The 230,686-nt window shown below is 44.7% G+C and carries 180 protein-coding genes and 4 tRNA genes (1 of these 184 running past the window's edge); 92 read left to right on the top strand and 92 right to left on the bottom strand.

All coding sequences use genetic code 11. The annotated features are described in order from the left end of the window. From AC23P2_RS05365 to murD, 14 genes are all read right to left on the bottom strand, one after another. Positions 1-1,735: the 5' portion of a tetratricopeptide repeat protein gene (locus AC23P2_RS05365; RefSeq protein WP_487772238.1), read on the bottom strand. 68 nt of this gene lie to the left of the window's left edge; the window shows 1,735 of its 1,803 coding nt (coding positions 1-1,735); it begins with the start codon at positions 1,733-1,735; its stop codon lies off the left edge, out of view. A gap of 595 nt (positions 1,736-2,330) precedes the next feature. Beyond that, positions 2,331-3,992: an Ig-like domain-containing domain gene (locus AC23P2_RS05360; protein WP_487772237.1), complete on the bottom strand. Its 1,662-nt coding sequence runs from the start codon at positions 3,990-3,992 to the stop codon at positions 2,331-2,333. A gap of 155 nt (positions 3,993-4,147) precedes the next feature. Further along, positions 4,148-6,010 carry a tRNA uridine-5-carboxymethylaminomethyl(34) synthesis enzyme MnmG gene (mnmG, locus tag AC23P2_RS05355; RefSeq protein ID WP_487772236.1) on the bottom strand — a complete coding sequence of 621 codons (1,863 nt, stop codon included), beginning with the start codon at positions 6,008-6,010 and terminating at the stop codon, positions 4,148-4,150. Between the two features lie 97 nt (positions 6,011-6,107). Beyond that, positions 6,108-6,533 carry an rRNA maturation RNase YbeY gene (gene ybeY / locus AC23P2_RS05350; RefSeq protein ID WP_487772235.1) on the bottom strand — a complete coding sequence of 142 codons (426 nt, stop codon included), beginning with the start codon at positions 6,531-6,533 and terminating at the stop codon, positions 6,108-6,110. 255 nt (positions 6,534-6,788) lie between these two features. Beyond that, on the bottom strand, positions 6,789-7,760 hold the full coding sequence (locus AC23P2_RS05345) for a radical SAM protein (RefSeq protein WP_487772234.1): 972 nt from the start codon (positions 7,758-7,760) through the stop codon (positions 6,789-6,791). 51 nt (positions 7,761-7,811) lie between these two features. After that, positions 7,812-8,654 carry an acetyl-CoA carboxylase, carboxyltransferase subunit beta gene (gene accD, locus AC23P2_RS05340; protein WP_122933068.1) on the bottom strand — a complete coding sequence of 281 codons (843 nt, stop codon included), beginning with the start codon at positions 8,652-8,654 and terminating at the stop codon, positions 7,812-7,814. A 123-nt stretch (positions 8,655-8,777) separates the two neighbouring features. Continuing rightward, a complete protein-coding gene (locus tag AC23P2_RS05335; protein ID WP_487772233.1) occupies positions 8,778-9,485 on the bottom strand; it encodes a DNA alkylation repair protein in 708 nt (235 codons plus the stop codon). Between the two features lies 1 nt (position 9,486). Further along, positions 9,487-10,962, bottom strand: a complete 1,476-nt coding sequence (gene ftsZ / locus AC23P2_RS05330) for a cell division protein FtsZ (RefSeq protein ID WP_487772232.1) — start codon at positions 10,960-10,962, stop codon at positions 9,487-9,489. Positions 10,963-11,056: 94 nt separating this feature from the next. Beyond that, entirely contained in the window at positions 11,057-12,421 is a 1,365-nt protein-coding gene (ftsA, locus tag AC23P2_RS05325) for a cell division protein FtsA (protein WP_487772231.1), read from the bottom strand. Positions 12,422-12,490: 69 nt separating this feature from the next. Then, the gene (locus tag AC23P2_RS05320) at positions 12,491-13,255 is read right to left on the bottom strand and encodes a cell division protein FtsQ/DivIB (RefSeq protein WP_487772230.1); all 765 of its coding nucleotides are present in this window, start codon (positions 13,253-13,255) and stop codon (positions 12,491-12,493) included. Between the two features lie 5 nt (positions 13,256-13,260). Next, positions 13,261-14,643: a UDP-N-acetylmuramate--L-alanine ligase gene (gene murC / locus AC23P2_RS05315; RefSeq protein WP_487772229.1), complete on the bottom strand. Its 1,383-nt coding sequence runs from the start codon at positions 14,641-14,643 to the stop codon at positions 13,261-13,263. A gap of 1 nt (position 14,644) precedes the next feature. Next, the gene (murG, locus tag AC23P2_RS05310; protein ID WP_487772228.1) at positions 14,645-15,736 is read right to left on the bottom strand and encodes an undecaprenyldiphospho-muramoylpentapeptide beta-N-acetylglucosaminyltransferase; all 1,092 of its coding nucleotides are present in this window, start codon (positions 15,734-15,736) and stop codon (positions 14,645-14,647) included. Between the two features lie 8 nt (positions 15,737-15,744). Next, positions 15,745-16,914: an FtsW/RodA/SpoVE family cell cycle protein gene (locus tag AC23P2_RS05305; protein WP_487772227.1), complete on the bottom strand. Its 1,170-nt coding sequence runs from the start codon at positions 16,912-16,914 to the stop codon at positions 15,745-15,747. A gap of 15 nt (positions 16,915-16,929) precedes the next feature. Further along, on the bottom strand, positions 16,930-18,285 hold the full coding sequence (murD, locus tag AC23P2_RS05300; protein WP_487772226.1) for a UDP-N-acetylmuramoyl-L-alanine--D-glutamate ligase: 1,356 nt from the start codon (positions 18,283-18,285) through the stop codon (positions 16,930-16,932). Positions 18,286-18,440: 155 nt separating this feature from the next. On the opposite strand from murD, the gene AC23P2_RS05295 reads away from it, so the two are divergent. Further along, positions 18,441-19,208 carry a cyclase family protein gene (locus AC23P2_RS05295; protein ID WP_487772225.1) on the top strand — a complete coding sequence of 256 codons (768 nt, stop codon included), beginning with the start codon at positions 18,441-18,443 and terminating at the stop codon, positions 19,206-19,208. A 1-nt stretch (position 19,209) separates the two neighbouring features. Here the strand turns inward: AC23P2_RS05295 and AC23P2_RS05290 are convergent, their stop codons facing one another. Further along, positions 19,210-20,715 carry a c-type cytochrome domain-containing protein gene (locus AC23P2_RS05290; protein WP_487772224.1) on the bottom strand — a complete coding sequence of 502 codons (1,506 nt, stop codon included), beginning with the start codon at positions 20,713-20,715 and terminating at the stop codon, positions 19,210-19,212. Beyond that, positions 20,712-22,700 (bottom strand): alpha-amylase family protein, encoded by a 1,989-nt coding sequence (locus AC23P2_RS05285; protein WP_487772223.1) that lies wholly within the window; start codon positions 22,698-22,700, stop codon positions 20,712-20,714. Before AC23P2_RS05285 ends, AC23P2_RS05290 begins: the two co-directional genes overlap by 4 nt. A 345-nt stretch (positions 22,701-23,045) precedes the next feature. Between AC23P2_RS05285 and gcvH the strand changes: the two genes are divergently transcribed. The 6 genes from gcvH (at position 23,046) to prfB (ending at position 28,106) form a co-directional block, all read left to right on the top strand. Then, entirely contained in the window at positions 23,046-23,423 is a 378-nt protein-coding gene (gene gcvH / locus AC23P2_RS05280) for a glycine cleavage system protein GcvH (RefSeq protein ID WP_487772222.1), read from the top strand. 69 nt (positions 23,424-23,492) lie between these two features. Beyond that, positions 23,493-24,764, top strand: coding sequence for a dihydroorotase (locus tag AC23P2_RS05275; RefSeq protein ID WP_487772221.1), 1,272 nt, complete (start codon positions 23,493-23,495; stop codon positions 24,762-24,764). 48 nt (positions 24,765-24,812) lie between these two features. Next, the gene (locus tag AC23P2_RS05270; protein ID WP_487772220.1) at positions 24,813-25,328 is read left to right on the top strand and encodes a DUF4199 domain-containing protein; all 516 of its coding nucleotides are present in this window, start codon (positions 24,813-24,815) and stop codon (positions 25,326-25,328) included. Between the two features lie 27 nt (positions 25,329-25,355). Continuing rightward, positions 25,356-26,480: a hypothetical protein gene (locus AC23P2_RS05265; RefSeq protein ID WP_487772219.1), complete on the top strand. Its 1,125-nt coding sequence runs from the start codon at positions 25,356-25,358 to the stop codon at positions 26,478-26,480. 75 nt (positions 26,481-26,555) lie between these two features. Next, positions 26,556-27,008 carry a DUF4920 domain-containing protein gene (locus AC23P2_RS05260; RefSeq protein ID WP_487772218.1) on the top strand — a complete coding sequence of 151 codons (453 nt, stop codon included), beginning with the start codon at positions 26,556-26,558 and terminating at the stop codon, positions 27,006-27,008. A gap of 20 nt (positions 27,009-27,028) precedes the next feature. After that, a protein-coding gene (gene prfB, locus AC23P2_RS05255; protein ID WP_157607461.1) for a peptide chain release factor 2 occupies positions 27,029-28,106 on the top strand; the annotation gives its coding sequence in 2 pieces (ribosomal slippage) (positions 27,029-27,088 and positions 27,090-28,106; 1,077 coding nt in all). 106 nt (positions 28,107-28,212) lie between these two features. Here prfB and AC23P2_RS05250 read toward each other — a convergent pair. Then, positions 28,213-29,538, bottom strand: coding sequence for a RagB/SusD family nutrient uptake outer membrane protein (locus AC23P2_RS05250; protein WP_487772217.1), 1,326 nt, complete (start codon positions 29,536-29,538; stop codon positions 28,213-28,215). Between the two features lie 18 nt (positions 29,539-29,556). Further along, positions 29,557-32,742, bottom strand: a complete 3,186-nt coding sequence (locus AC23P2_RS05245) for a SusC/RagA family TonB-linked outer membrane protein (RefSeq protein ID WP_487772216.1) — start codon at positions 32,740-32,742, stop codon at positions 29,557-29,559. Between the two features lie 221 nt (positions 32,743-32,963). On the opposite strand from AC23P2_RS05245, the gene AC23P2_RS05240 reads away from it, so the two are divergent. Continuing rightward, the gene (locus AC23P2_RS05240) at positions 32,964-33,728 is read left to right on the top strand and encodes a DeoR/GlpR family DNA-binding transcription regulator (RefSeq protein ID WP_487772215.1); all 765 of its coding nucleotides are present in this window, start codon (positions 32,964-32,966) and stop codon (positions 33,726-33,728) included. Between the two features lie 69 nt (positions 33,729-33,797). Here AC23P2_RS05240 and AC23P2_RS05235 read toward each other — a convergent pair whose 3' ends face one another. After that, positions 33,798-35,036, bottom strand: a complete 1,239-nt coding sequence (locus AC23P2_RS05235; protein WP_487772214.1) for a tetratricopeptide repeat protein — start codon at positions 35,034-35,036, stop codon at positions 33,798-33,800. Positions 35,037-35,131: 95 nt separating this feature from the next. On the opposite strand from AC23P2_RS05235, the gene hpt reads away from it, so the two are divergent. The 4 genes from hpt (at position 35,132) to AC23P2_RS05215 (ending at position 40,321) form a co-directional block, all read left to right on the top strand. Next, positions 35,132-35,662, top strand: a complete 531-nt coding sequence (gene hpt / locus AC23P2_RS05230) for a hypoxanthine phosphoribosyltransferase (RefSeq protein ID WP_487772213.1) — start codon at positions 35,132-35,134, stop codon at positions 35,660-35,662. Between the two features lie 55 nt (positions 35,663-35,717). After that, positions 35,718-36,326, top strand: a complete 609-nt coding sequence (locus AC23P2_RS05225) for a HupE/UreJ family protein (protein WP_487772212.1) — start codon at positions 35,718-35,720, stop codon at positions 36,324-36,326. Between the two features lie 90 nt (positions 36,327-36,416). Further along, a complete protein-coding gene (locus AC23P2_RS05220) occupies positions 36,417-38,804 on the top strand; it encodes a M1 family metallopeptidase (protein ID WP_487772211.1) in 2,388 nt (795 codons plus the stop codon). A 140-nt stretch (positions 38,805-38,944) separates the two neighbouring features. Further along, complete coding sequence (locus AC23P2_RS05215) at positions 38,945-40,321, top strand: thioredoxin-like domain-containing protein (protein WP_487772210.1); 1,377 nt, start codon at positions 38,945-38,947, stop codon at positions 40,319-40,321. Here AC23P2_RS05215 and AC23P2_RS05210 read toward each other — a convergent pair. After that, positions 40,303-40,974 carry an outer membrane beta-barrel protein gene (locus tag AC23P2_RS05210; protein ID WP_487772209.1) on the bottom strand — a complete coding sequence of 224 codons (672 nt, stop codon included), beginning with the start codon at positions 40,972-40,974 and terminating at the stop codon, positions 40,303-40,305. The two genes, AC23P2_RS05215 and AC23P2_RS05210, sit on opposite strands and share 19 nt — an antisense overlap. A gap of 86 nt (positions 40,975-41,060) precedes the next feature. Here AC23P2_RS05210 and AC23P2_RS05205 point away from each other — a divergent pair, with 86 nt between their 5' ends. Then, entirely contained in the window at positions 41,061-43,103 is a 2,043-nt protein-coding gene (locus AC23P2_RS05205; protein WP_487772208.1) for an FAD-dependent oxidoreductase, read from the top strand. A 44-nt stretch (positions 43,104-43,147) separates the two neighbouring features. On the opposite strand, the gene AC23P2_RS05200 is transcribed toward AC23P2_RS05205, so the two are convergent. Then, positions 43,148-44,410: a serpin family protein gene (locus tag AC23P2_RS05200; RefSeq protein ID WP_487772207.1), complete on the bottom strand. Its 1,263-nt coding sequence runs from the start codon at positions 44,408-44,410 to the stop codon at positions 43,148-43,150. A 136-nt stretch (positions 44,411-44,546) separates the two neighbouring features. Here AC23P2_RS05200 and AC23P2_RS05195 point away from each other — a divergent pair, with 136 nt between their 5' ends. From AC23P2_RS05195 to AC23P2_RS05095, 21 genes are all read left to right on the top strand, one after another. After that, positions 44,547-45,113: an RNA polymerase sigma factor gene (locus AC23P2_RS05195; RefSeq protein WP_487772206.1), complete on the top strand. Its 567-nt coding sequence runs from the start codon at positions 44,547-44,549 to the stop codon at positions 45,111-45,113. Between the two features lie 13 nt (positions 45,114-45,126). After that, the gene (locus AC23P2_RS05190; protein WP_487772205.1) at positions 45,127-45,966 is read left to right on the top strand and encodes a hypothetical protein; all 840 of its coding nucleotides are present in this window, start codon (positions 45,127-45,129) and stop codon (positions 45,964-45,966) included. Positions 45,967-46,017: 51 nt separating this feature from the next. Beyond that, positions 46,018-47,061, top strand: a complete 1,044-nt coding sequence (locus tag AC23P2_RS05185) for a hypothetical protein (protein WP_487772204.1) — start codon at positions 46,018-46,020, stop codon at positions 47,059-47,061. A 178-nt stretch (positions 47,062-47,239) separates the two neighbouring features. Further along, positions 47,240-47,322, top strand: a tRNA-Tyr gene (locus tag AC23P2_RS05180). A gap of 21 nt (positions 47,323-47,343) precedes the next feature. Beyond that, positions 47,344-47,416 (top strand) — tRNA-Gly (locus AC23P2_RS05175). 152 nt (positions 47,417-47,568) lie between these two features. Further along, positions 47,569-47,640: transfer RNA gene (locus AC23P2_RS05170), tRNA-Thr, on the top strand. A 146-nt stretch (positions 47,641-47,786) separates the two neighbouring features. Further along, positions 47,787-48,971 (top strand): elongation factor Tu, encoded by a 1,185-nt coding sequence (gene tuf, locus AC23P2_RS05165; protein ID WP_028522379.1) that lies wholly within the window; start codon positions 47,787-47,789, stop codon positions 48,969-48,971. Between the two features lie 198 nt (positions 48,972-49,169). Continuing rightward, on the top strand, positions 49,170-50,942 hold the full coding sequence (locus AC23P2_RS05160) for a sensor histidine kinase (protein WP_487772203.1): 1,773 nt from the start codon (positions 49,170-49,172) through the stop codon (positions 50,940-50,942). Positions 50,943-50,979: 37 nt separating this feature from the next. Continuing rightward, the gene (locus tag AC23P2_RS05155; protein WP_487772202.1) at positions 50,980-52,188 is read left to right on the top strand and encodes a TCR/Tet family MFS transporter; all 1,209 of its coding nucleotides are present in this window, start codon (positions 50,980-50,982) and stop codon (positions 52,186-52,188) included. Positions 52,189-52,263: 75 nt separating this feature from the next. Further along, positions 52,264-52,334, top strand: a tRNA-Trp gene (locus AC23P2_RS05150). A 15-nt stretch (positions 52,335-52,349) separates the two neighbouring features. Further along, on the top strand, positions 52,350-52,541 hold the full coding sequence (secE, locus tag AC23P2_RS05145) for a preprotein translocase subunit SecE (RefSeq protein WP_028522382.1): 192 nt from the start codon (positions 52,350-52,352) through the stop codon (positions 52,539-52,541). 34 nt (positions 52,542-52,575) lie between these two features. After that, complete coding sequence (gene nusG / locus AC23P2_RS05140; RefSeq protein ID WP_028522383.1) at positions 52,576-53,130, top strand: transcription termination/antitermination protein NusG; 555 nt, start codon at positions 52,576-52,578, stop codon at positions 53,128-53,130. 99 nt (positions 53,131-53,229) lie between these two features. After that, on the top strand, positions 53,230-53,673 hold the full coding sequence (gene rplK, locus AC23P2_RS05135) for a 50S ribosomal protein L11 (protein ID WP_487772201.1): 444 nt from the start codon (positions 53,230-53,232) through the stop codon (positions 53,671-53,673). Between the two features lie 31 nt (positions 53,674-53,704). Then, positions 53,705-54,403: a 50S ribosomal protein L1 gene (gene rplA / locus AC23P2_RS05130; protein WP_028522385.1), complete on the top strand. Its 699-nt coding sequence runs from the start codon at positions 53,705-53,707 to the stop codon at positions 54,401-54,403. Positions 54,404-54,405: 2 nt separating this feature from the next. Further along, positions 54,406-54,939 carry a 50S ribosomal protein L10 gene (gene rplJ, locus AC23P2_RS05125; RefSeq protein ID WP_487772200.1) on the top strand — a complete coding sequence of 178 codons (534 nt, stop codon included), beginning with the start codon at positions 54,406-54,408 and terminating at the stop codon, positions 54,937-54,939. A gap of 114 nt (positions 54,940-55,053) precedes the next feature. Continuing rightward, positions 55,054-55,434 (top strand): 50S ribosomal protein L7/L12, encoded by a 381-nt coding sequence (rplL, locus tag AC23P2_RS05120; RefSeq protein WP_487772199.1) that lies wholly within the window; start codon positions 55,054-55,056, stop codon positions 55,432-55,434. Positions 55,435-55,773: 339 nt separating this feature from the next. Continuing rightward, positions 55,774-59,631 carry a DNA-directed RNA polymerase subunit beta gene (gene rpoB / locus AC23P2_RS05115; RefSeq protein ID WP_487772198.1) on the top strand — a complete coding sequence of 1,286 codons (3,858 nt, stop codon included), beginning with the start codon at positions 55,774-55,776 and terminating at the stop codon, positions 59,629-59,631. A gap of 109 nt (positions 59,632-59,740) precedes the next feature. Continuing rightward, the gene (gene rpoC, locus AC23P2_RS05110; protein WP_487772197.1) at positions 59,741-64,072 is read left to right on the top strand and encodes a DNA-directed RNA polymerase subunit beta'; all 4,332 of its coding nucleotides are present in this window, start codon (positions 59,741-59,743) and stop codon (positions 64,070-64,072) included. 138 nt (positions 64,073-64,210) lie between these two features. Continuing rightward, a complete protein-coding gene (locus AC23P2_RS05105; protein WP_487772196.1) occupies positions 64,211-66,520 on the top strand; it encodes a glycoside hydrolase family 20 protein in 2,310 nt (769 codons plus the stop codon). 235 nt (positions 66,521-66,755) lie between these two features. Further along, a complete protein-coding gene (locus tag AC23P2_RS05100; RefSeq protein WP_487772195.1) occupies positions 66,756-69,113 on the top strand; it encodes a TonB-dependent receptor in 2,358 nt (785 codons plus the stop codon). A 5-nt stretch (positions 69,114-69,118) separates the two neighbouring features. Continuing rightward, the gene (locus AC23P2_RS05095) at positions 69,119-70,051 is read left to right on the top strand and encodes a DUF4249 domain-containing protein (protein WP_487772194.1); all 933 of its coding nucleotides are present in this window, start codon (positions 69,119-69,121) and stop codon (positions 70,049-70,051) included. Between the two features lie 3 nt (positions 70,052-70,054). Here AC23P2_RS05095 and AC23P2_RS05090 read toward each other — a convergent pair whose 3' ends face one another. After that, positions 70,055-71,512, bottom strand: coding sequence for an ATP-binding cassette domain-containing protein (locus tag AC23P2_RS05090; RefSeq protein WP_487772193.1), 1,458 nt, complete (start codon positions 71,510-71,512; stop codon positions 70,055-70,057). 74 nt (positions 71,513-71,586) lie between these two features. Between AC23P2_RS05090 and AC23P2_RS05085 the strand changes: the two genes are divergently transcribed. Next, positions 71,587-72,801, top strand: a complete 1,215-nt coding sequence (locus AC23P2_RS05085) for an acyl-CoA dehydrogenase family protein (protein ID WP_487772192.1) — start codon at positions 71,587-71,589, stop codon at positions 72,799-72,801. Between the two features lie 4 nt (positions 72,802-72,805). Here AC23P2_RS05085 and AC23P2_RS05080 read toward each other — a convergent pair whose 3' ends face one another. Together AC23P2_RS05080 and AC23P2_RS05075 are read right to left on the bottom strand one after the other, a co-directional pair. After that, entirely contained in the window at positions 72,806-76,549 is a 3,744-nt protein-coding gene (locus AC23P2_RS05080) for a sensor histidine kinase (RefSeq protein WP_487772191.1), read from the bottom strand. A gap of 104 nt (positions 76,550-76,653) precedes the next feature. After that, positions 76,654-76,944 carry a HesB/IscA family protein gene (locus AC23P2_RS05075; protein WP_472489689.1) on the bottom strand — a complete coding sequence of 97 codons (291 nt, stop codon included), beginning with the start codon at positions 76,942-76,944 and terminating at the stop codon, positions 76,654-76,656. 99 nt (positions 76,945-77,043) lie between these two features. On the opposite strand from AC23P2_RS05075, the gene AC23P2_RS05070 reads away from it, so the two are divergent. Further along, positions 77,044-77,568 carry a DUF7935 family protein gene (locus AC23P2_RS05070; RefSeq protein WP_487772190.1) on the top strand — a complete coding sequence of 175 codons (525 nt, stop codon included), beginning with the start codon at positions 77,044-77,046 and terminating at the stop codon, positions 77,566-77,568. A 48-nt stretch (positions 77,569-77,616) separates the two neighbouring features. Here AC23P2_RS05070 and AC23P2_RS05065 read toward each other — a convergent pair whose 3' ends face one another. The 10 genes from AC23P2_RS05065 to AC23P2_RS05020 form a co-directional block, all read right to left on the bottom strand. After that, a complete protein-coding gene (locus AC23P2_RS05065; RefSeq protein WP_487772189.1) occupies positions 77,617-78,804 on the bottom strand; it encodes a T9SS type A sorting domain-containing protein in 1,188 nt (395 codons plus the stop codon). Positions 78,805-78,914: 110 nt separating this feature from the next. Continuing rightward, a complete protein-coding gene (locus tag AC23P2_RS05060) occupies positions 78,915-80,360 on the bottom strand; it encodes an anthranilate synthase component I family protein (protein WP_487772188.1) in 1,446 nt (481 codons plus the stop codon). Between the two features lie 216 nt (positions 80,361-80,576). Continuing rightward, positions 80,577-81,164, bottom strand: coding sequence for an outer membrane beta-barrel protein (locus AC23P2_RS05055; protein WP_487772187.1), 588 nt, complete (start codon positions 81,162-81,164; stop codon positions 80,577-80,579). 24 nt (positions 81,165-81,188) lie between these two features. Next, complete coding sequence (locus AC23P2_RS05050; RefSeq protein ID WP_487772186.1) at positions 81,189-81,710, bottom strand: YqgE/AlgH family protein; 522 nt, start codon at positions 81,708-81,710, stop codon at positions 81,189-81,191. 93 nt (positions 81,711-81,803) lie between these two features. Then, positions 81,804-82,520 carry a Dph6-related ATP pyrophosphatase gene (locus AC23P2_RS05045; protein WP_487772185.1) on the bottom strand — a complete coding sequence of 239 codons (717 nt, stop codon included), beginning with the start codon at positions 82,518-82,520 and terminating at the stop codon, positions 81,804-81,806. Continuing rightward, complete coding sequence (locus tag AC23P2_RS05040) at positions 82,517-83,107, bottom strand: DUF6580 family putative transport protein (RefSeq protein WP_487772184.1); 591 nt, start codon at positions 83,105-83,107, stop codon at positions 82,517-82,519. The genes AC23P2_RS05045 and AC23P2_RS05040 overlap by 4 nt, the downstream gene beginning before the upstream one ends. A gap of 116 nt (positions 83,108-83,223) precedes the next feature. Further along, complete coding sequence (locus AC23P2_RS05035) at positions 83,224-83,445, bottom strand: DUF2795 domain-containing protein (RefSeq protein ID WP_013927448.1); 222 nt, start codon at positions 83,443-83,445, stop codon at positions 83,224-83,226. Positions 83,446-83,585: 140 nt separating this feature from the next. Further along, complete coding sequence (locus AC23P2_RS05030; RefSeq protein ID WP_487772183.1) at positions 83,586-84,083, bottom strand: NADH-quinone oxidoreductase subunit C; 498 nt, start codon at positions 84,081-84,083, stop codon at positions 83,586-83,588. Positions 84,084-84,104: 21 nt separating this feature from the next. After that, a complete protein-coding gene (gene nuoB, locus AC23P2_RS05025; RefSeq protein ID WP_028522406.1) occupies positions 84,105-84,629 on the bottom strand; it encodes an NADH-quinone oxidoreductase subunit NuoB in 525 nt (174 codons plus the stop codon). A gap of 56 nt (positions 84,630-84,685) precedes the next feature. Then, a complete protein-coding gene (locus tag AC23P2_RS05020; RefSeq protein ID WP_183978881.1) occupies positions 84,686-85,393 on the bottom strand; it encodes a phosphatase in 708 nt (235 codons plus the stop codon). Positions 85,394-85,507: 114 nt separating this feature from the next. On the opposite strand from AC23P2_RS05020, the gene AC23P2_RS05015 reads away from it, so the two are divergent. Continuing rightward, on the top strand, positions 85,508-85,948 hold the full coding sequence (locus AC23P2_RS05015) for a DUF2147 domain-containing protein (RefSeq protein WP_487772182.1): 441 nt from the start codon (positions 85,508-85,510) through the stop codon (positions 85,946-85,948). Positions 85,949-86,008: 60 nt separating this feature from the next. Further along, positions 86,009-86,575, top strand: a complete 567-nt coding sequence (locus AC23P2_RS05010) for a precorrin-2 dehydrogenase/sirohydrochlorin ferrochelatase family protein (RefSeq protein WP_487772181.1) — start codon at positions 86,009-86,011, stop codon at positions 86,573-86,575. A 3-nt stretch (positions 86,576-86,578) separates the two neighbouring features. Here AC23P2_RS05010 and AC23P2_RS05005 read toward each other — a convergent pair whose 3' ends face one another. Beyond that, positions 86,579-86,902 carry a hypothetical protein gene (locus AC23P2_RS05005; RefSeq protein ID WP_183978887.1) on the bottom strand — a complete coding sequence of 108 codons (324 nt, stop codon included), beginning with the start codon at positions 86,900-86,902 and terminating at the stop codon, positions 86,579-86,581. 76 nt (positions 86,903-86,978) lie between these two features. On the opposite strand from AC23P2_RS05005, the gene AC23P2_RS05000 reads away from it, so the two are divergent. Continuing rightward, positions 86,979-87,965, top strand: coding sequence for a glycosyltransferase family 9 protein (locus AC23P2_RS05000; protein WP_487772180.1), 987 nt, complete (start codon positions 86,979-86,981; stop codon positions 87,963-87,965). Here the strand turns inward: AC23P2_RS05000 and AC23P2_RS04995 are convergent. Then, entirely contained in the window at positions 87,943-88,443 is a 501-nt protein-coding gene (locus AC23P2_RS04995) for a GAF domain-containing protein (RefSeq protein WP_487772179.1), read from the bottom strand. The two genes, AC23P2_RS05000 and AC23P2_RS04995, sit on opposite strands and share 23 nt — an antisense overlap. A 57-nt stretch (positions 88,444-88,500) precedes the next feature. On the opposite strand from AC23P2_RS04995, the gene AC23P2_RS04990 reads away from it, so the two are divergent. The 3 genes from AC23P2_RS04990 to AC23P2_RS04980 are packed head-to-tail and all read left to right on the top strand — an operon-like array spanning position 88,501 to position 92,124. After that, the gene (locus AC23P2_RS04990) at positions 88,501-90,837 is read left to right on the top strand and encodes an efflux RND transporter permease subunit (protein ID WP_487772178.1); all 2,337 of its coding nucleotides are present in this window, start codon (positions 88,501-88,503) and stop codon (positions 90,835-90,837) included. After that, positions 90,834-91,076: a DUF4834 domain-containing protein gene (locus AC23P2_RS04985; protein ID WP_472489660.1), complete on the top strand. Its 243-nt coding sequence runs from the start codon at positions 90,834-90,836 to the stop codon at positions 91,074-91,076. The genes AC23P2_RS04990 and AC23P2_RS04985 overlap by 4 nt, the downstream gene beginning before the upstream one ends. 19 nt (positions 91,077-91,095) lie before the next feature. Beyond that, positions 91,096-92,124 carry a VWA domain-containing protein gene (locus AC23P2_RS04980; protein ID WP_487772177.1) on the top strand — a complete coding sequence of 343 codons (1,029 nt, stop codon included), beginning with the start codon at positions 91,096-91,098 and terminating at the stop codon, positions 92,122-92,124. Here AC23P2_RS04980 and AC23P2_RS04975 read toward each other — a convergent pair. The 5 genes from AC23P2_RS04975 to glmM form a co-directional block, all read right to left on the bottom strand. Beyond that, on the bottom strand, positions 92,121-93,314 hold the full coding sequence (locus AC23P2_RS04975) for a S8 family serine peptidase (RefSeq protein WP_487772176.1): 1,194 nt from the start codon (positions 93,312-93,314) through the stop codon (positions 92,121-92,123). The genes AC23P2_RS04980 and AC23P2_RS04975 overlap by 4 nt on opposite strands. Before the next feature lie 189 nt (positions 93,315-93,503). Beyond that, complete coding sequence (locus tag AC23P2_RS04970; RefSeq protein ID WP_028522416.1) at positions 93,504-94,112, bottom strand: OmpH/Skp family outer membrane protein; 609 nt, start codon at positions 94,110-94,112, stop codon at positions 93,504-93,506. Positions 94,113-94,330: 218 nt separating this feature from the next. Beyond that, entirely contained in the window at positions 94,331-95,725 is a 1,395-nt protein-coding gene (locus AC23P2_RS04965; RefSeq protein WP_487772175.1) for a vanadium-dependent haloperoxidase, read from the bottom strand. A gap of 109 nt (positions 95,726-95,834) precedes the next feature. Continuing rightward, entirely contained in the window at positions 95,835-96,326 is a 492-nt protein-coding gene (locus tag AC23P2_RS04960; RefSeq protein ID WP_487772174.1) for a gamma carbonic anhydrase family protein, read from the bottom strand. Between the two features lie 12 nt (positions 96,327-96,338). Continuing rightward, positions 96,339-97,739, bottom strand: coding sequence for a phosphoglucosamine mutase (gene glmM / locus AC23P2_RS04955; protein ID WP_487772173.1), 1,401 nt, complete (start codon positions 97,737-97,739; stop codon positions 96,339-96,341). A 139-nt stretch (positions 97,740-97,878) separates the two neighbouring features. Between glmM and AC23P2_RS04950 the strand changes: the two genes are divergently transcribed. From AC23P2_RS04950 to AC23P2_RS04930, 5 genes are all read left to right on the top strand, one after another. Beyond that, positions 97,879-98,328 carry a hypothetical protein gene (locus AC23P2_RS04950; RefSeq protein WP_028522420.1) on the top strand — a complete coding sequence of 150 codons (450 nt, stop codon included), beginning with the start codon at positions 97,879-97,881 and terminating at the stop codon, positions 98,326-98,328. Between the two features lie 57 nt (positions 98,329-98,385). Further along, positions 98,386-99,984 (top strand): hypothetical protein, encoded by a 1,599-nt coding sequence (locus tag AC23P2_RS04945; protein WP_487772172.1) that lies wholly within the window; start codon positions 98,386-98,388, stop codon positions 99,982-99,984. Next, a complete protein-coding gene (locus AC23P2_RS04940) occupies positions 99,981-101,855 on the top strand; it encodes a CocE/NonD family hydrolase (protein WP_487772171.1) in 1,875 nt (624 codons plus the stop codon). The genes AC23P2_RS04945 and AC23P2_RS04940 overlap by 4 nt, the downstream gene beginning before the upstream one ends. Positions 101,856-101,991: 136 nt before the next feature. Beyond that, on the top strand, positions 101,992-102,606 hold the full coding sequence (locus AC23P2_RS04935) for an immunoglobulin domain-containing protein (protein WP_487772170.1): 615 nt from the start codon (positions 101,992-101,994) through the stop codon (positions 102,604-102,606). Positions 102,607-102,645: 39 nt separating this feature from the next. After that, positions 102,646-103,617, top strand: coding sequence for an NADPH:quinone oxidoreductase family protein (locus AC23P2_RS04930; protein WP_487772169.1), 972 nt, complete (start codon positions 102,646-102,648; stop codon positions 103,615-103,617). A 29-nt stretch (positions 103,618-103,646) separates the two neighbouring features. Here the strand turns inward: AC23P2_RS04930 and AC23P2_RS04925 are convergent, their stop codons facing one another. Further along, on the bottom strand, positions 103,647-104,741 hold the full coding sequence (locus tag AC23P2_RS04925; protein WP_487772168.1) for a Gfo/Idh/MocA family protein: 1,095 nt from the start codon (positions 104,739-104,741) through the stop codon (positions 103,647-103,649). Positions 104,742-104,857: 116 nt separating this feature from the next. Further along, a complete protein-coding gene (locus AC23P2_RS04920) occupies positions 104,858-106,126 on the bottom strand; it encodes an aminotransferase class I/II-fold pyridoxal phosphate-dependent enzyme (RefSeq protein ID WP_487772167.1) in 1,269 nt (422 codons plus the stop codon). A gap of 267 nt (positions 106,127-106,393) precedes the next feature. On the opposite strand from AC23P2_RS04920, the gene AC23P2_RS04915 reads away from it, so the two are divergent. Beyond that, positions 106,394-106,735, top strand: a complete 342-nt coding sequence (locus AC23P2_RS04915; protein ID WP_051397786.1) for a hypothetical protein — start codon at positions 106,394-106,396, stop codon at positions 106,733-106,735. A gap of 34 nt (positions 106,736-106,769) precedes the next feature. On the opposite strand, the gene AC23P2_RS04910 is transcribed toward AC23P2_RS04915, so the two are convergent. From AC23P2_RS04910 to AC23P2_RS04895, 4 genes are read right to left on the bottom strand one after another with little or no spacing between them, the layout of a single operon-like run. Next, positions 106,770-107,984, bottom strand: a complete 1,215-nt coding sequence (locus AC23P2_RS04910) for an O-antigen ligase family protein (RefSeq protein ID WP_487772166.1) — start codon at positions 107,982-107,984, stop codon at positions 106,770-106,772. Between the two features lie 56 nt (positions 107,985-108,040). Next, positions 108,041-109,177, bottom strand: coding sequence for a glycosyltransferase family 4 protein (locus tag AC23P2_RS04905; RefSeq protein WP_487772165.1), 1,137 nt, complete (start codon positions 109,175-109,177; stop codon positions 108,041-108,043). Further along, positions 109,174-109,941 carry a class I SAM-dependent methyltransferase gene (locus AC23P2_RS04900; protein WP_487772164.1) on the bottom strand — a complete coding sequence of 256 codons (768 nt, stop codon included), beginning with the start codon at positions 109,939-109,941 and terminating at the stop codon, positions 109,174-109,176. Before AC23P2_RS04900 ends, AC23P2_RS04905 begins: the two co-directional genes overlap by 4 nt. Further along, entirely contained in the window at positions 109,938-110,981 is a 1,044-nt protein-coding gene (locus tag AC23P2_RS04895; RefSeq protein WP_487772163.1) for a glycosyltransferase, read from the bottom strand. Before AC23P2_RS04895 ends, AC23P2_RS04900 begins: the two co-directional genes overlap by 4 nt. 127 nt (positions 110,982-111,108) lie before the next feature. Between AC23P2_RS04895 and AC23P2_RS04890 the strand changes: the two genes are divergently transcribed. Continuing rightward, positions 111,109-112,401, top strand: a complete 1,293-nt coding sequence (locus AC23P2_RS04890; protein ID WP_487772162.1) for an acetylxylan esterase — start codon at positions 111,109-111,111, stop codon at positions 112,399-112,401. 72 nt (positions 112,402-112,473) lie between these two features. Here AC23P2_RS04890 and AC23P2_RS04885 read toward each other — a convergent pair whose 3' ends face one another. Continuing rightward, entirely contained in the window at positions 112,474-115,437 is a 2,964-nt protein-coding gene (locus tag AC23P2_RS04885; protein WP_487772161.1) for a TonB-dependent receptor, read from the bottom strand. Positions 115,438-115,587: 150 nt separating this feature from the next. Here AC23P2_RS04885 and AC23P2_RS04880 point away from each other — a divergent pair, with 150 nt between their 5' ends. Further along, the gene (locus AC23P2_RS04880; RefSeq protein WP_487772160.1) at positions 115,588-116,649 is read left to right on the top strand and encodes a DUF3089 domain-containing protein; all 1,062 of its coding nucleotides are present in this window, start codon (positions 115,588-115,590) and stop codon (positions 116,647-116,649) included. Between the two features lie 51 nt (positions 116,650-116,700). Beyond that, positions 116,701-117,771, top strand: coding sequence for a mannose-1-phosphate guanylyltransferase (locus tag AC23P2_RS04875; RefSeq protein ID WP_487772159.1), 1,071 nt, complete (start codon positions 116,701-116,703; stop codon positions 117,769-117,771). Between the two features lie 43 nt (positions 117,772-117,814). Here AC23P2_RS04875 and AC23P2_RS04870 read toward each other — a convergent pair whose 3' ends face one another. The 7 genes from AC23P2_RS04870 to AC23P2_RS04840 all read right to left on the bottom strand — a co-directional run bounded on the left by AC23P2_RS04870 (position 117,815) and on the right by AC23P2_RS04840 (position 125,052). Beyond that, on the bottom strand, positions 117,815-118,207 hold the full coding sequence (locus tag AC23P2_RS04870) for a RidA family protein (RefSeq protein ID WP_028522434.1): 393 nt from the start codon (positions 118,205-118,207) through the stop codon (positions 117,815-117,817). Between the two features lie 30 nt (positions 118,208-118,237). Then, positions 118,238-120,616 carry a M1 family metallopeptidase gene (locus tag AC23P2_RS04865; RefSeq protein WP_487772158.1) on the bottom strand — a complete coding sequence of 793 codons (2,379 nt, stop codon included), beginning with the start codon at positions 120,614-120,616 and terminating at the stop codon, positions 118,238-118,240. Beyond that, positions 120,613-120,948 (bottom strand): hypothetical protein, encoded by a 336-nt coding sequence (locus AC23P2_RS04860; RefSeq protein ID WP_487772157.1) that lies wholly within the window; start codon positions 120,946-120,948, stop codon positions 120,613-120,615. Before AC23P2_RS04860 ends, AC23P2_RS04865 begins: the two co-directional genes overlap by 4 nt. Then, positions 120,938-121,159: a hypothetical protein gene (locus AC23P2_RS04855; RefSeq protein WP_487772156.1), complete on the bottom strand. Its 222-nt coding sequence runs from the start codon at positions 121,157-121,159 to the stop codon at positions 120,938-120,940. The genes AC23P2_RS04860 and AC23P2_RS04855 overlap by 11 nt, the downstream gene beginning before the upstream one ends. Before the next feature lie 40 nt (positions 121,160-121,199). Next, positions 121,200-122,276 (bottom strand): LptF/LptG family permease, encoded by a 1,077-nt coding sequence (locus AC23P2_RS04850; RefSeq protein WP_487772155.1) that lies wholly within the window; start codon positions 122,274-122,276, stop codon positions 121,200-121,202. A 172-nt stretch (positions 122,277-122,448) separates the two neighbouring features. Further along, positions 122,449-124,494 (bottom strand): protein-disulfide reductase DsbD family protein, encoded by a 2,046-nt coding sequence (locus tag AC23P2_RS04845; RefSeq protein ID WP_487772154.1) that lies wholly within the window; start codon positions 124,492-124,494, stop codon positions 122,449-122,451. A gap of 27 nt (positions 124,495-124,521) precedes the next feature. Then, on the bottom strand, positions 124,522-125,052 hold the full coding sequence (locus AC23P2_RS04840; protein WP_472489454.1) for a hypothetical protein: 531 nt from the start codon (positions 125,050-125,052) through the stop codon (positions 124,522-124,524). A gap of 440 nt (positions 125,053-125,492) precedes the next feature. Here AC23P2_RS04840 and AC23P2_RS04835 point away from each other — a divergent pair, with 440 nt between their 5' ends. Beyond that, on the top strand, positions 125,493-126,509 hold the full coding sequence (locus AC23P2_RS04835; protein WP_487772153.1) for a GntR family transcriptional regulator: 1,017 nt from the start codon (positions 125,493-125,495) through the stop codon (positions 126,507-126,509). Positions 126,510-126,698: 189 nt separating this feature from the next. Here the strand turns inward: AC23P2_RS04835 and AC23P2_RS04830 are convergent, their stop codons facing one another. The 9 genes from AC23P2_RS04830 to AC23P2_RS04790 all read right to left on the bottom strand — a co-directional run bounded on the left by AC23P2_RS04830 (position 126,699) and on the right by AC23P2_RS04790 (position 136,738). Then, the gene (locus tag AC23P2_RS04830; protein WP_487772152.1) at positions 126,699-127,820 is read right to left on the bottom strand and encodes a glycoside hydrolase family 88/105 protein; all 1,122 of its coding nucleotides are present in this window, start codon (positions 127,818-127,820) and stop codon (positions 126,699-126,701) included. A 58-nt stretch (positions 127,821-127,878) separates the two neighbouring features. Next, positions 127,879-129,255, bottom strand: a complete 1,377-nt coding sequence (locus AC23P2_RS04825) for a glycoside hydrolase family 88/105 protein (protein ID WP_487772151.1) — start codon at positions 129,253-129,255, stop codon at positions 127,879-127,881. Positions 129,256-129,440: 185 nt separating this feature from the next. Continuing rightward, a complete protein-coding gene (locus AC23P2_RS04820) occupies positions 129,441-130,688 on the bottom strand; it encodes a sulfate adenylyltransferase subunit 1 (protein WP_487772150.1) in 1,248 nt (415 codons plus the stop codon). 87 nt (positions 130,689-130,775) lie between these two features. Then, positions 130,776-131,720 carry a sulfate adenylyltransferase subunit CysD gene (gene cysD / locus AC23P2_RS04815; protein ID WP_487772149.1) on the bottom strand — a complete coding sequence of 315 codons (945 nt, stop codon included), beginning with the start codon at positions 131,718-131,720 and terminating at the stop codon, positions 130,776-130,778. 62 nt (positions 131,721-131,782) lie between these two features. Further along, a complete protein-coding gene (locus tag AC23P2_RS04810; RefSeq protein WP_487772148.1) occupies positions 131,783-132,496 on the bottom strand; it encodes a phosphoadenylyl-sulfate reductase in 714 nt (237 codons plus the stop codon). 8 nt (positions 132,497-132,504) lie between these two features. Then, positions 132,505-133,695, bottom strand: coding sequence for a trans-sulfuration enzyme family protein (locus tag AC23P2_RS04805; RefSeq protein ID WP_487772147.1), 1,191 nt, complete (start codon positions 133,693-133,695; stop codon positions 132,505-132,507). 93 nt (positions 133,696-133,788) lie between these two features. Beyond that, positions 133,789-134,697, bottom strand: a complete 909-nt coding sequence (locus AC23P2_RS04800; RefSeq protein ID WP_487772146.1) for a sulfite exporter TauE/SafE family protein — start codon at positions 134,695-134,697, stop codon at positions 133,789-133,791. Further along, positions 134,697-135,473, bottom strand: coding sequence for a DUF2490 domain-containing protein (locus AC23P2_RS04795; protein ID WP_487772145.1), 777 nt, complete (start codon positions 135,471-135,473; stop codon positions 134,697-134,699). Before AC23P2_RS04795 ends, AC23P2_RS04800 begins: the two co-directional genes overlap by 1 nt. 83 nt (positions 135,474-135,556) lie before the next feature. After that, positions 135,557-136,738 carry an acyltransferase family protein gene (locus AC23P2_RS04790; protein WP_487772144.1) on the bottom strand — a complete coding sequence of 394 codons (1,182 nt, stop codon included), beginning with the start codon at positions 136,736-136,738 and terminating at the stop codon, positions 135,557-135,559. Positions 136,739-136,871: 133 nt separating this feature from the next. On the opposite strand from AC23P2_RS04790, the gene AC23P2_RS04785 reads away from it, so the two are divergent. Next, on the top strand, positions 136,872-137,945 hold the full coding sequence (locus AC23P2_RS04785; protein WP_487772143.1) for an MBL fold metallo-hydrolase: 1,074 nt from the start codon (positions 136,872-136,874) through the stop codon (positions 137,943-137,945). A gap of 141 nt (positions 137,946-138,086) precedes the next feature. On the opposite strand, the gene AC23P2_RS04780 is transcribed toward AC23P2_RS04785, so the two are convergent. From AC23P2_RS04780 to AC23P2_RS04760, 5 genes are all read right to left on the bottom strand, one after another. Continuing rightward, positions 138,087-139,904 (bottom strand): glycosyltransferase family protein, encoded by a 1,818-nt coding sequence (locus AC23P2_RS04780; protein WP_487772142.1) that lies wholly within the window; start codon positions 139,902-139,904, stop codon positions 138,087-138,089. Positions 139,905-140,290: 386 nt separating this feature from the next. Further along, positions 140,291-140,986 (bottom strand): response regulator transcription factor, encoded by a 696-nt coding sequence (locus AC23P2_RS04775; RefSeq protein WP_487772141.1) that lies wholly within the window; start codon positions 140,984-140,986, stop codon positions 140,291-140,293. A 3-nt stretch (positions 140,987-140,989) separates the two neighbouring features. Beyond that, a complete protein-coding gene (locus AC23P2_RS04770) occupies positions 140,990-142,801 on the bottom strand; it encodes a sensor histidine kinase (RefSeq protein ID WP_487772140.1) in 1,812 nt (603 codons plus the stop codon). Between the two features lie 34 nt (positions 142,802-142,835). After that, on the bottom strand, positions 142,836-143,576 hold the full coding sequence (locus AC23P2_RS04765; RefSeq protein ID WP_487772139.1) for a GLPGLI family protein: 741 nt from the start codon (positions 143,574-143,576) through the stop codon (positions 142,836-142,838). 123 nt (positions 143,577-143,699) lie between these two features. Further along, positions 143,700-146,498 carry an outer membrane beta-barrel protein gene (locus AC23P2_RS04760; RefSeq protein WP_487772138.1) on the bottom strand — a complete coding sequence of 933 codons (2,799 nt, stop codon included), beginning with the start codon at positions 146,496-146,498 and terminating at the stop codon, positions 143,700-143,702. A 426-nt stretch (positions 146,499-146,924) separates the two neighbouring features. Between AC23P2_RS04760 and AC23P2_RS04755 the strand changes: the two genes are divergently transcribed. After that, entirely contained in the window at positions 146,925-147,749 is an 825-nt protein-coding gene (locus AC23P2_RS04755) for an aminotransferase class IV (protein WP_487772137.1), read from the top strand. 83 nt (positions 147,750-147,832) lie between these two features. Then, positions 147,833-148,243, top strand: a complete 411-nt coding sequence (locus tag AC23P2_RS04750; RefSeq protein ID WP_487772136.1) for a DUF6326 family protein — start codon at positions 147,833-147,835, stop codon at positions 148,241-148,243. Here the strand turns inward: AC23P2_RS04750 and AC23P2_RS04745 are convergent. Both AC23P2_RS04745 and AC23P2_RS04740 read right to left on the bottom strand, forming a co-directional pair. After that, positions 148,215-148,793 carry a Crp/Fnr family transcriptional regulator gene (locus tag AC23P2_RS04745; protein ID WP_487772135.1) on the bottom strand — a complete coding sequence of 193 codons (579 nt, stop codon included), beginning with the start codon at positions 148,791-148,793 and terminating at the stop codon, positions 148,215-148,217. The genes AC23P2_RS04750 and AC23P2_RS04745 overlap by 29 nt on opposite strands. Before the next feature lie 42 nt (positions 148,794-148,835). Next, positions 148,836-149,411 (bottom strand): Crp/Fnr family transcriptional regulator, encoded by a 576-nt coding sequence (locus AC23P2_RS04740; RefSeq protein WP_487772134.1) that lies wholly within the window; start codon positions 149,409-149,411, stop codon positions 148,836-148,838. A 117-nt stretch (positions 149,412-149,528) separates the two neighbouring features. Between AC23P2_RS04740 and AC23P2_RS04735 the strand changes: the two genes are divergently transcribed. Next, positions 149,529-150,029, top strand: coding sequence for a cupin domain-containing protein (locus AC23P2_RS04735; RefSeq protein ID WP_487772133.1), 501 nt, complete (start codon positions 149,529-149,531; stop codon positions 150,027-150,029). Here AC23P2_RS04735 and AC23P2_RS04730 read toward each other — a convergent pair. The 4 genes from AC23P2_RS04730 to AC23P2_RS04715 all read right to left on the bottom strand — a co-directional run bounded on the left by AC23P2_RS04730 (position 150,026) and on the right by AC23P2_RS04715 (position 154,489). After that, entirely contained in the window at positions 150,026-150,700 is a 675-nt protein-coding gene (locus AC23P2_RS04730; RefSeq protein WP_487772132.1) for an ABC transporter ATP-binding protein, read from the bottom strand. The two genes, AC23P2_RS04735 and AC23P2_RS04730, sit on opposite strands and share 4 nt — an antisense overlap. Positions 150,701-150,723: 23 nt before the next feature. Further along, positions 150,724-151,980 (bottom strand): ABC transporter permease, encoded by a 1,257-nt coding sequence (locus AC23P2_RS04725; protein WP_487772131.1) that lies wholly within the window; start codon positions 151,978-151,980, stop codon positions 150,724-150,726. Then, positions 151,977-153,077, bottom strand: coding sequence for an efflux RND transporter periplasmic adaptor subunit (locus tag AC23P2_RS04720; protein WP_487772130.1), 1,101 nt, complete (start codon positions 153,075-153,077; stop codon positions 151,977-151,979). The genes AC23P2_RS04725 and AC23P2_RS04720 overlap by 4 nt, the downstream gene beginning before the upstream one ends. Before the next feature lie 113 nt (positions 153,078-153,190). Next, positions 153,191-154,489, bottom strand: coding sequence for a TolC family protein (locus tag AC23P2_RS04715; RefSeq protein WP_487772129.1), 1,299 nt, complete (start codon positions 154,487-154,489; stop codon positions 153,191-153,193). Between the two features lie 163 nt (positions 154,490-154,652). Between AC23P2_RS04715 and AC23P2_RS04710 the strand changes: the two genes are divergently transcribed. From AC23P2_RS04710 to AC23P2_RS04695, 4 genes are all read left to right on the top strand, one after another. After that, on the top strand, positions 154,653-155,789 hold the full coding sequence (locus AC23P2_RS04710) for a DUF819 family protein (RefSeq protein ID WP_487772128.1): 1,137 nt from the start codon (positions 154,653-154,655) through the stop codon (positions 155,787-155,789). A gap of 18 nt (positions 155,790-155,807) precedes the next feature. Then, positions 155,808-156,437 (top strand): hypothetical protein, encoded by a 630-nt coding sequence (locus AC23P2_RS04705; protein WP_487772127.1) that lies wholly within the window; start codon positions 155,808-155,810, stop codon positions 156,435-156,437. Positions 156,438-156,516: 79 nt separating this feature from the next. Next, complete coding sequence (locus tag AC23P2_RS04700) at positions 156,517-157,389, top strand: glycosyltransferase family protein (RefSeq protein ID WP_487772126.1); 873 nt, start codon at positions 156,517-156,519, stop codon at positions 157,387-157,389. Between the two features lie 46 nt (positions 157,390-157,435). After that, entirely contained in the window at positions 157,436-157,852 is a 417-nt protein-coding gene (locus AC23P2_RS04695) for a DUF1801 domain-containing protein (protein ID WP_487772125.1), read from the top strand. Positions 157,853-157,908: 56 nt separating this feature from the next. Here the strand turns inward: AC23P2_RS04695 and AC23P2_RS04690 are convergent, their stop codons facing one another. Then, complete coding sequence (locus AC23P2_RS04690) at positions 157,909-160,713, bottom strand: M16 family metallopeptidase (protein ID WP_487772124.1); 2,805 nt, start codon at positions 160,711-160,713, stop codon at positions 157,909-157,911. 211 nt (positions 160,714-160,924) lie between these two features. Between AC23P2_RS04690 and AC23P2_RS04685 the strand changes: the two genes are divergently transcribed. Then, a complete protein-coding gene (locus AC23P2_RS04685; RefSeq protein WP_487772123.1) occupies positions 160,925-161,539 on the top strand; it encodes an IMPACT family protein in 615 nt (204 codons plus the stop codon). A 526-nt stretch (positions 161,540-162,065) separates the two neighbouring features. Here AC23P2_RS04685 and AC23P2_RS04680 read toward each other — a convergent pair. Then, positions 162,066-164,321 (bottom strand): S9 family peptidase, encoded by a 2,256-nt coding sequence (locus tag AC23P2_RS04680; RefSeq protein WP_487772122.1) that lies wholly within the window; start codon positions 164,319-164,321, stop codon positions 162,066-162,068. 155 nt (positions 164,322-164,476) lie between these two features. Here AC23P2_RS04680 and nth point away from each other — a divergent pair, with 155 nt between their 5' ends. The 3 genes from nth to gldG all read left to right on the top strand — a co-directional run bounded on the left by nth (position 164,477) and on the right by gldG (position 168,101). Next, positions 164,477-165,136, top strand: coding sequence for an endonuclease III (gene nth, locus AC23P2_RS04675; RefSeq protein WP_487772121.1), 660 nt, complete (start codon positions 164,477-164,479; stop codon positions 165,134-165,136). Positions 165,137-165,191: 55 nt separating this feature from the next. Further along, a complete protein-coding gene (locus AC23P2_RS04670) occupies positions 165,192-166,277 on the top strand; it encodes an aminotransferase class V-fold PLP-dependent enzyme (RefSeq protein WP_487772120.1) in 1,086 nt (361 codons plus the stop codon). 192 nt (positions 166,278-166,469) lie between these two features. After that, positions 166,470-168,101, top strand: a complete 1,632-nt coding sequence (gene gldG, locus AC23P2_RS04665; protein WP_487772119.1) for a gliding motility-associated ABC transporter substrate-binding protein GldG — start codon at positions 166,470-166,472, stop codon at positions 168,099-168,101. Positions 168,102-168,157: 56 nt separating this feature from the next. Here the strand turns inward: gldG and AC23P2_RS04660 are convergent, their stop codons facing one another. Beyond that, a complete protein-coding gene (locus tag AC23P2_RS04660) occupies positions 168,158-170,044 on the bottom strand; it encodes a DNA topoisomerase IV subunit B (protein ID WP_183974868.1) in 1,887 nt (628 codons plus the stop codon). A gap of 406 nt (positions 170,045-170,450) precedes the next feature. On the opposite strand from AC23P2_RS04660, the gene AC23P2_RS04655 reads away from it, so the two are divergent. The 22 genes from AC23P2_RS04655 to AC23P2_RS04550 all read left to right on the top strand — a co-directional run bounded on the left by AC23P2_RS04655 (position 170,451) and on the right by AC23P2_RS04550 (position 196,747). After that, positions 170,451-172,937: an SLBB domain-containing protein gene (locus tag AC23P2_RS04655; RefSeq protein ID WP_487772118.1), complete on the top strand. Its 2,487-nt coding sequence runs from the start codon at positions 170,451-170,453 to the stop codon at positions 172,935-172,937. A 24-nt stretch (positions 172,938-172,961) separates the two neighbouring features. Beyond that, positions 172,962-174,041: a hypothetical protein gene (locus AC23P2_RS04650; RefSeq protein ID WP_487772117.1), complete on the top strand. Its 1,080-nt coding sequence runs from the start codon at positions 172,962-172,964 to the stop codon at positions 174,039-174,041. An 83-nt stretch (positions 174,042-174,124) separates the two neighbouring features. Next, on the top strand, positions 174,125-174,967 hold the full coding sequence (locus AC23P2_RS04645; protein WP_028523121.1) for an ABC transporter permease: 843 nt from the start codon (positions 174,125-174,127) through the stop codon (positions 174,965-174,967). 35 nt (positions 174,968-175,002) lie between these two features. After that, on the top strand, positions 175,003-176,253 hold the full coding sequence (locus tag AC23P2_RS04640; protein WP_122933200.1) for an ABC transporter ATP-binding protein: 1,251 nt from the start codon (positions 175,003-175,005) through the stop codon (positions 176,251-176,253). Positions 176,254-176,274: 21 nt separating this feature from the next. Then, positions 176,275-177,348 (top strand): DegT/DnrJ/EryC1/StrS family aminotransferase, encoded by a 1,074-nt coding sequence (locus tag AC23P2_RS04635; protein WP_487772116.1) that lies wholly within the window; start codon positions 176,275-176,277, stop codon positions 177,346-177,348. A gap of 2 nt (positions 177,349-177,350) precedes the next feature. Next, entirely contained in the window at positions 177,351-179,420 is a 2,070-nt protein-coding gene (locus AC23P2_RS04630) for a hypothetical protein (protein WP_487772115.1), read from the top strand. 90 nt (positions 179,421-179,510) lie between these two features. After that, on the top strand, positions 179,511-180,209 hold the full coding sequence (locus AC23P2_RS04625; protein WP_487772114.1) for a WbqC family protein: 699 nt from the start codon (positions 179,511-179,513) through the stop codon (positions 180,207-180,209). 4 nt (positions 180,210-180,213) lie between these two features. Further along, the gene (locus AC23P2_RS04620; RefSeq protein WP_487772113.1) at positions 180,214-180,867 is read left to right on the top strand and encodes an acetyltransferase; all 654 of its coding nucleotides are present in this window, start codon (positions 180,214-180,216) and stop codon (positions 180,865-180,867) included. An 87-nt stretch (positions 180,868-180,954) separates the two neighbouring features. Then, on the top strand, positions 180,955-181,947 hold the full coding sequence (locus tag AC23P2_RS04615; RefSeq protein ID WP_487772112.1) for a glycosyltransferase family 2 protein: 993 nt from the start codon (positions 180,955-180,957) through the stop codon (positions 181,945-181,947). A gap of 3 nt (positions 181,948-181,950) precedes the next feature. After that, entirely contained in the window at positions 181,951-183,054 is a 1,104-nt protein-coding gene (locus tag AC23P2_RS04610; RefSeq protein ID WP_487772111.1) for a glycosyltransferase, read from the top strand. Positions 183,055-183,102: 48 nt separating this feature from the next. Then, positions 183,103-184,287: a glycosyltransferase family 4 protein gene (locus AC23P2_RS04605; protein ID WP_487772110.1), complete on the top strand. Its 1,185-nt coding sequence runs from the start codon at positions 183,103-183,105 to the stop codon at positions 184,285-184,287. An 87-nt stretch (positions 184,288-184,374) separates the two neighbouring features. Beyond that, a complete protein-coding gene (locus AC23P2_RS04600; RefSeq protein WP_487772109.1) occupies positions 184,375-185,352 on the top strand; it encodes a glycosyltransferase family protein in 978 nt (325 codons plus the stop codon). A gap of 154 nt (positions 185,353-185,506) precedes the next feature. After that, positions 185,507-186,430, top strand: coding sequence for a hypothetical protein (locus tag AC23P2_RS04595; protein ID WP_487772108.1), 924 nt, complete (start codon positions 185,507-185,509; stop codon positions 186,428-186,430). Positions 186,431-186,513: 83 nt separating this feature from the next. After that, positions 186,514-187,623, top strand: a complete 1,110-nt coding sequence (locus AC23P2_RS04590) for a glycosyltransferase family 4 protein (protein ID WP_487772107.1) — start codon at positions 186,514-186,516, stop codon at positions 187,621-187,623. Between the two features lie 3 nt (positions 187,624-187,626). Next, a complete protein-coding gene (locus AC23P2_RS04585; protein WP_487772106.1) occupies positions 187,627-188,823 on the top strand; it encodes a glycosyltransferase in 1,197 nt (398 codons plus the stop codon). Continuing rightward, positions 188,823-189,872: an SGNH/GDSL hydrolase family protein gene (locus AC23P2_RS04580; RefSeq protein WP_487772105.1), complete on the top strand. Its 1,050-nt coding sequence runs from the start codon at positions 188,823-188,825 to the stop codon at positions 189,870-189,872. The genes AC23P2_RS04585 and AC23P2_RS04580 overlap by 1 nt, the downstream gene beginning before the upstream one ends. 84 nt (positions 189,873-189,956) lie before the next feature. Further along, positions 189,957-190,991: an acyltransferase family protein gene (locus tag AC23P2_RS04575; RefSeq protein ID WP_487772104.1), complete on the top strand. Its 1,035-nt coding sequence runs from the start codon at positions 189,957-189,959 to the stop codon at positions 190,989-190,991. 12 nt (positions 190,992-191,003) lie between these two features. Then, on the top strand, positions 191,004-191,720 hold the full coding sequence (locus AC23P2_RS04570) for a glycosyltransferase family 2 protein (protein ID WP_028523106.1): 717 nt from the start codon (positions 191,004-191,006) through the stop codon (positions 191,718-191,720). A gap of 8 nt (positions 191,721-191,728) precedes the next feature. Beyond that, the gene (locus tag AC23P2_RS04565; RefSeq protein ID WP_487772103.1) at positions 191,729-193,027 is read left to right on the top strand and encodes a hypothetical protein; all 1,299 of its coding nucleotides are present in this window, start codon (positions 191,729-191,731) and stop codon (positions 193,025-193,027) included. Positions 193,028-193,045: 18 nt separating this feature from the next. Beyond that, the gene (locus AC23P2_RS04560; RefSeq protein ID WP_487772102.1) at positions 193,046-194,614 is read left to right on the top strand and encodes a hypothetical protein; all 1,569 of its coding nucleotides are present in this window, start codon (positions 193,046-193,048) and stop codon (positions 194,612-194,614) included. A 23-nt stretch (positions 194,615-194,637) separates the two neighbouring features. Next, entirely contained in the window at positions 194,638-195,630 is a 993-nt protein-coding gene (locus tag AC23P2_RS04555) for an SGNH/GDSL hydrolase family protein (protein ID WP_487772101.1), read from the top strand. Further along, positions 195,608-196,747 carry a glycosyltransferase family 4 protein gene (locus AC23P2_RS04550; protein WP_487772100.1) on the top strand — a complete coding sequence of 380 codons (1,140 nt, stop codon included), beginning with the start codon at positions 195,608-195,610 and terminating at the stop codon, positions 196,745-196,747. The genes AC23P2_RS04555 and AC23P2_RS04550 overlap by 23 nt, the downstream gene beginning before the upstream one ends. 181 nt (positions 196,748-196,928) lie before the next feature. Here the strand turns inward: AC23P2_RS04550 and AC23P2_RS04545 are convergent, their stop codons facing one another. Next, entirely contained in the window at positions 196,929-198,086 is a 1,158-nt protein-coding gene (locus AC23P2_RS04545) for an FG-GAP repeat domain-containing protein (RefSeq protein ID WP_487772099.1), read from the bottom strand. A 156-nt stretch (positions 198,087-198,242) separates the two neighbouring features. On the opposite strand from AC23P2_RS04545, the gene AC23P2_RS04540 reads away from it, so the two are divergent. Further along, complete coding sequence (locus tag AC23P2_RS04540) at positions 198,243-198,815, top strand: hypothetical protein (RefSeq protein WP_487772098.1); 573 nt, start codon at positions 198,243-198,245, stop codon at positions 198,813-198,815. 77 nt (positions 198,816-198,892) lie between these two features. Here AC23P2_RS04540 and AC23P2_RS04535 read toward each other — a convergent pair whose 3' ends face one another. From AC23P2_RS04535 to AC23P2_RS04515, 5 genes are all read right to left on the bottom strand, one after another. Further along, the gene (locus tag AC23P2_RS04535; RefSeq protein WP_487772097.1) at positions 198,893-199,570 is read right to left on the bottom strand and encodes a superoxide dismutase; all 678 of its coding nucleotides are present in this window, start codon (positions 199,568-199,570) and stop codon (positions 198,893-198,895) included. 250 nt (positions 199,571-199,820) lie between these two features. Continuing rightward, positions 199,821-201,194, bottom strand: a complete 1,374-nt coding sequence (locus AC23P2_RS04530) for a glutamine synthetase family protein (protein WP_487772096.1) — start codon at positions 201,192-201,194, stop codon at positions 199,821-199,823. Between the two features lie 42 nt (positions 201,195-201,236). Beyond that, a complete protein-coding gene (locus AC23P2_RS04525; RefSeq protein WP_487772095.1) occupies positions 201,237-215,093 on the bottom strand; it encodes an Ig-like domain-containing protein in 13,857 nt (4,618 codons plus the stop codon). Between the two features lie 65 nt (positions 215,094-215,158). After that, positions 215,159-216,835 (bottom strand): AMP-binding protein, encoded by a 1,677-nt coding sequence (locus AC23P2_RS04520; protein WP_487772094.1) that lies wholly within the window; start codon positions 216,833-216,835, stop codon positions 215,159-215,161. Positions 216,836-217,041: 206 nt separating this feature from the next. After that, a complete protein-coding gene (locus tag AC23P2_RS04515; protein ID WP_487772093.1) occupies positions 217,042-218,013 on the bottom strand; it encodes a zinc-dependent alcohol dehydrogenase family protein in 972 nt (323 codons plus the stop codon). 70 nt (positions 218,014-218,083) lie between these two features. Here AC23P2_RS04515 and AC23P2_RS04510 point away from each other — a divergent pair, with 70 nt between their 5' ends. Next, positions 218,084-218,809, top strand: a complete 726-nt coding sequence (locus tag AC23P2_RS04510) for a lysophospholipid acyltransferase family protein (protein ID WP_487772092.1) — start codon at positions 218,084-218,086, stop codon at positions 218,807-218,809. A 21-nt stretch (positions 218,810-218,830) separates the two neighbouring features. Here AC23P2_RS04510 and AC23P2_RS04505 read toward each other — a convergent pair whose 3' ends face one another. The 3 genes from AC23P2_RS04505 to hisA form a co-directional block, all read right to left on the bottom strand. Then, a complete protein-coding gene (locus AC23P2_RS04505) occupies positions 218,831-219,070 on the bottom strand; it encodes a hypothetical protein (protein WP_028525763.1) in 240 nt (79 codons plus the stop codon). Next, positions 219,045-219,644: an RNA polymerase sigma factor gene (locus AC23P2_RS04500; protein ID WP_028525764.1), complete on the bottom strand. Its 600-nt coding sequence runs from the start codon at positions 219,642-219,644 to the stop codon at positions 219,045-219,047. Before AC23P2_RS04500 ends, AC23P2_RS04505 begins: the two co-directional genes overlap by 26 nt. A gap of 315 nt (positions 219,645-219,959) precedes the next feature. Beyond that, positions 219,960-220,682: a 1-(5-phosphoribosyl)-5-[(5-phosphoribosylamino)methylideneamino]imidazole-4-carboxamide isomerase gene (gene hisA, locus AC23P2_RS04495; protein ID WP_487772091.1), complete on the bottom strand. Its 723-nt coding sequence runs from the start codon at positions 220,680-220,682 to the stop codon at positions 219,960-219,962. Between the two features lie 241 nt (positions 220,683-220,923). Here hisA and AC23P2_RS04490 point away from each other — a divergent pair, with 241 nt between their 5' ends. Both AC23P2_RS04490 and murI read left to right on the top strand, forming a co-directional pair. Beyond that, the gene (locus tag AC23P2_RS04490) at positions 220,924-223,329 is read left to right on the top strand and encodes an endonuclease MutS2 (protein WP_487772090.1); all 2,406 of its coding nucleotides are present in this window, start codon (positions 220,924-220,926) and stop codon (positions 223,327-223,329) included. Positions 223,330-223,336: 7 nt separating this feature from the next. After that, positions 223,337-224,161, top strand: coding sequence for a glutamate racemase (gene murI, locus AC23P2_RS04485; protein WP_487772089.1), 825 nt, complete (start codon positions 223,337-223,339; stop codon positions 224,159-224,161). Between the two features lie 130 nt (positions 224,162-224,291). Here murI and AC23P2_RS04480 read toward each other — a convergent pair whose 3' ends face one another. After that, positions 224,292-225,524 (bottom strand): ABC transporter permease, encoded by a 1,233-nt coding sequence (locus AC23P2_RS04480; protein WP_487772088.1) that lies wholly within the window; start codon positions 225,522-225,524, stop codon positions 224,292-224,294. A gap of 200 nt (positions 225,525-225,724) precedes the next feature. On the opposite strand from AC23P2_RS04480, the gene AC23P2_RS04475 reads away from it, so the two are divergent. Continuing rightward, on the top strand, positions 225,725-226,567 hold the full coding sequence (locus tag AC23P2_RS04475; protein ID WP_487772087.1) for a universal stress protein: 843 nt from the start codon (positions 225,725-225,727) through the stop codon (positions 226,565-226,567). Between the two features lie 127 nt (positions 226,568-226,694). On the opposite strand, the gene AC23P2_RS04470 is transcribed toward AC23P2_RS04475, so the two are convergent. From AC23P2_RS04470 to AC23P2_RS04455, 4 genes are all read right to left on the bottom strand, one after another. Further along, positions 226,695-227,285 carry a pseudouridine synthase gene (locus AC23P2_RS04470; RefSeq protein WP_487772086.1) on the bottom strand — a complete coding sequence of 197 codons (591 nt, stop codon included), beginning with the start codon at positions 227,283-227,285 and terminating at the stop codon, positions 226,695-226,697. After that, positions 227,282-227,755 carry an RES family NAD+ phosphorylase gene (locus tag AC23P2_RS04465; RefSeq protein ID WP_487772085.1) on the bottom strand — a complete coding sequence of 158 codons (474 nt, stop codon included), beginning with the start codon at positions 227,753-227,755 and terminating at the stop codon, positions 227,282-227,284. The genes AC23P2_RS04470 and AC23P2_RS04465 overlap by 4 nt, the downstream gene beginning before the upstream one ends. Beyond that, the gene (gene parS / locus AC23P2_RS04460) at positions 227,756-228,172 is read right to left on the bottom strand and encodes a type II RES/Xre toxin-antitoxin system antitoxin (RefSeq protein WP_487772084.1); all 417 of its coding nucleotides are present in this window, start codon (positions 228,170-228,172) and stop codon (positions 227,756-227,758) included. 70 nt (positions 228,173-228,242) lie between these two features. Continuing rightward, positions 228,243-229,424, bottom strand: a complete 1,182-nt coding sequence (locus AC23P2_RS04455; RefSeq protein WP_487772083.1) for a thiolase family protein — start codon at positions 229,422-229,424, stop codon at positions 228,243-228,245. 69 nt (positions 229,425-229,493) lie between these two features. On the opposite strand from AC23P2_RS04455, the gene AC23P2_RS04450 reads away from it, so the two are divergent. Beyond that, positions 229,494-230,393 carry a DMT family transporter gene (locus AC23P2_RS04450; protein ID WP_487772082.1) on the top strand — a complete coding sequence of 300 codons (900 nt, stop codon included), beginning with the start codon at positions 229,494-229,496 and terminating at the stop codon, positions 230,391-230,393. Positions 230,394-230,686: the final 293 nt, after the last annotated feature.

The following is a 230,686-nucleotide window of genomic DNA, read 5'->3' as shown; positions in this document are numbered from 1 at the left end:
ACTTTTCTAGCAATTTTTGATACAATTCCATTGATTTGTCTTTGTCTTTGAGTCGATTTTGGTACAAATCGGCCATCATGTAAAGTGCATCATCGCCAAGAATGTCCATTGCATACTTATCCACAATTATCTGTAAGTTTTCCACTGCTTTTACATTATCCCCCATTTTGGCATAGGTTTTTGCTTTAAGCCACAAGATTTCATCGGCCAGTGTATGGTCTTTATACTTTTTCAACATCTCGTCTAAGCGTCCTAGCGCAAGCTCTGGTTGATTCTGATACAAAAGCAAGTCAATCGACGCATACTCCTTCATCGCGTCTTCTGACGTATCTAAACCCGTATTATCTTGAATTAATAGGCTCAACGAGCCCGCGTCGTTGGCAATCTCTCGCGATGTCGCCATTTTCAGGATGTCAAGCAAGGCTTTTGACAATTCAAAATCACCTGTATAATAGAATTGTCGTGCATTTCTAAGTTTGGCCTCATACCCTAGTGGGGTTTCTTTTTGCGACTTTTCCACTTGAGAGTACAGCAATGTGGATTCCCATGGCTCATTTTTCAACAAATATATATCGCCCAAATCTAATTTACATTTGTCGATAAAATCACTTTCTGCACGTCCAATTTTAACAGCGTCTTGAAGCACCACAATGGCCGAGTCTTTGTCATCCATGTAAAACGCATATAAATTGGCCATGCTGCGCATTGCTTCCAAGGTGCGATTATTTTGCCCCAACTCCGATAATAATTTTCGATAATCATCTATAAGTTTACGCACACTTGGTTTTTCAATCGGAAACGTATTCTTCACTTGTTCTTCTCTGGCCACAATCACCATACGACGGGCATACGGATACAACTGCCCCTGCGGATATTCTTTGATCAGATAATCGAATGATTGAATAGCTGCGCTGTAATCTTTGTTTTGCAACGCCAAGTTTCCTAAGTCAAATACTTTGGTTCCGTTGTATTTGAGTCTTCTATCTAGCGCTCTTTCTTGGATGAAAGCCTTTCCGAATTGTTTTTTCTGGGTAAAAAACCAAATCAGCATTTCAGCATAGAAAGTTTCATTGGGGTGCCGCTGGATTTTTTCATACAATACTTTCTCAAATTTTGCTTGGTCTTTTTCTTCTTTGAGAAAATCCTGCAAATAGTTTTGAATAACTTCTTTATTTTGAATGGCCAGCCCAAGGCTCAGCAATTCTTCAATCATTTGTTCGGTCTTTCCTGTTTGGGCATACAATGACGCCAGCTCCATTTTGAAAATAGTTTCGTTACCCGCCGCAGCCCGTCCCTTCAGTAAGGCCCCTATCGCCGCTTCTGTGTTATCTATTTCCCGAAACTCATCAGAGAGCTCTTTATACGCATTGATGTCCTTAGAAGGCACTTGTGCTAGGCTTTCATCATATTTCTGCATTGCTTGGGGCATTTGTCCCGTTTGTTCGAGCATTCTTCCCCAATAAAGCGTATATAAATAGCCAAATCGAGCGTCCGATTTTTGCTGACGTTTGAAAAACTTTTCAGCTTCTTCAAAATCTTTCAATTTAATAGAACAGCTGACATACCTCCGCAGATAAATCTTGTTGAAGTCTTTGCGTAATATTTTTTGATAAAGCGCCACGACTTTATCACACTCTCCTTTTTGAAAATAGGCATCCGCTAAGTCAGCATCGCTTTGGGCATAAGCCATACTGGACATTAACAACAAGCCTAGCCCCACGAGTAGTATCCACACCCGATTTGGGGTTATACACACTTTTTCTTTTCCCATTATAAAAACAATAAATATTAATTTTTAAAACTATTAAAGTTAATTAAGGCCGGGGATAAGTGGAAAACAAAACTATTCACAAGTTTTCCACTTTATTCTAAAACGCTATTGTGAATAAAATATAAGGTTATCCACTTGTTTTTATTTTTTTCCACAACTGAAATTACTGTTTTTCAAGCAAATAAACAATTGTTCACATTTTGTCGTGGATTGTGGATAGTATTATCAACGATGTGGATGACTATTTGTCCACAAAATTCAGTGTGAAAAACACCTTGAAATGATGTGCAAAACCTGTGTAGATTCCCACATAGTGGATGTGGACAAATAATTCTCCACAATTCAAAAAGGTTATCGACAGCCTTATCCCCGGGTTATCCACTAAATTGTGTGAATGAAAACAGTTATCCACAATGTTGTTAACATTTTTTCCGCCAAATGTTCTTTTTTGTGAAAATGACGTTTCACAGATTAAAATCTACCTACGCTTATTTTGAATATATACAAAAAATGCGCCAAGAGGCGCATTAGCTTTTCCACACCGTATGTGAATTGTGAATTATTTTGTGGATAAGTCTATATCTATGCCACTCAAGACAAAGTTTTTCTTGACTTTGATCGCATCAGGATAAAAAAGAATAGGTTCGGCCAATTTTCGGGTTTTAAAATCGCCTGCATCCCACTTCCCATTCTGATTTTCATCTACGATGATTCGAATATTATATAGGGCTGGTTTTAAGTAACTGAATCGGAATGATGGTTTTGTAGATGTTTTGACGACCTCAAATTTCTCGTCCAATAACTCTATAATAAAAGGCTGCTTGGCTCCCTTGATTTCTCCCTCTAGCATACTGTATTCTTCTTCATCCATGATGGGAAGTTTTAATATCCGTTCTGGAATGGTGTCGTTTTCAACACTAAAAAAAGTGCTTTTGGGAAGTACCACCTTCAACAACTTACGGGCTGAAATTTGGTGTGTAATGGTTAGTATGGTTTTATTATTTTCCCATGTATAATCGCTAGGAAGTAGTTGTTCGGTTTTGAGACTATCACTCACCAACTGAATTTGGTTCAATCTTGCTTCAGCTAAGGGCTTATTGAATGTGAGCTTTAAAGTAAATAACCGAGGTTCGATAGGGTCATTGTCTTGGTGACTGGCTTTCATATCAAACGGTTCTTTATTGCTATCACTATTTTTCCCGGCGTTTCTAGCTTCTCGAAATTTGATTTTTTGAACGTGTTCAAACAGAATCCCTACTGAGTCTCGAATCATAATTTTTGCCACTAATGTGTCTTTCCTAGTCTTGGTATTGAAGAACTTTAACTCGCTTGGGCCGTTCTGAAGGTAGGGAATAGAGTCATTGGGATTATCGAACTTTACCTTATAATCAACAAACCCCTTGTCGTAATTGATAGAATAATAATAGGTTCGCGGGATGGTTCCCTTCACTTTTGCGGGGGTAGTATTGGCTAAAAACAGTTTGAGTGAAGCGCCTGAGAATTGCGTAGAATCTTTAATTACGAGGCTATCCCTTAAATAAGCGATTCTCTCCGTCTTCAAATTATAGGTAAATGAGCGGTTTTTGTCATCGAAAGCTACAAGACGATAGAGGTTGGACTGGATATTTTCGATGCTAAACCTACCCGAACTATCCGACCGTGTAAAATACATGGGCTTCATTTTTTCGATATTGAGCGTATCAGAATGCGGATATAGGCCAACCAAGACATCAATCATAGGCTTGTTGGTAAGCAGGTCTTTTACCTCTCCCCTAACGAGGGCAGAGTCGATTCCAATCCCTGTGCTAAAGACGAGCCGTAAATTTTTGGCAGGATTTTTTTCGCTAAAATCTTTAATCGCATCCCCAAATGAAAACGAATATGTCTTGGCTGAATCGAGTGACTTCTTAAATACAAGACGAACACTCGTTGGTTTTGCTTTGTACTCATATTCGCCTGGGTCGGGCGTAACCAATAATTTTTGCTGTAGATTTTCGGCTACAATGTACTCGTCAAATTCAAGTTCTATGGTTTTTCCTTTGTAGTTGGTTTGCTTATTTTCGGGAATACTCTTTATCAACTTTGGCGGAATTGTATCTCGTTTTCCTCCCGTTGGAGAAATGGGTTGGGAGCAACCCAGTAGTAAGAAGTAAAAAGCAGCAGTCAGCAGACTGTAGATGCGAAGCGTATTTACTAACTGTTTTATGTTGAAGGAACTCATGTGTTGGGCGAAATTTTTAACAAAAATAAAAAGGGCTTTTGTTAGCCCTTGCAAATTAACATCTTTTAAAACGAGTTTATTGTTTGATGACTTTCTACCAAAAGAAAAGGGGAACTTTCAAAGTTCCCCTTTTCTTTTGGTAATCAATAAAAAAATTAGCGCCCTATGTGGATCAATAAGACCGAAACATCCGAAGGACTAACTCCGCTGATTCGAGATGCTTGCCCTAACGTGTATGGTCGAATGGTTTTTAGCTTCTGTCGGCCTTCAAAAGAAAGTGCAGGGACTTTGTCATAATCGAAATTAGGAATGATTTCGAGGTCTTCCAGCTTGTTCATTTTTTCGACCATTAATCTTTCTTTTTCAATGTAGCTTTCGTATTTCACTTTTATCATGGCCTGTTCTGCGGACTCTGTATTAAAGCCATTTAAAAATGTTGCGAACGTTTCACTGAGTTTTTTGATGTCTTCGATTTCTACATCGGGGCGTTTTAGCAATTGATACAGGGGTTGTTTTTCTCGAATTGGGGACGTACCTATCTCTGCCAAAATCGGATTTACTTCATTGGGCGTTACTTTTACTTTTTGAAGTTCATCTAAAATGACGTCTGTATTGGCAATTTTCTCTTTCACACGTACTAAGCGTTCTTCGCTTGCCAATCCTATTTTATGCCCTAATGCCGTGAGTCGAATATCTGCATTGTCTTGGCGGAGCAAAGTGCGGTACTCTGCCCTAGAAGTAAACATTCGATAAGGTTCTTCTGTCCCTTTGTTTACGAGGTCATCAATCAATACGCCAATATATGCTTCGGATCTTTTTAAAATAAAAGCATCTAACTCGTGCGCATTTTGGTGTGCATTGATTCCTGCAATGAGTCCTTGGCAGGCGGCTTCTTCGTACCCTGTCGTCCCGTTGATTTGGCCTGCAAAGAATAAATTACCAATCAAGTGAGTTTCTAGGGTAAGCTTTAGCTGGGTTGGTGGAAAATAATCATACTCAATGGCGTACCCTGGTCGGAACATTTTTGCGTTTTCAAAACCTGGTATCAGTCGAATTGCTTTGTATTGAATATCTTCTGGAAGTGATGTTGAAAAACCGTTGATATACATTTCTACGGTTGACCAGCCTTCGGGTTCTACAAAAATTTGGTGGCTATCTTTGTCCGCAAAACGATTGATTTTGTCTTCCACTGACGGACAATAACGGGGGCCAAGTCCTTTAATCCGCCCCGTGAACATGGGCGATTTATCGAAGCCAGTCTTTAAAACGTCGTGTACTTTTTCATTGGTATAGGTAATCCAGCAACTTCTTTGGTGGGTAAGTGGTGGCGTTTCTGTGTAAGAAAACTTGCTTGGGATTTCATCACCTGGCTGTTCTTCCATTTTTTTATAGTCCAGCGAACGACCGTCTATGCGAGGTGGCGTCCCTGTTTTCATTCGCCCAGCCTCGAATCCCAATTGTATAAGTTGTTCGGTTATTCCAGTAGCAGCCTTCTCTCCTACCCTACCTCCGCCAAATTGTTTTTCGCCAATATGGATTAGTCCGTTTAGGAATGTGCCGTTGGTTAGTACCACAGCCTTAGCGGTAATTTCCACGCCGAGTGAAGTTTTGACTCCAACAGCCCTGTTATCTTTTATTATAATTTCTTTCGCTGTGTCTTGCCAAATGTCCACGTTTGTGGTTTGCTCCAATGTCATTCGCCATTCTTCTGCAAAACGCATACGGTCACTTTGGCATCTAGGCGACCACATTGCTGGGCCTTTTGAGCGATTCAACATTCTGAATTGAATCATTGTTTTATCGCTAATTATTCCTGACTGCCCCCCGAGTGCATCAATCTCGCGCACGATTTGTCCTTTTGCTACGCCACCCATTGCAGGGTTGCACGACATCTGGGCAATCGTGTGCATATTCATTGTGATGAGTAAAACGTGAGAGCCCATGTTTGCTGCCGCTGCCGCCGCCTCACAACCTGCATGCCCTGCTCCTACTACAATCACGTCGTATTCTGGAAACATAAAGTTTTTGTTTAATTAGTCAAATCTCGTGAAAATGTACTGTTTTGTGGAAAATCTAAAAATGTTTCACATGAAACATTTTTGTAAAGAACCACATTTAGGACTTTGGAAAGGTTGCAATGTATGTATCTTCCTTTTGTCTCATTATTAATTCGTCTTCATCTTCGTGGTCGTCATATCCCACTAAATGAAGGACACCGTGAGCAAGTACCCTTAACAATTCTTCTTTGAAAGTTTTTGATAATTGTTCGGCATTCTCTTTTACTCTGTCGATGCTGATAAAAATATCGCCTTCAACAATCCCTTCTATTTCTTCTGAATTATCAAAAGTGATAATATCTGTATAAAAATCATGATTAAGGTATTGCTGATTTACGCCGAGCAAGTACTCGTCAGAACAAAAAATGTAATTTAATTGGTTCAGTTCAAACCCTTCGGACTCAATGATGTCTTTGAGCCACGTCTTTGTTTTACGCGGATTAGGAATCTTAAAATCTACGTCTTCGTTGAAAAATTGAATCATTGGGAGGATTGAATATTGGTCGTAGTTCTACTAAAATATGCCCGATAATAAACGAATATTGCCTGTAAATTACTGAAAACCAGGGTATTTTATTAATAGAATGGCTGGTTCCTCTAGAAATTTGGACAAAATTAGGTGTTTAAAACGGGATGCTAAAACACTAAAAAAGTAGAGTAAAAATAGCCTTACTTCCTCTAAATTAATGAGTTAGCTTCAAATATTATAAGGCAAAATTAAGGAAGAATAAGGGAAGTATCAAAAGAGTTGTTTCCACGTCCCTTTGATTCTGTTGTATTTGAGGGTACTCGGAAGCGCTTTCCACCAATATTTATTGATAGTCACGGCAAAAGATGGTTGCATGTAACAATTGATGGCACAACCCTCGCAAGCAGGAAGACGGCCTTCTAGTGCGACTAGCTTTTGAACTTCGTCTGAGAGGTATAGCTCATATAAATTATTTTCAATCGCAAATTCTTTCAGCCCTAAATGATAACAAGGGAGTACGAGTTTGTTTTCTGGTGAAATGACGATGGTGGTACTACCTGCAAGACAAATGGGGGAATCTATGTGGTTTCCACCATCAAGACGTAACTGAATGAAGGCATCATTGAGATAGACATTGCTTTTTTTTCCCCACTGCCGAAGCTGCTGTAATGCCGCTGGAGAGAGCTGTGAGCCCACTTTATTGTACTCAAAGACGGGATTTAGGATAAGTACAAGGCCGTGAGGTTTGCATATTTCTTGCCAAACCTTTTCTATTTGGTGAATATTCGACTCAAAAACGGTAAAAAGTATGTCTGGACGCTCTCCCAACGACTTCGCGAGTTGGATAGATTCCATGACTTTGTCGAAACATTTTACCCCTCTGGACAAATCGTGCTCTTCTCGTTCGGGAGAATCAAGGGAAAAATGAAGCATGTCAACCAGCCCTCGAAGGCGATTGGCATATTTAGGGTAAAGCAAGCAGTTGGTCGTAATCGTAGTCAAAAGCCCCAGCCGTTTACATTCCTTTAGCAGCTCGTGAAGCTGACGATGTAATAATGGTTCTCCCCCTGTGAAATCAACGACTTTTACCCCTAACCGTTTTAGGGCAGCGAGATTGGCTTTGGCTTCTTCGAGGGTTATGTATGGCGAAGGGCGTTCCCAAATGTCACAAAAGCTACAAGCGGCGTTACAGCGATACGTCACATAGTAATTACATAAGACAGGGTGGGATACAAGACGCATAGGGGGTAAAAAACTTTCTGGAAAGTAGGGTGCTTTCCAGAAAGTGGGAATTTATTGAAGCATTCGTAGTAAACTCGCAAGCTTATCTTTTAAGTCTTTACGATCAACGATAAAATCTAAGAAGCCGTGTTCTAGAACGAATTCGGCGCTTTGGAAGCCTTTAGGTAAGTCTTTCCCAATGGTTTCGCGAATAACGCGCGGTCCTGCAAACCCAATAAGTGCGCCAGGTTCGGCAATATTAAAATCACCTAACATGGCGTAGGATGCCGTAACACCACCAGTGGTGGGATCCGTAAGTAAAGATATATATGGAATTTTTGCCTCCGACAAGAGCGCAAGTTTGGCCGAAGTTTTAGCCATTTGCATTAACGAATAGCCTGCTTCCATCATTCGTGCGCCACCAGAGCGAGAAATCATCAAAAACGGCATTTTATTTTGCAATGCGTGGTCAATTCCTCTCGCTATCTTCTCCCCTACTACCGAGCCCATAGAACCACCAATAAAGTTGAAATCCATGCAACTTACAACAATGTCGAGCTCATCCATTTTACCATAAGCGGTACGGACGGCATCTTTTAGTCCTGTTTTCTTTACGGTGTCACGGATACGATCGGGATACTTCTTTGTATCTTCAAAATTGAGAGGATCTCCCGATAGCATATTGGCATCAAGTTCGGTGTATTCTGCATTGTCAAAAAGAACAGAGAAATATGCTTCCGAACCAATTTTTTCGTGATAATTACATTTTACGCACGTATAAGCATTGACTTTATGTTCGCGAGTGTGCATAACATGCTTGCAGCTAGGGCACTGATACCAAAGCCCATCAGGAGCTTCGCGTTTCATTTCGGTGGGCGTCTGGATGCCCCTTTCTTTTCTAGTAAACCAAGACATGAGTTAGATTCGAGTTTTGATTTGTGTACTTTGAGTTTAGATAAGACGCTGATAATCAAACTCAATAGCGTTTTGAGCCTTTTAAAGGCCGCGCCAAAGATACATAAGAAATCAATCTATGTGTCAAAGTGATAGATAATACTTACGTTTTGACTCAGGAAAACGTTCAATGGCGTACCGTAAAGCGGTTCGAGGCATTTGTTTGGTATGGGTGTCTAGAAACTCTTCCAAGACCAGTTCATCGCGTTTTCCTACCTCGCGCAACATCCACCCCACTGCTTTGTGGATAAGGTCGTGAGAATGAGTCAATAGAAGTTCTGCGATACGCAAGGTGTCACTAAATTGATTGTGTTTGATAAAATGCCATGTAGAGACCATGGCCACGCGTTGCGCCCAAAGATGTGGGCGTTGCGCCAAGTCATCAAGAATGCTGCGGTCTTGTTTTAATAAATAAGCGCCAACAATATCGCGGCAGGTAACATCTACCAAATCCCAATTGTTGATGTAATCAAGGTGCGTAAGGTAGAAATCAAAAATTTGCTTCTGAGCAGCGGGGTCTTTTTTTGATTTCTGAAAATGCTTCATTAAGCCAATCAAAGAGGCCATTCTAATTTCGTGGTAAGGGCTAATAAGTAGCGCTTGCCATTCTAAAATAGACAGGTAGGCATATTGGGAGACCACAGACCGTATTTCGGGCATTGTAATGCCTAAAAACAAATCTCCTTCTCCATATTGGCCTTTTCCTGTTTTAAAAAAGCGCGAAAGAAAGGCAGCCTTTTCGGGGCTGCCTAGGGAGTGTAAATCTTTTTGAATGGACTCAATTCCTGTCATCTTATCTTTTGTGTTTGTCTAAAAGAATTTGAATAAACACATCGTCAGGTGAATTCGGTTTCTGGAATAAAACAACATTTTGACGCAAGAAGGCAGGTTTTTCGAGTTCTTTCTCCGAATATTTTCCATACGAAATGTCGTGTACAAGACGGCGTAAAATCTCGGGGTCTTCTTGTGGTTCCTCGGGTGTTTTTTCAACTACTGGAGGCTGTGGTGGTTTTACTGGTTCCTCAAAAACAGGTTTTGGAGGTTGTGGTACTTCTACTTTTGGCGGTTCTTGTACAGGCTTTGTTACCTCAATCTTTGCCTCAGTTATCTCTGGTTTTTGCGGAGAAACGGAGATTGGCGAATTGCTAGTGGTAGCAGTCGATTGTCTAGGGTTATACTCTGCTTTCCGCTCTGGAGCAGGTGGCAATGTGTTGTTTCTTTGGAGGGTGTCCGAAACAGATGGTAGTTGAACTGGCTCTTTTCTCTGCTTTACACTTGTGTCATAATTAAACGGCAAGTGAGAGTCTTCAAAACCCGCCGCAATGACTGTCACCAACAACTGATCACCAAGGGCATCATCAAAAATAATACCCACTTTACACATATCTGCTTCATCTCCGATGAGTCCTTCGATGTAATCAGTGATAATCATTTGCTCATCAAGCGTAGCCATGTGCTCTTCTTGTGTACTTGATGCAAGCGTCACAAGGATACGTTTTGCACCACGAATATCACGGTTGTTGAGAAGCGGAGAGTTAAGCGCCGCCTCAATCGCCAATTCAGCCCGATGCTCGCCCGATGAAACCGCCGAACTCATCACAGACGTACCTGCACCTTGAAGTACTTTTTTGACGTCCATAAAGTCGGAGTTGACACTTCCGTGGACGGTGATAATTTCTGCAATACTTTTTACGGCGTTTGATAGGACGTTATCAGCGTGCTCGTAAGCACGAAGAATCGGTAATTTGCCGTATAACTTAGCCAATTCGTCGTTAAGAATTACCAACACCGTATCGCAATGCTCTTTGAGGGCATTGATACCATCAATGGCTTGATTTTTCTTGATACGGCCTTCGTGGCTATAGGGAGCTGTCACAACCGCAACGGTTAACATCCCCATTTCTTTAGCAACCTTTGCAATGACAGGAGCAGCACCAGTTCCTGTTCCTCCCCCCATACCAGCAGTAATAAATACCATCTGGGTAGGAGGTTGCATCAATTGACGAATATATTCAATACTCTCTTCTGCAGCGCTGCGGCCAGTAGCAGAATCAGTTCCTGCTCCTAAGCCTTTGAGACTATCGGCTCCTAATTGAATTTTGTTATTGATAGGACTACGCATCAACGCCTGCTTGTCGGTATTACATACCACAAACACCACATCTTTGATGCCTTTTTTATACATGTGGTTGACGGCATTGCTACCTCCCCCTCCTACACCAATTACTTTGATGATAGGGGCATCGTCTAAGTGGGTTGACTCTTCCATAACAAACTCGTAGTCGTGCTCAAAAACGTTTTTTCGTGCAAAAACCATATTTTCTTAAAAATAAACAAACTAGGTAGGGATATTTTGGCCTTTATTAATAATCGTCGTGTCCTTTGATGTCATCTTGGGTAAGACCTTTCCAAATAAAGGTACTTATTTCTTTGATGGTTGATTCCTGAGAGGTGCTTTTACGAAAACCAGGGATAGACCAACTGCTGCTTGGTTTTTTTTGCTCTGGCTCAGGAGTAACCGTTGTTTTTTCGATTCGTTTATCGAGTGGTTTTACACTAGACCAGGCCAAGCCTAGGGCTGTAGTGTAAGATGGATCAGTGATAAGTGAATCGAGTGCGCTATTGCTTCGTTCGAGGTTCTTGGGCGTGCCAATCTGAACGTACATTCCTGTGATTTCTCGGAAAATGCTCTCAATTCCTTTAATTTTTGACGTTCCTCCCGTCAAAATGATCCCTGCACGTAATTTGTGCTCATATCCTGCTTTTTTGATTTCAGCCAGTACCAAAGCCGCGATTTCACGCAATCGCGCCCGGGCAATCAAGACGACGTTGCGGGCCACAATTTCAATGGGTGGAATGCCTTCGGCAGTTGGAATCACCAACAAGGTGTTTAGCGAGCAGTTTTTGGGGTTGGTTTCACCTAGAAATATTTTGGCTTCTTCAGCACTTTCGTGGGTAAGATGACATCCCTCACGAATATCGTTCGTGATATGATTTCCCCCAAAAGGCAACACTACAGTATGACATAATAAACCATCGTGATAAATGGCAATGTCGGTGGTTCCGCCGCCAATGTCAACAAGTACAACCCCTAGGCTTTTGTGGTCTTCGGAAAGGATAGCCAAGCCAGAAGCCAGTGGAGAAGCCGAAAAACCATCTTCTTCATTGACCGAAAGGTTCGCTTTTTGTAACGAATCTTTGATTTGGTGCAGCGCCGATTTTTTTGCGGTGATGATTTTAAAATCACCGCTTAATTTAAGTCCAGTATGCCCAACAGGGTCAATAATTTCGTGCTGTTCTCCCACCGAAAATTTGAGAGGAAGCAAGTGAATGATTTGATTCGTATCAGAATCAAACGTTTGCTGCATGGTTTCAAACAGTGATTTCACATCTCTTCCTTGCACACCAAAGGCATGGCAGGCTACTGAGCCTGTTTCCGACGTTGTTGCTAAGTGTGTCCCACTTACATTGACAGAGGCGAATAGGTTATGAGATAACAAATCAATGCGATCCGCTTTTTTTGCTGCCATTTCAAGCGCTTGACGGATGGCGTCTTTGGTTTTGATGGGGTTATTAATGTTCCCACGATGAACACCTTCATTGCGGGCTGACCCCATCCCTATCACCTGAAGCATCGTATGGTTACTTAGCTTTTTGGGTTTTGCTAAAACCGCAGCTACTTTGGTGCTACCAATGTCTATTCCTAAATAAATTTCGTGTTCTGACATGATGTGCTAAGGCTTTAATAAAAACTTATGATATGTACTATTGATAGGTTGGTGATGAATAGAAAGGGATTATTCACACACTATCTGATTTTTAAATTTTACACTTACTCGATGGTATTTTTCCCAACCACTGATAGGGAGGATGGTCTTGTAAAAGACCTTTAATTTCTCAAATTTGACGTCTGCGTCCTCTGGAAAACCAAAATCAATTTGGTGTTGTCCCACTTGGGGGATTAATGTTAGTTCTCCGTCTTCTGCCACAATGACTTCGGTCACTTGAGACTTCCAAAAAGAATTTTGCTGTAGCTGTTTTAAAAAATCGATCAGCTGTTCTCCTTTGGGAGATTTGATGGCTTTGGTATTTTTTAAAAAATCTCCTGAAAGAATAACCGTACGAGCGGCAAATCGTCCAGAAAGAGGAATAATATCCCCAGATTCCGTTAAATACCCTCCTGATTCGGCCGTTATTGACTGAGTTGCTTCGTTAAAGCTACCCATTATGCGACCGATGGGGCGTTGTTGTTCGATTGCTACGACCAAATTTCCTGATAAATCTCGAAAAACGTCACATTTTTTTATCAAACGGTTTTTTAGGACTCTTTTTTCGAGCCCTTTAAAGTTAATATCCGAAAAATTCATTCCTTCAATCACATCAACTCCTTTCACCGTGAGTAGGTCTTTGATGTCTTGTTCGCTGAAAAATGGATACTCTGCTTTGTTATCGAGCTTCACCACGACACTTTTACATCGTTTGTTATTTTGTTGATATTCAACGTAAAAGAACAGAGTCCCTACCACTAAAACCCCTACAGTAATCCAAATCCAGCGTTTCATGGTCGTTAGGTTGCTTGTAAAATATCTTTAATGGGTAAAATATACCGATCAATATCTCCTGCCCCAATGGTTGCGACTACATCACATGTTTGTTGTTTGAGTACATCTATTAACTCCGACTTCAAACATTGCACTTTGTCACATGTTATCTTTTGGAATATTAAATCGGAGCTAACCCCTTCGATTGGTAGCTCACGAGCGGGATAAATATCCAATAAAATAACACGGTCTGCCAACGATAAACTTTCGGCAAATTCGTCGGCAAAATCACGCGTACGGCTGAACAAATGAGGCTGAAAAATAGCCGTTACGTGCCGATCTGGATAAAGCGCCTTGGCTGATGACAAAAATGCTTTTACCTCGGCTGGGTGATGGGCATAGTCATCAATTAAGACTTTGGTGTCGGTTTTGAGATAGTATTCAAAACGGCGTTTTACACCTCCAAACGACGCGATGGCTGCACGAATTTGGTCGTCTGAAAGACCAATTTCCAAACCTACAGCGATGGCAGCAATGGCATTTTCAACATTGTGAAAACCAGGAACTTTGAGCATTAGGTCTTTGATGATTCCGTTTGGATGTACAGCATCAAAGCGGAAACAAGCATTTTCGATACGCACGTTTTCGGCGTGGTAGTCGCCTTCGTCGATAGAATACTCAAAAACCTTAGCTTGGGTCTTTTCGGCTAATTGTAGCCCTTTGCGCATAAACAAGCGCCCTTGGGGCTTTATCTGACTTACATAAGCCGAAAAAGAAGCGAGTACCGAGTCGTGCGTGCCGTAAATATCCAAATGGTCGGCATCAGTGGAGGTAACTATCGCAATTTCGGGAAAAAGGGTCAAAAAAGACCGATCAAATTCGTCGGCTTCTACAACACATGGTACGTTTTTTAATTCGTCTGTTGGTTCATTTAGCAACATATTGGTACCATAATTTTGCGTTATTCCACCCAAAAAAGCGGCACAATTGATGCCCGAATGCCGCAAAATATGCGCTGTCATGGAAGAGGTCGTCGTTTTACCGTGGGTTCCCGCCACCCCAATCGTAAACATTCCACCCGCGATTAAACCCAAAACCTGAGAACGCTTTTGAAGAATAAACCCGTGCTGTTTAAGATAATTATACTCCGAATGCTCGGCTGGTATAGCAGGGGTAAATACAACCAATGTTTGAGCGGGCTCCTTCAAAAAATCCGCAGGAATGTGGGCAATATCGTCGTCGAAATGAACCGAAATTCCTTCTTCTTCCAAGGTATTGGTAAGGGCAGTCGCGGTGCGGTCATAGCCAGCTACTGCAAAGCCGTTGATGTTGAACCAACGCGCCAATGCACTCATACCGATGCCTCCGATGCCAAGAAAGTAGATATATTTGAAATGTTGAATATTCATCTTAAATCAGACTTAGTACGGTTTCGGCAATTTCTTTTGCCGCGTTAGGTTTCGCTAGTTTCTTGATATTTTTACTTAATTCTTGTTGTTTATCGATATCTTGTAACAACCGCAACGTGGTTTGAACAAGTTCGTCTTTGGCGTCTTTGTCCTTCACCAAAAGTGCCGCGTTTTGTTCTACTAAACTCATCGCATTTTTGGTTTGATGATCTTCGGATGCGTAAGGGAAAGGAACCAAAATAGCTGGCTTCTCAACCAAACATAACTCAGAGACCGACAATGCACCAGCCCTAGATACCACTACGTCGGCAAGGGCATAGGCCAAGTCCATTTCATAGATAAAATCAAAAGCCTGTGCATAGGGCGTTTTTAGGGCCTCTACTGCCGCTTTTGCACGTTCTGCATAAGGCTTGCCTGTTTGCCAAAGCACTTGGTAGCCCGAGTCTATGATCATTTTCAGCCCCGCTTCGATGCTTTCATTGATGGTTTTTGCTCCCAAACTCCCACCAATGACGAGTAAAGTTTTGTGGTTAGGTTGCAACCCAAAACGCTCATAGGCTAATTCGCGTTTATTGGTACTATTTACTATGTCGTTCCTAACGGGATTGCCTGTTAGTTTGAGCTTATTTTTTGGAAAAAAAGCCTCCATGTTGGGGTACGCTACACAAATGGCTTTGGCACGTTTTGCCAAGAGTTTATTGGTAATTCCTGCGTACGAATTTTGCTCCTGAATAAGCGTCGGAATGCCCATCAAGGAAGCAACCATTAACAATGGTCCACTGGCAAATCCTCCCACGCCAATGGCAATGTCGGGCTGAAAGCTTTTGATAATGCTTCTGGCTTTCAACAAACTACGCGTTAGTTTGAAAGGAAACGAAAGATTATCGGCCGAAAGCTCACGTTTTATCCCCGAAATAGGCAGACCAATGATTTCATAACCTGCTTTGGGTACTTTTTCCATCTCCATTTTCCCCAATGCTCCCACAAACAAAATCTGAATGGAAGGATCAATGGCTTTTAAGGAATTGGCAATGGCGATGGCAGGGTAGATATGCCCTCCAGTACCTCCTCCGCTTATGATTACTTTCTTCATAGGTTCTCTTAAATAGTACTTTCGTCTGTTTCACCTCTACTTACACTGAGGATGATTCCGATCGAGATACAGGTAAAGAATACAGATGTTCCTCCCATACTGAGAAGAGGTAGTGGTTGGCCAGTAACAGGGAATGCCCCTACAGCGACAGCCATATTAGTAAATGCTTGTAAACCAATACTTAATGTGAGCCCTGCGGACAATAACCCGCCGAAGGCGCGATTAGTACCTCCAATGTTTTGGACTCCCCTCACAAGTAAAATTGCGTAGAGAAACATGATAAAAACCCCTCCGACAAGACCATATTCTTCGATGATAATGGCATAAATAAAGTCAGAATAAGCTTGGGTAAGGTAATTGCGCTGGTGACTGTTGCCAAGCCCTTGTCCAAAAGTGCCCCCGTTGGCAATGGCAATAAACCCTTGTTTTGCTTGGTATTCGTCATTGTCGAGGAAACGCTCAATACGCCCAACCGCTGTTTCAAGTCGTTGACCAGCAACAAGTCCGAGTCCACCAGTGATGCCTATGGCAACAATCATAGCCATCAGATATTTACCAGGAACTCGTCCGATATAGAACATTAAAAAACAAGATAGTCCAAGCAATACGGCGGTAGAGGTACTGGTAAGGGCGATGAAAAAACAGATAATACCTACCCATAAAATCATTTTACCAAAAACCTGCCAACTGTATTCAACGCGCTGGCGTTTGGCGAGCATCGCAGCGAGGTTCGCAATAAGGGCTAAACGGGCAAAATCGGCGGGTTGGATGGTAAGACCTGTGCCAGGAATGGCTAACCAACGCGTAGCGCCGTTGATGGTAACCCCTGCTACTTTTACCAAAATCAACAAAGGAATGGAAATGAGAAGTGCCGCGCGCGAAAGACGAGAAAAGTAGGTGTAATTGACGCGGTGAACCCACCACATCACGAACAGCCCCATACTGGTATAAAAAATGTGTTTCAATAAAAATGCTTCTGGATAACCTCCTCCACGTTGGTAAGCGAGTGTACCCGTAGCGCTATAAACAATCAATAAGCTCACAAGCGACAAAATGGCGACAATGACCCAAATGACGACGTCGCCTTTGAGGTTTCTACTCAACCAGTTTTTGATATTGTCCCAATGCTCTAATGTAGAAGGGCGAATCGTCCCCGTGTTCATCTCGTTCTTGTTCATCTTTCTAAATGTGAGTTAGGAAATAAAACTTCGTACAGTCGCTTTGAACTGTTCACCACGGTCTTCGTAGTTGTTGAACAAATCAAAACTAGCGCATGCTGGAGATAGAAGAGCGACGTCATTTGGTTGACCAAGCGACAGCGCATACTGTACCGCTTCTTTAACGTCCTGTGTCTCAATGACTACGGGGACAGTAGAAGCGAAAAACGAGAGAAGTTTGCTGTTATCTTTGCCCAGACAGATAAGGGCTTTTACTTTTTGGCGTACCAAAGGTTCGATTTGGGTATAATCGTTGCCTTTGTCAAGTCCGCCAGCTATCCAAATTATAGGGGTATCAAAGCTATTTAACGCATAAAAAACGGAATCGACGTTGGTAGCTTTCGAATCATTAACGAAACTGATTCCGTTGATTTCGGCTACGGGTTCCAAGCGGTGAGCCGCATTTTGGAAGGTCAGCAATCCATTTTTGATTTGCTCATCGGTCAATCCTACTGCCATAGACGCCAAGGTCGCGGCCATCGCGTTTATAGCATTGTGAGGTCCTTTGATGGGTAACTCGTTTGCGTTTATATCAAAAGTACGTGTATTGCGAGTGAGATGCAAAATTCCTTCCTGAAAAAAACCGCCATTCTTTTCTTTTTTCAAGAAAGAAATAGGTAAGTGGTTGACGTTGAATGATTTCCTGCCAAGTTCTAGGGCAATGGGTTCGTTGTCAATGAAATAAATAAAATCGTCGCTTGCTTGGAGATTTTGTAACAAACGAAATTTTGAATCGACGTACTTTTGGAAAGTGTATTCGTAGCGATCGAGGTGATCGGGTGTAATGTTGAGTAAAACCGCGACATCGGCTTTGAACTCATACATATTGTCCAACTGAAAGCTGCTAATTTCGAGTACAAACCAGTCGAAGGTATCGTCGATGACTTGTTTGGCGAAACTCTCGCCGATATTTCCTGCTAATCCAACATTGATGCCTGCTGATTTAAGAAGGTGATAAATCAATAAAGTCGTTGTTGTTTTACCATTGCTGCCCGTAATCGCAATTTTTTTTGCTTTTGTATAACGTGATGCAAACTCAATTTCAGAAATAACGGGTGTACCTTGTTCATATAATTTTTTAATCAACGGCACTTTGTCAGGAATACCTGGACTTTTTATCACTTCTTTTGCGGAAAGAATAATAGTTTCGGTATGTTTACCTTCTTCAAATGGTATATTATTTGCAGCCAGAATACCCCGATATTCCTCGGTAAGGGAGCCCTTATCCGATAAAAATACGTCAAAACCTTTGGCTTGAGCCAATAAGGCCGCGCCAACGCCACTTTCGCCGCCACCTAAGACGACGATTCTGAACGAATCTTGGGGGTTCATCAATAAAAATGTAAGAGGTAAAGCAAAGAATGAAAACTCAACCCAAATTAAGGCTTTTTTATAGGAAATTGCAAAGAAATAAAAACGACTAATCTTTAAAAAAAACCTTAAATATGCTTAATATCGAACCCTAAAAAAACACGTTTCTCACTGATATGCCACGAATTATAGACCTTTCCAAACCAATTCGCTTTAATGCCGAAGACCCTTGGTTTATGCGGGTAAAAATTAAACACAAACCTCATAAAGCCGCTCGGTGGCTGATTCGCTTTCTGGGTTTACCTTTCCGACTGTTCCCCGAGGGTTTTGTAGGCTGGGCAGATGACACTATTAAACATATGGGGGTTCATGCGACTACGCATCTTGATGCGCCTTGGCATTATTACCCAACCGTGGCAGGGCAGCCCGCAAAAACCATTGATGAAATCCCGTTGGAATGGTGCTACGGCAATGGGCTAGTCATTGACATGACTCACAAAGCAGACTTTGATGTTATTACATTAAAGGATATACAAGAATACCTAACTAAGAAAGGTGTTTCTTTGCAGGCTGGAATGATTGTACTCATCCGAACAGGGCGCGATAAGTTCAATGGAACAAAGCAATTTGCGGACATAGGAACGGGTATGAGCAAAGAGGCGACCGAATGGCTTATTGACCAAGGAATCAAAGTCATGGGTATTGATCAGTGGGGCTGGGATTTACCCATGCGCTACATGATTCAAAAAGCGAAAGAATCGGGCAATCGTGATTTGTTTTGGCAAGCGCATTTGGTAGGTCGCGAAAAAGAGTATTGCCACATCGAGCAATTGGTCAACCTAGGCGAATTGCCTATTGTGGGCTTTAAAGTGTGCGTGTTTCCCCTCAAAATTGTGGGCGCATCGGCGGCTCCTGCTCGGGTTGTGGCAATTTTAAACGAATAGCTTATTTTTTTTCCGCTTCTTCTGGTTGAGGTGTTTTTTGACCAGCCTTAACAAACTCCGCAATTTTTTGCTCATTAATGCCCAAAGTCACGTCGAGGGTTGGGTGGGATTGTTTCAGCGCAGCCATGCCAGCTTCCGTGACTTTGGTTTTCCAAAGGTGTAAGCTAGAGAGTTTTTTAGCACTGGTAAGCTCTTTAATTCCCGCGTCAGACACTTGGGTGTTGACCAAATTGAGGTACGTTAGCAGTGGTAAGTCCTTGATTTTTTTGATAGTAGCGTCTGAGATAGCAGTATTTTCTAAATGGAGTTTTTGCAAATTTTTGAGTTTGGCCAAGGTAGTCGCTGCTTGGTCGGTAATTTTTGTCCCACTGAGTTTTACCCAAACTATTTGCTCGCTGAGAGGCTCAAGAAGTGCAACTTGGCTGTCGGTTAGACTGCTCACATTGACGGCGTTGATGTCCAATAAATGGCTGCCTGTCGCAATAGGAGTAACCAAAACACCTACTTTTTTGAGTGCCTCGATGTCACTAGCGTCGGGTGCTGATACTTTAATTGAAGCTAATTCGTCTTTTTGGCTTGAAGCAGATGAACCACTTTCGGCAGACTGCGGTTTGCTGAGGGCTGCTAACGCGGGTTTAACGGCGTCGGTTGTTTTGAGTTCTGCCACTTTTTTGTCCACGGGCGCTCCTTGGTCAATCCACCAAGATAAAATAGCCACTTGCCCTTCCGAAAGTTGGGTTTTTCCTTTGGGTGGCATGTGATTTTCGTCTTCTAGTGGGAGCAAACAGCGCTTAATGAGCTCACTTTCTTCAGATTTTCCTGCAATAAAAACAGGGCCATTTTCTCCTCCTTTTTTCAATAATTCTATTTCATCCATTCGCAAATCGCCCTTGGATTTTTTTGCGTTGTGGCACTGAACACACCTTGATTTTAGAATAGGGTTGACGATATCTTGATAAACCAAGGCATTATTGACGTCGGCAATGGGCTTAATTTCATCGCCTCCTTTTTCAGTTTTGGGTTCCATACCTGCCCACGCCCGAAAGGGTTCGGGCGTTTCTTGGGTGAGATAGCCTTCACCATGCGTAAGAGAACCACCATGATGCCCTGCGACCATTGTAAAAAGACCGCCTATTGCCAAAGCAGGAAGGTACAAAAGTCCGCCTAATTTGAAATTTTGAAACAACAAATCGGTCTTAGAAACCCACGCAATCCACGAAGCTACTGCTACCCAAATCCCTTGCCATTTGTGTTCTTCGAGGAGTTCGGCTTCATAACCTCCTCCCAACGACAACAAATAGCCCGCAATGCACGATGCTGTAGCTCCAATGGCTGACCAAAACAAAATAAATGAAATCGTCGAGTCTTTTACTTCTACCTTATTGGTCAAGCGTCCCAGTTCGAGCAGCCCTGCTAGGAGTAAAAATCCAATGGGTAAGTGCACCAATACAGGGTGAAAACGTCCAATAAAAGCGGCCCAATCGGAGGAGGCTTGCAGTAAAATCATGGTTTGATGGCGACGATGGAGTGAATGTCTATTTTGCTTATGGTAAAGGTAATTTCTCCATTTTTATACGCAAAGGGTAACGGCTTATTTTCGGGTTGGAGCATGACTTGTTTGGGGCGAAGGGGCGATTTTACAGTTACTTTTAGATTAAACAAAGGGGGAATTTCGTCACTGGCATGGATGGCTTTATTGGCGTGGTTGCCTGCCATGTTGATTAGGTTAAGGTAAGTTGTTCCTTGTTTTTGGTTGAGCGCAACGTTTACAAACTTAGAACCATTGACGGTGACTTGAGGTTGAAACAATTTTTTAGCCATCGTTCCCAAAAAATCCCTTCCGACGTAGGTTTCGCGCTTGTAATGTTGTTCGCCAAAATTAAAATAAATGCCCGCGATTTTTCCCTTGCCAAAGGACGCGATGGAAGCAACAGGGCCTGCCGCAAAACGAAGATCGCCGCCCGAAAACCACTGTCCGAAGGTTTGCGTACTTGAAAGTGGTTCAAAAGGGCGAAAGGTAGCCTTTGTACCCGTCAGGAGTTGATCAAAGCCCCAATTGGAAATAGTTTGGGTGGAAGCACCAAGTCGAACGCCTAATTGAGCTTCAAATAATTTGACCGTTTCACTGCCAATCACGAGCAAATTTCCGCCTTGGCGCACGTATTCTATCAGTTCATCTTGGAGGGTTTTGTCAATAATTTTCCATTCAGGAATTACAATGAGTGGGTACGACTGAGTACGCCCCTTTAAGTGATGTTCTTGTAGGATTTCGGTGGGCAATTGGCTGTATAATAGCGCATTGAGGGTGCCAATCATGGGTTGCTGTTTACCATCTCCAGTGTTATAAACGGTAGTTAGCTGGCTTTTGTAGCCTACGTTTGAATAAAGTAAAGCAACTTGTGGAACAGGTTTAGTAGCTTGGGTAAATGCTTGCCGTTGGCGGCAAAACTTCGCCAAGTCACTCATGGTTTGGTACGAAAAAGTAGGCAAACTTCCGTCTCGTTCTTGGGTCCAATAGGCTTGAAAGCCACCTCCCATCGAGATCACTTGGGCGGCTTCTTGCGAAAGTTGAATGGCGTTTTTGGGTGATTTTACTTGGTCTTCCCATCCGTACCCAAAACTCCAAGACATTAAATCCCACGGTTTTCCCTGTGGGGCTAAACAACGCGCCTGAAAAGCGGATTGGTTGGCGCCGTTGAGGGGTTCGGTATCGCCCGATAAAAAATCGACGTTAATATCCACTTTTTCGGGCATCATGGCCGAATACGACCAGTTGCTAGTAATCTGAAAACGAGGGTTGTACGCATGAATGGCATCGGTATATTTACGAACGTAGCGGCGAAAAGCATCACGGTGAAATTCGAGCCATTTATCGTAATTGGGGTCGGTTTTTTTTCGGGGAATGTTTTGGATGCCTGTGATAAACCGAAATTCGTCGATAGCAGCTTGGCAATAATCGGGGTTGGTTGCCCAGCAGTCGCCATCAATCCAAGCTCCATTGACGCCATAGTCACTAATTTCTTTCAATTGTGGAATCAGCAAACTATCGGTGTAAGCGCTCCAGAGCGAGGCTTTTTGGCGGTCTGGTTTGCCTTCTGAATCAATCCGCGACCAATTGGGATGGTGTTTAACAGCTTCGTCGTCCCACACACCTGAGTAATGAACGTACAACGCTACCCCTCGGCGCAGGGTAACTTCCCGAAAGAGTTTTAAAATGTCTTTTTCGACCCGTTTGGGAGGGTTTCCCACCTTGGTCGGATAACTCGTAACCCCTGAGTGTCCCTTGCAATCTACTTGAATAAAATCGGGCTTCACTTTTAACAAAAGTGAATCTATCATCTTGTCGGTGAGGGTTTTACCTATGAGAGTGTCTTGCAAAGTGGCATGAAAATCAAAATGCAATCCGAAGTAGCTTTCGGAGCGGCGCAAAGGCGTTTGGGCAAGGGCCGTACACGAAAGTAGCCCGAATAGGAGGATGTATAACCGTTTCATTGGAAAAGGGAATTTAGTACCCATACTACCAAAGACAAAGAGTGGGCTATTCTTTTGTTTTACAACTTCTAGCATGTAGGTTGAACGCATTAAAAATAAAGTAGCTCCTCTGAAGCAATAAACAGTGGCTTTTATTTTAATGTGTTCAGCATGTCTAGTATGACCGAGGCAGAAATCTTGGCAGATTATGAATATTTGGAGAGCCAGGATATAAAAGACAGTATTGCTCTACGCATAAATAATTTGGTTGAAAAAAAACTTCATTGGTGGCATATTGAGAATGGTTTTTGATTTCAGGGGTTAATCCCCTAATTTAGCAGCCAAAACGAAAAGCTTCAACAAACCATGACATTTCCAGCAGAGCTTAAGTACACCAAAGACCACGAGTGGATTCGCCTTGAAAGCGACGGTACTGCCGTTGTAGGTATTACTGATTTTGCCCAAAGAGAATTGGGTGATATTGTTTATGTTGACATTAACACCATCGGCGAAACCATCAACGAAGGTGAATTATTTGGAACAGTAGAAGCCGTAAAAACCGTTTCTGACCTTTATTTGCCCGTTTCAGGAGAAATTCTTGAATTTAATACAGCTTTGGAAGCTGATCCAGATTTGGTTAACACTGATCCTTACGGTGAAGGTTGGATGATTCGTGTTAAAATAACAGGCTCAACCGATGACTTACTCTCTGTAGAAGCCTATAAAGAATTGATTGGTGAATAAGAACAAGCTCCGAAAGGGGCTTTTTTTTAGCCCTAATCCCAACGGGGAGCCAAGAAAGTTGATAAAAAAATGTTACTGATTCGTTCTGTAAAAATTACTGACACTCACTCGCCTTATAATGGGCAAATAAAAGATATTTTGGTAGAAAATGGCCAAATATCTCAGATTGCTGACCACATCGAGGTGGCCAATGCCCAAGTACTTGAAGGCGAAAATTGGCATATTTCACCTGGCTGGGTGGATATGCGTGTTCATGCGTATGACCCAGGGTATGAGCAAAAAGAAGACTTGCGCTCGGCTTGTGCAGCCGCGGCGGTAGGTGGCTTTACTGACATTGCAGTATTACCCAACGCCAAACCTGCCCTCGACTCGAAAGATACCCTCGTTTACGTTAAACATAGGGCTTTGGGACAAGTGGTGAATGTACACCCGATTGGCGCGGTTACAAAAAGCTGTGAAGGCAAAGATTTCACCGAAATGATTGACCTGTCGAATGCAGGTGCTGTCGCTTTTTCGGATGGCTCTCACCCTATTTATAACACGCACATTTTGCTCAAATCGTTGCAATATCTCCAGCAGGTTGACCGAGTGTTGATGAATCGCCCCGAAGATTACGATTTGACCGTGTTTGGGCAAATGAACGAAGGCGAAATGAGTACGTTGCTCGGAATGAGGGGAATTCCCACCATTGCGGAGGAACTTATGGTCATGCGCGACCTTAAAATGCTCGAATACATGGGGATTAAAAGTGAAGCTCCTCTCCTACACTTCTCGACGATTTCGACGGCGACTACGGTGGAACTGATTCGGGCGGCGAAAGCCAAGGGCTATCCTGTGTCTTGTGACGTGGCAGCGCACCAAATTGCGTTTGACGATTCGGCCTTACTGAATTTTGATACGAATTATAAGGTCAACCCACCTTTTAGAGCACAATCCGATATCGAAGCAATTTGGGAAGGATTGGCCGACGGCACCATCGACGCTGTGGTGTCGGACCATAATCCCCAAGATGAAGAGTCTAAGAATTTGGAGTTTGATTTGGCCGAATTTGGAATTATCGGGTTAGAAACGGCTTTTGCAGTACTCAACACCCACAATACCCAAGTACCGTTGGACCAACTGGTAGGAAAACTTACCCATCAGCCCCGTGCTATTCTACGTTTGCCTTCAGTAGCTATTTCAGAAGACAATGTAGCTAATTTTACCATTTTTAACCCCGATTTGGAATGGATTTTTAAGGAAACTCGTTCTAAATCAAAGAATTCGCCGTTTTTTGGAACTCAATTTAAAGGCAAAGCTGTCTATGTTATCAACCAAGGAATGGTGGAAAAATGTGGATAACTTTGTGGATAACCTATGCAAAGTGTGATTAACTTCTTAAACAAGCCATTGCTCAAGCTTCCCCTATTGTTTGGGGTGATTGCAGGTGTAGTTTGCTTTTTGTTCTTTTTGCTCGTTCAGAGCCTAGAAAAATTCTCAAGCACAAGCCGAGCGCTCGACGTCGGTTTTTTTGCTATTATCATTGCGGCTGCCACTTGGTATTACCGTAAGAAGGTAGGGCAAGGCTACCTACACATGTGGGAAGGAATCTCGATTGGCTACGTAGTGTGGATTACGGGTGCGTTGGTGTGTGGCTATTTATCGAGCCTGTATTTTTACTTTTCCCCAAAAGCATTGACCCACTACCAAGGTATTTTGCGCCAATCGCTGTTGGTCAACAAAGCGGAAGCGATAAAAGTATGGGGCAACGAAAGTTTCCAACAAAAACTGGCCGACATAGATAAACTTGAGCCTTCAAGTTTCATTTTTGATGAGTTTCGGTTTACGTTGATGCTCGTCGTAATGCCTATTTTATTGATTTCGTTGGTGCTTCGTAAACAACACCCCAACAGTTTGAGTCGTTAAAAATTTACCTCATTCTTCCCTTGACTGATGGCAAAGATTATCCAAATCACTAAAGAGAAAACCGAACAATCAAAAGTTCAGAAGGAGTTTAACCGACTCATCAAAAAGATAGAAAAGCTGGAACAAGAGATTGCCGAGTACCGCGCTGGGGTCGAGGAAGTAAACCAACGTCTCCACGGCGCGTTGACTCCCGTTCGGAAAGAATATTATGCTCAGAAAGCGGAGTTGGTGAAGTGTTTTGACCGTGCTCATGATTCGGGTTATTTCAAAAAAAGGGAACAGAAAAAACTCACGTACCTCATTTGTGAACTTGCGCACGATGTGATTGAATACGGAGGCATGGAGGAGTTGATTCCGATTTACGATAAATACAACGAGACATCGTACGAAGAAGAAAACGAGCAAGTCAACGAACTAGCGGCCGAACAGTTAAAGGGGATTTTTTCAATGTTTGGCATTGAAATCGATGAAGACATTGACATAACAAATCCTGAAAAGCTTCAGGAGCTGATGGACAAAAAAATCGCGGAAAAACAAGACGAGTTTGAGCAAGAGCAACGCCAAGCTGAAGAACGAAAAGCCAAACGTCCGAAAAGTAAAAAGCAGCAAGAGAAAGAAGAAAAGAAAGAATTAGAAGCTCGAAACATTACCAAATCGGTGCGGACAATTTACATGGATTTGGTCAAAGCTTTTCACCCTGATCGTGAGCCCGATGCCGACGAACGCGAACGCAAAACTCAAATCATGCACCGCGTGACGGAAGCCTACGAAAAAAATGATTTATTGGGGCTGTTGCGTTTGCAGTTGGAGTTTGATCGAATCGACCAAAACCACATTGAAAATATGGCCGAAAGCCACCTGAAAAATTACAATAAGCTCCTGCGCGAACAGGCCGAAGAACTGAGTTACGAACTAGAAAATATGGTTTCGCAGGTTGCTCAAATGAGCGGGAAACCTGATTATATTGTGAGTAATATTCACCGACTCCGTCTATCGCTTGAACAGGATATTAAAGAATTTAAAAGAGCGGCTGCCAGTATTAAAAATGATGTGAAAGCCTTTGGAAGTCAGTTGGTTTTGAAAGAGTTTTTGAAGAATTACAAAATTCCTAAAGCAGAGAAAGAGATAGACTTTTTTGAAGGGATTTTTTAACGAACATCAACAAAAATTGTATAGTTTTGAAGAAAATTTGTCATTTCATCAATCATTTTATTGACTAGCATTACCATGAAAAAAGTACTCTTAACAACCTTGTTTGCGGTTTGTACCCTAGGTGCGTTTGCACAAAGTGATGGCTTTTTTGGCGAAAAAATCAATGAAAAAGGCGCCGTAGCTGCTACGGAGCTCCCTAAGAAAATGGGAAGCAAAGAAAAAATGACGGCCAAAGTGACTGGTACGGTGGAGTCGGTGTGCCAAGCAAAAGGCTGCTGGATGAAAGTGAAAACAGCCGACGGACAAACCATGCGCGTGTCGTTTAAAGATTATGGTTTCTTTGTGCCAAAAGACATTGCGGGTAAAACCGTCGTGATTGACGGTGAAGCTAAAATGAAGACTACCTCGGTAGCAGAATTGCAGCACTATGCCGAAGACGCAGGAAAAAGCAAAGAAGAAATTGCGAAAATCACCGAACCTAAGCGCGAATTGACGTTTGTGGCAGATGGAGTGATTGTGAAAAAATAATAAATTGAAATAAATATTCGATGACCACAGAACAGTTGAAAGACTTGAAAGCCCGCGTTTCGGCTTTGAGGGGGTATCTTTGACTACGATACTAAGAAAGAACGATTAACAGAATTACAACAAATTCAGAACCAACCTGAATTTTGGAACGACAATACCAAAGCCGAACAAACCATGAAGGAGGTTCGGGGCTTGAAAGGGTGGACTGAAGGATATGAATCGGTAGAAGAACGCCTTGGTGACTTGGAAACACTTCAAGAGTTTTTTGAGCTAGGCGAAGCCACCGAAACGGAAGTTGAAGCCGAATACCAAGCCTTATTGAAGGTATTGGAAGAGGTCGAGCTCAAAAAAATGCTCTCCAACGAAGAAGATCAGCTCAACGCCGTCCTCGAAATTAACTCGGGGGCAGGTGGTACTGAAAGCCAAGATTGGGCAGATATGCTGTATCGAATGTACGTGCGCTGGGCCGAAAAACACGGCTACAAAGTAACCCAAATCGACTACCAAGAGGGCGATGGAGCAGGAATCAAATCGGCTTCCATTCAAATAGATGGGCCACAGGCTTACGGCTACTTGCAATCAGAAAACGGCGTACACCGTTTGGTGCGTATTTCGCCTTTTGACTCTAATGCGCGTCGCCATACTTCGTTTGCTTCGGTGTATGCGTATCCGTTGATTGACGATAGTATCGAAATCGAAGTAAATCCTGCGGATATTGAATGGGATACGTACCGTTCGGGAGGAGCTGGTGGACAGAACGTCAACAAAGTAGAAACGGCCGTTCGGCTTCGTCACAGACCTTCGGGCTTGATGATTGAGTGCCAACAAGAGCGGAGTCAGCACCTCAACCGCGATTTGGCCATGCGTTTGTTGAAATCGAAATTGTACCAAATTGAGGTAGAAAAACGAAACGCAGCCCGCGCCGAAGTGGAAGCTTCTAAAAAGAAAATTGAGTGGGGGTCTCAAATTCGTAACTACGTCATGCACCCTTACAAATTGGTAAAAGACGTCCGAACGGGCGTAGAAACCTCTGATGTTCAGGGAGTAATGGACGGCGACTTGGACGAGTTTATCAAAGCCTATTTGATGTTGCAGTAGTAGTCCGTTATTCAGAATAGTACAAAAAAGCCCTGACTCATCATCAGGGCTTTTTTGTGTAAAGGGTTGCTCACAACCCGAAGAATCTCAAAATCTGTGATTCATACTAAATAGCAGGATCAGCAGGCGTGTTGGCACGGTTATTATCTTTCTCAATCAACGGATACGGATAAAAAGTGCGGGTACGCTCTACTTGCGAAGCGGCATTGCCCGCAACGGGAGCCAAACGATTAAAGCGACGGCTATCTTCCAATTTTAATCCTGACAAAAACAACTCTATGCAACGCTGACGGTAAATTTCGGTTAGTAACGCATCGGCGGTGTTGGCACCCGAGTAAGCAGGAAGCCCCGCTCCTATGCCCCACGCATCGGTCGTTTTGGTTAAAACGGCGTTTAAAGCGGTCGTAGCACCTACCAAATCATTAGTACGGGCACTTGCTTCGGCCTTGATTAGCTGAATTTCACCTGGTAAATAAATAGGAATCGCGGCATTGTTGGCGGTAAAGAAACTGGCGCGGCCCAAGTTGATACCTCCGCTGGCGACTCCCGCAGGATTCGACAAATAGAACGCCAAGCGCTTGTCGGTGGCAACGGGGCGAAGTGCTTCTGGTAAACCTAGCGTGGCGTTAACAGGTTCAGTAACGTTACGGTTTCCGAAGGTGTTGAAAAACATCGGGTTTTGAGTTGCGTCATCAAAGTTGAACGACGATTTTTTGGTCAAATCCACTTTGTTTGCAGCAGCTAAGGCTTTGGCATTGTCGCCTACCATGAGGCTATAGCGAGCAATCAACGCTTGGATGGTGTTGGCCAAATCTATTCCTGCCACAATACGCGTAGTGAAAGTGGAAGAAACAGGCGTAGCGGTGAGTGTAGTAGCAGCGGTTTCGAGCGTACGAATGGCTTCTTTCAAGGCTTCATCACGCGTGACAAACACTGCATTATCGCCTGTGGAAACAGGGAGTTTTTCCCAAAATTGAGCGATAGTTCCCAACGCCAATGCCCTAAAAATAGAAGCGTAGGCCGTAATGCCACTTTTGGTGCCAGCATCACCAGATACCGTAGCTACGCTTTTTAAAACAAGATCTGCATTGGCTTTTACCAGTTGATTTTGCGCCCAAAGGTTCCGCAAAATACCGTTGTTAGGCGTTACGTTTGCCCCGCCAATCCGAAGCTGTTCTTCGTCGCCGTTACCCGCATTCAATACCGTAAGTTCTTTGGTAGAAAGTCCACTTGCCGTAATCGCCGTGTAAAGTACCCCTGCGCGGGTGCTTGAGTAGCGGTATTGGAGGCCGTTGCAGAGTGTAATGAGCCCGTTTATATCGGTCGTTACTTGGGTTTCGCTGGCGGCACTTGGGTTGAGGTATTCTTGGTCGCAGGAAGTGGCCGTCAGCATCGTTCCCGCTAGAAATGTATATAATATCGTCTTTTTCATTGAAGTACAGGTTTCGCGTTAGAAAGATAAATTCAACTGGAGCTGGTAAGTACGTGGAATAGGGACGTTTCCGAAGTCCACCCCGCGTAAAATGTCGCTGTTGTTACCTGCGTTTGTTTCGGGGTCAAAACCGTTGTATTTATCCCATGAAATCAAGTTACGACCTACGAGAGATACACTCCAATTGTTGATTCCCCTGAATTTGGGAAGCTGATACGTAAGGGCCAATTCGCGCAATTTGGTAAAGCCTCCTTCATCGACGCGGTACTCTTCGATGTTGACCAACGAAAATACATAGCCACGTGGTAACGTACCCAACATTTCTGCTTCGGCAATGTCGCCAATTCCTACGTTGTTGCGCGTACGCTTATCGGCATTGAACACTTGGAAACCTTGAACTGCATCCAACAAGAAACGCAAACCAAGTTTTTTGTACGTCAAATTTCCACTGAATGAACCTGTCCATTTTGGATTGGGATTACCAATCACTGAACGAACAAACGCCCCTGAAGGTTGACCGTCAGCATTACGGCTAATAGTGTATTGCGTTGGGTCGGTAGCATTTTGAGTACCCATTTCGCGTTGTGGAAGATTTTGTCTGGTCAACAATAAACTTCCGTCGGTATTACGAGCATAAGGGAAACCGTAGAATACGCTGGCAGGCTGGCCTTCAATCAAGAAAACAGGTGCGCCCGCTGAGTTACCGATGGTAAGTGTTGAAATCAATGGGTTTCCTTGGTCAATATCCAATATTTTGTTGCGGTTTTGGTTGTAAAGAACGGTGAAATCGGCTGAGAAATCTTTTTTCTTCACTGCCAAGGCGTTGAGGCTAATTTCAAACCCTTTGTTTTCCATCGTTCCTACGTTGTTCACAATGCCCGTTCCCCCCGTTGAAGGAGCTAATTCACGGTTCACTACCAAGTCTTTGATTTGCTGATTATAGACCGAAATACCCAAGTTGAGGCGACTTTTCAAGAACGAAAGGTCGGCACCCACTTCGATTTCGTCCATGCGTTCAGGACGTACGCGAGGGTTGGCCAATGTAGCGCCAGGAATGATGGTGTTTTTGCCAAGGAAAGGTACTGGACTAAACTGCCAAAAACGACTATAGCTTCCAATCCCTGTCAAGTTCCCCGCTTGCCCGTACGATGCCCGAAGTTTGAAGCCATCCCAAACGTTGGCCAAATTGCTATTTTTCCAAAACTCAAGGTCAGAAACGACCAAACTACCGCTCAATTTAGGATAAGTTTGATTGGTTTCGCTCGGAGAAAACTTCGACGAACGGTCGCGGCGAACGGCAGCCGTAACGAAGGCTAAGTTTTTGTAACCCAAGGTCGCCTGTACAAAAAATCCACTCAAATTGTAGCGGTCGAGGCCATAGCCTGCCGTGACGGTTGTACTAGCAGTTCCGCTGACGGTTTCGATGAAAGGCGCTGTGTTTAAACCACTCGCCCGGGTAAAATCCGACTGGTAGAACTGGTAGTTGAAACCAGCGGCGGCGTTTAATTTGAGAGAACTGCTAAGTTCGGTTTCGTAGGTAGCGTTGATGTCGCTGTTAAACTGCGTCACGTTGTTATTGGCATTGGCCGCAAAACCATCAGGATAACGTTCGGCAGGAAGACCAGCTACGGCTTGATAAGGATACGGCGGAATGTAGTTTTTACCCAACTGCCCGTAAGTATCCACCCCAACAACCCAGTCGATGCCAAGACCTTTGACAGGCGTAAGGTTCAACTGAGCATCAGCGATAGTACGGCTGACAGCTTGCGTAAATTTCATGGTTTCTACGGTCGTGAGCGGGTTGACGCGGGTAGGCTCAACCGCCAACAAGTTGCCTGCGGCGTCGCGCTGAGTGATGTCGTAGATGTTGTTGGTGATAGTTACCGAGTTTATCGGGCTATAAAACACGTTTCCGTTGGCTTTTTCGTTGGAAAAGCTATTTGAATAATTCAAGCCCGCCGATAGTTTTGCCCAATTGTTAAGACGTTGGTCAACGCGCGCCCGTAAACTCGCCCGCCGAAAATCGACGCCCTTGACAATTCCTTCGTTTTTCATGTAAGATGCCGACACAAAATACTGCGTACGATCCGTTCCGCCCGAAATCGAAAGCGTATTGTCGTTGCCAAAACCTGTACGGAAAATTTGATCAAAATAGTTGTAACGTGTCACGTCCACCAAATTAGAGGCCAGCAAAGAAGTGGCTCCGTCGCGAACGATGCCCGTGGTCGTCATGGTAGGGTTGGCGGCGCTTTGTGCAGCACTAATTACGCCAATGGTGTGAAGACGTAAGTCTTTGAACCCAAATTGTTTACCCAAGGTAGAAATGAAAACACCTTTGCGAAGCTCATTGGAAGAAAAGCTCGTGGTAAAGTTGATTTTTGGCGCGCCCGACTTTCCCCGCTTGGTGGTAATAATCACCACCCCGTTGGCAGCTCGCGAACCGTATTGAGCGGCAGCGGCAGCACCGTTGATAACGTTTAAAGACTCAATGTCGCTGGGGTTAATGTCGGCCAAACGGTTGGTACCGAGCGCAGTACTTGGCGCTTGGTTGCCGAGCGAAAGTGCCAACTGAGAAGCAGGTGACGTTTCGTTGTTAATAATTACACCGTCAATCACATACAGCGGGTCTGAACTTCCTTGGATGGATTTCACCCCGCGCAAACGTACCGTAATTCCTCCTGCGGGGTCGCCTGAGTTTTGGGTGATTTGAGCACCTGGGATTTTTCCTTGGAGCGCGCTTACAAGGTTGGGTGAGCCTGTTTTTTCGAGGTTGTCCGCCTTAATCGTCGTAATTGCGTTACCGAGTTGTCGGCGTTCGGCCCGAATGGTAGAACCCGTCACAACAACTTCGTCGAGGTTCATTTGGTCTTCTCGAAGCGAAACATTGACGATAGATTGGCTCGAAGAAACTTCTCGTGTAACTGTGCTGTAGCCTACTGCACTGAACGTAATTTTGACATTACCACTTACATTAAGTGAAAAATCTCCCTCTACATTGGCAGTCGTTCCGAGCGAAGTTCCTGCTACTTGTACCGTAGCCCCAGGGATAGGCTGACCGTTATTGTCAGTTACTTTTCCTTTGACGGCGTACGATTGGGCCCATCCATTTAGCGAAAAACAAATCGCTACAATTGCCACAATCGTCCGCATAAGTTCAGAACGAAAACGGTTCTGAATGATTTGGCCGTAATTGTTGTGAAGCATAAGTTATTAATTAAAGGTTTATTTTTAAAATCGGCATAAAACCGCAATAAATAAACAATAAAAACAGCAAACTCCGTCATTTGTTTGGTGAAAAATATTTGTATTAGTAGAATAAAATGAAAAAAAATTAAGATTTTGGCGAAAATTTGAGCTGAATCAAAAAATGTCTCTAATTTTATTGCAACTTTTTGCGGATTTGATTTTATATTTTTTGAACCATTATGCACCCAATTCAAACCCAAATGCTAAAGCGAGAACGACAGGCATTCATAATGAAACAAATCAATCTTCACAATCGGATATTGTCTGCCGATTTGGGATTGATGTTGAACGTTTCGGAGGATACTATCCGTCGTGACCTTAATGAACTGGCGGAGGCGGGTGAACTGGTGAAGGTTCACGGTGGGGCCTTGTCAAAATCGTACCATTACGATTATGCACCGAGTACGACTTATGCTTTATCGGAAAAAACGGTCATTGCGCAAAAAGCCGCCACCCTTATCGAAGACGGAATGTTTGTTATTCTAGGTGGCGGAACGACCGTACGGGAATTGGCTCGCCTACTTCCTGTTGATTTAAAAGCTACTTTTTTTACCATAAGCCTGACAACCGCCCTGCAGTTGTGCGACCACCCGACGATTGACGTGATATTTTTGGGGGGAACATTGGTTAAAAATTCGCAGATTAGCGTGGGAGGTGAAGTCATTAGCCGTCTCAATGAAATCAAGGCAGATTTGTGCATCATGGGTACCAATGCCATTGATACCGAATGTATTACGGATACGGATTTAGAGGCGGTTCAGGTGAAAAAAGCCATGATAAAGGCGTCTAAGCGAAGCGCCGTTGTGACCATCAGCGAAAAATTGGGAAGTACCCAAAAACTTCAAGTGTGTGAGTTATCGGATATTGATTATTTGGTGACTGACTTGCCTGCTGATGCACCGCAATTTTTAGGCTACCGCCGTGAAGGGCTGTTGATTCTTTAGAATTAGCTCGTCCCGACATCTAGTCGGGACGATATGGTACGGCGTCTCTGACGCCACTCACTGTCTATCTTAATCCCTCCGCTTTCTCCGTTCTTCCCGACGTGATTTGTTGAGTTGACTAATGGCGTCTTTGGCTTCTTTGACTTGGCTTGATTTCTTCTCCCCTCGGTCAATCACCGTTTTGTAATACTCTCGCGCCGCTTCGTAGTCTTTTTCAGTTTCCGACATTTTACCCAAGGCAATTAACGACGATAAATAGTAGCCCGACGTAAACGCTTTGGCTTGAATCGAATAATTGACAGCCTGCAAGTAATATTCTTTGGCTTTTGGAATATCGCGGTGATAATTGTTGTAGTAATATGCCAAAACGTAAGCCGCATTTCGCCCACTTACAGCTTCGTAGCCTGCCATCCCTTTGTCGATTTTGGACAAAATGCTGTTGGCGGCTTTTTCTGCTTCGGCGGTATTTCCCCTTACAAAAGCTGAGCGGAGGTAATAGCGTTCAAAGTAGGGATTGTCAGGATAAGTTTCCCACGAGTATTTTGCTAAATCATACGCTTTGGCGTACTGATTTTCGTAGCTGTAAATCTGCAGTAAGAAATACCGTGCTTCCGTTCGGGTGTAAAAAGCGTTGTTGCCTACTTTTTCAAGTTGCTGAATACCAAGTTGTTTATTGCCTTTGGGGAAAAGCCAGAGAATAGGTTTGAGCAACGGATAGTTGTCAGGAATCCATTGCGCAAAGTAATTGAACAACCCATCGCCAAACAGTAATTCTGGGCTTAGATCGCTTTTTCCTTCACATTTTTCCATGTATTTCAAGGCGTTTTTTCCCGCAAACGTAGCCCGTGACCAGTGTTTCCGTTCTGAGTGAATCCGTCCTTTGAAGGCATAAGCTGCGGCTAAGAAAAACGAAGGTTCGATTTTGTTTTCGCGCGCATCGTACAGTTTTTCGGCCAACGTAATGCAAGTATCCATCAAGGCCAAACAGCGGTCGTCGTAGCGAGTGTCTTCCGTGTTAGGCACAATTTTCCACCACTCGGCCAACCCCATCAAAAAATAAGGCATGGGATGGTACGGATAGCGGTAGCGCAACCAACGAAACTCAGCGTCGGCTTCGGCAAATTTAAAATTATAAAGTTTGTTAATAGCCTCTGTAGCTTCGATTTGTACGCCTGGATTGGAGAGCAACATATCGTACTTGCCATCAAAGTCAGAGGAGGCATAAAGTTGGGCATTGGCTGTAGTAGTACCTAAAAGTACCCAGCTAATGATACCGAATATCCAATATTTTAAGATGTTCTTTTTCATGGTCTATTATCTTTGCTGTGGATATTAACGTACAACTTCTCGTTACAGTTTATCAAGGTTGCCATTTTTTAAGTTTTTTTTAATATTTTTTCATCATGCTGACGGTCAAAGACAAAAAGTTTGTTCCATTTATCGAAAAACAACCACTCGAAGAGCGAATTGCGGAGTTAGGGCGCGAAATTAACGAAGATTACCGAGACAAGAACCCTCTTTTTGTGGTCGTCCTCAATGGAGCATTTATGTTTGCCGCTGAGCTAATGAAAAACGTGACTATTCCGTGTGAGATTACCTTCGTACGTGTATCGTCGTATTCAAAAACCCAATCGACGGGTGAGGTGACGGAAGTATTGGGGTTGAAAGAACCCATTCGCGACCGCCACGTGATTATCGTCGAAGACATTGTCGATACGGGACTTACGATGAACAAGCTTCTCTTTCAACTTTCGGCCCAGCGCCCCGAGTCGATTCAAGTAGCAACTATGTTGTTCAAACCCAAAGCCCTCAAAACGCCACTAAGTGTTAAGTACGCCGCATTTGAAATAGAAAATCGTTTTGTGCTTGGCTATGGTCTTGATTATGAAGGCTATGGCCGAAATGTGGACGGAGTTTATGTACTAGCACCATAGCCCAATTTGCCTTTTACTTAGTTACTTTATCAACACCTAATCAACCATTTTCTTCATGTCTGATTTCCAAATTTACCTTGGACTGGGGTTTGACCACATCACCGACCCCAACGGTTACGACCACATTTTGTTTGTAGTGGCTTTGTGCGCCATTTACGCTTTTCGCGATTGGAAAAAAGTGCTGGTTCTTATTACGGCATTTACGCTAGGCCACTCGGTGACGTTGGCTTTGGCCACCTTAAAGCTGATAACGTACCGGTCCGACATCATTGAGTTTCTCATTCCCATCACCATTTTTGCCACAGCGGTATCCAATTTCTCAGATAATAGCCTCGGCGAACCAAAATCCCCCAAACTGCGGTACATCTTCGCGGCTTGTTTTGGCTTAATTCACGGCATGGGATTTTCCAACTATTTGCGAAGCTTGTTGGGCGAACAAGAAAGTATCGTTATGCCCTTGTTTTCGTTCAACGTGGGCTTGGAGTTGGGACAATTGGTGATTGTGGCCATTGCATTGGGAATTGCCTCTTTGTTTATCGAAATCATCAAGCTAAAACGCCTCACTTGGAATCACTTGATTTCTGGGATTGTAGCAGGGATGGCCTTGTCGCTAATTCTTAACAATGAGCTTTTTCGGACGTTAGTAGGGCTGCCAGTGGAATAATGTCGCAAAAAAGCCCCTACGCGTCTATGCCTTGGCCTAATTTTGATTGATTTACCTTATTTTTACTATTCAACTAACAACCAAGTACCAATGAGAAAACAGTTTATTTTTTACTGGCTTATGCTCAGTACGGGCTTATTATTTGCCCAACCCCCTGCGGCAAACTACCATGCTAATTCACGTTTTGAGCAATTAGGTGCTCAACTACCCACGCCAAATACGACCCGTACGGCTTCGGGAGCGCCTGGAAAAGACTTTTGGCAACAACGTGCCGACTACGACATCAAAGCCGAATTGGACGATGAGCAACGTAAAATCACGGGAACGGAGACCATTACGTACCACAACTACTCACCCGATGAGTTGAAGTTTGTTTGGTTGCAACTTGACCAAAACTTGTTTGCCAAAGGTTCTATTAATGCCCTTTCGCAGCACAATAGCATCCAGCCCCAGATGTCATCAAATGCCGTACGTGGTTTAAATGCCCCAAGTTCGGTACGGACTACCGTGGCTGGTGACAAAGAATATGATTTTAAAATCATGGCGGTGAAGGACGCAAAAACGGGTAAGCCGTTGACCTACACCATCAACAACACCATGATGCGCATTGAGTTGCCTGCGAGTATCAAAACTGGCCAATCGTACGCGTTTTCGGTGGATTGGAATTATTTCATCAACGAATACTATGGCCGTGCTGGTTATGAGTTTTTCCCGAAAGATGGAAATACCAACTACTTCATTGCACACTGGTTCCCTCGTATGTGTGTGTATGACGATGTAAATGGCTGGCAACACAAGCAGTTTTTGGGCCAAGGTGAGTTTACATTGACGTTTGGAAACTACAAAGTTGCTTTGACTGTGCCTAATGATCACATTGTAGGTGCAACAGGAGAATTGCAAAATGCGGCGCAAGTGTTGTCGTCGGAACAGCAAAAACGCTTGGAGCAAGCCAAATCAGCTACGCGCCCTGTGTTGATTGTAAGCCAAGAAGAAGCCGAAAAAGCTGAAAAAGGCAAACCAACGGGTAAGAAAACGTGGGTGTTTAAAGCGGACAACGTTCGTGATTTTGCCTTTGCTACTAGCCGTAAATTTATTTGGGATGCGATGCAAATCGACCAAGCGGGCAAAAAAGTAATGTGTATGTCGCTTTACTCAAAAGAAGGAAATCCACTTTGGGGTAAGTACTCTACCATGGTAGTGGCGCATACGATTAAGTCATACTCAAAATATACGATTGATTACCCTTATCCAGTAGCTTACTCGTGCCACGCAAGCGGCGGTGGGATGGAATACCCAATGATTTCGTTCAACGGTGGACGCCCTGAACCCGACGGAACATATTCGGAAGGGACTAAATACGGGATGATTGGCGTAATTATCCACGAAGTAGGCCACAACTTCTTCCCAATGATTGTCAACTCTGACGAGCGTCAGTGGGGATGGATGGACGAAGGTTTGAATACATTTGTGCAGTACTTGACCGAAAAAGAGTGGGACAAAGATTACCCAACGCGCCGTGGTGAGCCTCAGTACATTACTGATTACATGAAGCAAGGAACCGAGAATTTGGTGCCTATCATGACTAGCTCTGATAACATCATGCAATACGGCCCTAATGCCTACGCGAAACCTGCGACGGGCTTAAACATTTTGCGTGAAACTGTGATGGGACGTGAGTTATTTGACTATGCATTCAAAGAATATGCACGTCGTTGGGCGTTTAAGAATCCAACTCCTGCTGACTTCTTCCGCACAATGGAAGATGCGTCGGGGGTGGATTTGGATTGGTTCTGGAAAGGTTGGTTTTACGGCGTTGAGCCTGTTGACCAAGATTTAACTGAAGTAGAATGGTTTGCCTTAGACACGCAAAACCCAGAAATTACGAAAGCAAACGCCAAGAAAGAAGCCGAAGCCAAGCGTAATACTGTGGCTCGTCAGCGCGATAAAGACTTTATCAAAGAGCCAGTTGTGGAGAAAAATCCTGACATGAAGGATTTCTACAATTCGTATGACCCTTACAAAGTAACAGATGCTGACAAGAAGAAATACGAAGCCTACTTGGCAAGCTTAACGCCCGACGAACGCAAATTGGTAGAGTCGGGTATGAACTTCTATACCTTGAAAGTGAAGAACAAAGGTGGTTTGCCAATGCCTGTGATTGTAAAAATGCAGTTTGAAGACGGTACTGATTCGGTAGCTCGCTTCCCAGCAGAAATCTGGCGCTTGAATGACCAACAGGTATCGAAAGTCGTAACGACGAAGAAAAAAGTGGTACAGTGGACATTGGATCCCTATCGTGAGATTGCGGACATTGACGAAGAGAGCAACAGTTTCCCACGTCAGCCAGCGCAACCAACGCGTTTCCAAATGTTCAAAGGAGGTGGTTTCCAACGCGGAGGCGGTACTAACCCAATGCGTGAAGCGCAACAGGCCCAACCTCCCAAAGCAGGTCAGCAAGGCGGCGCTAAAAACGACTAATATTTTTCAGACCATCCAAGTTTTTGAAACTTGGATGGTCTAACCAAACTCAAGCGTGGAATAGCGGGTTTTCAATAACCTGTTGTTCCACGCTTTTTTTATGGCACAACATTTGCCTTTACTTTTCAAAACTCAAAAATATGCCGAATAACCGCTGGATTCTTTGTGCTTGTCTGCTTGTGTTGACAAATTGGGCTGCTTCAATGGCTCAAAAGGGGCTACGAATTGAAGCAAAAATTGCCAATGCCAAACCTATGCGTCTGATTTTGGCTCAATACTTTGCAGGGCAACAAATGCCCGTAGATACTGCTATTTTGGGAGCCGACGGCCGTGTAGTTTGGCAGACCGATGCCATTCCCGAAGGCGTTTGTCGGATTGTGGGGTTAGGGCGAGGGCTTGATATTTTTGTGACGGGGTCACAACAGTTTTCCTTTGAAGCCGATTATAAAGACCTGATTGCCAGTATTCGTTTTAAAAACTCCCCTGAAAATTCCCTTTTTTTTGATTACCAACGAGAACTACGACGGCGCTACCAAGCGGCGCTGGCAGAGCGTCAGCGCATGGGGGTGAAAGAAGACTCAGACCCACGCTGGAAAAGTCGATTTCAAGAACTCAATCAACAAGTGAAGGTATTTGTTGACTCACTTTATCAAAAACACCCTACCTACTTGAGTACGCGCTTTTTGAAAAGTTACCAAGAACCTAATTTGCCCATTTTGCCCGTTCAGAAATTATCGGCCAAAGATTCTCTGTATTTGAGAAACTACGCCTGGGAGCATTTTTTTGACAATTCTTTTCTCTCCGACGAACGAATGGTCTATACTTCTACCGTTCCTGCCCGGTTTGAACGTTTTTTGAAAGCCCTTCCTCAATTGGACAAAGAAAATCGAAATAAGTGGGTCGATAACCTTATTCAGAAAACAAAAGGAACTACGGAGCTCCGCAAATACATCATTGGCGGGCTTGCTCAAAAGGTAGAATTAACATCTAATCCAGATTTTGACCAGCTTTTTGATCGAATTGTGGATAACTATGTGGATAACGATACAAAATTGTGGGATGCGAGCACTTTGCAGCGATTAAAAGAACTGAAAGCGATAAAATCCAATATGGCGGTGGGGAAGGAGTTTCCGCAACTCTCGCTCACCACGTCGGAAGGAAAGTCCTTCAAATGGGAAGATGTTCAGAGTGATTATACCCTTCTTTTCTTTTTTGACCCAGGGTGTAGCCATTGTCGGGAAGCGACGCCTGCGTTGGCTACGTTAGCCAAGCAGTACAGTCCTAAGATGAAGGTAGTCGCGGTGACACTCGACCCGAACGAAGTTGCATGGAAGGAGTTCATTCAACAGTTCCAGACGGAACATTTTATCAACGTTCGAGACGCTAACCGCTCCATTGAATTTTATAAACTAGGAGTCATAGAATACCCCACCATTTATCTGCTCGACCGAGACAAAAAAATAGTGGGGCGTTGGTTGAAAGTGGAAGAACTTCCGTCTTATTTGGTTAGTCGGTAAGAAGCTGTGAGTTGCAAGCCGCTGAAGCGTTGTTGAAAACGGCTATCTCTCAATTGTGCCTCGCCTGGAACAGCATAGGCAATGTACATATCGCTTACGCCTTGAATACTTGCTAAGTAGCGAACGCCAATCGAAAGTTTGTTCAGATTGAGCGCGACCCCTGCATGGTAGCCAAACGCATAGGTGCGGTAAGGCGAAAAGGTAAGCGGGGTCGAAGAATATTGCGACAAGAAATTTTTGAGGTTGCTGTCGTCAAACAGTTGCAACGAAATAAGCGGGCCACCCGTAAATTCCAACCGCTTATGTTTGTAGCCCAGCGAAAGAGGAATATCCAACTGCCCATATTGAATAGACGTTTTATTGGTGCTTCCTGTCGATTCTATTTCACCTCCTTTAACAGAAAGTAATGCCTCTGCTTGTAAAAAAACATCTTCTGTACTGCGTACATACGCCCCCACTACGTAGCCTGCTTTGCTACTTCCTTGGGTGGTTATTGTTTCTGGTGTAGCCGAGCTTGATGTTGCCCGACGCCCAAGAAAATCATCTCCTCTGAGCTGCGAAATCTGTAATCCCGCTTTTAATCCCCACTCTGCTCGTTGGGCATTTGCGCCCAAGGCTGTCAAAACACAAAAAGCGGCAAGTAATCGTTTCATAAAACTCCTTTTTATAGTTTTAAAATAGATAAGTAATTTTCTAGTTTCAAAGTTCACTATCTTTTGCCCATAAATCCAACAAACGAATGAAAAAACACCTACTCGTTTTACTTAGCGTTCTTATTCAGTATGTTCACAAGAGCCATGCCCAAGAGGTAGATGTCTGTGTATATGGCGGAACCTCGGCGGGAGTAATTGCTGCCTATACCGCTGCAAAATCAGGGAAAAAAGTACTTTTAATCGAACCAAGTCGGCATTTGGGCGGTCTTAGCTCGGGTGGATTGGGCCAAACCGACATTGGTAATAAATATGCAATAACGGGTGTCGCCCGCGATTTTTATCGTCGCATCGGTAAGCACTATGGCAAGTTTGAGCAATGGACGTTTGAGCCACACGTGGCCGAACAATTATTCAATGACTATATCAAAAGAGCTAACGTACCTGTTTGGCTCGAACATCGCTTGGTAAAAGTTCAAAAACAAGCAGGAAGAATTCAGTCCATTACCGTAACTTCTTCAGAGTCACAAGGAGAAAAAGTACGGCTCGTAACAGCCAAAATGTTTATTGATTGTACCTATGAAGGTGATTTAATGGGCCAAGCAGGAGTAAGTTACATCGTTGGACGTGAAGCCAATAGCCAGTACAACGAAACGTGGAATGGGGTACAGATGCACGACAAACACCAATTTCCAGAAGGTATTGACCCGTATAAAATCCCTGGCGACCCTTCAAGTGGATTATTGTGGGGGATTTCCACGGCAACATTAGCCCCAACAGGTTCAGGTGATAAACTATTGCAAGCCTATAATTTTCGGTTGTGTTTGACCAAAGACCCTACCAATCAGATTCCGATTACTAAGCCAGCGCGTTATGACTCAACGAAGTATGAATTGTTGTTGCGCCAAGTGGCAGTCGAGAAACCAGCGCACATTAATTGGGGGGTATTGCACATTGCTGATATGCCCAATTCAAAGACGGATATTAACAACAAAGGAGGTTTTTCGACGGATATGATTGGCATGAATCATTCGTTTGCTGAAGCTGATTACCAAACCCGTAAAAAAATCATCAAAGAACACGAAGATTATACCAAAGGGTTTTTGTATTTCGTAGGCCATGACCCCAGAATGCCCCAACATTTGCGTCAACAAATGCTCGAATGGGGATACCCCAAAGATGAGTACCTTGATAATAACCACTTTTCACACCAAATCTACGTCCGAGAAGCGCGCCGAATGGTGGGAGAATATGTGATGACGCAGCATAATTGCGAAGGCCGTGAAATCGTAAAAGATGGCATTGGTATGGCAGCCTATACGATGGATTCTCACAACTGTCAGCGGATACTTTTCAAAAACCCAACTTCAGGAAAAATGGAGGTGAGAAATGAAGGTGACGTACAAGTAGGTGGTTTTCCCCCCTACCCGATTAGCTACAGGTCGTTGATTCCTCGTAAAGCGGAATGCCAAAACTTGTTTGTCCCTGTATGCTTATCGGCAACGCACATTGCGTATGGCTCTATTCGAATGGAACCTGTATTTATGGCGTTGGGACAAGCGTCGGCAATGGCGGCAGTTCAGGCCATCAACAGCAAAAAAGCTGTCCAAGAAATAGACATTGAAACACTTCAAAGAACGCTAAAAATCAATCCACTCGTGGATGGTAGCCAATCCGAAATTTTATTGGATAACGACGTTACTCCTACAAATATCCAAGTAGTGGGCGATTGGCAAACCCTGAAAACGGGAAGTAAGTATGCTGCTACGCAGTTGGTCGATATTTCCAAAGGGGCTATTCCAAAATCAGTTCGGTTTACGCCCGAAATTCCCCAAACGGGAGAATACGAACTTTACATCTATAACCCCAACCCTACTGGTGGTGGAGGTAATCCAGGCGATGCCCAAAATCAGTCCAAAGCAAGCAAAACAAAGTTAAAAGTAAAAGCAGGGAACCAAGAGCAAGAACTGGCCATTTCGACCCGCGAACAAGTGAGTGACTGGATTCGAGTAGGGAGTTTTTCGTTGGCCAAAGGGAACGGTAACTTTATCGAAATTACCAACCAAAATGCGGATGGAATCGTTGTCGCAGATGCCGTACTGTTTGTTCCGAAGCGGACAGTCAGACGATAGTCAGACTGTCCGCTGTTTCTGGTCACACTATTGTCTATTTAGGATTAAGACGGGTCAAGCATTTTGCCCATAAACAAAATGGTATTGGACGTTTTTTCGCTAATGACAAACATAAACGGACGGTCGGCGTGGTAGTAATTGTTAGGCCCTGCCGAAGTTAATTCAACGCCAATGGTAGTTACTGCCGCGGCTTCCGTTCCTTTTTCATCGACGGCTACGAAGGTATTTTGTTTTACAAACCCTACGTTTAAGCCACCTTTGGAGTTGATTTTAGTCAAATCGGCCGCGCCAGGAATAAAGGCCGTTGGCATTCCCATGGTTTGAAGAACACTATTTAGCTTTACTTCATATTCTAACGTAAACTTAGGTAACCCGATTTTAGCTTTAGGTACCTCTTTCATTCCTTCTTGCAATTGTGACCATTCGCTGGCCGAAAAACTGGCAATCAAATTAGCCACTTGGTTGCCATCTTTAGGAACGATTACTGTCATGGTATATTGGCCGTTGCCGTAGGGAAGCTCGTAAGCAAAATAAGTGTCACGAGTACCAACTCTGACGTTATCTTCCAAAAACATCATCTTTACATTTTTTGTTTGGCTATCAGTTAGTTGGAACGGATAATCAGAAGTTAATTTTTCAGAAAAGCTGGTTTTCCAATCACCCTTAAAATAGAGGGCGTTCATCAAAAACATCACCATTTGTGGTTCGATGTTGTCCAGTACTTTTTTGATTTTACCGTTGGTTTTATCGCTAGCCCATTGATTAAGCGGCGAAGCATCACTACCTGTGTAAGATGTAACGTCTGCCTTGAACCAAGACTTCATGGTGTTTAGAAAATCTGTTTCTGGCTGGAACGTACTTCGATACCAAACCGAATTGGCTAGGCCAAGCGTTACTTTAGGGTCGGCTTTTGGAAGGGCTTCCATCAATTTTTGGTAAATTTGGTTGGCCTCGGCGGTTGATATTCCACTGAGCTTGAGCGTTTGCTGGATTTCGTCGGCAGTTTTTCCGTTGGCGCCGTTGAGTAACATTCCAAGAGCTGTGTGCAAACTCAAAGGTGACACAAAAACGTTTTGGTTCTTTTGTGCAGTTTCGTTGTTTAATGTTTTGAAAAATTCAAAAGCAAATTCGTTGGTTTGGCTAGAAAACTTCGATGGGATACCGATGGGGCTGATTTCATCAGAATTACCCGAAGAGGTGCAACCCAAGGCTGCCCAAAGTAAAAAAAGCGTGGCCGCAATGACCATTACGCTTTGGAAAAATGAAGGCGATTTCATGTTTGTTTCAGGGCTTAAGGCTCTTGTCATAGCAGTAGATTTTTTTAGTAAAAACTAGGACTATGACGCTGTTGAGGTAATAACGGTTGTAACCCAAAAAAAATTTTCAAACCCCGTGCAACCTTTCTATTTGTTTTTTGCATCTACCCATTGAAACAGCCTAAACATGGTGAAAATATTACAACTATTCACAAACGAGGGCCAACTGGTCAAAGCCTTACAAAAAGGAGATCCCAAGGCGCAGCGGTATTTCTACGAGAAGTACTCTGCTCGAATGTTGGCAGTTTGTGTACGTTACCTGACCGATCAGATGGAAGCTGAGGATGTAATGATAGAGGGATTTATGAAGGTTTTTGAACGAATTGACCAATATAAGGGAGAAGGGAGTTTTGAAGGGTGGATGCGTCGCCTTATTACCAACGAAGCCTTGATGCGTTTGAGAACGCGGCGCCACATCGAAATCGACATTGATGCCCCCGAAGTACACCAGCAGGTTCACTTTGAAAGTATTGAAAATAACCTAGAAGTGGAAGACTTGATGGCCATCTTGGCAAAGTTGCCTACGGGCTATCGGACGGTTTTCAACTTGTATGCCATTGAAGGGTATTCGCACGCCGAGATTGCGGAGCAGTTAGGAATAAATGAAAGTACCTCGAAGTCGCAGTTGCACCGAGCAAGGGCTTTGTTGCAACAAATGGTCACGGAAGTAGAAGGTTTAAAATGGAAAGCGTAAAACACTAAAGAATATGAAAAAGCATCCAGTTGATGAGTTGTTCTCGCGCAAACTTCGCGACGCTGAAATAACCCCTCGCGATGAAGCTTTTCAAAAGTTTCAACAAAGGTTACAAACCAAAGAGCGCCGAATCGGCTGGTGGCAGCAAGGCTCTTGGCTGGCAGCGGCTGGCGTGAGCTTATTGCTTATGGCAGGGGGAGGATGGTGGCTGATGAGCCAACCTGCTGACTCGACTGTTGCGACCGTGGAGCCTTCAGTTAAAAAAACGATTGCTACTCCTCAAACCAAAGGAAGCGAATCGTCGCCGATATCGGCAGAGGCATCTCAAGCAATAGCCACCAGGGAAACGGTTCCTCAACCAACGAACAAAACATCGGTAGGCGCTGTGCAGCAAGCGGTAGCAAAAGCCCCGATGCAAAAGCGGGAAGAAACAAAGTTAGAGACACTGCCGTCGATACAGGAGTCGCAAATTGCGCAGGTGGTGACTACGCCTACGGCTACCGTGGAACCTCAGCGTCCTGTGAAAGTAGAGGAAGCTGTCAAAACGATGTCGTTGACAAATGCGGTGGCAGAGGTAGCAAAACCTGTGGAAAAAACAGTTGTTCTTCAATTGCCTGCGTTGAAAGAAAACAACCAATCAAAGGAGGCATTGGTGGCCTTCAACGAAGTACAATCTAATCCATCAGCTAGTACACCTTCTTTTGATAACGATGTATTAAACAAACCTCGTAAATCGACAAGAATGGCGAAAGTATGGCAACAGCTTAAAAATGCCAAAAACGGAGAAAAAGTCGATTGGGATGAGGTAGGTTTTAATCCTAATAAGCTGGTAGCCAAAGCCATTGGCAAATAATCACAATGTTATTTTTAGACCGTAATGACAACTTCAATAATTAACATAGCCATGAAAAATGTAATAACAGCCATCGTTCTAACCGTAGTGACTAGCATTGCAGCCTACGCCGAAAAGTACACCGTTCAGGGAGATACGCTCATTGTTCAGTTTGGGAACAACACCCGGCTCATTGTTCAAGCCAAAGACAAGTCGGAGATTCGTAACTTAAAACAGTACGACCTCAATAAAATCATTCGCGATTTGGGAGCTACGCTTGATTCTAGTGGAAAGGAAACCTACATTTATATCAACGAACAGAACGGTCGTAAGTATCTAAAAGACACGGTATTAGTAGTTAGTCGTAAGGATGGTGAGATTAAAATCTCTATCAATGACTCATCTTCTAGTTCTTCGACAGAAAAGAAGGAAGAAAAGTACGAAAAAGACAATGATGCGTCGTCTAGCCACGATGATGGTAAAATCACGAGAAGCGTAACTCGGCGTTACAAAAGCCCTCGAAATGGTTTTGATGTACTCGTCGGACTGAATACCTATGCCCAAAATACACCGCTTGCTTACAACAAGGAAGATTATGACTTATTACCTTGGGGTTCTCGATTTGTAAGTTTGAGTTGGGTAAGAGGTGCGGCCATCAGCCGAGGAAAAGATGCTTCACTGGGGCTTGATTTGGGGGTAGATGTCGCGTGGTACAATTTGATGTTTGACGGAAACAATACTGTTCGTAAAGACGCCAATGCCATTAGCTTTCCTACGGCCACAAATGACCTTCATAAGTCTAAACTCACGGCGGCTTACATCAACCTATCTTTGATGCCAACGCTGGCGATTCACCGAGGCCCTATTTCTTATTTGAGCGTTGGAATGTATGCAGGCTATCGGCTCGACAGCTACACCAAAACCCAAGAGACTAGAAAAGGACGCTCGGAGCGAATTCACTCCAACTACTACCTTAATAACTTTCGATATGGTTTCGGTGCTGAGTTAGGCATTCGCCATTTTCCTGACCTTTTTATGCAGTATGACTTAGGTGAACTGTTTCAAACTAACAAAGGGCCTGCGGTACGAATGATTAGTTTTGGTGTTCGTTTATAGTGCTAACAATTAGGCGATTACGGTGCTTTTGAAGATGATTTAGAAGCACCGTAATTATTTTTCTTGAAAAAAAAATTGTTTTTTTTTGCCTAAAAGTTTGAACTGAATTAAAAACAGCATACATTTGCGACTCCAAAAACGACAACAAAGTCTTTTGGAAGTTTTTTGAAAATAAGAAGGGGGTGTACCAGAGTGGCCAAATGGGGCAGACTGTAAATCTGCTGACGTACGTCTTCGGTGGTTCGAATCCATCCGCCCCCACCTTTTTACATAAGAATATCAGCGGGAGTAGCTCATTTGGTAGAGCGGTAGCCTTCCAAGCTTCAGGTGGCGGGTTCGAGCCCCGTCTCCCGCTCAAAATGGAGTCGTAACTTGAAAAGTTGCAAACATTTACCTCATAGGATTTTGTCGCTCCATAGCAAGTTAATTGTTACTTGTTAATTGTTAATTGGAAGTTTTAACTACAAATAACTGTTAACGAATAGCGATTAACTTTTTTGTTGAAAAGCCGTTATAGCTCAGGGGTAGAGCACTTCCTTGGTAAGGAAGAGGCCCGGGGTTCAAATCCCCGTAACGGCTCTGGCAGAAAAAATAGTTAACAATTAGGAGTTCTTTTCGCGGTAGTAGTGATAGCTATGGTCGTCATTTACCGTAAAACTCTGGACACTCAAGTTTTCTCTGTAAATCCATAATTAATACAAAACCAAATTTTAGTTAATAAAACAATGGCAAAAGAACAATTCGACCGGAGTAAACCTCACGTAAACGTAGGTACAATCGGTCACGTTGACCACGGTAAAACTACTTTGACTGCTGCTATCACCAAAGTTCTTTCAGAAAAAGGTTTGGCAGAAAAGAAAGATTTCTCGTCGATTGACTCCGCTCCAGAAGAAAAAGAGCGCGGTATCACTATCAACACTGCGCACGTAGAATATCAAACAGTAAACCGTCACTATGCTCACGTTGACTGTCCAGGTCACGCCGACTACGTGAAAAACATGGTAACTGGTGCTGCCCAAATGGACGGTGCCATCCTTGTAGTAGCTGCTACTGACGGTCCAATGCCACAAACTCGTGAGCACATCCTTCTTGCTCGTCAGGTAGGTGTACCTCAGTTGGTCGTTTTCATGAACAAAGTTGACATGGTTGACGATCCAGAGTTGTTGGAACTTGTTGAAATGGAAATCCGTGAATTGTTGTCATTCTACGAATTCGACGGCGATAACATTCCAGTTATTCAAGGTTCAGCTCTTGGTGGTTTGAACGGTGATGCGAAATGGGTTGCTACTATCGACGCATTGATGGAAGCTGTGGATAGCTTTATCCCAACGCCTGCTCGTGATACAGACAAGCCTTTCTTGATGCCAGTTGAAGACGTGTTCACGATCACTGGTCGTGGTACTGTAGCAACAGGTCGTATCGAGCGTGGTATCATCAACTCTGGTGAGCCTGTAGAAATCTTGGGTATGGGAGCTGAAAACCTTAAGTCAACTGTGACTGGGGTTGAAATGTTCCGTAAAATCCTTGATCGTGGTGAAGCTGGTGACAACGTAGGTTTGCTCCTCCGTGGTATTGAAAAATCGGATATCCGTCGTGGTATGGTTATCTGTAAGCCAGGTTCGGTTAAGCCTCACGACAAATTCAAAGCTGAGGTTTATATCTTGTCAAAAGAAGAAGGTGGTCGTCACACACCATTCTTTAACAACTACCGTCCGCAGTTCTATTTCCGTACAACTGACGTAACAGGTATCATCACTTTGCCAGCTGGCGTTGAGATGGTTATGCCTGGTGATAACTTGACAATCACTGTTGAGCTTATCAACTCAATTGCAATGGAAAAAGGTCTTCGTTTCGCGATTCGTGAAGGTGGACGTACGGTAGGTGCTGGTCAGGTAACTGAAATCCTTTAATCAAGGGATACACCAACTATAAAAAAGGGAAGCTCGTAAGGGCTTCCCTTTTTATTTTGTGATTAACTGAGTACATTGGCGTTCGTTTTCTCGGGTCAAATGATACCATTAAGGCTAGTTGTTGTTGGGATACTATTAGGGTGGATGTGTACGATTACCGTTCGTGCACAAGTTCCTGTATTATATCTTACTGATAAAATGGTAGATACAGAGCTATGGAAGCATCCGGCGCTTGAGTATCTTGCCGATACTTCCCAAAAATTAACAGTTCAACAGCTACGAAAAGACTCCTCTTTTTTTTTCAAGCGACCCCTAGGCATTTCTGCTGACTTAGGTTTTAACGACCAAGATGTCTGGCTGCGTTTCAAGGTAAAAAAACAAACCGATCGACAGATTCACTGGGTAATTTCAAATGATTATCCCATGGTGGAAGAGCTTGACGTGTTTGTTTTCAATGAACAAACGGGAGAGGTGAAACACCAAACCTTAAAAGAAGCAATACCAGGCTATCAACGAAATATCAATGTACACCAATGCGCCGTTCCTTTGGAGCTTGCGCCGCATGTATTGTATTCTGTTTATATCAAATTACGTACAGGAGACGCCAAAAAAATCCAGTTTAGAATTGCCGAAACGTATCATTTTTACGAAACCTACCTCGATGAACTCTGGTTTTGGAGTGGCCACTTGGGGTTTGTGATTTGTATGATTGTTGTGCAATTGGTATTTTTATTGGTAACCAAAGAGCGAAATTTCTTGCTTTATCTCCTCTTTTTAATAGGATATTTATTGGTGGCCGTTGTAGGAGGATACGGTATTATTGACCAGCTACTGTGGCCAAATCATGTCTGGATGAAAGGTTATAGCATCGTGATTGCAGTCGTTATTAGCAATTTTTTAGGAGTGTTGTTTTACGCCCATGCGCTTCATTTACGGGCATTAGCCCCTACCCTCTACACGCTGATGCGAATAGATGCGATTGCATCGGTGATATTGAGTGTCTGGATTTTCTTTTTTGAAGGACTCATTAGCCCGAATGTGTATTCGTGTGCTATCATCATTGCCTTTTTTTGTTTGGTCTCTATTTCCTGCATTGTAAGCTATCGGCGCGGCAATCCGTCTGCTATTTACTATCTTTTTGGGACACTTTCTTATTTTATTGGTGTCATGGTCGTTTTACTTTGGACGTTGGCTTACTTAAAACCTAATCTGCTTGTTATCAATGCCATGCACATTGGAAGTATGTTTGAAATGGTCTTTTTTATGTGGGCATTGGCGGATGATTATCGCCGAACACGCGAAGAACGCGAACAATCCCAAAAAGAACTTATTCACACATTACAAACCCAAAATGAAGAAATTTCAAAAGCCCAAATTAAAGGACAAACCATTGAACGCAAGCGTGTTGCGGCTGATTTGCATGATTCTTTAGGTGGGACACTCTCTGCGATTCGTTGGACATTGGCGTCAATTAACTCCGAGAGCCTGACGGAGCAGGAACAACAGGTCTATGAGTCGTTGGTCGAAATGACCAATGAGGCACAGCAGCGGGTGCGGTTTTTGAGTCATAACCTTGTGCCCGAAAATTTAGAAGCCGATGGGTTAGCAATAAGCGTGGAGAAACTGACAGAAAAGCTTAACCGAAACAATAGAACGCGATTTAAAACCGAGATAAACCTCGATAAAAAATACGATAAACAAGTTGAGTTTGAGCTATACAGCATTTCATTGGAGTTGATTAATAACATTATCAAGCATTCAAGAGCGAAAGAAGCGGTGGTTCGTCTTTATGAACAAGACAATCACTTACACCTTGACATTGAGGACGATGGAGTAGGAATGCAAGATTATAATCACCAAGGAAAAGGCTTAGGAAATATCCAAGAAAGAATTTCGTCGCTCAGGGGCACGTGGCAGATTGAATCCAACGGAAAAGGAACCCATGCGTCGGCGCAAGTGCCAATCTCCTGATTTTTTTCTACTTTTGTACCTTTGTTGTCCCCTTTATATGGCTGAAAAACGCAACTCTGCCCTTTTATTTATCTTTATAACGTTACTTATTGACGTAACAGGTATTGGGATAATTATTCCCGTATTTCCTAAATTGATTACCGAGCTCATTCATGGTGATTTATCCCAAGCCTCTTTGTACGGAGGTTGGCTCACGTTTGCGTATTCGGTAATGCAGTTTATATTTTCCCCAATTTTGGGCGGTTTAAGCGACCAATACGGGCGTAGGCCTGTGTTATTAGCCTCTCTTTTTGGATTTGGAATAGATTATATCTTCTTGGGTTTTGCCCCGAGTATAGGATGGTTGTTTGTAGGACGCCTCATTGCTGGCGTTTTGGGAGCCAGTTTTACCACAGCAGGCGCGTACATTGCGGATGTGAGCCCACCTGAAAAAAGAGCCCAAAATTTTGGACTCATTGGCGCAGCTTTCGGTTTAGGCTTTATTATTGGTCCCATGCTTGGGGGGCTTCTTGGCCAGTATGGCGCCCGCGTTCCTTTTTTTGTATCTGCAGGCTTGGCACTATTAAACTGGCTATACGGATATTTTGTATTACCAGAGTCACTGCTTCCCGAAAACCGTCGTCCGTTTGATTGGAAGCGGGCCAATCCTGTGGGTTCATTGCGCCATTTAAAAAAGTACCCCATTATTTTTGGTTTGGTTATTCCGCTTGTACTGATTTATATCGCAGGCTACGCTACGCAGAGTACATGGACTTACTTTACCATGGAAAAATTTGGCTGGGACGAAAAATGGGTCGGATATTCGCTGGCCTTTGTAGGTGTAATGGCCGCTCTTGTGCAAGGCGGACTAACCCGCACGATTATCCCTCGTTTGGGCAACACAAAATCCATTTATTGGGGGTTAAGCGCCTACGGTATCAGCTTTTTTATGTATGCCTTTGCCAACCAAGGTTGGATGCTGTTTGCGATTACTATTTTAGCCGCATTAGGGGGAATTGCCACACCTGCGCTTCAAGCCATTATGTCAAATGAGGTGCCTGCCAATGAGCAAGGAGAGCTCAGAGGAGCACTTACGAGTTTGATGAGTTTAACGGCCGTTGTGGGGCCAGTGATGATGACGAGTTTGTTTGCGTACTTTACAACTTCGGCTGCCCCTGTTGTTTTTCCAGGTGCTCCGTTTGCAATGGGCGGTGTTTTGACGCTTCTAAGTTTGGTTTTAGTGAAACAAATTTTATCGCGCAAATGATTTTTTTTGCAAAAGGTTGCAATTGAAAAATTTGTTTCATACTTTTGCAGTCCGATTTCAAGAAGTATTATATACACGGGCATAGTTTAAAGGTAGAACTAAGGTCTCCAAAACCTTCGGTCTGGGTTCGAGTCCTGGTGCCCGTGCAACTTTTGCGCAAAATGAACTCAATTGTAGAATTTTTTAAAGCCTCATGGGACGAGGTTCGGCACAATGTCACTTGGCCCAAGCTTAATGACCTTCAATCTAGTACAACACTTGTACTCCTCGGCTCGCTTATTTTTGCAGCCGTAGTAGGTCTTATGGACTTCCTATTTGAGAATGCTCTCAATTTCATTTATCAGTCATTCTAGGGCTTTGCCCCGGTTATCCAAACGTTGAGCAGGTATGAGTAATCTGAATTGGTACGTTATCCGGGCTGTGTCTGGTCAAGAAAAGAAGATTAAATCTTATCTTGAAAATGAAATCGTCAGACAAGGCCTTCAAGAAGCTATTCCCGAAATTTTAATTCCGACGGAAAAAATTGTCGAAATGCGTAACGGTAAGAAACGCATCCGCGAGAAGAACTTTTTTCCTGGGTATATCATCATTTCGGCCGATTTGGCGAAAGGAGAAACACATCACCTTATTACGACAATGCCAGGTGTATTGGGTTTTTTGGGAAATACCAGCGGTAACTCAAAAATACCAGTGCCGTTGCGTCAGTCGGAAATCAATCGGATTTTAGGTAAGGTCGAAGATGCGGTAGAAGAAGTTGAAGCGCCAAAAGTGAGTTTCTTGAAAGGCGAGAGTGTTAAAATTACCGATGGCCCTTTCAGTGGCTTTATTGGAACAGTAGAAGAAATTTTTGACGACAAGAAGAAGCTCAATGTCGTTGTGAAAATATTCGGGCGTAGTACGCCCGTGGAGTTGGGTTACGCACAAGTCGAAAAAGAAAGCTGATTTTTCAGAATGTTGCCGGGAGTACGAGACAAAAAGCTTCCATGTTGTCTATCAGCCGTACGTCCGAACCGGTAACGCCAATTTAAACGTTTTAAAACGATGGCGAAAGAAGTAGCAGGTTACGTCAAACTGCAAGTGAAAGGTGGCCAAGCCAATCCTTCCCCCCCAATTGGACCAGCACTTGGTTCTAAGGGTTTGAACATCATGGAGTTCTGCAAGCAATTTAACGGTCGTACGCAGGACAAAATGGGTGTAATCTTACCCGTTGTAATTACGTACTACAAAGACAAATCATTTGAATTTGTTATCAAAACTCCACCAGCACCTATCTTGCTTTTGGAGGCTGCAAAAATTAAACTTGGTTCAGCTCAACCTAACCGTAAGAAAGTGGGTTCAGTTAGCTGGGATCAAGTGAAAACGATTGCTGAAACTAAGATGCCAGATTTGAATTGCTTTACGATAGAATCCGCAATGAAAATGATTGCAGGTACAGCACGTAGTATGGGGATTACAGTATCAGGTACAGCCCCTTGGGATAACTAATCACGAAGCGGACGTAAAGACATTTTGAACAATGGCAAAGTTGACTAAAAAAAGAAAAGAAGCTTTAGCGAAATACGATGCTAAAATCGAGTACTCGTTCGAGAAAGCTGCAGAAATTCTGAAAGACATCACCTACACGAAGTTTGATGCTTCGGTAGATATTGATGTGCGTTTGGGTGTTGACCCCCGCAAAGCAGACCAAATGGTTCGTGGCGTGGTGGCTTTACCACACGGTACAGGTCGTGAAGTACGTGTATTGGTACTTTGTTCGCCTGATAAAGAAGCCGAAGCAAAAGAAGCTGGTGCTGACTTCGTTGGGTTGGATGAGTTTATTCAGAAAATCGAAAAAGGATGGACTGACGTGGACGTAATCATTACAATGCCAACTGTAATGGCCAAAATTGGCCGTTTGGGTAAAATCTTAGGTCCTCGTGGCTTGATGCCTAACCCTAAGTCAGGTACGGTAACGTTGGAAGTTGGTAAAGCAGTAAAAGAGGTAAAGGCAGGTAAAATTGATTTCAAGGTTGACAAGTTTGGTATTATCCACGCTAGTATCGGCCGTGTATCTTTTGGCCCTGATAAAATTGCCCAAAATGCTCAAGAGTTGATTGCGACTTTAATGAGGCTTAAACCTTCTTCGGCTAAAGGTACTTACGTAAAAAGCGTACACCTCTCAAGCACAATGAGTCCAGGTGTCATCATCGATAAAAGCACGATTGCAGGAATATAATTATGACACGCGAAGAAAAAGCCGTTATCATAGAGGAACTCAGCGACAAGTTCAAGGCGATTCCTTACTTCTATATTGTTGATGCCGCAGGCATGACAGTTGGAGAAACAAATAACTTACGTCGTAAGTGTTTTAACCAAGGAGTAGAGTATCGCGTTGTTAAAAACACGCTGATTGCAAAGGCACTTGAAACACTAGATACAGATTACACGCCATTCAACGAAAGCGTTTTGACTGGTTTTTCTGGCATCATGTTTCACCAAGAGTCAGGCAAAGTAGCTGCTAAATTGATCAAAGAATTTCGTAAAGAATCAGGCAACGACAAATTGAAGCTTAAAGGTGCTTCGGTTGAGTATAGCCTTTTTATTGGCGAAAATCAATTAGAGACGCTCTTGACCCTGAAATCAAGACAAGAATTAATCGGGGAAATCGTTGGCTTGTTGCAATCTCCTGCGAAAAATGTCGTATCGGCATTGCAAAGCGGAGGCGGCAAATTGGCTGGTATCCTCAAAACCCTTTCAGAACGCGAAGGGTAATTCAAGTACTAAATTTGAAGCACTGAGAATTATTCAGATATTAATTTCACTGCTTCAGGTTCACAAATTTTCAAATTCAAAAAAACTCGTAACAAATTTTAACATTACAATAAAATGGCAGATTTGAAAGCATTCGCAGAACAGCTTGTTAATCTTACAGTAAAGGAAGTAAATGAACTTGCTGCAATCTTGAAAGATGAGTACGGTATCGAACCAGCAGCAGCAGCTCCAGTAATGGTAGCAGCAGCAGGTGGTGGTGATGCAGCTCCAGTTGTAGAAGAAAAAACAGCTTTTGATGTAATCTTGAAATCAGGCGGTGCTGCTAAATTGCAAGTTGTTAAACTTGTAAAAGACTTGACAGGTCTTGGCTTGAAAGAAGCTAAAGAATTGGTTGACGGCGCTCCAAAACCATTGAAAGAAGGTATTGCTAAAGACGAAGCAGAAGCTTTGAAAAAGCAATTGGAAGAAGCTGGTGCTGAAGTAGAAATCAAGTAATTTCTGCGCTTGGCGCTCCTAAAAACAAACGGAAATAGGCCTGACCTTGTGTCAGGTCTTTTCCTGTTTAAGTAAGTACCGCTGTTTTGGCTATTGAAAACAGCAACAGTTAGTCAAAAATCAGAAATAATCATTAATCTGACATCTAACTACAATAGCGTTTCTTCTTTAATGAGTTTCTGCCTGAAACACTTCGCTACTCGTAGGAGCGATGCACAGGGGCGAAATTCTAAAATCTACGAGGCAAGCTAAGTTTTTTGCAAACTAACTATTTGAGTCCTCGCGTTCAGTATCCTTAGAACGTCGCCTGGTTCTTATCCACCAAAAACTTGTAAAGCCTTGGTAACCAAACAAACTCCACGTAGAAGTTTTGCCCGGATTAAACCTGTTATTGATTATCCGGACTTCCTTGACGTACAGCTTCGCTCGTATCGCGAATTCGTTAATTTAGATACCGCAGCCGAAGAACGTCACAAAGAAGGGTTGTACAAAGTATTCCAAGAGAACTTCCCAATCTCTGATTCACGTGAAAACTTTGTCCTTGAATTCGTTGATTATGCACTAGATCCACCTAAATACTCTGTTAATGAGTGTATTTCACGTGGACTTACGTATTCGGTGCCATTGAAGGCAAAACTACGCCTAAAATGTAATGACGCCGATAACGAAGATTTTGAAACAATTGAGCAGGAAGTGTTCTTGGGAGCTATCCCGTACATGACTGAAAAAGGCTCTTTTGTAATTAATGGAGCTGAACGCGTTATCGTTTCTCAGCTACACCGTTCGCCAGGAGTGTTTTTCTCAATGAGCAAGCACACCAACGGTACTAAATTGTACTCGGCACGGATTATTCCTTTTAAAGGGTCTTGGATTGAATTTTCTACGGACGTAAATAACGTGATGTATGCGTACATCGACCGTAAGAAAAAGTTTCCAGTTACTACCCTCCTACGGGCGATTGGCTTTGGTTCTGACAAAGAAATTCTTGATTTGTTTGAACTTTCAGAAGAAATCCCTGCTACTTCTGCTAGCTTGAAAAAAGCCGTAGGCCGCCGCCTAGCTGCGCGGGTACTACGTACATGGACAGAAGACTTCGTGGATGAAGATACTGGTGAAGTAGTGTCAATCAGCCGTAACGAAGTGTTGCTTGAGCGTGACTCTCTTATCACGGCCGGTGACCTAGACGTGATCCTTGATTCGGGGCAAAAATCAATTATTATGCACCGTGAGGACATGAACATGGCCGATTATAATATCATTTATAACACGTTGCAAAAAGACAGCTCTAACTCAGAAAAAGAGGCTGTTGAGCAAATTTACCGCCAATTGCGTAACGCCGAAGCGCCTGACGAACAAACTGCTCGTGAAGTAATTCAGAGCTTGTTCTTCTCAGATAAGCGTTATGACTTGGGTGATGTAGGTCGCTACCGTGTCAATAAAAAATTGCAATTGGATATTGCGATGTCAACGAAAGTGTTAACCACGCAAGACATCGTTTCCATTGTAAAATACTTGATTGGTCTTATCAATGCCAAAGCCGTAGTCGATGATATCGACCACTTGTCAAACCGCCGTGTTCGTACGGTAGGTGAGCAATTATGGGCACAATTTGGTGTTGGTTTGGCACGTATGTCGCGTACAATCAAAGAACGTATGAACGTTCGTGATAACGAAGACTTCAAACCAATCGACTTGATTAATGCACGTACGTTGTCGTCGGTAATCAACTCGTTCTTTGGAACCAACCAGCTTTCGCAGTTCATGGACCAAACCAACCCACTGGCTGAAATCACGCACAAGCGTCGTATGTCAGCACTAGGGCCAGGTGGTTTGAGCCGTGAGCGTGCAGGTTTCGAGGTTCGTGACGTTCACTATACGCACTACGGGCGTCTTTGTACCATTGAAACTCCTGAAGGGCCAAACATCGGTTTGATTTCTTCGCTTTGCGTTTATGCAAAAACCAACAGCATGGGCTTCATCGAAACACCTTACCGCGTTATTAATGATGGTAAGTTGTCGAATGAACTTGTGTATTTGACCGCAGAAGAAGAAGATTCTAAATACATCGCCCAAGCCAATGCGTCGGTGGACGATAACGGAACTTTCTTGGTTGATAAAATCAAGACACGTTTTGAAGGTGACTTCCCAATGGTAGAGCCTGCACAGGTGTCTTTGATGGATATTGCAGCAAACCAGATTGTATCGGTAGCGGCTTCGATGATTCCGTTCTTGGAGCACGATGATGCCAACCGTGCCTTGATGGGTTCAAACATGCAACGTCAGGCGGTGCCATTGCTCCGTCCACAGGCGCCAATTGTAGGGACAGGTTTGGAAGGCCGCGTAGCTCGCGACTCACGTGCTTTGGTGGTAGCCGAAGGCAACGGGGTAGTTGAGTTTGTGGATGCAACCAAGATTGTCATTCGTTACGAACGTTCGTACGAGCAGCGTTTGGTAAGTTTTGATAGCGATATCGTAACGTATGATTTAATTAAGTTCCGTCGTACTAACCAAGATACTTGTATCAACCTTAAACCGATGGTTTTGAAAGGCCAACCGGTAGAGAAAGGTCAAATCTTGAGCGAAGGATATGCGACTGAAGGTGGTGAGTTGGCACTTGGACGTAACCTCCTCGTAGCCTTCATGCCTTGGCAAGGGTATAACTTTGAGGATGCGATTGTAATTTCTGAGCGTGTAGTACGCGAAGATATTTTTACTTCGATCCACATCGAAGAATACGACCTTGAAGTACGTGATACCAAACGCGGTGAGGAAGAATTGACAGCGGAGATTCCGAACGTAAGTGAGGAGGCTGTTAAAAACCTCGACGAAAATGGTATCGTTCGCGTAGGAACGGAAGTAAAAGAAGGTGATATCTTGATTGGAAAGATTACGCCAAAAGGTGAATCAGATCCTACACCAGAAGAAAAACTTCTCCGTGCCATCTTTGGAGATAAAGCAGGTGATGTGAAGGATGCTTCACGGAAAGCACCTCCGTCGATGAAAGGGGTAGTTGTAGATACAAAACTTTTCTCTCGTCCAGGCCGCGATGAGCGCGTAAAACAAAAAGACGAGTTGAAAGTGTTGATGAAGAGCTACGGACGCGACTTGAGCAAACTCCGTGAAGTTCTTATCGACAAAATGGTAGAATTGCTTGATGGTAAAACGAGTGCTGGAGTGAAGCACAAGTTTGGCGAAGAAATCATGAGTAAAGGCGTGAAATTTAGCCGCGTGAACATCATCAACAATATCTTCCCAGACAAAAACCCGTACCGTGACGAAGGTGGCTACGTTGTTCCAGAAGAAGTAAACCTTTTGGGTGACTTAATCATTGAAGGTTGGACGGACGACCCAACGACCAACAAGCTGTTGTTTGAGATGGTGAAAAACTATCAAAAACGCCGCAACGAGATTTCGGGACGTTTCAAACGTGACCGCTTTACGTTGGAAGTTGGAGATGAATTACCTGCGGGTATCGTGAAATTAGCGAAAGTATATATCGCTAAAAAACGTAAACTCAAAGTGGGTGATAAAATGGCGGGTCGCCACGGTAACAAAGGGGTTGTGGCTAAAATCGTTCGCGATGAAGACATGCCTTTCTTGGCCGATGGAACACCAATGGACATCGTATTGAACCCTCTAGGGGTACCTTCGCGTATGAACATCGGTCAGATTTACGAAACCATCTTGGCATGGGCAGGTCGTAAATTAGGCCGTAAATACGCAACGCCAATCTTTGATGGTGCTACCGAAGATCAAGTAGTTTCTGAATTGAATGAAGCAGGAATTCCTTCTTTTGGACGTACACCACTTTATGATGGGCAATCGGGTGATAAATTTGACCAAGCAGTTACAGTAGGTATCATGTACATGCTTAAACTGGGGCACTTGGTGGATGACAAAATGCACGCTCGTTCGATCGGACCATACTCACTTATTACGCAGCAACCATTGGGTGGTAAGGCACAGTTTGGTGGACAGCGTTTCGGAGAGATGGAAGTTTGGGCGCTTGAGGCGTTTGGAGCTTCTCACATCCTCCAAGAGATTTTGACAGTGAAGTCCGATGACGTAATTGGACGGGCAAAAGCGTATGAGGCAATCGTAAAAGGTGAAAACCTTCCGAAGCCAAATATTCCAGAATCATTCAATGTATTGATTCACGAATTACGCGGCCTTGCCCTCGAAATTACGATGGACTAATCAATGTTTGGGGTTTACTGTTTCGGAGTTACGGTTGGTAATACAACCCTAAACTTGAGATAGTAAACTCTAAACCCTAAACAAAAATTTCACACAAATCATATCGAAAATGTCATTCAAGAAAAACAAGAAAATCAATAGTGACTTTTCGCGGATTACCATCAGTTTGGCTTCGCCAGAGTCTATTCTGGAAAGCTCATACGGTGAAGTAACGCAACCCGAAACCATCAACTATCGGACCTATAAGCCTGAGATGGGTGGACTTTTCTGCGAGCGTATCTTCGGCCCCGTAAAAGACTGGGAATGCCACTGTGGTAAATATAAGCGTATTCGTTATAAGGGCATTATCTGTGACCGTTGTGGGGTGGAAGTAACGGAGAAAAAAGTACGTCGTGAACGTATGGGACACATCGAATTGGTGGTGCCTGTTGCTCACATTTGGTACTTCCGTAGCTTACCTAACAAAATTGGTTATTTGTTAGGCTTGTCAACCAAGAAATTGGACCAAATCATCTACTACGAACGATACGTAGTAGTTCAACCAGGTGTGAAAGCAGAAGATGGAGTCAACAAAATGGACTTCTTGACTGAAGATGAATACTTGGATATTATGGATCGTCTCCCTCGTGAGAACCAAATGCTACCCGATACAGACCCGAACAAATTCATCGCTAAGATGGGGGCTGAAGGATTAGAGTTGTTGTTGTCACGTACGCAATTAGACGAACTTTCGTATGAGTTGCGCCACAACGCCGCAAACGATACTTCGCAACAGCGTAAAGCAGAAGCGTTGAAGCGTTTGAAAGTTGTTGAAGCACTTCGTGATGCAAATACACGCATCGAAAACCGCCCAGAATGGATGGTGATTCGGATGGTGCCAGTGATTCCACCAGAACTTCGTCCGCTTGTGCCTTTGGATGGTGGACGTTTTGCTACGTCTGACCTTAACGACCTCTACCGTCGCGTAATCATTCGTAACAACCGTTTGAAGCGTCTGATTGAAATCAAAGCGCCAGAAGTAATTTTGCGTAACGAAAAACGGATGTTGCAAGAAGCAGTTGACTCGCTATTCGATAACAGCCGTAAAGTAAACGCGGTACGTTCGGAAGGTAACCGTGCCTTGAAATCACTTTCAGATATGCTGAAAGGAAAGCAAGGTCGTTTCCGTCAGAACTTACTTGGTAAGCGGGTTGACTACTCAGGTCGTTCGGTAATTGTGGTAGGTCCAGAGCTCAAACTTCACGAGTGTGGTCTTCCCAAAGACATGGCCGCAGAGTTGTTTAAGCCGTTTATTATTCGCAAGCTGATTGAGCGTGGGATTGTTAAGACAGTAAAATCGGCAAAGAAAATCGTTGACCGCAAAGATCCTGTTGTTTGGGACATCTTGGAAAACGTATTGAAAGGCCACCCTGTATTGCTTAACCGTGCTCCTACCCTTCACCGTTTGGGTATCCAAGCCTTCCAACCTAAGTTGATTGAAGGAAAAGCGATTCAGTTGCACCCATTGGTATGTACGGCCTTCAACGCCGACTTTGACGGTGACCAGATGGCGGTACACGTACCACTAGGTCAAGAGGCTATTTTGGAAGCATCGTTGTTGATGTTGTCATCGCACAACATCTTGAACCCTGCCAACGGAGCGCCAATTACCGTACCTTCACAAGACATGGTATTGGGTCTGTATTACGTAACAAAAGGACGTAAATCGACCCCAGAAGTGCCTATTGCTGGAGAAGGAATGACATTCTACGGTGCTGAAGAAGTAATCATCGCCCTCAACGAAGGAAAAGTGTCTAAACATGCGCACATCAAGTGCCGTGTGACAGTTCGTAACGAAGATGGTTCGCTTGAGAAAAAATTGATTGATACGGTTGCAGGACGTCTATTGTTCAACCAGTGCGTTCCTGAATCCGTTGGATATATCAATGAATTGTTGACGAAGAAGAAACTTCAACAAATTATTGGACACGTCTTCAAGATTGCGGGTAATGCACGTTGTGCGCAATTCTTGGACGACATCAAGCAACTTGGTTTCCAAACGGCCTTCAAAGGTGGTTTGTCAATCGGTTTGGGAGATATTAAAATCCCAGATGTGAAATGGCAACTCATCGAAGGAGCAAAAGAAGAAGTTCAAGGTGTGATGGACAACTTCATGATGGGTCTTATCACCGAAAACGAACGTTATAACCAAATTATCGACGTTTGGACACGTACCAACACGAAATTGGCCAATACGCTTTTGACCCAATTGGAGAACGACCAACAAGGCTTCAACTCCGTTTATATGATGATGCACTCGGGAGCCCGTGGTTCTCGCGAGCAGGTACGTCAGTTGGGAGGTATGCGTGGTTTGATGGCGAAACCTCAGAAAAACCTTGCTGGGGGCGTTGGAGAAATCATCGAAAACCCAATCCTTTCAAACTTTAAGGAGGGTCTCGACGTACTTGAGTACTTTATCTCTACCCACGGTGCGCGTAAAGGTTTGGCTGATACGGCCTTGAAAACAGCCGATGCGGGTTACTTGACACGTCGTTTGCACGACGTAGCTCAGGATGTGGTTGTGAACGAAGTTGACTGTGGAACATTGCGCGGTATCGAGATTTCAGCATTGAAAGACAACGAGGACATCGTTGAGCCATTGTCTGAGCGTATCTTGGGACGGGTTTCTGTACACGATGTACTTGACCCACTTTCGGGTGAGTTAATTTTATCATCAGGCCAAGAAATCACCGAAGAAATCGCGGCTCGTATCGACGAAACTAGCATCGAAACCGTTGAAATTCGCTCGGTATTGACTTGCGAAACCCGCAGTGGGGTTTGTTCAAAATGCTACGGACGTAACTTGGCGTCGGGGCGCATGGCCGAAATCGGTGAGTCGGTGGGGGTTATTGCCTCACAGTCAATCGGTGAGCCAGGTACGCAGCTGACACTTCGTACGTTCCACGTTGGGGGTACTGCGCAAAACATCGCAGTAGAAGCCAACATCAGAGCAAAATTTGAAGGTAAGATTGAGTTTGAAGATATGCGTACCGTAGAGTCAACGGATGCCGAAGGAAATCCAGTAACGATTGTAATGGGTCGTTCGGGTGAAATTCGCATCGTTAGCGAGTCAAACGGACAGGTATTGATTGGTAATAACGTTCCTTACGGAGCGACATTGCTTGTGAAAGAAGGTGAGCGCGTTACCAAAGGCCACGAACTTTGTAACTGGGATCCTTACAACGCCGTAATCTTGTCAGAATTTAACGGTTCTGCTCAATACGAATCAATCGAAGAAGGTATCACTTTCCGCGAAGAAATCGACGAACAATCGGGCTTCCAAGAAATGGTAATCATCGAAACACGTGACCGTACCAAAAACCCAGGTATCTTGGTGAAAGGTAAGAGCCCACTCTTGACCGACGCCGATGAGAAGATTTATAACTTGCCTGTGGGTGCGCGCTTAGTAATCAAAGATGGTTCGACGGTAAAAGCAGGTCAGCCTTTAGCGAAATTACCACGTACACTCGGTAAAACGCGTGACATTACGGGTGGTTTGCCACGGGTAACGGAGTTGTTTGAAGCACGTAACCCATCTAACCCAGCGGTAGTTTCTGAAATCGACGGGGTGGTTATTTACGGAATTGTAAAACGCGGTAACCGCGAAATCAATATCGAGTCGAAAGACGGTACCCGTAAGAAATACCTTGTGCCTTTGTCGAAACACATCTTGGTGCAAGATGGTGACTACGTGAAAGCGGGTGAACCACTTTCTGATGGTGCCATTACGCCAAGCGACATCCTTTCGATCAAAGGGCCAACGGCGGTACAAGAGTACTTGGTAAACGAAATTCAGGAAGTTTACCGTCTCCAAGGGGTGAAAATCAACGATAAGCACATTGAGTGTATTGTACGCCAAATGATGCAGAAAGTTGAAATCATGGAAGCTGGAGATACCAACTTCTTGGAAATGCAACCCGTTGATAAGTGGACGTTCCGCGAAGAAAACGACCGTGTTCTTGACATGAAAGTGGTAGAGGATTCGGGCGATTCTGAAAACGTGAAGCCAGGTATGTTGATTTCTGCGCGCCGTTTGCGTGACGAAAACTCTACCCTCAAGCGTCGTGACCAACGTTTGGTCGTGGCACGTGATGCGAAAGCAGCCGTTGCACAACCAACTTTGATGGGTATTACGCAAGCATCGTTGGGTACTGAAAGCTTTATCTCAGCCGCGTCTTTCCAAGAGACGACCAAAGTGTTGAGCGAAGCAGCGGTACGAGGAAAACGCGATACGCTCGATGGCTTGAAAGAAAACGTAATTGTAGGTCACCTTATTCCAGCAGGAACGGGTGTACGTCGCTACCAGAAAAACATCATTGGTTCGAAAGAAGAACTCGAAACAGTGACCGAATCACGTGAGCGTAGCAGCTCGCGTCGTAGCAAACGTGAATTAGCAAACTAACAGGTTTCCCCGTGAGTTTATAGAAGAAAACGCCCCGACTTCGGTTGGGGCGTTTTTGTTTTCGGCCGCTTACACACTAATTTTTCGATTGCTACCGTTTTTTACTTCCTTTGTCACCCAAACGACGATTATTTACGTATGAAGAAATTATTTTTTGTTTTCTCTCTCGCTTTTCTTACTTGTACATCACTCTGTGCCCAAGACAATAGCTACAACTTGGTGCCTTTTCCTGCGCAATTCAACGGTGGAGATGGGCAATTTGTGGTCAATGGACAAACCAAAATCATTGTAACGGCCAAAGATGTGCCGTTGAAACCCATTGCGCAGTCGCTGGCTAATACGCTTAAAACAGCCTCTAAATTCAATTTGGTGGTAGCGCCCGCCGCCCCTCCTACTGCGACCAACACGATTTTTATTCGTTTGAACAAAGCCTTAGGCTTGGGAAACGAAGGGTATAAATTATTGGTAGGAAAAGAACGCGTAATACTTGAGTCGGCGACGCCACAAGGAGCTTTTTACGGCCTACAAACCATCCTTCAGCTGTTGCCAACCGCCGTTTTTAGCCCTACTCCCGTTGAAAACGTCGCGTGGACAATGCCCGTGTGCCAAATCCAAGACAAACCCCGTTTTGTACACCGTGGGTTGATGCTTGACGTAGCGCGTCATTTTATGCCTGCTTCGTTCATCAAAAAATACATCGACCTTTTGGCGCTCCATAAAATGAACGTATTGCACTGGCATTTGACCGATGACCAAGGCTGGCGCATTGAAATAAAGAAGTACCCTAAACTCACACAAGTGGGCTCAAAACGCAAGGAAACGCTGGTAGGGCACTACTCAGAAAATTACCCTCAGAAATACGACGGAAAAGAGTACGGAGGTTTTTATACCCAAGCCGAAATAAAGGACATTGTAAAGTATGCGCAGGCAAAATACGTCACGATTATCCCCGAAATCGAGTTGCCTGGGCACGCAACGGCTGCCTTGGCGGCTTATCCAGAGTTGGGTTGTGAGCCTTCAAAAAACTACCAAGTGGGCACAAAATGGGGGGTGATGTACGACGTGTTTTGCCCCACGGAAAAAACTTTTACCTTTTTGCAGGACGTGTTGACCGAAGTAATGGTGCTTTTCCCTAGCAAGTATATACACATTGGCGGTGACGAGTGCCCCAAAGAGGCTTGGAAACAGAGTACTTTTTGTCAAGAATTGATAAAAAAACAGGGCTTGAAAGACGAACACGAGCTGCAAAGCTACTTCATCAAGCGGATTGAGAAGTTTGTCAACTCCAAAAAGAAAAGCATTATTGGCTGGGACGAGATTTTGGAAGGTGGCGTAGCTCCCAACGCAACCGTGATGAGCTGGAGAGGCACGTCGGGGGGCATTGAAGCGGCTAAACAGAAGCATAATGTCATCATGACGCCGACAACCTACTATTACCTCGACTATTACCAAGGAAATCCCGCCAAAGAACCTTTAGCAATTGGCGGGTATTTGCCCATCGAAAAAGTGTATGGCTACGACCCCGCCGATGGCTTTGACGAGGCGTCTAAGAAATACATTTTGGGGGTACAAGGAAACTTGTGGACGGAATATGTACCTACTCCTGAGCAAGTAGAATATATGACATTTCCGCGCGCTACGGCCATTGCGGAATCGGCTTGGATGCCTTCGGGCGTCAAAAACTTTGAGGATTTTGCGATGCGTTTGAAAGAACATTTAAAACGATTAGATTACCTCAAAGTCAATTATTCAAAACGTATTTTGGACGTTCGGGCGGTGACGCAGTTCAATAACCAAGGGCAGCTGCAGGTGCGTTTGGATAAATTGGACTCGGATAGCAAAACCTACTATACCACCGACGGCAAGCAGCCAACGACAAGCTCAACGGAATATACGATGCCGATAACGTTGGATAAAATCACGACCATCAAGGCGGTTACAACTGCTGGTGCTACTTTTGAAGAAAAATTCTTTGTACATCGTGCCAAAGGTAAGCCTTACAAATATGCCAACGCTCCTGCTGATTGGGCTGATCCAGATAAAAAGAAATTGACCGACGGGCAGGTGGCTCAAAGTCCTCAAAACAGCGCGGAATGGGTACAGATTTCGGGTAAAGACCTGGAAATTACGATTGATTTGGGCGAGGTAAAACCCGTGACCAAAGTGTCGGCCAATTTCTTAAAACTGATTTTGTACAACATCTTCCCGCCTACTTCGGTGGAGATTAGCCTCTCGCGCGACGGCGAAAGTTTCAAAGAAGCCTTGGCGCAGCCCGTGACATACCAGCTAGAAGGAGGATGGCAAATTTTACCCGTGGTAGCCGACTTCAAAACAGCGCGGGCTCGGTATATTCGAGTACGGGCTAAAAATGCAGGAAATGCCCCCGCAGGTCATCCAGAAGCAGGTCGCCCGACCACGATTTCAATGGATGAAGTAGTGGTAGATTGATAAGATAAGCTATTAGACATACGCAACAAGAAAGGCGCTGTACCCACAGCGCCTTTCTTGTTGGCGAGAGTATTCTTCCCGTTCACGCTGCTTTTCTGGCACTTTATCCCAATTTAGTCTTATTTTTTTAAACAAAAACGTAGCTTTACCTCGTTATTATAATGAAAAAGTACAAATGTAAACTTCTTCTTTTATCCATTAACAAGTAATAGTGGCTTGCCACTTATTGTCAGCTATGAAACATATCTTCAGTATTTTACTGTGGCTTGGGGTGGCCACGTGGGCGTACAGCCAAGAAAAGCGAACGATTAGCGGGTATATTAAAGATGCTTCCAATGGCGAAAGCCTGATTGGGGTGTCGGTGTACGTTCGAGAAATCGGGAACGGAACCGTAACCAACGACTACGGCTATTATGCCTTAAACCTGCCTACAGGAGTCTCGTACACGTTGGTCTTTAATTATATCGGTTACGAAAAAGTAGAGAAAAAAGTGACGCTTACTGCCGATTTGAAGCTCAGTATTGAGCTCAAGGATGAAAGTGTGAAGCTGCAAGAAGTTATTGTCAAAACCACCAAAGAAGACGAGAATGTTAAGAACATTGAGATGTCGGTCAACAAGGTGGAGATGAAAACCATTCGCCAAATGCCAGCCTTGCTTGGAGAAGTTGATTTGGTGCGGAGCATCCAACTACTCCCTGGGGTAACGAGTGTGGGCGAAGGGGCCAGTGGGTTTAACGTCAGAGGAGGAAATATTGACCAAAATCTAGTATTGCTCGACGAAGCGCCTGTCTTCAATGCGTCGCACTTGTTTGGCTTTTTCTCAGTGTTTAATCCAGATGCGGTTAAAGACGTAAAACTCGTTAAAGGCGGGATTCCTGCGCAATATGGAGGTCGTATTTCGTCGATTTTGGACGTTCGCTTAAAGGAAGGAAACGCCAAAAAACGGGAAATCAACGGCGGGATTGGAACGATTTTCTCTCGTTTGAGCTACGAGCAGCCTTTTGCCAAAAGTAAAGGTTCGTTTATCGTAGCGGGGCGGCGTTCGTACATCGACGTATTGGCCAAGCCATTTTTGAATGGTGATTTAAAAAACTCGCGCTTTTATTTCTATGACCTTACGGCCAAAGCCAATTACCGAATTGATGACAAAAATACTGTCTTTGCTTCGGGCTACTTTGGTCGCGATGTTTTTGGGGCAGATTTTGGTTTTGAGTGGGGAAACCAAACGGCGACTGTTCGCTGGAACCACGTTTTTAACAATAAACTGTTTATGAATGCTACGGCGTTTTACTCAGATTATGACTATGGGTTGGAGTCGGATCGAAACAATAAGAACAAAAATGGGGATAAATTCAAGTGGAATTCGAGCATTTCTACTTGGAGTATAAAGCCCGATTTTACGTATTACCTCACTCCTAACAATACCGTTACTTTTGGCGGACAGTACATCAATTACAAGACAAAACCAGGGACTGCTATAGGAGTTTCGAGCGGTGAGGAACGAAATTTTAGTTTAGATTCACGCTACGCAGATGAGTCGGCTTTGTACATTGGTAATGACCAGAAAATGACGGAATGGCTTTCGTTTCAGTACGGGATTCGGTACTCGTATTTCCGAAATCTGGGCCCAGGAACGGCTTATGAGTTTTTGGAAGTCGTAAAAGGTGACCGACAGCTGCCTGTCTCAGAGAAAAAATTTGAGTCGGGTGTAATTAATACGTATGGCAATTGGGAACCCCGTTTTTCTACAAAAATAGAGTTAAACCCATCCACTTCCATCAAAGCCAGCTACAACCGAACGGCCCAGTATTTGCACTTATTGTCAAACACGGCGGCGAGTTCGCCCTTGGATGTGTGGACGTTAAGTTCTAAAATTATCAAGCCCCAAATAGCCGATCAGGTAGCGTTAGGCTGGTTTCAAAACTTCCAAGAGAATATGTTTGAGGCATCGTTGGAAGTGTATTACAAGAAACTTCAAAACCAAATTGACTACGTAGCTAACTCTGATTTGTTGCTCAATACCTATCTCGAAGGTGACTTACTTTTCGGAAATGGTCGGGCGTACGGAGCCGAAGTTTATGTGAAAAAAAATCGTGGAAAACTGACGGGGTGGTTGAGTTATACCCTTGCTCGCACCGAGCGCAAAATAGAAGGCATTAACAACGATAACTGGTTCCCTGCGCGTTTTGACAAAACCCATAATTTATCGACGGTGGTTTTGTATCAACTCAACGACCGTTTGAGTTTCTCGGCCAATTTTGCCTTCAATACGGGGACGCCTGCTACTTTTCCGACCAACCGTTTTGAATGGGGGGGCTGGACATTGCCTCAAAATGTGGACAATAGCCGAAATGCAGCTCGTATTCCTTCGTATCACCGCCTCGACTTAGGGGCAACGCTCAAATCGAAGAAAAAACTCTTTGGTAAAGGCCAAGGCGAGTGGGTACTTAGTATCTATAACGTCTATAATCGCCGTAATCCTTTCTCAATGTATGTGCGTCAAAACGAGGACAATAACCTCAAGACGGAAGCCGTACGGTATGCCGTGATTGGTTCAGTTGTTCCAGCCATTACGTACAATTTTAAATTTTAATAGCCATGAAAAAGAATACGCTTCATACTTTTTTGACTTATACAGTCCTCTCACTTTTGACCCTTACGACCCTCAGTAGTTGTGAGGATGTGGTGGACTTAGACGTAAAGTCGGGTGCTCCGCAGCTAGTAGTAGATGGTTGGGTAACGAATCAACAAACAAGCCAAATCATTCGCTTGACCGAATCAGCGGGCTACTTTGACAATAATCCAGCAAAACCAGTCCTAAATGCAACTGTGACCGTCTCCGATGATAAAGGCGGTACATTTACATTTGTGGATCTAAAAAAAGATGGGGTGTACGTTTGGCAGCCCACTTCGGCCCGCGATACCATCGGACGGGTAGGAAGAACCTACACGTTACGTATCAAAACAGGAACCGAAGAATATACAGCAGTGAGTAAGCTTAATCGGGTTCCTAAAATCGATTCAGTGACCTATTTCTTTGACAAATTACCGATTGCACCAGCGGATGATGCACCTCAGGAAGGCTATACGGCGGAGTTTTTTGCCCGTGACCCAACGGGGGCAGGTGACTGCTACTGGATAAAAAGCTACAAAAACGGTAAGTATTTTAACAGAACTACCGAGATCACAATTGCTTATGATGCGGCGTTTAGCCCAGGTGGGAACAGCGATGGCCTACGCTTTATTTTACCCATTCGTCGCGCCATTTCCCCTGAGTTTTACAAAGAAAAAGATACGGTCAAAGTAGAGCTTTGCAGCATTCCGTTGGAGGGGTATTATTTCTTAAATCAAGTACGGACTGAGTCGAGTAATCAGGGGCTATTTGCAACGGCTCCATCCAATATTTACAGTAACATAAAAAATACCAATCCGACAGGGCGCAAAGCGTTGGGCTTCTTTGGCGCGGCGGCAGTTAGTACGTTTACCGAGGTAATTGACGCCAAAAAAGCAAAACCCAAAGACGGCAATTAGCCTTTAACAGACAACACCTTCGGAAAGGCGGAGGGTTTGGGTAACGCAACTCGGGATTTCATAAGGATAATGTGAAACGTAGATGAGTGTTTGTTCTTTTGAATCACAGACGGCGTTAACAACCTCCTTAAAATGCTCTACTGCGGCAAAATCTAGCCCTTGGCAGGGTTCGTCTAAAATCAGTAGTGGCGGATGTTTCACTAGTGCTCTGGCCAATAAAACGAGGCGTTGTTGGCCTTTAGAAAGGTTTTTAAATAATTTATCGAGTAGCGAACCCACGTTGAGCCATTCGGCAACGGCGTGGGTTTGTTGTATTTGGTCGTCGGTTAATTTTCTAAAATAAACGCCCGTTGCGTCAAAAAAACCTGAGGCAATGGTCTTAAAAACGGTCGTTTCTTGGGGGAAATACAAATGCAATTCGGGCGAAACGTGCCCAATTTTGTTTTTAACGTCCCACATCGACGGCCCACCTCGTTTTAAGTCAAACAAATCATAATCATTGGCAAAACGTTGAGGGTTATCGGCGGTCAAAATACTCAACAGCGTTGACTTTCCTGAACCATTGGGTCCAACCAGTGCCCACTTCTCCCCTTTTTTGATTTGCCAGTTAACATTATCAAGTACTTTTTTGCCGTTGTAGGTGATGGTAATGTTACGGAGGTTAACGGCTAACGCAAAGTTATAAGTCGGAGAAATAGGAACTACCTCACGAGGCTGAAATGTGGCTTTGTCGGTTTCTGAAAGTGATTCTTCTTCTGAAATAATTTGGCCTTCTTTCAATCGTACGACTTGGGTGACGCTCGCGGGAATTTCTACCGAAGAAGTCACCAGCACAATGGTGACACCTGCGTCTTTGAGGTGAGCAAGGGCGTTTCTCAGTACTTCGCGCGAATGGACGTCTAAGCCAGAAAACGGGTTATCCAACAATAATAATTGCGGTTTTTTGAGCAACGACCGCGCCAACAGCATCCGCCGAGTTTCGCCGTTGGACAAAGTCACAAAATGGCGATTAAGCAGGTGGTCGATGGAAAGCAACTGGCAAGTGGCAAGTAAATCGGCTTCACTAATGGTGTTTGGAGGAAGTACCACCGAATGGTTGTCAACGGTTCCTACAGGCTTGAGTTGATTGGTCAGCACTTCACGAACGGTCGGCGCAACTTCCGCTTCGTGACTATGAAAACGCTGCTGGTAATACTGCGCAGCGGATCGGATGATGCGATTGAAAGAGTAATCTGATGGAACAAGTTCGGCTACTTTGGACAGCAACACATCTCCGTAGTCGTGGGTTAATTTTCCGCGCCAAATGGGCCATTTCCCTGCTAACACCTCTAATAATGTGGATTTTCCGCTTCCATTTTCTCCAATAATGGCCCATTGTTCACCCGTTTGAATGGTGAGGGAAAGATTAGATAAAACAACGGTGTCGTAGCGACGAACAAAAGCGTTTTGGAGTGTAATCATGAACTTTGTCAAAGTTTGGGACTTTGACAAAGTTAGTAGTCTAAATACTTTATATTTGCTTAAATCTATACTTTATGGAATCACTTTTTGTTACCGAGCGAATTAAAGAGCTCCTTCCGAAAATCAAAGCCTTCATTGAGAGTGAGTTATATCCACTCGAAACCCCCGAATACCTTGCCCATGACTTTTCGCACGTGGAGCCTATTCTTCAGCAAAAACGGCAATTGGTCAAAAAAGCAGGTTTGTGGGGACTGCATTTGCCCGAAGAAGACGGCGGGCTAAACCTAACACTTTGCGAGTTTGGGCAAATCAGCGAAGTACTGGCTAGTTCGCCTTTTGGGCACTTTGTGTTCAATACCCAAGCCCCTGACATTGGGAATACCGAACTGATGCACAAATACGCGCCGACGCACTTGAAAGAGCAGTACTTAAAACCATTGATGGACGGCGATATTCGTAGCTGTTTTAGTATGACAGAACCAGAGTTTGCGGGGTCAAATCCTACACGAATGGGAACTACGGCAGTCAAAGACGGAGATGATTACGTGATTAATGGCCACAAATGGTTTACGAGTAGCGCTGATGGTGCGGCGTTTGCCGTGGTGATGGCCGTCACCAACCCCGATGCTGCGCCGCACAAACGAGCAAGTCAAATCGTAGTTCCGATGGACACGCCTGGGGTAAAACTCGTACGTAATATCCCGATTATGGGCCATGCTGGAGACAGTTGGGCAAGCCACGCGGAGATGCGCTATGAAAACGTTCGTGTACCTCAGTCTAATCTAATTGGGGCTGAAGGGGCAGGATTTTTATTGGCGCAAGAACGCCTTGGGCCTGGCCGTATTCACCACTGTATGCGTTTTATCGGGATTGCCGAGCGGAGTTTTGATTTGATGTGCCGCTATGCCGCTAGTCGGGAGATGGAAGAAGGGGTTATGTTGGGAGAAAAGCAGTTTATCCAAGGGTTTATCGCCGAAAGCAGGGCGGAAATCGACGCGGCACGCTTGCTTGTATTGCGCACGGCCAAGCACATCGATGAACGTGGCGCTGCGGCGGTGCGTGACGAAATTTCGATGATTAAATTTTTTACGGCCAACATGATGCTTCGGGTAATTGACCGATCTATTCAAACCCACGGCGGGCTAGGCATGACCAGCGACGTGCTATTGTCGTATTGGTACGCCCATGAGCGAGCTGCACGGATTTACGACGGAGCCGACGAAGTACACAAAACCGCCTTGGCAAGGGGTATTTTGAAAAGCTACGGCCTTGATACCCGAAAAAAATAAATGATTATTTTACTTCCGATAGCAGTGGACTGTGCGTGAGCGGAAGCGATAAGAAAAAGGAAGTGCCAACTCCGTCTTCGGTTTCAAACCAAATATTCCCTCCAGCGTGTTCTACGCCTCTTTTGGCAATGGCCAAACCGAGGCCAGAGCCGCCTTGTTTGGTGCTAAAGTTGGGTAAAAATACCTTGGGACGAATGGGTTCGGGAATCCCGTTTCCGTTGTCCTGAACTTCAATATAGACGTTGCCTTCGTCGGTACGGAGTCGTAGCGAAATCTCAGGACGGCGCCCTTCGGGCACGGATTGGATGCCGTTGATGATGAGGTTGGTAATGATACGCCCAATGAGCTGTCGGTCGCCCATGACATTGACCCGTTGTACCCTAATATCCCTTTGTAGGGTGATTTTTGGGTCGTCGGAATACAAATCGGCGGCTTTATTGAGTACCGAAGAAATTTCGAATAACTCGTTTTTGGGCAAAGGCATTTTAGCAAAATCCGAGAACGACGTCGCAATGTCACTGATGTTGTCGATTTGGTCGATGAGCGATTCAAACGTCCGCCGAATTCGCTCACTTTGGGGCATATTTGGCGGTAAATCACGCAGCATCGTTCGTTGAAGTTGCTGAATCGTCAACTTCATCGGCGTCAGTGGGTTCTTAATTTCGTGCGCTACTTGCTTGGCCATTTCTCGCCAAGCCGATTGCTTTTCGTTTTTGGCCAATTCTTCTTTGCTTTCGCTGAGTTTTTTAAGCATATCGTTGTACGACTTCACCAACGTCCCGATTTCGTCGTCTGATTTCCAATCTACGGGCTCGTTGAGTTGGTGTAAATTGATGCGACGAAACTTCTGCGTCATGATTCGGAGCGGTATTGTCAAAAGGTTAGATGCCCAGTAGGACAGCACCAAAAACACCAAAAACATAATGGCAAAAACGCTCAAAATCGTTGAAATAACCTCAATAATTTGGCGGTCTAACTCGGGTTTTGAATCAAAATGCGGAATACTAAGTACACCCAACGGTTTACTATTGCTACTAGCTCGTACGGTCACGTAGGCCGTACGGTATTGTTTTTTACCCAGCGATTCGTCCAACAAAACCTCATTTTCGCGGTCTTGGATAAGGTGAATATAGGCGTCAGGGTTAATCCATTTGGACAGTAGCTTACTTTCGTAAATGAGCGGTTTGGTGGTCATGTACAGTGTACCGTCGTTTGAAAAGAAATTGATGTCCACGTTGGCATCGCGGGCAATTTTTTCCAATTCTTCCTTCAAAGCATCTTGGCTACGTCCGCCACGTTGGTGTTCTTCCAAGTATTGAACAAAGTTGGTGGCAATGTTTTTGGTGCTGGAAAGGTACGAGCTTTCTTGGTTGTTGAAATAATTGGTACTAATGACACTCAACGTAATCAAAACAATCAAAATAAGCGGCAAGAAAAAGGCTACATTTAGTAAAATTTGGATTTTGGTAGTATAACTGATTTTCAGTCGTCGGAACCCATATTTGAGTGCATAAACGGCAATAATACAGATGACGTACAGCACCAACACTAAGTACAAAAACGAAAAGTTGGAAGTCAGGCTTTTGAATGGATACGACTTTGACGATACCACCACATAGCGTTTGTTTTTGTCTCTACTTCCTACGTGTTTATAATCGTACAAAAGGAGTCCCGTATCAAAAAGTGTGGAATCATCTAGCACCGTAAGGGGCATTTTACGGTCATAATTATAGCTGCCCGAGCTGTACATAAGCTCTTTTTGGGCGTCATAAATAGCGTAACTATATTGTCGTGTTTCGGGAGTTGGAACAAACTTTTTGTCCATCAATAACTCTGGATACACATTTTTGGGTTGGTCTTCGCGGGGGTTTAGGTTGAGCACGACCCATCCTAGCAAGAGCGAATCTTGTCGAATATCAATCAGGCTGAGGTATTGTTTTTTGAAGTTATTGACAAGGTCATTGATAAAAAACAAGGAAGGATAATTGGTCTGGTACTTCACTTGTCGATACGGGTGGGTGTAATCATCGAAGTTAAGGGCCTCGAACGTATTATCAAGCGGCTGTCCGTCGGCTTTGAATGAAAGTACCTCAATGTCGTATTTGTCGAAATATTTATCTAAGTGAATACTTTTTACTTTTTGCTGAATGCGTTCGCGGGAGAGAATGGTATCACTGATAAATGTTTCCTGAATGTCCACATCTTTACTAATGGCATCTTTGGCGCGGTCGAGCAAAAACTCGCCAAAAGGGTCGTTTTCTGCGATGATTTTTTGGCCAAATTCTTTCTTATTCGTAATGTCTTTGCGGTCTTCTTCGGTATAAACGACGTAGGTTGTCACCAATGCCCAGAAGAAGGCCCCCGTGAAATAATAAATGGTGGTGCGATACCGAAACGAATAAAGAATACGAGGAAACCGTGAGAAATAAAGTACAATAAAATAAACAGCATGAATCCATAAAACCCAGGTCAGTTGACCGCTAAAAATCCACAGAAGTAGGATAAATACCCCGCAACTTAGTAGAAAAATGAGCGTTCCCTGAACGCGATTTTTAGGGTTGAAGCGAATAAAGAGGCTGACAAATAGGTGTGTTCCAAGAAAGTAAATGCTTGAAATACAAATGAATATGATAATGCAAACAATCTTGAGTATCGAGAATGAAATGCTCAGGGTGATGTCGAGGGTGAACTGTGATTTTTCGTAAATATTTTGTAGTTCAGAGAAACACCCGTAAAAGACGCCGAAGCTAAGAATAACAAATAAACCAGAAAGCAATACTTTGGGAACCCCCGAAATACGAAGCAATTTCCCGTAAATTTTGGAACGAAAATAAAAGTCTGCTAGGTACAACACCAATACAAAAACAACGATGGAGTTGAGTAGCAGGTCGCCCAAGGAAGGGGCAATGGGCGATGAAGCGTAAAATTTGGGGTTAAAAATATCGTTCTCGTAAAACACAAACGGAACCCCAAAATACAGCATTCCAAGCCGTAAGAGCATCAAATATAGGGCAAGCAAAACAAAAGCACGCTCATAATGGCGTTCGCGACTCCATCGGAGTATCCAACGGACGACATAAATTCCCAAAAAGAAAATACACAATGCCCCCCAAATAATGGTATTTACGGGGGTTGTTTGGTTGTAGGTCTCAAATTTGGGAGGGGTAATTGAAAATAGGAAATGGGTGTTGTTGTCGAGGACGTTGCTGTAAATAGGCCCCAAGCGCGTCGAAATCTGCTGAGGGTCAATCGAAAATAGCTCGGTGTTGTAGCCTGACTGAAAGTAGTTGTTTTTGTTTTTATAGTGGCTGTATAAATTAATTACTGAAACGACATCAAGGCGGGTATCATTCTGAACCAACTGCCGCCGACTTACCAGAAACTTCCCCTGTTCAAAGGTAACTAGCTGAGTTTGTGCAATTTTACGAATAGATTCGTATTCGGGAATAAAACGATAATCGGACCAAAAAACCAGTTGCCCATTTTGGAAGATGTAATAAGGGTATTTGGTTGGGCGACGAAAGGCAGAGAATTGACGAGAACTGTTTTGGGAGGCAATCGTCATGATTTCTCCTAATTCTTTGTGGGAGAGATCCAGTTCTTGTTTTACGCGTTCTTTTACAGTCGAAAAATATTTTTCCTCTGATGCTCCTAATGCGCCTCTTTCAAATACAAAAAACGATAGCAATGCCAACAGAAAAGAAGCAAAGGCCAGAAAAGCAAAAATATGTCGTTTAACTTGCTGCACGAACGTTAAAGCTAGGGTTTGAGTTTATTCACAACCCTCCCTAAAATCGTGCCAAAAGTTACTTTTATTAAGAAGTATTAAATAACTATCTCGCTGTCAGCTAATTATTTTACGACCGTAAAGCCTGCCCCATTGTCAGTTTCTTCAAAATCGACTTCCGTACCTATGACATACATTAAGTGACGTTTGTCGATGATTACTTTGATGGCGTCAATCTCATACACTTGGTCGTGTTCGGTAGGCGTATCAAATCCTAACAAAAACTGCCCAACGCACCCGCCACCTTTCATTCCAACGCGTAAACCGTAGCTGTCAGGTATTTTATTGGCCGTAAGGGTGTCAATAATTTCGCGTTTTGCCGTCTCTGAAATCCGAATAGGTTGAGCGTTTGCCATGTTGTTTTGTACGTTTGTCGCTACCCGACGCACTATTTTGGTGATACTTTGCGTTCTTTGCGGGAATAAACCTTGTGTAGGTAATCAAACAACAAATCAATGGAAATCGTCACCGACTTATTGAAAATTATTCTTCCATCGGCATTGGTACTGTATGCCATGTACCTAACTGTAACGGCATTTTTGAAAAAGCAATTGACCGAAAAAGAAGTAGAGTTACAGCGTAAAAACGTAGAAATTGCGTTGCCGATTCGCTTGCAAGCATACGAACGAATGTGTTTGTTTTTGGAGCGAATTACGCCCAATAACTTGCTCGTTCGTACCAATGGAGTAGCTACGCAAGCCATTGAATTTCAACAAATTCTTTTGCATGAGGTTCGGGAAGAATTTAATCATAACCTATCGCAACAGGTTTATATGAGCCACCATGCTTGGGAGCAGGTTCGGTCGGCACAGCAAGAAGTAATCACGCTCATTAACCAAGCTGCGGCAGAGGTGCAACCCGATGCAGCACCCATTGATTTATCTAAGAAAATCTTTGAAAAAATAGTTCAAGAAAACCGAAACCCAACCGCCTTGGCGCTCAAGTTTGTCAAGGATGAAATTCAGCGAGAGTTTATGTAAAAGGGGGTAACATAACATCTCGAAAGTTCAAAACTTTCGAGATGTTAGCTAGCGAGTAACCCATAATTTTTGAGAAACACGGCCTCGGTCTGGCGTTTGGTACGTCATAAAATAAAGCCCATTCTCAAGGGTTTTATGGGGCCGAATTGTAAGGCTATTGTTAGAAGTTGCTTGAATCTCAAACGGAATTTCTTGTCCCAACATCGTTATTAGTCGCAAACGGTCAAGCTCAAGATTATCAAACTGTAGGCGGACGCTGCTCCCATCCGATGGGTTTGGATAAATGACAAACTGCGTTGCCTCGGCCTGAGGGCTAACAGCTATAATTTTTGAATAATCCGACGTACCGTCTTTGTCCACCTGTTTTAGTCGATAGTAATTGACGCCAGGGAGCGGTGCTTCGTCCAAAAAGCTGTAATTAATCACTTGACGGGAGTCGCCTGCGGAGGTGAGTTTCCCAATCGTAGCAAATTCTTTTAAATCAGTACTCCGCTCTACGTTAAAATGGCTACTGTTGATTTCGAGCGCCGTTGCCCACGAAAGTCGTACCCGTTCGGCTTCTGCTTTTCCCCGAAAATACATCAATTGAACAGGGACAATATTTGACCATGATAGACTTGACAAGAAAATACTTTGGGTACTAAGTGCACCATTTCTTGCGTCACTTCCACTGCCGTAAGTGAGCGTAAAGCGTTTTACGCCGCCATTACGAAAAGTGACCGTTGCGCGGGTGGTGTCTAAGGGGTCGGCATTGAAACCAGACAACACTTTAATGTGCGCGGCAGTCCCGTTGGACAAATAAGCTGTACTGGGATTGTACGTAATTGTGGGTACAACCCCCGTGTTTTTGTCATCGTAAGCTTCGATAGCCACACGGTCTTGGTAGTTACTAAAGCTCAACTCGCGGTCGATTCCCAATAAAGCAAACGATAAATTTGTAACGGGGTCGCTGAATGTGAAAGAAATCGTAACGACCTGCGTACGGCTTCCGAGGTTCATGCTCAACCATAGACCCCGAGAGTCACTACGTGGGGTGTTGTTATTAAAACGGTTGGTTGATCCTTGAATGTTGGCTGTTACGGTTACAGGAGGTGTACCTAAGTTCGTAAAAGTATGTGACAATGACCCGTCGGGAAGCCATTTGGTTGTTTCTGATTCCGACGTTAGGTCAACAAACCCCTGCCCAAACGAAAGTTGAGTGCAAAGTACCGCCAACAAAACCAATAAACCCCTCATAAATCGTAAACAGTTACACATTCTCGTTGTTATTTTGATTCTACAAAATATATACGTAAGAAATGAAACAAAGATAGTTAAACTTTGTAAAAAAGTTACATTAAGCTTTTTTACAATTCATTAGCAAACTCGATTGCCTTTCTCAAGGCGGCTAGTTTGTTATTCACTTCTTGCATTTCAGAAGCAATATTTGACTTGGCTACAACTCCCATGCCAGCTTGGTAAAACAAAGTATTGTTTTTACTTAAAAATGTACGAATCGTAATGCAGTGGTTGAAGTCTCCGTTGAAACTAATATGCCCAAGTGCACCGCCATAAATACTTCGATTGGTATGTTCGAGGCGGTTGATGATGGTCATGGCATTGTGTTTGGGTGCGCCCGAAAGCGTTCCTGCGGGGAAGGTATCTGCGACAAGTTGAAGCGGATTTACGCCTGCGTTCATCTTACCAGTTACTTTTGATACAAGGTGGATAACGTGCGAGAAAAACTGCGCTTCTTTGTAAGTTTCTACCTTCACTACATCGCAGCTACGGCTCAAATCATTACGGGCAAGATCAACGAGCATCACGTGCTCGGCCGTTTCTTTGGGGTCAGCGGCTAATTGACGGGCTAGCTCGGCGTCTTTTTCGTCGTCGCCCGTGCGGCGGAAAGTACCCGCAATGGGGTGAATTTCGGCTTGGCCATTTTTGATAAAAATTTGTTTCTCGGGCGACGAACCAAATACTTTGTATCCGCCAAAGTCAAAGAAAAACAAGTACGGCGAAGGGTTTACCGAACGCAAAGCACGGTAAACGTTGAACTCGTCACCTTCAAACTTTTTGCTGAATCTTCTCGATGGTACAATCTGAAAAACGTCGCCGCGCAAGCAGTGGTTGATGCACTGTTGGATGATACCCTCCATTTCGGGGTCGGTTACGTTGCTTTGTTCGCTTTCTTGGGCTTTAAAGCGGAAAGTAGCCATTTTGGGGGCTTTCACAATCATTTCGAGCGAGTCTAAGTCCATTCCCATCGACTTGCTATGATTCGCGTCGTCGCGCGTTACGCCATAATTGTGTTCAAAAAGATATACTTCGTCTTTGAAGTGGTTGAAGGCAATCACAAACCGATACACCCGATACACCATCTGCGGAATGGCATTGTCGGGGGTTTTGTCTTGAATCTCAATGTCTTCAAAATACTCCACCGAATCGTAGGTAATATGGCCAAACAAGCCTCCGTTGATGAAAGGGTGTTCGTTTTTAGGGGCGTCGAAGCGCTGAATAAAATCATGCAACGTCTGCATGGCCTGTTTGCGATAAGGCAAGCGGAACGTTTCTTCGCTTCCATCAGGAAAGGTTTGAGTGACAACGTCTTCGTCGATAACAAAAGAAGCAACGGGGTCGCAAGCGATGACGCTAAAGCCGTGTTCCATGCCGTGATATTCGGCACTTTCGAGCATTACAGTGTAAGGAAACTTATCGCGAAGTTTGAGATAAACGCCCACGGGCGTAAGCATGTCACCCAGCAATTTTTTGCTTTGGGTAGTGATTTTGAAGATTGTGTCGGTGGTTGTCATGTATCATTTGAGATTGAGGTGCATAAAAATAAAAAGCCCGCTGTTTGATGAACAGCGGGCTTTTTTGGGTAAAAAAGTGAGCATAGTGCTATCTGTTCATCTCGGAAAAGAAGAACGCCACCACCAGCTTGTATTTTTTACGTTTGGATTCATGTCACAAAAGTACAATCGTGTTTTAAAAAACCAAATTTTTATTTTGAGAGGTGTTGAGAACCCTTACTTTTTCTTGTAAAAATTATAAATGACCGATACCTGCAACGTGCGGTTGTAGAGCGATTCGGTAGAAGTGCTCGAAATATTGGTAAAGCCGTGTATATAGCGAAGGTTGAGGCTAAAGTCTTCGGCCATGTCCATAAAATCAAAGCGAAGCCCAGAGCCTAAACTAAACTCATTTTTACGAAGGGGAACAATCGTGTTTGGGTTATGAAGCAAGTAGCTAATTTCGGGAGCTACTTCCAACGTAAGACCTTCGGTGATGGTGTAGCCTACCGTTGGTACAAAACTTCCGTAGTTAAAGTTATTGCGAACTACCTGAAACTCACCCTTGAATGTTCCTCCGCGTACAGAAAGCTGTACTTCGGGCTGGAATACCCATTTTCTATCGGGTGTACGATAACGAAAAAACACGCCCAAATTAGGGTGCGATTGGCGTTTTAGGCTGTAAATAAAGTTTGGAGAATAAGTACTCCGAGCAATGTTCAAGCCTGCCTTTACCCCAAAATGTGGTTTAAGATAGAGCGTTTGAGCCGAAGCACCAAAAGTTAAAAACGCTAAAAAAAGTAATAATTTGTGTTTCAAATTCATTGTGATAGTTAATTAAATAGTCTTCTAATTCAAGCTAGGGTCGGTTGGATAATGTGATTTGACCCTATACTCGCCTCCCATTCGTCTCAAAACTGCTCTCCACAGCTGTTCGGAAGGAGTGTCAAATAAAAATGATGGATCAGCATCTGCAACAATCCATGCTTTTTGGTTGATTTCATCCTCCAGTTGTCCGCCCGACCAGCCTGAATACCCAATGAAAAAACGTATATCTCGTTCGGTTATTTTGCCAACGTTGAGAAGGCTTACAATTTGTTCAAAATCACCACTCCAGAAACAGTTTTCGCCTACTGGAATGGCGTCTTCAATAAATGGGAGCTGGTGTAAAAAATGCAAGGTATTTTGCTCGACAGGGCCACCTAAGTACAGCGGAAGGTTGTTGACAACAGGCTCGCGCAAAACGTCGTTTAAGCTCAAATTAGTGGTTTGATTAAGGACTAGCCCAAACGTACCTTGTTCGTTGTGCTCGCACATAAACACAACACTTCGCTCAAAATTGGAGTCGCCTAAGAAGGGTTCTGCAATCAAAAGTTTTCCTGTAGTGGGCTTTTTTATCGGCACAATCTTCGTCTGTTTGTGAAATAAGACCTTTCAGAAGACAAAAATAAGGTTTTTTCTTGGCTACTGAATAGGCATTGAAGGAACTAAGTCGGTAAAAAAATAAGTAGTCGTGATGGCGGTGCCTTCGGCGGTGGTATAATGGTAGGTTTTTTCGACCGTTTCTCCGATTTGAAAACGGATTGGTTCTGAAAAATAAGGAGCGTCAAAAACAAAGGTATGAAACTCCCCGTTTTCACCGCAAGGGTCGATGTGGGGAGGCAAATCTTTGACAAAATCGGCATCCAATACCCGTCCACAAAACGATTTGTCGAGCACATCGCCATTGACACTCACGACGATAGTTTGAAAACCTTTTGCCCAAAAATCATCTAATAATTCGAGTGAAGCCCGTTTCCACAAGGGAAAAACGCCCGTTAACCCTAGGGGTCGCAGTCGTTCTTCGCGGTGTTGCCGAAGGTCTTCCAAAAAAATATCCCCAAAGACCGAATGCGTTATGCCCGATGCTACCAAAGGTGTCAATGTCTCAGCCATACGGTGGTGGTATTCTTCCATCGAAACGGTTTCGGGCAGTCGAAGTTTGACGAGCGGTAGCCTTATGGCCTGCGCTTGTTGGTCAAGAAGTTCTTCTCGCACACCGTGCATCGACACGCGCCCATACGCCTCATTGACGGTCGTCAGTAGTTGCGTTACTTCGAGTGTTGGGTTTTGCAAAACATGATAAAGAGACAAAGCCGAATCTTTGCCTCCCGACCAGTTCATGAGGGTTTTGTGTTTCATTTAACCACTGCTAATTGTGGAAAACGAACTTTGAGTAATTCAAAGCCTCCAAAGAAAAGCGCACCATAGGCAAGCGTACCTGCTAGGAAATTGCGCATGAAAGGAAAACCTTGTGCCAGTGCTTGTTGTAGTCCAGCCCAGTCGCGACTGAGGGGGAGCTGCGTGCGAATGTCAGTTCCGCCGCTTAACCAGACCGTAAAATCAGATAAAACCCAATGAGTGACGGCTGCTGCGATGCTGGCCACGACAATGTTTTTGAGGCTTACCTTTTTTAAAAGTACGTTGCCAAGCAAAACAATCAAAGCAAAGATGCCATACACCCAGTACCAGCCGTCGTAAATAAAACCATATTGGCCGCCATAAATCACGTTATTGATGACCATATCGCTAATAAAAAGGGTCAGAAGAGGGAAAAACAAGGCTTTCCCGCGCTGCGAGAAATAAGCACCCGCAAATAGCCCCATGGCGCCAATGGGCGTGAAGTTGGCAACGGCTGAGGGCTGTGCTACGTTGATAATGCGAATCAAAGCAAGTGCAAGAATGAAGCACAATAGGGTCGTAAAACGAGGATTGATTGATTGTTTCATATTTTTTTGATAAATGGTATAGAAAAAAGGGAAACCCTCTCTTCGGCCTTATCAAAACAAGGCAAAAGAGAGGGTCAGCAAAGTCGCTCTTTAACTGAAGACTACAGAGAAATCGATCAGTATTCGTCTTCGTTGAAGAAGAAGTCGTCTTTGGTAGGGTAATCTGGCCAAATCTCCTCGATACTTTCGTAAGGTTGGCCATCATCTTCAAGTTCTTGAAGGTTTTCGACTACTTCTAACGGTGCTCCTGTGCGAATAGCAAAGTCAATTAATTCATCTTTTGTAGCGGGCCAAGGCGCGTCTTCTAAATAGGAGGCTAGTTCCAATGTCCAATACATACTCTCTTCCTTTTATTGGTTCTAAAATAGGTTAATTATCCAGTCGAATCGTGCAAATCCAACGTTTTTGGGCTGGAAAATGTTGCGAAGGATAGTATTTTTTTTGAATATGTCAAGAAGTTTTTTTTATGCCCTGATAATCAATAAATTACTTTTATGCCATGATAGAATTCTTGCGCTTGGTAGTCCTTCCGAAGCGGGTGCCCATGCCAATCGTTGGGAAGTAGAATGCGCCGCAAGTCAGGGTGGTTCTCAAAGGAAATTCCTACCAAATCGTACGTTTCCCGCTCGTGCCAATCGGCCGTTCGCCAAATGGAGGATACCGAAGGTACCTTTGGCGGTGTGCCATCAGCAGGGCGCTCAACGATGACTTTGATGGCTAAATTATGCTCGTACGGAATCGACGTCAAATGATAAATCACTTCCATCGTGCTGGCCGCAGTGCCATTGTCGATACCCGTGACACAAGCCAAATAATCAAAAAACAGGCGTTCGTCATTGGCCAAAAACTGACACAGCTCCAACAACTGGTTGGCCTGAATTTGTATAATGGGCTGGTTGGCTTTTTGGTTGACGACCGAAAACGAATCTATCCCAAATTGTTCGGTCAGTACCTGCGTTATTTCTGAAAATATCATGAGGGGAAGGGCTCAATTAGGCTACACGTTTTCTTTTTCTATTTCGAGCAAAAGCGTAGGTGCAAGCGGGTGTTCGTTGCTAATTTTTTCCTGTAATTTCAAAAAACCACCAATCAATGCTTCGGGGCGAGGTGGACAGCCTGGCACATATACATCCACTGGGATGATTCTATCTACTCCTTTCACGACGTGATAGCCGTGCTCCCAATAAGGCCCGCCGCAGTTGGAGCAGCTTCCCATCGAAATCACGTAGCGAGGCTCTGGCATTTGCTCATAAAGGCGTCGGATGCGGTCGGCCATTTTGAACGTTACGGTGCCTGCCACAATCATCACGTCCGACTGGCGAGGTGAGGGACGTGGAAAAATTCCGAAACGCTCCAGGTCGTAGTTGGAAGCATACGAGGCCATCATTTCGATGGCACAACAGGCCAAGCCAAATCCCATCGGCCAGAGCGACGAAAGCCGCGACCAATTGAGCAAGTCTTCGACGCTGGTGACAATCACCCCGCCATCTCCTGTTTTGAGTCTATTGTTTTGTAAATCCATGCTACGCGTTGTCGGAGTGCTAAACTTTGACAAAGTTAGGTAAAACGTTGTGAAAGTTAGACGGACTGGGGTTCAAATTGGCCGTTGACAAGGGTAAAAAACTGACTTTGAATGGCTTGTCGCTCTGTGAGGTAATTGTTGTAATGAGGATAAAACCGTAACCGCTCGTCGATGGTTTGGTCGTGGACTCCCTGCAAGCCAAGCATCAACTCACAACCTTCGCGCACGGCAAAGTTTCCGCCGTCTTGGGCTGTGATGTAATCAACAAGCTTGTTTTTGATGACGTACTGCTGAAAAAGTGGGTTGCCTTTGTGGCGTATCAAAATCCGCACGCCGCATTGCTCGGCGATGGACAAGTCGAGGGCGTCGTCAAAAAAGAAAGCCACTTCGCTGGCTTTCAGTCCTCGGCTGCTCATAAAATGTTCGAGTGCTTCGATTTTATGTTTTATCCGAAAATAACAAGCATGGTAATGTTCTCGTTGCACGAGCTGGAATGAAAGCAAGTTGCGCTCGCCCGAAATGACCGCCGTGTAAGGCATGGACGCTTGCGAAAGCCACCAGCCAAAACGCAGGAGGTTGGTTCCCATGGAGTCAACTTCGCTAAAATTGCTGCTGCCTTGTTCGTTTTTGGTGCCGTCGTTAAAGACGCCGTCCCAGTCAAAAATAAAGGCTTTGACCGACGATAGTTTTTCGGCCAATTCAGAAACTGGCGTAATAAATTCTCCCCCAAGTTGGGTAAAAATAGCGCTTATGTCAGAAGTCATAAATAAAAAAATACTACAAAAACTTTGTATAACAATATTTTGAGTCGGTGGTTGTATCTGTAATAAAAACCGAAGAACTTGCGTTCGTTATTCAAACTAAAATCCAAACTCGAAATGAAAAAAGTAAAAGTAGTGCTTTTCATGACATTTTTGTCGCTTCAACTCTTCGCACAAGCAAATCCAGACGCATGTTTAGGAACGTGGTTGACGGGATCTAAAAAAGGACACGTTCAAATCTACAAACAAGGTGACAAGTATTTTGGTAAAATTATTTGGCTCAAAGAACCCAACGATGAAGCTACGGGCAAACCCAAGTTGGATAAAAATAACCCTGATGCACAAAAAAAATCGCGTCCAATCTTGGGCATGATTAATTTGAACAACTTTAAATACGATGGTGATAACGTATGGGAAGGTGGGAAAATCTACGACCCTGAAAATGGAAAAGAATATAGTTGTAAAATGAAATTGGTGAGTGCTAATCAGTTGGATGTAAGAGGCTTTATTGGCGTATCGCTCATAGGCCGAACCGATAGTTGGACAAGAGTGAAGTAACGAATGAACAATATCAGAGGAAAAGGTTGTTGCACAAGAGCAACCTAAAACAATAAACTCGTGAATACGCTTTTTCCTGTTTTTTTGAAATTAGAACAACTTCACGTACTCATCGTAGGTGGTGGGTACGTGGGGTTGGAAAAACTAACGGCCGTGTTGGCCAATTCTCCCCAAACGCAAGTAACGCTCATTGCCCCCGAAATCCGCGAAGAAATTAAAGAACTTGCCGCTTCGCACCCCAGCGTTGAATTGATTTATGCCCGTTACGAACCGAATTTCTTGGAAGGTCGCGATATTGTAATTGTTGGCACTAACGACAAAGCCGTCAATCACCAAGTACAGCAAGATTGCAAAGCCCACAAGATTTTGGTCAACGTGGCAGATACCCCTGAGCTGTGTGATTTTTATTTGAGCTCGGTTGTGAAAAAGGGGGATTTAAAAATAGCGATTTCGACCAATGGCAAATCCCCGACCTTCGCCAAACGCTTTCGCGAGGTGTTAGAAGAGATTTTGCCCGATTCGCTGCAAGCAACGCTGGATAACTTGCAACAAATTAGGAATAAACTCAAAGGAGATTTTCAGGATAAGCTCGAAAAACTCAACGAAATCACCAACGTGATGAAATAGTGTTTAAAACAGATTTAGCGAAAAAGCCTTGTCTTTGAAAACAAAGAAATAGAGCAGCCCAAACAAGATGAGGTAGCTGATAATAAGCCACTTCTTCTTTTGTTCAAACTCCTCGTGGTGGTGGTAGTAGTCGTAATACATGGACGCGGAAAGACCAAAAATCATGAAAAATCCACACATGACGGCGCAGTGGATGCGGTACGCCACAAATTCGTGGAGAAAACTTGCTCCCAACAAAATGTAAAGAAGCCACAGACCAAAGCCTGTACGGTACAAATAGACGCTCAAACGGCGGTCGTTTTTGATGTCAAAAAGTTTATCTAACATAATTCGGAAGGCTGTTTTTTAGTAAAATTAGTTAGTTTTGTAGTAAAAGTCAAGTTTCTACGAACCCTATACGTTCATGCCTTTAAAAGTCTTGGTGATTCGGTTTTCTTCCATTGGTGACATTGTACTGACGACGCCCGTGGTACGATGCCTCAAAACGCAACGTCCTGATATTGAACTCCATTACGTAACCAAGGCTTCGTATCGGTTTTTGATTGCCGACAATCCCTACATTGACAAAATTCACGTGCTGGAAGAAAGCCTTTGGGGGCTAATTGGGAAGCTGCGGCAAGAGAAGTTTGATGTGGTCATCGACTTGCACAATAACCTCCGTACCCTGCAATTAAAAACGGCATTGGGAGTCGAATCGTATAGTTTTAATAAGTTAAACTGGGAAAAATGGCTGTTTGTCAACCTAAAAGTCAAGGCCATGCCCAATGTCCACATTGTCGATCGGTACCTTGATGCCGTCCGAAAGCTAGGGGTTGTCAATGATGACCAAGGTCTCGATTATTTTATTCCCTATAAAGACATCATTGAACCCGATTGGCTGCCTATCACGCACCAAAATGGCTATGTCGCCTACGCCATCGGTGGGCAACACGAGACCAAAAAACTGCCGCTGGAGCGGATGATTGAGCTTTGTCAAAAAATTAATTATCCGATTGTGTTGTTAGGAGGAAAAGAAGATACCGAAAATGGCGAAGCGATTGAACGGGCGTTGGGAAAACAACGGGTGTATAATGCGTGCGGCAAATGCAATTTCAATCAGTCGGCGTCGCTAGTGCAGCAATCAAAATTGGTTTTTAGCCACGATACGGGCCTGATGCACGTGGCGGCGGCTTTCAAGAAAAAAGTGTATTCGATTTGGGGTAATACCGTACCTGAGTTTGGAATGTACCCTTACCAAACCAACTTTGTGATTCTGGAAAACCGCCAACTTGATTGCCGCCCGTGTTCTAAAATTGGCAATAAGCGTTGCCCGAAAGGACATTTTAAGTGCATGAACGAGCTTTCGCTTCAGTTTGAAATCAAAGAGCTTAAACCACAACAGCGGCCATAAGGCGGCCAATCAGCGCGGTGATTTTTTCCAAGCCTTCGGCGTCCACTTCTGAAAAATCATTGAGCTGGTCGCTGTCAACATCAAGCACCATCGCTACCTCGCCGTTGGCCCCAAAAACGGGTAAAACAATTTCTGATTTTGAGGCCGAACTGCACGCAATGTGCCCAGGAAACTCTTCTACGTTGGGTACAATAATGGTTTCGCGACGGGTATAACAAGCACCACAAACGCCTCGATGGTACTGGATGCGCGTGCATGCAATCGGGCCTTGGAAAGGGCCAAGTACCAGTTGCCCGTTTTTAGAGAGATAAAACCCTACCCAAAAAAATCGAAATGCCTCTTTGAGCGCTGCTGCAATATTGGCAAGGTTGGCAATGAGGTCAGTTTCTCCTTCCACAAGGGCCTCAATTTGTGGATAAAGGTGCTCATAAATAAGAGCGCGGTCGGTTGTTTGCGGAAGATGAAGTGTTTCGGCCATCCGTTGATATTCTTTACATTTGTGGTTGTTCGACTTTTACTTTAACCCCCTATTGACGTGTTTTGGCGAGCCACTTCTAAGTTTATTCTAAAGAATCGTACGGTACTACTGGGTTTGGTGGTGCTGCTGACGGGTTTTATGGGGTTTCAAGCCTCCAAAGTTCGGCTTTCTTACGAATTAGCCAAAATTTTACCCGCTTCAGATACAAATTTTCAGCTGTACGAAGCATTCAAAGCAAGGTACGGTGAAGATGGGAATGTACTTGTGATGGGCGTAGCAACCGACCAAATGTTTCAGCGGGAAGTATTTAGTAGCTGGTACGAACTCAATGAAGCAATTAAAAAAATTGAAGGCGTGAAGGAGGTAGTTTCTAACGCTTCCTTGAAGGAAATTGTCCGAAATGATAGCCTAAAACGCTTTGATTTTGTACCTATTGTCGCTCAAAAACCACGCTTACAGTCGGAAGTTGACTCAATACGACTAAAAATCAACCGACTGCCTTTTTACCAAGGCTTTATCGTCAGCGAAGACGGCAAGGCGCATTTGATGGCTGTCACCCTCGACCAGCACAAACTCAATGATGAAAGTAGGGGAGAATTGTTAGAGGCGATTTTAAAAGCAACGGCTGCCTTTGAGCAAAAGCACTCTTTAAAAGTACATTTGTCGGGGTTGCCTTACATTCGTACCGAATTTTCGGCCAAAGTAAGCCGTGAAGTCGTAATGTTTACCATTTTGGCAGTGCTGGTAACGGGGCTCATTTTAATGTTTTTCTTTCGGTCGTGGTGGGTGATGCTGATTTCCTTGGGCGTGGTGCTGATGGGGGTGGTGTGTAGCGTAGGCTACATGGTGTTGTTTGGGTACGAAATTTCGCTGCTGACAGGGCTGATTCCCTCGCTCATGGTGGTGATTGGGGTGCCTAATTCCATTTTTTTGACCAATAAATACCACGAAGAGTTTGGCAAAACCAAAGACAAGTCGCAAGCTTTGGCAACGGCGGCGGAGAAAATTGGAGAAACCACTTTTTGGGCCAATATGACCACCTCCATTGGGTTTGGCGTATTCTATTTGACGGGCAGTAAGTTGTTGGTGGAGTTTGGATTGATCGCGTCTTTGAGCGTGATGACAATGTACGTGATTTGTTTGGTGTTAATCACTATTTTGTATAGTTACCTTCCCGCACCCAACGCCAAGCACCTTGCGCGTTTGGAAGGAAAATTTGTCAGCCGTTTTCTTCAAAAAGTCAATGATTTGGTGAAGCACCGCCGTCGGTTCATTTACTTGACAGTCGGTGTTTTAGTCTTGGTGTCGGCCTATGGGCTAAGCCGAATCACGGCGATCGGATTTATTGTGGATGACTTACCCAAAAATGACCCCATTTTGACCGATTTACAATTTTTTGAACGCCATTTTCACGGAGTCATGCCTTTTGAAGTAAGCATTGACACGGGGCGGCCTGGGAGGGTATTTGCGCCGCAGACGTTGACCAAAATACGGCAGATGCAAAAAGAATTTGCGACGCATCCTGAGTTTACCAAGCCGCTGTCGTTGGTCGAAGCCATCAAGTTTATTTATCAAGCCTATCGTGGCGGAGATCCCAAGTATTTTGTGCTTCCTGGGGCGTTGGAGTTGAACAAGCTGGCCGAATACACGGGGGCGACCAAAGGAACGGAAGCTAGCTTTGGAAGTTCTATGGATACGACGCGCCGTTATACGCGGGTGAGTTTTCAGGTGGCAGATATTGGCACCAAACGCATTGATGCCTTGTATGACCTGCTTCAACCTAAAATTGACAGCATTTTTAACATCAATCCCGAGACAGGAGGATGGGTTGACAAAGAAGACCGATACGAAGCCAAAATTACGGGCAATAGTGTTGTGTTTACCAAAGGCAACGATTATTTGCTCCAAAACCTCATCGAAAGTACGTTATTGGCCATTGGGTTGATTTCGGTACTGATGGTGGTTTTGTTTGGAAATTGGCGAATGATTTTGATTGCCATCATTCCTAGCTTGGTTCCGTTGGTGATTACGGCGGGCATTATGGGTTTTGCAGGAATTCACCTTAAACCCTCAACAACGCTCATTTTTAGCATTGCTTTTGGGCTTTCGTCCGACGGAACAATTTACTTTTTGACCAAATACAAAGACGAATTTCGGAACAAAGGCCGAACCGTTGCCGAGGCCGTTTCTCAAACAATTCAGTTTACGGGAATCAGTATGTTTTACACGGCTATTATACTCTTCGTAGGATTTGCTATTTTTACAGCTTCGACGTTTAAAGGCACAGTGGCGTTGGGAATTTTGGTTTCTATTACCTTGTTAATGGGAATGTTGTCCAATTTAATCCTTCTTCCTGCGTTTTTGTTGTGGATAAATAAAAAACTAGAACAATGAAAATACTTTTTAATATCATACTCATCTTCATTATGTTGGTGGCCTTTGTTCCTGCGTTCCGCCGCTTTCTGTTTTGGCTGTTGGTGGGGCGTCAGTTGGTCAAAGAGCAACGTAAAAATACCCCAACGGCCCAACAACGCCGTGAGGGTGAGATTAGGGTAGAGAAAAAACCTTCTAATTCGGGCACATCGCGTTTCGATGGTGGCGAATACGTGGATTACGAGGAAGTGAAAGACTAACCCTTTCTTTGGATATATTATGTGGGACTGGCTTTCTTTGGAGTGGTTTACGTTGGTAAAACTACGCGCATTCTCGTGGGCACATCCGTACTATTTGTACGGTATTTTGGCCATTCCCGTGGCATTTTGGCTACGAAATGTGTTTCATGCAGGAGCGGTTCAGCGGTTAGGAATCACATTTGTCGATAAAGATGCGCCCAGAAGCTGGTCAGTGGCGCTGCGGTATTTGTTTCCTGTGACGGGTTTTCTTGCCTTAAGTTGTTTACTAATAGCACTTGCGCGGCCACAATTAATCAACACCTTGACCGAAAGAGATGCCGAAGTGATAGACATCATGTTGGCTTTGGACATTTCGGATTCGATGTTAGAAAAAGATTTACCTCCCAACCGCTTGGTATCGGCCAAAAGCGTCGCCAAATCGTTTATTGGCGGTCGTTTACAAGACCGAGTGGGGTTAGTGGTGTTTGCGGGAGAAGCATTTACGCTTTGTCCGCTTACCAATGACTACGAACTAATTTATGGTTTTCTGGAGGAAGTAAATCACCGTATGATTACCGTGGCTGGAACGGCCGTGGGGAGTGCTTTGGCGGTTTGTATCAACCGGCTGCGAGAAAGCCTAGCGAAGTCAAAAGTTGTTATTTTATTGAGTGACGGAGAAAATACCGCAGGAAATCTTGACCCAACCACCGCCGCGCAACTTGCCAAAGCCTTTGGCATACGGGTTTATACCATTGCCGTTGGTAAACCATTTATTAGCAGGGCCGTACGCGATTCTGTAGGAACAAAGCTGGTGCATTCGGTAGCCGACGAGGCCATGCTCAAAACCATTTCTTCTACCACCAATGGCCATTTCTATCGAGCTACCGACAATACCACGCTTGCACAAGTGTTTCGCCAAATTGACCGATTGGAACGAGTCAATGTTAAAAATCGACGTTACCAAGAAGTCAAAGATTATTATCGAATTTACCTCAATTGGGCGATTACCTTCTTCTTAGGTTTGCTCCTGCTCAAGGCCACTTTCGTGGCCAACGTCTTGGAAGATTAATTGTCCACCACCGCTACTGCCACTTGCGTTTTGCCCGCCCTGGCAATGGGGTCAGGTACTCCGTCGGGGTCGTTGGAGGCGGTTCCTGAGGTTGGAATATTGATCCCCTTAATTAAAAGTAAACCTGCCACGTGTGGTGCCGCCATAGAAGTGCCCGAAAGAATCGCATAACGGCCATTGGAATAGGTGGAAAGAATACGAACCCCATAGGCGGCGACATCCACGGCGTCGTTGCCATAATTGGAAAAGCTTGCAAAACGTCCCGTGCTATCTACCGCTGACACCGTGAAAATATTGCTGTGATTAAGTCTTGCGGGCGAAAAACCGCTGGCCAGCTTGGCGTCGTTTCCTGCGGCAATGGAAAACAAAATCCCCAAATTTGCGGCAGCCTGCACTTCGCGGTCGAGGGTGGTTGAAATACCTTCAAGTCCCAAACTCATATTGACAACGTCGCCCGCTTTGCCATTTTGGCGAATGTAGGTAAGTGCCGAAATTACGCTCGACAGTCGCCCTTCGCCTAACTGGTCTAGTACTTTGAGCGCCACTATTTTGGCGCCCGACGCAACGCCCATTACTCCCAAGGTGTTATTTTTTGCCCCAATAATACCCGCTACGTGGGTGCCGTGCCCGTTGTTGTCTTCGGCAGTAGTGATGCCGCTGATGAAGGATTGGCTGCGTTGGGTGTCGATGTTGAGGTCAGGGTGGTCGAGGTCAACGCCCGTATCAATGACCCAGACTGTTTTTTCTTGGAAGTTTTCTCCGTTGCCATACCCTGTTTTTTTGACGTTCCAAGTAACAGAGGTCGAACTTACTACTTCCAAACACGAACATAAGCCTACTTTTCGGTCGGGCTCAACGAGCTCTATGCTAGGGTCAGTTTGGAGGGAATGAAGTTCCGCTGGGGTGAGGCTGGCAAAAAAGCCTTCGCGGTGTCCTTTGAAGGTGGTACGAATAGCTTTTGAGGAAAGGTTGTATTTCTGCCGCAATTGGTCAGAAACGGCGGCTATTCGGGCAGTAGTGCTGGACGTGCTGGAAGCTTCTTTGAGCGTAATAATGTATTCACCCTCAATAATATCGCCGCTGGTGGCGGAAGCAGTCACGAGGCAATCAGCCGCGGGGGCCGTTGACGTAATTTCACGCTGGCAGCTTGCAAGCCCTACCAAAGTCAGGAGTACGATTACTTTTTTCATTCTGTGTTAAGACGGGTTGGTTAAGAAAAAAGTAAACGTAATGGGTCATAAAGAAGCGACGAAGAGGTGAATAAAGATTGGTAAATGGTTTGAAAATTAACGCAGTTGTCCCTCAAAAATTGTTGTATAAACAAAAAGCGGCAGCACTTCGATGGAGAAATGCTGCCGCTTTTGAAGCCTAAGACGTGCTTATTTTTTGGCTTTAGCTGCGTCTTTTTCTTTGTATTCTTTGTTAAGTCCTTCTACGATTTTCTTGGTTACGTCAAGGCTGGCATCGGCAAACAAAATACCGCCTCCTTTGCTGTAGCCCAGTACAAACTCGTAGCCACTTTCTTTGTTGTATTTTTTGATGTAATCAAAAATGTTGGTATAAAACTCTTCGGTTTTTTTCAAACGTTCTTCTTCCAACTTACGAAGTTGCTCATCGCGGTATTTCGTAATGTCTTGCTCTTCTTTACCTAACTGCGCTTGCGCTGCTTGTGCTTGATCTTGTGAAAGAGCCCCTTGTTGGGCACGTTGTTGGAAGAAAGCCACTTTATTTTGGAACGTGCGTCCTTTGTTGGCTAGGTCGTTTTCCAATTGAAAGCCTTTACTTTCAAACTCTTTTTGAAAGTCTTTGTAATAATCATAGTTTTTGAGAAGCGAATCAGCTTGCACATAAACGATTTTTTTGCCTTTTGCGGCATCAGGAGTGCTGCTGCTATCTCCCCCTGAAGAGTGATGTTGGAAGTGTTGGTATCCCAAAAAAACGACGGCCAAAGTCAAAACTGCATTCCAAATAAGTAGTCCGTTTTTCACTGTAAAATTGTTTTAAAGTTTTTAAAAGTTGATCGTAAACAAGTCCCTTTCATCGTTCAATTTGTAAAGAGTTGATTTCCAAAAATTTACTTTAAAATGAAATGAGATAGTTCCAATGGTGACAAAAATAGAAAAAACCATTCCCTTAAAAAAACTTTCGCTCACCAAAAGGACATTTGCCTTTATGGTGAGCGAACAGACTGCTTAGTAGGTGGCCGTTATTTCTTCCAAGCCAGGGCATTGATATGTTGTCCTACTTTTTTACCTTCTTTCAGGCCAGTGTCGTTGTCTTGGAAGGTATGAATACCGCCGAGAAAGCGCGAATAGGCTGATTCAGAAGCGGCTTCTTGGAGCGATTTAAAGCTTCGGGCTTTAAAATCAACGTTTCGTTTGGTGTCTTTTACGCGTTTTACGTGGGAGTCATCTACAAAGGCAAACGAAGTTCCGAAAACCCCTTCTAATGCTACAGCCGAGGCCGATGACTGGGTAGCATGGCCTGAGGCATACCCAGGAAACGGTGGTGCAGGCCAGAATGGAACCCAACTAGGGTCGATTGCACGGCGTACAAAAGTATAAGGGCGCTCGTTGTTGAACATATACTTGCATTTCCAACATATAATAAAAGCGTCGGCGACTGCAATACCCGTACGGGCCAATGCTTCGGCGGCTTTGTCCAGTTTTACATTGCTAGTTTTGATGGCAATTTTCGCGATGTTATACGAGTGACCAGGAGGCGTAAATGTCTCGCTTGGATCGTCGGCCCACCAGATTGAGATTTCCTTTTCAGTTTGGGTGAGGCTAATGTTTTTCTTGTAAACATCGTAGTATTGCTGGAAGTAAGGCGAATTGACCTGCGTCGAAATCGTCAGAGGTGCAGGGGGAGTTAGCAGTCCATTGGCGGCGATGAATGTACGATTTTGCCCCCAATACGGTAGCATTGGGATGGTGCGCCCATTTTCGGTTGGCTGCCACGCCCCTGGAAAAACAGGCACTTTGTAGGTGGTGGGGAAGTTACGGTTAAACCCCTCGTGTCCACCGTCGCTTTTTGACCAGTCAAAAATAGCTTTTCCAATGGCGTATCCAAATGCTTCCGAACGCTCTACGATGGCTTGGCTGCTTCCTGCAATGAGCTCATTGCGAATGGCCGTTCCGAGCGAATCAATTTTCTTCTTGGTAGCTTCGTTGGCAGTAGGCCAGAGGTTTTTGGCCATATAAATTTGAGCTGCATTGGCGCTGGCTGCCCAGTTGTATTCTTGATTAGTTTCGGGTACTGGCAACTCTGTTAAACCATTTAATTGCTTGACCAGCGAACGATTGTCCTTGATACCAGGCACAACGGCTTCGTACATGGCTACTCCTGCATACCCCAAGGCGCGTGCGGCCACAGGTGGCGTAAATCCAGTGCTGTTTTGCGTAAGCACCAAATCCATTTCGGCCCACTTGGTAGCTACGTCAGCACTGTAGGTTTCGGTTCCTTTTGAATTGGCAGTAGGAGTAGGTTCGACGGGTTCTTGAGAAGCGTCACGGCAACTATATATCGTCAAAGCAACCAAAGCGGCAACCGCTGTGGGTAATTTTCTTCTCAGTGATCTAAAAAATAGACTGTTTTTCATACTTATTCGTCTTTAATAGGTAAGGCGTATAACGAAAAAGTGTATATCAAAAATAATGCCAAACGAAGTAAACGTTTGGCAAAGAGGGTATTAAATAAAGTATCAGTGTTTATTGTACTAATGGAAATGCGCCTTCTGCGTGTTTATATGCCATTTCGACGTAATGAGCAGCGCTTTCAAGAAGCTTTTTGGCATAGGTTTCGGGAAGTTGCTTGATGATTTTCCCTGGCGTACCTACAACCATCGAAAAATCAGGTATTTCCATGCCCTCAGTCACAAGGGTATGGGCGCCTATGATGCAAAATCTCCCAATTTTGGCGTTGTTCAGAATCGTTGCACGCATTCCAATCAGCGAGCCGTCGCCAACAATGGCGCCGTGTACAATCGCTCCATGCCCCACCGTGACATCTTCACCAATGATGGTTGGAGAACCAAAATCAGCGTGAAGAACGGCCGTGTCTTGGATGTTGCTACGGGCACCGATGCTGATTTTTTCCACATCGGCACGAATTACCGCGCCGTACCAAACCGATGCCCCTTCGCCGAGGGTTACTTGGCCCATTACACAGGAAGTAGGAGCAATGAACGCAACGCGACTCATAATGTTGTCGATTTATAAATGATTGGAAATGACTTCCTTAATATCATTGATGATTTTTTTTGCAAGATGGTTGGCCGTAGATTCCGTTTCTGATTCAGAATAAATCCGAATGATGGGCTCGGTGTTAGATTTGCGTAAGTGAACCCACTCTTTGTCAAATTCAATCTTTACACCATCGATGGTATTAACGGGATTTTTGGCGTATTTCTGGCTAATTTTTTCGAGAACCTTGTCCACGTTGATGTCAGGTGTGAGCTCAATTTTATTTTTAGAAATAAAATAATTGGGGTATGTACTTCTAAGAATAGCAATTGATTTTCCGAAATTAGCCAAGTGCGTTAAGAATAACGCAATACCAACAAGGGCATCGCGGCCGCTGTGTAAAGCAGGATAAATTATACCTCCGTTGCCTTCGCCACCGATGACGGCATTTTGCGCTTTCATCATTTCTACAACATTCACCTCCCCTACCGCAGCGGCAAAATACTGCGCTCCTGCCTTGAGGGTAATGTCACGGAGTGCGCCCGTAGATGATAAGTTAGAAACCGTATTTCCGAGGGTATGTTTCAACACATAGTCGGCCACAGCTACGAGGGTATATTCTTCACCAAAGGGAGAGCCATCTTCGCAAATCAAAGCCAAACGATCGACGTCGGGGTCAACAACGATACCGAGGTCGTAGTGGCCGCGTTTGAGTTCGCTGCTGATTTCGATTAAGTTTTCGGGAAGAGGCTCAGGGTTGTGGGCAAAGTTTCCCGTAGGCTCGCAGTTGATGAGTTTGATGTTTTCCTTTTTTACGCCCAAAGCTTCCAACAGCATTGGTACGGCAATCCCTCCCGTTGAGTTTACGGCATCGACCGCGATTTTGAAATTTTGCGCAGCAATAGCCTCTTTATCGACCAATGGCAAGTCAAGAATCAACTCAATGTGTTTCTGAAAATAAGTGTTATCTGTTCGGTAGCTTCCTAATTTACGGACTTCGGCAAAATCAAAATCTTCACTTTCGGCCAAAGCAAGTACATCCGCCCCGTCTTGACCCGAAATAAATTCGCCCGCACTGTTGAGGAGTTTGAGGGCATTCCATTGAATTGGATTGTGGCTTGCCGTGAGAATGATGCCCCCTGCGGCATTTTCGAGCGGTACGGCAATTTCTACCGTGGGAGTAGTTGAAAGTCCTAAGTCGATTACTTCAAACCCAATGCCTTGAAGGGTAGAGGCCACAAGCTTAGAAACCATTTCGCCCGAAAGGCGTGCATCGCGACCAATCACAATGCGTAAATTATTAGGCCGAGAGCGTTTGAGCCAAGTTCCAAAAGCTGCTGCAAACTTTACAACATCAATAGGCGTAAGCGAATCTCCCGTCTTACCTCCAATCGTACCACGAATACCCGAGATTGATTTTATTAGAGCCACTTTATTTTATTTTTTTACTGTCTTATGATGGGGTCAAAAGTAGTAATTTTTGGTCATAAACAGGTGCTTCTTGCAAAATCCAACGACTTTTACGAAGTTCGCCCTTTAATCTGTTTAACACTCTAATTTTTACAAGATTATGCGTAAGTGGCTCTTTCTTGTGATTTTCTTCCTGATTTTAGGAGGAATTTTCTATTATGTTACATTTGGTTATTACAGCGACGGTACGCGCGTAGGCTCACTGGTGAAGTTGAGCCGCAAAGGATACGTTTTTAAAACTTACGAAGGTCAGTTGATGGTAGGAGGAATGTCGGATGGAACAGGAACATTTAATTCTACCACTTGGGATTTTTCAGTGGATGGAGACAACGAAGCGGTGGTAAATGCCCTAAACGAGTCACAACGGACAGGGCAAAGGGTATCGCTTCATTACGAAGAGAAATTTTTTAAGCTTCCTTGGAATGGAGATACGGAGTATTTCGTCATTTCGGTGGAGTTAATTCCTGCCCCAAATGTTCCTCGACAGGTACTACCAACGCCGCAACCTGAACCACAAACGGCTCCTGTGGACACGACCAAAGCGATTTAATTTATTGACTAAAAAATATATTGTCGAGGCATAAACGCTTCGACAATTTTTTTCTATATGCGTTTACATTGGCTTGGAGTACTTATTGTGTTGATTGCAGGGTGGGTGCTTGTTCATGACATCACCGTCTGGAAGGACGTTGAATTTGGAGATGAAACCACCTATTTGGGCTCAGGTCTGACGTTTTCTGTCCCATTTATTGGAGGGGTACAATGGGGCCCTTTGTATGCTGCTTGGTATGCTTTTTGGCATTTGTTTATCCCCGATAGCCTCGATTTGTACTACGCCAACTGGGCTATTTTAAGCGTTATAGCGGGCGTTGTTAGCTTTTTGTGGTTTCGCTCACTGAAGGTATCGGTGGCAGTGAGCGCGTGGTTAGCGGTGCTGTTTTTATTTTCCAACCAAAACCTTCCGCTCAACCCTAAAATTTCTATTGCCCCCTTCTGCCTGATTTTAGGAGCGCTTGCGCTGGTTCATTTCAACACATGGCCTCAGTACTTGCGCTTTTTGGTGGTGGCATTTACAGGGTTGGTTTGCTCCTACATTCGCCCCGAATTTTACGTGTCGTTTCTTGGTGGAACGGCCATAGCATTGGGGTGGTTGTGGAAAGAAGCTTCCAAAGGTGAAATTCGATGGTTGCCTTTGGGGAGTTTTGCTGTAGCTTCTTTGGTGTTACACTTGCTCTTTGGTAATCCCCTGTTCGGAGCCGACGACAACCGTAGCACAGTAGCATTTCAGCAGCATTTTGTGGTAAATTACAGTGCGTGGAACCATCAGCCTGAGCCTAGTACAATTGAATCGCAGTTAAAGCTATTTCATAAAGTATTGGGAGATGATGTCCAAACCTTTGCCGATGCAGTCAAAAAACAGCCTCAATGGGCGTTTAAACACGTTTTTACGAATATCACACATAGCCTAACGGCCAATGTTAAAAATGCGGTGGACACGTTTTATCAAACTCTTTTTCGGGGATGGTACTCGCGCTCGCGAACGGTTTTCGTAGGTTTAATTGCCTTGATATTTGCTGCTTGTGTGGATTACCGTCGCACTTTTCAAAATTTTCAGAAAACCGCAGTCGATTTTTGGGGGTTTATAGCGGTGCTGGTGTTGCTGCTACCGTCGCTCATTGCTACCGTCCTAATTTACCCGCGTACACATTACTTGGTATTTCATTTGATTCTCATTTTCTGGTTGTTAGCCCAAGTCGTAAAACGAATTGTGTTGCGCGATTTGCCAATGTTTAGCCAATCTTTGCAAGGAACGGTCGCTTTGGGCGTCTTGCTTATATTTGTGGGAATTCGGTATTTCTCGTATTCTCAACCTCTTCCCACTCCTATTGCCGACAACGTTCGGTTTATCAAAGCCATTCAGCCTACAGCACGTTTACGCGTTCTTGAGCGTGATTGGTATCGGGTTTTTCTCAAAGAGGAATCTGATTGGATTCACGTGGAAGAATATACTTCGGGTAATTTTACGGACTTCGTAAAATCTAAAAACATTAATTTCATTCTGATGACCCAAGATATGCAAATATATTTTGCGAAAGATGCTGGTTTTCAGTCGTTTTTGGCCAATCAAGCTTCATTAGGATTTAAAAAGTTTTCAACCAATTCAACAGGAGATTATTTACTCATTAAACAAACTGTTAAACCATGAAAAAGTGGATTCTTTTTTGTGTTGTAGCACTACAACATACCCTCTATGCCCAAGTTGATTGGGTAAAGGAAAATTACACCAAAACCGAATACGATATTCCAGTTCGTGATGGCGTGAAGTTGCACACCATCGTTTATGTGCCCAAAGACGCGTCGGCGTCTAATACCTATCCGTTTTTGATGCAACGGACGTGCTACAGCGTGGCGCCTTACGGCGAAGGCAAATTTCCTGGGCAATTAGGCCCCAATAAGTTTTTAATGAAAGACAAGTATATCTTTGTTTACCAGGATGTTCGTGGGCGTTATATGAGCGAAGGTACTTGGACAAACATGACTCCGCAGATTGCGGATAAAACCAAACCAACGCAGGTGGATGAATCATCTGATACGTACGATACGATAGATTGGTTGGTGAAAAACGTGGCCAATAACAATGGTCGCGTTGGTCAGTGGGGTATCAGTTATCCAGGGTTTTATACGGTGGCAGGCGCGTTGAGCCAGCATCCAGCCCTCAAGGCTTCGTCACCCCAAGCGCCTGTTTCAGATTTTTATTTCGATGATTTTCACCACAATGGTGCTTTTACGCAAGGCTATTTCTTGACGTTTCCTGTGTTTGGGATTCAACACCAAAAACCTACCACAGCGCACTGGTGGATGCCGCAGATGATTCAAGAAAAAACCAAAGACGGCTATCAGTTTAACCTTGATTTGGGCTCTCTCAAACATTTTGATAAATATTACAAAGACAACTTCTTTTGGCAAGAACACAAAGATCACCCCAACTACGACGAGTTTTGGCAGAAACGCAGCATTATTCCGCATTTAAAAAACGTGAAACACGCCGTGATGACGGTAGGAGGCTGGTTTGATGCCGAAGACTTGTACGGGCCACTGACGGTTTATAAAACCCTAGAAAAAAACAATCCTTCGACCTACAATACGTTGGTGATGGGGCCTTTTGGGCACGGTCGGTGGTCGGCCGAAACGGGGCATACGCTGCATAGCAATGTGTATTTTGGAGATAGTGTGGCCACGTTTTATCAACGAGAAATTGAGCGTACGTTTTTCAACCACTTTTTGAAAGGTGCGGGCGATGGAAAAACGGGCTTGCCCGACGCGTACTTGTTTAATACTGGCAAGAAGCAATGGGAGAAATTTGAACGTTGGCCTGCCGCTGTTGCCGAAAAGAAAACCTTGTATTTCCACGCCAATGGTAAGTTGTCGTTTGAAGCGCCAACACAAGCCGCATCAAATACAGCCTACATCAGCGACCCGCTCAAGCCAGTGCCGTACATTGAAGATAATACCGAAACCATGGGCTTCACGCCGTTTAATTACATGTCGGAAGACCAGCGTTTTGCGGCGCGTCGTACGGATGTGCTGACGTTTCAGACCGAACCACTTACCGAAGATGTAACCCTGGGAGGAGAAATAATGGCCAAACTCAAGATTAGCACGACAGGCTCGGATGCCGATTTTTTTGTGAAGCTAATTGATGTCTATCCTGGTGATGAACCTAATCATGCTTTTATGCCTAATAAGAACGTCATTTTAAGCAATTATCACCAGATGGTGCGTAGCGAAATTATGCGTGCTCGTTTCCGAAATTCGTTTGAAAAACCCGAAGCTTTGGTGCCTAATAAAGTAACAGATGTGAACTTCCGCTTGCAGGATGTACTGCATACTTTTAAGAAAGGACACCGCATTCAGATCCAAGTTCAGAGTACCGCTTTTCCACTTTTTGACCGAAATCCTCAAAAATTTGTGCCTAATATTTACGTTGCAAACGACTCAGATTTTATCAAAGCAACGCACACAGTTTATCACCAAAAAGGCGCTTCAAGTGCCGTTGAAGTGCAGATTTTGCGTTAGAATTGGTATATTTCTATTGGGATATAAAAAGAGACCAGATTTGTAATTCGCTGTTAATCAGCCAATTTTAATTTTATTTTTTTGGAGGGTATAATAGAAGCCATTAAATTTGTATTCTATTATACCCTACTCATAAGTGAAATTATTATGTCGAAGAAGCCCTTTGTGGGGCTTCCTCTTGATGATTGTATCCGTCACTCACACCTTTTCTCAAGGCAAAGTTAGTTTCAAAGTAACTGAAATAATATGCCCCAAAGTGTGTGAGGGAGAAAGCCGTTATCGAATTGTTTTCAGCTTGATAGATGCTGAAATCAGTACGAATAAAGGCCGTATTCAAAATGATACCATCGTGGACATTGATCCTAGTTTTGACTACAAAGTAATGGTGACAATTCGGCCAAACGACACCACCGAGCTCGCCCGTCAAGAAGTAATTCCGCTCCCTATTTGCGACCCTATTTTACCCGACGCTCCCTTGGCAGTTAGCCAAAGTACCTGCGAAGGGCAGCCTATTCCTCCCCTAATTGCGTTCCCAAAGGACAATGAAACCGTCGATTGGTATGATAAACCAACGGGTGGGACATTGTTGGCAAAAGGAATATTACAGTATATTCCGACTAACTCTGGTATGTATTATGCCGAAACCCGCCGCCTTGATTCTGGATGTAAAAGTTTGGGTCGAACACCTGCTCGTTTGGACATTCAAAGGACGATGTGCGTTCCGATAACCGTCAAAAAAGTAAGGCGGTAATTTTTTTTGCTTTTAGGGGAAAACCAACCTTCTTTCCTCATGAAAGCACTTCTCTGCAAACAGTACGGAACTCCCGATAGCCTCCTCGTTGAAGACATAGCACCACTTGCTCCTAAGGCAGATGAGGTGGTTATTACGGTCAAAGCCTGCGGAGTTAATTTTCCCGATACCCTTATCATTCAAGGGAAATACCAGTTTAAACCTGCGTTTCCTTTTTCGCCTGGTGGTGAGGTCGCAGGAGTGGTCAAAGAAGTAGGCGAAGGCGTAAAGCACCTCAAAGCTGGAGACGATGTATTTGCCATGCCAGGCTGGGGCGGGTTTGCGGAGGAACTGGCCGTGAAAGCCAACCGAGTATTTCGGATGCCGCCTAAAATGGATTATAAAGTGGCTTCTTCATTGATGTACACGTACGGAACCTCGTATCATGCCCTGAAAGACCGCGCCGAACTGAAAGCGGGTGAAACGCTGCTCGTACTTGGTGCGGCTGGAGGTGTAGGGTTAGCGGCTGTTAATTTGGGCAAAATCATGGGGGCAAAGGTGATTGCAGCGGCGTCGAGCGAGGAAAAACTGGAGCTCTGCAAGTCGTACGGTGCTGATGCCGTAATCAATTACTCAAAAGAAGACCTGCGCGAACGCCTAAAAGAAATAACAGGTGGTGGTGTGGACGTGATTTACGATCCTGTAGGGGATAAATATGCCGAACCTGCGTTGCGTGCGATGAACTGGAAAGGACGATATTTGGTGGTAGGCTTTGCCGCAGGACAAATACCGTCGATTCCGCTCAATTTGGCACTTCTAAAAGGTTGCGCTATTGTTGGCGTGTTTTGGGGAGCTTTTGCCGAACGAGAGCCTAAAGCTAATTTTCAGAACATTACGGAGTTGTTTCAATGGTACCAAACGGGCGAACTCAAACCCCATATTCAGAAAACATACTCGCTCGAAGAAGCCCCGCAAGCGCTGTACGACATGCTCGAACGCCGAGCGATGGGGAAATTAGTCGTTGTTCCATAGCGTGTAGGGGTTGTGAGCAACCCCCTGTGTTATCTCAAAGAAATAGTCTTTCCTGTTTTAGCAGATTGCACGGCAGCATCCAAAATCTCAACCACCACTTGGTTGATTTCGAGGGAAGATAAATCTTTCTTGGGAGTGATTTCGCCTTTGATGACCGCAGCAAAATAAGAGAAAGGGTCGTTGTATGGTGCCGAAAGTGGCGTGAGTGTTTGCAATTTTTCGGGGGCGTCGCGTTGTGCGCCGTCTCCCTGCCGAACGCGCATTTGGAGGGTTTTGTCACAGACAACGTACCCTTTTTGCCCATAAATTTCGATGTCTTTGCGGTCAAAAGGCCAGTTCCACGAAGCTTGAATGACGGCTTGAGCGTGCGGATAGGTAAGAATGATAGTGGCTTCGTCGTCCACCTTGGGGTAAACAGCAGGTTTGATTTGTTGGGTAATGGCCGTGACCAACAGCGGGCGTTCGCCTTGCATGAGCCATGTCATTAGATTGGCGCCATAGCACCCAAAATCAATAATGGCTCCTCCTCCATTCATCACAGGATCGGTGAGCCACGACAAAAAATCTTCGGAGCAACCAATTTCTCGGGGTCCTTTGTGACCATCGTGAACCACTACCTTCCGAATTTCGCCCAACGCATTTTGTTCTTTTATCATCCGATAGGCTTCTTGATGGCTGGCGTACCAGGTTGTTTCAAAGTTGGTCAACAATTGAATTTTGTGCTTTTGAGCTAGCTTAACCATGGCTTCGGCGTGTTCACGATTCACGGCCAACGGTTTTTCAACCATCACATGAATACCTTTTGGCGCGCAGATTTCCACCACTTGTTTGTGTTCGTAAATGCTATTAAAAGCACAAACGGCTTCGGGTTGCGTGGCGGCAATCATGGCTTCGAGCGACGGATACCACAGTTTTTCTGACAATTTATAGCGTTTCAAATAACGCATCGCTAACTCACGGTTGGGCTCGGCCACTCCCACGATTTCGACATCCCCTTTGTCGGGGCGACTCAGAATTTGATGGACGTGGTCGTGGGTAAATCCTGCCACACCCAACCGAAGCGGTTTGGCTTCGGCCAGTAAACTACTAATAATCAGTAAGAGAAAAACTTGCAGCGATTTCATAGGAGAAGGGTATTTTTAATAAAAGAACATTGTTTACAAACCTCCCCATTTCTAGCATAAAAAAAGCGAGTAACCTCCTAAGAGGCACTCGCTTTGGAATACAAAACCAAAATTATTTAGGCAACCACTTCGAGGCCAGCGCGATATACGCCTGCGTCGAGTTTGGAGCGCATGTTGTCAAAAGCTTTTAAGGTACGATCTACGTCTTCAAGCGTGTGAGCCGCCGTCGGAATCAAACGCAAGATGATTTGTCCTTTTGGAATCACAGGATAAACGACGATAGAACAGAAAATTCCCATGTTTTCGCGCAAATCGCGTACCATGTTGGTCACTTCGGGAAGACCGCCTTGAAGGCCCTGCATAAACACGGGCGTCACAGGAGAGGTCGTTTCGCCAATGTTAAACCCAAGGTCGCGGAGACCGTTTTGAAGGGCATTAACAATTGTCCAGAGTTTTTCGCGAAGTTCGGGATGTGCTTTGATAAGCTCCAAACGCTTACGACCCGCTTCCACGTAAGGCATTGGAAGGGCTTTGGCGTAAGTTTGTGAGCGCATATTGTACTTGAGGTACATGATAATGTCTGGATCATCGGCAGCGATAAATCCACCAATGGCGGCCATTGATTTGGCAAAAGTCGAGAAGTACAAATCGACTTCTTTTGCTACGCCAAAAAGCTCGGCTACTCCGCCTCCGTTGGCGCCCATGGTTCCAAAACCGTGCGCGTCGTCTACCAAAAGACGGAAATTATATTTTTGCTTCAATTCAACAACTTTGTCGAGGCTACCTACTTTTCCTGACATTCCGAACACTCCTTCCGTAATGACAAGAACGCCACCGCCTTTTTCTTCGGCCAACTTGGTGGCACGAATGAGGTTTTTCTCCAAGCTTGCCATGTCATTATGGTTAAACTTGTAGTATTGACCCATTTTCGCTTTGTGCAAACGGATACCGTCAATCAAACATGCGTGCGCTTCGGCATCATAGACGATAACGTCGCGGTGGTCGCATACGCACTCAATCACCGACATTACTCCTTGGTAGCCATAGTTGAGCAAGAATGCTTCTTTTTTGCCAACAAATTCCGCCAATTCTTTCTCGAAAATCTCGTGTAAATCAGAGTTACCCGACATCATACGGGCGCCCATTGGATACGCCAATCCCCATTTTTCTGCGCCTTCGGCATCGGCCTTACGAACTTCTGGATGGTTGGCCAAACCGAGGTAGTTATTCAAACTCCAGTTGAGGACGTCCATTCCACGAAATTTCATATGTGGGCCGATTTCCCCTTCTAGCTTTGGAAATGAAAAATAGTGGTGGCTATTAAGGGCTTTTGCGGCCGCCCCGATAGGTCCCCAGTTACTACGTAGTTTCTCGAAAATATCCACTTAATTATGCTATTTTTAGAGTTAAATACAGCTTTCAAATAAATTTTGTACAAAAATAAAAATTCCTGACTCAATTTCAAAGAGTTAGGGGTGTTACTGATGCCCAATGCCTGCGTCTGAATGAAGAAACGACCTCGCAAAAATCCAATTTGGGAACGGAGTTTCGCTGAAAATTAATGTGATGAGCGGCGAACCAACCCGCTTGGTTTCTCTTAAATTTGTAGCAACTTACATTCACTTATTTTAAACCACATAATACGAGTAATCATGGAAGACCAATTGAAAAATGCAGCCGAACAAGCCAAAGCCAAAGCGCAAGAATTAGCTTCAGACGCACAAGAGACATTTCAAGAGTTGAAAGAAGAAATTACGGAGAAAATACAAAGCGTTGACGTAGAAGGCTTGAAAGCGCAAGCAGCAGCAAAAGCTGAAGAAATGAAAGCTGAAGCCGAAGAAGCATTGGCAGAAGCCAAAGCCAAAGCGGAAGAGTTGGCCGCTGAAGCTCAAGAAAAATTTGAAGACCTCAAAGAAGAAGCGGGTGAAGCACTCGACAAAGCAACAGGGTTTATCAAAGGACTTTTTGGTGGCAGTGAAGAAGAGAAAAAATAGTCAACTGCTTTGCAGAAACACAAAAAAGGGAAGCCTAGGCTTCCCTTTTTTGTGTGTTATTGAGGCTCATCTCGTGTACAGGAATCTGCAATGAACGAACGTGGATGTAGTAAAACAAGACGGTCATCCATGGAAAAAATAAAAATTGACCCGCGTTGAGGTTAGACTCAAAGTATGGTATAATCATCAATGATGGCAGAAAAACAAAGTACGGACTGTCGTAGCGCACATAGACCCAAAAGGCGTTGATGGCGTAAAAAATCAAGAAAAAAAGAAACGAAAGGAGACCGCCTGAAAATAAGATTTCGAGGTACGAATTGTGCGAAGCTAAATCGGTGTGGACGTCGGCATATACTTCCAATCCTGCTTTGAAATTATCAAATCCAAAACCTGTCAATAACACAGCAGGGTCATTTGTAAATACTTCAAAGGCTTTTTGGGCCAACTGAAAACGGATTTCTCCGCGTTGGCGGCGTATTCCTGCGTATTTTGAACGCAAGTTAATGACCGAATCGGGGCTCATCACAATGTAGTACGCAAAAGCCAAAACACAAGTAAGAGCGGCGGCTTTGAGGTAAATGGAAATTTTTCGGTTACGGGCAATGAGAACCGCCGAAGACAGCGCCAAACCCGCATAACTGCTTCGTGAACCCGTGAGAACAATGCCCCACAGCGTCAGAAACGCAATGAAAAAAAAGAGGTATTGGACCCATTTTTTCATGGGGCTATTGGCATATAAATCAAAACTCGATACTATGAACAGTGTACAAGCCCAGCCGATGACGTTGGCTTTATACACCCCGACGTACTGGCCGTAAACGTTGGTAGATTGAAAGGCAACGCCAGTGAAGAGCATCATTGCGACAGGATAAAAATACGCTAAGCTGAAAATCTGTAACAGTTTGATTTTAGCCTCCTCTTTGGAATAATGCTTAAAAAGATAGACGACGAAGTAGTTGGTATAAATCAAAAACGGTATCCAAGCGGATAGTCGTTCAAAACTCCGAAAAACATCGACACTAAAGGGTAAAACGAGTATGTTGAGGCCAATAAAGCCATAAAGTGCCCAGTTTTTTTGTTGGTTAAATATGTATTTTATCTGGCCTTGGGCAAACAAAATACCAAGTAACGAAACCACCACTAAGCCCGTACGAAGCAATTTGGCCGTTTGGAATGCCCCTCCCCTCAACCCATATCCATAAATGACCAAAAAGGTGTTGAGGAAATACATCACCAAGTGCCAATCCAAGAGTGCTCTGTTTCGAAAAATTCTTCGCCATTGCATAGTTTATCGTTCGGCGCCAATCAGTGTGCGTTGACTACCGACTCAAGCATTTGTACAAAGTTGCGCAACATTTCGTCTTTGGAAAACTTTTGGATGAATTTCCGCCCATTTTCGGCTTTTTTTAACCGCAGTGGGGGGCTTTCGATGCATTCAACCAAGGCCGCAGCTAGGCTTTCTACATTACCTGATTCGACCAGCCAACCGTTATTGCCGTTGTCAACTACCTCGGGAATCCCCCCAACGCGGGAACTTACGACCGAAATCCCGTGGGCAAGTGCTTCGATATTAGCAACGCCAAATGCTTCAGTATAAGATGGTACGCAAAATAGGTCGTGACTACGCAGGGCTTCGTACACGCGCGCTTGAGGTTGCGGCCCTTGATAGTCGAGTTGGACGTTGGGAATATTCTCAAAAAACGAACGCACATGGCCTGCAAACCAAGGTTCGGGGCCAATAACGGTCAACAAAAAAGAATACTGTGGGAGCTTTTTGAGCGCTGCTGCGACCAAAGGCAGTTGTCCTACCAAATAATCAGCTTTCACAAACAGTACCTTAATAGTACTCCCAAAAGCACGGTGAGGGTTGAACTCAATACCATCGAGCGGAATGGTTTTATAGAGCCTCGTTACTTTCGACGTGGGCAATTGGTAAGTTTGGCGAATACGATCTTGCAAAAACTCCGAATTGGCAATCACGAGTTGCTGCTTTTGGGCCGATAAACGCTCAAATTGCTGAAATACAAATCGTTTGAACCACAGCGATTTCCATTCAAAATTTCCCCAGTGGGCGAGCATGTTTTTTTCGTCATTGATCATACCCACGGTGGGTTTGTCAGAGACCAAGCTCGCCCAGGTTCCATTGAAGGAATTGATATAAACCAGTACGTCAAAATCAAATGACTTCTCCAACGCTTTGACGTGGCGATAATAGATAAACCATCGTAAAATTTGCCCAAGCGGCTTTAACAAACGAGGAATTTTGACAGGAACTTTGTGAACATAGCGAAGCGACGCAAGCCGCTCGTCAGACACATCTTCGGTCAAAATCCGTAGCTCATGTTCGGGAAAGCGCTCGTTGATTTCGAGAATACTATTCGCAAATCGGACGGGGCCATTCGTTACATTTTCAAAAGCATTGGTACAAAATACGATTTTCATGCGGTTTTTCGAGCTATATATACCCGTTCTGTGGGCGAGATGCCATAGCGTTTGTAATCAATGGTTTGGACAAAAGTATCATCCTCTACGCTAAACCCTTGGGCGCGCAAGCGATCAGCATAATCAGCGCCGTAATACCAGCGTTGGTCGTGGCCGTGATACAACTTTTGTTTTTCTTCTTTGGTCAATTTGGCATCCGAAAATGAGGTTGGAAAATCCTTGTTGATGGGATCATGAAAAACGGCATATCCATTGGGTTTAAGTACGCGTAGTACTTCACGCATGGCTTTGGTGTCGTCAGGAACCATTACCAAAATTCCAATCGCAATTACTACGTTGAACGTATCATTGTCAAATTTAATGTCATCAATCGACATTACATGGTCGGGCTTTACGGTAATACTACTCGTAAAAGACGTCATGTAGTCGGCCGTGACGTAGTCGATGTACGGGGACGCTTTGATGCTGGGAATCAGACAGATGTCTGGTGCGAAGTGCAGCACTTTTTTGCGGGGAGCTGAGAAAAAACCAAGACGGTCGCGGAGGGCTAAAAAAATGTAACGGTGTCGCTCAAGCGACTTACAATTGGGGCAATAGGCATTTGTCCGATACCGAAAAGGCATAAAAGCGCGGTAATGGCTCTGACAAATGGGGCATTCCACCTCATCCCCAAGCCGATAGGGAATACTCCGCCACTGCAATCGTAGCTGATTGAGCTGATAAATGAGGTTTTGCCGAAGCAGGGTTTTTAATTTTTCTTTCATAGGGTAACAAGTAAGGTAAGGTCGCGGTAATTGGTTGAATCAGCAATGGCAAAGTTTTTGTCGCCAATCGTTTCGAGGGGCAACTCGGGAGCGATTTTTAGACAGGTGGGGAGTTGGGAGGGTGTTTCAAACAGAAGTGTGGATTGGTGCGCCAACAACCGAGCGGTGGCGTCGGTTTTTAGCGTAACGATGGGTTTACGAAACGAGAGCGCCAAGTCGATCGAACCAGAGTGGTCGATGCGAACAAATGGCAACACCACCACGTCGGCGGCGTTGAAAAATACTTGGACTTCGTCGTCTTGAATGAAACGGTGGTGGAGATGTATAGAGGAGTTGGCTTGGATGGCCTTCTCAATAGGTTCAAAAAAAGTGGTGTCGTAACTTTTGCCCGCAATCAACAAACGGTCGTTGGGTCGAGCAATTTCAGCGAAAGCGTCGATTAAGCTACTAACACCTTTGTAAGGTTTGATTTCGCCAAAAAACAAATATACAAAATTATCGTCGTCAAGATTCAGACGTTTTCGACATTCATTTTTAGAAAGGGTGTTGGGGTAATAAAAATGATACGGCAAATCCTGAATCACCTTTATGCGTTCGGGTTGAAGCGAAAAACGCTCAATGGCAGCTTGGCGAGTTTCTTCCGAATAAACCCTGATTTGGTGGCATTTTCTGAGAAAAAACCCATAAATACAGCGTTCCCAACGAAGCCATAGCCCCGCGTGGTTTTGTAGGTTGTGGAGTGTATGAACAAAACGAACCTTGAATAGGTAGCGTGCAGCCAAAATTTCGGCGACAAAAACGGACGATTTGAAGTACGTCCACAAGCGAGATTTACCAAGAATAAAACTATGTACCCAATCGTAGTAAATTACTGGGGGGCGATGCGCGAAAATAGCCCTTAGCGTACTCCCAATGGTATATTTTTCTCCAATAATCACGTCAAACCCTTTTTCTCGCAAATAACGAACTAGCTCGTACTGAAAGGGGTTTTCAGGGCCAGCATCGGGTAAAACGACGACTTTGAGTGGGTCGGAGGTCAATAGAAACGCTAGATTAGGTCTTGTAAGGAACAAAAGTACAAAATGTGCATAGAAAAAGAGGCAGACTTCCTTTTATAAAAACGTTCTTTTTATATCTCAATTTATTGGTAAACTTAGTTTTCTCCGCATGAAAAAGACCATTTTTGTATCATTTTACCTCCTTATTAGTTGGGTGGCGTTAGGCCAACCCGCCGAACGATTTTACAAAGTAGTCGTGGCGCCCGATCACTTCGACTGGACGTACAAGACGGGTGAAAACGTGAAATTTACCATTTCTGTCCTCCAAAATGGGAACTTGGTAAAAAATGCCCGTATTCGCTACGAAGTTGGCCCCGAAAAAATGGAGCCTACAAAAAAAGAAACCCTTTCACTCCCAACAGGCTCGCTGACGGTAGATGCTGGTACGATGAAAACGGCTGGTTTTCTGCGTTGTATCGCATTTGCGGAAATAGAAGGGAAAGAATACAAAGGGCTGGCGACGGCGGGCTTTGACCCACTGAGTATTCAGCCGACGGTGGATAATCCTTCGGATTTTGATACATTTTGGACTAACGCAAAAGCAGATTTGGCCAAAATTCCTTTAGACGCGAAAATGACGCTTTTGCCCGAACGCTGCACGGAAAAAGTGAACGTCTATCACGTAAATATTCAAAATTTCCGAATGGGCGCGCGCCTTTACGGGATTTTGTGCGTGCCTAAAAAAGAAGGAAAATATCCCGCATTGCTTCACGTACCAGGCGCGGGTGTTCGCCCGTACAGCGGAGATATTGCCAATGCCGAAAAAGGAATCATTACGTTGCAAATAGGCATTCACGGCATTCCAGTGACGATGGAACCCACCGTTTACACCGATTTAGGGGCAGGGGCTTTTAATGGTTACTGGGCGTATAACATGGACGACCGCGACCGCTTTTATTACAAGCGGGTCTATTTAGGCTGCGTGCGTGCCAATGATTTCTTAACGAGCTTACCTCAATACGATGGCTCGAATTTGGCTGTAACGGGCGGAAGTCAAGGAGGTGCATTGTCGATTGTGACGGCAGGGCTAGATAACCGTGTCAAGTGGTTAGGGGCATTTTATCCAGCGTTATCAGACGTAACGGGCTATTTAAAAGGGCGTGCGGGAGGATGGCCGCATTATTTTGATAAAAACACCATTGCTTTTGGCAATAAACCCGACAAAATCGCGACGATTGGCTATTATGATGTGGTAAACTTTGCGCGGAGGGTCAAAGTGCCAGGGTATTACTCGTGGGGATTCAACGACGAAACCTGCCCCCCAACCTCGATGTATGCCTCTTACAATGTCATTTCGGCTTCCAAAGAGTTGTTTTTAGCGCTCGAAACAGGACACTGGACTTACCCCGAACAAAACGAACGGATGACGGGCTGGTTAGTGAATAAACTGACTGGGAAATAGAGATTGATTGGTATAAAACAAAAAACGGCTTCGAGTTATCCCGAAGCCGTTTTTTGTTTGTTAGAGAGAATATTACTTGTTAAGTAGCTCGTCGAAAGTTAACGAAACGTAGTACATTGAGCCTACAGTAGGGTTACCCCATCCTGTTGTGTATTGTTTTCCAAGAATATTTGAGCCTCCAATTTTCAAAATAGACTTGATACTTGAGAGTTTTTTGCTCACTTGGGCATCAAGCGTTCCGAAGGCAGGGATAGTAAGTTGATTACTATTTTGAGGCAATCGAGCCAAAGTAGGTTGAATGAGGTCTGACCAGTCAAACTCAGATTGATGTCTCCAGACGATGTTAAAGCCCCATCCAGAGTTTCTAAAGTTACGATTACCAAAATTTAGATTGTAACGATATTTTGGCGTGTTAAAATCGAGTTGGAAACCATCACTTAAAGTATTAAGATTTTTCTTGCCATCAAACATTTTTACGCCACCAGCATTGAGCGTGTTGTTAGAAATATTACCTCCCACCGTGAAGTTTTTAGGTAGAATATAGTCGATGCCGATGCCAAATCCTTGTGTTTTAATATCACCAGTATAATTTGTTGACATAGAAATAATCTGAGGAATGGCTGCATTACGAAGTAAGACACCGCTTTTGTAGTTTTTCATCGTGGTGTTATAGTAATAGGCGTCAACCAACAACTTTTTGGCAATCATTGATTTATAGCCCAACTCAAAGCTTATTGCGCGTTCTGGCTTAAACTCTGGGAAATTCCAAGCTTGTCCAGTTACTATATTGGTAGAGCCAGCTCCTTCGCGGAGTTTATAGTTGTCCCAAAGAGCTGGTAAGCCACCAATCAAGAGCGATACAGGGGTATTGAGGTTGATGTATTGATTTTGATTGGTCGGAATTCTAAACCCTGTTTGATAAGAAGCACGAATGTTGTGGTTTTTGTTTACTGTATAAACTGCCGAGAATCGAGGACTCCATTGGCCTGCGAAGTTCTCGTTTTTGTCGTAACGAACAGAACCCGTCAGTTTTAAAACATCATTGATGTTCTTGCTCATTTGGGCATATCCACCAAATTCGTTGATGCTGTACTCACTGCCATCTGATTTTTTTAAGAATAGCGTTCCGTTTGAGTTGAGGGCATACTGTCTAAAATTACCACCGACGATAATTTCTAATACTTTAGGATCTATCACTTTGTTGAAGTTGTACATTGCTTCAGCATGATAGAGCCGCGTTTTATCTACAAACAGAGCGCCATTAGGAATAGGATTCGCTTTTACTTGGTCGGCGATTTGAGTAAATCGTGGGTCCCCAGGAAGTACGCGTCCTTGGTCTGCCACTCCTCTTGCAGCATTGTGGAAAGCACCCGCGTTGTTATTGACGACTCCCAAGGCCGTTGCATAGGCTGCCTGAGGGGTTTGTCCTGCTTGTAACGCAGCTTGGAAAGCTGGAACAAACGCTTGGAAAGCACCGCCAGCATACGTCAAGGCGTATTGGGGATACCATCCTTGGGCCAAACCAGCCAATCCTGCCGATGCGGGTGGAACACTCGGTTTCCAAGCTTCATTGATGTAAGTTCCTAGTAACCCAGCCGCGTACGTATCTCCAGAGTTTTCGGCAGTTACATAGCCACGCACGAAGAAGTTTGAGCCTCTAAGCTCTGCTTTGTACAACCCCATGGTAAAGTTTTTGAGCTGATAACGGTCGGAAGATGTATAAACGGTCGAGCCAGAGCCCCAGTTTGCCTGAATAATTGCTTCAACTCTATCGTTGATTCTGTAATGAAGCGCTGCATTTAGTTTAAGACTTTGGGTTCGATAATCTACCAAATCAAACTCGTTGTAACCTGTCCTAGACACGGCAACGTTGGGTAATAAAATGTCGTTGATAAGCTGAGAGGCAGGAATGCGTGTAGCAGCCGAAAATTGATTGATTCCGCCCACAAGCTGTGCTAATGGAGCACTTATGGCATTCAGCTGTGCAAGTGGTACGCCAAGAAGCTGGGTAAAAGTAGGGCGTAAACTTGCCAAACCAGCACCGCTTGAGTTTTCATCACCGTATATGTTTACACCATCATATCCAGGGTTAGAGCGGCTACCGTTTAGTGGAGTAGTTCCTCGAAAACTTTGGTCACGGTAATCGCTTACTTGCCAATCTTGGGCAGTTATGTAGCCCAAATTTAATTTGAAAGCAAACTTATTATTGAATGCTTTTGCATACCGAAATGCAACATCATAAAAAGGAGTAGTTTTGGTCGAGCGATTGTCAGCACTCATAATACCCATCTTAGCCGACGCACTAGCACCTTGGTAGAGGAAGGGGCTTTTGCTGTTCATCAACAACAAACCATTGATAGCGTTTGGTCCGTACAATGCTGAGGCTGCGCCTGGGAGTAGTTCGACGCTTTCTAAGTCGAGTTCCGAAATCCCGACAATGTTACCAACTGAGAAATTCAACCCTGGGGCTTGGTTGTCAATCCCGTCAATGAGCTGGACGACACGGCTGTTACCATTGCCAGTAAAACCTCTTGTGTTAATTGAAGTAAACAACAAAGATTGGGTGCTTACCTCGACTCCTTTTAGGTTTCGAATAGCATCATAAAAATTAGCAGAGGGGGTTTCCCGAATTCCTCTAATGTCCATTTTCTCAACTGTCACGGGCGATTGTAGAACGCTTTCTTCTACCCGCGAGGCCGATACCACTACTTCTTGGCCTAGCATTACTTGCTCTTTGAGCGAAACTTTGATGTCGGAGCGGTCGCCAGTAACTTGTATTTCTTGGCTTTCGTATCCTACTGAGGACACGATCAAAGCAAAAGGTGTAGGAGTGCTTGTTGTAAGAGAAAAATTGCCTTTGGAGTCGGTGATGGTACCAATTACTTTTCCTTTTACCTGAATACTTACTCCCACTAAGCCCTCACGCGTAGTTGCATCGGTGATATTGCCCGATAATTTGGTTTGTGCCAGTAACGCACCTGCACTGACTAACCATGCCGTTAGATAAAACACGGCATTACGTAGTGATTTACTCATAGGTTTTTAATTGGTTTTAGATTGCTCTTGTGATAATTTTACTGCGTAATATTCGCTCTTTTAAAGATAATTTACAATTTATACTCTGTATATTCATATTATAAAACTGTTATGCACGCATAATTATTTGAAAAATACAAAATGGACTTTTTGAAAAAAACCTTATTTTGGACAATTGTGGGAATAATTGGTATATCTCCCACGGTAGAAGCTCAGGTTGTTTTACGAAATTCCTACGGGATAGGAACGGTTCCGATGGCGCCAGATTATTCGCTCACAACGAGCTGGGCAGCATTGCCTACCCAAAAAGATGCCGCCGACAATTTGCCCCTAAAATCGCCCGGATTAACCGATGGACAAGCCGATGCGAAAGCGGACGTCTTCTTTATTCACCCCACTATTTATACGCAGAAACCCGCAGAAGGAGTTTTTGAATGGAATGCTGATATCAACGACGCGGCCCTGAATAAGAAGGTGGATGAGTCCACAATCCTGAACCAAGCTTCGATTTTTAATGGTTCGTGTCGGGTCTATGCGCCGCGTTATCGGCAAGCACATTATTACGCTTTTGTTACCCCAAACCAAGAAGATAGACAGCAAGCACTTGATTTGGCCTATGCAGATGTCAAAAAAGCGTTTGAATATTATTTAGCACATTACCAAGATGGACGCCCTATTGTCATTGCTTCGCACAGCCAAGGAACGTTACACGCAAAACGCCTGCTCAAAGAGTTTTTTGACGGAAAATCGCTCCAACAAAAGCTTGTTTTTGCCTATCTAGTAGGTGACATTGCGGGGCCACCTGCACAGCCCAACGAATTTGAATTTATTAAACCTGCGCGTTCTGCCGAAGAAGTAGGTGGTTTTGCGTCTTGGCATACGTATTTACGTGACTATTTCCCCGAAAAGTACCAAACGTACCAATTTGCAACGGCCGTTTGTACCAATCCGTTGACTTGGCGACTAGACGAAACCTATGCCCCTAAAAACCTCAATAAAGGAGGAGTCGGGTTACGGTTCACGTTTCATCCTCAACTGGCCGATGCCCAAGTCCACCAAGGGCTTTTGTGGATACACAAGCCTTACGTCAAGGGACGGTTTTTGTTGCGCACCAAGGTTTGGCACAGCGCTGATATGAATCTTTTTTGGCAGAGCATCCGAGAAAACGTAGCTTTGCGTATAGAAAATTATTGGAAGAATGCGGGGAAGTAACGCGCTAACGACTTCAATTACACCTATTCATCTTATTTTGACTTTAGATTAATGAATCAACATACATACGTCATCATCATGGCAGGAGGCGTCGGAACACGTTTCTGGCCTTTTAGCCGCAACAATAATCCAAAACAGTTTCATGATGTACTAGGAACGGGAAAAACATTGCTTCAGCAAACAGCAAGCCGTTTTGAGGGGGTTTGTCCCGATGAAAATATCTACATCGTGACGAGTACTGAATATTATCAATTGGTCAAAACACAGTTGCCGTTTTTGAGTGATGACCAAATCTTACTTGAGCCCAACCGCCGCAATACAGCGCCGTGCATTGCGTATGCGTGTTATAAAATCGCAGCCAAAGACCCGCAAGCAACGGTGGTTGTCGCTCCCGCTGACCATATTATTCTGAAAGAAGATGTGTTCAAAGAAAAAGTCAGATTAGCCCTCGACGTGGCAGCCCAAAGTGAGGTGCTGATTACGCTGGGCATTCAACCTACGCGCCCCGACACTGGCTATGGCTATATTCAGTATTTGCCTTCGGAGGGGTTGGTGAAAAAAGTAAAAACATTTACCGAAAAACCTCAACTAGAAATTGCCGTTAAGTTCTTGGAAAGTGGTGATTTTGTGTGGAATGCAGGGATTTTTATTTGGGGTGTGCGTTCGATTATCAAGGCATTTGAAGCGCACTTGCCCGAGGTTGCAGAGGTGTTTGACGAAGGAAAAAGCGACTATTATACCGACACCGAGAAAGGTTTTATTGAAAAGGCATACATGCTTTGCAAAAATATTTCCATTGACTTTGGTATCATGGAAAAAGCAGAAAATGTGTTTGTTGTTCTGAGCGATTTGGGGTGGTCCGATTTGGGAACTTGGAAATCGATGTACGATATTTCGACCAAAGATGAAGAACGAAACGCGGCAGATGGTAAACTGATGCTTTATGATACAAAAAATTGCATCATTAAAACTCCGAAGGATAAGCTAGTGGTGGTACAAGGGTTGGAAGGGTACATTGTCGCTGAAAACGACGGGGTACTTATGATTTGTAAAATCGACGAAGAACAGCGCGTGCGGGATTTTGTAGCAGATGCCAAAGCGCTTGGAAATCAGTATATTTAATAAAAAACCTCCCGAAAGCTTCAAGCTTTCGGGAAGTTGGCATTTAGGCTTCTTGAAGGATAGCCGTTACTTCAATTTCAATGAGGTATTCGGGAGCAATGAGTTTGCTGATTTCTACCATCGTCGTACAAGGACGAATCTCTCCAAAAAACTCTCCGTGCGCACGTCCGTACGTTTCCCATTGAGCAATATCAGTAACAAAAAGGCGCGTGCGAACCACGTCTTTGAGTGAAGCGCCCGCTTGCACTAATACCTTTTCGATTTTTTCAATGATAAATTTGGTTTGGCCATAGGCGTCTCCGACGGCTACGGGGCCATTTTCATCGGCAGCTACGGTGCCCGTGACTTCAATAATGTTTCCGATACGTACTGCGCGGGAATAGCCAATAATAGCTTCCCAAGGCGCTCCAGTGGAGAGATTTACTCTTTGTGACATTCGTTTATGTATGATTGATGGGTAAAAAAATTACTCGTTTTTAGCGCCGCCTTGCTGGCCTGCTTTTGGAGGTTGGGCCTGTTGCGCTTCACGCATTGGGTTAGAACCTCCACGCTGGAAACCGCCCCCTTTGAATAGTTGGAAACGTGTTGGTTGCGTCGGCTGACGTGGGAAGCTGTTGCTCTCTTCGTCGATGTCGGCAATCTCACGGTACGGATCCAACGTCCACTGTACCACTTTTTTCTTCGTCGTTACGACTTTCGATACTTGTTGGTCGTTCAAACGCCAGATTTCTGCTGGGAAGCGCGCTACTGAATCCGTGCCGTCTTCAAATTGCATCTTCACAATCACAGGCATTGGCAAACCACCTTTATTTTTTACTTTTAACGTATAAAAGTTCAAACCTGATTCTACCAACTTACGCTCTTCAGGCGTTAGGCTTGCCAAGTACGTTTCGTATTTTTTCTTGTCAGCATCTGTTACTTTGTAAGGGTCGTACGAATTGTAGAAATCCTTCATGTCAGGGTTTTTCTCTACTACCGACTCTTTGATAAAATCTTTATCGCGTTGACGGGCTACCGTGTTACGCTTCTCGTCCGCCTCTTTTTTAGCGTTTGCTTTGGTAATGTCTGGATTTTGCGTGTCTAAGGCAAACCATTCTACTTCTACTAAATCTTGGTCAACGGGTTCGGTACCATAAAACCAGCCTTTCCAGAACCAATCCAAGTCCACACCCGAAGCGTCTTCCATTGTACGGAAGAAATCGGCAGGAGTCGGGTGTTTAAACTTCCAACGGTTGGCGTATTCTTTGAACGCATAGTCAAACAGTTCACGTCCCATAATCGTTTCGCGCAAAATGTTCAAACCCGTTGCAGGTTTGGTATAGGCATTTGGGCCAAAGCCCATGATGTTATCAGAACTCGACATGATAGGTACCTGCTTGCTTTGCTCGGTACGCATGTATTCGGTGATATTCTGTGGTTCAGCGACGTCGCCCCCAAGGTTACGATCCCATTCTTTGGTCGTTAAATACTCCATAAACGAGTTCAAACCTTCGTCCATCCACGACCATTGGCGCTCATCAGAATTGACAATCATCGGAAACCAGTTGTGCCCCACTTCGTGAATAACCACTTGAATCAAAAAGTTTTTGATACCTTCCGAATACGTTCCATCGGCTTCGGGGCGCGCTCCGTTGAACGAAATCATCGGATATTCCATCCCTCCTACTGGGCCGTGTACCGACTGCGCTACTGGATATGGATAGTCGAATGTGAATTTTGAGTACGTTTTTACCGTGTGAGCTACCAACATGGTTGAATATTGTCCCCAAAGTGGATTGGCTTCTTTGGGATAAAACGACATGGCAAGCACTTTTTTGCCGTTGAGTTCTACGTTCATGGCATCCCAAATAAACTTACGGCTACTTGCAAAAGCAAAATCACGGACGTTATCGGCTTTGAATACCCAGGTTTTTTTACCGTTGGGCTTGTTGGCTTCGTTTTTAGTAGCCTCGTCTTGGTTTACAATCAAAATGGGTTTATCGAACGTGGCGCGGGCTTTTTCTAAGCGCTTCATTTGTTCCGACGAAAGAATTTGCGAAGCGTTTTGAAGTTCACCACTTGCCCCTACGATATGGTCGTTAGGGACGGTAATCGCTACTTTGTAGTTTCCGAAGGGTAATGTAAACTCGCCTTGGCCTAAAAACTGCTTGTTTTGCCAGCCGTTTACGTCGTCATACACACAAGCCCGTGGGAACCACTGAGCGATTTCGTAAATGAAGTTGCCATCTTTGGCAAAAAATTCAGCGCCACCGCGAGCGCCTTGGGCAAAGCGAAAATCGGTGATGTTGAAATTCCAATCAATCTGAAAACTGACCGATTGTCCTGAGCGGATAGGAGCGTTGAGGTCGATACGCATCATGGTTTCGTTGATGCGATAACGAAGAGCTTGCCCCGTCTTAGGGTCTTTTACGGCCGTGACTTTATGACCATAATCTTTGTCAATCATCGAACGCGTCATCGACGTAGCAGGCATTCCTTTTTCGTTGATAGAGCTCGTCCGCGTCTGATTGGCCATGGAGTTTTTGGCAAAAAGATTTTGGTCAAGCTGAATCCACAAATACCGTAGCTCGTCGGGAGAGTTGTTGAAATACGTTACTACTTCAGAACCCGTGAGGCGTTGTTTTTCGTCGTCGATTTCCGCTTTGATGTCATAATCAACGCGATTTTGCCAATATTCTTTGCCTGGCGCTCCTGATGCGGTGCGGTAAGTGTTGGGTGTTGGCAGAGCCGTTCCCATTTGCTCAAAGCGAGAATTGGCGTGGTAGTTTGCGGCAGGGGGTTGAGCGATAAGTGGTGATAGTGCGCCAAATAGGCAGCACAAAAGCGGGAAAAAAAACTTATTCATTGAGGTTTGTTGATTGAGTTAAGTCGAATAATGATTTCTTTTTCTGAAATGGCAGTTTGTTCACTTTTATCGTAAATGCTTAATAAATAAACAGTTTCGTCTATGATTTTAACGTACGTGATGACTCGTGCCCCTGCGCTTTTACCTTTGTTTTTGGAGCGAATAGGCATACGAATCTTATAGCAATCTTTACCTATAGAAGTGCCTGCTAGTGGGTTCGCTTTCAGCGACTCCCCTAACTTACTAATATCTTCAGGGAGGGAAGAGTATTTTTTGTATAGTCGTTTGAATTCTTTCTTAAAATCCTCTGTAAGAATGATATCAAAGTTCATCCAAAAAATCTTTTAATGTAGATAACTTAATCTTCCCCTGAGCGTGAAGTTCCGCTTGGTGGAAAGACCGTTCGAGGCTATCCAAAAATTCCTCTTTGGTAGGTGGTCGGTCGTGGTCATCGTCTTCTATTTTGACTTTTGCTTTGACGGCCTTGGCCATTTCTAAAAACAAATTGCGATGACGTTCTTTCGTTTCTATGATGATTCGCATGACTTGAGCTGTTTACAACCAAAAGTAAGAAATTATTTTTTTACCTAGGTAATGTCTTATACAACACAAAACCAATCGCGGCAAAAATGATATTGGGCAGCCATACCGCCACGATAGCGGGAATTGTACCTGATTCAGCAATCCCTTTGGCCAACATAAAAAACAACAGATAGACGAAGGCCAAAATAAACCCAAACGCAATTTGTAAGCCTGAGCCACGGCGGCTTTTTCGCGCCGATACGACTACGCCGATGATGGTCAAAATAATAAAGGCAAACGGGTGCGTGAAACGGGTGTATTTTTCGAGCAAATACGTTTCGACCCCGTCGGCTCCGCGAAGTTTTAGCAAATCAATATAGTCATTGAGTTGCGTCAGGGTTAGCTCTTCGAAGCGATTCTTGTCATTTTCAAAGTCTTTGGGGCTGAGGTTGAGCGTAGTGTCAATTTGGGTTCCTTTGGTGATGGTTTCTGTTAGGCCGTCAATTTTGCGGATTCGATAGTCGTAAACCGTCCATTTTTTCTTTTTAGGTTCCCAAACGATGCGGTCAGAAGTAAGTTTTTCTTTCAGTTGATTGCCTTCAATGCGTTCCAACGTAAACTTATACCCCGTAAGCGAGGCGTTATTATAGCTCTCAAGGTAGGCGTAAAGCTTAGGAGCTACTTTAATGTGAAAGTTACGCTGGTTAAAATAATATTGATCTTCGATGTATTTATATTCAAAACCCAAGCGGATTTTATTCGCCCGAGGAATCACCCAACCCACCATGTAAAACGTGAATAACGCCAACATCGCCGAACCAATAAAATAAGGAACCAACATCCGCAAAAAACTTACGCCACTGCTAAAAATGGCAATGATTTCGGTGCGAGCTGCCATTCGAGCCGTAAAGAAAACGGTAGCAATAAATACCAACAACGGGCTAAGGTAGTTGGCGTAATAAGGAATCAGGTTGGCGTAATAGTCAAGTAGAATTTCGCTTGCAGGCGGGTTGAACTTACGGAAGTTGTCGATTTTTTCGGTGAAGTCAATCACGCAGATAATAAGCAACGTGATGAGAACCGTGAAAATATAGGTAATGAGGAAGTTTTTAAGAATATAGCGATCTAGTAGTTTCATGCAGTTCCAGCTTACGAGGTTAGGCGATGAAAGAACATCAGCACCAAATGCTCATCAATTTAAAGATTACTGTAGCAAAGGTCTCCCTTTTTTAGGATTTTTAACAAAAAAACAACTTCCTAAGTCATATCTAGGAAGTTGTTTTAAGTGTATAAATACCTGTTTTTGAAACTTAACGCTTAAACTTCGAAAGTCCTGAGTCTAAAAATTGTACAAACTCCTCGGTACTTGCGTAGCCAATCGGCTTGGTGAGTAGCTCCCCGTCGGGACTAATGACGCAGTAGAAAGGCTGAGCGTTGTTGTTAAATTTCGTTATTTGCAAATCCGCGTTTTTGTCGCCGATGGTTGTTTTTTCGCGCTTATCGTAAGTTGATATAAACTGTTCTTCTTTAGGAAGCTCGGTTTTATCGTCCACGTAAAGTGAAGCAATCACAAACTCTTTCTTGAGGCGATCCAACACTTCGGGTTGTGGCCAAACGTTGGCTTCCATTTTGCGGCAGTTGGCGCAGTTGAAACCTGTAAAATCAACAAATACTGGTTTGCCTGTGGCTTTTGCTTGGGCTAAGGCTTGTTCGTAATCAAAGTAGCCTTCAAGGCCATGTGGCAAGTGAGGTTTGCTGCGGTCGAGTTTGGCCGTACTTCCCGTACTTGTTCCACCAACGGCGTTGGTCAAGAAAAAGTCTTGGGTTTGCTCAGGAGGTAACCAACCCGACAACGCCCGAAGAGGGGCTCCAAACATCCCTGGAAGCATATAGACCACAAAAGCAAAAGTCGAAGACGAAATCAACAAGCGCGGAATCGTTACTCCTTTCACGGGCGAGTCTTTGTCCATGCGGAGTTTACCGAGTACATAAAAACCAATGATGGTGAACAGTACAATCCAAATTGCGAGGAAAATTTCGCGATCAAGGACGTTCCAGCGGTAAGCTAAGTCGATGTTACTCAAAAACTTGAGTGCCAATGCAAACTCCAGCAACCCAAATACAACCTTAAATTCGTTGAGCCAACCTCCTGACTTGGGAAGGCTTTTTAAGAATTTCGGGAACATGGCCAAGCCCGTAAACACCACGGCGAAAGGCATTGAGAAAGCAATCATTCCAAGTACAGGGCGCATCACTTCGTTGCCTTTGGAGGCTAAAATCAACAACGAGCCTGCAATGGGTGCCGTACACGAAAACGAAACCACAACGAGTGTAAGGGCCATGAAGAAAATCCCGATGAGACCACCTTTATCGGCTTGTTTGTCCACATTATTCACAAATGAACTCGGCAACACAATTTCGAACAGACCCAAAAACGACAAGCCAAATAAGATAAATACCACAAAGAAAATAGCGTTGGGCGCCCAGTGGGTACTGATAAAGTTGGCCGCTTGTGCTCCTCCAATACGCGACACTAAAAAGCCTAATAAGGTAAAAATAGAAACGATGGAAAGACCGTACAACAAAGCCTTGCTGGTGCCGTGTTCTTGTTTGGTAAAATAACTCACCGTCATCGGCATGATGGGGTAAATACAAGGCATGAAAATAGACGCCAAACCGCCCAAGAAACAAGCCAATAAGAAGCTCCACAACGACTCCTCTTCGGCGGGTTCGGGAATCGTCGTTGTTTCTGAAGGTGCAGCGGCTGCTTCCGACGTTGCTTCAGGAGCCGTAGTTGGCGTTGCAGCAACGGTGTTGCTGTCTTTGGTTGGCGCTGCCGTGACTTGTTCTGTTGGCTGGCCTGCCGCAGGTTGAATCGTTGCAGCTGCGTCGGCGGCTACTTTAATATCGGTAATTTTAAAATCAGCACTTCCCATGGTGCAGAGCCCATCGTTTTGGCAGGTTTGATAATCAACTGCTACTTCGATTTGAGGGTTGGCCTTGAGAATCTTTACTTTTTGTACAAAAGAACCCGTGCCTTCTGCTACGCTCGTGTTTCCTCCCCAAACCTCTTCGTAAAAGTTGTGAAACCCAACGGGCTTGATTTTACCCACCAACTGATACGTATCGTTGGGCTTGAATTTAAACTCGGTTGGATTGGGGCCATCTTTTACCTCAAATTCGGTCGAGTACAAATGCCAAGTGGGGTCGATAGTCGCAATGAACTTAATTTCGACAATGTCTCCTACTTTCACCTCTTTTTTGGGTGAATCGACATTCCATTTTGCGTGATTTTGCACTTGCCCTAAGGTTGTTAGGGTCAAGAGTACTAAAAGAGCACAGATTACACTTTTCATAAAGTACGTTATAGGTAACGGTTAGTTTTACTTGATTTTTTGCAACGACTTGGCATTTACTTTTCGTATGACTTCGTTTCGTTTAAACTTTACGCGCCAGACCGCCAAATGTGTGGCATCTTCCCCAAAACATTTGTGACAAATGCTACTTTGCAACGAAACGGGTGCATTATACACCAGTGCAGAGTCGCCTAATTTTTGGATATTAGGGATTTGAGAGAGTTTATTTTCGGCATTATATACATAAGCATCAAGGATTTCTTGCTCTTTGGCCGACAATGCGGGGTTTTTGAGGTCTTTTGTGCCTAAGAGGTTGATTTCGGCGGTATATAACTTTTCCAACGAATCTATTTGTGGTAATTTTTGCAATTGACAAAAAGCCGCAGCATCTGAAGGTGACTTCGCTAGGGAGTTTTCGAGGTTTGCTTGTGCTTGTTTTACAATTCTCTGGCCCCAGTCATCCACAATAGTCACGACTTGCTGGGTCGTAACGCGTTTGATTTGCATACTTTTTACCTTCTCAACGGCCTCTTTGGAACCATTGACACGTCTTTCCATATTGCAACCAACAAATAATAGACCAACGAACGCTACGAGCGTAAACGACGAAAAATAATTCACAAACAGATGGATTTAGAATACAAAACTATTTTTATTCTGATGTAAAGCCAAAACGCCTCAGCAACTGGTTTGGTTCAGAAAAAAGCGCTACGAAAGCCGTATTTGTTGATGATATATGTATAAAGTACAATTTATTACGAACATTACTTTTGTACTATAAACAAGTGTTTGGTATGTGCTTGGTGGCTAAAATTACAACTATTTCTTCAAAACCTACTATTTTGGTAACGTTCCCGATAACGATTGCATAAAAAAATACGTAAAAAGCAGTCAAAAATTTAATAGTAACTTCCTATATTTCAATTACCAAGTCAACTACCCAAAAAATACGTCTTTTAGTATTTCTCAAAAAAAGACAATTGTAAATAGGAAATAAGATGAACAGTGCCCTAATTTCAATTAATCCCTTTGATAAAGTACCGAAGTACAAGCAAATTGTGCAATCGGTGATGCGGGATATTGAGAGAGGAGTTTTGAAAAAAGGAGACCAACTGCCTTCGATAAGCGAACTGAGTATTGAGTATTTGCTGGCCCGTGACACCGTAGAAAAAGCGTACCGCGAGCTGAGGGCGAAAGGGCTCATTGTATCGGTACAAGGAAAAGGCTATTATGTGCAGTCGGATAGTGACAAGAAAATTAAAATACTTCTGATTTTCAATAAATTAAGTTCTTACAAAAAGATAATTTATTACTCCTTCTTAAAAGCACTTGGCGATACTGCGATTGTGGATTTGCAGGTACACCATTACAGTGCAAGTCGTTTTCAGGAAATCATCGAGCAAAACTTGGGGGCTTACAACTATTACGTGGTCATGCCGCATTTTACCCAAGACCTCGATAAAGCCGATTATTTGGATACGTTGAAAAGCATTCCAAAGAATGAGTTGGTATTGTTAGACCGTGATATTCCTGAACTGACCTCTAATCCATTAAGCATTTACCAGCGTTTTGATAAGGATATTTTTGAAGCATTGGAAAGTGCCAATGATTTGCTTTTGAAATACTCAAAAATAGCCTTGGTCTTTCCGTCGGATGGAAATTATCCCGTGGAAATTGTGCAGGGTGTGCGTAATTTCTGCATCAATTACCATAAAAAGTTTGAAGTAAAAAATACCATTAACGACGAAATACTGGAGACAAAAACGGCCTACATCGTCGTAGAAGAAAATGACTTGGCGGAGTTGGCCAAAAAAGTAAAACAGGCAGGATATACGCTGGGCAAAGAAATTGGCCTGATTTCGTTTAATGAAACAACACTCAAGGAGTTGCTAGGAATCACGGTCGTCAGTACCGATTTTGAGACCATGGGATGCACGGCAGCTTCGCTTTTGTTGAACAAACAACGAATAAAAGTAAAAAACCCATTTTACATGATTCGGAGAGGGTCACTTTGAGTGTCGAGGGTTGCTCATTTTGTGCTGAGGGTTGCTCACAACCCGCCTGATAAGAGAATAAGAATTTTTACTGAGAGGAACAGATGGTTTTTAAACAGCCCGTAAAATTTTACGGGCTGTTTTTTTCTCAAATTGTAACCTATCTCAAAATAGAGCTAATTGCTAACGGGATTGACTTACAGTTAGTTGTTATAGTTTCATCACTTCAGTTCCTGCCAAGAGAAAACAGCCAAGGCCAAAATCTTCGTAATCGGGTTGTTTTTCGTAGCTGAGGGGGTGGCCATCTTTGGGCTCTTTTCCTGTGCCTTGTACCCAGCCTAAAAAGCCGTTGGGATGCACGCATTCTTTTAGCAGGGCATTCATGGCTTTGGCAACGATGGGCTGGTACGTTTTTTTGTCCAAAAGACCTGTACGGATTCCCCACGCCATTCCATAGACAAAAAGAGCCGTTCCTGTGAGTTCTTTCCCTCCAAAATCCGTTTCGTCGGTTAGGCTTACGTTCCAGTAGCCATCGGGGCGCTGGAGGGCGGGGAGGGCTTTCATCATTTCGAGGTACGTCTTTTGGTATTCTTCGCGGTGCGGGGCGTTTTTGGGCATAATGTCAAGCACCCGTACCAAGGCGGCTACCACCCAGCCATTCCCGCGCGACCAGTAGCAATTTTTGCCTGCGGGGGTTTTGTACGGTGGGTCAAAATCTTTGTCGCGCCACCAAAGCCCTTCGGCAGGATTGTAAAGCCCTTTGTCGCCGTGTTGGTTTTTGGTAAAGAGGTACATGTCGTACATTTTTTCGTAGTAGCGGTTATCATTATAGATTACGCCTAACTTAGCAAAAACGGGCATCGCCATTTGCAGGGCATCCACCCACGACCAGTCGTCTTTCTTTTCGCTGTTGACCATGTTGTCCATGCACGCTTTGATGTCGCGGATACGTTCCTCTTTTTTATCCATGAGGTAAAGGTCAATGTACGTTTGTCCGCAGCATTGGTCGTCGCCATTGCGGGTGGTAATGCCATTTCGAAGTCCCCATTTATGGGCTTCTCCCCACGAAATAGCGTAGTCGAGGTACTGTTTTTGAGGATCAATTTGGTAAAGCGCCATCAATCCTTCGTAATAAACGCCACGGGTCCAAATATTGCTGGGACGGGTGCGGTCTTTTCCCACAATCGGTTTTCCCACATCCGACCATTTGTTCATAAAATAGGCATTGGCCGAAGTCATGGCTTTTAAAACGTCTTTCTTTTTGGGTAGTTTTTGGGCAAAAGAGGCATTCGTAAGAATGATAATGCCAATAAAAGTCTTTAAAAACTTCATGATATTGCCTGAATGTTAGGTTGTTGTAATGGGTTTGGTAATTCAATTCTTATCAGTATTATTTCTTCTGCAACAACTGCACCGAGCTGTCATTAATCTCAAACTGCTTGTTTTTGAGCAAATTAATAACCTCTGCTCCAGCCAAAATCACGGGGCCATAGCCATGAGCGGCAAATGGACTGATGGGGCGATGATAATAAAACGCAGGGTCGAAGCCCATGCCTGTCCCTACACAAGTGCCTTCTACCTGGCCCTTTTCGTTCACTTTGGTCGAAACAGCATTCCAGCCTAGCAAGGCCATAGGAGCGTACGCGAGGCCATCAATCCAGCCTTTGTTGATGGCATGAGCGATGGCGTATGTATAAATAGCCGTAGCCGATGTCTCTAGGTATGAATCTTCACGGTCGAGCAATTGGTGCCAAAAACCCGAACCCGATTGATAGGAAGCCAATCCCTTGACGTGTGCTCTCAACAACGCCAAGATCTCAGGGCGAGCAGGGTGGTTTTCAGGAAGGACATCGAGTACTTCGACTTTGGTCAGCAGTCCCCAGCCGTTGGCACGCGCCCAATGAAACTGTGGGTGTTCGGTCATGCCTTCGACCCAACCGTGCATATAGACCCCTTTTTCTTTATTGAACATCCGTTTCGCAAACTGCAAAATCTGTTTAGTGGCTTCGTCGTAGTATTTTTTATCGCCCGTAAGTTTTCCCATTTGGGCTAGGGCAGGTACCCCCATAAACAAATCGTCAAGCCAAAGCGTGTTGGGCTGAGGGCGGTTTCGGGCAAGCGTACCATCGCCGAGGCGGTGTTCTTTGGTTAAGATATAATTGATGTGATTGTCGATAAGCGGACGCAAATTAGACGTATTCCCGCCGCGTGTGGCTTTAATCATGGCCGCACACATGGCTCCACAATCGTCGAGGGCGTGGGGAGTCAGCAGGCCGCGCAACGGCCCTTTTGTTCCCCAATCGGCGTGTTCTTCGGTCGTTTTTTTGAAATACGGGGCGGCATTGGCGATAAACTCCAAGCGTTTGTCCACGTACTCTTTGTAGCGGCCGTCGCCCGTGATTTGGCTAGCCAAAAGCATAGCGCCGTAGGTAACCCCCCATTCGTAGCTAACCAAGCGAAAATCTCCTTTTTGCAAGGCCGTATTTTCGTCGATTTTGGACAAATCATTAATGATTTCACCCGTTTTTGAGTTGACAAACGCAGTAGGAGTCACGTTGTTGAGGTAGCCGTAAACGCGGTCGAGCGTAGCCTTTACGTCGTTTGTTTTGGCAATACCGTACGGAACGGGATAGTCGGGTTGGAGCAAATGCAAAGGCGTGTTGGAGTCGTTGGCATTCGTCACGTTGCGTTGGGCCGATACTGTCAAAGCGAAACAAGCTACGAGAAAGGTAGAAGCAGCGATTGAGCAGACGATAGAAGGTTTCATATTCAGTGATAGGTTTGATACAAAATTGGATATATTCGACTACGTAACATTCCCGTACCCACCTGTGAAAGAAAAAGAGATGGGAAGAATATACTCACCAGAAGATATACTGCAGTTGATTTTACTGAAAAAAATAAACCCCCAACTTGCAAAAGCTGAGGGTTTATGAAATAAGGAAAAAACGCTTAGGCTTCCACCATGCAAGCCCCTACGGTTACGTTAGAGGTTTCGTCAATCAAAATCGCCGCTCCGTTGGCGCGGTTAGTTTGATAAGCGTCGTAAGCGATAGGTTTGGCCGTACGAAGAACAATCTTTGCAACATCGTTTAACTTGAGGCTTTCGATGTCTTCCAATTGCTCATAGTTGCTAATATCCACGCGGTATTCGATGCCTTTTACCGAACAACGAACGCGAGTAGTACCGTGTTGAAGGGTATATTTATTCCCAACTTTTAGTTCTTTACGGTCATCCATCCAGCAAATAGTTGCCTCTACATCTTGGCTCAATACAGGAGCATTACCTGTACCACTAATCAAGTCACCGCGGCTGATGTCCACGTCGGTTTCAAGCAATATCGTCGCAGATTGAGGCGCCGAAACTTCCTCTACTTCCTCACCATACACTTCAATTTTAGCGATTTTGGACGTTTGCTCTGATGGCAACACCGTGATGGGATCCCCTTTACGGAATACGCCACTCTGTACACGTCCTGCGTAGCCACGGTAATCGTGCAATTCTTCCGTTTGAGGGCGAATCACGTACTGTACCGAGAAACGAGCGTCGTTGAGGTTCAAATCGTGCTGAACATCTACATTTTCTAAGAAATGAAGCATGGTTTCGCCCGTGTACCAAGGCATCGCCTCCGATTTGTCCACAATGTTATCCCCCGCCAAGGCGCTTACAGGGATGATTTTCAAGTCTTTAATAGCCAACTTGTCGGCGAGTTTTTGGTATTCTTGCGCAATTTGCAAGAACGTATCTTCCGAATAACCCACCAAGTCCATTTTATTGACCGCCACGACGATGTGAGGAATTCCCAACATCGAAGCAATCAACGAGTGGCGACGCGTTTGTTCTACCACTCCTTGACGAGCATCAATCAAAATAATCGCCAAATCGGCATTGGAAGCACCCGTCACCATGTTGCGGGTGTACTGAATATGCCCTGGGGCATCAATGCTGATAAACTTACGGTTAGGCGTTTGGAAGTACTTGTAAGCCACGTCAATGGTAATGCCTTGTTCGCGTTCCGAGCGCAAGCCATCGGTCAACAGCGCAAGGTCGATTTCGCCATCGCCCCGCGTTTTGCTGGCTTTTTCCACGGCTTCCAGTTGGTCAGCCAAAATACTTTTTGTATCGTAAAGTAAGCGTCCGATGAGGGTACTTTTCCCGTCATCAACACTACCTGCGGTTATAAATCTTAGAATATCCATAGTATCAAAGTTGAGTGTCGAATGTCGAGTGCAGAATGTCGAATGAAAAAAACTTATTCGACATTCTGCACTCGACATTCGACATTATTAAAAATATCCTCCCTTTTTGCGGTCTTCCATGGCCGCTTCGGTTTGCTGGTCGTCGATACGCGTTTCACCGCGTTCGCTGATGCGCGTAGCCTTAATTTCGGCTACCACTTGTTCAATAGTACTGGCTTCTGATTCAACGGCAGCTGTACAAGTCATGTCACCTACGGTACGGAAACGAACGGTTTTAGTAACAATCACGTCGGAGTCGTCTTTGTAGATAAAATCGGCGTTGGCGAGCAAGTTACCGTCGCGCAAAATCATTTCACGTTGGTGTGAGAAATAGATACTTGGTAGAGGAATTTTTTCGCGCTCAATGTACGCCCACACATCCAATTCGGTCCAGTTAGAAATCGGGAAACAACGTACGTTTTCGCCTTTGCTAATTTTTCCGTTGAACAAATTCCAAAGTTCAGGACGTTGACGTTTTGGATCCCACTGTCCAAACTCATCGCGGAAGGAGAAAATACGCTCTTTGGCGCGGGCTTTTTCTTCGTCGCGGCGAGCACCACCGATACAAGCGTCGAATTCAAATTCTTCGATGGTATCAAGCAGCGTAAACGTTTGAAGCCAGTTGCGGCTGGCGTTTTTACCCGTTGGTTCTTTTAAGCCTTTGGCTTTGATGGTATCTTCTACTTGGCGAACAATCAACTTCGCTCCCACTTCATTGGCCATCCAATCGCGGTATTGAGTTGCTTCGGGGAAGTTGTGGCCTGTATCGATATGAACCAATGGAAAAGGAATTTTACCTGGGGCAAATGCCTTTTGGGCAAGGCGTACCAGCGTAATCGAATCTTTACCGCCCGAAAACAACAAGGCTGGACGCTCAAATTGACCCGCCACTTCGCGCATGATGTAGATGGCTTCCGATTCGAGTTGGTCTAAAGCCCCCCTGCCCCCAATGGGGGTATTTTTTGTGTCTATTTTTTGATTAAAACTTATCATGTTTTAAGTTGAATTACCGTTAAAAACTGTATTTATACCCCCTTTGGGGGTTAGGGGGCTGCTTATCTGGCGTGTAACCCACACTCTTTTTTACTTTCATCTTCCCACCACCAACGGCCAGCGCGGAAGTCTTCACCTTCGAGGATAGCACGGGTACAAGGGGCACAGCCAATGCTCACAAACCCTTTGTCGTGCAGCGGGTTATAGGGGACATTATGGGCTTTTACGTATTGTTTTACTTCGTCAAAACTCCAAGCAAGCAAAGGGTTATATTTGAATAACTCATGCCCTCCATCCCATTCGATGGCTTGCATTCCTGTACGGTTGTTTGACTGCTCGGCACGGATACCCGTTACCCACACTTTTACGCCTTTGAGCGCACGATTAAGGGGTTCAACTTTACGAATAAAACAGCACTCTTTGCGGTTTTCGACGGATTCGTAGAAGCTAAGTGGTCCTTTCTCGGTGAGTAATTTCTCAACACCTGCGCTCTGAGGAAAAAACACCTCTAGCTTAGTATCGTAGCGATTGTTGGTTTTTTGCAGGGTCGTGTAGCTTTCGGGAAACATCCGCCCCGTATCGAGGGTAAAAATGCGAATGTCGATGCCGTTGGCCAAAATCATGTCGGTAATGACTTGGTCTTCGTAGCCCAAGCTGCTCGAAAATGCCACTTGCCCAGGAAAAAGCTCCGACAAAAGGCGAAGAGCTTCGACTTCTGTTTTGCCTTCAATTTGGTGTAGCAACGATTCGGTACTATGTGTTTCGGTGGGTGTCATGGTAATAACTATATTTTTTCAGCCAGTACTTCTGCGCTTACGATGGCTGCTTGTGAAAAGTCTTCAATCAAATCTTCTATCGACTCCAACCCAACCGAAATCCGAATCAACCCTTCGGTGATGCCCAATGCTGCTTTTTCGTTGGGTTTCAATTTTGAGTGAGTGGTCGTAAATGGATTGGTAATGATGGTACGGGTATCTCCTAAATTGGATGACAAGGTCGGAATTTGGAGTGCTTTCATAAAGGCGCTTACGCGCTCAAAACCGCCTTCCAATTCTATGGTTACGATGGCACCACCCGCGTTCATTTGCGCTTTGGCAAGCTCATATTGGGCATGACTTGGCAAAAACGGATAGTTTACTTTTTTGACTTCAGGCAATGCTTCCAACGCCTGCGCCAATTTCAACGCATTTTGGCTGTGTTTCTCCATGCGAAGCTCCAACGTTTCGAGGCTCTTGCTCAATGTCCACGCGTTAAACGGCGACATCGACGGCCCCGTGTGGCGGCAGAAGAAACGAATTGGAGCGATGTATTCAGCTTTGCCAACTACTACCCCACCCAAAACACGGCCTTGCCCATCCATGAATTTGGTCGCTGAGTGAACCACTAAATCGGCGCCAAAATCAATCGGTGTTTGAATGATAGGCGTAGCAAAACAGTTGTCAACGTTGAATATCAAATTGTGTTTTTTGCACAAACGGCCAATCATGGCTAAATCCACCAACTCCAGCCCTGGGTTAGAAGGCGTTTCGAGGTACACCATGCGGCTATTGGGCTGAACGGCCGCTTCCCACTGTGCTTCGGTGGCATCGGCGTCCAAATAGGTGTAAGTAATGCCCCATTTGGCAAAAATTTGGGTGATGATTTGGTGTGCCGACCCGAACAAGGCCCGACAGGCAATAATATGATCGCCAGACTTCAGAATGCCCGCCATACTTGCGAAAACGGCTGCCATACCCGTAGCGGTGGCAAGCCCCTCTTCCGCTCCTTCGAGCATACACACTTTGTCCACAAATTCTTGAACGCTAGGATTGGAGAAGCGGCTGTAGATATTGCCTTCTTCTGTCTCGTCAAACAATGCCTTACCTTGTTCTGCCGACTCAAATGAAAAACTTGAGGTTAGAAAAAGGGGCGTTGAATGTTCGCGGTACTGCGTTTTTTTCGTTTGCGTACGAATCGCTTTCGTCTGACGTTTCATGATTTTCTTTGAAATTAGGGTAGTAAAACGAGTGGGTGTTTGGCTACCAGTAAAAAGACCTTTTTGAATGAGGTCGCAAAATTACACATTATACTACAATATCGCTTTTAAAACTACGCGTAAGCCCAAGAAGATGACCAAACAACCTACAATGACCATCAGCGGTTTACGGTTGACTTTGTTGACCAAATAGGCCCCAAAAGGTGCAGCTAAAACCCCTCCTAACACTAAACCTAACACCACTTGCCAGCTGTTGATTCCTTCAAAGAGCAAGAAAGTAATACCACTGGCGAATGCAACGGCAAATTCGGCCGCGTTGACTGAACCAATGGTGTAACGAGGGTCACGTCCGCGACCGATGAGGGTAGAAGTAACGATAGGCCCCCACCCACCGCCGCCAACGGCATCCATAAAACCACCAAAAAGCGCTAATACTCCTAGGCGCTTGGTTGGTTTTTTAACGGTGGTTTTCTTCAACCCTTTGCTGACGATGATACAGCCAAGCACGACCATATAGGCAGAGATATACGGCTTAATGGCGTTTCCGTCGATAACGTCTGATAGTAAATAAGCACCTGTTATTGAGCCAATTACACCAGGAATCAAAAGCGTACGAAAGAGCTTTTTATTGATGTTTTTAAACTTAAAATGTGAAATGGCTGATGCGCCCGTGGTAAACATTTCTGACAAGTGAACGCTCGTACTGCTCACAGCAGGCGGTACGCCCAAAGTGAGCAGAAAGGAAGTCGCACTGGCTCCGTAACCCATTCCTAGTGCTCCGTCAACAAGCTGGGCGAAAACACCTACCAACAGAAAAAAAACAAAATCAGAATTGAGCCCCGCTTTAAAACTCTCGAAAGAGAAATCAGAACCGTGTTTAAAAACAAGGTAACCAAACGTAAGCGTCAACAAAGTGATAGGAATCCCCATCCACATCCACTTTTCGGTGTCGAATTGGGGCTTTTTGGCTGAAATAGGCGCCGTTTTTGTGGCTGGGTTCATCAGGATTTTATGTTAATTCGGTGGTATATCGTAAGTCTCGTAATATCTCGATTAAAGAACTGATACCCACTACTTCGCTGCTGGTACCAGTGTAAATAGCCTAATTCAAGGGCGGCTTTCTTTCCTAAATTCTGCTCAAATCCAAAGTAAATGCGATTTTGATCAAATTGATTAAGGCTAACATTCTTCCCTGCATTGACCATTAGTTCGTTAGCTACTTTTAAATATGAATTATACTGATTGCTTTTCTTTGATAACAAAAAGATAGCTTGTGCTCTCAGTCGTATGCGAAAATTAAAATCATAGCCGTCGAGCAACTGTTTTCCGTTGTTTCTATGAATAAACCGCTCGTCAACTCTTAGCCGTTGGGCCAATACCAGCCGTTTTCCAAAGGGCATTGTTAGGTTTATTTCCTGAAAAGGCCGAAGCTCAGGGACAACCAAATGCACCGTTGCGTCAGGACTTTGGGGACTTTGCCGCGAATACGTAAAACCCGCTGCAATGTCAACGTTAGGCAAAACTTTATAATGAAGATGGCTGTGCATAATCAAGTGATGTTGGGTGTTGGACTGTAAAAACCGACGATTGTCGATTTCATTGTGCCAAGCCCATCTTGGGTGAAAATTCAACTGATTATAGTAGCGCGTCCAGTACAAAGTTTGACGAGTTACTTCTTTTTGTTGTGCTATCGTTTTATAACCTACTGCTTGAAGGAGAATGAAACTAATAATCCTAATTCCAGATATGGTATATAATCTATATAGACTTTTTTGCATAAATTAAATGCCGCCCTTTCGGAACGGCATGACAAAAGTAGGCGCTCTATTTGAATAGTCCAAAAAAGGGTGTGAAAATCTGATTAAATTCTTACAAAAATCCGATTTTTATACATCCAGTACAAAATTGACCACTCTACAAAAAGAATAAGCCCGCCACGTACAAGCGATTCGTAGGTCGTTCCAAAGGCTTGGTCGTAGGTTTTTGAGATATGAATTTGAATAGAGTGATGAATAAACTCTACTATGGTATGGGAGATTACGTAGGCCGCAATGGAGTTCATTCCAATCACAATCAACCAAAAGAAAGCCTTTCGATAACCCTGAATATCGACCAACCAAAAGAAAGCGGCCAATAAAATAAAGCACCAGCCACCACTGAACAACACCCATGTGGGTGTCCAGATGCGTTTTACATTGGGGCAAATACCCAACCAGTTGAGGGTTAGGGCAATGATTAACAAACTAACACCCATGGCCACAAATTTCAGGGCTTTTTCTTTGGGGCTTGTTTCGTCTTTGAGCCATTGTCCTGCCAATAGCCCTAGCGTCATAGTACCGAGGGTAGGGATAAAACTTAGCGTAGAATACCCTCCACCGTTACGAATAAAGGGTTTTTCACGCGGGAAAAGGTTCATAAACCATTGGTCAAACGCCCATGCTGCATTGGTGTTTTTGTTCCAATGGGCCGCCAATCCTTTCAAATTGTGTTCCCAATCGGGGGTAACACCTACGGCAGCGTAGTCAAAGTTGGCATCGGGTAGTGGATACAGGAAAAAAAAGAGCCAATAGCCTACCAAAATAGTAGCCAATGCAGTCAACTGGGTACGAACCGACTTAAAGCCAAACCAAAACAAAAATGGGTACCCCATCCCAATTTGCGAAAGGGTATCTTCAAAAGTAAAGTTGGTTTGCTCACGGTGCATGGAGCGTAAAAACACCCCCAAGAAAATGAGAATAAGCGACCGCTGAAGCGTATGGCCAAACATATCGCGAAAGGTCTGTCCCTTAGCCACTCGACTGGCTACGGAGTAAGGCAGTGCCACACCCACTAAAAAGGAAAACGAAGGCTGAATAAGGTCGTGAAGCGAACAGCCCACCCACTCAACGTGGTCTTGGTTAAAGGCTAAAAAAGCCCAAAATGAGCTTTCGGGAAGGGTTTTGGAAATGTGACCAAATTCGAGGACTTCGGCCATCATCAGAAACATCACAAAGCCCCGGTACGCGTCAACAGAAGAAATGCGGTTAGGTATAGTTTGTGCCATGAGAGAGAAAAGGGTTTGGTGCAAAAAGATAACGTTAAGAGTTTTATAACCTTGGCGAACTATGAACTTATCAAGGGTGTTTCTGATACTACTAATTATTTGTGCTTTGATACCTTTTCTTCGGTCAAAAAAAATGCTAGTTACCTTGGTGGTTGTAGCTTCCTTGGGAAGCGTATTTTATTTTTTTATGTACGAAAAATTTGACTGGAAGGTCGAGGGATTTCGTTCAAATCCAAACTTGAAAACCATTCGAGCCGATTGGAAAGGGAACCCTGTCAATCCGCAAGGGCGCTTTTTGAATGACCCCGTTACGCCCTTACCTGCTTTTGGCGAATTGTGGCGTTGGCAAACGGAAACAAACCCACAAAAGCAAGAAAAGAAAACGGACACGTTTCGCCTGAGCGTTACCAAAAATTCGGATTTCTTACATTCAAACGAAGATTGTGTGGTGTGGCTCGGGCACGCTACGTTTTTTATCCGACTCAACGGGGTCACTTTTTTGACCGACCCTGTCCTCGACAGTCCTTCGTTTTTGATGAAACGTTTTAGCGAACTTCCCGTGGCTATTTCAGACCTCAAAAATTTGGATTACATCATCGTTTCGCACGATCACCGCGACCACTGCGACGAGCAAAGCCTAAAAGCGCTGGCTCCTCAAAACCCCAATACCGTTTATTTGACGGGTTTGGGGGTAGAGACAGTATTTGGAGATTGGGTAAAAAGTACAAAAATTCAGTCGGCGGGTTGGTTTCAGGCGTATCAAACCGATACCACAAAAATTGAAGTCATTTATTTGCCTGCTCGTCACTGGGGGCGGCGCTACCTCAACGATACAAACAAAAACCTTTGGGGTTCGTACTTGATTCGGGCCAATGGGAAAAGTGTGTATTTTGGGTCAGATTCGGGCTATGGAGTACATTACCAAGAGTTAGGTCAACTGTTTGGAGGCATTGACATCGCATTGTTGGGGGTGGGTGCTTACAAACCCGAATGGTTTATGTCGGCCAGCCACATGGGGCCTAAAGATGCCGTCAAATCAGCCCATGAACTCAAAGCAAAACGCTTTATTCCGATGCACTACGGAACGTTTGATTTATCGGACGAACCATTAGGTGATCCTTATCGGGTATTACAAGAACTAAAGAAAAAGCCCGAAAATCAGGGGTTTATTCAATTAGCAGGTGTGGGAGAAGTGGTGAGGCTGTGATGAAAAATTACGAATGATGAATTAGGGAATGACGAATTATCTAATAACAACAGCGGCGAAGGGAATCCTTCGCCGCTGTTGTTATTAGATGCCCTGGTCGCAGTGGCCACGGTTAACCGTTAACTATTAACTCTACTCCAGTTAGCTAACTCTTGTTTTGTGCGCTCTTTTGGCGGCCAAGTCGTGCGCCGTGTCGTAGTACGAACGGAGGTTGTTCCAATCGAATACTTCGGCAATGTTTTCTACTTTATTCCGCTGTTGAATACGTTCGCGGAGGTTCATCTTCACAAATTTGAACAAAATGTTGGCGAGCTGATCAGCGGCTTGGTCAAAGTCCTGCGTTTTGCGGTTGATGACATAAATACCACGGTTTTCAAAATCGCGCATGATTTGCATGATAAAGTCACCAAAACCAGACAAATCGCTTGTTACGGTCGGAATCCCGCGCACTACGCACTCAAGCGGCGTATAGCCCCACGGTTCGTAGTAACTTGGGAAAATACCTAAGTGGCATCCCCGCACAAACTGCCCATAGTCTAACCCAAAAAGCGGGTTGGTAGAAGCAATAAAGTCGGGGTGATAGACAATTTTCACGCGGTCTTGTTCGTGGTTTTTGAGTCCCGAACGCTCGCAGTATTCGGTGATAGAATCAGGCGTTTTTAAATCGTGCGTTACGTAAGGTGGCAAACGTTTTGTTTTCCACGTTTGAATCGTCCGACGCAAACGCAAGCGCCAGTATTCGTCCACAAACTGATTCAAATCAGGCAAATTGTGGTCGCTCGATGCAGCCGAGGCCATGTATAACTTTTCTCCCAGTTGTTTCTCAATGGCATTACACGTATCCTGAATTTCTCCCAATACCGCCCGCGACTGCAGCACGTCAGGGTTAATAGAATGATACGGCTGTTTGGTAACGATAAACATCACCACCGTCATGTCCATTTTGGCCTGCACCATTTTCCAGTTTAGGCGAGCGAGGGCTTCGAGGGTAATGTCGTAGCCTTTATTGACAAACTCATACCGACCCGATGTGAAGAAGTAGAGCGTTTTATCAAGATTGAAAGAATAGCTCTGGAAGAAATGCCCCATCACAAAATCGTGGATATTCTCCTTGTACTTCATGTGAAGGTTTTGGAACTCGTGGACCGCCGCAAAGCGTTGAATATTAAGGCCGTTTGGTAGTACCAAATCAGGTGTTTTTCCAAGAAACACCTCACATTCGCGGGCTGTTACGTCGCTGACCGTCGTGCTGACGTGGGCATTCAAGTAGGCCAGGCGCTCAACCGTCGCTTGCGCTTCAATACCGTAATGCCGAGCTTCGTGTTTCCAGTCGAAATAAGGGAGTTTGTGGTAAAAATCACGCTCGTTGGAAGCGATATAACGCCCTAGCATGGTGGCATGGGTAGTAAATACAGTCGCTACCCGCACGTCGTCGCGGCGTAAATCAGGCAAGCCTGAGCTCGCCATCCACTCGTGGAAGTGGGCGGTAATATCAAATTTTCGAGCGTAATCTTGGGCGTAGTAAGTTAAGAACTTCCGCACCATCTCGCCAAAGCAAAGGGTTTGGTTGACAAGGTCTTCAACATTGACCGTCGAGATTTGATGGCGTTCCCACAATCCGTATTTGATGGCATCTAAGCGTGGCATCATGCTACGAATGTCAAACAAAACCACGCGGGGTTTGCCCGTGATGAGCCAATATCCATACTCTACCGCCAAGCCTTCTTCGCGCATTTTTTGAACAACTTGGTAAAGACCCGAGCCATCGTCTGAGGTAATAGGTTCGTATTCGGTGAGCGCGCGCTGGGGAAAATAAGGGCCAAGGCACACATATTCGTCGCCCCATTGGTCAACCATGGCAGGGACCTTGCTTCTTATAACGGTATAAATCCCTCCAACTTGGTTACAAACTTCCCAAGCGACTTCAAAGAGGAGACTCTTTTTTTGTTTTTTTTCCACGGTTAAGTACGGGTTAATGTACAATTCAATGTAAAAAATGAATTATTTCAAGATTGTGTTATGCAATAATAATGGATATTTAGCCTTCCACCAAAAAATGAATCCCCTAAGTAGCTTTATGAAAACTAAACACTACTCGGTAGAAATAGACCTGCCCAAGTGCGTCTAACTATTGTCCTACAAATACCCTGACTTTTGGGCGTAATGGCTTGAAATAACCCAAAAACAGGTTTTTTGGAAAAAGAATATTTAGAGTTTCACTAACAATTGTGGCGAGTTTGCTACTTCAAATAAGTAGTTTCTTCTCCAACAATACTAAAGAAAAAATGAATAAAAAACTACGGAGGCTCCGAAGGAAAGTAATAAATTGTTGACAAAGAGGATGGTTAGGCTTTGAAAAGATAGCCAACTCCTTTGAGGGTAATGATTTCGAGGGTAGAGTCGTCGCGGAAGTAATCGCGGAGGCGGGTGATATAGACATCGAGGTTGCGCGAATTAAAAAAGGAGTCATCGCCCCAAACGCGCAAAAGGATGTCGCGGCGCTGTACGGTAAAGTTGAGATTTTCGGTCAAAATAGAAAGCAATTCGGTTTCGCGGTGTGAGAGCTTTCGGATGTTTCCTGCTTGGTGGAGTTCGTAGCGATGGGGCAAAAATTGATACTGACCGAGCGCGATGGCTTGATTAGGGGAAATGGCGGTGGTTGCAGCGGTTTTTTGTTGGGTAAGGTGCAGTAAATTCTGAATCCGAACAATGAGTTCTTCCATGCTAAAGGGTTTTCGGATAAAATCATTGCCGCCCACTTGAAATCCTTTTAAAACGTCTTCGGTTTGGGTTTTGGCCGTCAAAAAAATAATGGGCATGTCGGGTTGTAATTGACGTATGTCTTGGGCCAATGCGTATCCGTCGCGGTAAGGAAGCATGATGTCAAGCACACAAACGACGGGCCTAAACGTCTTAAATTGGGCAATAACCTCTCTTCCATCGGCAACCATACAGACCTCAAACCCGCGACTTTCGAGGCTTTCTTTTACAATTTTTCCTAAAAATGGTTCGTCTTCGACGTAGAGAATTTTGGTTGACATGGCTTACGCTTTGGGTAATGTGATGGTAAATGTACTGCCTTTTCCCGCTTCGCTTTCTACGGAAATGGTTCCATGGTGCTGTTCTACTACCGACGCTACGTAGTTGAGCCCCAACCCATAGCCTTTTACGTTGTGCATATCGCCCGTAGGTACGCGGAAAAATTTATCAAAAACACGGGTTTGGTATTCGGCGGGGATACCAATACCCTTGTCGCGGACGATGAGGGTCAGCTGGATTGGTGTTTCTGACAGTTGTAACGCAATCTCAGGGATATTTTCGCTGTATTTCAAAGCATTATCTAACAAATTATAGATGACGTTGGTGAGGTGAATACGGTCAACACTTGCCTGAAAATCACTGCCTTGTGGTTCAAAGTGAACTTCAGCACGGCATTTTTCAAATTGCAGTTTCATCGATTGCAATACTTGTTGAACAAGCTGAGCGACGTCCAGCGATTCTTGGTTTAATTGTAACCCTTGTTGCTCAAAGGTCGCCATTTTCAGGACTTTGTCCACCAACAGCGTAAGCCTACTAAGTTCATTTTTAGAAATTTCAAGGTATTCTTGGGTGAGCTTGGGATTTTGAGCAGCCCCAAAATTTTGTAATGCTTCGATGGCGACGCTTACCGTAGCAATGGGCGTTTTGAGCTCATGCGTCACGTTGCTGATAAAATCGTTTTTGAGCTCGGTCAATCGGCGCTGTTGCTGCAAGTTTCGATAAATAGCCGCAAAAGCCAGTCCCGTAATGGCCAATAAGAAAAAGGAAAACAGGCTTTGGGGTACAATTTTTTTCAACAAGTACCCTTGATAATCAGCAAAAACAGCGCGATACGTGTTTCCCATAGGCATGGCTGTTTTCACGGCTGAGGTGGCCAATGTGGTCAGTGAGTCGGCTTTGGCGGTGGTATCAGTTGTTTTTTTACGAATGACTTTAAACGGCAACTGAAGATTTGCTTGCTTTATTTGACGTCCATACAATTTCTGTATGTCGTTGATTTGAAGTGAATCTTGGTCGAAACGAATGACGAAATTGGTTTCTTTGGTTGAGGACAATGTTAATTGTTTTTTCTTCTTGCCGTTTGTTTTTGGAGGAGCCTGAGCTATTGAAATTTTAATGTCTTTAATAGAAAAAGGAGGAGTTGGAGCAATGGAATCAGATTTGCTTTTGTTGAGAAGTGCAATTCTAGCTACTCTCCCAAACAGTCGTTGAAGACTGTCGGAGGGTGTGTGAGATTTGACAATCATAATCTTCGACTCTCCTCTAGCAGTTGTGTCTGCAATAGTAAGCTGGGTGATATCTAAATTTCCTATGGCATCTATTCGGACGTTTTTTATGTCCTCAGGCTTTGTTTTTTGTAGAATGTCAAGCAGCTTATTTTTAGGGGATACGACTGAGTCTCGTCCAGCTGACTGAACAAACCTAGCAGTGTACCTAAACATATTAGTCGTCGATTGTTCAGAGGTTTTAGATAGAGGTTGTTTCGTTGGTATAGATTCTTTAGTTGTTTTTGTTAGCTCAAATGCTGCTTTTTGAGGTGATGTTATTTTCTTTTCTACGGGTGCTGGTATAAGGAATGCCTGTTTCAAAGGCGCAGAAATCTTCCGCTGAATCACCGAGTCTTCCATCGTTTGGATAGTGGTTCGGAAGAGAATATCGGCTTCTTTTTGCAAAATACTTTTTTGTTCTTGGTACTCTTTGCGAAGCCAAAATGCCTGAAAGGCCGCTAGTAAAAGCATACTAGCGACCATCAATAATCCTCCTACTTGTGCTGAGTACAGCCTTGAGGAATTTGTGTTTTTCTTCTCTTTACGCATCCTTATCCGATTTTTTCCCCCGTTACGAAAGCTTTTAATTGCGAATAATCCGAATACCTCCTCCCGAAGCCCCCATTTCTTTCATGTATTCGTCACGTTTTTTCGTAAACTCAGCGTCTGTGATTTTTTTGCCTCCCGATGGCGCTTTTAAGTCATTGTTAGTAAGCGATTTGAAATCAACTTTGGTCATCAGATACGTCATGTCCCCATCATTCACATCAACTTCCAAAATTAAGCCAGGAAGTCCACCAAAACCAGCGGGACCACTTGGAACGGGTATCGCTTCCGTAAACCACGCTACAATCGGCTGATTGTTGACTTTATTAATCATTGTTGCTTTCATGCAGTCGTAGTTTTGGATTTTTTTCATCTCACCCGTCAATTTCCACGGCATCCGTTTGAGGGTATCTTCAACCAAAAACTTTTGTCCTGCCAATTCACGTATTTCAACATTTTTCTGAAGTTCATAATTGCGATACGTTTCATTTTGAGGCACCCGAATCACCATCCGAACGGTTGCGCCGTTACCGTCGGTACTTTCCGACTCATCGTTTTGCTGCTGCACCGCCGCTTTATACAATGACTCACTCCCTTTAAAGGTAAGTTGCATTTTGTTAATACGAAACTCAGGCATCATTGCTTTCATCGATTCATCTTGAATGCGTTTGTGCATATTGATTTTTTGGTCGTACGACACCACGCCTTCGTTTTGCTGGGCTACTACTGCCACAACTGGGCTCATCGCCAAAAGAAATACTAAAAGTTGGTTTTTCATTGGTTTATAAATTAAAGCAAAAATTGATTCTTTATTTGGAGTGTTCGGGTTGTGAGCATCCCTCAGCACGGATTACAGCCAGCCCCCCTTCGACATTCTGCACTCTACCCTCGACACTCCCTCCTATCCTCGCTGAATCACTCGAATACCTCCCGAAGGCGTACCACCGCCCAGCAGATTTTTGAGACTATAGGTAAAACTGACGAGGTAGTAGCGCCCGAGTGAACGAATCCGTTCATCTTGAACGAAGTTGGCCTGTGCTATTCGGTTGATACCCACGTTGCGATTAAGCATATCCACGACCGAAAACTTCAACTCACCGCGTTTATTTTTCAAGAAAAACTGCGAAATCGAGGCGTTCCAAATGGGCACTTTTTGGTTGAATGAGGAGCCCGCAAAGTTGTAAACACTGTAATCGAGCGAGGAGGTTAGGTTGAGTGATTTGGTCAACTTAAAGTTTCCTTCCACATCGTAGCGTTGGTTGACAAACGACTGATTTAGCGCACTGTTAAGCGAATAGGCCGTTTGGTTGTACGTAATGGTGCCGCTCGTAGAGAGGTCTATCCACTCTTTGAAACGGTATTCCAAACGAAGCGTATTACGGCTTTCTAAGCGGCGCGTGCGGTTATCGACGTCATTGACGGGTGTAATACCTCGGTTGAGAAGCAAATTGCTACTCAAATTCACGCGTGTGTTCAAAGCCTTGATACGGAAACCCTTAGAAAGGTTGGCATTGAAGGTATAATCATCTTTGACGTTCACGGGGCGGTAGGTTCGCACCAAATTTGCGTCCACTTGTTGAGCATTGGTAATTCGGTTGGTCGTGTAGGTAAAATTGGCAAAGGCAAAAAAGTTACTAAAGTTTAACTGATTGAAATTGAAAAAATTAAGGTTTAAACGATGGTTGTATTCGGGACGTAAGTTGGGATTTCCCAGTACGATATTAAGTGGGTCGCCGTTATCGACAATCGGCGAAAGTTGCTGAATACTTGGCTCGCGCACGTCGGTGTCGTACGTAATGTTGAGGTTACGGCTGTTAGAGAAATTGTATTGGTAACGGAGGTTAGGCAATAGGTTGGTAAACGAACGTTTGATTTGCGCATTTTGTAAAATCAACTCACCGTCTAGCGTCGATTGCTGCACGCTGACACCTGTCGAGAAATTATACTTTTGACCGTTGAAACGTAAGTTCAAGCCTCCACGCTGATAGATAAAATCATTGCGAAATTGGTTGCTCAGCTGAGCGTTGAAACGTGGTGAACGTCCATCACCGTTGACGTCATACACTTGGCGATTTACGTCGTTTTGGGTCAAATTGAGGGCATAATTGAACTCCAAATAACGACGCTTACCCAATGGTTCGGTATAGGAAGCCGTCAGCCCATAGGTTTGGCGGTCGTTGGTCTGTGTATTGGTTTGACGGAGCGTATCTATGCGATTTTTCGCACCTGAAGGCAAGTAAAACGTATTAACCGCTTGGAGGTTGCCATTTCGGTCGCTTTGTTCTAGCCCCAACATAAAATTAGTCGAAAGGGTACGTCCTTTTTTGGCAAACTTATGACGCCACAACAATTCCGAATTTAAACGAAACGTATTTCCTTTGGAAAATGACTGCCGAGTTCCATCATTTTCCAACAAGCCACTGGCATTGGTCGTACTGGTGCTACTTCCCGTATTGGAGCTATTTTGGGCATAGTTAGCGTTGTTGGTCCATTTGAGGGAATTGAGTGAATCTATTTTGTGGTCAACCGTCCAATTAGCACGGTGCGTGGCATTGGTCGTATTTTGGGCTGTATTTTGCTTCGATTGAAAACTTCCCGTGGGGAAAAACGACTCACGGTTGGTTTCGCGCTCGATGAGCTGGTCGAGTTGGTTATAGAAATAACTGCTTTGTAACTCCGTTTTTTTACTGAGCTGGTCGTTGTAATTGAGTCCTGCCCCACCCGATTTTACAAAACCGTTGTTGCGGCCGTTGAAATTAAGCGGTATGACGGCATCATCATCGGAGTTGAATTGAAGGCGAACAGCTCCGCCTGACATCATGCGCTGGGCAGTCCCCGTAAAACTCATGTAGTCATCAATCGAAAAACCTTGCTGGTTGATGTTGTTGGTCATCCCTAAAAAGGATAATTGGCGTTTTTTGCTAAAACGATTGAGGTTAGCTTTGACTGAATAGCGGCTGTCGGGGCCAAGCCCAGCAGTAGCCGTTCCAAACATTCCTTTTTTCTTTTCTTCTTTCAGCGTCAGGTTGATGGTTTTTTCGCGTTGGCCATCGTCGATACCCGTAAACTGCGACTGGTCTGATTTTCTATCAAACACTTGTACTTTGTCCACGGCATCCGCAGGGAGGTTTTTGGTAGCCATCTTGGGGTCGCGGCCAAAAAACTCCTTGCCGTCCACCATCACGCGGCGTACTTGCTGGCCTTGGGCTTTTACCGTTCCGTCGCGGTCCACTTCCACGCCAGGAAGGCGTTTGAGCAAATCTTCCACAACGGCGTTGGGTTGTACCTTAAACGACCCCGCGTTGTACTCAATCGTGTCTTGCTTGATTTTGACAGGATCACGCTCTCCCTTGACAGTTACCTCGTTAAGGTCTTTGGAAACAGGCATCATTTTGATGGCGCCGAGGTCGATTAACTCGGTTTTTGCAGGCGTAATGCGCTGTTGAACAGGTTGTAATCCCACATACGTGGCCTTGAGAAAATACGCCTCATTGGTGAGGTTTTTAAACTCAAAAAGCCCTGAACTTTGGGAGCGGGCAAAGGAAACCAACGACGTGTCTTTCCCGTCGAGTAGCATTACCGTGGCTCCTTCCAAAGGTCGGTTGGCAGAGTCGCGTAAGGCACCTTTGATACTGATTTTTTGGGCAAAAGCCCCGCTCGAAACAAGCGCAAATACTAAAATGTACAAATAGTTCTTCATAAAATAGCTGTTGGGTTAATTTTAGAATGTCGAGTGCAGAATGCAGACGGGGTCGCCCGTGCGATGTCGAATTTTTGTGTCGAGGGTTGCTCACAACCCGAGTAACGACAAGCTCCCCCGAGCGACGCAAAGTGCCGAATAGGGAACAGTTAGCTCACAAATTCGACACTCTCCGTCGAATGGACGACTCATTAGAGTACTCGGGTTGTGAGCAACCCTCGGCACGGATTAACACAAAAATTCGACACTCTGCATTCTGCACTCGACACTCAACTCAACATTAAAATTCATGGCTGTAAGGATTTTGATGGGACAAAACTAGGGCAGCGTGTGGAAGAAGTAGGTTAAAAGCCGTTGAAAGAATGTTAATTAAGGTTAAAGCCAAATCCCTATCTTTGTGAATACTCATCTTATCCTCTAAAAACCATGCATTGTTACTTCAATGGCGCAATCATGCCTGTCGAGCAGGCTTCTGTCAACATCAACGATTTGGGACTTCTGCGCGGCTATGGCCTTTTTGATTATTTCCGTACCTACAACGGTGTCCCTTTTCAGTGGGATTGGTATTGGGCGCGCTTTGTGCGCTCGGCAGAGGTATTGCATTTGCGCGTTCCTCTTTCTCAAGAAAAAACTGCTGAAATTTTGGCCGAATTGCACCGTTTATCAGGCCAACCCGACGTTGCGTTTCGCTTTGTGCTAACGGGTGGGTACTCGCCTGATAGCGTGAGTGTTGTTGAACCCAACTGGTTGATTATTGCCGAAAATTTACCCAAAGACAATCCCGAAGGCCGTGTGCGAGGTATCAAGGTTCTTCCCTTTGAATTTGTGCGAGATTTACCCGAGCTTAAAAGCACCAACTACCTTCACATGATTCGCCTGGCGGCTGAGATGAAGTCGCAAGGAGCGGCGGATTTGCTTTATTACAAAGACGGCGAAGTAAGTGAATTAACACGAAGCAACTTCTTCATTTTCAAGGGAGACACGTTGATCACTGCTGATAAAAACATCCTCCACGGTATCACCCGCAGAGTTGTATTGGAGCTCGCCGAAAAAGAATTTAAGGTAGAAATTCGTCCAATGCTCGTCTCCGAGTTGGAAGAAGCCGACGAAGCTTTCACGACGAGTACGACCAAATGGGTAATGCCTGTGGTACAAATTGGGCGTCAGATAGTGGGCGACGGCAAACCTGGCCCGCGCACGCTTAAATTACTGGCTCAGTTTGAAACATTGGTCAACGGCTACGGGAAATAGCTTTCATCTTACATTCTTAACCCAAGTCAATCATTTTCTTGTTGGTGGCTTCGACCTTTGTGGTTGAAAAAACGAACAAGAAAATGAATAAGAAAGACGTATTATCAACGATTTGGCTATTTGTTACCATCAATTATCTCTACTGCGACCTCATTGGCCTCATGGATGCCTCACTCTTGAAGCAGTACCTGACGGGGCGGGTCGAAGGGATGACTATCTCTAGGGAGTTTTTGTTGTATGCGGGGATTTTAATGGAAATTCCCATTTCGATGATTCTTTTGTCAAAAATCTTACCCGACAAGGCCAATGCTTGGGCAAACATCAGCGCGTCGTTGGTAAAAACCCTTGTCATGGTGGCGACACTATTTATGGGGCCCCCTACGATTTATTACCTCTTTTTTGCGGTGATTGAGATTGCGACGACGATTTTTGTTTTTGTATATGCCCTGAAATGGCTCAAAATGCTCAGGGTTTCTTCGCCAATCGTCGCCTAATCCTGCTCAATGACTCAGGCTTTACGCCGATGTAACTGGCAAGCTGGTATTGCGGAATGCGCTGGATAAGGTTAGGCCGTGTTTCGAGCAGGCGCAGGTAACGTTGTTCGGGGGTATCGGTAAGGTAGGTAGTGACGGCCGTTTGAAATTCAGCGAAGGTATTTTCGACAATTTTTCGCGCAATAAATTCAAGACGAGGGTGTATTTTAAACAACAACTGCGCGGCTGCGTCGTTGCCAACGAGCAAAACGCAATCTTCGTCGCACACCCAAGAATGGGGCGAAGGTTTGGGGCTGTCAAAACTACTGAGTGAAATAATCCACTGGCCTTCCGTGAAAAAAGCGGTCGTTTTTTCTTCACCGTCCACGAGGCTGTATTGGCGCACAAGTCCTTGAAATACAAAAAAAGTAGAAGCAGTCATTTGCCCTTCTTGGAGCAGAAACGTTCCTTTTTCAAACGTTTTGATGATTGCGCTGTCAGCAATGGCGATGGCTTCGTCGGGAGAAAGAGGAGAAATTTTTGAAAAATACTCAACCAGTTGGTTTTTCATGATTTTATTGACGTTGTCATAACTTCCTTTTAGGCTCTCCAGCTACTTCTTCGCCAGCCGCCGCCTAATTCTGCTCAATGATTCGGGGGTGATACCCAAATAACTCGCAATTTGGTGCTGAGGAACGCGTTGGAGCAAATCGGGCCGATTTTTTTGCAAGTTGTGGTACCGTTCTTCGGGCGAAGAGGTAATAAACGTGGCAAAGTCTTCTTGGGTTTTACCAAAACCTTGTTCCACCATCATTCGAGTGAGCGATTCTAGCTTTGGGAATTTCTGGTACATTTCCTTTTCCTCGCTTGGATTGCCAATAATTGCAGTCACGTCTTCAACACACACAAAATAATGCCTTGAGGGCTTTTGCTGAAGGTAACTTTCAAACGGCACAACGGCCTGACTTTCCGTGTAAAAGAACGTCGTTTTTTCGGTGCCATCGTCCAGCAAATACTGCCTGACACAACCCTTGAGAATGAAAAAGCATTTGGAAGAAATTTCGCCTTCCCGTAAAATGTGCATGCCTTTAGGGAAAGTTTGAATGTCCAGTAAAGCCACAATCGCCTCCATTTCTTGCCGAGGCAATGGCGCATCTCCAAATAACTGTTGTAGAAGGTCGCTGTTCATTAATTTTTCTTGGGGGTAATCGCGCTTTCTCGTTCCCCATTTTACCCCTCAAAATACGAAAAGTCTAACGCAGATTTGATAGTTTTATGCCAATTTTTCTACGACAAACCTACATTTATGAAACCAGCGAGTTATTGGGTTGAAAAATATGCCATGTTACCGCATCCAGAAGGTGGTTACTTTGCCGAAACGTACCGTTCAGCGGAGGTGATTCCGCAAAGCGTGTTGCCTGCTCGTTTTGGAGGCGACCGAAGCTTCAGTACGGGCATTTATTTTTTGCTTGAAAACCATCATTTCTCTACCCTTCACCGCATTCAGGCCGACGAAATGTGGCATTTTTACGCAGGAGGCCCGCTCGAAGTGTTCGTTATTTATCCCGATGGAAAACTAGAAATCATCAAGCTAGGCGATAACCCCGACGCGGGCGAAGTTTTTCAGGCGGTGGTGCCTGCGGGAACGTGGTTTGGCTCCAAACCCAAGGCCGACAGTGCGTATTCGTTGGTAGGCTGTACGGTAGCCCCAGGTTTTGACTTTGCTGATTTTGAGTTGGGCGAACGAGCGCAATTATTAGCGCTTTTTCCCCAACACCAGAAAGTGATTCATTTATTGACGCATTAGTGCCTAACAATGCGCCCGTCCGACATTTCGATGATGCGGTCACTGCCGTTGGCAAAGTCAGGGTCGTGGGTGACGGTGATGATGGTTTGTCCGTTTTCGTGAGCGATTTGGCGAAAAATATCAAACACAAGACCCGAATTGGCTTTGTCGAGGTTGCCCGTCGGTTCGTCGCCCATGATGATGGTAGGGTCATTGATGAGTGCCCGTGCAATGGCCACCCGCTGCTGCTGCCCTCCCGAGAGTTTGGAAGACTGTTTGCGGGCGTGTTCGGACATATTGACAAGGCGTAGTTTTTCGTAAGCTCTTTCTTCAATTTCTTTGTTGGAATATTTTCCCAACTTCAATGCGGGAAGCATCACGTTTTGCAAGACCGTAAACTCGGGCAGCAAAAAGTGAAACTGAAAAACAAAGCCCAAATGTTCGTTGCGAAAGGCGGCCAGCGTGTCTTGGGGTAATCCCGTGAGGCGTTGGCCGTTTACTTCGAGCGATCCTTCGTAGTCGGTGTCCATGGTCGAAAGGATGTACAAAAGGGTGGATTTCCCACAGCCTGATTTGCCGATAATGGATAAAAATTCGCCTTTTTTTACCTCAAAATTCACGTCTTGCAATACCTGAAATTTTTCAGGTTCAAAGAAGTATTTGTTGATATGGGATGCACTGAGGACGTTCATAGTTGTATGTGTTGGAGAACTTCTTAGCCTCGCAATATCGCCACGGGGTCGATTTTGGCGGCTTTGCGCGAAGGGAAATAACCTGCTAAAATGGTGGTAATGACGCCAAATGCTAGCCCCATCAAGTAATACTGGGCCTCAAAAAGCACAGGAAAAGTTTTAAGGCTAATCATGTCGCCCGTCTCGAAAGGGGTAATTGACAGGGCATAACTGATACCAAAACCAATGAGTAGCCCTAAGACGCCTCCTAAAATTCCGATGATAATGGCTTGGAGCAAAAACACCGCGACCACATCTTTGCTTCCAAATCCTGTGGCTTTCAGAATGGCAATGTCTTTCAGTTTGTTGATGACGTTCATGTTCATGATGTTATAAATCCCAAACCCTGCCACTACCAGCAAGGTCATTGAAATCACGAACGTCATCACGTTACGAATCTTCTTCCCCGCCAAAATCGCCTGGTTGGCCGTGCCCCAGTCTTCGGTGTGGATGTCAAACTGTTTTTGAAGGGTTTGGGCAAAATCCAATGCTAAAAGAGGGTCGGTCATTTTGATGTGAATATCGGTGATGTAGCTGGCATCTTTTCCCAAAATCTCCTGCACGGTACTGATGCTGGTGTAGCAGCGGATGTTGTCGATGGTACCAATGCCAAAACCAAAAATCCCCACGACTCGAAGGGTAAGGTTGCCGCCCGTTGGGGTCGTTACACTCACTTTATCGCCCACGTTTACGTTTAGTTTCTTGGCCAAATTTGCCCCAACTACGATACCTTTGGGGTTGGTCAGCAATGCCTGAAAGCTCCCCGATTTAATCCGACTATCGAGGTTGTATAGGCGATTTTCGCGCGGATAGTCGATTCCTGCCATGCTTCCCGAAATCTGAATGGGGCCATTGTTGAAAAAAGCTTGCGAACTTACTTCGGGAGAAACACCCAATACACCTTTCATTTTTTCGATGAGGCGCACCATTTGTAGGCCATTTTTGATGCGGGGAAGTTGCTGCTTGGGTTTTTGGTGATAAACAATGTTAATGCTGCTGTCGGACGAACGGTTTTGGTCTAAAATGCTGGGCCGTTGGGTGTTGACTTCGTTATAAATCCGAACGTGTGGGCTGGCGTCAAGCGCCGAGTCTTCCAAAAATTGATTGACGCCCTGCATGAAACTAATCATGACGATAAACATCGCGATACCAAACGTCACGCCGAGCATCGCCACGAGGGTTTGGCGTTTTTTTGCCAACAGGTGGATTTGGGCGATTTGGAAAGAAAGTTTGAGATTCATGGTTTTACAATGACGCTTTTGTCGGTGAGGCCATTTTTTACTTCTATTAATTCAAAATTTTCTGCTCCCTTCGTGATTTTGATTTTTTGCTTGTCTTTGTCGGCACGTATCCACACGCTGTCTTGCCCCACTAAGTAAGCTTTGGGAATCGTCAGGGCTTTGGGATTGTGCGAAATAACAATGTTGGCTTCGACTGTTAGGCCATAATACGCTTGTGGGGTTTCGCCCACAAAATCGGCATCGACCCGAAACGATTGGTCCACCTTGTTGAGTTTGGGGTAAATCTTCGTAATGCGCGCTTTGAACACCTTATCACCGTAAGCATCCATTTTAACCTCAATATCTTGTCCTACGTTGAGTTTAGAAAAATCGGTTTCGTCCACCGCCAACTGAAGATACACCTCGTTTGGGTTACCCAGTAAGGCCACGGCTTCCCCTCGGCGCACCAATTCACCCACTTTTTTATACACTTCATACACCCGAGCAGCTTCGATGCTCTTGATACGGTAGTTGTCTCCTTCGCGGGCGTTTACCCGAAAGTTGGAGCGTGAATTTTGGAGATCAACATACAATTGGTTTTTGGTACGCTGCCATGCTTTCTGACGAGCAGCTACGTCATTTTTGGACGTACGGTACGCCAATTCGGCGCGTTCAAGGTCCACTTTAGCCGTCGCGTTTTGTTCATAAAGTGCTTTGTAGCGAGCATAATTGACCGAATCGTTTTCGAGTTTGGTACGGGCATTACGCAGCCCCGCCTCTAGCTCACTCAACGCGGGAGAGGAATCGGCAAAATTGGCTTCCGATTGGCGATAAATATTGGCGGCGGCTTCGGCGCGGGCATCTTGCGACAGGCTTTCCAACGAAAATAGCAATTGCCCTCCCTTCACCACGTCACCTTCGGCCACCAGTTGCTGTTGTAAATAGCCGTCGGCGTTGGCTACAACCTTGTACTCATTTTTGGGAAAAACGTTGCCCGAGGCATAGACGGCTTCAGTAAGATTTTTATAAGTGGGAGTGGTCGTTTCGGCGTCGGGCGAGCAAGCGGCTATTGCCCATAACAACCCTAAAACTCCCGCAGATTGGGTATATCGTTTCATGATTCAGAGGTCTTTACTTTAGTGGTTGAATGTAATTTGGGAATTAGCCAATTTGAAAATTGATCATTGCCCAACATTTTCAAATTGACCAATTAACTAATTGAATATCAAGGTTAACGCCTTAGCTCTAGCAGCTTTCCGTTAATCATCACGTCCGAAAGGGTACGGAGGTATTTGTTTTGGGCTGCAAGTGCATCGTTAAAAACGTTTAGGTATTGGTCATAGCTAACCACTCCACCTTGGTACTTAATACGCACAAGTTTCAAATTTTCTTCACTGAGCTGATAGGCTTCTTCGTTGATTTTCAACGAAGTAAGTGCTTGTCGGTAGGTAAGTAACAGCTCGTTGGTTTCGGTGTCAATTTTGCGTTTTTCGTTTTCGAGTTGCAGCTGCGCAATGTCGGCATTGACCTGCGCACGCCCAATGGCACTTTCACGAATACGGGCTGTGTAAATTGGCACTTCAAAACGCAGTCCTGCTACGCCAATTCCGTACCATTTTTCATTGAAATTTAGGAAATTAAACGTAGAGCGTTGGGCTTGTTCTTGGTAACGGGCAAAAGCCGACAGCGTAGGTAAGCGGAGTAGTTTCTCCTTCTTGAGCTGCGCTTGCGCAATGACCAATTGCTGCGTTCGAAGTTGTAATTTAGTAAGTCCATCGCTTGGCACATCTCCCACCGACGGAAAGGTAGTAGACGGGCGATAAGGAGCTAATTTTAGGTCAGGCGTTGCCAACAGCAACTGCAATTGGCTAGTGTTTTTCGCGTATGCCAATTCGTTTTGTTTCAACACGTCTTCAATGGCGAGGCGCGTGGTGCGGCTGCGGTTAAATTCCAGCTGGTCGATAAGCCCCTTTTCTTTGCGTTCGCGCGCTATCTGAACGATACTATCGGCATTGGACAAATTCCGTTGGGTGATGTCGAGGTAGAGTTGTGTAAATACCGCAGCAAAATACAGACGAGCGACTTGTGTACTCAGGTCGTCAGTAAGAACGAGGGTTTGCAACTCCGTCAGTTTTTGGTTGTGTTGCGCAAGTTGTATGTCTTGTTTAAGCCCCGCATTCCACAGCGGAGCGTTGGCTTCTAGTCCCGCTGTAAGATTGAACGGCACTCCAAACTGCACCCCACGGTATTCCCCTTCTTTCCCCCCAAAAAACTGAGCGGGAATTAGCTGCGTAGGTAACACAAAATTGTAATCGAGGGCGGTGGTAAATTTTAACTGCGGTATGCGAGTGCTTTTTGCTGCCGTGACGCTCCACGATTGGAGTTGGGTATTTTGCCGTGAAATGTGCAGGTCGGCATTTTGTTTTTTTGCCAATTCAATGGCTTCATCCACATTGGCGATGGTGGTTTGACTGCGGCCCAGGCAGACAAATAAAAAAGATGAAAAACAGGCAAGAATGAGCTTTTTCATACGGCTCGAAGTTTCGGTATCTGAGGTGTAGTGATTACATTTGGTAAAAATCACACAACAAAGCAAAAGTATCCATGACATAGGTCAGCCATGAAGGTTGATGAAGCGGAAGAAAAGCCGTTGAAAACGGAATTTTATTAGTAAAAACCCCCTTTAGCTCTCGATGAATTCTCTCTACATCTTGACCATGCTGTGTGCCAATGTCGTATTGGCCGAGTGGCTGACCAAATTTCCGTACCTGCGTTCGATGGGTGCCGCACTGCTGGTCATTATTACAACGGCCATTACGGCCAACCTAGGTCTGATTCCGTCGTCGAGCGAGGAAGTGCCTGTTTATGACGGCATTTTCTCATACTTAGCTCCCCTATCTATTTTCTTTTTGATGCTCAAAGCCAACTTATGCAGCCTCCGAAAAGCGGGAGGTATCATGCTTTCGTTGTTTTTATTGGGGGCAATCGGGACAATTTTGGGGGTTGTTGTAAGCCTACAACTTTTTGATGCTCCTCACTCATTGGGCGAACTTCATTATGCCATTGCGGGCATGTTTACAGGGACGTACATTGGCGGAAGTGTCAATTTCAACGCCGTTGCGCTGCATTACGGAGTTTCCAAAGCGGGAACGTTGTACGCGGCGACTACGGCGGCCGATAATATCATTACGGCTATTTGGATGGTAGGAACGCTGGCCATCCCCCAATTTTTGAATCGCTTGTATCCTCGCCAAAAGCGTCAAGAAGTGGTCTCGTTAGTAGAATTAGAAGAAGAATTGAGTGAAAACGAAACCGTAGGCCCAAAAAATGTGGCATTGTTGGTTGGGTTGGGTATTCTAAGCATTTACCTGTCGCAGCAAATCGCCCACTGGATTCCTTCTGTTCCCGTAGTGTTGATTCAAACGACCTTGGCGCTAGGTTTAGCCCAAATTCCCGCCATTCATCAGTTGGCTGGCTCGCGGATGCTGGGATTGTTGTGCGTCTATTTATTTTTGGCAGTCATTGGTGCTTATTGTGACATTCCAGCCTTGATTCACGATGGGAAGTTGGCCTTTACCCTTTTGGGGATGATAACCGTCTTGGTGCTCATACACGCTAGTATTGTGTTTGGAATTGGTGCCTTATTGAAACAAGACTGGGACATGCTTGGAATTGCCTCTCAAGCCAATATCGGGGGAGCAAGTTCGGCATTAGCGTTGGCTAAAAGCCTTCACCGCCCCGACTTACAGCTTCCTGCGGTTCTGATTGGCGTATTAGGCAATGCCATCGGAACGTATTTAGGGATTTGGATTGCCGAATGGATGAAGTGAATGTAAATTAGATTGATAATGAGGACGTTACTAGAGCAACTATTTACAAAACAGTACGGAAAGAGCTTTCTAAACTGGGCAGGTATCTGTATGGCCTTTGCGCTATTGGCGATTTTTATCCCCTTAGTCGTTCCCTTTGCCATATTTTTGGGAGGTATTTCTTTTTTTACCATTCCTTTGGGGGTAGTTATTTTGTTGATTGCGCCTATTTGGTATCTATTGAAACCTAATAAGCATTTACTAACTATGATGAGGCTCGGGTTACTGATGATAGGATTGCCAGCAGTGGCTTGGACTACTTATTTGGTGGGAGATGAGATTACTTTCGCCGTTCAAACCGAAGTACACTATCGAGCAGCTGAAGAGTTGATTATGGAACTAGAAGAATACAAACGTAAAAATAAAACCTACCCACTATCGACGGGAAGCGTGCCCGCTACTTTTGCATCACGTGAGAGGTGTAGTAATTACAACATTGGTTATTCTAGCCAGGGGAAAGTTTTTAGGGTGTATTTTGCGTTGTCTTCGCATTTACTTATGGGGCATAATTACACCTATTGCTCTGATTGGTCACAACTACCTCAAGAATCAACCGTAGGCCAGCCGACCGAGCGAGCAAACTGGCGGCTGATGAGTAGGGCCGATTAATTCTGGGGAGATTAAATCAATGAATGGGCAAAACAGCGACGATAAATCGTAAATTTGACCCAAAAATTAGACTGAAAGAATGCACGTTACGGGTTTTACCTTTATTCGCAATGCCGTCAAGTTCGACTTTCCTATTGTGGAAGCCATTACCTCTATCCTACCCATTTGTGATGAATTTGTGGTGGCCGTAGGCAAAAGTGAGGATGCTACGCTGGAGCTCGTTCGGCAGATTGATCCCCAGAAAATCCGTATCATCGAAACTGTATGGGACGAATCGCTAAAAGACGGTGGCGTGGTGTATGCCAAAGAAACCGACAAAGCGTTTGAAGCGATTTCGCCTCAAAGTGATTGGGCATTTTATATTCAGGGTGATGAGGTGGTACACGAAAACGATTTGCCCAAAATCAAAGCCGCCATGGAACGCTGGAAAGACGACAAAAACGTGGACGGGCTGTTGTTTCATTATACCCATTTTTACGGTTCTTACGATTACATCGGTGACTCCCCAACATGGTATCGCCACGAAATCAGGGTGGTGCGCAACAACAAACGCATTTATTCGTACCGCGATGCACAAGGGTTTCGGAAAAACGACAACGAAAAACTGCGCGTGAAGCTCGTAGATGCCCGAATCTACCACTACGGTTGGGTAAAAGACCCGCGCGTGATGCAGGAAAAATACGTGCATATTCACCAATACTGGCACGGAGGAGATGTAGAAAGCCACGTGAATATATCGGCAGAAGGGTTTGACTATTCCCAAATTGACTCGTTGGCCAAGTTTACGGGAAGTCATCCCCGCGTGATGCTGTCCCGCATCGAGCGCCAAAATTGGCAGTTTAGCCATGATATTTCGCACAAAAACCTTCGTTTCAAGTACCGTCTCAAAATGTGGGTAGCACGCCTAACGGGTTGGTACATTGGAGAATACAAAAACTACAAGTTGTCTTAAAAACCTGCCATTCGACATTCTACCCTCTAAACTCGACACTTAAAAAATGGTTCAATACGCCGATGCCGACGATTTTTTGGCCAGTCAAACCCCCGAAATTCGGCAGTTGTTGTCGTACGTTCGGCAGCTAGTGATGGTGGCGCATCCCAAAATGAGGGAGCGGTTTATGTACAGCAGTACCCTCTTTTTTATGTGCCAAGATTACGTTTGTTATTTTGGTAAAATTCACAAAACCCAGGGCGTTGAGATATGCTTTGTAAAAGGGTTTTTGCTCAAAGACGAAGCGGGGGTGTTGGAATCGAAAGGCCGAAAAATTATCCGTGGCATGACATTTCAGAACCTGAAAGATTTTCAGGCGCGGGAGGACGCCTTTTTAGAGATGCTGCAAGAGGCGATTCTATTGAACGAAACCCAGCCCGAAAAAACGTTTGCAAAAATTATGTTCGAGCGGCGTAAAAAATAAGGGCTGCCCAAAAGCCTTTGCTTTCAGACAGCCCCAAAAAGAGAAAGACTCCGTTGTTATTTTTTCTCAGGAAGCAACACTACTTTGATAAAGTTAGCATCGTTGAGGTACTTGTTTGCCGCAGCTTTTGTACTCTCTACGGTTATTTTATTCAGTTGTTTTTCCCAGCCCAAAATATCTACTGGATTTTCGCCGATGCTGTACGCTCCAATCAATTGGTTTTGCCAGAATCCATTTTCTTTCATCTGAACTTCCATTGAGCGGCGGGTTTCGGCTTTGAACTTGTCAATATCGACTTGCGTAGCGCCGTTTTTCTTGATTTCGTCCAAAACAGCCAACGTCTTAGTTGCCAATTCTTCTACGCGCTCAGGACCTGTGCCGTATCCGATACGAACGGTATAGCGAGGAGCAGGAGTTTTGCCGTAAGACGCACGCGCGCCGATACCATATACACCGCTTTCTTTTTCACGAATAACCTCGATAAGCTTAATGTTCAAGATTTCTTCGAGGGCGTCGAGCTGCCAGTTGTTGTCGTCATTATAGACGTAATCGCCGCTGAAAATCAACGAAGCTTGGCTTTTTTGCTCAATTCCTTTATAGACTTTCTTATCAAGACGTCCCGACGGAGTACGGATACCTAAGTCGCGGAAGCTCTCTTTTTTGTTTTGTGACGGAAGCGCGCCCAAGTATTTTTCCAACAAAGGTTTCACTTCGTCCACCTTGAAACTTCCTGTGAAGAAGAAGGTAAAGTCAGAAGCATCGGCAAAGCGCTCTTTGTAGATTTGGTAAGCGCGGTCGGGGTTAATCATGTCCCAACGCTCTACCGAAATAGGTTGACGGCGGAAGTTGTTGTTCCCCAAAATACGGCTCAACGAGTCTTGGAATACCACTTCAGGGGCAGGTGAAGCGTTGCGGTTTTGGATGGCCGAGCGCTGCGACGTCAAAAAGCCTTTGATGATATCGTCGTCTTTGCGAGGTTTGGTAAAGTATCCATACACCAACTGCAAAGCGGTTTCGAGGTCTTTAGGGCTACAGTTTCCGCTAAAACCTTCTTCGTTTTCCCCCACAAATGGGCTCACGTTAGCTACTTTGCCCGTGAGGTATTTTTTCAAAGCAGGGGTATTAAACTCACCAATACCACTTTCTTCAACAACGGCGTCGGCCATGCCTGCGCTCATAAAATCTTTTTCATCGTAGAGCGATGTCCCGCCTTGGCTGCGCGCGCCAATGAGGATTTCGTCATTTTTGAAGTCGGTAGGTTTCAATACCACTTTCACGCCGTTGCTCAATGTCAACTCAGTAACGCCGATTTCTGGGATTTGCTTTGTCGAAACCGTACGACCCGCAGCTGGGAGGTTTTCGATAAGTGGTTTGTTGACAACCTTGTCTTCATAAGCGGTAACGTCTTTGCCCGCACTATTGATCCACTCCAAAATCGTCGCTTCAGTAGGCAATTTTGCTTTGTCTTTTTCAGACGCAAGCACCAATACCGTACGGTTGTCAGCAACCAAGTACTTGTTGGCAAGGGCATTGATTTCTGCAATGGTGATACCATCCAACTGTCCTTGTACAAACTCAAATTGAAACTCGATGCCTGGAATAGGTGAATCTTCAAGGAAATTCCCCATGTATTCGTTGACATACGAAGCCGATTTTGTTTTGTCTCTCTCTTTGAAACGTTTTTCGGTCGCGGTGAGCAATTGTTTTTTGGTACGATCCAACTCCGTAGCCGTAAAACCAAATTTCTTCACGCGTGCACCCTCATCCAACACCGCTTTAACGGCGCGTTCCAAGTTACCATCTTTGGCCACGGCTATGTTGATAAACGAATCATAGTCACCAATAAAACCGCCGTAACCTGCGCCCCCAAACAAGAAAGGAGGGTTGGCTTGTTGTGTTTGTTCTTGCAAACGTGCTTGAAGCATTTGGTTAAACAAGTTCCGTTTGATGCTTTCGCGGGAGTCACCAAGGGTTTTTTCTTCCGCTTTTGGCAACTTTGTAATTATCTGTGCCATCATATAAGGCTGCTCAGGGTCAGTCACGATGGCAACGCGCGTTCCTTTAAAATCGGCCACGGGATACTTGCCCAATGGACGAGGTTTTACCGCCTTTGGAATCGCCCCGAAGCGTTCTTTGATCATTTTTTCTACTTGGTCGATGTCAAAATCTCCCACGGCCGCAATCGCTTGTAAGTCTGGGCGATACCACGTTTTGTAGAAATTACGGATAGTCTCATGGCTGAAGGTTTTCAAAACTTCTTCTGTACCAATCACGTTGCGTTTTCCGTATTTTGAATCGCCTACGAGGATAGGCATCCACTTGTCGCGCATCCGTTGTTGCGCGCCTTTCCCGCCCCGAAGTTCTTCCAAAATAACGCCACGTTCTTTGTCGATTTCGGCACCTTCAAACGTAATGTTGTGCGCCCAGTCTTCCAAAACCACAAACGCTTTGTTGAAAATATCGGCTGAGTCGGTGGGGACTGGCAATTGATACACCGTTTGGTCTTGTCCTGTGAAGGCATTGAGGTCATCCCCAAACTTCACCCCTGCGCGTTGGAGGTAGCTCACCAACTCGTTTTTGGGGAAGTTTTTGGTACCGTTAAACGCCATGTGCTCAGTAAAGTGGGCGAGTCCGTTTTCTTTGTCTTCTTCTTGAATTGCTCCTACTTTGTTGATGAGGTACAATTCAGCGCGTTTTTTGGGTTCTTCGTTTTTACGGATGTAATAAGTCATACCGTTGGGAAGTTTGCCGTAGCGAACTTTGGGATCCATCGGAATGGGTTTCTTGAGGTCGGTTTGGGCATTGGCTGCGGTTGCCCAGCCGAAAGCTACAGTAAGAAAGAGTAGTCTGGCTTGTTTCATAGATGTTTGAAGTCTATTTGAGAGATTGATTTGGAGGTAAAACAACTTATTTACGGAAGTGTTCATAAATTATTGTGATAAACGGTCTGAAACGAGGTTTAGCTCATTAAAACCTGATAGGTTTCTAAAAACCTATCAGGTTTGTACTACTTTTGAATATTTTTACAAAAATGAATGCATTAGTTTTTTCCTAAAAAGAAATAATTTAAAAATGTTATTTGACGATAGTTATAAAACCATTGAGGCTTCTTCGGAAGGTTTTTTTCGCGATCGAGGCAGTAAGTTTTGGGCCTACGCATACCCCATCAAGACCGAAGAGGACGCTAAAGGTCATTTAAACGAACTATATGAACTCCACCCCAAAGCCGTGCATCACTGTTACGCTTACCGACTGGGGCTAGACCGTACTCAATTCCGCGCCAACGACGACGGCGAGCCTTCGGGGTCGGCGGGAAAACCGATTTTGAACACCATTTATGCCCACGACCTCACCAACGTATTGGTCGTAGTGGTGCGGTATTTTGGGGGAACCCTGCTAGGTGTCCCTGGCCTTATCAATGCCTATAAAGTTGCCACCGACGAAGCCCTCAAAGTAGCAAAGGTGGTGACATTGCACGTGCGTGATGTTTATACCTTAGTCTATCCATACGAACAAATGAACGATGTAATGAAGGTCATCAAAGCGTTTGACCTAGTGCCCCAACACCAACAATTCGACAACGAATGTAGCCTCCAACTCGAAATCCGAAAAACGATGCTGAATCAAGTGCTTGGCAAATTAGAAAAAATAGATTCATTACGCTTGGAGTTTGAAGGGACTATTTAGAAAGCCACTTTTGGGGAATTACAGCGTACAAAATAGCCGCCATTTCAACGAGTATGCCAAGCCCTAGTAGAGTGTACCCAAAGGCAACGGCAGTCGAGGAAACAAAAAAGTAGCATCCTGTTAAAATAAGCATAATACCGATTAAGAGCAATTTGAATGTAGTAGGCATTTTTTATTTGTTTAAAAAATACAATGAATGGTTAGAGAAAGTCAACCACATTGTGATGATGAATTTCAATAGAAAATTACGTAAAAACCAAATCGTAACATTAGTTTTTTGGCAAAAAACCGTGAAACCTACTTTTTAGCCCGTGAAATCTACACAGAATTGAATTTTATCAAATGTTTCACGGAGGTCAATAAACGAAGGAATAAACTACTTATATACTATTGGTATAGTGTATAAGTATATTTAATAAAATGGTAAAAAGAGGGGGTTGTTAGAAAAGTACAAATAGAAGGAATAAATGTTTTAGCGGATAGTCCGATAACACGCTTTTTGAGCGCACTATCGGACTATGCTTTTTTACAAATTCTTTAATACCCAATCTGTCATCATTTGGTAGCGGTGAATGAGGGTATTGCCGCCGCCTATGCCGTGGTTGCGGTTGGGATAATAAAACGAATCAAACTGCTTTCCTGCTTTGATGAGGGCGTTGACAAAATCAACGGAGTTTTGGAAATGCACGTTGTCGTCGCCCGTGCCGTGAATGATGAAGAACTTACCCTTGAGTTTATCCACGTGCTGAATCGGCGAGTTGTCGTCGTAGCCCGCAGCGTTGTCTTGGGGGCGTTTGAGGTAGCGCTCGGTATAAATCGTATCGTAATAACGCCAAGTGGTAACGGGCGCTCCTGCAATTCCTGCTTTGAAATAGTCGGCGCCAATGGTCATACAAAGGGATGTCATGTAGCCACCGTAGCTATGGCCGTGGATGCCGATGCGACTTGCGTCCACGTACGGGAGAGTTGCCAAGTACTTCGCCCCTTCGATTTGGTCTTCCGTTTCGAGTTTACCAAGCTGCGCGTATGTGCAGGTACGAAACGCGTTTCCGCGCGCACCCGTGCCGCGCCCATCTACCGACACAATCAGGTAGCCTTTGGTCGCCAATACTTTAAACCAGCCGATGAGGGCATTGGTCCACGTATCGGTGACGGTCTGCGAACCTGGCCCGCCATATACGTACATCAACACGGGGTATTTTTTAGCGGCGTCGAAGTTCAACGGTTTAATCATCCAACCGTTTAGTTCGGTACCTTGAGTGGTGGTAAACTTAAAAAAGTTTTGAGTGGGAAGGTCGTACTCGGCCAAACGTTCGCGGAGCTTTTGGTTGTTTTCGAGTATCCGCACGGCTTGGGTGGCGGTGCTTTGGTGTAAACTCACGGTCAGAGGTTCTTGCGCCGACTGATTATAGACAAGGTAGTAGCTACAATCAGGGCTCATGTTGATGGCGTTATTGCCTGCTTTTTCGGTGAGTTTGATGGGCTGGGGCGCAACTACTGGCGCGGCTTTCTTGGATTTTTTGGCCACTGGCGTTGCAAAACTCAAGCTGTATAAGTGGCGCTCCATGGGCGACACCATCGACGAAGTAAAATAAATCACTTGTTTTTTCTCGTCAATGCCCACAATATCAGTCACTTCCCAGTTGCCCGAAGTCAGTTGTTTGACCAGCGTGCCATTGATGTCGTACAAATACAGGTGCTTGTACCCGCTTCGTTCAGAGGTTTGAATAAACGATTTGCCATCGGCCAAGTAGGTAAGGTCGTCGGTAAACTCCAAGTCCACGTACGTTTTACTTTCTTCACTCCATACAGTTTGCGACTGCCCCGTGGTGGCATCAGCGTGTAAAATATCCAAACGGTTTTGAAGGCGATTCATTCGCTTGAGCGACAATAAGTTGGCGTTTTGAGTCCACTTGATGCGCGCAATGTACTGATCAGTTTCAGAACCCACCTCGATTTTTGTTTTCTGATTAGTGGCCAGATGATGTACCCAAATCTGCACAACGGAATTAGCTTCGCCTGCTTTAGGATATTTGTAACGATAATCTTTGGGGTACAAATCGCCCCATATTTGCATGTTGTATTCAGGAACGCGGCTTTCGTCGAAACGATAATAGGCAAGTTTGGTGCCATCGGGCGACCACTCGAAGGCTTTGGCAAAGCTAAATTCTTCTTCATACACCCAGTCGCAGGCACCGTTGATGATTTCATTGCGGCGGCCATCGGTCGTGATAGCGCGCTCGGCCATGGTGGTGAGGTCGGTAATGTACAAATTGTTATCCCGCACAAAAGCTACTTTCGAGCCATCAGGCGAGAGCGTGGCGAGCATTTGTTTACCGTTTTTTGAAAGTTGAACCAACTTTTTGGTTTGCAGGTCATACACATAAAAATCAGCTTTGAACGAACGGCGGTAGATACGCTCAATGCCCGTGGTCAATACCAGTTTTTGCTCGTTTGCACTCAACTCGTAGCTATCAAACTGAATACTTTGGTTGGTGCCTTCAACTTTCACAGCCGATTGGTCAAACAACGTCTCGACGGCTTCGCCCGTGGCAATGCTGTATTTGACCACTTTGCCTGCCTGTTGTGCCGTATAAAAACCTCCCGCTTGCATCCAATTGACGCCCGTAACCGTGCGAGGAGTAAAAACGGAGCCTTGAGGCCCATAAATGTCGTTGAGGGCTAGGGTTTTCTTTTGGGCTTGAGATGGACTTGCTACGATAGCCAGTAAAAAAGCAAACGAAACCCCCCAATGTTTAAGGGAAATAGTGGTTTTTCTCATGTACGATTGATGAATAGGTGAACTGATAAAACTCGACAAAGATAGCCAAATCTTATCCATGAACGACATCACCCATATTGAGGGAAAAAAGTATCTTTGGGGGCTGTTTTGGAAACACACAAACACCAAGGATAACCGTGCAAAAGCACTTGTATATGTTAAAAAAAGAACGTTACCGCCAGTTAATTGCGCATTTCTCTCAAAAATTCCCACAAGCTGAAACCGAATTGCACTACACCAATCCGTACGAATTGTTAGTGGCGGTCATTATGTCGGCGCAGTGTACCGACAAGCGGGTGAACATGGTGACGCCAGCGTTGTTTGAGCGTTATCCCGACCCTCAGGCATTGGCCGACAGCACTTCCGATGAGGTTTTTCAGTATATTCGTAGTATTTCGTATCCCAACAACAAAGCCAAACATTTGGTAGGAATGGCGCGAATGCTATTGGATAAGTTTGGCGGGGAAGTGCCAAGCTCTATCGAAGAACTTCAGCAAATGCCAGGGGTAGGACGCAAAACGGCTAACGTGATTGCCTCTGTTATTTATAACCAACCTGCTATGGCCGTTGATACGCACGTTTTTCGGGTATCGCACCGACTGGGACTGGTTCCTAAAACAGCGACAACCCCGCTTGCTGTTGAGAAAGAACTCATCAAATACATTCCTGATTCGGTGATTCCTGTGGCGCACCATTGGCTCATTTTGCACGGGCGATACGTGTGCCTAGCCCGTAGCCCGCAATGCGATAAATGCGATTTGACTCATTTATGCAAGTATTTTGAAAGTCAACAGAAGAAAAATAGTCCGAAGTAGTCAGCAATTTAGCGTATTTTTGTGGCCTACTTTCATTTTGACCACCTACTTACCGATGAAACAAGTGTATTTTACGGCAGGACCCGCAGAGATGTATCCTACCTTCGAGCAACATTTACGTACGGCTGTCGAAAACCAACTTGGCTCAATTTCGCACCGAAGCCAGAAGTTCAGAGACATTTACAAGTTCACGGTCGAGCAACTCCGTACATTGATGAACATTCCCGAATCGCACGCAATTTTTTTTACGGGCTCGGCGTCGGAAGTGTGGGAGCGTATATTACTTAATTGCGTGGAGCACGAAAGTTTTCACTTAGTCAATGGCTCATTTTCCAAGAAATTCTACGAGTATGGGGTATCCTTGCGCAAATTTGCCCACAAACAAGAAAAACCGTTTGGTGAAGGTTTTGATTATGGCGAAGTAGAAGTTCCTGAATATGCTGAAGTTATTTGCGTGACTCAAAACGAAACGAGTTCGGGCGTTCAGATGCGCGAGCCCGACATTCATAAATTGAAGCGGAGCAATTCTAAGAAATTGATTGCGGTTGACATGGTGTCTTCGGCACCTTATCCCGAATTAGACTTTGGCGTGATTGATACTGCCTTCTTCTCCGTACAAAAAGCGTTTGGCTTACCTGCGGGGCTAGGGGTGTGGATTGCCAACGACAAATGTCTTACGAAGTCGGAGCGGTTGAACAAATACGATGACATCACGATTGGAGCACACCACAACCTACCTGCGCTTTGGAAAAACTTCAAAACCTACGAAACTCCCGCTACGCCTAATGTGCTGGGGATTTATTTGCTCGGTAAAATCGCCGAAGACCTCAATATCATCGGCGCGGATGTGGTTCGGAAACAAACCGAAGAAAAGTACAAAGTCCTCAATAAATACGTCGAAACGAGTAATGTGTTTAGTCCAGCGGTAGCCGAAGAAAGACACCGTTCGCGGACGGTCGTAGTGGCTAATACCAGCAAGTCATCGGCAGCAGTCATTGCGGAAGTGAAAAAATCCAACATGGTGGTTGGAAGTGGTTATGGCCCGTTTAAAGATAGTCAGATTCGCATTGCTAACTTCCCTGCCGTTTCGCTTGAACAAGTGGAGTTGTTGATTGAAGAGCTGAAAAAATTAGAGAATTAACCCGCCGTCAGACGATAGTCAGACGGAGGAAGTGTTCGAGAGTCAGACGATTCAACAATGGCCTGACTATCGACGAATTATTAGTCTGACTATCGTCTGACTAATGTTTCATAACAACAAAAAAACGCCCTGCTAATGCGATAAAGCATCGTTGTTCGTTTTTGGAGTATCTGTAGCCGAAAATTGGGACGTATGAAGTCGAAACTTGCACGTATTGCGCTTTTTATTGGGATTTTAGTCGGAATAAATGTTATCGCAGCATTTGTGTTCTTTCGTTGGGACTTGACCCAAGAAAAACGCTATACGATTTCAGACGCCACTAAAAAACTCCTCCAAAACTTAGACCACCAAGTGGTAATTAAGGTCTATCTGACGGGCGACTTTCCCGCTGGTTTTGAACGTTTGGAACGCGCCATTCAAGAAACCCTGGAATCATTTGCTGATTATGGTGGAGGCAATGTGGCCTATCGCTTTATTGAACCCATCGAGCCCAAGCTTCAAGAAGAACTTATTGGTAAAGGTTTGATTCCGACCAATTTGTTTGCCAACGAAGAAGGAAAACGTACTGAGCGTTTGGTGTTTCCAGGCGCTGTTTTGGTATATGAAGGCAAAGAGTACCCAGTACAACTGTTGAAAGGGAATAAATCAGCGACGTCGGAAGAACAACTCAACCAATCGTACGAAGGAGTAGAGTTTGAATTGGCATCGGCGATTCGCCGATTGGCGCAAAAAGACCGCAAACGAATCGGTGTTTTGGTGGGTCATACCAAAGTGCCCCCGCCACGTTTTTCAGATTTTTTGGCCAATCTCCAACAGAATTATGACCTCTATTTCGATATTCAAAACCCTGAGAATTGGGATAAAGGCGACTTGTTGGTGATTCCCAAACCCGATACACCCTTTAGTGAAGACGAAAAATACCGCCTTGATCAGTTTGTCATGCGCGGAGGGAAATTGTTGATGTTTGCCGACGGTGCGCGCGTTGATAGCGTAAGTTTGGAGGGAACGTTTGCGCAACCATTGGATGTCAATCTCGATGATTTGTTATTCAAATACGGCTGCCGAATCAACCAGAACTTAATCAAAGATTTGAGTTGTGCCATGATTCCCCTCAACGTGGGGAACATGGGCGACAAACCGCAGATTCAGCCGATGCCGTGGCGTTTCTTTCCCTTGATTAATAATTTTGGAAAACACCCCATAGTCCGAAACTTGGATGCCCTTTATACTCGCTTCCCCAGTAGTATTGACACCATTCAGGTGGATGGCATCAAGAAAACACCATTGCTTCTGACCTCGCGTTATACACAGCTACGCAAAGCGCCCGTTTTGGTAGGTTACAACGAAGCACGTCAGCAACCCGACCCACGTGAGTACAACGCAGGTGAAAAGCCCATTGCGGTGTTGTTGGAAGGCTCGTTTTCGTCGTTGTACAATAATCGTTTGTTGCCCAGCGACCCGCGTACAAAATCGTTTGTGGGGAAAAGCAAGCCTACCCAAATGATTGTGGTATCCGATGGCGATTTGATTGTGAATGACATTGATTACAAGCGTAACGCACCGTTACCGTTGGGCTATGACCGCCTTTCGGGCAATACCTTTGCTAACCGTGATTTTGCGTTGTACGCCGTAGATTATTTAGCTGACTCTGAAGGATTAATTACGGCACGAAACAAACAAGTAACGCTGCGGCCGTTGGATAAACTGCGACTTAAAGAAGAGCGTACGCAGTGGCAACTGTTGAACTTGATAGGCCCTTTGTTATTGATTGGTGTAGTGGGCTTGGTGTGGCAATGGAATCGTAAACGTCAATACGGGAGTTAAAAATCACAGTTCCCTGCGTACCGTGTTTGCAACGGCGCGCAGGGAACAACAATAAGCTAAGCCGCGAGGTTGGGGTCTTCAACCACGTCTTTTTCGACCCGCAAATTATCAATGATAAACCGTTGGCGTTCGGGGGTGTTTTTGCCCATGTAGTACGTCAATAATTTGGGAATAGTGGTCTCTTTTTCCAAAATTACAGGTTCGAGGCGAATGTTTTCCCCAATAAACTTTCCAAACTCTTCGGGGGAGATTTCCCCAAGCCCTTTGAATCGCGTAATTTCTACCTTTTTGTTACCTCCTAGTTTTTTGAGTGCTTTTTGGCGCTCTTCGTCGCTGTAGCAATAAATCGTCTCTTTGTGATTTCGGGGATTGCGGACGCGGAAAAGTGGCGTCTGCAAAATGTATAAATGCCCGTTTCGAACCAAATCAGGGAAAAATTGCAAGAAAAATGTCAGCATCAACAAACGAATGTGCATCCCGTCCACGTCGGCATCGGTAGCAATTACGATGCGATTGAAACGTAAATTTTCCAGGCCTTCTTCGATATCTAAGGCGTGTTGAAGGAGGTTAAACTCTTCGTTTTCATACACCACTTTTTTGGTTAAACCAAAACAATTCAGTGGTTTGCCGCGCAAGCTAAATACTCCTTGGGTTTGTACATTGCGGGATTTGGTAATCGAACCACTGGCCGAGTCTCCCTCGGTAATAAACAACGTCGTTTCGTAACGGTCGTCTGATTTTACGTCAGGAAGGTGAATGCGACAATCGCGCAGTTTTTTGTTATGCAAGCTTGCCTTTTTTGCCCGTTCGTTCGCCAATTTTTTGATACCCGCCAATTCTTTCCGCTCGCGTTCGGACTGTTCAATCCGTTTTTTCAACGCTTCCTTAACCGCTGGGTTCATGTGAAGGAAATTGTCAAGTTTTGCTTTGAGAAAGTCGTTGACAAATGTACGTACGGTAGGGCTATTGGGGTCGGGAGAGATATTGCTTGAACCTAGCTTAGTTTTGGTTTGTGACTCGAAAACAGGTTCTTGCACCCGAACACTTACTGCCGCGATGATAGAAGCCCGAATGTCTTCTACGGCATAGTCTTTGCCGAAGTGGTCACGTACAGTATCAACCAGCGATTGCCGAAATGCCATCAGGTGGGTTCCGCCTTGGGTGGTATATTGACCGTTTACGAACGAGTAATATTCTTCACCGTATTGGTTGCCGTGTGTCATCGCAATCTCAATGTCCGACCCTTTGAGGTGGATAATGGGGTAGCGAATCGAATCTTCGTCGGTTTTATTACGGAGCAAGTCGAGCAAACCGTTTTGAGAAACGAATTTTTGCCCGTTATAATTGATGGTCAGGCCAGCGTTGAGATAACAGTAATTCCAAATCATGTTATCCAAAAACTGCGGGATGTAATGGTAATTTTTGAAAATAGTGTTGTCAGGCTCAAAAATCATCAAGGTGCCGTTGCGCTGATTGGTATCTTCTTCGCCCGATTCTGTTACGATTTCACCTTTGCGAAATTCGACCCATTTGGTTTTTCCTTCGCGGAACGACTGCACTTTGAAGTAGGAAGAAAGGGCGTTAACTGCCTTTGTCCCGACTCCGTTGAGTCCTACTGATTTTTGAAAAGCGCCCGAATCATACTTTCCACCCGTATTGATTTTAGAAACGCAATCCACGACTTTGCCAAGCGGAATCCCCCGTCCGTAGTCACGAACTTCAACGCGGTGTTCTGAAATTTTTATATCAATTGTTTTCCCGAAACCCATGGTATGTTCGTCGATGGAGTTATCAGCAATCTCCTTGACCAAGACGTAAATACCATCATCGGCTGCCGAGCCATCGCCGAGCTTGCCAATGTACATTCCAGGACGTAATCGGATGTGTTCTTTCCAATCGAGCGAACGAATACTGCTTTCGTCGTACTTTACTTGTTCTGCCATTAATAGTTCAAAGATTATTTGTAGCAGGCTTGTAGATAGCCTTTGGTATGATTTTACAAACTTACAATTTTAAGTCTTGAAGCACAAGTGCTGTCTTAACTCAAAAAATTTCTGACCAAATACTTGTCATATTGGGGGTGAAAGTATTTACTTTGTAAAACAAAGTTCTTTTTATTAATTTTCGTCTAAAACTTTACAGAAAAAACAAAGTAGTAACAAAACCATGAAAATATCGGAAAAATCATACAATAAGCCCAGAAAATGGCCGTAAAAAAGAAAAAAGTTTAAAAAACTAAAAAAGTTACGTTACTTTGTCGGCCAATTTGATTCTGTATAAATATTGGCTTGTCTATCGTGTTAATTTATTGTTAATCAGAATCTACCTTTTTTCTCTGAAACACATTTCATGAAGAAGTTTTTTAAAGATTTTAGCGCAGGACGCGCAGTCTTACACCTATTTTCGATTAGTTTATTAACAGCCACTTTAGTAAACGCCCAAACTCCTGCTGGTCCAGGAAGTAGTAGCTCAAGTTCAAGTTCGGCGCCTGCGCAGGGTCAAGCCCCTGCTTCTACAACGCCAGGCTCAACGGCTCCTACCACGACAACGTCGCCTACTACTACTACGGCCGACAAAGGAACTGATGCAAAGAAAAGCGCTGATCCTAAGGCTCTTATCAATCAGGTAGAAAAAGCAAATGACAAAGAAACGACAACCACTGATGCTCAGTCAAATGAAGATACAGAAGAAGCGTATCGTCAGGCTGAGTTGAATAAGATGCGTCGTAAGATTTTTGGGTACCAGCTTTTTAATAATCCAAATGTCTCATTTGCACCTTCTGATAACATCGCTACCCCCCGTGACTATACCATTGGGCCAGGGGATGAGTTGATGGCGTACATCTACGGTTACTCACAGTCGATGTTAGAACTGCCCGTTAACTCAGATGGATTTGCATTTGTGAAAGCGGTTGGTCCAGTTCAATTAAGCGGCCGCTCGATTGAGCAGGCACAAAAAGAATTAATCACTCGCCTTTCGCCTTATTACAATAATCTGGGGGCGCCAGGAAGTAGTGCAAGTACTTTTCTTCAATTGCGTTTGGGACGAATTCGTACCATTCGGGTGACAGTATTGGGTGAGGTTACTACGCCAGGAACTTACAATGTTTCGTCACTTTCGACGGCGTTGAATGCGCTCTATCTTACAGGAGGCCCTAATGAATTAGGATCATTCCGTCAGATTCAGGTGGTACGTAAGAACAAAACCGTAGCAACCCTCGATTTATACGAACTGTTGATGAACGGAACATTGAACTCGGACATTCGTTTGCAAGATAATGACATCATTCAAGTGAGTGTTTACAAAAAACGGGTAGAGATAAAAGGGAATGTAAAACGCCCAGGCTTGTATGAATTGCTCGAAAACGAAACAATGAGTAACGTTTTGAACTACGCAGGTGGCTTTACTGACAATGCTTATACGGATCGTTTGAAGCTATTAGGACTTACGGCCAAAGAGCGTCGTATTGTGGACGTGCGTTCGACGGAATATGGTACATACATTCCTAAAAATGGTGACGAGATTACGGCTGATATGTTGTTGGCGCGTTTTGAAAACATGGTCGTTATCTCAGGGCCTGTGTTTCGTCCAGGACAATATTCATTGGACCAAAATAAAACCTTGCTTCAGCTAATTAAAAGTGCCGAAGGACTTACAGGCGAAGCTTTTACGGGGCGTGTGAATGTGATTCGTACACGGGAAGACTTGTCGGTAGAAAATATTTCGTTGAATCTAGCGGATATGCTCAACGGCAAAACCCAAGATTTAATCCTTCAGCGTGAAGACCAAGTGATTATCCCTTCTAAATTTGAGCTTCGTGAAGGTGCTTTCATTAAAGTAATTGGAGAAGTAAATCAGGGTCCAGAAGTAAATTTGCCATTCAGCACCAACCTTACGTTAGAAGATGCGATCATTCGTTCGGGAGGTTTTAAAGAATCCGCATCAACATCGCAAATTGAAATAGTACGCCGCAAGCGTGATGTAAATGTACAGTCTGCCACTGCGCAAGTAGCTGATATATTCTTGTTTGACGTTAATCGCGATCTTACACTCGACGGTAACGACAGCCGTTTTATATTGGAGCCGTACGATGAAGTATTAGTACGTCCATCGTCAAACTATCAGCCGCAAACATTCGTGACTTTCAAAGGCGAAATCGTAAGCCCTGGTATATATGGTATCAAAACCAAGGATGAGAAATTGTCGGACTTACTCAAGCGTGCAGGAGGATTGACAGCACAAGCGTACGTAAATGGAGCGACGTTGTTGCGTAAAATTACACTTTCGGACGAAGAAATCGCACAACGTAACCGTGCAGTATCTGAAATTTCGGACGATGCTAAAAAAGGTCGTTTCGACGACGAAGGGGTGGTCAAAGATAAGCAAGAAGCTATTGGCATTGATTTGGGTCGTATTCTTCGTAGCCCAGGAGGCCGCGAGGATATCATCCTTCAAGATGGTGACGTGATTGACATTCCTAAACGCCTCGAAACAGTACGCTTGCAAGGAGAGCTTCTTTTCCCAACCACGGTAAAATACCGCAACGGTAATTCGTTTATGGATTATGTTTCGCAGGGAGGCGGCTTTACGCGGATGTCACTTAAACGTAAGTCGTATGTGATTTACCCTAATGGTTCAATTGACCGTACACGCAAGTTCTTGTTCTTCAATGTGTATCCAAAAGTAGAACCTGGTTCTGAAATCCATGTGCCACAACGTACACAATCAGACCTCGCAGAGGCTCAAAGAGCACTTCAATCAGTGATTGGCATTTCATCAACGGTAATGACATTAATCACTACTGTGTTGGCTTTCAGAGTATTAGGTGCAAATTAAAAAAGAATTAACTTAGAAGCTTTTATGGAACAACAAGAGCAAGTAACCCTCACGCCCAAGCTGATTTTTCAAAAAATAATAGCTACCAAAAATCTAGTTCTTAAAAATTGGTGGATTATTATATTAATTACGGCAATTGGTACGGGAATAGGATACTACATAGATGCCGAAAAAAATAAACGTCTTCAATACTTAGCTAAAATTGTTTTTAGCATCAGTGGCGCGTCTGGCGGACAAGACATGGGAGGTTTTGGAAGCCTTCTGGGAATGTCAGGTGCTGGGCAAGGTGGAGATGCGGGGTTATTTAGAGGAGAAAACCTGTTTTATGTCATCAAAACGCGCCCCGTGTTGGAAAGAGCATTGCTGTCAACGGTGACTTTGAGCAATGGCAAAAAGGAGAAGTTTGTGAATTACTACCTCGATTCGACCTATTTGCGTCAAGATGAGTGGGCAAGCTTTTTACCTGAATGGATGAATGTCCGCATCACGCACAATCGCCGCGATTCGATGACTAAGGTAGAACGTCAAGTGTTTGATGGGGTACTTTATCGGGTAAAAGACCGAGAAATTAAAATCTTGCAACCAGACATTAAGACGGCTTTTTATGACCTGACGGTGTCGATGGAAAATGAGCAGGTATCAAAAACATTTGCCGAGTTGCTGTTGACAACCATCGAAAGAGTTTACCAAGAAACCCAAACGCGTAAGTCGCGCGAGATGATGGGCATTATGCAGCGTCGGGTGGATTCACTAGGACGTGTGTTGAACCGTACTGAGAGCAGTTTAGCGCGGACTGTGGTCATCAATACCGATGCGGTTGCTCCCACGGCCAAAGTGGAAGAAGGACGCTTAACTCGAAGCAATACTTTTGTTTCTTCGCTCTATTTGGAGGCTTCGCGTAGTTTAGAAAACTTACGGATGTCGATTGTCAAAGAGGCTCCTTTATTTACCATCATCGAACCCGCAGTTTTACCACTTGAAACGCGACTATTCACCCGTGAGAACACCAAGTTTGGGGCGATGTTAGGACTCATTGTGGCAATTATCTTTGTGCTCGCTAAACAAACGTACGGCGAAGCATTGAGAGACATGAAAAATAAATAATTAAAAACAGAAAAGAAGCTTTGGGTGGGAGAAATCCTGCTCAAAGCTTTATTTTTGGTGTCAAATCTGAACGTAAAAAAACAATGGCGCATTCGGAAGAAGTAATTATTGAAGCGGGTCACGGAGCAAAAAACTACTGGCGTGACTTGTGGAAAAATCGGGAATTGTTGTTGATTCTTTCTCGTCGCGATTTATCAGTTCGCTACAAGCAAACCGTAGTGGGGGCTGGCTGGGCTGTCATTCGGCCTTTTGCAACCATGCTCGTCATGGTTTTTGTGTTTGATAAAGTAGCCAAATTCAAAGGAGATGAAGGAATCCCTTATCCGTTGATGGTCTTGGCAGGAATCACCATTTGGAACTTCTTCTCGACAACTTTTACCCAAATTAGCCACAGTATTTTGCTGAATTCTAACTTGGTGACCAAAACCTATTTCCCGCGTTTAATCATGCCATTGAGTTCGGTGGTTGTAGGGTTTGTCGATTTCATTATTTCGATTGTTCTCTACGTACTTATTGCCATTTGGTACAAACATTTTCCAAGTTGGCAACTTTTGCTTTTCCCCGCTTTTGTTCTTTTGACATTGGCGGCTTCGCTGGCTTTTGGACTATTTTTTGCCGTGATGAATGTGCGCTTCAGGGACATTGCCCAGTTGATTCCTTTTATTGTTCAAATAGGATTTTACGCCTGCCCTATCGCTTACAGTAGTAGTATGGTAGAGTCTAACCAAGGGGCTTGGTGGTATGACTTGTATTATCTCAACCCGATGGTAAGTATTATTGATGGGTTTAAGTGGTGTCTTTTGGGTGATGGCGCCTTCTTTAAAGTAAGTAGTTTGTACAGTACAATAGGTTTCACAGTAGCTGTATTGGGTATTTCGATTTACTATTTTCGTAAAGAAGAAAATTCGTTTGTTGACTACATTTGATTACTTTTGAAACTAGAACAATACCTATACGACCAATGGAGGTTATCGTTGCGGAAGATATTAGCAAAAAATATATCATAGATCACCAAAAAAAGGCTCGTAAGAATTATACATTACGAGATACTTTTTCGGAGAAATTTAAGCATTTTTTTGGCAAGGGAGAGGAAGACGAAGTCGAACACGAGGAGTTTTGGGCCTTGCGTGATGTGAATTTTAGCGTGAACCAAGGCGACCGTGTTGGTATCATTGGTCACAACGGTGCAGGCAAATCGACTTTGCTGAAAATTTTAAGCAAAATCACGGAGCCTACCAACGGTCGAGTGACCATCAAAGGACGAGTCGCTAGTTTGCTTGAAGTAGGTACTGGGTTCCACCCCGAACTTACTGGGCGCGAGAATATCTTCTTAAACGGGGCTATTTTGGGCATGAAACGCCACGAAATCAAGGCTGCGTTTGATAGCATTGTTGATTTTGCGGGAGTCGATAAGTTTTTGGATACGCCCGTAAAACGTTATTCTTCTGGAATGTATGTTCGTTTGGGCTTTGCCATTTCAGCGCACTTGAGCCCCGAAATTCTTATTATCGACGAAGTGTTGGCCGTAGGAGATGCTGATTTTCAGAAAAAATGCCTCGGTAAAATGCGTGATGTTTCGGAAAGTGGCCGTACCATTTTGTTTGTGAGTCACAACCTTGCCGCGGTGCAATCGTTGTGTAATCGTGCTTTCTATTTCGAACACGGCCGCCTCAAATTACAAGGAGATACGACACACGTAGTTAACAACTACTTGAGCCACGTTGCAAAAACTACCCTTGAGCACACTTGGGAAACGCCCGAAGAAGGCCCAGGAACCGATGATGTGCGTTTCCGTAGCATTCGAGTGAAGCCTGCGTATGCCAGTGGAAAGTTGTACATCGACGTAACGACCCCCATAAAAGTACACATTGAGTTTTGGAACATGGCCGAGCGCGCCGACCTTAACTTGAGCTTGCATCTTTATGCTTTTACTGGCGAGTGTATATTTAACGTTGGGACTACATCGCAGTCTTTTGACAAAGGTTTGGTGTCGGCAACGCTTGATATTCCTGGCAATTTTCTCAATGATGGTTCGTATGTCATATCGGTGATGGTTGTCAAAGATACCTCTACCGTTTTATACCAATTGGCCGAAGCGGTTTCGTTTGAAGTCGAAGACCACCGTGAAGGTGTGACGTGGTATGGCAAATGGCCTGGTTATGTACGCCCTCAGTTTAACTTTCAAATCAGCCAATCAGAAGTATTGGTTTAAACGGCTGGATTGTCCAAGCGAATGATTAACGTTACCAAAACATACCTTCCCGATTTTGATGAATATGTTTCTTATTTAAAACAAATCTGGGACAATTCACAGCTGACCAACAATGGCCCCTTGGCCCAGCAGTTGGAAAAAGGACTTAAAGAATACCTTGGAGTCGAGTATTTGTCTTTTTGTGGAAACGGCACCATCGTGCTTCAAATGGCATTGAAGCTACTTGAGCCTGCTGGGGAGATTATTACTACGCCTTTTTCGTACGTAGCGACTACCAACGTTATTTTGTGGGAAAACCTCAAACCCGTTTTTGTTGATATCGACCCTGCCAGCTATTGCATCAATCCCAATTTAATTGAAGCGGCTATCACCGAAAATACACGGGCGATTTTGGCCACCCACGTCTATGGCAATGCTTGCGACGTGGAGGCCATCGAAAAAATAGCCCAAAAATATAACCTCGTTGTCATCTACGACGGGGCGCATGCCTTTGGAGCTAATTATTTGGGGAAATCACTGCTATCCTACGGTGATTTTGCTACGTGTAGTTTCCACGCCACCAAATTGTTCCATACCGTAGAAGGGGGAGCAATTGTGACCAATACCCTCGAACGGCACGAAAAAATGCACTTGATGCGTGCTTTTGGGCACCGAGGAGATGACTATTTCTTTATGGGTGTCAATGGTAAAAATTCGGAAGTACACGCCGCAATGGGGCTTTGTAACTTGCCGATGGTTCCTCAATTGATTCAGGCACGGAAGGCTGTTTGTGATGTATATACAGAGCTTCTCGATTGGAGACGTTTGTCAGCACCTCAGTGGGCTGATGGATTAGAGCGTAATTACTCATACTACCCAGTAGTGTTTGAGTCAGAAGAAAAACTACTTCAGGTGAGAGACGTTTTGGCACAACATGAGATTGTACCACGCCGTTATTTTTATCCTTCGCTCAATCAGCTTCCGTTTTTAAAGGAAGCCGAAGCTTGTCCCGTGTCAGAAGATATTTCGTTGCGGGTGGTGTGTTTGCCACTTCATGCCGAGCTACCTCACGAAGATGCCCGGCGAATAGCTAAGTTGATAAACCAACATCTATAACTATGGCATTGCTTAGTTTAGTATGTTTCGGGGTATTCGTTGGATACATCGGACGGACAGCCGCTCAAATTTGTCGCCCGTCGCTTATCGACTGGTTATTAACATCGTTTCTTCTTTTTGCGAGCAGTATCATTCTCACGGGTTTTTGTTTATCCCCTTTACACCTCACCAGTGCTACATGGGCTTGGGCGTTGGGAGTATTTGTGCCTCCTACGTTGATTTGGGGTATTTTTTCAAAAATAGCCCCGCAAAAAACGCCCTTTGCACCGCTGACAATGCTGGTGCATCGGTGGCACGCGGCGCAACGCTGGTACGTGAGCGGTGGCGCTTATCTTCGTTTCTTGTTTGGAGTAATGATTCTGACCCTAGCGGTAATTGGTATCACCAACTTAATCCTTGTCTTGTTTACCGTTCCCAACGAATGGGATAGTATGACAGGCCACCTCAATCGGGCTGTGCAATACATCCAACGGGGCACGATGGCGCATTTTGGTGGAACCAATTGGAACATGGATACCTACCCTAAAAGTGTGACCACCATTCAAATTTATTCCTATTTGATAACGGGGGGCTTTGAAAACGCTTTTAAACTCATTCACCATTTATCGTACTGGATGACTGTAGTGGCCGTGTTCGGTATTGCTCAACGCGTCGGGAAAAACCGCTTGAATGCGAGTTTCTTTGTTGCTTTTGCTTTTGCCATGTTTTTGGATTTTTTAATGCAAGCCATCACGACGGAAACCGACATCGTTCTGACGGCTTACTTTAGTACGCTTTTGTATTTTTTGTTTACCTACCGCATCACGCGTGAAGACCGTTATTTATATTTGGCGGCGTTGGCGTTTGGGGTAGTTTATGGCCATAAAGTAACGTTTACGCTGTTGCTACCTTCGGTATTTGTGGTGATGGTTTATACCGTATTTTTACAAAATGCGTGGGGAGAAAAAAAAGGGCTAAAAAAAGGCTTTTTTAACTGGCAAGCCATCGGAAAGCTGGCGATTGCGATTCCACTCTGTTTTTGTATTTGGACATTGCCAACAGGCTATTTAAAAAACATTGAAGTATTTGGCCACCCCATTGGCCCACCTACTTCCCTCAAGCACCAGTCCATTGAGCGAGCGACTTCCAATGGAGGCTTTCGGAATTTATTTGAACAAGGTTCGCGAAACGCGGTGCGCTATGCCTACGATTTTGTCAATTTAGACGGTATTCGCAATGTGGAGATAGGCCAAAAAGCCAACCGCGTTATGCGTAAGCCGCTCGTTTATTTGGAAGATAAACTGAAGATGCGCTTGGACGAAACGACCGAATTTTCGATTGTTCCTTTTACGTTTGAACGCCGTTTTGAGTTTATTAACGGAAATCCTTATTGGGGCATCTTCGGTTTTGCGTTGGTATTTCCTTTGCTATTTTTGGTACTGATTGGCCTAGTGCGTTCACCTGCGCATTGGTTTTTGGCTATTGCGTTGCTGTTGCACTTTGCCGCTTTATCCTATTCTGCACCTTACGATCCTTGGAAAGGACGTTATTTTCAGGAAACAGGAGTACTGGGCGTGCTATTTTTGACGCTGTTGTTTAGCCACAAATATAGCCTTGAAAAATCGGGGTACTCGTGGGCGCTTAAAACGTATGTAGGTATAGTGACGGTATTGGGCTGTATTTCGGCCTTGTTAGCGGTATTTTTGAACGTGCGCTGTTTGCCCTTTGATGCACTTGGGCATAAGTCGGCATTTAAGACCGAACGGATTGAATTGATGACCTTTGCCCGTCCTGATATTACCAAAGCTTACCAGAAGTTTGACCAAATGGTGCCCGACTCCGCCACTGTGGCCTTGGGTACTATCAACGATGACTTTGAATATCCGTTGTACGGTAAGCACCTTTCGCGGCGCTTGATTACAATCAATCCTTTTGAAAAAGGCGTTCAACCCATTCCTGAGGAAGCCGATTACCTGTTTTTCTCAAAAAATGTCATTCCTCCGCTTCCGACCGATATTCGTTTGGGGACAGACACAACCATGAAAGACCTGATTGTGCCAGGAGAAGATTACTACCTAAGAAAATTGAAATAAACCAACTTCTCGAAAGTTTTGTACTTTCGAGAAGTTCGCCCTCTACACCTGCGTACCTCTTTTATTTATCATTCTAAAAACGATTAATCTATGCGTCTTGCCATTATGCAACCTTATTTTATGCCGTACATCGGGTACTTACAACTGATGAATGCCGTGGATAAGTTTGTGCTGTACGATGACGTAAACTACATCAATAAAGGCTGGATAAATCGGAATCGTATCTTGGTTAACGGGCAAGAGTATTTGTTCACGATTCCGCTCAAAGAGGCCAGCCAAAACAAACTTATCAACGAGATTTATCTTTCAAATGACCCAAAATGGAAAGGTAAATTGTTGAAAACTATCGAGCAAGGGTATAAAAAAGCGCCATTTTATTTAACGGCCTTTGAGGTAACGGAAAAAATTATCAATTTCGATGCTGAGAAATTGAGCGACTGGATTGCGGCGGGTTTTGGGGTTTTGGCAGACCACTTGTCGATTAAAACGGAAATTGTACCTAGTTCGGCGATTTACCAAAATACGCACCTGAAAGCACAAGAACGAATCTTAGACATTTGTTTGCAGGAAAAAGCGCAGCATTACATCAATCCGATTGGTGGTATGGAGCTCTATGACAAAACGGTGTTTGAAGACAAAGGAATTCGGCTCAATTTTATAAAATCAAAACCCCTAGGGTATGCTCAATTTAAAAATGAGTTTGTACCTTGGTTATCAATCATTGATATTTTAATGTTCAATGAAGTAGTTGACATTCAGCAGTTTTTAAACGAATACGAACTGGTATAATCTTATGGCAAAAGTGGTCATCTTTGGTGTTCTTGACACCGCAGAACTAGCTCATTTTTATTTAACGCACGATTCCGACCACGAAGTGGTGGCATTTACGGTCAATCAAGAATACCTAAAAGAAACCGAATTTAAGGGGTTACCTATTGTGCCATTTGAGGAGGTAGAAAAGTTTTACTCACCGTCGGAGTTTAAGTTTTTTGCGCCGATGACGGGGCGAAAAATGAACAAAAATCGAGAAAAAGTTTATCTCGAAGCCAAGGCCAAAGGATATGAGTTTATTACCTATATCAGCTCAAAAGCGACGTGGTTTGGCAACGAAATCGGCGAAAATTGCTTTATTCTTGAAGATAATACCATTCAGCCTTTTACCAAAATAGGCAATAATTGTGTGCTTTGGAGTGGCAACCACATCGGTCACCACGGAATTATCAAAGACCACGTATTTTTTACTTCGCACGTCGTGCTTTCGGGGCATTGTGTGGTAGAATCTTACTCGTTTTTTGGAGTAAACGCGACCATTCGTGATTATACGACCATTGCCGAAGGTACCCTAGTCGCTATGTCGGCTTCTATCACCAAAAATACCGAGGCTTGGGGCGTTTATATGGGTAGCCCTGCCGAAAAAAGACCGATTCCAAGCTATAAAGTATATTAAAAATAGCAGTCAGCGGTTAGCAATCAGCCGTCAGCACTACTGGCGGCTGATTGCTAACCGCTAGTAGCTGTCTGCTGACCGCTGAATATGGACGTTTCGATTATTATCATTCATTATAAAACACTCAAACTAACTACCGACTGTATTCGGTCAATTTATACGCATACCAAAGGCGTTAGTTTTGAAGTGATTGTGGTTGACAACGACTCCCAAGACGGAGCTGATGCCATCATTACCAAAGAATTTCCTGAAGTTCAGTGGCTGCAAATGGGCTATAATGCAGGTTTTTCAAGGGCCAACAACAAAGGCATACGGGCATCGAAAGGTAGATATTATCTTCTGTTGAACTCCGATACTGAGTTTTTGGATGATATTCTGACCAAGTGTGTAACGCGGCTCGATAGCCAACCCGAAACGGCCGCTTGCGGGGGCGTACAAATGTTTTCGGATGGTACGCCACGCCCTTTTTACCGCAGTTTAGCAATCTTCAAACGGACTTTATACGTAATGCCCCCTGGGCGTATTTTTCAACGTATTCTCGAAAAACTCATTCCAGAAACGCATTACGACGACCCCGATCAGGTGGATTGGGTACCTGCGGCCTTTTTATTGGTAAAACGCGAGGTAGTTGCCAAGGCGGGTTTGTTGGATGAAGACTTCTTTTTATACGGCGAGGATGTCGAATGGAACTGCCGACTTGGGCGCGTAGGCAAGCTCAAAGTGTTTGAAGACTGTGGGTATATTCACCACGAATGGGGGAGTAACCCCAAACGGAAAGAGGTCTTGATTACGATTATCAATCGTTTTTATCCCCAAATCCAGCTTTCCAACTTGGTGTGGATACGTAAAGAGTTTGGGATTGGCCGTTTTTTGGGGCTAATGCTCAATTATTATTTGATGATTCCCATTTATTTTGGCTGGAAAATAGCCCTCAACATCTCCAAGTTTCGCAATCCGTTTGGAGAATTGGAGCAACAAAAAGACTTTACCCGTAAAGTGTGGTTATTTTCTACCTATTTTTGGAAAATCATTCGTAACAAACCCTATTTCTACAAGCTCGATCCAAAGAGCCACGTCTAAGGCATGAAGATTTTATTTTTTACACCGACAGGAGCGCGGACGGGTTCAGAGATGGTTCTTTGGTACATGATTAAACACCTATCGGGGAGTGACATCAAAACCGCTGTTTACTCGCGACAAGCGGGGGAGTTGTTTGCCAAACACTCACCTGCCGACGCTACCTATCTCCATAAATTTCACCGTGGGCTGCCGTACTATTCTGTAGAGGCGGTATATCACAAAATCGTTGGACTGACCCCCGAGGAGAGTTATATCAAACGGATTCATAACGAGTTTAAGCCTGATTTGTGGTACTTTAACACCATGACCATGCCGCAGTTTGCCAAACTCGCGCGCAAGCTTAACGTGCCTTATGTAGTACACGTACACGAGTTGTGGGAAACGTACGACATGGTGCGCGCTGATTCGTTTTCGGAGATGCTTACCCATGCTAAAGCGTCGATTGGGTGCTCTAGCGTGGTGGCAGAACAGTTGGAACGAATGGGTACGCCCAACGTAAAATTGCTACACTCATTTATTGATACCGAAAAAATTACCCTCAAAAAAGACCCTGCCGTACTGAGAAAAGAACTTGGTTTGCCAAGCGATGCCTTTGTGTGGTTGATGTCAGGGACGATGTGTATGCGCAAGGGCTACGACATGATTCCTGATATTTTGGCGCAATTGCCCAAAAATGCCTACATCGTGTGGTTGGGAAGCAAGAGCGACTACGGCATTTCGTACTACCTCGAACAGCGCGTTCAGCGTGAAGGCTTAAATTTTTTGGCCTTAGGTTCAAAAGGAGGACAAGATTATTACGATTACCTCAATATCTGCGATGGGTTTGTGCTTACTTCCCGCGAAGATCCTTTTCCGTTGGTGATGATAGAGTCGGCATACCTGCAAAAACCCGTCGTTGGGTTTAACTCAGGTGGCATTAGTGAGTTTGTGCAAAAAGGAATGGGCGAAGTGGCTCCCGCTTTTGACATTCCGAAGTTAGCACAAATTATGCAGGACGTTATGAATGGTAAACTTTCGATTGACAAAGAAGCCCTGCGCAATCGAGCCATGGAGTTTGATATTCATAACCAGCTCGATTATTGGAAACAGTTTTTTGCGACACTTTAAAACCTTCCCGAAAGTTTTAAACTTTCGGGAAGGTATCAGGTCTAAACAATGAAAAAAATTCTCTTCATAAGCCACGACGCAAACCGAGCAGGGGGGCAGATTGTCTTGTTGCAGTTGCTACGACAATTGAAGCAACAGGGACTACCCATGCACTTATTGCTTTGTAGTGATGGCCCGTTGGAGGAGGAGTTTCGGGAAGTAGTACCCACTACGCGCTTGCCTCGATTGGGAGATATTCATTTTTCGCCCTTAGTAACCAAAATGTTACGCTTGGTTGGCTGGGAAGAACGCATTAAGCACCGAGTATTAGCCAAACGTTGGACGCAGTTTCGGGCCGAGATGGAAGCCCAAAGTTTCGGATTGATTTTTGCCAATACTATTGCAGCGGCCGCAGCTTATCGACACCTGAGTTTTTTATCTGTGCCTACCGTCTTATTTGCACACGAACTGGAAATGTCCATCAAAAAATATAGTCATCCCGACGACATGGCGCATTTGATGGCCAACACCAATCACCTGATTGTCGTGTCGAAAGCCGTTGCTAATTATTTCAAAGCTACCTATCAGTACCCCGACGCCCAAATTAGTACGTTTCAAATTATTGATACGCCGTTAATTCTTCAAAAAATAGAAGATAGTCGAAAAACAAATATTCGGAAAGTACTGGGGCTTCCCGCCGATGCGGTGCTAGTGGGAGGATGTGGCCATGCCGAATGGCGAAAAGGCAACGACATCTTTATGATGGTAGCCCAGCAAGTCATTCAACATTTTGGCAAACGACCCGTGTATTTTGTGTGGGTAGGGATGCGCGAAGACTCCGAATTGTACGAAGTACAGCGCTTTGACGCCGAACGCATGGGGTTGTCTGAGCGCATCATTCACGTTGGACTAACATCGGAAGTATTTCAGTATTTGAGCCAATTCGACGTATTTACGCTAACCTCCCGCGAAGACCCGTACCCTTTGGTGGTATTGGAAACAGCTTTGGCCGAACGTCCTATCGTATGTTTTGATAAAAGTGGCGGTGCTCCCGAATTGGTAGAAGAAGATGCAGGCTTTGTGGTGCCCTATTTAGATGTAGCAGCCATGAGTAAGGCGGTAATTACACTCATCGAAAACCCAGATTTACGCCGTCAGCAAGGGAAACGAGGTAAGGAAAAGGTATTGGAACGGCACGCAACCGATGCCAGCGTAGCCAAAGTAGTAGAAACCATTCGTCGCTTAAACCCCTAACATTTGTGGATTAGACGACGGAATAGTTGGCATTTACCCGTGTAGGTCAGATATTTGCACATTGATTAGCACGATAGCACCCAAACAATGACATTAGCTTTTACGCTGTGTTCGATTAACTACTTGGCTCAGGCACGTACCTTGGGCGATTCGTTAAAAAGAACCAACCCTCATATTCGTTTTATCATCGGATTGGTCGATCGCTTGGACGTAGCCCAAGTACCAGAAGATAAACTCCCAGATTTTGAGCTTTTAGAGTTGCATCGCATAGGTGTCGATGGCCTAGATCAGATGTGCGAGCATTATAACATCACCGAACTTAACACGGCTGTAAAGCCTTATTTTATCCGCTATTTTTTTGAAAAGGTGCCGCAGGTGCGAAATGTGATTTATTTCGACCCCGATATTATTGTCTATCAGCCTTTGATTCAGCTCGAAAATTTGCTCGAAGTCAATGATATTGTCGTAACGCCTCACCTTGCCACTCCCATTGACGACCAGCTGACTCCTAACGAACTTCACCACCTCAATACGGGCGTGTATAACCTTGGTTTTATTGCTTTACACAAAAGTATTGAAGCCGTGGAGTTTGTGAAATGGTGGGAAGAAAAGCTTTTCGATGAATGTAAAATTGATCTTTGCAACGGACTGTTTGTTGACCAAAATTGGGTCAATTTCGCTCCTGTTTTTTGGAACAATATCCACGTCGAAAAGCACCCAGGATGGAATGCCGCCTACTGGAATATGCACGAACGGCGTTTTTTCCAAAATGAAGGAGAGCATTGGGTGAATGATAACCAGCCCGTTGTGTTTTTTCACTACAGTGGTTATGACCCTGCCAAGCCGAGTGTCGTATCAAAATACCAAGACCGATTTGATTTTAAAAAACGTCCTGATTTGAACCCTTTGTTTGATTACTATCGGGAAGAATTGCTCCGAAATCACAATGCCTACTACCGACAGTTTCCTTGTTTTTATATCAAAAAAGAGCCTGTTTATAAATACCAGCGCGTTCGCCAGTTACTAATTAAACCGCTGGAAGCCGCTTTGCGATTGTTGAGCTAAGACTTTCCAGCCCGACCTTCCCGAAAGTTTTGAACTTTCGGGAAGGTTCTATAAAGACTTTCCAAGCTTAATTTACGCTAGAAGAAGAAATTTGGAAAGTCTCGAAGAAGGTTACAAAATAAAATACCTGTTGAATCAAAATTCTTCTGTTCGATTGAAAACGATTGTTTTTACTGTTTGTACTCCTGACCAATATCCTTTTGTGAAAGTATTGGCCGAAAGTCTTCCTGCTCATGTTTCTTTTAAAATTGGAACCGTCGCAGGAACGTTGGAAAAGGGAGTTTCATTCGCTGACTTGGGACGTAGCGAAGTAGTATCGATGCAACAACGCTACGATGCCACGGCACTTGCCGCAGCGAGCAAGCCTTTTTTTGCCGATTATTTTTTGCAAAAAGAGCAAGCAGATGCAATTGTTTACTTTGATCCAACCATGTGGTGGTTAGGGGATTGGGCAGAAGTAGAAGCCCAGCTTCAAAACTATGATGTGGTGTTGACACCGCGTTTGACGCGTACTTTTGGTCAGTCTTCGTACGGTGATGAAAAGCTGTTTTTGAATACAGGAATGTATGACGCAGGATTTTGGGCTATGAAATCGACAAGCAACACGCGAAGGTTGCTAAAATGGTGGCAAGAGCGCATGGCTGATCGTGCTTATTTTGATGTATGTAATGGCATGAATCACGACCAGCTTTGGCTTAACTACATCCCCATTTATTTTGATAAGGTTAAGTTAAACAAAAACCTAGGTTGGAATGTCGCTTTGCACAACCTGCACGAACGAATCGTCACTTCGACGCCCAATGGCTGGCGAGTTAACCAAGAAACGCCATTGGTATTTTTTAATTTTAGAGAAAGTCTTTCCAGTAACATTGTAAACCAGTATTCGGGAGCATTGGCGTTGCAAAAAGCGTATCTCCAGCGCGTTCAATCGCACGGAGGAGTGCCAGCGGTTCCTTTTTCGGTGCGGACACAACTTCGCCCAACGGTGCCTGGGTGGAAACAATCGCTCCGACAAAGTATTCAATCCATGATTGATTCGATTCGGTACTTTCCACTTTACCATAAAATCGACCAGTAACTCAAACTGTTAACCCTTTTTTTGTACTTTTGCGGGAAATCTCCGCAAAATGCGGTTCGTTTTTTATCGGTAATGCGTACTGCATGAAAATTTTATATGACCACCAGACTTTCACTGGCTCCCAGTATGGAGGTATTTCGCGGTATTTCTTTGAGTTAATGAACGCTTTTTGGGAACGAAAAGATGTTGATTTTGAGCTCTCTTTAAAGTTTTCTAACAACGAATACTTACGCAATGTGCCCTACGCTCATCCTTGGGGCTACGCACGTTTGGCAAATAATTTCAGGGCTAATCAAGCCTTTTCGCTGGTTAACCGTCTTTTTAGTTCTACCAAGCTAAACGCGGGCGATTTTGATATTTTTCACCCCACTTACTATCATTCTTATTTTTTGGATAAAATAGGGAAAAAACCGCTTGTTATTACGTTTCATGATGCGCTAAGTGAAAAGTACGGAAAGCAATTTCCAGTGCTTGGAGAAGGGCTTACCGAATTAAAACAACGCTTGCTTACGCGTGCAGATGTGGTTATTTCGGTTTCGGAAGCGACCAAGCGTAGTATTTTAGAGCATTTTAGCATCGACGAAGCCAAGGTCAAAGTCGTACCATTGGGGAATTATTTTGAACGGCCTACGGCCAATCATTCGCTGGTACTGACCTTGCCCGACCGCTTTGTACTTTTTGTAGGTAAACGCGATTTTTATAAAAACTTCGACCGCTTTTTTGAGTCGGTGGCGCCATTGTTAAAAAACGACAAAGATTTACACTTGATTTGTGCGGGGGGAGGAGGGTTCTCTCCCGAAGAAAAGCAAGTGATTGCGGAGCAAGGGTTGCAAAGTCGCGTGATTTACCAACCGATTATCGACGACATGACCCTGATTCAGCTGTACGAAGAAGCGCAGGTATTTGTGTTTCCTTCGTTGATGGAAGGGTTTGGGCTACCCATTTTGGAAGCCATGAGCTGTGGTTGCCCCGTAGCTGCTACCACAGGGACATCGTTTGATGAAATTGCGCAAGATGCAGCGGTCTATTTTGAAGCAGAAAACAAAGAGTCGATACGTGCAGCGGTAGAAAAGGTGGTCTATGATGAAACCCTCCAGCAAACCATGCGTCAGCGAGGCTATGAACGTGTTCCGTTGTTCAGGGCCGAAACCACCGCCGAGAAAACATTAGAAGTATATAAAGCATTGGTATAACGCATGATGACAATTCCCGAACGTACGCTTATTTACGACCGAGACATCAGCGGGCACCATTTGGATTATTTGCAGTTTTTGGTAGAATACCTCAAAAAAATGCCTGAAACTGTTCGTAGTCAATTTGTTTTTGTGCTCCACGAAGGAGCAAAAGCGCGATTTGGTAAAGACGAGAAGTACGTCCAGTTTCGTTATATTCCAGAGAAACAATTAGAGGCATTCATGGTGCTAACGAGCGTATTGCGCCGTGCTTCTGCCGAAATGAACTATCTGACGAGTTTGGTCAACGAATACAAAGCGAATCGCATTATTTTTATGCATATCGACGCCTTTCAGTACGAGGTTGGGCGTGGGGCAATTCGGCGATTAGGGATTAAGTTGTCAGGCTTGCTGTTTCTGCCTTTTCGCAAAGACTACGAAGATGGTTCGAGCCTCAAAGCAAAGGTTCGCCGTGACTTGCGTGGGTTACGAAAAGGATTGCAAATCAATTGGATGTTGCGTAATCCGAATTTGGAGAAAATATTTTTTCTAAATGATAAGCAAGGAGTAAAAGAATACAACCAACATTTTGGGCAACGTTTCGATTTTTTACCTGACCCCATCGAAGTGGGGCAAATGGCGGAGCAATCGGTCGAAATCCTTAAAAACGAGTACGGAGTGGAGGCTGCTCGCCGCGTGTTTTTAATTTATGGGCATTTATCTGCCCGAAAAAATGTACCGCACATTCTTGAAGGGCTGAAGCAAATTCCTACCGAAGAGCGTCAAAAAATGTGTTTTTTGATATGCGGTGAACCAGAAAAGGGGTATGAGAATACCTTGTTTACGGCCATTCATGAAGCCGAAATACACTACCCCGAAATTCAGTTTGTAAAGCATTTTCGGTTTTTTGATCCACACAGTACCAATGAAGTGTTTAAAATCGTGGATGTGGTCTTAGTACCTTACATCAATTTTTATAGTTCGAGTAATATTTTAGGGTTAGCAGCTAAGTACAGTAAGCCTTTGATTGCCTCCAATTTGGGGGTCATGGAAGGCTTGGTGACAAACTATAAACTGGGGGTAACAGTCCCTCCGCACCGTCCCGAAGCCATAGGGGAGGCGATGCATCGTTATTTACACCTAAATCAGATTGACATAGACGGTAAGCCCTATCTGCAAGACCATTCTGCGGAGGTTTTCTGTCAGAAGTTATTATTTTGATGAAAACAAATAGGAATGTTTTCCTTCTGGCAACGGCCTCGCTGGTGTTGCTGTGGGTTGTGTTGGAGCTGACGGGCCGCGTTGCCCTCGCCGTGGTGATGAAGTATCCTTTCTGGAAACCTGCTGATAAGTTCTATCCCGAACTGGTCAAGATTCAGAAAGAAAACATTTCGCAACAAGACGATACGTTCGACTTGTTGATTTTGGGTGGCTCGGCGGTGAGTTTAGAGTTCGGACTACCTATTAATAAAACACTGGATTCGTTGTTGAAACAGACAGCAAAAGGTCAAAAAGTTCGCATTTTCAATGCCGCGACTCCAGCACATACCTCGTTGGATAACCTCAATAAGTACCGAATGTTGGGTAAACAGCGGTTCGATTTGGTGATTTACTACGAGGCCATCAACGAAACCCGTGCGAATAATATTCCGAGCCAACTTTTTTCGGACGATTATCGGCACGTGATGTGGTATTACGACTTGGCGCTTATCAAACAACACCCCGAGGTCAATTGGACGGTGTTGCCGTTTATTACCCATAAAGGGTTTAACTTGCTGTTAGACAAGTTAAAAGGAAAGAAATTTTTAGAATTAAATACAGTTAATCCAGATTTGGTTCAATATGGCAAAGAAATAAAAACGGGCAAACCGTACCGCGCCAATATTGAACAAATTATACTGGAGGCACGCAAGAGAAACGAAAAGCTGGTGTTGATGACCTATGCTTTGTACGTGCCTCCAAGTGTGATTGGGAACGGTGGATACACCGACTACCGCGATTTTGCCAAGTGCCCTTACCCATCTCCCTTGTGGCTTTGGGGAGATCCTGTAAATGTCGATACGGGCGTCAAGGCGCACAATGCCATTTTGCGGAAGTTGGCAGCCCAGTATGGTACCTATTTTGTGGATATGGACCAGCTTTTACCCCGTCAAAAGGACTATTATTGTGATTTGTGCCATTTGACTGAAAAAGGAGGAAGTGAGTTTGCGACGTTGGTAGTTCAGTATTTGTCCAAAGAACAGTTGATTCCGATGGCGGTAAATCAATGAATTAAAAACCAAAATTTCACTTTGAAATACAAAGTGAATGATTTTACTTTGTAACACAAAGTAAAAAAGGACGATATAAGAACCATGCATCAACGACTAGCAACACTGGATACATTTAGGGGAGTGGCAGCACTGGCAGTGGTGCTTTTTCACCTGACATTGCACCAGTATGATGCTCCTTTTCATTTGAATTGGGGCGCAACGGGCGTCGATTTGTTTTTTATTATCAGTGGTTTTGTTATTTTTTTGACCCTCAACAAAACCCAAAGTGTACTTGACTTTGTGGTAGCTCGGTTTTCACGATTGTACCCTGTGTATTGGGCAGCAGTGACCCTTACAGCACTTTTTATGGCCATTGGGAGTTGGTTAGGGTACAGCCAAATCAGCTTGGGGGAGTACATTGCCAACATGACTATGTTTCAATATTACTTCGGTATCAGGGACTTAGACGGGTCATATTGGACATTGATTGTCGAAATGCTTTTTTACGGCGTGATGCTTTTGGGGCTTTGGCTCAATCAGCTAGAGCGATTGGAGTGGTATGGGCTGGGGCTGGTAATGGTTCAAATTATCCTCCACGGATGGGTACGGGTTGCAGCTCCTAGTGTTTATGAAGTCACATTGAAAGGGTTTCCGTTGATGAATCATTTTCAGCTTTTTTGGGCGGGTATCTTGTTTTACAAAATGTTCACCCAAGGATATGACAGATGGAGGTTAGTGGGAATAGCAATTGCCTACGGAGTTACGCTATATTTGTACGATAAAACGGGGCGTAGCAACCTATTTCTGAGTTTTTGGGAATATAGTGGTACTACCACGGTCTATTTTGTACTCTTTTTTTTGTTTGTGAGTCATAAGTTAGAGTGGATTAATAACCGCGTCACGCTTTACTTAGGAACAATTTCATACAGTCTGTACGTGATTCACCATTATTTTACGGTAGGGGTAATCACAGTATTAAAAGATAAATTTGGGTGGTCGTTTGTACAAGCGAGTACCATAGCTTTGGCCGCAGCGTTCGTGTTGGCTACGGCCATTACCTATTTTATTGAAAAGCCTTCGTTGCAGTACTTACGTTTGTGGTACAAAAACAGAAAGGCATCGTATCAAACACTTTAATAGTAGTTACTTGTGAATCAAAAGCTTAGTGTCATCATTCCAGCCTACAACGAAGAAAAAACGATTCAAACAGTATTGAAGGCTGTTGCATCTGTAGAGTTGATTGGAGGTTTTGAAAAAGAAATAATTGTGGTCAATGACTGTTCAAAAGACGGTACCGAAGCCCAGATTTTGGCGTTTAAGGCCAACAATCCACAGGTAGAATTGGCCTACTTCAAACACGAGGTAAACCAAGGAAAAGGCGCGGCGCTGCATACAGGAATTCGCCGAGCTACTGGAACGTATTTGGTGATTCAGGATGCGGACTTAGAGTATGACCCTCAGGAGTTCAATATTTTGCTTCAACCCATCGTGGATGGTCACGCTGATGTGGTCTTTGGGTCGCGTTTTATGGGGGGGAAAGCGCACCGAATTTTGTTTTTCTGGCATTCCATCGGCAACAAAATTCTGACATTTGGAAGCAATATGTTTAGCAACCTCAACCTGACCGATATGGAAACCTGCTACAAGCTGTTCCGTACCGACATGATTCAAGGGTTATCTTTAGAGGAAAAACGCTTTGGTTTTGAACCAGAAGTCACGGCCAAAATTTCGCGCATTCCGAATATCCGTATTTATGAAGTGGGAGTTTCTTATTACGGAAGAACGTATGCCGAAGGCAAAAAAATTAACTGGAAAGACGGCTTTAGGGCAATTTATTGTATTTTAAGATACGGCTTGTTTAAATAACAACAGCTATGTTAGACGATTTTAAATACTACCGTCAGGCACTAGGAGTAAACATGCTCTGGAACTCATACCCCATCGTATTTATCTTGCGCGATGGATTTGGGGTAGGGCCTAGTGGAAGTACCTTTACCATTTTATATTGGGGGCTGGGCTTATTGCTACTGATGCCTATCAATATCTTTCGTACTATTTACCTCCCAAACCGAATGTTGTTCGCATGTTGGTTTGGATTTATTGTATTGGGGTGGTTGTATTGGAAATACTATCCGAGTATGAATGGCGAGCCCGAAAGACTCCGCGAAACACTGACGTACATTATCCCGCTGCTTTTTCTGTTTGCCTCCATGTACTATCCCAATAATAAAGTCCATATCATTTTGATTGTCATGGTCTTTTATTCTTTGTTGGCTAGTACGGGGCTTCTGTATAGTCTCACCCGTGACCCGCACTGGACTTTTGGCGAACGGGCTGCGATTAAGTTTGCCGCAAACACCCAAAATAGTAACCCGCATGCCTACGCCAACAATGCCCTCTGTGGTATTCTGGCATCGTTTATCGTGGCTGCTCGGACAAAAAGTGTTCTGATTAAAATATTCTATTACCTCGTGGCCGTGTTTTCAGTAGGTGTATTGATTTTGGCACGTACCAATACCAGTTTGATTGCATTGGGTGTGATGTTAGTTATTTATTTGACTTTCCACGGAAAAAGCGTCGTTAAGTCGATATTTCAAGTTCGGACGTTAGCCTTAGTGGCAGCTGTGTACGGAATTGTCGTCTTTTTATTATCACAATTTGCCTTTGCCTCCTATGCCCTTGAAGTGTATTTACAAGCCTTTATTTCTCGTTTTGGGAAGGTGATTTATACCGTCACTGGGGTAGAGGTAGATCAGGCATCAGCAGAAATTGATTATTCTTCAGTAAACCGTGTGTATAGTTTTAGGTACGTTTTTGAAGAATTTTTAGGTGAAGGCTCTCTCGGACTCATTCTTTTTGGGGAAGGTTATAAGTCTCAATTTTTTGACGTCCCAGCACTCGAGGCCCTTGTAAATCAGGGTGTTTTAGGGTTTATTCTCTTCAATAGCTTTTTCTTTGTAATGGGAATTATTGCGGTACAGCAATTCTTTAAACCTGCCAACGACCTTTCGTTGTTCATGGCTTATTTTTCCATTATCGTCCTGATTGCGTTATTTTCGGGGGCGCGCCCAATCGACTTGAGTATGTGGTTGGTCTATGTTTTTTACATCCGATTCTTCGGAATTTATTCAAGCGATTCATCCACCAAACCCCTTCAACCCCAACCTGCCTAAGGTAGAATTTTGTTTTTCATGGTTCTTTTCAACAAAATATTGGCCAGTCGATGGTTGCTTGGGGTACTACTGATTGCATTTACGATAAGTGGTTTTTGGGTTGCATTGGTATTGGGAGAAGACCCAGGGTTTGGTTTATCGGTATGGAACGATATGGCCAATGGTGGACCATTGAATCAATTGGCCATTCCGTCGCCGACTGACATTGCACAGCATAAAGAGTTGTTTCTAACGTGGTGGAGTCCAGGGCAATATGCTGTTCCTGGTGTAATGAGTCAATTGTTGGGCATTTCTACGGGTACGGCCAGTATTTGGGTAACGCTTTTGTTTTCGGTGATTGGATTGGTCGGCTGGTATTTTGTCTATCGGGAGTTGGGTTTCGACGAACTTGTCATTGGGCTCTGCTTGTTTTTGATAGCAACTTCTCGCTTGTTTACCATCAATTTTCTGAATTACACGGGCGGTGAATTGCTGCTATTTGGAAGTCAATCTTGGACCATTTGGTATTATCTTAAGTATCGCTCCGCTCCGTTGAAGCTTTTTGTGGGGCTGTTGTTGCTTTCGTTGGTTAGCTTTTTCTTAAAGTCGGCCTATACCATTGGCTTTGCCGCGCTGGGCGGGTGCGCAGGACTTGCTTTTTTGGCAGACCTTGCCAAAACCCGAAAATTATTTACCCCGAGTTTGGTGACTGCACTGGTCGTAGGGCTATGCATCGTTTGCTATTTAGGAATTACGCAGTTTGGGTTTGTCGCTTTAGGAACAAGCCCGATTACGAGTACAAGCCAACCGTTTAAAATGGTTTGGGCTTCTTTTGAAACGCTTACCTATCCGCTGACCCACTGGTTTAGTATTGCCGAAATCTACCCTCAATTACTTCAACGCACGAGTTTTCCGCTTTGGGGGCATGGTTTGTATTATCTACTGCTATTGGTAGGTTTTGTGGCAATGATTCGAGTTACCTTGGAGACGCGCTATGTGGCGGCTAGAGCGGTATTTGCGGGGTTTTATGTCGTGTATTGCGGCGTTTTTTTATTGTTATACAACAAAGGCGCCGATATATCTATCGAATATCGCCATACCAAAGTCGTGGCGTATCTATTTTTGCCTTTGCTGGTGGTGGCGCTCCAACAACCGATTGCTACTTCATACCGAGCTGGCGTTTTATGGTTATTATTGATTCTGAATACGGGCTACGGCCTCAGTACGTTTGTGTTGAAGAAAATAGAAATTACGCATGAATCGGCGACTGGAACGTCAGGATTTGCTCTACGCCATGCTTCGAACGAAGACCTTGCCTTTATTCATTCGGTCGATAAACCAGAGAATATCCTGTATTTTACGTCGGGTTCTATGAATGTCGATGCGATTCATGCCCGCAAACTGGTAGGAAGCATTGATTACAAATTTGCGAAGGGGTGTGGCTTTATTTTTGACAAATACGAAGGCAAAGCGGGTAATATCTATGCGTTTGTTCATGAAGCGTACGAACAGCTTCCCAGCAACCCGTCGCTCAAAGCTCAGTTTCCTGGTTATACATTCCGTTTGGTGAAACAAACGAAACGATTTAAGATTTACGAAGGGCTATAAAAGGCTCGTTTAAATACACTACAATGAAGAAAAATTGGCGCAAGTATGGATTAATTTTGGTGGCTTTGTTGGGGCTGTCTGAGTTGATTTTGCGCTTTGGTTTTGGCTTTTGCAATGCACCACTTTACATCGAAGATCCTGATTTTGAGTACGTTTTTGCCCCAAATCAGTACCGATTTCGTTTCCGAAACGTGGTAAAAACAAACGAGTTTTCGATGCGGAGTGAGCCAATAAATCCTACTGACACAACGGTCGTTTTGCTGATTGGCGACTCTGTTATCAATGGCGGAAATCCTACAAGCCACGATGATTTGGCTTCAACACTATTAGAAAAACAGTTTACAGAACACTACCATCAGCCCGTTCGGGTGCTGAACGTTTCGGCGGGCTCGTGGGGGCCTGACAACGCTTTTGCGTTTTTGAAAAAGAAAGGTTTCTTTGGGGCTGATGTTATCGGTTTGGTGACAAGTAGCCACGACGCTTACGACAATATGAGCCATCATAAGTTGGTGGGTGAAAATCCGAATTACCCCGACAAACAATACAAAGTGGCCTTGTACGAGTTTTGGCACCGCTACATTTACACGTTGTTTATTTATCATTACGTCGAAGCTCCGTTAAAAGAGTGGTTAGCGCCTGCTACCCAACACGCGCCCAACGACGTGATTCATAAATTTGGAACGACCTTTAATACGGGTTACCAACAATTGGCTGATACGACCAAAGCCATGGGGATTCCATTTTTCATGTACTTGCACCCTGAGCTACCCGAAATTGCCCAAAATCGTTACGATAGTCAAGGAGAGGAAATTTTGGCTTTTGCCCGCAAAAATCACATTCCTGTGATTGATGAACTTAAATTGCATCCGCCCAAAGACCTTTTCCGTAATCCTGATTTTGACAGTATTCACTATAATGCTAAGGGACAAGCGTTTATGGCGAAACATTTGTACCCTGTTTTGAAACAATACCTCGACGCTTATTTTGCCCAACATGCGCGTTCTCATCGTCCATAACCAACTTTGGGCACACTACAAGTCCAAGTTATTCAGTGAATTACACCGTTTTGCTCCCCAGTATGGGCTTGAAATTAAGGTGGTGCAAATTGCACTTTCTGAAAAAAGTCGGGCCAATATGGGCGAGGCAGAGGCTTTTCGGTACGATTACGACTACGAAGTACTTTTTAAAACATCCCTCGACCAAGTGAGCCTTTGGGCTCGAACCAAAGCCCTACTGGCAAAAGTTCATGCTTATCGTCCTGATGTGCTGAACCTCACAGGTTGGTATGATCCTGCGCAGTGGGTGTTGCTTTTTTATGCCAAACTGCGGGGTATTAAAGTGGTGATTTCCAATGAATCGAATGTTCGCGACCACGTTCGGATGGGACTCAAAGAGCGATTTAAGCAGTTTTTGTTGAGTCAAGCCGATGTCTTTTTCTGTTTTGGGAAATCTTCAGCCGCGTACTTGGAAAAATTGGGCGTAAAATCTGCTCAAATAGTGACGCAAAGAGCTGCTATTGTGGACAATGACGTCATTTTAGAACATTATCACCGAGCTTTTGCCCAACGAGAAAGCCGTAAAAGCGCTCGAAATTGGGCATCCTATAACTTCATTTTTGTGGGTCGATTGATTCCGCCCAAAAACCTACCACTGCTGCTGCAAGCTTTTGCCGAAGTACAGAAAAACGCGCCTGACTGGGGACTGGTTCTGTTGGGAGAAGGGGAACAAAAAGTTGAACTACAAACGATGGCCGCGACAATTTCCAACGTTCGATTTGAGGCGGGCGTACCTTGGTACGAAGTAGCCGAATACCTAGCCTTGGCCGATGTGCTGGTGCTGCCAAGCGAGTCGGAGCCTTGGGGGCTGGTCGTCAATGAAGCCATGATATGCGGCCTGCCTGTATTGGTGTCGGAGCCTTCGGGTTGTGTGGACGATTTGGTTCAAGTGGGCGAAAATGGTTGGGTATTTAACCCACATCTGTTGTCTGATTTTGTGAATAAGTTACGCCTTTTTGTGGATAATGTTGACAATTTGACTCAAATGGGAGAAAAATCAAGGCAAATAGTAGCTGATTTTGAACCCCAAAAAGTTGCCCATGAAATGCTTCGAGGAATAAAAAACTTGGGACACTAGACCTTCCAAGTTTGATTAGCTATGAAGTAAAAACTTGGAAGGTCTGAATTGGCAATTGGGTGAGACCTTCCAAGTTTAGTTATCTACGAAGTAAAAAACTTGGAAGGTCTAAATTGTTCACTGGGTGAGACCTTCCAAGTTTGGTTATCTACGAAGTAAAAACTTGGAAGGTCTAAATTGACTATTTTGAAATGCGTTGATTCCAATATACCAAGACGTTGAGCGTAGAACGACCCGACGCAATCAGGTCTAAATCGCCGTCATTGTCGAGGTCGGCGGCTTGTAAATCTTCGCAGGCCATCATTACACTTTCGTCCAACGTAAACTCTTCCCAATTTTCGCCATCTTTAGGAATAAACAACCGCACTCCTACTTTCTTATCGGCGTTCGGATTGCGCCATCCTACCGCGATTTGTGAAGAACCCGTTCCCAGAAAATCTTCACAAACTAGGGCGTGGCCTTGGTTGAGCCGAGTGGTTAGCACTTTTTTGGTGTTGGTTTGAGGATCCAAGACCAAAAGCTGATTGCCATGCCAAGGACTAATGGCGGCCACAAAAGGCTTTTTGTTGGGCAAATATCCGCGACGAACTTCACCCACACCCGTTCCTTCACCTATCCATTGCTGCGTGGGCATCCACTGTCCTTTTTGATAACTTACTACTTTGCCTCCTTCTTTGCTGCCTATGAGAAGGCGGGTTGCGTTTTGGTCTTCCCAAATTTCAAAATTGTGCGTAATGTGCAGCGTGGAATCAATCAGGTGATAAGGCCAAGCTTGTTTTGGATTTTTAGGAACATCGTACGCCAATAGTTTTACGCCCACTCCTTCACCATTGGAATTTCCTAGTCCGTGAAGCGGCGCGACAATGAGTTGGTACTTATTTTTATCAACTTTTGCCCAACGCATTCGGTGGGTAGTGATTTCGTGGTGAAGGCGTACGGGTTCCCACAATTGCGTAGGGTCTTTGGGGCGAATCAAATAAAAAACTGCTCCCGATTGCGTGATGTCCTTGGTTTCGGCGGGGTTCCACATTGCCCCTACGGCTACCTCTACACGACCGTCGCCGTCGATGTCGCGGGCGGCGATACAAACATTGTCTTTAGGAGTAAGATTGGCTGCCATGACAAAGCGTTTCCAATCGCCATTTCTATACCAAACAATCTCTTTTTGGTCGGCGAGTAAAATATCTTTTCGTTGGTCGCCATCTACATCGCCAATGGCTAGTCCATAACCAATACTGATTTGATTATCAATGACTTGTATTTTAAAGTTAGGGGCAGGGGATTGTGCAAAAAGGGAGGCCGTGGATAGTTGGATAAGTACAAAAAGCAGCTTTTTCATTGGCATAGAAATTTGAAAGTGTGACGATGAGAAACGCGCGGGCGTCTAATGATTTAAAAAGCAATTAAAAAGCACAATCTTTTCTTAAATTGTGAAAAATTGCAATACATTTGACCAAACCAATAAAACCACTATTTAAACTCAATCTTACACAAAATGAAAAAGTTACTCGCCCTGTTAATCACCCTTTTATGCTTTGGCGTAACGCTAGATAGCGTAGCACAAACTGAAACAAAACCGAAAAAGGAAAAGAAAGAAAAAGCGAAAGACAAAGCCGAAGATAAAAAAGACAAAAAGGAGGACAAGAAGGATAAGAAAGAAGATAAAAAAGACAAGAAGGAAGACAAGAAAGATAAAAAAGAGGACAAGAAAGATGCCAAAACTGACAAGGGGAAAAAAGACAAGTTAGAAGACAAGGCTGACAAAAAAGAAGATAAGAAGGACAAGAAGGAGGATAAGAAAGACAAGAAAGAAGATAAGGCTGACAAAAAAGAAGACAAAAAAGACAACGCCGCGCCAAAGAGCAAAGACGCTAAAGTGAAGCCTTCTGCCAAGGTCGATGATGGCAAGGAAGCCGATGGAAACACGCGCAAGAAGGTAGCAGGCGCTGATAAAACCATGGGTAAAGACGACAAAGGTCGTACCATTTACCAAGGACCTCGCGGTGGTCAATATTACATCAATTCAAACGGGAATAAGACGTACTTGAAAGCCGACGATAAATTGTAATCGTTGGAACGAAGAATCATAAAAAAGGCGGCCCGTAAACGAGCCGCCTTTTTTATGAGCAAAAATTATTTTGGAGCTTACTTTGACGCTGCTGCGTAAAGCTCGGCTACTTTGTCCCAGTTAACAACGTTCCAAAACGCATCGAGGTAGTCAGGACGTTTGTTTTGATATTTCAAGTAATAAGCGTGCTCCCACACGTCAATCCCCAAAATAGGTGCGCCTTGCACGTCAGCTACGGGCATAAGTGGGTTGTCTTGGTTGGGGGTAGAAGTGATGACAAGTTTTTTGTCTTTTACAATCAACCAAGCCCAGCCTGAGCCAAAACGACCCGCACCAGCAGCCTTGAATTTGTTTTTAAATTCGTCAAATGAACCAAATTCTTTGGTAATCGCTGCGGCTAGTTCTCCTGACGGCATGCCACCTTTGCCTGGCGCCATGATGTTCCAGAAGAACGTATGGTTCCAGTGACCACCGCCATTGTTGCGGATGGCAGGAGCCGTTTCTTTCGTAATTCCTTTTACCAAAGCATCAATGCTCAATTTTTCTTCGGGCTTTCCTGCCACAGCCGTATTGAGGTTGGTGATGTATGCTTTGTGGTGACGGCCGTAGTGAATTTCCATCGTTGCTTTGTCGATGCTAGGCTCAAGTGCTTCGGGAGCGTACGGAAGCGGGGCTTGCGTAAATTGGGCGGTTGCCTGCAACGCCCCTGCTGTAAGAACCACTACAAGTGCGTTTCTAAGAAAATTAGTTGTCATTGTGGTATAAAAGAATGGTTGAAACGTGAATGAGGTGCAATATTACGCAGAATAGAACGCAAGAAAAGCGAACAAAGTTGTTTTTAATCAAAAATAAAAGACCTTCTGCCCGAAGTCAGAAGGTCTTTTGTAAGTATAAATGTCTGGAAGGGTTTAGGAATAACTTCTACAAAGGTACAAGATTATTTTAATAAATGAACTATTTCAAGAAAAAATTTGAAAATAGTATCTTTTTGTCCCGCTTTACCTCCTAAATTTGTTCAAAATACCGTTTACGTTCCCAGTCAGTTACCGATGAATTAAAAGCTGCTTGCTCTGTACGATAAAAATGGGTGTAGTGTTCTACAACGCTCTCCCCAAATGTTTCTTTGGCAAAAGGGCTATGGCTAAAAATGTCGATTGCTTCGGCCAATGTATAAGGAACGCGTGGCAAATGTGCTGCCGCATAAATGTCGCCATCAAAAAGGGCAGGTGGTTCAATCTTGTTTTTGACGCCTTCCATTCCCGAGGCTAATAAGGCCGCAAAAGCCAAATAAGGATTACAGTCAGCGCCTGGAATGCGACATTCGATGCGCAAGCTTTTTCCTTGGCCTACTACCCGATAGCCCGCCGTGCGGTTGTCATAGCTCCAAGCTAGGCGCGTAGGTGCCCATGAGCCGTCCACGTAGCGTTTGTAGGAGTTGATGGTAGGGGCATAGAATACCATCACATCAGGGGTGTATTTGATACAACCTCCCAAAAACCAACGAAACACGTCAGAGCCCTTTACGGGACCCAGTTGGGTATCGCCGTCAAAAGCGTTTTGACCGTCTTGCCATAAACTGATATGAATGTGACAGCTTGAGCCTGCGCGGTCGGCGGCAAATTTGGCCATGAAAGTCACACTCCAGCCCATGGCTTCGGCAATTTCTTTAAGGCATTGTTTATAGACAACGTGACGGTCGCCCATGTCCAAAATATCCGAATAACGGACGTTGAGTTCGTGCTGTCCCAATCCCCATTCTCCTTTAGAGGTTTCAACGGGTACACCCGACTGTTTCAAGTATCGTCGTGCAGCGGCATTGAAGGCTTCGGTGCGCGTGCCTTGTAAAATATGATAATCTTCGATGTACCAGCCTACAGGTTTGAGGTTGTGGTAGGCTTGGTTATGTGCGTCGCGGAAGGAGTTCTCGAACAAATAGTATTCTAATTCGGACGCCGCAAAAACGGTATAATCACTGGCTTTTTCGAGTTGAGATCGAAGAATAGAACGAGGGGCAATATCAACGTATTCGTGCGTTTTCTCATTTTTGACGTCACAAATAACCATTGCCGTGCGGTCGAGCCAAGCAGCAATCCGAAGGGTGGACAAATCAGGAACCAAATGGAAATCGCCGTAACCCAATTCCCAGTTGGCGAAAGAATACCCTGGAACGGGCTCCATGGCCATATCGGTCGTGAGGAGATAATTACATCCGTGTGTTCCGCTTTCAAAAACGTCGTTGACGAAATATTCGGCATCAAACCGCTTCCCGACGAGGCGTCCGTAGTGGTCGGTAAAAGCAACAATAATGGTTTCAATAGTTTGTTGTTGGACAGCGTCTCGTAGCTGTTCGATGGTTAAAAGGCCCTTAGGTTTAGACATGGTGTTATTTTTTGCCCCAAGTTAGGCAAAAACCTCAAAAGGTTATTTCCCTTTTTTCTTCATTTTCATTTGAAGAGGCAAACAATTTTGTTTGTCACAACTACAATCGTTGTGCGTAGTTTGGATGGTGACGTCGTAGAAAAGCCCGCAACGATTAAAAATTCTAACGGTATAGTATTGGTTAACATTGGATAGCGCGCCTATAATTCCGTCAGTAGGAAGCGGTTGCGCCGTTTCGTACGTTGCTCCACCTCGGTAGGATGTTCCTAGCGAATAATCGAACCGCTCGCCGTCTTTTAGGTTTTCAATTATAATTTGCCCATCGCTCAGAACCGTATCGCCAATACAAGTAGCAGGGCGCGTAGTCAAGGTAAAAGTCGGTTGCCCGATTTTCGTCCCCACGGCTTTGGTACGAGTGCTACTCACGCAGCCTGCCACTACAAGCGAGCGCCCTTCGGCATAAAACTCCCCAAAGAAATTAGGCTGGTACGTAAGTGAATTGGCTTTAAGTAAGTTGCCATCTTTGTCGTACCAATCGACGGTTATGTCTGTCCCGACGGCACCCACTAAAATTGGGAAAGGCTCGCCTTCGCAAATCGTAAAGCTGGACGGCACCACTGAAACAGCAGAAGGATTACAGTTGCAATCTACGTTTGTGATAGTAACGGTTGTATCGGTAAAGCAATTAGGTTCTCCAAAAATACGGATGGTATAGCTTTGGGACGAAACTGGATTAGGAATATCACGAACCAAAATACTATCCCTAGGAATATCAAGAGCGGTGTCAAAGGTTCTGTTGCCTGTGTAAGAGGTACCTACGGAGAAATCATACTTTGTCCCATTTTTGAGACGAGTCATTGAAATTTTACCATTGTTTTGAGCCGCTGAATTGCTACAAGTCGAGCGATTGGTTGTCACCTGAAACGATGGCAATTCATTAATAAAAGCATACGACGGCGCGCGAGAAGTTGACTTACAGTTGGTGAGTGTATCGCGAGCTTCGGCGTAGTAGATACCAGCTTGGGTAGGTTTGAACAAGATTGAACCTCTCAAGAGGAGATTTCCACCCGTTGGGGCATCGTACCAATCGACAGTGACGCCCGAATCGACGAACCCTTTGACGGTTCTGAGGGTATCGCCTTCGCACACGGCTTGGCTTTCAGGGACAACGAAGACGGGTTTTGGACATTCGCAAATGCGCGGTTCAAAAGCGACGGTGGAGTCGGTGTAGCAACCTGTGCCGTCAAATACCCGAAAAGTATAAAATTCTGTAGCGGACGGATTGGCTAGATTTTTTAACGCAATTCCGTCAGCAGGAATGTCGGTAGCGTTGTCGTAAGTTTTGTTACCTGTATAAGTTTTTGCTTTGGTGAAATCGTAACGTTTAGCCCGTTTTACATCGACGATGGTGATTTTGGCGTCGGGGCGCACATCGGTTCCATCACAAGTACCACGAGTGACGACCAGGTCGAATGAAGGCAATTCATTAATAAAGGCATACGACGGCGCGCGAGAAGTTGATTTACAGTTGGTGAGTGTATCGCGAGCTTCGGCGTAGTAGATACCAGCTTGGGTAGGTTTGAACAAGATTGAACCTCTCAAGAGGAGATTTCCACCCGTTGGGGCATCGTACCAATCGACAGTGACGCCCGAATCGACGAACCCTGTGACAGTTCTGAGGGTATCACCTTCGCACACGGCTTGGCTTTCAGGGACAACGAAGACAGGTTTAGGGCATTCACAAATGCGTGGTTCAAAAGCGACGGTGGAGTCGGTATAGCAACCTGTGCTGTCAAATACCCGAAAAGTATAAAATTCTGTAGCGGACGGATTGGCCAGATTTTTTAACGCAATTCCGTTGGCAGGAATGTCGGTAGCGTTGTCGTAAGTTTTGTTACCAGTATATGTTTTTGCTTTGGCGAAATCGTAACGTTTGCCATTTTTTACATCGAGGATGGTGATTTTGGCATCGGGGCGGACATCGGTTCCATCACAAGTACCACGAGTGACCACCAGGTCGAACGATGGCAAATCATTAATAAAAGCATACGACGGCGCGCGAGAAGTTGATTTACAGTTGGTGAGCGTATCGCGAGCTTCGGCGTAGTAAATACCAGCTTGGGTAGGTTTGAACAAAATCGAACCTCTCAAGAGGAGATTTCCACCCGTTGGGGCATCGTACCAATCGACAGTGACGCCCGTATCGACAAAACCTTTGACAGTTCTGAGGGTATCACCTTCGCACACAGCTTGGCTTTCAGGGACAACGAAGACGGGTTTTGGGCACTCACAAATGCGTGGTTCAAAAGCGACGGTGGAGTCGGTGTAGCAACCAGTACTGTCAAATACCCGAAAAGTATAAAATTCTGTAGCGGACGGATTGGCTAGATTTTTTAACGCAATTCCGTCGGCAGGAATGTCGGTAGCGTTGTCGTAAGTTTTGTTACCAGTATATGTTTTTGCTTTGGCGAAATCGTAACGTTTAGCCCGTTTTACATCGACGATGGTGATTTTGGCATCGGGGCGCACATCGGTTCCATCACAAGTACCACGAGTGACCACTAAGTCAAATGATGGAGGATTGCAACCACAATCGGTGCGAGCAATGGTTACAGTTTTGTCAGTAAAGCAATTCGGTTCACCAAAAATACGAATCGTAAAGGTTTGAGAAGTGGCAGGATTGGCAATATTCTGAACAAGAATACTGTCGGCGGGGATGTCGAACGCATCATCGTAAGTACGTTTGCCAACGTAAACCGATCCTACTGAAAAATCGAAACGACTGCCATTTGCGAGATTTTTGAGTACTATTTTGGCATCATTTTGTGCAACAAAATCTTCACAAGAGGCTTTCTGCGCATCAAGGTCAAATGACGGTAATTCATTGACAAAAGCATACGACGGGGCGCGTACCAAACCTTTGCAGTTGGTGAGTGTATCGCGGGCTTCGGCATAATAAATACCTGACTGTGTAGGCTTGAAGAAAATCGAACCACGCAAGAGAAGGTTACCACCCGTTGGTGCATCGTACCAATCGACAGTAACGCCAGAATCGACAAAGCCTTGTACCGTTCGCAGCGTATCTCCTTCACAAACAGCTTGACTTTCGGGAACGACAAATGGTGGTTTGGGGCACTCACAAATACGCGGCTCGAAGGCCACGGTTGAGTCGGTGTAGCAGCCTGTACTATCGAAAACTCGGAAGCTGTAAAATTCGGTGGCAGGCGGATTGGCTAGGTTTTTTAACGCAATTCCGTCGGCAGGAATGTCCGTTGCGTTATCGTAAGTTTTATTACCAGCATACACCGTACCTTTGGTATAATCGTAGCGTTTGCCATTTTTTACGTCAACGATGGTGATTTTAGCGTCGGGGCGTACATCAGTTCCGTCGCAAGTACCTCGCGAGACTACCAAGTCAAACGACGGCATTGGATTGATAAAAGCATACGAAGGAACTCGTCCCAAACCTTTGCAACCCGATAAAGTATCACGTGCTTCGGCGTAATAAATTCCTGCTTTGGTAGGGGTAAAGAAAATAGACCCTTTTTTGAGTAAATTACCTTGCTCGTCGTACCAATCAACGGTAACTCCTGGTTCTACAAAACCACGAATGGTGCGTAATGTATCATTTTCACAAATGCTTTGGCTTTCAGGAACAACAAACGGAGGCGCAGGGCACACGCAGTCGCGCCGGGCTAAAGTAGCTACTCGGTCGGCGTAGCATCCTGTCGCGTCAAAAACCCGAACTGTGTAAGTGCGCGGAGTCATTGGGTTAGACAATGTGTCTGCCAAGACCCCATCCGTAGGTATTGCTTGAGCAGTAGCAAAAGTTTTATTCCCAGTATAGGTGCTTCCGACCGAAAAATCATAACGGAGTCCGTTGGTAATCTCTTTGATAATCAATTGTCCGTCTTTGCGCGCAGCCAAGCCATCGCATGAAGTTGAAATTGTCTGGGCTGTAAAAGAAGGAGTTGGGTGAATAATCACTTCAGCCGAGTCCCGTGAGTTGCTTAAACAGCCAGATATTTCGGCGCGAGCTTCGGCATAGATTTTACCCGCCATGGAAGGCTTAAAGGTAAGTGTTCCAGAAGCAATTAAATTTCCTCCCGTAGGGGCATCGTACCAATCGGCTGTGACGCCCTCACTCACAAGTGCATGAATGGTTTGAAGCGTATCTCCACTACAAATCGTCTGGCTAATAGGGGTAATTGTAATCGCGACGTTGGGACAAGGGCAAACGGGTGATGAAACGGTAAACGTGGTGTCGCAGCTATTTTTGCTAAAGATTAACGAAGTGTTGGTGCCTACGGAAAGCTCGCTGATGGTAAAATGCCCATCACTTAACTGTAATAACGTTCCCGATGGACTAGCAACAGTTCCGTTTGTTTTTCCGTAAATCGTATAAACTTTCAATGATGGCGAACAAACAACCGAATCGACCGTAAATGTGGGTTTAGGTTTAATCGTCACAGCTACGGTATCATTGGCTACACAGCCATCCAACGTAACTATTACTGTATATTTCCCACTTTGTTGGGGCTGCATTCCGTTGATGGCTACTTGTGGTGCCGTACCAATCATTACGCCATTAGGGTCTTGCCAAGCATAGGAGGCATTGTTGACGGCGGTTGTGGTCAACTGCAATTGCTGTCCTTCACAAACGGGGCTATTTGAGAGGGCTTTAACCGATGGGCGGGCTTTAACGGTAACTCGAATCGAGTCAGTGACGCTACAACTGCCGAGGGTTGTTGTCATCAAATACACCCCACTCATGTCGAGACTAGCATTTGGACGAACCACTGCCGAGTCAATCGCTAAAAACTGTTTGGGTCCTGACCAAGCAAAGGTGGTGCCTTGCGGTGCACCCTGAACAAATAGTCGAAGGCTATCACCTTCGCAAATGGGGGAATTGCTACTGAGGGTAAAAACGGGGCGTTTTTTTACCAAAACATCTATTGTATCATAATTAACACAGCCGTTGAGACTTACTTTGAGTAAGTATTTTCCAGCGTCAGCAAGTTGAGCAAGGGGTTGGGTAAAAGTGGCTTGGGTACCGATGACATTACCACCCAATTTTCGCCATTCATAGGTAGCGCCGATTCCTGCGTTTTGAGCCGTAAGGCGAAGGGTATCGTTTTCGCAAATAGGGCTGTTGCTGATGGCATTGGCCACAGGAAGTGGGAAAACGGTGTAGGTCAAGGTGTCGGTTTTAACGCAACCGTTAACTTTCACTGTGACTTGGTACAAACCACTTAAACTAGGGCGGGCAGGAGTAATGATTGGGTTTTGTTGAAAACTCACATACTCGTTGGGGCCAGACCACTCAAAGGTTGCGCCGATTGGTGGGGTGTTGGTAAACAACTTGATGGTATCGCTGTGGCAAATGGGGCTATTGCTGCTGATAGCAAAGGTGGGTAATGGTTTGACAAGTACATCAATGGTGTCTTTGTTTTCACAACCATTCTGACGCACCGTAAGTACGTATTTGCCCGAATCGTTTGGTTGGGCATTGGGGATATTGAATAAACGTTGATTGCCTACAACAGTGCCAGTAGCCACCTTGTTCCATGCGTAGGTAGCACCCGAACCTGCATTTGCAGCGGATAAAAATAGCGTATCTCCTGCACAAATGGGAGCGTTAGAAAGGGCTTGGGTCAATGGCAAAGGCGTGACCGAAACCAGGGCTGTATCTTGCTGAACGCAGCCGTCCAAAGTTACTTTCACCCGATACGTCCCCGTTTGGCTTAGAGATGCCTGTGTTACCGAGTACAAAGAATCAATTGAAACCACTTGGTTGGTAGGGCTAAGCCATTCGTATGTAGCGCCAAGTACCGTGGGCGTTCTTAAAACAAATGGGCTACTTTCACAGACAATGACCCCCGTAGTGTTGGCTATTGGCAAGGGCTTTACAAGGACGGTGGTGCTATCCTGAACCGTGCAACCATCGGCCGTAACTGTCACGATGTATTTGCCTGACATGCTAGGTTGGGCATTGGTACGCAATGGACTGCGGGTAGAAGCACCGAAACCGTTTGGCCCACTCCAAAGGTAAGTCGTATTGGCGTTGGCGGCGGTTGTGAGTTGTAAATCTGACCCCTCACAAACCGCGCTGTTAGAGGTAGCAGCTACAATAGGTAGTGCTTTGATGGTTAATTTAATGGCCGTGCGGGAGTTGCTAACACAGGTACGAACCGTAATATCAGTACGGCGGGTTTCGGCATAAAAAGTATGTGTACCCACGGCTATTTGGGTAGGTGTGTACTGGAGTATGCCTGTCGCTAATTTGTTGCCGCCCGTCGGTGCATCGTACCAATCGACGGTTTCGTTGGCATTGACGGTGGCTTCGAGCGAAGGGTTTGCTTGTTCAAAACATACTTCTTTGTCGCCAGCATTGACAGGGGCATCCAGGTCGGGGCAGAGGCAATCAGGTTTTTTGAGAATTACCTGTGTTTTGCAACCGTCCACATTGGTTACAGTAATGGTAATGTTGGGAGTTCCGAACGGACTAGCGCCAATGATTTCGTAGCGGCCATTGGTAAAATTAACGGCTGTACCTTCGGATGAGGAGACGGTTACGCCCGAAAGCTCAGTGGTTAACCATACCACAAAGTTAGATAAATCCGTACTGCAAACTGTCGAGTCAATCACCAGTTTTGGCAGTGGTACAATGGTGAGTGATACAGGTGTACGGGTACTGCTCACGCAATCGTGAATGAGGTTGCGGGTTTGGGCGTAATAAATGCCTGCGCTCGTTGGGGTAAAGGTTTCACTTCCCTGAACGATGGGCGTCCCACCTGTAGATGTTTCGTACCAATCAACGGTTTCATTAGAACCAACGTTGGCCGAAAGTGTCGGTATGGTTTCGTCTTGGCAAATTTTCTTATTTCCTCCGCTGCTTGGAGCATTGACTATGGGGCAAGAACAATCGGGCGCTGTGACATTTTGAGATACCGAACAACCTTTGTCAGATGTCACACTTACCGAAAGTGGGTTGACCGACGGAAGTACGTTTGAAATGGTATAGGCGTTTGCTCCCGTAGGCGTAATGATTCCCGCCGACGAAGCTAAAATTCCACCTTCAACCGTGACATCAACGCGATATGACTTTAGATTAGGAGCACAAGATGTCCCTACAATCGTAAGTTTTGGTTTAGGGTAAATAACGACTACCGCAGTGTCTTCGTTGGTACACGCTCCTAACGTTACTTTGAGGCGATACACCCCCGCATCGGCTACGCCAACGTTGTTCAAAGCAAATGAAGAACTACTACTTACCACAGTACCTGCGGCATTTGTCCATTCGTACTGAGCTAGGCTTCCTGCATTGGCAGCAGTAAGTGTGATTGTGCCACCTTCACAAACAGGCAACGACGCCGACGCAACAGCAATTGGGGTTGGGTTGACAGTCACGCTGATACGGGAAGTATCACGGCAACCATTCAAACTAGCAATGACTTCATAGATGCCCGTTGCATTTGTGGTGACGTTTTCGATTTTGGGATGTTGGTCGGGAGAAGTAAAGCTATTTGGCCCCGCCCATTCATACTTGGTCGCCGCTGGACTTGTCACCGACGTAAACTGTAGCGTTTGCCCCGAACAAAGCGGTGTATTGGCTTGTATAGTTACATTGGGCAATGGCTTTACGATTACTTCTACCGTATCGCCACTTACGCAATTATTTTTTGTGACGGTTAAAAAATACTTCCCTGCATCAGTGAGGGCTGCTTTGGCAATGCTAAATGAGGCAGAAGTGCTTAGAACCGTTCCTGCCGAATTTCTCCATTGATACTGAGCCCCCGTTCCCGCATTTTGAGCAGTAAAGTTAAGCGGACTGTCTTCGCAAACAGGGCTGTTAGTGAGGGCATTGGCAACGGGGTTTTCATAAATCGTCACATCTACGGTGGTTGTACTACTGCAACCGTTACGGGTGACGGTCAACAGGTACGTGCCGCTGTTTTGAGGTTGTGCAAGCGTGATAATCGGATTTTGCTCATTGGCTCGACTGAAACCATTGGGCCCCGACCAAGCGTATGTAGCGCCTACCCCTGCATCAGCAGCAGAGAGCATCAGGGTTTGTCCAGCACATTTTGGACTATTAGAGGTGGCTTGTGCAATGGGGCGGTCTTTGATGATAGCCTCCGTGGTAGTGGTTTGTACACAGCCGTTTACGTCGGTGACTTTGACCGTATAAACACCCGATTGAGCAAGGGTAGCAGGGTCAAAAGAAAAACTCGCGGCCGTAGAAACAAGGCTATTGGCAGCATATGTCCATTCGTAAGTAGTTCCGCCTGAAGCGTTAAACGTAATTTTTTCACCTGTACAAACTGGCCCACTGTTGACTGCTGTTGGTTGGGGTTTGGGGTAAACCGTAATGAGTTGATTTTTGACCGTTTGACAGCCTTTGTCACTCGTAACTGTTACTGAATAACTGGTCGAGGTGGCAGGAGAAACGGTAATAGACGAAGTAGAAGCACCCGTATTCCAGAGGTACGTTCCGCCGCCTGAGGCAGTTAGGGTCGTTGAAGCTCCTTCGCAAAGAATAGCGTCATTGTTGGCAATGCCCGAATTGTCAGTTGTAGTGATGGAAACAACAGGATTGGGATTGACTGTCAGTACCGTGGTATTGTTGGAGGTAATGGGAAGAAAACAAGCGCTACTTACTGCCCGTTGAACGCTGTCGATGCGTAGCGTGGCTCCGTTCTGGCTTAATGTCAAGGCCGCCGTTTGGAATGAGGCATTGCCTTGGGCATCGGTAGTAACGGAAGCGGTTAGGTTATTGGCTGTGCCAATCGAATATTTTAAATTAAAGGTAGTATTTGGACGTAATCCAGAGAAAGCAACGGTGCTTTTTTGTCCTTCACAAACTTCGTTGGCCGACATACACCCAAAGACCAAAGGTGTTTGATCATTGCCTACCAAAATCTCTACTTTGTTGCTTTCTGCTGAAGTTGGTTGGGTGCCTGTGAGCACAACGGTTCCTGAAAGTTTGAAACCCATACCAAAGTCCACGTTTCTGATGGTCCAACTGGTAAGACCTGCGCCACTAAAGTTGCCAATGGCATTTCCGTTTACGACGACGTTGGTTAAAGCTACACTTCCTGTAGGTTCATTTTGACTACCTACCACCAACTGCATGACGTTCATGGCACAGCTATTTTGTCCCGAACGATAAGTATTTATAGCCGCTGCTACGTTGGGGTACGTAAGTGTAAATGTCCCTGCACTGTTGATGACAGTGGCTTTCAGCACGTCGGTAGCGGGGTCATACTCAAAAGTAACGTCGTTGTTGCCTGGACGCCAAGTGGCATCAGCTTGCAAACGACGAGGGGGAGCAATACCCAAGTCAGGAACTCCAAGATAAAGCTCACTTTCTGACGGGCGATTGAATGCACGGTAACGTACCCCTACCAAAGAGGTAAAGTTAGCAGGTGCTCCTGCCGACACGGTGGCCGTGGGTAGCGCGGCATTGATTCCTAAACTATAGGTAACAGCGGGTGACTGACAACCATTTGCGTCGGTGACTCGGTAAGAGATCGTAGCCACACCTGTGCCAGTTGGGGTAATGCTGGCCGTACCGTTGTTATTATTAGTCAGGGTTAATAAACTAGCCCCCGACGTAACTTGCCACGTATGTGTATAAGGAGTGGTGCCCCCGTTTGGATTGCCATTGAGGGTAATTGAGTTGTTGATACAAAGGTTACTCGGCCCAGTAATACTGGCTATCGGTGACGGATTTACCGTTAAAGAAACAGAAGCTGTATCAGAACAACCTTCGGTGGTTGTAGCAATAACGGTGTAAGTCCCTGTATTTGAAGCGGTAGTGCTGGCGATGGCTGGGCTTTGATCAGTGCGGGTAAAACCGTTTGGTCCTGTCCAATTGTAAGTAGCGTTAGCGACGGTCGGGGTTGTTGTGAAACTAACAGATTGGCCTGCGCAAACGGGATTGGGCGCTACCGAAGCCGAAATCTCAGGTTTGGTTTTGATGGAAATAGCGACATTGCCATTCATGGCAGCAGCACAAACGGGAGAGGTTGTTGAACTCGCCTCCACGGTATAGGTTCCTATAGGTGTTTGTGGGCCAAAATTGAGGGCAGTACCCGTACCTGCAACCGCAGTACCCACATTTTGTCCATTTCGTTTTAGTTGGTATAAAAAGCCTGTTTCTGAACCACTCAGACCAACAGATAAACCTGGACTTCCTGCACAGTAAGCTCCTCCACCAGTGACGTTATAAAGCTGGGGTTGCGGGAAAACCGTTACTGTTGTGTTTTTTTGTTCAACACAACCTTCGCGGCTATCTGTTACTTTGATGCTGTATGTCGTAGTAGTTGTAGGATTCACCGTGCGCGTCGTTGCGGTACTACCGTTTTCCCACTGGTAGGTAAGTGTGCTTGCACCACCCGTAGCACTAGCCGTAAGCATGACAGGCTGTCCTGCACAAATGGGCGTTGGAGTGGCTGAAAGATTGAGCGTAATAGGAGGGGCAATGCGTAAATCGGCGGCGCGTTTGAGGGTACATCCTCGGCTGTCGGAGATGACCACTTCTACCAATAAATAATCGTTGGTGGTAAAAGAACGAGGGTTGCCTGTTTGGCCGTCTTGCCACGTATAAGTATAACCCGTGCCGCTACCTCCTGATGCTATAACGTTGTACAACATGTATTCTCCAACGCAGACGGTATCATCGAGTGCTTGTATTTCGCCAGAAATGGGCGGCAGTTCGTTGACCGTAATACTGCCATTCATCATCACCGAGCACGCTGGGTTGGTGGTTGTGCTGGCTTTTACTTGGTACGTTCCTCCAAAATAATTCCCCATTAACAAGGCCGAACCCGTCCCCATTTTTCCCTGACCTATATTGACGGTATTGCGAATAAGCTCGTACAATACACCCGTTTGTGAACCGCTTAGGGTCAATGGGATGCCGTTTACTCCCGCACAAATGGTCAAATCACTGGGAGCGGTTAAGGTAAAAAGCTGAGGTTTAGGAATTACTGTTATTTTGATGGTATCGCGGTCTGCACAGCCGTTGGCATCGCTTAGGCTGACAATGTAGCTTGTGGTAGTCGTAGGGCTAACCGTTTTTGCTGCTCCTGTTCCCAAACCATTGTCCCAATTGTAGGTATAAGGTGTTGTACCGCCTACCGTCGTGGCATTCAATGTGACAGCTGCCCCTTCGCAAATAGTTTGGTCAGCACCTGCACTTACATCAGGTGTAGGATTTACTTTGACCAAAGTAGTGGTTGTATTTTGACAATTATTGGCATTATATACGCGAAGCGTGTAGGTACCTGCCTGCGCCAATTGAACATTCGACAGGGTAAATTGCTGTGTAGTAGCCACAATAGCTCCACTGGCGTTTTTCCACTCGTAGTTTACGCCCGCTCCTGCGTTGGCCGCTGACACAATAACGCTACCTCCTACACAAGCAGGGGAGGTGTTGGAAGCTGATGCGGTAAGCTGAGCTGCTTGACCCACCACAACGTCGGAGGTAGTGGTAGTGCAACCGTTGGTATCGGTGACACGTACGCGGTAAGTGCCTGCGGTGAGGCTAGAAAATTGATTGCTGGTTTGGGTGGCGCCAAAAGATGTACAGTTACTTCCGCTACAAAGGGCATACACCAAGCTGCCCGTTCCGCCACTGGCAGTTATGCTAATTTTTCCATCGTTTCCTCCGAAACAGGTTGTAATGGTAGGCGTAGCCGTGGCCGAAATGGCAGTAGGTTGGGTAATGGTATAACTTGCTGAAACCTTACAGTTGTCGTTATCAGTGACCGTCACGGTATATGTTCCTGCGGCAAGATTAGCAACGTCTTCTGTGGTTGCAATGATTGTTCCTCCGCTGTTTTTCCATTCATAACTTTTAATGGAGGTAACACTCGTGGCAGTTATATCAACTTTTCCATTCGCGCCTCCGTTGCAGGTGACGTGGGTGAGGTTGGCAGTAATGCTTATCTGAATAGGCTGGGTAATGGTAGCTGTGGCGGTGGTCGTACAGCCTTTTCCATCGGTAACGGTGACGGTATAGTTTCCTGCGGGGCGTCCTACAATGCTACTGCCTCCCGTACTGCCATCCGACCAAGTATAAGAATAAGGAGAAGTCCCGCCGTTGACATCAACTGTGATGGCACCGTCTGTCCCGTCAAAACAGCTCACGTTCTTGACCGTCACAGACGCGGTCATGGGATTGGGTTGATTGACGTTGATATTTTTGGTAGTCGTACAGCCGTTTCCGTCTTTTACTGTGACATTATAGGTGCCAGCTGCAACGGCATTGAAAACGTTTTGGCTTTGAAAAGCACCATTGTTGAGTTGGTACTGTAATGGAGATGCACCCGTGGCAGTTACGGTGATGGCTCCGTTGGCTTGACCAAAACAAATGGCGTCCGTTTTGGTCAGACTGGTAATGTTAGGAAGGGCATTTACCGTTATTTTGATGTCGTCGGTAGCTGTGCAGCCTTTGGTATCGGTAACTGTGACAGTATAGATAGTCGTTGAACTAGGCGAAACGGTTTGACTGGCGCTATTGTTAGCGCCATTGCTCCAACTGTAACTGTAATTGGGGGTTCCTCCGCTGGCCGCGGCCGTAATTGTAGCTGAACCGCCCGCGCAAATGGCTTGGTCAGCCCCCAAATTGACTGAAGGTTTGGGGTTGATAACAACCGAAAATGTTTGTGCTTGACTTGTACAGCCATTGGCTGACCCCGTAACGGTAAACGTGCCCGTAATGGGGGAGTTAGTGGCATTGGTAGCCGTAAATACGGGGACTTGGCCCGTACCACTGCCAGAGCTTAGCCCGATGGCGGTGTTGTTGAGTTGCCAACTGAAGGCGGAGGCTGGGGTCGAAGTAAAATCAGTAAAATCAACAGAAGTGCCAGCACAGTACTGAAGCGGTGTTCCCGAAGCCGTAGGTAATGTTACTTTAGGGATAGCATATACCGTTAGCGCAACTGGATTAGATGCGATGCGGCAATATCCAATGCTAATATTGCCTTGCTCGGCGGCCAGTAGTCGGTATCTTGTTCCAGCAGGCGCCGAAGAAACCGAGGTATTGAGCGAAGTAGCCCCCGTAATATTCGTCCAAGTGCTTCCATTGTCGCTGCTTTGTTGCCACTGAAATTGTGGATTGTTGTAGCCTGGTGAAATAGAGCCACTTAGGCTGACATTGCCACCTTCACAGATACTAGGTACATTGGCTGATACAGAAATAGTGGGGCCGCAAGGACGAAACGTAATGTCATCAAGAAGTAGGTCATTTCCACATCCACCTGCGGCATTATTAATGATTTTTAAAACAACTTGGGTTTGGCTGGCAGGAGTTGTAAAAACAAACCCGTACTGTTTCCAAGTGAGTGAAGACGATTCTGGGATATTTCCTGTGCTGTAAGTGCCGAGTAGTGTCCCCGAAAGGGACTCAATTCGGAAGGTAAGGTTGGGGTCTATGCCACCACCACTACAGGCCGATGGTCTAAGTAAGTTGGCGATCCAGCCCGCAAATTCGTAAGTGGTGTTTCCGCAAAGTCCACTGATGGTTTGTCGATAAAACTCGCCTATTGTGTAAGAAGCATTGTAAATAGCCATCCGACCGTTGACGTCACCAGGGGTGTGGTCTTCGGCTGCATCAAACCAAGAATTGCTAAAACAAGAAAAAGTACTATTCGTGACGGTATAGTTACCGTCATTAGGGCATGAATTTGTTTGCTGAGTATAAGTAGTACTAGCTCCAGTGGCAGAAGTTGGCAAGGTGGTATAGCCTGTTCCAGTGCCAAATGTGATGTTTACCACTGGGTCACCAAGACTTCCTGTGCAAGTTTGGGCAAAACTGTAGCGTATCGAGCCCAATAACAAGGCCGAAAGAACAGAAAAAGCCGTTACTAACGTTTTGGTTCTATGAAACATTCACACAAGTTGACTAAGCCTATCTCAGACTTAGCCAAAATCGTGCCATTTAGTAGAGTACTCTCTTACGATTCCCAAATTATACTTTCTTTGTTTTCGTACCAAGGCTCCATCATTGAGGCATAATTTTTTTCAATAACGTTTCTTTTTGTCTTCATTGTGGGGGTAAGCATATTATTATCGACCGTCCAAGTGCCCTTTATGATGACTATTTTTTGTACTCTTTCGTATGTTTTTAGGCGGGGATTGAGGTCCGAAAGGGTTGAATTGAGGCTTTGATTAATGGTATCTTTGTCAAATTTTTGGGCCATTTCTGATAAAACAACGAGGGCAATGGGCTGCGGTAAGTTTTGGCCTACAACACAAATTTGCTCAATCATTTTGTTGTCGGCAAAGCCAAATTCAATCTGTGATGGTGCCACATATTCTCCTTTCGAGGTTTTATACATTTCTTTGACCCGACCCGTTATTTTGAGGTATCCATCTTCATCGACTTCGCCCACATCGCCCGTATGAATCCATCCTTCTGAATCAATGGTATCAGTCGTGAGTGATGGTTCACGGTAATAACCCAGCATATTCCAAGGTGAACGAGTTAGAATTTCACCCGTACCTTCCGCAATGACGACCTCCATGCCTGGGTAAATTTTTCCCACACTACCATCTTTGGGGTTGTCGTGGGGCATCATGCACACTGCACCTAAGTTTTCGGTCATCCCGTAGGCTTCCTGAATGGTAATTCCCAAACGCCTAAACCAACGAATCAAGGAAATCGGCATCGGTGCTGCGCCTGTAAGGACTAACTGGGCTTCATTGAGCCCAAGCCCTTTCCTAATTTTTTTCTTGACAATGCCGCTCAATACTGGAATTTTGAGCAATATTTCTAGCTTTTTCTGCGGCATTTTGGCCAAAATACCCAACTGAAATTTGGTCCAAATACGGGGTACAGCCAAAAAATGGGTTGGGCTTGCCGCTGTTAAGTTTTTGGCAAATGAATCAAGCGATTCGGCAAAATAAACCGTTCCGCCCGTGCCAAGGCTGGTCGCTTCGACAATGTTGCGTTCAGCAATGTGGCAGAGGGGTAAGTAAGAAAAAAAGCGCGGGTTGGGTACGTCGTAGCGGAGAATGTGTTTGGTTCTGCCAACGGCCTCTGATACAGCTCGGTGCGTCACCATCACTCCTTTGGGGTTTCCAGTAGTCCCCGAAGTATAAATGATTGAAAACAACTCATCAGGTTGAGGCGTGGGGTTGTCGGAAATAGGGGCGTAGTTGGCCAAAATATCATTCCACTGAATGTGTTCAGGGTCAGGATTATAAGTGGGAAACGATATACATTTGACAGTAGAAGAAACTCCTTTATTCATTCCTGACCAATCGTCGAGCTTACCTACAAACAAAACCGAACAACCACTGTGGGTGAGCACTTGCTGAAGCTGGTCGGCGGTAAGGGTGGCATAAAAAGGTACGGAAACGTGGCCTGTCATCATAATGGCCAAATCGGCAATAATCCATTCGGCACAATTTTTGGAAACCAGCCCGATATTGCTTTGAGGCGGTAGGTTGAGCGAGCGCAAGTAGGCAGCGAGCCGCCGCACTTGATCGCCGACTTCTTGCCATGTATAATCTCTGAAATTATCCCCAAAAGGCTGACGAAGATAAACCTGATGAGGACGTTCTTTTTCCCAATGGTATAAATTATCAACAAAGGTAGTTACTTGCGTTGGCGAATTGGTGGCTTTCATCGTGGGTCAATTGATTTAGGTATTTTAACAAAAATAGTATTATATTGTTAAAAAATTGATTTGTATTGATAAAAATCGTTTTTCCTAAAAATGAAAACCTGGGGAAAATACATTGGATTATAGTATATCAAAATGCGGAGCACGTACCTATGGAAGAAATTCCCGTACCTACGCAAGGATGCACGAGAATTCCTTCGTAACAAGAACTAAGGCTTGATCAACACTTTCCCCCAACGTCCATGCGCTTCGGCGTGGGTAACGGCTTTGGCTACCTCGTCCAATGAATAAGCGGCTTCAATCGGCATCTGCACTTTCCCCGTGGCAAGCAACTCAATCACTTCCCCAGCAACGCGGTGGCGAGTGGCGGCGTCGGTGCGTTTCATCCAGTCGGTCAGCCAAAAACCTTTGACCACCAGCTCGCGGAAAATCATTAGTCCAAAATTAATGCTTGGGTCTTGCAAACTCATCAACCCATACACGAGCATAATACCCCCTCGGCCCATACACTTGAGGGCTTCGCTGGCGGTATGCCCACCGACGCACTCCAACACGGCGCGTACGCCTTCGTGGTTGGTAATTTGCTGGACTTTTTTCGGAACGTTTTCTTCTTCAGTATTGATAATTTCGTCAATCCCAAGGGCTTTTAATTCTTCGTTGAGGTCATTGCGGCGTACCGTTCCAATCGTTTTGATGCCTCTCATTTTACAAATTTGAATCACCATTTTGCCTAGAGCCGAAGCACAGGCCGTAATCATCAACCATTCGCCCGTTTTTACCCCCGATTCTTCCACCATCGCAACGGCCGTAAATGGGTTAACAAAAAGTTGGGCAGCTACCTCGTCCGACATGGCTTCGGGCACAGGGATAAGCGTTCGATAGTTGGTCAAAACATATTCGCTCCATGCTCCTATGGCCGTAAAACTTACGCGCGTACCAGTGCTAAGTTTTACGTTTGTTCCTGCTTGTTCAATCACCCCAACTCCCTCAAATCCTGCGCCAGAGGGTAACTGAGGCCGAATCCCGTATAGGTTTTGGACAAACATAATATCGGAAGGATTGATGGGGCTTGCCAATACCCGAATCAGTACCTCGTCAGGGCCAGGCGTGAGTGGGTTTACTTCTTCTACGTGAAGAATGTCGGCAGGTTTTCCAAAATGTTGGAATACGACTCGTTTCATAAGAGTTTTTAGGTTAATGGGTACAGAATAAAATCTAATTTTACGGTTCAATATTCGACAATTTATTTTTATGAAGCTACTCTATACCGTTTGGTGTGTTTTCTGGCTGATGCTGATTTTTTTGTTGCTGTTCCCTTTTATGTTTATCTGCCTTCAACGGGAAGCGTGGAAACCGTATGCCCATTGGTTAAACCGACTATGGGGTAAACTGTTTTTTCCCTTGGCGGGGATTAAAATTGAAATAGAGTATCAATTTCGTCCCGACCCTGCGCAAGCATACGTGTTTTGTGCCAATCACTTTTCGTACCTTGACATTGCGGTAATGGGGGTGATTCTGGATAACTACTTTGCCTTCGTGGGTAAACACGGGGTTAAAAATATTCCGTTGTTTGGCTATATGTTTCAAAAACTTCACATTCAGGTCAACCGCGAAAACAGCCAAAGCCGAGTAGGGTCGTTGAGCCGAGCACTAAAGACACTGGCAAAAGGGCGAAGTATCGTTATTTATCCAGAAGGGGGAATAAAAACAAAAAAGCCACCTCAGATGCACTCGTTTGTGGACGGGGCATTTAAGATGGCAATCCAGCAGCAAGTGCCAGTAGTACCTGTCACCTTACTGACCAACTATAAAATCTTGCCTGACGAGACACCCATTCGGCTATCTCGTTATCCAATGAAAGCCATTGTACACGAGCCACTCGTGACAGTTGGGTTGGGACAAGAAGACGTTATGACGCTCAAAAACAATTGCTTTGAGGTCATTGATAGAGCCTTACGTGGCGCTCACAAACTATAAAAAAAGCAATCAACCGAAGCTTTAGGCGACCGATTGATTGCTCTTATAATTTTGTGAATACGCCAGAATGTTTGAAACTACGCTGTTTGAAGGCGTCCGCTCAATTTTATTCATTAGACTTTTCATCTCAAGGGCATCGAGATAAAATTCTAATAACTCTTGATCCCCGATAAGGGCATCTTCTATGAGCACATTTTCGTCTTCGGTGGTTTCTTCGTAAACATACCGAATTACATCATCTGGGGTAAACAGTTGTATCATATATAGGAACGCGGTTGCTGAGTTGCTTTCGCAAATTAATCAGCGCGTAACGCATTCTCCCCAAAGCCGTGTTGATACTCACTCCTGTGGCATCGGCAATTTCCTGAAAACTCATGTCTTCGTAATGGCGCATAATAAGCACCTGACGCTGAGGATCGGGTAACCGTTGAATCAGTTCGCGGAGGTGTTCATGTGTTTCTTGACGAATTTGGAGCGACTCGATTGAGTCTTCCGAAAAGTCTAAGGTATTGAACACACTGCTTCCATCTTCAAACACTACTTCCGGGTAACGTTTATCACGCCGAAAATGGTCAATAGCCAAATTGTGAGCAATTCTCAATATCCACGGCAAAAACTTGCCCTCATCGTTATACTTACCAGACTTGATGGTATCCACAGCTTTAACGAAGCTATCTTGCATCAAATCCTCAGCTACGTACTGATCTTTAACAATCAAATAAATAGTGGTGTAAATCTTTGACTTGTGACGCTGAACAAGTTTTTCGAAGGCTTTCTCGCTGCCTTGGATGTACAATGAAACAAGCTCACTGTCGCTAACTTGGTACTTTTCCATTTTTTTATGTACAATTAGTTAACGTAAAGCGTTGTTTCGATAGTATGTCCCCCTTTTAATTTTAATGAAGAAATTTATTTTGCGTCTTATTCTTGTGCCAAAGATAAATGATAAAAAAAATATTGTGCAAGCGTTTGCCAAATTTTTTTTAAAGTGTAATCGTAACACCAAATTTAATTTCGACTATTCAGAAGAAGTCAGAATAAATGTCGGTATTACACTAATCAAAGAAAAAATAGGATAGGTGTTTAAATTTTAATTTTTTTAATCTCTAAACACCGTATTTCTTCTAAGTAGAAGCAAGTGGTTTTTAGACTAAGCTACCCAGCGTGTTAATTCGGACAGCGTCACCCTTCCTTCATAAATTGCTTTGCCGACAATGACGCCAAAAAGTTTCATTTCGGCCAAACGCTCAATGTCGCCAATATTGCTTACACCACCGCTGGCAATGATATTCAGCTCAGGGCAATGCTCTTGAAGGTTTTTGTACAAATCAAAGGAAGGGCCTTGAAGTAACCCATCTTTGGCGACGTCGGTACTGATGGTGTATTTGGCTCCTTTTTCTACCCATTGTTGCACAAAATCATATACCCATAAACCCGTGCCTTCCTCCCAACCGCTGACTGCTACTCGTTCGTTGCGGGCATCGGCCCCTAAAATCATTTTTTCGCCGCCGTGTTGGTTAAGCCACGTTTCAAATAAGTCGGGATTTTTTACGGCGATGCTACCGCCTGTTACCTGCTTTGCTCCCGAATCGAAAACAATGCGGAGGTCATCGTCAGATTGTACTCCACCGCCAAAGTCGATGTGAAGCTGAGTTTGGGTGGCGATTCGCTCCAATACTTTCCAGTTGATGACTTTTTTTGCTTTGGCACCGTCCAAGTCCACTAAGTGTAGGCGAGTAAGGCCCGCATCTTCAAATTGTTTGGCAACTTCGAGTGGGTTTTCGTTGTAAATGGTTTTTTGACCGTAATCGCCTTGTGTGAGGCGGACGCACTTGCCCTCGATAAGATCTATGGCAGGAATGATATGAAACATGTGTTTGGTAGTGGGTAATGGATAATCAGTAATTAAGCAAAAGGGTAATTGCTTCCGTATTTCTGTGTTTTAGGCACAACAAAGATAGGTAAAAAATGATTTAAGCATTTTAGAACCTACCTTTGTAGGAACTTTTCGCTGAAGATTACGTATTGATAGTTGGATTTAGATACCCGCGACTGGCACCGCTTTATTATAATGGGTAAGCCGCATAGGCGAGTATCTGCATGATAAAATAAAGATGTTATACCCTCAAGATATAGAACAAAAATTAGGCTTTGACCGAATCCGCGAGCACCTGAGAGAGCTTTGCTTGAGCCCACTTGGGCAGGCATTTGTGCAGAAAATTCGCTTTTCGGACAACTTTGCCGTCATTGATAAACTCACCCGCCAAACCGCTGAAATGAAGGCGATTATGGAAGAAACCTCGGGCGAGTTTCCTGCCCAAAATTACTTGGACGTGACGTCTGCCCTCGAAAAAATTCGTATCGAAGGTATGTTGCTCTCGTTGGAGGAGTTTTACGACCTGAAACTATCGCTTCGTACGATTCGTCAGGTGCTGAAATTTTTGGCCGACCAAGAAGATGACCGCTTCCCGTTTCTGCGCGAGTTGGCAGGCAATGTGAAGGTGGAGAAATCGGTCAGTGATTCCATCGACCGCATTATTGATGACCGTGGTTTGGTACGCGACAATGCTTCGCCTGAGTTAGCGGATATTCGGCGACGGCTGATTTCGGAGGCGGCGACGGTGCGTAAAAAATTGGAATCTATCCTCAAACACGCCAAAAATAGCGGTTGGGTCAACGATGACGTGTCGTTTACGGTTCGTAACGGCCGCATGGTGATTCCGATTTCGGCCGAGCATAAGCGCAAATTAAAAGGTTTTGTCCACGACGAATCAGCGACGGGGCAAACGCTCTTTATGGAGCCAGCCGAAGTACTAGATGCTAATAACGAGATTCGTGAGTTGGAATATGCCGAACGCCGCGAAGTGAATCGTATTTTGATTCAGTTGGCCAACCAAATTCGTCCGCACTTGAGCGATTTGCAGCGGGCGTATCAGTTTTTGGGGATGGTTGATTTCATCCGTGCCAAGGCTAAACTAGCTTCGCTACTAGATGCTTCGCAGCCTACGTTTGTGAATCAACCTATGATTGATTGGCGGCAAGCGCGGCACCCGTTGTTGTATTTGTCTTTCCAACAACAAGGCCGAAAGGTGGTGCCGTTGACCATTCAATTGTCGCAGCAACAGCGGATTTTGGTCGTTTCTGGCCCCAACGCAGGTGGTAAATCCGTCTCGCTCAAGACCATTGGTTTGGTGCAGTATATGTTCCAATGTGGGCTGTTGGTGCCCATGCGAGAGGATTCTAAAATAGGACTTTTTCAAAACTTGTTTATTGATATTGGGGATGAGCAAAGTCTTGATAATGACTTGAGTACGTACAGTAGTCACCTTACCAACATGAAGTACTTCTTGAACTTTAGTCAGAAGAAAACCTTGTTTTTGATTGACGAGTTTGGAACAGGAACGGAGCCAAGTTTGGGGGGAGCGATTGCCGAAGCGATTCTAGAAGATTTGACCAAATCAGGCGCGTACGGAGTCATTAATACCCACTATACCAACCTCAAAACCTACGCCGATAAAACGCAGGGATTGGTCAATGGTGCGATGCGTTACGACGGGGAGCATTTGGAGCCACTTTACGAACTCGAAATAGGAAAACCAGGGAGTTCGTTTGCCTTTGAAATTGCCTCAAAAATTGGATTGCCAAAGGCTGTAGTGCAGCGGGCAAAAGGGAAATTAGGTTCTCAGCAGGTCAATTTTGAAAAGTTGATTAAAGAACTGGAAATTGAGAAAAAAGTGTTCTCGGAGAAAAATATTGAGGTGGGTATTAAGGAGCGGAAATTGGCCCAGCAATTGGTCGAGACGACGGCATTGCAGTTGCGATTGGACAACGACCAAAAGAAAATTTTGAACGACGCCAAGCAAAAAGCGAAACAGTTGTTGGCCGATACTAATCAGCGTATTGAGAATACCATTCGGGAAATCAAGGAGAACAAAGCCGAGCGTGAACCCACCAAGCAGGTCCGCCAAGAGTTGGAGAAATTTGAGGAAAAAGAACTCGTGCTTCAACCCGTAAATGAACCCGAAAAAGAGGAGTTTTTGCCCGAAAAAGGAGAAATTGCCGTTGGTAGCTTTGTCCGAATCAAAGGCCAAACTACGGTAGGAGAGGTGTTGGCGATGAAAGGGAAAGATGCCGAAATTCGCATTGGCGACTTAAAATCAAACGTGAAGTTAAACCGTTTGGAAAAGGTGTCAAAAAAAGCGTTTAAAGAAGCTACGGGCGAAAAAAGTGCAGGAATCCGCCTCGGAGGAATTGACATGAATGAAAAAATGCTCAATTTTAGTTTTAACCTTGATATTCGAGGAAAACGGGGTGAAGAGGCGATGATTGAGCTTGATGAACTTATCAACAACGCCATCATGTTGGGCTACGACGAATTGCGGATTGTTCACGGAAAGGGTGATGGTATTCTGCGTCAGTTGGTACGTAACCACCTCAAAACGTTTAAGCAAGTAGGAAAAATGACCGATGAACACCCTGATCGCGGTGGAGCGGGAGTGACGATTGTTCAGATGAAATAACATGACAATGCAGGGGCCAATTGGCGTATTTGATTCGGGGTACGGAGGGTTGACAATTTTAAAAGAATTGGTCAAGCAATTACCGCAATACGATTATTTGTATTTGGGAGATAACGCGCGTGCTCCTTACGGCACGCGCTCGTTTGATACAGTTTATCATTACACTTTGGAGTGCGTAGAAGCATTGTTTTCCAAGGGATGCCACTTGGTGGTTTTGGCCTGTAATACGGCCTCCGCCAAAGCGTTACGCAACATCCAACAATTGGATTTACCACACATTGCGCCCGACAAACGCGTATTAGGCGTCATTCGTCCAACGACCGAAGTAATAGGGACGTTTACGGAGAGTCAGCACATCGGTATTTTTGCCACCGCAGGAACGGTTGCTTCGGAGTCGTATTTGGTTGAAATAGAGAAGTTTTTCCCAAAAGCGAACGTACACCAAGAAGCGTGCCCTATGTGGGTGCCGTTGATAGAAAATGGAGAATTTGACAGTGACGGTGCAGATTATTTTGTCAAAAAACACATCGAACACTTGCTCGACCAAGCACCAAACATAGATGCAGTTTTGCTGGGATGTACGCATTATCCCTTGTTAATCAAAAAGATACGTCAATTTTTGCCTGCTCATATTCGCATTGTTAACCAAGCAGAAATTGTGGCAGCGAGTTTAGCAGACTATCTCTATCGCCACCCTGAAATGGAAGCAAAATGTGCTAAAAATTCGCGACGTACCTTTTATACAACTGATTCAACGGAGGCATTTGACCGTCAATCGGCGGTGTTTTTTGGGCAAGAAGTGAAGAGCCTTCACCTGGATTTGGGGAAATAGGAAAAATTAGGAATTACGAATGGGTACACTGTGAGGTAAATAGTTTCATTTTTACCTCACAATGTAATGAGTGACGAAGGTGTCTTGATTTTTTGTGCAGCTTGATAAATAGTGAACTCGAAATTCTAACCTATTCTTCTGCTAGCGTACGTGACAGATTGATTCTATAAATGCCAATGGAAGGAATCGCAGCGGCTAAAATACCAATCAGAATAGCACCAACGAACAACCAAATTTCTTCGGTAAGAAGGCTGAAGTCAGAGAAAGAATAGTGGTAATCTGACTCGGCGGCACGGCTGAATAACCATAAACCTACGCGACTCAACAGCACACCTGCTACGTATCCCGCTACGCCAAGCATGATTCCTTCGAGCAAAAGCATCACAAAAAGCTTGGTGCGGGTAGCACCCATAGAAAGCATCAAGGCCATTTCATATTTACGTTCTTTCAATGAATTGTAGAGCGAAATAAATACACTCACGCCCGCAATTAAGATGATAATCAGGGCGATAGCGCGCAAAGTGTCGATTCCCACACCGAGCATTGAAAACAAACGATTGATTTCAAATGCGACCGAAGCGGCCTGCATTTTGGTATTTTCGTTGATAAAACGAGGCAAGGCAACCATCCCCATCGGGTTGCGAAATTTAATCAACATGCTCGTGATTTCTTGGCTTGGGTCGTCGGTTTGGGTAGAATCGCCCATGAGCAAATTGGTTACATTGGCACCCTGGCCTGGCGTTTCGGCATGTTCGTGAATGGCCCAAACACTCGAAATATCGGTCAAAATTAACTGGTCAATCACCGAATTGTTGGTTTCAAAAACCCCCACTACCTTGTATTTTTTGTCGCCGTGTACGTCGTCCATGTTGTCGAACCCATGGCCTCCTGCAAATACATCCCCCACTTTTAAACCTGCCACCCGTGCTGCTTTTGCTCCCACGGTTGCTTCCATTGATTTTTCAAAAAGGCGACCTTCCGCCACTTTTGCTTCAAAGTGTTTTGGGTATTTGGCACTGGTTCCTACGATACGAAACGATAGATAATTGTCACCCATCGAAAGCGGAATCGCCGTTTTGACCAGCGGGTTGCGCATTATTTTTTGCGCTTCGTTGAGCGAGATGTTCCCCGTAGGAGAGTCGATTTGATAAATACTCGATAAAATGAGCTGAAGAGGACTACCTTTAGCCCCTACGACCATGTCGATACCTTTGATGTTACGGCGAAATTGCTCGTCAAGTTGTTTGTTGAGAAGTAACAACAACGAAATGATACCAATTCCGAGGGTCATGAGTAAGGCACTCAGGAAACTATTGAGCTTTTTGTCTTTGAGATTGGCCCAGCTAATCTTGAAAAGGTTCATCGGTGTATAAACGGATAAAGAAAATGAGTTACCAAAGTTACGGATAGATGCGGTGATAGAAGATATTCATCGTCGATATTTTATTGGTGCTCGATGTTAGTTGATGTAAGTCAGTTAGTTAGCGTGATATTCATCATACTTAAAGCAAGACGACAAAGCTACCTTGAGCCATCAGTTCAAACCAATAAACACTTATCACAATGAAAAAGATATTAGTCCCAACCGATTTTTCTGGTTTTGCCAATAACGCCCTCGAAGTGGCTGCCGATATAGCTTTGAAAACAAACGCCTCGATTATGTTGCTTCACGCCAACGAAAAAATGGTCACAGCTACGCCGTTGGCTGAGTACTATCTGTACGACAAAGCCATTGAGGATGAGTACCTTGATATGGTGAATGAAAGTTTGAAAAAGACCCTCGCTGAGATAGCAGATAACGATAAGTTTGCACGGGTAAAAATAGAAACAGCCGTGATTGGTGGCCCTATGGTCAGCGTGATTGAAGAAGTGGTGAAAGACCACGCCATTGACTTGATTGTGATGGGAACGCGCGGTGCTTCGGGTATGGAAGAGTTTTTTATTGGTTCAAATACCGAAAAAGTAATTCGTCGTGCTCCATGCCCTGTGTTGGCCTTGCCTAAAGCGGTGACGTCGTTCAGTAAAATTGTGTTCCCCACAACCTTGAAAGAAGACCAAAAAGGAGCATTCAGTGCTTTGGCCGAATTACAAGATATTTTTCACGGGGAAATTACGCTTTTGTACCTCAACAATCCCAGTCATTTGAAAGATAACGCAGCGATTGAGGCGCGTAAAAATGAACTGTTGAAAGCAACGGCGCTAGGAAAAGCAACATTGTTTGTGTCGGATGCGGACGTTTTTAATGAAGAAGAAGCAATTTTAGATTTTGCGCACCAACAAAAAGCCGATTTGATTGTGATGGCTACGCACCAACGTCGCGGACTCGCCCACATGTTCATGGGAAGTATCACGGAAGATACCGTAAATCACTCGGATATTCCTGTACTTAGCATTAGTATTCGATAGAAGAATGTAGTGCTGGTGGTTTCTCAAAATGAGTGTGCTGGTGGTTTCTCAAAACCACCAACGAGGTTTCTTAAAACCGAGTGTCACAAGGTTTTGAGAAACCTTTTTTTCGGGATGTAAGCATCCCTCAGCACCGTAATTTTTTAAAAAGCCACTCTTTTTCTACTTCTTTTACTTCTGAGGGTTGAAGTGAACCCAATTTGACATCCTCAATCGACCAACGTACCAACCGCAACGTGGGATAACCCACGGCGGCGGTCATGCGGCGTACTTGGCGGTTTTTTCCTTCGTGAAGCGTGAGGGCTACCCAGCTCGTTGGGATATTTTGGCGAAATCGTACGGGGGGATTACGTTCGGGCAAAAGCGGTTCATTGACCAGTTGTTGCACTTTAGCGGGCAAGGTCGCGTGGGGTTTTCCATCAATTGAAATCGTTACGCCCGTTTGAAGTTTACGACAAGCTTCGTCCGAAATTTGCCCATCCACTTGCACAAAATAAGTGCGTTGGTGCTTAAACTTAGGGTTGAGAAGACGGTTGTTCAGAAAAGTGTCGTTGGTCAAAAGGAGAAGCCCCTCGCTATCAGCATCGAGGCGACCAACGGGGTATATGTCCTTCGGAAAATCAAAGGGTAAATCGGCCAACGTCGTTTTGTTGCCTTCCTTCGAGAACTGCGACATCATTCCGTAGGGCTTATAAATCAGGAAGTAACGGTGTTTCATTTAAAAAAACGGCTATCGAACGAAAAGGGAACACTTTCCACCACCTTTATTTCTTTCATCCTTGGGTGGTTCGGATTGATGAGGTAATTGAATGACATAGGTACAATCACCGACGGAATGGCCATGACCAACGAAGATTGCTGTTTAAACCAGTCGTTAGTAAATTGTTGCGTAGTAGGGGAAGTATAAATGCTATTCCAACCGTTGGGTAACTCTGCTACTTCGACTCGGATGATTGCACTTTCTGGAACTTCAATGGTCGCCAACACGTGTGCGGGGAGTTCATCAAAATAAAATTCTTCGAGATGAACCAGGGTTTCTAGCAAAGCCAGTTCGGGGGTTGCTGAAGTATAAATTAGGGCATTCCCGATACTGTTCCAACGCCCTCCAAACAATTCGGCTCCGTAGCCAGAAAGGATATTCTCGGCCGAAGAAAACTTGGCTTTTTGAAGGCGAAAAACGTGCATCATCTAAATATAAACGCCGTACTCAATACGGCCTAGGGCAGTTTCTACTACGTTTAGACCCGTGATTGTGGCCAATAGCTGAATCGGGGCTTCCCCATTCATCGTTCGCAAAGGGCGTCGTAGCCAGCGCTGAAACTTATCTCGGCTCTCAAAAACTGTTTCTCCGTATTGAAGAATTTTTTTTAGTTGCAATAACCGATCAGAGGCGCTGGCATCAAGACGGGCGTCTTCTTTGTAGCGATGGTAAGTACGTTCTGACAGGTTTAAAATTCGGGCCATTTCACGGTCATTAAGTTCATAGACATTGGCCAACGCATCGGCGTCGTTTTTTGTAAGACCTTCTCGCGTTTTTTCGATGAGTAAAAAAGGGTCATCGAAGGTCAACAACAGAAAAGACGATTGTTTAGGTTGTGTAATCATGCCTTTGTTATTTGACACAAATATAACTGCAATTTGGCACACTTTTGTTCCTGAGAACTCCAATGAGCTTTTAAACCTTCTCAATAATCATGGCCGAAGCGCCACCTCCGCCGTTACAAATAGCAGCGAGGCCGTATTTGCCTCCTTTTTGCGTGAGTACGTTTTGAAGCGTGACAACGATACGCGCTCCCGAGCAGCCAAGTGGGTGGCCTAATGATACTGCTCCGCCAAACACGTTGGTTTGTTGGTGCGAAATGCCCATTTCTTTCATAAAGGCCATCGTCACGACCGAAAACGCTTCGTTTACTTCAAAAAAGTCGATATCACTGACGCTTAACCCCGCTTTTTTTAGGGCTTTCGGTGCGGCAACAGTAGGGGCGGTGGTGAACCATTCGGGCTCATGCTCGGCATCTGCAAATGATACGATGCGGGCTAAGGGAGTAATCCCAAGTTCTTTCACCTTGGCTTCGCTCATCAAAATCGTTGCCGCCGCTCCGTCGTTGATGGTTGAAGCATTGGCCGCAGTCACGGTGCCCTCTTTGGTAAAAGCAGCCCGCAACGACGGGATTTTGTCAAACTTTACATTTTTATATTCTTCGTCTTGACCAAACGTAATAGGGTCGCCTTTTTTCTGCGGAATTTGAACGGGAACGACTTCTTGCTGAAAACTCCCCTCGCTCCAAGCAGCGGCACTTCGTTGGTAAGATGCAATGGCAAACGCATCTTGTTCTTCGCGACTGAAACCGTACTTGCTGGCCGTCGCATCGGCGCATACGCCCATGGCCATGCCGCCATAGACATCGGTAAGGCCGTCTTTGGCAAGGCCGTCGATGAAAGTTCCGTTGCCGTAGCCATAGCCACCAAAACGGGCTTTGTCGAGGTAAAACGGAATTTGAGACATGTTCTCCATTCCTCCCGCAACCACTACATCGGCATCACCGAGCATAATGTCTTGGGCGGCCATCATTATGGCTTTCATGCCCGAAGCACACACTTTGTTGACGGTCGTGCAAGTAGCGTTTTTGCTAAGTCCTGAAAAGATAGCTGCTTGGCGCGCAGGCGCTTGGCCGAGATTGGCCGAAACGACATTGCCCATATATACCGCTTGAACCAAGTTGGGGTCTATGTTGGCTTTGGTAAGTGCCCCACGGATGGCGGCCGCTCCTAATTGCGTAGCCGAAACCGTTGACAAAGAACCCCCAAAACTTCCGATGGGAGTGCGGGCCGTGGATACTATATAAACCGATTGCATGTCGATAATGAAAATAAATAGGTTTAAGATATAAAGAACCAAAGGTAAAGGTTTTTCGGTTTGTTCAATATGACTCGACCGTATTACTGGCTTGGTGCCTTTTTTGTATTCTTTGCTGCTTTTTGTTTTGCTATGAAAGGCGTTTTTATCAAGTTAGCCTTTCGTCATGACATTGATGCGATTTCACTTTTAACACTGCGCATGGGGCTTTCTGTTCCTTTTTATGGACTCATCGCTTGGCGGCTTTCTTCCCAAAAAGACAACGTTCGTTTTACACCCAAGCAATGGCTGTGGGTGGTTTCGATGGGGATTACGGGCTACTATTTTGCGAGCTATTTCAACTTTTTGGCTTTCCATTACATTACAGCGAGCTTGGAGCGCATTTTATTGTTTATTTATCCAACGTTTGTGCTGTTAATCAATGCTTTTTTTCGGAAAAAGGCGGTTACCAAACTTCAAATAGGAGCGGTGGCGCTGACTTATACGGGTATCGTGCTGGCGTTTGCCCAAAACGTAGATTCATCCCAGCAAAAAGATTTGTTTTGGGGTTCTTTTTGGGTGATTATCAGTGGGTTGGTGTATGCAGTCTATTTGGTGGGAAGTGATAAGATTATTTCCCAAATCGGTGCCCAAAAATTCACGGCCTACGCCATGATAGCCGCTACCGTACCGACGATTATCCATTGTTTTGTGGAAAATGGGCTACACATAGGTCATTACCCGTCGGAAGTTTATTGGATTGGGCTGGTAATGGCGCTGTTTATTACGGTGTTGCCTTCATTCGCTTTGACGGAGGGAATCAAACGAATAGGCTCAGGCAATGCCTCCATCATTGCTAGTATTGGCCCTGTTTTTACCATTTTTGTGGCAACAGTCGTTTTGGGAGAACAAATTTCGGCCTTACAAATTGTCGGAACGTTGCTGGTGTTATTGGGCGTTTTTTTGATTGGTTGGAAAGGCAATAAATAGGAATGTCGAGGGGCGAGTGCAGAATGTCGAATGAGGAGCATTTTTTATTCGACGATTACAGTCGGGTTGTGAGCAACCCTCAACACAAATAAAAATTCGACATTCTGCACTCTGCCCTCGACATTCGATTTGTGAGCAACCCTTAGCACAAATAAAAATACGGCATTGGACATTCTGCACTCTGCCCTCGACATTCGATTTGTGAGCAACCCTCAGCACAAATAAAAATTCGACATTCTGCACTCTGCCCTCGACATTCGATTTGTGAGCAACCCTTAGCACAAATAAAAATA

Source organism: Runella sp. R0.1_18 (assembly GCF_057652155.1).
The sequence above is the reverse complement of the archived record's forward strand: the minus strand, read 5'-3'. Positions and strand labels throughout refer to the sequence as shown.

Excerpts from the sequence above, each read along its gene's own strand:
- AC23P2_RS04765 (WP_487772139.1), bottom strand. The coding sequence starts at position 143,576 with ATGAAAAACCAACTTTTAGTATTTCTTTTGGCGATGAGCCCAGTTGTG.
- murC (WP_487772229.1), bottom strand. The coding sequence starts at position 14,643 with ATGAATATTCAACATTTCAAATATATCTACTTTCTTGGCATCGGAGGC.
- mnmG (WP_487772236.1), bottom strand. The coding sequence starts at position 6,010 with ATGTTTCCAGAATACGACGTGATTGTAGTAGGAGCAGGGCATGCAGGT.
- AC23P2_RS04625 (WP_487772114.1), top strand. The coding sequence starts at position 179,511 with ATGCGTCTTGCCATTATGCAACCTTATTTTATGCCGTACATCGGGTAC.
- AC23P2_RS04915 (WP_051397786.1), top strand. The coding sequence starts at position 106,394 with ATGGAAGACCAATTGAAAAATGCAGCCGAACAAGCCAAAGCCAAAGCG.
- AC23P2_RS05360 (WP_487772237.1), bottom strand. The coding sequence starts at position 3,992 with ATGAGTTCCTTCAACATAAAACAGTTAGTAAATACGCTTCGCATCTAC.
- AC23P2_RS04630 (WP_487772115.1), top strand. The coding sequence starts at position 177,351 with ATGGCATTGCTTAGTTTAGTATGTTTCGGGGTATTCGTTGGATACATC.
- AC23P2_RS05265 (WP_487772219.1), top strand. The coding sequence starts at position 25,356 with ATGGCAAAGATTATCCAAATCACTAAAGAGAAAACCGAACAATCAAAA.
- AC23P2_RS05005 (WP_183978887.1), bottom strand. The coding sequence starts at position 86,902 with ATGTTAGATAAACTTTTTGACATCAAAAACGACCGCCGTTTGAGCGTC.
- AC23P2_RS05100 (WP_487772195.1), top strand. The coding sequence starts at position 66,756 with ATGAAACATATCTTCAGTATTTTACTGTGGCTTGGGGTGGCCACGTGG.
- AC23P2_RS05320 (WP_487772230.1), bottom strand. The coding sequence starts at position 13,255 with ATGAAACGCTGGATTTGGATTACTGTAGGGGTTTTAGTGGTAGGGACT.
- nth (WP_487772121.1), top strand. The coding sequence starts at position 164,477 with ATGTTAAAAAAAGAACGTTACCGCCAGTTAATTGCGCATTTCTCTCAA.
- AC23P2_RS04950 (WP_028522420.1), top strand. The coding sequence starts at position 97,879 with ATGCGTAAGTGGCTCTTTCTTGTGATTTTCTTCCTGATTTTAGGAGGA.
- nuoB (WP_028522406.1), bottom strand. The coding sequence starts at position 84,629 with ATGGATTTACAAAACAATAGACTCAAAACAGGAGATGGCGGGGTGATT.
- AC23P2_RS04470 (WP_487772086.1), bottom strand. The coding sequence starts at position 227,285 with ATGAAACACCGTTACTTCCTGATTTATAAGCCCTACGGAATGATGTCG.
- AC23P2_RS05030 (WP_487772183.1), bottom strand. The coding sequence starts at position 84,083 with ATGATATTTTCAGAAATAACGCAGGTACTGACCGAACAATTTGGGATA.
- AC23P2_RS05185 (WP_487772204.1), top strand. The coding sequence starts at position 46,018 with ATGAAAAATGTAATAACAGCCATCGTTCTAACCGTAGTGACTAGCATT.
- AC23P2_RS04930 (WP_487772169.1), top strand. The coding sequence starts at position 102,646 with ATGAAAGCACTTCTCTGCAAACAGTACGGAACTCCCGATAGCCTCCTC.
- AC23P2_RS04455 (WP_487772083.1), bottom strand. The coding sequence starts at position 229,424 with ATGCAATCGGTTTATATAGTATCCACGGCCCGCACTCCCATCGGAAGT.
- tuf (WP_028522379.1), top strand. The coding sequence starts at position 47,787 with ATGGCAAAAGAACAATTCGACCGGAGTAAACCTCACGTAAACGTAGGT.
- hpt (WP_487772213.1), top strand. The coding sequence starts at position 35,132 with ATGCTGACGGTCAAAGACAAAAAGTTTGTTCCATTTATCGAAAAACAA.
- AC23P2_RS04855 (WP_487772156.1), bottom strand. The coding sequence starts at position 121,159 with ATGCGAATCATCATAGAAACGAAAGAACGTCATCGCAATTTGTTTTTA.
- AC23P2_RS04655 (WP_487772118.1), top strand. The coding sequence starts at position 170,451 with ATGAAGAAGTTTTTTAAAGATTTTAGCGCAGGACGCGCAGTCTTACAC.
- AC23P2_RS05290 (WP_487772224.1), bottom strand. The coding sequence starts at position 20,715 with ATGATTTTACTGCAAGCCTCCTCCGATTGGGCCGCTTTTATTGGACGT.
- AC23P2_RS05220 (WP_487772211.1), top strand. The coding sequence starts at position 36,417 with ATGAGAAAACAGTTTATTTTTTACTGGCTTATGCTCAGTACGGGCTTA.
- AC23P2_RS04635 (WP_487772116.1), top strand. The coding sequence starts at position 176,275 with ATGATTAACGTTACCAAAACATACCTTCCCGATTTTGATGAATATGTT.
- AC23P2_RS04605 (WP_487772110.1), top strand. The coding sequence starts at position 183,103 with ATGAAAAAAATTCTCTTCATAAGCCACGACGCAAACCGAGCAGGGGGG.
- AC23P2_RS04720 (WP_487772130.1), bottom strand. The coding sequence starts at position 153,077 with ATGAAACGATATACCCAATCTGCGGGAGTTTTAGGGTTGTTATGGGCA.
- AC23P2_RS05075 (WP_472489689.1), bottom strand. The coding sequence starts at position 76,944 with ATGGCAAACGCTCAACCTATTCGGATTTCAGAGACGGCAAAACGCGAA.
- AC23P2_RS05045 (WP_487772185.1), bottom strand. The coding sequence starts at position 82,520 with ATGAAACACAAAACCCTCATGAACTGGTCGGGAGGCAAAGATTCGGCT.
- AC23P2_RS04810 (WP_487772148.1), bottom strand. The coding sequence starts at position 132,496 with ATGACACCCACCGAAACACATAGTACCGAATCGTTGCTACACCAAATT.
- AC23P2_RS04695 (WP_487772125.1), top strand. The coding sequence starts at position 157,436 with ATGGTTCAATACGCCGATGCCGACGATTTTTTGGCCAGTCAAACCCCC.
- AC23P2_RS04660 (WP_183974868.1), bottom strand. The coding sequence starts at position 170,044 with ATGGCAGAACAAGTAAAGTACGACGAAAGCAGTATTCGTTCGCTCGAT.
- AC23P2_RS05250 (WP_487772217.1), bottom strand. The coding sequence starts at position 29,538 with ATGAAAAAGACGATATTATATACATTTCTAGCGGGAACGATGCTGACG.
- AC23P2_RS05245 (WP_487772216.1), bottom strand. The coding sequence starts at position 32,742 with ATGCTTCACAACAATTACGGCCAAATCATTCAGAACCGTTTTCGTTCT.
- cysD (WP_487772149.1), bottom strand. The coding sequence starts at position 131,720 with ATGATAAGTTTTAATCAAAAAATAGACACAAAAAATACCCCCATTGGG.
- gcvH (WP_487772222.1), top strand. The coding sequence starts at position 23,046 with ATGACATTTCCAGCAGAGCTTAAGTACACCAAAGACCACGAGTGGATT.
- AC23P2_RS05055 (WP_487772187.1), bottom strand. The coding sequence starts at position 81,164 with ATGAATTTGAAACACAAATTATTACTTTTTTTAGCGTTTTTAACTTTT.
- AC23P2_RS04610 (WP_487772111.1), top strand. The coding sequence starts at position 181,951 with ATGAAGATTTTATTTTTTACACCGACAGGAGCGCGGACGGGTTCAGAG.
- AC23P2_RS04725 (WP_487772131.1), bottom strand. The coding sequence starts at position 151,980 with ATGAATCTCAAACTTTCTTTCCAAATCGCCCAAATCCACCTGTTGGCA.
- AC23P2_RS04945 (WP_487772172.1), top strand. The coding sequence starts at position 98,386 with ATGCGTTTACATTGGCTTGGAGTACTTATTGTGTTGATTGCAGGGTGG.
- AC23P2_RS04860 (WP_487772157.1), bottom strand. The coding sequence starts at position 120,948 with ATGAACTTTGATATCATTCTTACAGAGGATTTTAAGAAAGAATTCAAA.
- AC23P2_RS05195 (WP_487772206.1), top strand. The coding sequence starts at position 44,547 with ATGGTGAAAATATTACAACTATTCACAAACGAGGGCCAACTGGTCAAA.
- AC23P2_RS04565 (WP_487772103.1), top strand. The coding sequence starts at position 191,729 with ATGTTAGACGATTTTAAATACTACCGTCAGGCACTAGGAGTAAACATG.
- AC23P2_RS04525 (WP_487772095.1), bottom strand. The coding sequence starts at position 215,093 with ATGTTTCATAGAACCAAAACGTTAGTAACGGCTTTTTCTGTTCTTTCG.
- AC23P2_RS05210 (WP_487772209.1), bottom strand. The coding sequence starts at position 40,974 with ATGAAACGATTACTTGCCGCTTTTTGTGTTTTGACAGCCTTGGGCGCA.
- AC23P2_RS04710 (WP_487772128.1), top strand. The coding sequence starts at position 154,653 with ATGAATTCTCTCTACATCTTGACCATGCTGTGTGCCAATGTCGTATTG.
- AC23P2_RS04995 (WP_487772179.1), bottom strand. The coding sequence starts at position 88,443 with ATGGCCGAAACACTTCATCTTCCGCAAACAACCGACCGCGCTCTTATT.
- AC23P2_RS04705 (WP_487772127.1), top strand. The coding sequence starts at position 155,808 with ATGAGGACGTTACTAGAGCAACTATTTACAAAACAGTACGGAAAGAGC.
- AC23P2_RS05160 (WP_487772203.1), top strand. The coding sequence starts at position 49,170 with ATGGTAGATACAGAGCTATGGAAGCATCCGGCGCTTGAGTATCTTGCC.
- AC23P2_RS05215 (WP_487772210.1), top strand. The coding sequence starts at position 38,945 with ATGCCGAATAACCGCTGGATTCTTTGTGCTTGTCTGCTTGTGTTGACA.
- AC23P2_RS04550 (WP_487772100.1), top strand. The coding sequence starts at position 195,608 with ATGCGCGTTCTCATCGTCCATAACCAACTTTGGGCACACTACAAGTCC.
- ftsZ (WP_487772232.1), bottom strand. The coding sequence starts at position 10,962 with ATGGAAGAGTCAACCCACTTAGACGATGCCCCTATCATCAAAGTAATT.
- AC23P2_RS05335 (WP_487772233.1), bottom strand. The coding sequence starts at position 9,485 with ATGACAGGAATTGAGTCCATTCAAAAAGATTTACACTCCCTAGGCAGC.
- AC23P2_RS05085 (WP_487772192.1), top strand. The coding sequence starts at position 71,587 with ATGGAATCACTTTTTGTTACCGAGCGAATTAAAGAGCTCCTTCCGAAA.
- murG (WP_487772228.1), bottom strand. The coding sequence starts at position 15,736 with ATGAAGAAAGTAATCATAAGCGGAGGAGGTACTGGAGGGCATATCTAC.
- AC23P2_RS04690 (WP_487772124.1), bottom strand. The coding sequence starts at position 160,713 with ATGAAACAAGCCAGACTACTCTTTCTTACTGTAGCTTTCGGCTGGGCA.
- AC23P2_RS04900 (WP_487772164.1), bottom strand. The coding sequence starts at position 109,941 with ATGAAAGAAAAATTAAAAACCCTGCTTCGGCAAAACCTCATTTATCAG.
- AC23P2_RS05105 (WP_487772196.1), top strand. The coding sequence starts at position 64,211 with ATGAAGAAATTATTTTTTGTTTTCTCTCTCGCTTTTCTTACTTGTACA.
- rplA (WP_028522385.1), top strand. The coding sequence starts at position 53,705 with ATGGCAAAGTTGACTAAAAAAAGAAAAGAAGCTTTAGCGAAATACGAT.
- AC23P2_RS05345 (WP_487772234.1), bottom strand. The coding sequence starts at position 7,760 with ATGCGTCTTGTATCCCACCCTGTCTTATGTAATTACTATGTGACGTAT.
- AC23P2_RS05070 (WP_487772190.1), top strand. The coding sequence starts at position 77,044 with ATGGAAATCGTCACCGACTTATTGAAAATTATTCTTCCATCGGCATTG.
- AC23P2_RS05000 (WP_487772180.1), top strand. The coding sequence starts at position 86,979 with ATGCCTTTAAAAGTCTTGGTGATTCGGTTTTCTTCCATTGGTGACATT.
- rplL (WP_487772199.1), top strand. The coding sequence starts at position 55,054 with ATGGCAGATTTGAAAGCATTCGCAGAACAGCTTGTTAATCTTACAGTA.
- AC23P2_RS05240 (WP_487772215.1), top strand. The coding sequence starts at position 32,964 with ATGCACCCAATTCAAACCCAAATGCTAAAGCGAGAACGACAGGCATTC.
- AC23P2_RS04520 (WP_487772094.1), bottom strand. The coding sequence starts at position 216,835 with ATGAAAGCCACCAATTCGCCAACGCAAGTAACTACCTTTGTTGATAAT.
- AC23P2_RS04890 (WP_487772162.1), top strand. The coding sequence starts at position 111,109 with ATGAAAAAGACCATTTTTGTATCATTTTACCTCCTTATTAGTTGGGTG.
- AC23P2_RS04615 (WP_487772112.1), top strand. The coding sequence starts at position 180,955 with ATGGACGTTTCGATTATTATCATTCATTATAAAACACTCAAACTAACT.
- AC23P2_RS05090 (WP_487772193.1), bottom strand. The coding sequence starts at position 71,512 with ATGATTACACTCCAAAACGCTTTTGTTCGTCGCTACGACACCGTTGTT.
- AC23P2_RS04940 (WP_487772171.1), top strand. The coding sequence starts at position 99,981 with ATGAAAAAGTGGATTCTTTTTTGTGTTGTAGCACTACAACATACCCTC.
- AC23P2_RS04925 (WP_487772168.1), bottom strand. The coding sequence starts at position 104,741 with ATGAAATCGCTGCAAGTTTTTCTCTTACTGATTATTAGTAGTTTACTG.
- AC23P2_RS04790 (WP_487772144.1), bottom strand. The coding sequence starts at position 136,738 with ATGGCACAAACTATACCTAACCGCATTTCTTCTGTTGACGCGTACCGG.
- AC23P2_RS04820 (WP_487772150.1), bottom strand. The coding sequence starts at position 130,688 with ATGGATATTCTAAGATTTATAACCGCAGGTAGTGTTGATGACGGGAAA.
- AC23P2_RS05015 (WP_487772182.1), top strand. The coding sequence starts at position 85,508 with ATGAAAAAAGTAAAAGTAGTGCTTTTCATGACATTTTTGTCGCTTCAA.
- AC23P2_RS04490 (WP_487772090.1), top strand. The coding sequence starts at position 220,924 with ATGTTATACCCTCAAGATATAGAACAAAAATTAGGCTTTGACCGAATC.
- AC23P2_RS04965 (WP_487772175.1), bottom strand. The coding sequence starts at position 95,725 with ATGAAAAACAGTCTATTTTTTAGATCACTGAGAAGAAAATTACCCACA.
- AC23P2_RS04555 (WP_487772101.1), top strand. The coding sequence starts at position 194,638 with ATGAAGAAAAATTGGCGCAAGTATGGATTAATTTTGGTGGCTTTGTTG.
- AC23P2_RS04805 (WP_487772147.1), bottom strand. The coding sequence starts at position 133,695 with ATGAAACGTCAGACGAAAGCGATTCGTACGCAAACGAAAAAAACGCAG.
- AC23P2_RS04835 (WP_487772153.1), top strand. The coding sequence starts at position 125,493 with ATGAACAGTGCCCTAATTTCAATTAATCCCTTTGATAAAGTACCGAAG.
- AC23P2_RS04645 (WP_028523121.1), top strand. The coding sequence starts at position 174,125 with ATGGCGCATTCGGAAGAAGTAATTATTGAAGCGGGTCACGGAGCAAAA.
- AC23P2_RS04885 (WP_487772161.1), bottom strand. The coding sequence starts at position 115,437 with ATGAGTAAATCACTACGTAATGCCGTGTTTTATCTAACGGCATGGTTA.
- AC23P2_RS04575 (WP_487772104.1), top strand. The coding sequence starts at position 189,957 with ATGCATCAACGACTAGCAACACTGGATACATTTAGGGGAGTGGCAGCA.
- AC23P2_RS04755 (WP_487772137.1), top strand. The coding sequence starts at position 146,925 with ATGCATTGTTACTTCAATGGCGCAATCATGCCTGTCGAGCAGGCTTCT.
- AC23P2_RS04770 (WP_487772140.1), bottom strand. The coding sequence starts at position 142,801 with ATGCGTAAAGAGAAGAAAAACACAAATTCCTCAAGGCTGTACTCAGCA.
- secE (WP_028522382.1), top strand. The coding sequence starts at position 52,350 with ATGAACTCAATTGTAGAATTTTTTAAAGCCTCATGGGACGAGGTTCGG.
- accD (WP_122933068.1), bottom strand. The coding sequence starts at position 8,654 with ATGTCTTGGTTTACTAGAAAAGAAAGGGGCATCCAGACGCCCACCGAA.
- AC23P2_RS04715 (WP_487772129.1), bottom strand. The coding sequence starts at position 154,489 with ATGAAAAAGCTCATTCTTGCCTGTTTTTCATCTTTTTTATTTGTCTGC.
- AC23P2_RS05285 (WP_487772223.1), bottom strand. The coding sequence starts at position 22,700 with ATGAAACGGTTATACATCCTCCTATTCGGGCTACTTTCGTGTACGGCC.
- AC23P2_RS04680 (WP_487772122.1), bottom strand. The coding sequence starts at position 164,321 with ATGAGAAAAACCACTATTTCCCTTAAACATTGGGGGGTTTCGTTTGCT.
- AC23P2_RS04510 (WP_487772092.1), top strand. The coding sequence starts at position 218,084 with ATGAAGCTACTCTATACCGTTTGGTGTGTTTTCTGGCTGATGCTGATT.
- AC23P2_RS04600 (WP_487772109.1), top strand. The coding sequence starts at position 184,375 with ATGACATTAGCTTTTACGCTGTGTTCGATTAACTACTTGGCTCAGGCA.
- AC23P2_RS04870 (WP_028522434.1), bottom strand. The coding sequence starts at position 118,207 with ATGTCACAAAGAGTAAATCTCTCCACTGGAGCGCCTTGGGAAGCTATT.
- AC23P2_RS04745 (WP_487772135.1), bottom strand. The coding sequence starts at position 148,793 with ATGAAAAACCAACTGGTTGAGTATTTTTCAAAAATTTCTCCTCTTTCT.
- AC23P2_RS05155 (WP_487772202.1), top strand. The coding sequence starts at position 50,980 with ATGGCTGAAAAACGCAACTCTGCCCTTTTATTTATCTTTATAACGTTA.
- AC23P2_RS05205 (WP_487772208.1), top strand. The coding sequence starts at position 41,061 with ATGAAAAAACACCTACTCGTTTTACTTAGCGTTCTTATTCAGTATGTT.
- AC23P2_RS04800 (WP_487772146.1), bottom strand. The coding sequence starts at position 134,697 with ATGAACCCAGCCACAAAAACGGCGCCTATTTCAGCCAAAAAGCCCCAA.
- AC23P2_RS04500 (WP_028525764.1), bottom strand. The coding sequence starts at position 219,644 with ATGGAAAAGTACCAAGTTAGCGACAGTGAGCTTGTTTCATTGTACATC.
- AC23P2_RS04700 (WP_487772126.1), top strand. The coding sequence starts at position 156,517 with ATGCACGTTACGGGTTTTACCTTTATTCGCAATGCCGTCAAGTTCGAC.
- AC23P2_RS04515 (WP_487772093.1), bottom strand. The coding sequence starts at position 218,013 with ATGAAACGAGTCGTATTCCAACATTTTGGAAAACCTGCCGACATTCTT.
- AC23P2_RS04505 (WP_028525763.1), bottom strand. The coding sequence starts at position 219,070 with ATGATACAACTGTTTACCCCAGATGATGTAATTCGGTATGTTTACGAA.
- AC23P2_RS05225 (WP_487772212.1), top strand. The coding sequence starts at position 35,718 with ATGTCTGATTTCCAAATTTACCTTGGACTGGGGTTTGACCACATCACC.
- AC23P2_RS04740 (WP_487772134.1), bottom strand. The coding sequence starts at position 149,411 with ATGAACAGCGACCTTCTACAACAGTTATTTGGAGATGCGCCATTGCCT.
- AC23P2_RS05235 (WP_487772214.1), bottom strand. The coding sequence starts at position 35,036 with ATGAAAAAGAACATCTTAAAATATTGGATATTCGGTATCATTAGCTGG.
- AC23P2_RS05035 (WP_013927448.1), bottom strand. The coding sequence starts at position 83,445 with ATGTATTGGACATTGGAACTAGCCTCCTATTTAGAAGACGCGCCTTGG.
- AC23P2_RS04475 (WP_487772087.1), top strand. The coding sequence starts at position 225,725 with ATGAAAAAGATATTAGTCCCAACCGATTTTTCTGGTTTTGCCAATAAC.
- AC23P2_RS05295 (WP_487772225.1), top strand. The coding sequence starts at position 18,441 with ATGCCACGAATTATAGACCTTTCCAAACCAATTCGCTTTAATGCCGAA.
- AC23P2_RS04750 (WP_487772136.1), top strand. The coding sequence starts at position 147,833 with ATGAATAAGAAAGACGTATTATCAACGATTTGGCTATTTGTTACCATC.
- AC23P2_RS04545 (WP_487772099.1), bottom strand. The coding sequence starts at position 198,086 with ATGAAAAAGCTGCTTTTTGTACTTATCCAACTATCCACGGCCTCCCTT.
- AC23P2_RS05040 (WP_487772184.1), bottom strand. The coding sequence starts at position 83,107 with ATGAAACAATCAATCAATCCTCGTTTTACGACCCTATTGTGCTTCATT.
- nusG (WP_028522383.1), top strand. The coding sequence starts at position 52,576 with ATGAGTAATCTGAATTGGTACGTTATCCGGGCTGTGTCTGGTCAAGAA.
- AC23P2_RS04620 (WP_487772113.1), top strand. The coding sequence starts at position 180,214 with ATGGCAAAAGTGGTCATCTTTGGTGTTCTTGACACCGCAGAACTAGCT.
- AC23P2_RS04530 (WP_487772096.1), bottom strand. The coding sequence starts at position 201,194 with ATGTCTAAACCTAAGGGCCTTTTAACCATCGAACAGCTACGAGACGCT.
- gldG (WP_487772119.1), top strand. The coding sequence starts at position 166,470 with ATGAAGTCGAAACTTGCACGTATTGCGCTTTTTATTGGGATTTTAGTC.
- murD (WP_487772226.1), bottom strand. The coding sequence starts at position 18,285 with ATGAACCCCCAAGATTCGTTCAGAATCGTCGTCTTAGGTGGCGGCGAA.
- AC23P2_RS05305 (WP_487772227.1), bottom strand. The coding sequence starts at position 16,914 with ATGAACAAGAACGAGATGAACACGGGGACGATTCGCCCTTCTACATTA.
- parS (WP_487772084.1), bottom strand. The coding sequence starts at position 228,172 with ATGATTACACAACCTAAACAATCGTCTTTTCTGTTGTTGACCTTCGAT.
- AC23P2_RS04905 (WP_487772165.1), bottom strand. The coding sequence starts at position 109,177 with ATGAAAATCGTATTTTGTACCAATGCTTTTGAAAATGTAACGAATGGC.
- AC23P2_RS05275 (WP_487772221.1), top strand. The coding sequence starts at position 23,493 with ATGTTACTGATTCGTTCTGTAAAAATTACTGACACTCACTCGCCTTAT.
- AC23P2_RS04845 (WP_487772154.1), bottom strand. The coding sequence starts at position 124,494 with ATGAAAAGTGTAATCTGTGCTCTTTTAGTACTCTTGACCCTAACAACC.
- AC23P2_RS04865 (WP_487772158.1), bottom strand. The coding sequence starts at position 120,616 with ATGAATAAGTTTTTTTTCCCGCTTTTGTGCTGCCTATTTGGCGCACTA.
- AC23P2_RS04590 (WP_487772107.1), top strand. The coding sequence starts at position 186,514 with ATGAAAATTTTATATGACCACCAGACTTTCACTGGCTCCCAGTATGGA.
- AC23P2_RS04560 (WP_487772102.1), top strand. The coding sequence starts at position 193,046 with ATGGTTCTTTTCAACAAAATATTGGCCAGTCGATGGTTGCTTGGGGTA.
- AC23P2_RS04980 (WP_487772177.1), top strand. The coding sequence starts at position 91,096 with ATGTGGGACTGGCTTTCTTTGGAGTGGTTTACGTTGGTAAAACTACGC.
- AC23P2_RS04825 (WP_487772151.1), bottom strand. The coding sequence starts at position 129,255 with ATGAAACCTTCTATCGTCTGCTCAATCGCTGCTTCTACCTTTCTCGTA.
- AC23P2_RS04685 (WP_487772123.1), top strand. The coding sequence starts at position 160,925 with ATGTTATTTGACGATAGTTATAAAACCATTGAGGCTTCTTCGGAAGGT.
- AC23P2_RS04585 (WP_487772106.1), top strand. The coding sequence starts at position 187,627 with ATGATGACAATTCCCGAACGTACGCTTATTTACGACCGAGACATCAGC.
- AC23P2_RS04840 (WP_472489454.1), bottom strand. The coding sequence starts at position 125,052 with ATGGAAAGACGTGTCAATGGTTCCAAAGAGGCCGTTGAGAAGGTAAAA.
- hisA (WP_487772091.1), bottom strand. The coding sequence starts at position 220,682 with ATGTTTCATATCATTCCTGCCATAGATCTTATCGAGGGCAAGTGCGTC.
- AC23P2_RS05060 (WP_487772188.1), bottom strand. The coding sequence starts at position 80,360 with ATGACAACCACCGACACAATCTTCAAAATCACTACCCAAAGCAAAAAA.
- AC23P2_RS04650 (WP_487772117.1), top strand. The coding sequence starts at position 172,962 with ATGGAACAACAAGAGCAAGTAACCCTCACGCCCAAGCTGATTTTTCAA.
- murI (WP_487772089.1), top strand. The coding sequence starts at position 223,337 with ATGCAGGGGCCAATTGGCGTATTTGATTCGGGGTACGGAGGGTTGACA.
- AC23P2_RS04760 (WP_487772138.1), bottom strand. The coding sequence starts at position 146,498 with ATGAAGAACTATTTGTACATTTTAGTATTTGCGCTTGTTTCGAGCGGG.
- AC23P2_RS04540 (WP_487772098.1), top strand. The coding sequence starts at position 198,243 with ATGAAAAAGTTACTCGCCCTGTTAATCACCCTTTTATGCTTTGGCGTA.
- AC23P2_RS04735 (WP_487772133.1), top strand. The coding sequence starts at position 149,529 with ATGAAACCAGCGAGTTATTGGGTTGAAAAATATGCCATGTTACCGCAT.
- AC23P2_RS04730 (WP_487772132.1), bottom strand. The coding sequence starts at position 150,700 with ATGAACGTCCTCAGTGCATCCCATATCAACAAATACTTCTTTGAACCT.
- AC23P2_RS05095 (WP_487772194.1), top strand. The coding sequence starts at position 69,119 with ATGAAAAAGAATACGCTTCATACTTTTTTGACTTATACAGTCCTCTCA.
- AC23P2_RS04975 (WP_487772176.1), bottom strand. The coding sequence starts at position 93,314 with ATGAAAAAAGTAATCGTACTCCTGACTTTGGTAGGGCTTGCAAGCTGC.
- AC23P2_RS04985 (WP_472489660.1), top strand. The coding sequence starts at position 90,834 with ATGAAAATACTTTTTAATATCATACTCATCTTCATTATGTTGGTGGCC.
- AC23P2_RS04850 (WP_487772155.1), bottom strand. The coding sequence starts at position 122,276 with ATGAAACTACTAGATCGCTATATTCTTAAAAACTTCCTCATTACCTAT.
- AC23P2_RS05190 (WP_487772205.1), top strand. The coding sequence starts at position 45,127 with ATGAAAAAGCATCCAGTTGATGAGTTGTTCTCGCGCAAACTTCGCGAC.
- AC23P2_RS04830 (WP_487772152.1), bottom strand. The coding sequence starts at position 127,820 with ATGAAGTTTTTAAAGACTTTTATTGGCATTATCATTCTTACGAATGCC.
- ybeY (WP_487772235.1), bottom strand. The coding sequence starts at position 6,533 with ATGATTCAATTTTTCAACGAAGACGTAGATTTTAAGATTCCTAATCCG.
- AC23P2_RS04480 (WP_487772088.1), bottom strand. The coding sequence starts at position 225,524 with ATGAACCTTTTCAAGATTAGCTGGGCCAATCTCAAAGACAAAAAGCTC.
- AC23P2_RS04670 (WP_487772120.1), top strand. The coding sequence starts at position 165,192 with ATGAAACAAGTGTATTTTACGGCAGGACCCGCAGAGATGTATCCTACC.
- AC23P2_RS04875 (WP_487772159.1), top strand. The coding sequence starts at position 116,701 with ATGAATCAACATACATACGTCATCATCATGGCAGGAGGCGTCGGAACA.
- AC23P2_RS04785 (WP_487772143.1), top strand. The coding sequence starts at position 136,872 with ATGCTAGTTACCTTGGTGGTTGTAGCTTCCTTGGGAAGCGTATTTTAT.
- AC23P2_RS05065 (WP_487772189.1), bottom strand. The coding sequence starts at position 78,804 with ATGAGGGGTTTATTGGTTTTGTTGGCGGTACTTTGCACTCAACTTTCG.
- AC23P2_RS04465 (WP_487772085.1), bottom strand. The coding sequence starts at position 227,755 with ATGATGCACGTTTTTCGCCTTCAAAAAGCCAAGTTTTCTTCGGCCGAG.
- rplJ (WP_487772200.1), top strand. The coding sequence starts at position 54,406 with ATGACACGCGAAGAAAAAGCCGTTATCATAGAGGAACTCAGCGACAAG.
- AC23P2_RS04960 (WP_487772174.1), bottom strand. The coding sequence starts at position 96,326 with ATGAGTCGCGTTGCGTTCATTGCTCCTACTTCCTGTGTAATGGGCCAA.
- rplK (WP_487772201.1), top strand. The coding sequence starts at position 53,230 with ATGGCGAAAGAAGTAGCAGGTTACGTCAAACTGCAAGTGAAAGGTGGC.
- AC23P2_RS05260 (WP_487772218.1), top strand. The coding sequence starts at position 26,556 with ATGAAAAAAGTACTCTTAACAACCTTGTTTGCGGTTTGTACCCTAGGT.
- AC23P2_RS04580 (WP_487772105.1), top strand. The coding sequence starts at position 188,823 with ATGAAAACAAATAGGAATGTTTTCCTTCTGGCAACGGCCTCGCTGGTG.
- AC23P2_RS05200 (WP_487772207.1), bottom strand. The coding sequence starts at position 44,410 with ATGACAAGAGCCTTAAGCCCTGAAACAAACATGAAATCGCCTTCATTT.
- rpoC (WP_487772197.1), top strand. The coding sequence starts at position 59,741 with ATGTCATTCAAGAAAAACAAGAAAATCAATAGTGACTTTTCGCGGATT.
- AC23P2_RS04795 (WP_487772145.1), bottom strand. The coding sequence starts at position 135,473 with ATGCAAAAAAGTCTATATAGATTATATACCATATCTGGAATTAGGATT.
- AC23P2_RS05020 (WP_183978881.1), bottom strand. The coding sequence starts at position 85,393 with ATGACTTCTGACATAAGCGCTATTTTTACCCAACTTGGGGGAGAATTT.
- AC23P2_RS04450 (WP_487772082.1), top strand. The coding sequence starts at position 229,494 with ATGACTCGACCGTATTACTGGCTTGGTGCCTTTTTTGTATTCTTTGCT.
- AC23P2_RS04535 (WP_487772097.1), bottom strand. The coding sequence starts at position 199,570 with ATGACAACTAATTTTCTTAGAAACGCACTTGTAGTGGTTCTTACAGCA.
- AC23P2_RS04640 (WP_122933200.1), top strand. The coding sequence starts at position 175,003 with ATGGAGGTTATCGTTGCGGAAGATATTAGCAAAAAATATATCATAGAT.
- ftsA (WP_487772231.1), bottom strand. The coding sequence starts at position 12,421 with ATGTCAGAACACGAAATTTATTTAGGAATAGACATTGGTAGCACCAAA.
- AC23P2_RS04775 (WP_487772141.1), bottom strand. The coding sequence starts at position 140,986 with ATGTCAACCAAAATTCTCTACGTCGAAGACGAACCATTTTTAGGAAAA.